General features: G+C 67.6%; 212 protein-coding genes, 1 tRNA gene, 1 other RNA gene, 5 pseudogenes and 1 riboswitch (2 of these 220 only partly in view). Of the genes and pseudogenes, 74 read left to right on the forward strand and 145 right to left on the reverse strand.

Annotated elements, in window-relative coordinates; genetic code table 11:
• Both ACQCSX_RS07820 and ACQCSX_RS07825 read left to right on the forward strand, forming a co-directional pair.
• Positions 1–1289, forward strand: the 3' portion of a protein-coding gene (locus ACQCSX_RS07820) for a gluconate:H+ symporter (protein ID WP_427018442.1). It extends 118 nt beyond the left edge of the window; only the last 1289 of its 1407 coding nucleotides appear in the window; its start codon lies beyond the left edge, outside the window; it ends in the stop codon at positions 1287–1289.
• Positions 1290–1298: 9 nt separating this feature from the next.
• Positions 1299–1877 carry a gluconokinase gene (locus ACQCSX_RS07825; protein WP_427018443.1) on the forward strand — a complete coding sequence of 193 codons (579 nt, stop codon included), beginning with the start codon at positions 1299–1301 and terminating at the stop codon, positions 1875–1877.
• Between the two features lie 115 nt (positions 1878–1992).
• On the opposite strand, the gene hpaB is transcribed toward ACQCSX_RS07825, so the two are convergent.
• Positions 1993–3447 carry a 4-hydroxyphenylacetate 3-monooxygenase, oxygenase component gene (gene hpaB / locus ACQCSX_RS07830; RefSeq protein WP_427018444.1) on the reverse strand — a complete coding sequence of 485 codons (1455 nt, stop codon included), beginning with the start codon at positions 3445–3447 and terminating at the stop codon, positions 1993–1995.
• Positions 3448–3496: 49 nt separating this feature from the next.
• The gene (locus ACQCSX_RS07835) at positions 3497–4027 is read right to left on the reverse strand and encodes a flavin reductase family protein (RefSeq protein ID WP_427018445.1); all 531 of its coding nucleotides are present in this window, start codon (positions 4025–4027) and stop codon (positions 3497–3499) included.
• A 132-nt stretch (positions 4028–4159) separates the two neighbouring features.
• Between ACQCSX_RS07835 and ACQCSX_RS07840 the strand changes: the two genes are divergently transcribed.
• On the forward strand, positions 4160–4909 hold the full coding sequence (locus tag ACQCSX_RS07840; protein ID WP_427018446.1) for an IclR family transcriptional regulator: 750 nt from the start codon (positions 4160–4162) through the stop codon (positions 4907–4909).
• Positions 4910–5063: 154 nt separating this feature from the next.
• Here the strand turns inward: ACQCSX_RS07840 and ACQCSX_RS07845 are convergent, their stop codons facing one another.
• On the reverse strand, positions 5064–7412 hold the full coding sequence (locus ACQCSX_RS07845; protein WP_427018447.1) for a zinc-dependent metalloprotease family protein: 2349 nt from the start codon (positions 7410–7412) through the stop codon (positions 5064–5066).
• Between the two features lie 229 nt (positions 7413–7641).
• Between ACQCSX_RS07845 and ACQCSX_RS07850 the strand changes: the two genes are divergently transcribed.
• Positions 7642–8100 (forward strand): GNAT family N-acetyltransferase, encoded by a 459-nt coding sequence (locus ACQCSX_RS07850; RefSeq protein ID WP_427018448.1) that lies wholly within the window; start codon positions 7642–7644, stop codon positions 8098–8100.
• Here the strand turns inward: ACQCSX_RS07850 and ACQCSX_RS07855 are convergent.
• Positions 8097–8940 (reverse strand): IS5 family transposase gene (locus ACQCSX_RS07855; protein ID WP_427018933.1). Its coding sequence is split into 2 segments (ribosomal slippage): positions 8097–8633 and positions 8635–8940, totalling 843 coding nucleotides; the frame shifts between segments, so codons are not numbered across the junction. The two genes, ACQCSX_RS07850 and ACQCSX_RS07855, sit on opposite strands and share 4 nt — an antisense overlap.
• A 183-nt stretch (positions 8941–9123) precedes the next feature.
• Between ACQCSX_RS07855 and ACQCSX_RS07860 the strand changes: the two genes are divergently transcribed.
• Positions 9124–9285, forward strand: coding sequence for a hypothetical protein (locus ACQCSX_RS07860; protein WP_427018449.1), 162 nt, complete (start codon positions 9124–9126; stop codon positions 9283–9285).
• Positions 9286–9297: 12 nt separating this feature from the next.
• Here ACQCSX_RS07860 and ACQCSX_RS07865 read toward each other — a convergent pair whose 3' ends face one another.
• The 6 genes from ACQCSX_RS07865 to ACQCSX_RS07890 all read right to left on the reverse strand — a co-directional run bounded on the left by ACQCSX_RS07865 (position 9298) and on the right by ACQCSX_RS07890 (position 16900).
• The gene (locus ACQCSX_RS07865) at positions 9298–10572 is read right to left on the reverse strand and encodes an MFS transporter (protein WP_427018450.1); all 1275 of its coding nucleotides are present in this window, start codon (positions 10570–10572) and stop codon (positions 9298–9300) included.
• Between the two features lie 69 nt (positions 10573–10641).
• A complete protein-coding gene (locus tag ACQCSX_RS07870; protein WP_427018451.1) occupies positions 10642–13776 on the reverse strand; it encodes an AAA family ATPase in 3135 nt (1044 codons plus the stop codon).
• Positions 13773–14927, reverse strand: coding sequence for an exonuclease SbcCD subunit D (locus tag ACQCSX_RS07875; protein WP_427018452.1), 1155 nt, complete (start codon positions 14925–14927; stop codon positions 13773–13775). Before ACQCSX_RS07875 ends, ACQCSX_RS07870 begins: the two co-directional genes overlap by 4 nt.
• A 75-nt stretch (positions 14928–15002) precedes the next feature.
• A complete protein-coding gene (locus ACQCSX_RS07880; protein ID WP_427018453.1) occupies positions 15003–15953 on the reverse strand; it encodes an aquaporin in 951 nt (316 codons plus the stop codon).
• A 192-nt stretch (positions 15954–16145) separates the two neighbouring features.
• Complete coding sequence (locus ACQCSX_RS07885; protein WP_427018454.1) at positions 16146–16547, reverse strand: DUF202 domain-containing protein; 402 nt, start codon at positions 16545–16547, stop codon at positions 16146–16148.
• Positions 16544–16900, reverse strand: coding sequence for a YidH family protein (locus ACQCSX_RS07890; RefSeq protein WP_427018455.1), 357 nt, complete (start codon positions 16898–16900; stop codon positions 16544–16546). Before ACQCSX_RS07890 ends, ACQCSX_RS07885 begins: the two co-directional genes overlap by 4 nt.
• 63 nt (positions 16901–16963) lie before the next feature.
• Between ACQCSX_RS07890 and ACQCSX_RS07895 the strand changes: the two genes are divergently transcribed.
• On the forward strand, positions 16964–18052 hold the full coding sequence (locus ACQCSX_RS07895) for an ADP-ribosylglycohydrolase family protein (protein WP_427018456.1): 1089 nt from the start codon (positions 16964–16966) through the stop codon (positions 18050–18052).
• Here the strand turns inward: ACQCSX_RS07895 and ACQCSX_RS07900 are convergent.
• From ACQCSX_RS07900 to ACQCSX_RS07920, 5 genes and pseudogenes are all read right to left on the reverse strand, one after another.
• Positions 18033–18578, reverse strand: coding sequence for a DUF4395 domain-containing protein (locus tag ACQCSX_RS07900; RefSeq protein WP_427018457.1), 546 nt, complete (start codon positions 18576–18578; stop codon positions 18033–18035). The genes ACQCSX_RS07895 and ACQCSX_RS07900 overlap by 20 nt on opposite strands.
• Before the next feature lie 39 nt (positions 18579–18617).
• Complete coding sequence (locus ACQCSX_RS07905) at positions 18618–19052, reverse strand: MmcQ/YjbR family DNA-binding protein (RefSeq protein WP_427018458.1); 435 nt, start codon at positions 19050–19052, stop codon at positions 18618–18620.
• Between the two features lie 9 nt (positions 19053–19061).
• Complete coding sequence (locus ACQCSX_RS07910) at positions 19062–20042, reverse strand: exonuclease domain-containing protein (RefSeq protein ID WP_427018459.1); 981 nt, start codon at positions 20040–20042, stop codon at positions 19062–19064.
• 9 nt (positions 20043–20051) lie between these two features.
• Positions 20052–20492, reverse strand: a complete 441-nt coding sequence (locus ACQCSX_RS07915) for a helix-turn-helix transcriptional regulator (protein ID WP_427018460.1) — start codon at positions 20490–20492, stop codon at positions 20052–20054.
• A gap of 419 nt (positions 20493–20911) precedes the next feature.
• Positions 20912–21073, reverse strand: a pseudogene (locus ACQCSX_RS07920) (helix-turn-helix transcriptional regulator); the annotation flags it as partial.
• A 93-nt stretch (positions 21074–21166) separates the two neighbouring features.
• Between ACQCSX_RS07920 and ACQCSX_RS07925 the strand changes: the two are divergent.
• Positions 21167–21535, forward strand: a complete 369-nt coding sequence (locus tag ACQCSX_RS07925) for a VOC family protein (protein WP_427018461.1) — start codon at positions 21167–21169, stop codon at positions 21533–21535.
• A gap of 120 nt (positions 21536–21655) precedes the next feature.
• Positions 21656–22342, forward strand: a complete 687-nt coding sequence (locus ACQCSX_RS07930; protein WP_427019003.1) for a VTT domain-containing protein — start codon at positions 21656–21658, stop codon at positions 22340–22342.
• 84 nt (positions 22343–22426) lie between these two features.
• Here ACQCSX_RS07930 and rdgB read toward each other — a convergent pair whose 3' ends face one another.
• The 6 genes from rdgB to clpS form a co-directional block, all read right to left on the reverse strand.
• On the reverse strand, positions 22427–23050 hold the full coding sequence (rdgB, locus tag ACQCSX_RS07935; protein ID WP_427018462.1) for an RdgB/HAM1 family non-canonical purine NTP pyrophosphatase: 624 nt from the start codon (positions 23048–23050) through the stop codon (positions 22427–22429).
• 2 nt (positions 23051–23052) lie between these two features.
• Positions 23053–23799 (reverse strand): ribonuclease PH, encoded by a 747-nt coding sequence (rph, locus tag ACQCSX_RS07940; RefSeq protein ID WP_427018463.1) that lies wholly within the window; start codon positions 23797–23799, stop codon positions 23053–23055.
• A gap of 297 nt (positions 23800–24096) precedes the next feature.
• Positions 24097–24894: an MBL fold metallo-hydrolase gene (locus ACQCSX_RS07945; protein ID WP_427018464.1), complete on the reverse strand. Its 798-nt coding sequence runs from the start codon at positions 24892–24894 to the stop codon at positions 24097–24099.
• On the reverse strand, positions 24891–25817 hold the full coding sequence (gene murI / locus ACQCSX_RS07950; RefSeq protein WP_427019004.1) for a glutamate racemase: 927 nt from the start codon (positions 25815–25817) through the stop codon (positions 24891–24893). The genes ACQCSX_RS07945 and murI overlap by 4 nt, the downstream gene beginning before the upstream one ends.
• Positions 25818–25990: 173 nt before the next feature.
• Positions 25991–26554, reverse strand: a complete 564-nt coding sequence (locus ACQCSX_RS07955) for a DUF2017 domain-containing protein (RefSeq protein WP_427018465.1) — start codon at positions 26552–26554, stop codon at positions 25991–25993.
• On the reverse strand, positions 26547–26852 hold the full coding sequence (gene clpS, locus ACQCSX_RS07960) for an ATP-dependent Clp protease adapter ClpS (RefSeq protein ID WP_427018466.1): 306 nt from the start codon (positions 26850–26852) through the stop codon (positions 26547–26549). Before clpS ends, ACQCSX_RS07955 begins: the two co-directional genes overlap by 8 nt.
• Positions 26853–26890: 38 nt before the next feature.
• Here clpS and ACQCSX_RS07965 point away from each other — a divergent pair, with 38 nt between their 5' ends.
• Together ACQCSX_RS07965 and ACQCSX_RS07970 are read left to right on the forward strand one after the other, a co-directional pair.
• The gene (locus tag ACQCSX_RS07965) at positions 26891–28231 is read left to right on the forward strand and encodes a nicotinate phosphoribosyltransferase (RefSeq protein ID WP_427018467.1); all 1341 of its coding nucleotides are present in this window, start codon (positions 26891–26893) and stop codon (positions 28229–28231) included.
• A 27-nt stretch (positions 28232–28258) separates the two neighbouring features.
• Positions 28259–28879, forward strand: coding sequence for an isochorismatase family protein (locus tag ACQCSX_RS07970; protein ID WP_427018468.1), 621 nt, complete (start codon positions 28259–28261; stop codon positions 28877–28879).
• 13 nt (positions 28880–28892) lie between these two features.
• Here the strand turns inward: ACQCSX_RS07970 and ACQCSX_RS07975 are convergent, their stop codons facing one another.
• From ACQCSX_RS07975 to ACQCSX_RS08015, 9 genes are all read right to left on the reverse strand, one after another.
• Positions 28893–30674 (reverse strand): DEAD/DEAH box helicase, encoded by a 1782-nt coding sequence (locus ACQCSX_RS07975; RefSeq protein ID WP_427018469.1) that lies wholly within the window; start codon positions 30672–30674, stop codon positions 28893–28895.
• Positions 30675–30986: a DUF3039 domain-containing protein gene (locus tag ACQCSX_RS07980; protein ID WP_427018470.1), complete on the reverse strand. Its 312-nt coding sequence runs from the start codon at positions 30984–30986 to the stop codon at positions 30675–30677.
• A 130-nt stretch (positions 30987–31116) separates the two neighbouring features.
• A complete protein-coding gene (gene nagB, locus ACQCSX_RS07985; RefSeq protein ID WP_427018471.1) occupies positions 31117–31899 on the reverse strand; it encodes a glucosamine-6-phosphate deaminase in 783 nt (260 codons plus the stop codon).
• Positions 31900–32079: 180 nt separating this feature from the next.
• Positions 32080–33603: a transporter gene (locus ACQCSX_RS07990; protein ID WP_427018472.1), complete on the reverse strand. Its 1524-nt coding sequence runs from the start codon at positions 33601–33603 to the stop codon at positions 32080–32082.
• Positions 33585–34370: an ABC transporter ATP-binding protein gene (locus ACQCSX_RS07995; RefSeq protein ID WP_427018473.1), complete on the reverse strand. Its 786-nt coding sequence runs from the start codon at positions 34368–34370 to the stop codon at positions 33585–33587. Before ACQCSX_RS07995 ends, ACQCSX_RS07990 begins: the two co-directional genes overlap by 19 nt.
• A 64-nt stretch (positions 34371–34434) precedes the next feature.
• Complete coding sequence (locus tag ACQCSX_RS08000; protein WP_427018474.1) at positions 34435–35280, reverse strand: putative protein N(5)-glutamine methyltransferase; 846 nt, start codon at positions 35278–35280, stop codon at positions 34435–34437.
• Positions 35281–35316: 36 nt separating this feature from the next.
• Positions 35317–36414: an NADH:flavin oxidoreductase/NADH oxidase gene (locus tag ACQCSX_RS08005; RefSeq protein ID WP_427018475.1), complete on the reverse strand. Its 1098-nt coding sequence runs from the start codon at positions 36412–36414 to the stop codon at positions 35317–35319.
• A gap of 40 nt (positions 36415–36454) precedes the next feature.
• The gene (locus ACQCSX_RS08010) at positions 36455–37417 is read right to left on the reverse strand and encodes a tetratricopeptide repeat protein (protein ID WP_427018476.1); all 963 of its coding nucleotides are present in this window, start codon (positions 37415–37417) and stop codon (positions 36455–36457) included.
• Between the two features lie 68 nt (positions 37418–37485).
• Positions 37486–39567, reverse strand: a complete 2082-nt coding sequence (locus tag ACQCSX_RS08015; protein WP_427018477.1) for a hypothetical protein — start codon at positions 39565–39567, stop codon at positions 37486–37488.
• A 343-nt stretch (positions 39568–39910) separates the two neighbouring features.
• Between ACQCSX_RS08015 and ACQCSX_RS08020 the strand changes: the two genes are divergently transcribed.
• A complete protein-coding gene (locus ACQCSX_RS08020) occupies positions 39911–41179 on the forward strand; it encodes an AI-2E family transporter (protein ID WP_427018478.1) in 1269 nt (422 codons plus the stop codon).
• Positions 41180–41234: 55 nt separating this feature from the next.
• On the opposite strand, the gene ACQCSX_RS08025 is transcribed toward ACQCSX_RS08020, so the two are convergent.
• Positions 41235–42029: an alpha/beta hydrolase gene (locus ACQCSX_RS08025; protein ID WP_427018479.1), complete on the reverse strand. Its 795-nt coding sequence runs from the start codon at positions 42027–42029 to the stop codon at positions 41235–41237.
• 26 nt (positions 42030–42055) lie between these two features.
• Positions 42056–42379, reverse strand: coding sequence for an ATP/GTP-binding protein (locus tag ACQCSX_RS08030; RefSeq protein ID WP_427018480.1), 324 nt, complete (start codon positions 42377–42379; stop codon positions 42056–42058).
• A gap of 68 nt (positions 42380–42447) precedes the next feature.
• Here ACQCSX_RS08030 and nucS point away from each other — a divergent pair, with 68 nt between their 5' ends.
• The 3 genes from nucS (at position 42448) to ACQCSX_RS08045 (ending at position 44934) form a co-directional block, all read left to right on the forward strand.
• Positions 42448–43143, forward strand: coding sequence for an endonuclease NucS (gene nucS, locus ACQCSX_RS08035; protein WP_427018481.1), 696 nt, complete (start codon positions 42448–42450; stop codon positions 43141–43143).
• A 34-nt stretch (positions 43144–43177) separates the two neighbouring features.
• The gene (locus ACQCSX_RS08040; RefSeq protein ID WP_427018482.1) at positions 43178–44443 is read left to right on the forward strand and encodes an N-acetylglucosamine-6-phosphate deacetylase; all 1266 of its coding nucleotides are present in this window, start codon (positions 43178–43180) and stop codon (positions 44441–44443) included.
• A gap of 287 nt (positions 44444–44730) precedes the next feature.
• Positions 44731–44934 (forward strand): cold-shock protein, encoded by a 204-nt coding sequence (locus ACQCSX_RS08045; protein ID WP_427018483.1) that lies wholly within the window; start codon positions 44731–44733, stop codon positions 44932–44934.
• Between the two features lie 68 nt (positions 44935–45002).
• Here the strand turns inward: ACQCSX_RS08045 and ACQCSX_RS08050 are convergent, their stop codons facing one another.
• The 13 genes from ACQCSX_RS08050 to ACQCSX_RS08110 form a co-directional block, all read right to left on the reverse strand.
• On the reverse strand, positions 45003–45434 hold the full coding sequence (locus tag ACQCSX_RS08050) for a DUF2550 domain-containing protein (protein ID WP_427018484.1): 432 nt from the start codon (positions 45432–45434) through the stop codon (positions 45003–45005).
• A gap of 10 nt (positions 45435–45444) precedes the next feature.
• Positions 45445–45729, reverse strand: coding sequence for a F0F1 ATP synthase subunit epsilon (locus ACQCSX_RS08055; RefSeq protein ID WP_427018485.1), 285 nt, complete (start codon positions 45727–45729; stop codon positions 45445–45447).
• Between the two features lies 1 nt (position 45730).
• Entirely contained in the window at positions 45731–47185 is a 1455-nt protein-coding gene (gene atpD, locus ACQCSX_RS08060) for a F0F1 ATP synthase subunit beta (protein ID WP_427018486.1), read from the reverse strand.
• Positions 47186–47266: 81 nt separating this feature from the next.
• Positions 47267–48160 (reverse strand): F0F1 ATP synthase subunit gamma, encoded by an 894-nt coding sequence (locus ACQCSX_RS08065; protein ID WP_427018487.1) that lies wholly within the window; start codon positions 48158–48160, stop codon positions 47267–47269.
• A 77-nt stretch (positions 48161–48237) separates the two neighbouring features.
• Entirely contained in the window at positions 48238–49875 is a 1638-nt protein-coding gene (atpA, locus tag ACQCSX_RS08070) for a F0F1 ATP synthase subunit alpha (protein ID WP_427018488.1), read from the reverse strand.
• A 125-nt stretch (positions 49876–50000) separates the two neighbouring features.
• Positions 50001–50843 (reverse strand): F0F1 ATP synthase subunit delta, encoded by an 843-nt coding sequence (locus tag ACQCSX_RS08075; RefSeq protein ID WP_427018489.1) that lies wholly within the window; start codon positions 50841–50843, stop codon positions 50001–50003.
• The gene (locus ACQCSX_RS08080; RefSeq protein WP_427018490.1) at positions 50843–51397 is read right to left on the reverse strand and encodes a F0F1 ATP synthase subunit B; all 555 of its coding nucleotides are present in this window, start codon (positions 51395–51397) and stop codon (positions 50843–50845) included. The genes ACQCSX_RS08075 and ACQCSX_RS08080 overlap by 1 nt, the downstream gene beginning before the upstream one ends.
• A gap of 45 nt (positions 51398–51442) precedes the next feature.
• Positions 51443–51661 carry an ATP synthase F0 subunit C gene (atpE, locus tag ACQCSX_RS08085; RefSeq protein ID WP_312181662.1) on the reverse strand — a complete coding sequence of 73 codons (219 nt, stop codon included), beginning with the start codon at positions 51659–51661 and terminating at the stop codon, positions 51443–51445.
• Between the two features lie 74 nt (positions 51662–51735).
• A complete protein-coding gene (gene atpB / locus ACQCSX_RS08090) occupies positions 51736–52530 on the reverse strand; it encodes a F0F1 ATP synthase subunit A (RefSeq protein WP_427018491.1) in 795 nt (264 codons plus the stop codon).
• 121 nt (positions 52531–52651) lie between these two features.
• Positions 52652–52915 (reverse strand): AtpZ/AtpI family protein, encoded by a 264-nt coding sequence (locus ACQCSX_RS08095; RefSeq protein ID WP_427019005.1) that lies wholly within the window; start codon positions 52913–52915, stop codon positions 52652–52654.
• 65 nt (positions 52916–52980) lie between these two features.
• Positions 52981–53457, reverse strand: a complete 477-nt coding sequence (locus ACQCSX_RS08100) for a hypothetical protein (RefSeq protein ID WP_427018492.1) — start codon at positions 53455–53457, stop codon at positions 52981–52983.
• Positions 53458–53592: 135 nt separating this feature from the next.
• A complete protein-coding gene (locus tag ACQCSX_RS08105; protein ID WP_427019006.1) occupies positions 53593–54612 on the reverse strand; it encodes a UDP-phosphate glycosyltransferase in 1020 nt (339 codons plus the stop codon).
• Entirely contained in the window at positions 54612–56471 is a 1860-nt protein-coding gene (locus ACQCSX_RS08110; protein ID WP_427018493.1) for a polysaccharide biosynthesis protein, read from the reverse strand. Before ACQCSX_RS08110 ends, ACQCSX_RS08105 begins: the two co-directional genes overlap by 1 nt.
• A gap of 189 nt (positions 56472–56660) precedes the next feature.
• Between ACQCSX_RS08110 and ACQCSX_RS08115 the strand changes: the two genes are divergently transcribed.
• From ACQCSX_RS08115 to ACQCSX_RS08125, 3 genes are read left to right on the forward strand one after another with little or no spacing between them, the layout of a single operon-like run.
• On the forward strand, positions 56661–57563 hold the full coding sequence (locus ACQCSX_RS08115) for a glycosyltransferase (RefSeq protein ID WP_427018494.1): 903 nt from the start codon (positions 56661–56663) through the stop codon (positions 57561–57563).
• Positions 57560–58537 carry a glycosyltransferase gene (locus ACQCSX_RS08120; protein WP_427018495.1) on the forward strand — a complete coding sequence of 326 codons (978 nt, stop codon included), beginning with the start codon at positions 57560–57562 and terminating at the stop codon, positions 58535–58537. The genes ACQCSX_RS08115 and ACQCSX_RS08120 overlap by 4 nt, the downstream gene beginning before the upstream one ends.
• A gap of 8 nt (positions 58538–58545) precedes the next feature.
• Entirely contained in the window at positions 58546–59508 is a 963-nt protein-coding gene (locus ACQCSX_RS08125) for an NAD-dependent epimerase/dehydratase family protein (protein ID WP_427018496.1), read from the forward strand.
• On the opposite strand, the gene ACQCSX_RS08130 is transcribed toward ACQCSX_RS08125, so the two are convergent.
• The 10 genes from ACQCSX_RS08130 to ACQCSX_RS08175 all read right to left on the reverse strand — a co-directional run bounded on the left by ACQCSX_RS08130 (position 59399) and on the right by ACQCSX_RS08175 (position 73178).
• A complete protein-coding gene (locus ACQCSX_RS08130; protein ID WP_427018497.1) occupies positions 59399–60316 on the reverse strand; it encodes an L-threonylcarbamoyladenylate synthase in 918 nt (305 codons plus the stop codon). The two genes, ACQCSX_RS08125 and ACQCSX_RS08130, sit on opposite strands and share 110 nt — an antisense overlap.
• On the reverse strand, positions 60313–61254 hold the full coding sequence (gene prmC, locus ACQCSX_RS08135; RefSeq protein ID WP_427018498.1) for a peptide chain release factor N(5)-glutamine methyltransferase: 942 nt from the start codon (positions 61252–61254) through the stop codon (positions 60313–60315). Before prmC ends, ACQCSX_RS08130 begins: the two co-directional genes overlap by 4 nt.
• Positions 61254–62327, reverse strand: coding sequence for a peptide chain release factor 1 (gene prfA, locus ACQCSX_RS08140; protein WP_427018499.1), 1074 nt, complete (start codon positions 62325–62327; stop codon positions 61254–61256). The genes prmC and prfA overlap by 1 nt, the downstream gene beginning before the upstream one ends.
• Before the next feature lie 370 nt (positions 62328–62697).
• The gene (rho, locus tag ACQCSX_RS08145) at positions 62698–64902 is read right to left on the reverse strand and encodes a transcription termination factor Rho (RefSeq protein WP_427018500.1); all 2205 of its coding nucleotides are present in this window, start codon (positions 64900–64902) and stop codon (positions 62698–62700) included.
• A 252-nt stretch (positions 64903–65154) separates the two neighbouring features.
• Complete coding sequence (thrB, locus tag ACQCSX_RS08150; RefSeq protein ID WP_427019007.1) at positions 65155–66168, reverse strand: homoserine kinase; 1014 nt, start codon at positions 66166–66168, stop codon at positions 65155–65157.
• A 16-nt stretch (positions 66169–66184) separates the two neighbouring features.
• The gene (thrC, locus tag ACQCSX_RS08155) at positions 66185–67288 is read right to left on the reverse strand and encodes a threonine synthase (protein ID WP_427018501.1); all 1104 of its coding nucleotides are present in this window, start codon (positions 67286–67288) and stop codon (positions 66185–66187) included.
• The gene (locus ACQCSX_RS08160) at positions 67288–68646 is read right to left on the reverse strand and encodes a homoserine dehydrogenase (RefSeq protein WP_427018502.1); all 1359 of its coding nucleotides are present in this window, start codon (positions 68644–68646) and stop codon (positions 67288–67290) included. Before ACQCSX_RS08160 ends, thrC begins: the two co-directional genes overlap by 1 nt.
• Positions 68647–68650: 4 nt before the next feature.
• Positions 68651–70204, reverse strand: coding sequence for a diaminopimelate decarboxylase family protein (locus ACQCSX_RS08165; RefSeq protein WP_427018503.1), 1554 nt, complete (start codon positions 70202–70204; stop codon positions 68651–68653).
• A gap of 5 nt (positions 70205–70209) precedes the next feature.
• Positions 70210–71862 carry an arginine--tRNA ligase gene (argS, locus tag ACQCSX_RS08170; RefSeq protein WP_427018504.1) on the reverse strand — a complete coding sequence of 551 codons (1653 nt, stop codon included), beginning with the start codon at positions 71860–71862 and terminating at the stop codon, positions 70210–70212.
• 44 nt (positions 71863–71906) lie between these two features.
• Entirely contained in the window at positions 71907–73178 is a 1272-nt protein-coding gene (locus ACQCSX_RS08175; protein WP_427018505.1) for an MFS transporter, read from the reverse strand.
• 177 nt (positions 73179–73355) lie between these two features.
• Here ACQCSX_RS08175 and ACQCSX_RS08180 point away from each other — a divergent pair.
• The 3 genes from ACQCSX_RS08180 (at position 73356) to hrpA (ending at position 78546) form a co-directional block, all read left to right on the forward strand.
• Positions 73356–73428: transfer RNA gene (locus tag ACQCSX_RS08180), tRNA-Arg, on the forward strand.
• 189 nt (positions 73429–73617) lie between these two features.
• Positions 73618–74559, forward strand: coding sequence for a helix-turn-helix transcriptional regulator (locus tag ACQCSX_RS08185; RefSeq protein ID WP_427018506.1), 942 nt, complete (start codon positions 73618–73620; stop codon positions 74557–74559).
• 39 nt (positions 74560–74598) lie between these two features.
• Positions 74599–78546, forward strand: a complete 3948-nt coding sequence (hrpA, locus tag ACQCSX_RS08190; protein ID WP_427018507.1) for an ATP-dependent RNA helicase HrpA — start codon at positions 74599–74601, stop codon at positions 78544–78546.
• Between the two features lie 45 nt (positions 78547–78591).
• Here the strand turns inward: hrpA and ACQCSX_RS08195 are convergent, their stop codons facing one another.
• Genes ACQCSX_RS08195 through ACQCSX_RS08205 form a run of 3 tightly spaced genes read right to left on the reverse strand, consistent with a single transcriptional unit; the run spans position 78592 to position 80957 of the window.
• Positions 78592–79020 carry an HIT family protein gene (locus ACQCSX_RS08195; RefSeq protein WP_427018508.1) on the reverse strand — a complete coding sequence of 143 codons (429 nt, stop codon included), beginning with the start codon at positions 79018–79020 and terminating at the stop codon, positions 78592–78594.
• A 15-nt stretch (positions 79021–79035) separates the two neighbouring features.
• Positions 79036–80085 carry an NAD(P)-dependent alcohol dehydrogenase gene (locus ACQCSX_RS08200; RefSeq protein WP_427018509.1) on the reverse strand — a complete coding sequence of 350 codons (1050 nt, stop codon included), beginning with the start codon at positions 80083–80085 and terminating at the stop codon, positions 79036–79038.
• Positions 80082–80957 carry a sulfurtransferase gene (locus ACQCSX_RS08205; protein WP_427018510.1) on the reverse strand — a complete coding sequence of 292 codons (876 nt, stop codon included), beginning with the start codon at positions 80955–80957 and terminating at the stop codon, positions 80082–80084. The genes ACQCSX_RS08200 and ACQCSX_RS08205 overlap by 4 nt, the downstream gene beginning before the upstream one ends.
• Positions 80958–81022: 65 nt before the next feature.
• Here ACQCSX_RS08205 and ACQCSX_RS08210 point away from each other — a divergent pair, with 65 nt between their 5' ends.
• Together ACQCSX_RS08210 and ACQCSX_RS08215 are read left to right on the forward strand one after the other, a co-directional pair.
• Positions 81023–82120, forward strand: coding sequence for a PLP-dependent cysteine synthase family protein (locus ACQCSX_RS08210; RefSeq protein WP_427019008.1), 1098 nt, complete (start codon positions 81023–81025; stop codon positions 82118–82120).
• A gap of 93 nt (positions 82121–82213) precedes the next feature.
• A complete protein-coding gene (locus ACQCSX_RS08215) occupies positions 82214–83788 on the forward strand; it encodes an IS1182 family transposase (RefSeq protein ID WP_427015623.1) in 1575 nt (524 codons plus the stop codon).
• 198 nt (positions 83789–83986) lie between these two features.
• Here the strand turns inward: ACQCSX_RS08215 and ACQCSX_RS08220 are convergent, their stop codons facing one another.
• Together ACQCSX_RS08220 and ACQCSX_RS08225 are read right to left on the reverse strand one after the other, a co-directional pair.
• Entirely contained in the window at positions 83987–85252 is a 1266-nt protein-coding gene (locus ACQCSX_RS08220) for a serpin family protein (RefSeq protein WP_427018511.1), read from the reverse strand.
• Between the two features lie 2 nt (positions 85253–85254).
• Positions 85255–85911, reverse strand: coding sequence for an MBL fold metallo-hydrolase (locus ACQCSX_RS08225; RefSeq protein WP_427018512.1), 657 nt, complete (start codon positions 85909–85911; stop codon positions 85255–85257).
• Positions 85912–86048: 137 nt separating this feature from the next.
• On the opposite strand from ACQCSX_RS08225, the gene ACQCSX_RS08230 reads away from it, so the two are divergent.
• Positions 86049–86471, forward strand: a complete 423-nt coding sequence (locus ACQCSX_RS08230; protein ID WP_427018513.1) for a Fur family transcriptional regulator — start codon at positions 86049–86051, stop codon at positions 86469–86471.
• Here ACQCSX_RS08230 and ACQCSX_RS08235 read toward each other — a convergent pair.
• Positions 86468–87610 carry a hypothetical protein gene (locus ACQCSX_RS08235; RefSeq protein WP_427018514.1) on the reverse strand — a complete coding sequence of 381 codons (1143 nt, stop codon included), beginning with the start codon at positions 87608–87610 and terminating at the stop codon, positions 86468–86470. The genes ACQCSX_RS08230 and ACQCSX_RS08235 overlap by 4 nt on opposite strands.
• Before the next feature lie 77 nt (positions 87611–87687).
• Here ACQCSX_RS08235 and ACQCSX_RS08240 point away from each other — a divergent pair, with 77 nt between their 5' ends.
• Complete coding sequence (locus tag ACQCSX_RS08240) at positions 87688–88164, forward strand: MarR family winged helix-turn-helix transcriptional regulator (protein WP_427018515.1); 477 nt, start codon at positions 87688–87690, stop codon at positions 88162–88164.
• Positions 88165–88173: 9 nt separating this feature from the next.
• A complete protein-coding gene (locus ACQCSX_RS08245) occupies positions 88174–88503 on the forward strand; it encodes a putative quinol monooxygenase (protein WP_427018516.1) in 330 nt (109 codons plus the stop codon).
• A gap of 20 nt (positions 88504–88523) precedes the next feature.
• Here ACQCSX_RS08245 and ACQCSX_RS08250 read toward each other — a convergent pair whose 3' ends face one another.
• From ACQCSX_RS08250 to ACQCSX_RS08355, 22 genes and pseudogenes are all read right to left on the reverse strand, one after another.
• The gene (locus ACQCSX_RS08250) at positions 88524–89951 is read right to left on the reverse strand and encodes a lipase maturation factor family protein (RefSeq protein ID WP_427019009.1); all 1428 of its coding nucleotides are present in this window, start codon (positions 89949–89951) and stop codon (positions 88524–88526) included.
• A 127-nt stretch (positions 89952–90078) separates the two neighbouring features.
• Positions 90079–90945 (reverse strand): metal ABC transporter permease, encoded by an 867-nt coding sequence (locus ACQCSX_RS08255; protein WP_427018517.1) that lies wholly within the window; start codon positions 90943–90945, stop codon positions 90079–90081.
• Complete coding sequence (locus ACQCSX_RS08260) at positions 90945–91781, reverse strand: metal ABC transporter ATP-binding protein (RefSeq protein ID WP_427018518.1); 837 nt, start codon at positions 91779–91781, stop codon at positions 90945–90947. Before ACQCSX_RS08260 ends, ACQCSX_RS08255 begins: the two co-directional genes overlap by 1 nt.
• A 69-nt stretch (positions 91782–91850) precedes the next feature.
• Positions 91851–92774 carry a metal ABC transporter solute-binding protein, Zn/Mn family gene (locus ACQCSX_RS08265; RefSeq protein ID WP_427018519.1) on the reverse strand — a complete coding sequence of 308 codons (924 nt, stop codon included), beginning with the start codon at positions 92772–92774 and terminating at the stop codon, positions 91851–91853.
• 97 nt (positions 92775–92871) lie between these two features.
• Entirely contained in the window at positions 92872–93942 is a 1071-nt protein-coding gene (locus ACQCSX_RS08270) for a hemolysin family protein (protein WP_427018520.1), read from the reverse strand.
• Positions 93939–95285 carry a hemolysin family protein gene (locus ACQCSX_RS08275; protein ID WP_427018521.1) on the reverse strand — a complete coding sequence of 449 codons (1347 nt, stop codon included), beginning with the start codon at positions 95283–95285 and terminating at the stop codon, positions 93939–93941. Before ACQCSX_RS08275 ends, ACQCSX_RS08270 begins: the two co-directional genes overlap by 4 nt.
• Before the next feature lie 262 nt (positions 95286–95547).
• The gene (locus ACQCSX_RS08280; protein ID WP_427018522.1) at positions 95548–96078 is read right to left on the reverse strand and encodes a flavin reductase family protein; all 531 of its coding nucleotides are present in this window, start codon (positions 96076–96078) and stop codon (positions 95548–95550) included.
• Between the two features lie 79 nt (positions 96079–96157).
• A complete protein-coding gene (gene soxR / locus ACQCSX_RS08285) occupies positions 96158–96652 on the reverse strand; it encodes a redox-sensitive transcriptional activator SoxR (protein WP_427018523.1) in 495 nt (164 codons plus the stop codon).
• Positions 96653–96756: 104 nt separating this feature from the next.
• Positions 96757–99015 (reverse strand): gluconokinase, GntK/IdnK-type, encoded by a 2259-nt coding sequence (locus ACQCSX_RS08290; RefSeq protein WP_427019010.1) that lies wholly within the window; start codon positions 99013–99015, stop codon positions 96757–96759.
• A 35-nt stretch (positions 99016–99050) separates the two neighbouring features.
• Positions 99051–100280 carry a D-mannonate dehydratase ManD gene (gene manD, locus ACQCSX_RS08295; RefSeq protein WP_427018524.1) on the reverse strand — a complete coding sequence of 410 codons (1230 nt, stop codon included), beginning with the start codon at positions 100278–100280 and terminating at the stop codon, positions 99051–99053.
• Positions 100281–100318: 38 nt separating this feature from the next.
• Positions 100319–101815, reverse strand: coding sequence for a glucuronide transporter (gene uidB, locus ACQCSX_RS08300; RefSeq protein WP_427018525.1), 1497 nt, complete (start codon positions 101813–101815; stop codon positions 100319–100321).
• A gap of 91 nt (positions 101816–101906) precedes the next feature.
• A complete protein-coding gene (gene uidA / locus ACQCSX_RS08305; protein WP_427018526.1) occupies positions 101907–103694 on the reverse strand; it encodes a beta-glucuronidase in 1788 nt (595 codons plus the stop codon).
• Positions 103695–103930: 236 nt separating this feature from the next.
• Positions 103931–105352 carry a mannitol dehydrogenase family protein gene (locus ACQCSX_RS08310; RefSeq protein WP_427018527.1) on the reverse strand — a complete coding sequence of 474 codons (1422 nt, stop codon included), beginning with the start codon at positions 105350–105352 and terminating at the stop codon, positions 103931–103933.
• Positions 105349–106785 carry a glucuronate isomerase gene (gene uxaC / locus ACQCSX_RS08315; protein WP_427018528.1) on the reverse strand — a complete coding sequence of 479 codons (1437 nt, stop codon included), beginning with the start codon at positions 106783–106785 and terminating at the stop codon, positions 105349–105351. Before uxaC ends, ACQCSX_RS08310 begins: the two co-directional genes overlap by 4 nt.
• A 65-nt stretch (positions 106786–106850) precedes the next feature.
• Entirely contained in the window at positions 106851–107912 is a 1062-nt protein-coding gene (locus ACQCSX_RS08320) for a LacI family DNA-binding transcriptional regulator (RefSeq protein ID WP_427018529.1), read from the reverse strand.
• Between the two features lie 51 nt (positions 107913–107963).
• Positions 107964–109250, reverse strand: a pseudogene (locus tag ACQCSX_RS08325) (Gfo/Idh/MocA family protein).
• Positions 109187–110053 (reverse strand): sugar phosphate isomerase/epimerase family protein, encoded by an 867-nt coding sequence (locus ACQCSX_RS08330; protein WP_427018530.1) that lies wholly within the window; start codon positions 110051–110053, stop codon positions 109187–109189. Before ACQCSX_RS08330 ends, ACQCSX_RS08325 begins: the two are co-directional and overlap by 64 nt.
• A 44-nt stretch (positions 110054–110097) precedes the next feature.
• A complete protein-coding gene (locus ACQCSX_RS08335; protein WP_427018531.1) occupies positions 110098–111000 on the reverse strand; it encodes an ATP-binding cassette domain-containing protein in 903 nt (300 codons plus the stop codon).
• Positions 110997–112841, reverse strand: coding sequence for a dipeptide/oligopeptide/nickel ABC transporter permease/ATP-binding protein (locus ACQCSX_RS08340; protein ID WP_427018532.1), 1845 nt, complete (start codon positions 112839–112841; stop codon positions 110997–110999). The genes ACQCSX_RS08335 and ACQCSX_RS08340 overlap by 4 nt, the downstream gene beginning before the upstream one ends.
• Positions 112838–113779, reverse strand: a complete 942-nt coding sequence (locus ACQCSX_RS08345; protein ID WP_427018533.1) for an ABC transporter permease — start codon at positions 113777–113779, stop codon at positions 112838–112840. The genes ACQCSX_RS08340 and ACQCSX_RS08345 overlap by 4 nt, the downstream gene beginning before the upstream one ends.
• Positions 113780–113857: 78 nt before the next feature.
• A complete protein-coding gene (locus ACQCSX_RS08350) occupies positions 113858–114889 on the reverse strand; it encodes an ABC transporter substrate-binding protein (protein WP_427019011.1) in 1032 nt (343 codons plus the stop codon).
• A complete protein-coding gene (locus tag ACQCSX_RS08355; RefSeq protein WP_427019012.1) occupies positions 114886–115746 on the reverse strand; it encodes an ABC transporter substrate-binding protein in 861 nt (286 codons plus the stop codon). The genes ACQCSX_RS08350 and ACQCSX_RS08355 overlap by 4 nt, the downstream gene beginning before the upstream one ends.
• A 269-nt stretch (positions 115747–116015) precedes the next feature.
• Between ACQCSX_RS08355 and ACQCSX_RS08360 the strand changes: the two genes are divergently transcribed.
• On the forward strand, positions 116016–117590 hold the full coding sequence (locus ACQCSX_RS08360) for an IS1182 family transposase (RefSeq protein WP_427018534.1): 1575 nt from the start codon (positions 116016–116018) through the stop codon (positions 117588–117590).
• 198 nt (positions 117591–117788) lie between these two features.
• Here ACQCSX_RS08360 and ACQCSX_RS08365 read toward each other — a convergent pair whose 3' ends face one another.
• Both ACQCSX_RS08365 and ACQCSX_RS08370 read right to left on the reverse strand, forming a co-directional pair.
• Positions 117789–118796: a Gfo/Idh/MocA family protein gene (locus tag ACQCSX_RS08365; protein ID WP_427018535.1), complete on the reverse strand. Its 1008-nt coding sequence runs from the start codon at positions 118794–118796 to the stop codon at positions 117789–117791.
• A 75-nt stretch (positions 118797–118871) separates the two neighbouring features.
• Positions 118872–119720 carry a sugar phosphate isomerase/epimerase family protein gene (locus ACQCSX_RS08370; RefSeq protein WP_427018536.1) on the reverse strand — a complete coding sequence of 283 codons (849 nt, stop codon included), beginning with the start codon at positions 119718–119720 and terminating at the stop codon, positions 118872–118874.
• Positions 119721–119978: 258 nt separating this feature from the next.
• Between ACQCSX_RS08370 and ACQCSX_RS08375 the strand changes: the two genes are divergently transcribed.
• Positions 119979–121004 carry a LacI family DNA-binding transcriptional regulator gene (locus ACQCSX_RS08375; RefSeq protein ID WP_427018537.1) on the forward strand — a complete coding sequence of 342 codons (1026 nt, stop codon included), beginning with the start codon at positions 119979–119981 and terminating at the stop codon, positions 121002–121004.
• Between the two features lie 48 nt (positions 121005–121052).
• On the opposite strand, the gene ACQCSX_RS08380 is transcribed toward ACQCSX_RS08375, so the two are convergent.
• Positions 121053–122555 carry a GuaB1 family IMP dehydrogenase-related protein gene (locus ACQCSX_RS08380; protein ID WP_427018538.1) on the reverse strand — a complete coding sequence of 501 codons (1503 nt, stop codon included), beginning with the start codon at positions 122553–122555 and terminating at the stop codon, positions 121053–121055.
• A 297-nt stretch (positions 122556–122852) separates the two neighbouring features.
• Here ACQCSX_RS08380 and ACQCSX_RS08385 point away from each other — a divergent pair, with 297 nt between their 5' ends.
• Positions 122853–126689, forward strand: a complete 3837-nt coding sequence (locus ACQCSX_RS08385; RefSeq protein WP_427018539.1) for a multifunctional oxoglutarate decarboxylase/oxoglutarate dehydrogenase thiamine pyrophosphate-binding subunit/dihydrolipoyllysine-residue succinyltransferase subunit — start codon at positions 122853–122855, stop codon at positions 126687–126689.
• A gap of 133 nt (positions 126690–126822) precedes the next feature.
• Positions 126823–127422, forward strand: coding sequence for a GDSL-type esterase/lipase family protein (locus ACQCSX_RS08390; RefSeq protein WP_427019013.1), 600 nt, complete (start codon positions 126823–126825; stop codon positions 127420–127422).
• A 79-nt stretch (positions 127423–127501) separates the two neighbouring features.
• Here the strand turns inward: ACQCSX_RS08390 and ACQCSX_RS08395 are convergent, their stop codons facing one another.
• The gene (locus ACQCSX_RS08395) at positions 127502–128449 is read right to left on the reverse strand and encodes a hypothetical protein (RefSeq protein ID WP_427018540.1); all 948 of its coding nucleotides are present in this window, start codon (positions 128447–128449) and stop codon (positions 127502–127504) included.
• Between the two features lie 184 nt (positions 128450–128633).
• Between ACQCSX_RS08395 and ACQCSX_RS08400 the strand changes: the two genes are divergently transcribed.
• Both ACQCSX_RS08400 and ACQCSX_RS08405 read left to right on the forward strand, forming a co-directional pair.
• A complete protein-coding gene (locus tag ACQCSX_RS08400; RefSeq protein ID WP_427018541.1) occupies positions 128634–129344 on the forward strand; it encodes a hypothetical protein in 711 nt (236 codons plus the stop codon).
• Positions 129344–129947, forward strand: a pseudogene (locus ACQCSX_RS08405) (PadR family transcriptional regulator). The gene ACQCSX_RS08400 and the pseudogene ACQCSX_RS08405 overlap by 1 nt, the downstream one beginning before the upstream one ends.
• A gap of 3 nt (positions 129948–129950) precedes the next feature.
• Here ACQCSX_RS08405 and ACQCSX_RS08410 read toward each other — a convergent pair.
• Positions 129951–130916: a zinc-binding dehydrogenase gene (locus tag ACQCSX_RS08410; RefSeq protein WP_427018542.1), complete on the reverse strand. Its 966-nt coding sequence runs from the start codon at positions 130914–130916 to the stop codon at positions 129951–129953.
• 143 nt (positions 130917–131059) lie between these two features.
• On the opposite strand from ACQCSX_RS08410, the gene ACQCSX_RS08415 reads away from it, so the two are divergent.
• The 4 genes from ACQCSX_RS08415 to ACQCSX_RS08430 all read left to right on the forward strand — a co-directional run bounded on the left by ACQCSX_RS08415 (position 131060) and on the right by ACQCSX_RS08430 (position 132579).
• Positions 131060–131134: a 50S ribosomal protein bL37 gene (locus ACQCSX_RS08415; RefSeq protein ID WP_104061284.1), complete on the forward strand. Its 75-nt coding sequence runs from the start codon at positions 131060–131062 to the stop codon at positions 131132–131134.
• Positions 131135–131254: 120 nt separating this feature from the next.
• On the forward strand, positions 131255–131971 hold the full coding sequence (locus ACQCSX_RS08420) for a helix-turn-helix transcriptional regulator (protein ID WP_427018543.1): 717 nt from the start codon (positions 131255–131257) through the stop codon (positions 131969–131971).
• Between the two features lie 24 nt (positions 131972–131995).
• A complete protein-coding gene (locus tag ACQCSX_RS08425; protein WP_427018544.1) occupies positions 131996–132148 on the forward strand; it encodes a hypothetical protein in 153 nt (50 codons plus the stop codon).
• Positions 132145–132579: a group III truncated hemoglobin gene (locus ACQCSX_RS08430; RefSeq protein ID WP_427018545.1), complete on the forward strand. Its 435-nt coding sequence runs from the start codon at positions 132145–132147 to the stop codon at positions 132577–132579. Before ACQCSX_RS08425 ends, ACQCSX_RS08430 begins: the two co-directional genes overlap by 4 nt.
• On the opposite strand, the gene rsrA is transcribed toward ACQCSX_RS08430, so the two are convergent.
• Complete coding sequence (rsrA, locus tag ACQCSX_RS08435; protein WP_427018546.1) at positions 132576–132836, reverse strand: mycothiol system anti-sigma-R factor; 261 nt, start codon at positions 132834–132836, stop codon at positions 132576–132578. The two genes, ACQCSX_RS08430 and rsrA, sit on opposite strands and share 4 nt — an antisense overlap.
• Positions 132833–133507, reverse strand: coding sequence for a sigma-70 family RNA polymerase sigma factor (locus ACQCSX_RS08440; RefSeq protein WP_427018547.1), 675 nt, complete (start codon positions 133505–133507; stop codon positions 132833–132835). The genes rsrA and ACQCSX_RS08440 overlap by 4 nt, the downstream gene beginning before the upstream one ends.
• A 226-nt stretch (positions 133508–133733) precedes the next feature.
• Here ACQCSX_RS08440 and ACQCSX_RS08445 point away from each other — a divergent pair, with 226 nt between their 5' ends.
• The 8 genes from ACQCSX_RS08445 (at position 133734) to ACQCSX_RS08480 (ending at position 142200) form a co-directional block, all read left to right on the forward strand.
• Complete coding sequence (locus ACQCSX_RS08445; RefSeq protein ID WP_427018548.1) at positions 133734–134249, forward strand: DoxX family protein; 516 nt, start codon at positions 133734–133736, stop codon at positions 134247–134249.
• A gap of 6 nt (positions 134250–134255) precedes the next feature.
• Positions 134256–135599, forward strand: a complete 1344-nt coding sequence (aroA, locus tag ACQCSX_RS08450) for a 3-phosphoshikimate 1-carboxyvinyltransferase (protein ID WP_427018549.1) — start codon at positions 134256–134258, stop codon at positions 135597–135599.
• A complete protein-coding gene (rsgA, locus tag ACQCSX_RS08455) occupies positions 135600–136718 on the forward strand; it encodes a ribosome small subunit-dependent GTPase A (protein WP_427018550.1) in 1119 nt (372 codons plus the stop codon). It begins immediately after the preceding gene.
• A 69-nt stretch (positions 136719–136787) separates the two neighbouring features.
• On the forward strand, positions 136788–137600 hold the full coding sequence (hisN, locus tag ACQCSX_RS08460) for a histidinol-phosphatase (RefSeq protein WP_427018551.1): 813 nt from the start codon (positions 136788–136790) through the stop codon (positions 137598–137600).
• A gap of 73 nt (positions 137601–137673) precedes the next feature.
• Positions 137674–137787: riboswitch (SAM riboswitch) on the forward strand.
• Between the two features lie 37 nt (positions 137788–137824).
• Positions 137825–139255, forward strand: a complete 1431-nt coding sequence (locus ACQCSX_RS08465) for an aminotransferase class V-fold PLP-dependent enzyme (protein WP_427018552.1) — start codon at positions 137825–137827, stop codon at positions 139253–139255.
• A 49-nt stretch (positions 139256–139304) separates the two neighbouring features.
• Positions 139305–140090, forward strand: coding sequence for a class I SAM-dependent methyltransferase (locus ACQCSX_RS08470; protein ID WP_427018553.1), 786 nt, complete (start codon positions 139305–139307; stop codon positions 140088–140090).
• 95 nt (positions 140091–140185) lie between these two features.
• Positions 140186–141469 carry an Nramp family divalent metal transporter gene (locus ACQCSX_RS08475; protein WP_427018554.1) on the forward strand — a complete coding sequence of 428 codons (1284 nt, stop codon included), beginning with the start codon at positions 140186–140188 and terminating at the stop codon, positions 141467–141469.
• Between the two features lie 32 nt (positions 141470–141501).
• The gene (locus ACQCSX_RS08480; RefSeq protein WP_427018555.1) at positions 141502–142200 is read left to right on the forward strand and encodes a metal-dependent transcriptional regulator; all 699 of its coding nucleotides are present in this window, start codon (positions 141502–141504) and stop codon (positions 142198–142200) included.
• Here ACQCSX_RS08480 and ACQCSX_RS08485 read toward each other — a convergent pair whose 3' ends face one another.
• From ACQCSX_RS08485 to ACQCSX_RS08495, 3 genes are all read right to left on the reverse strand, one after another.
• The gene (locus ACQCSX_RS08485; protein ID WP_427018556.1) at positions 142201–142533 is read right to left on the reverse strand and encodes a YrdB family protein; all 333 of its coding nucleotides are present in this window, start codon (positions 142531–142533) and stop codon (positions 142201–142203) included.
• 56 nt (positions 142534–142589) lie between these two features.
• Entirely contained in the window at positions 142590–144275 is a 1686-nt protein-coding gene (locus ACQCSX_RS08490) for an AMP-binding protein (RefSeq protein ID WP_427018557.1), read from the reverse strand.
• Positions 144276–144380: 105 nt separating this feature from the next.
• The gene (locus ACQCSX_RS08495; RefSeq protein ID WP_026555463.1) at positions 144381–144680 is read right to left on the reverse strand and encodes a DUF4193 domain-containing protein; all 300 of its coding nucleotides are present in this window, start codon (positions 144678–144680) and stop codon (positions 144381–144383) included.
• 385 nt (positions 144681–145065) lie between these two features.
• Between ACQCSX_RS08495 and ACQCSX_RS08500 the strand changes: the two genes are divergently transcribed.
• A complete protein-coding gene (locus ACQCSX_RS08500) occupies positions 145066–145200 on the forward strand; it encodes a hypothetical protein (RefSeq protein ID WP_427018558.1) in 135 nt (44 codons plus the stop codon).
• Between the two features lie 95 nt (positions 145201–145295).
• On the opposite strand, the gene ACQCSX_RS08505 is transcribed toward ACQCSX_RS08500, so the two are convergent.
• Positions 145296–146063, reverse strand: coding sequence for an HNH endonuclease (locus ACQCSX_RS08505; protein WP_427018559.1), 768 nt, complete (start codon positions 146061–146063; stop codon positions 145296–145298).
• 323 nt (positions 146064–146386) lie between these two features.
• Here ACQCSX_RS08505 and istA point away from each other — a divergent pair, with 323 nt between their 5' ends.
• Together istA and istB are read left to right on the forward strand one after the other, a co-directional pair.
• Positions 146387–147853: an IS21 family transposase gene (istA, locus tag ACQCSX_RS08510; RefSeq protein ID WP_427016398.1), complete on the forward strand. Its 1467-nt coding sequence runs from the start codon at positions 146387–146389 to the stop codon at positions 147851–147853.
• Positions 147850–148581: an IS21-like element helper ATPase IstB gene (gene istB, locus ACQCSX_RS08515; RefSeq protein WP_427015968.1), complete on the forward strand. Its 732-nt coding sequence runs from the start codon at positions 147850–147852 to the stop codon at positions 148579–148581. The genes istA and istB overlap by 4 nt, the downstream gene beginning before the upstream one ends.
• 45 nt (positions 148582–148626) lie before the next feature.
• On the opposite strand, the gene ACQCSX_RS08520 is transcribed toward istB, so the two are convergent.
• On the reverse strand, positions 148627–148977 hold the full coding sequence (locus ACQCSX_RS08520; RefSeq protein WP_427018560.1) for a hypothetical protein: 351 nt from the start codon (positions 148975–148977) through the stop codon (positions 148627–148629).
• Positions 148950–149954: a hypothetical protein gene (locus tag ACQCSX_RS08525; RefSeq protein WP_427018561.1), complete on the reverse strand. Its 1005-nt coding sequence runs from the start codon at positions 149952–149954 to the stop codon at positions 148950–148952. Before ACQCSX_RS08525 ends, ACQCSX_RS08520 begins: the two co-directional genes overlap by 28 nt.
• A 425-nt stretch (positions 149955–150379) precedes the next feature.
• Between ACQCSX_RS08525 and ACQCSX_RS08530 the strand changes: the two genes are divergently transcribed.
• Both ACQCSX_RS08530 and ACQCSX_RS08535 read left to right on the forward strand, forming a co-directional pair.
• Entirely contained in the window at positions 150380–150514 is a 135-nt protein-coding gene (locus ACQCSX_RS08530; protein ID WP_427018562.1) for a hypothetical protein, read from the forward strand.
• Positions 150515–150554: 40 nt separating this feature from the next.
• Positions 150555–150920 (forward strand): hypothetical protein, encoded by a 366-nt coding sequence (locus tag ACQCSX_RS08535; RefSeq protein ID WP_427018563.1) that lies wholly within the window; start codon positions 150555–150557, stop codon positions 150918–150920.
• On the opposite strand, the gene ACQCSX_RS08540 is transcribed toward ACQCSX_RS08535, so the two are convergent.
• Entirely contained in the window at positions 150917–151297 is a 381-nt protein-coding gene (locus ACQCSX_RS08540; RefSeq protein WP_427018564.1) for a MarR family winged helix-turn-helix transcriptional regulator, read from the reverse strand. The two genes, ACQCSX_RS08535 and ACQCSX_RS08540, sit on opposite strands and share 4 nt — an antisense overlap.
• Before the next feature lie 85 nt (positions 151298–151382).
• Between ACQCSX_RS08540 and ACQCSX_RS08545 the strand changes: the two genes are divergently transcribed.
• The 3 genes from ACQCSX_RS08545 to ACQCSX_RS08555 all read left to right on the forward strand — a co-directional run bounded on the left by ACQCSX_RS08545 (position 151383) and on the right by ACQCSX_RS08555 (position 154328).
• On the forward strand, positions 151383–152831 hold the full coding sequence (locus tag ACQCSX_RS08545; RefSeq protein WP_427018565.1) for an MFS transporter: 1449 nt from the start codon (positions 151383–151385) through the stop codon (positions 152829–152831).
• A gap of 70 nt (positions 152832–152901) precedes the next feature.
• A complete protein-coding gene (locus tag ACQCSX_RS08550; protein ID WP_427018566.1) occupies positions 152902–153636 on the forward strand; it encodes a hypothetical protein in 735 nt (244 codons plus the stop codon).
• Positions 153633–154328, forward strand: coding sequence for a hypothetical protein (locus ACQCSX_RS08555; protein ID WP_427018567.1), 696 nt, complete (start codon positions 153633–153635; stop codon positions 154326–154328). Before ACQCSX_RS08550 ends, ACQCSX_RS08555 begins: the two co-directional genes overlap by 4 nt.
• Positions 154329–154504: 176 nt before the next feature.
• Here ACQCSX_RS08555 and ACQCSX_RS08560 read toward each other — a convergent pair whose 3' ends face one another.
• The 5 genes from ACQCSX_RS08560 to ACQCSX_RS08580 form a co-directional block, all read right to left on the reverse strand.
• Positions 154505–155221 (reverse strand): SRPBCC family protein, encoded by a 717-nt coding sequence (locus ACQCSX_RS08560; protein WP_427018568.1) that lies wholly within the window; start codon positions 155219–155221, stop codon positions 154505–154507.
• The gene (locus ACQCSX_RS08565) at positions 155205–155861 is read right to left on the reverse strand and encodes a winged helix-turn-helix domain-containing protein (protein ID WP_427018569.1); all 657 of its coding nucleotides are present in this window, start codon (positions 155859–155861) and stop codon (positions 155205–155207) included. The genes ACQCSX_RS08560 and ACQCSX_RS08565 overlap by 17 nt, the downstream gene beginning before the upstream one ends.
• Positions 155862–155923: 62 nt before the next feature.
• Positions 155924–156979: a zinc-dependent alcohol dehydrogenase family protein gene (locus ACQCSX_RS08570; protein WP_427018570.1), complete on the reverse strand. Its 1056-nt coding sequence runs from the start codon at positions 156977–156979 to the stop codon at positions 155924–155926.
• Positions 156980–157190: 211 nt separating this feature from the next.
• Positions 157191–158390, reverse strand: coding sequence for an IS4 family transposase (locus ACQCSX_RS08575; RefSeq protein ID WP_427018571.1), 1200 nt, complete (start codon positions 158388–158390; stop codon positions 157191–157193).
• A 43-nt stretch (positions 158391–158433) separates the two neighbouring features.
• A complete protein-coding gene (locus ACQCSX_RS08580) occupies positions 158434–159483 on the reverse strand; it encodes a hypothetical protein (protein WP_427018572.1) in 1050 nt (349 codons plus the stop codon).
• 313 nt (positions 159484–159796) lie between these two features.
• Here ACQCSX_RS08580 and ACQCSX_RS08585 point away from each other — a divergent pair, with 313 nt between their 5' ends.
• Positions 159797–161911: a hypothetical protein gene (locus ACQCSX_RS08585; protein ID WP_427018573.1), complete on the forward strand. Its 2115-nt coding sequence runs from the start codon at positions 159797–159799 to the stop codon at positions 161909–161911.
• Positions 161912–162116: 205 nt separating this feature from the next.
• Positions 162117–162483: a transfer-messenger RNA gene (gene ssrA / locus ACQCSX_RS08590) on the forward strand.
• Positions 162484–162543: 60 nt separating this feature from the next.
• On the opposite strand, the gene ACQCSX_RS08595 is transcribed toward ssrA, so the two are convergent.
• Complete coding sequence (locus ACQCSX_RS08595; RefSeq protein WP_427018574.1) at positions 162544–163101, reverse strand: DUF5134 domain-containing protein; 558 nt, start codon at positions 163099–163101, stop codon at positions 162544–162546.
• Between the two features lie 273 nt (positions 163102–163374).
• Between ACQCSX_RS08595 and ACQCSX_RS08600 the strand changes: the two genes are divergently transcribed.
• Genes ACQCSX_RS08600 through ACQCSX_RS08610 form a run of 3 tightly spaced genes read left to right on the forward strand, consistent with a single transcriptional unit; the run spans position 163375 to position 167588 of the window.
• Positions 163375–165033 carry an FAD-dependent oxidoreductase gene (locus tag ACQCSX_RS08600; protein ID WP_427018575.1) on the forward strand — a complete coding sequence of 553 codons (1659 nt, stop codon included), beginning with the start codon at positions 163375–163377 and terminating at the stop codon, positions 165031–165033.
• The gene (locus tag ACQCSX_RS08605; protein WP_427018576.1) at positions 165030–166346 is read left to right on the forward strand and encodes a cytochrome P450; all 1317 of its coding nucleotides are present in this window, start codon (positions 165030–165032) and stop codon (positions 166344–166346) included. The genes ACQCSX_RS08600 and ACQCSX_RS08605 overlap by 4 nt, the downstream gene beginning before the upstream one ends.
• 12 nt (positions 166347–166358) lie before the next feature.
• Positions 166359–167588 (forward strand): macrolide family glycosyltransferase, encoded by a 1230-nt coding sequence (locus ACQCSX_RS08610; protein ID WP_427018577.1) that lies wholly within the window; start codon positions 166359–166361, stop codon positions 167586–167588.
• 43 nt (positions 167589–167631) lie between these two features.
• Here the strand turns inward: ACQCSX_RS08610 and ACQCSX_RS08615 are convergent, their stop codons facing one another.
• The 11 genes from ACQCSX_RS08615 to ACQCSX_RS08665 form a co-directional block, all read right to left on the reverse strand.
• A complete protein-coding gene (locus ACQCSX_RS08615; protein WP_427018578.1) occupies positions 167632–168909 on the reverse strand; it encodes a glycoside hydrolase family 3 N-terminal domain-containing protein in 1278 nt (425 codons plus the stop codon).
• Between the two features lie 13 nt (positions 168910–168922).
• Positions 168923–169804, reverse strand: coding sequence for a cytochrome c oxidase assembly protein (locus tag ACQCSX_RS08620; RefSeq protein ID WP_427018579.1), 882 nt, complete (start codon positions 169802–169804; stop codon positions 168923–168925).
• Positions 169804–170274 carry an SsrA-binding protein SmpB gene (gene smpB / locus ACQCSX_RS08625; protein WP_427018580.1) on the reverse strand — a complete coding sequence of 157 codons (471 nt, stop codon included), beginning with the start codon at positions 170272–170274 and terminating at the stop codon, positions 169804–169806. The genes ACQCSX_RS08620 and smpB overlap by 1 nt, the downstream gene beginning before the upstream one ends.
• A 55-nt stretch (positions 170275–170329) precedes the next feature.
• Positions 170330–171724: a M23 family metallopeptidase gene (locus ACQCSX_RS08630; protein WP_427018581.1), complete on the reverse strand. Its 1395-nt coding sequence runs from the start codon at positions 171722–171724 to the stop codon at positions 170330–170332.
• Positions 171725–171757: 33 nt separating this feature from the next.
• Entirely contained in the window at positions 171758–172672 is a 915-nt protein-coding gene (gene ftsX / locus ACQCSX_RS08635) for a permease-like cell division protein FtsX (protein WP_427018582.1), read from the reverse strand.
• Positions 172669–173430, reverse strand: coding sequence for a cell division ATP-binding protein FtsE (gene ftsE / locus ACQCSX_RS08640; protein WP_427018583.1), 762 nt, complete (start codon positions 173428–173430; stop codon positions 172669–172671). Before ftsE ends, ftsX begins: the two co-directional genes overlap by 4 nt.
• A 153-nt stretch (positions 173431–173583) precedes the next feature.
• Positions 173584–174702 (reverse strand): peptide chain release factor 2, encoded by a 1119-nt coding sequence (prfB, locus tag ACQCSX_RS08645; protein ID WP_427018584.1) that lies wholly within the window; start codon positions 174700–174702, stop codon positions 173584–173586.
• 33 nt (positions 174703–174735) lie between these two features.
• Positions 174736–175200, reverse strand: coding sequence for a pilus assembly protein TadG-related protein (locus ACQCSX_RS08650; RefSeq protein ID WP_427018585.1), 465 nt, complete (start codon positions 175198–175200; stop codon positions 174736–174738).
• Positions 175200–175658, reverse strand: coding sequence for a hypothetical protein (locus tag ACQCSX_RS08655; RefSeq protein ID WP_427018586.1), 459 nt, complete (start codon positions 175656–175658; stop codon positions 175200–175202). Before ACQCSX_RS08655 ends, ACQCSX_RS08650 begins: the two co-directional genes overlap by 1 nt.
• Entirely contained in the window at positions 175639–175983 is a 345-nt protein-coding gene (locus ACQCSX_RS08660; RefSeq protein ID WP_427018587.1) for a TadE/TadG family type IV pilus assembly protein, read from the reverse strand. Before ACQCSX_RS08660 ends, ACQCSX_RS08655 begins: the two co-directional genes overlap by 20 nt.
• A gap of 32 nt (positions 175984–176015) precedes the next feature.
• Positions 176016–176213 carry a hypothetical protein gene (locus ACQCSX_RS08665; RefSeq protein WP_427019014.1) on the reverse strand — a complete coding sequence of 66 codons (198 nt, stop codon included), beginning with the start codon at positions 176211–176213 and terminating at the stop codon, positions 176016–176018.
• Between the two features lie 303 nt (positions 176214–176516).
• Here ACQCSX_RS08665 and ACQCSX_RS08670 point away from each other — a divergent pair, with 303 nt between their 5' ends.
• Positions 176517–176936, forward strand: a complete 420-nt coding sequence (locus ACQCSX_RS08670; RefSeq protein WP_427018588.1) for a helix-turn-helix domain-containing protein — start codon at positions 176517–176519, stop codon at positions 176934–176936.
• 266 nt (positions 176937–177202) lie between these two features.
• A complete protein-coding gene (locus ACQCSX_RS08675) occupies positions 177203–178645 on the forward strand; it encodes an IS1380 family transposase (protein ID WP_427015697.1) in 1443 nt (480 codons plus the stop codon).
• Positions 178646–179555: 910 nt separating this feature from the next.
• On the opposite strand, the gene ACQCSX_RS08680 is transcribed toward ACQCSX_RS08675, so the two are convergent.
• The 12 genes and pseudogenes from ACQCSX_RS08680 to ACQCSX_RS08735 form a co-directional block, all read right to left on the reverse strand.
• Positions 179556–180737 carry a phage major capsid protein gene (locus ACQCSX_RS08680; RefSeq protein ID WP_427018589.1) on the reverse strand — a complete coding sequence of 394 codons (1182 nt, stop codon included), beginning with the start codon at positions 180735–180737 and terminating at the stop codon, positions 179556–179558.
• Positions 180738–181538: 801 nt separating this feature from the next.
• Complete coding sequence (locus ACQCSX_RS08685; RefSeq protein WP_427018590.1) at positions 181539–181757, reverse strand: hypothetical protein; 219 nt, start codon at positions 181755–181757, stop codon at positions 181539–181541.
• A gap of 307 nt (positions 181758–182064) precedes the next feature.
• Entirely contained in the window at positions 182065–182721 is a 657-nt protein-coding gene (locus tag ACQCSX_RS08690; RefSeq protein ID WP_427018591.1) for a hypothetical protein, read from the reverse strand.
• 10 nt (positions 182722–182731) lie between these two features.
• Positions 182732–184168, reverse strand: a complete 1437-nt coding sequence (locus tag ACQCSX_RS08695) for a DUF3631 domain-containing protein (RefSeq protein ID WP_427018592.1) — start codon at positions 184166–184168, stop codon at positions 182732–182734.
• Positions 184161–184433 carry a hypothetical protein gene (locus ACQCSX_RS08700; RefSeq protein WP_427018593.1) on the reverse strand — a complete coding sequence of 91 codons (273 nt, stop codon included), beginning with the start codon at positions 184431–184433 and terminating at the stop codon, positions 184161–184163. Before ACQCSX_RS08700 ends, ACQCSX_RS08695 begins: the two co-directional genes overlap by 8 nt.
• A complete protein-coding gene (locus tag ACQCSX_RS08705) occupies positions 184430–184594 on the reverse strand; it encodes a hypothetical protein (RefSeq protein ID WP_427018594.1) in 165 nt (54 codons plus the stop codon). The genes ACQCSX_RS08700 and ACQCSX_RS08705 overlap by 4 nt, the downstream gene beginning before the upstream one ends.
• A 125-nt stretch (positions 184595–184719) precedes the next feature.
• The gene (locus ACQCSX_RS08710) at positions 184720–184941 is read right to left on the reverse strand and encodes a hypothetical protein (protein ID WP_427018595.1); all 222 of its coding nucleotides are present in this window, start codon (positions 184939–184941) and stop codon (positions 184720–184722) included.
• Between the two features lie 100 nt (positions 184942–185041).
• Positions 185042–185401, reverse strand: coding sequence for a hypothetical protein (locus ACQCSX_RS08715; protein ID WP_427018596.1), 360 nt, complete (start codon positions 185399–185401; stop codon positions 185042–185044).
• Entirely contained in the window at positions 185398–186795 is a 1398-nt protein-coding gene (locus tag ACQCSX_RS08720; protein WP_427018597.1) for a recombinase family protein, read from the reverse strand. Before ACQCSX_RS08720 ends, ACQCSX_RS08715 begins: the two co-directional genes overlap by 4 nt.
• Positions 186796–186804: 9 nt before the next feature.
• Positions 186805–187683 (reverse strand): type II secretion system F family protein, encoded by an 879-nt coding sequence (locus ACQCSX_RS08725; RefSeq protein ID WP_427018598.1) that lies wholly within the window; start codon positions 187681–187683, stop codon positions 186805–186807.
• Entirely contained in the window at positions 187680–188534 is an 855-nt protein-coding gene (locus ACQCSX_RS08730) for a type II secretion system F family protein (protein ID WP_427018599.1), read from the reverse strand. Before ACQCSX_RS08730 ends, ACQCSX_RS08725 begins: the two co-directional genes overlap by 4 nt.
• A pseudogene (locus ACQCSX_RS08735) lies at positions 188534–188788 on the reverse strand (CpaF family protein); the annotation flags it as partial. The pseudogene ACQCSX_RS08735 and the gene ACQCSX_RS08730, both read right to left, overlap by 1 nt.
• A gap of 85 nt (positions 188789–188873) precedes the next feature.
• Between ACQCSX_RS08735 and ACQCSX_RS08740 the strand changes: the two are divergent.
• Positions 188874–188999 carry a hypothetical protein gene (locus tag ACQCSX_RS08740; protein ID WP_427018600.1) on the forward strand — a complete coding sequence of 42 codons (126 nt, stop codon included), beginning with the start codon at positions 188874–188876 and terminating at the stop codon, positions 188997–188999.
• Positions 189000–189307: 308 nt separating this feature from the next.
• Here the strand turns inward: ACQCSX_RS08740 and ACQCSX_RS08745 are convergent, their stop codons facing one another.
• Positions 189308–190750 carry an IS1380 family transposase gene (locus tag ACQCSX_RS08745; protein ID WP_427015697.1) on the reverse strand — a complete coding sequence of 481 codons (1443 nt, stop codon included), beginning with the start codon at positions 190748–190750 and terminating at the stop codon, positions 189308–189310.
• A gap of 597 nt (positions 190751–191347) precedes the next feature.
• On the opposite strand from ACQCSX_RS08745, the gene ACQCSX_RS08750 reads away from it, so the two are divergent.
• On the forward strand, positions 191348–191725 hold the full coding sequence (locus ACQCSX_RS08750; protein WP_427018601.1) for a hypothetical protein: 378 nt from the start codon (positions 191348–191350) through the stop codon (positions 191723–191725).
• A gap of 429 nt (positions 191726–192154) precedes the next feature.
• Positions 192155–193192 carry a PASTA domain-containing protein gene (locus ACQCSX_RS08755; RefSeq protein WP_427018602.1) on the forward strand — a complete coding sequence of 346 codons (1038 nt, stop codon included), beginning with the start codon at positions 192155–192157 and terminating at the stop codon, positions 193190–193192.
• Between the two features lie 466 nt (positions 193193–193658).
• On the opposite strand, the gene ACQCSX_RS08760 is transcribed toward ACQCSX_RS08755, so the two are convergent.
• The 13 genes and pseudogenes from ACQCSX_RS08760 to ACQCSX_RS08820 form a co-directional block, all read right to left on the reverse strand.
• Entirely contained in the window at positions 193659–193925 is a 267-nt protein-coding gene (locus tag ACQCSX_RS08760; RefSeq protein ID WP_427018603.1) for a hypothetical protein, read from the reverse strand.
• 378 nt (positions 193926–194303) lie between these two features.
• Positions 194304–195107 (reverse strand): hypothetical protein, encoded by an 804-nt coding sequence (locus ACQCSX_RS08765; RefSeq protein WP_427018604.1) that lies wholly within the window; start codon positions 195105–195107, stop codon positions 194304–194306.
• Between the two features lie 5 nt (positions 195108–195112).
• Positions 195113–195361, reverse strand: a complete 249-nt coding sequence (locus tag ACQCSX_RS08770; RefSeq protein ID WP_427018605.1) for a hypothetical protein — start codon at positions 195359–195361, stop codon at positions 195113–195115.
• 38 nt (positions 195362–195399) lie between these two features.
• A complete protein-coding gene (locus ACQCSX_RS08775) occupies positions 195400–195612 on the reverse strand; it encodes a hypothetical protein (RefSeq protein WP_427018606.1) in 213 nt (70 codons plus the stop codon).
• A gap of 172 nt (positions 195613–195784) precedes the next feature.
• Positions 195785–196405, reverse strand: coding sequence for a hypothetical protein (locus ACQCSX_RS08780; protein WP_427018607.1), 621 nt, complete (start codon positions 196403–196405; stop codon positions 195785–195787).
• A 73-nt stretch (positions 196406–196478) separates the two neighbouring features.
• The gene (locus ACQCSX_RS08785) at positions 196479–196808 is read right to left on the reverse strand and encodes a hypothetical protein (protein WP_427018608.1); all 330 of its coding nucleotides are present in this window, start codon (positions 196806–196808) and stop codon (positions 196479–196481) included.
• A gap of 135 nt (positions 196809–196943) precedes the next feature.
• Complete coding sequence (locus ACQCSX_RS08790) at positions 196944–198350, reverse strand: DNA primase family protein (protein WP_427018609.1); 1407 nt, start codon at positions 198348–198350, stop codon at positions 196944–196946.
• On the reverse strand, positions 198347–198601 hold the full coding sequence (locus ACQCSX_RS08795; RefSeq protein WP_427018610.1) for a hypothetical protein: 255 nt from the start codon (positions 198599–198601) through the stop codon (positions 198347–198349). The genes ACQCSX_RS08790 and ACQCSX_RS08795 overlap by 4 nt, the downstream gene beginning before the upstream one ends.
• A complete protein-coding gene (locus tag ACQCSX_RS08800) occupies positions 198598–198765 on the reverse strand; it encodes a hypothetical protein (protein ID WP_427018611.1) in 168 nt (55 codons plus the stop codon). Before ACQCSX_RS08800 ends, ACQCSX_RS08795 begins: the two co-directional genes overlap by 4 nt.
• Before the next feature lie 427 nt (positions 198766–199192).
• Positions 199193–199693, reverse strand: coding sequence for a hypothetical protein (locus tag ACQCSX_RS08805; protein ID WP_427018612.1), 501 nt, complete (start codon positions 199691–199693; stop codon positions 199193–199195).
• Complete coding sequence (locus ACQCSX_RS08810; RefSeq protein WP_427018613.1) at positions 199690–201096, reverse strand: recombinase family protein; 1407 nt, start codon at positions 201094–201096, stop codon at positions 199690–199692. The genes ACQCSX_RS08805 and ACQCSX_RS08810 overlap by 4 nt, the downstream gene beginning before the upstream one ends.
• A gap of 41 nt (positions 201097–201137) precedes the next feature.
• Positions 201138–202112: pseudogene (locus tag ACQCSX_RS08815) on the reverse strand (CpaF family protein); the annotation flags it as partial.
• 110 nt (positions 202113–202222) lie between these two features.
• Complete coding sequence (locus ACQCSX_RS08820) at positions 202223–203068, reverse strand: CHAD domain-containing protein (protein ID WP_427018614.1); 846 nt, start codon at positions 203066–203068, stop codon at positions 202223–202225.
• 188 nt (positions 203069–203256) lie between these two features.
• Here ACQCSX_RS08820 and ACQCSX_RS08825 point away from each other — a divergent pair, with 188 nt between their 5' ends.
• The 5 genes from ACQCSX_RS08825 to ACQCSX_RS08845 all read left to right on the forward strand — a co-directional run bounded on the left by ACQCSX_RS08825 (position 203257) and on the right by ACQCSX_RS08845 (position 209205).
• Positions 203257–203379, forward strand: a complete 123-nt coding sequence (locus ACQCSX_RS08825) for a hypothetical protein (protein WP_427018615.1) — start codon at positions 203257–203259, stop codon at positions 203377–203379.
• Positions 203380–203412: 33 nt separating this feature from the next.
• The gene (locus ACQCSX_RS08830; protein WP_427018616.1) at positions 203413–204096 is read left to right on the forward strand and encodes a CAP domain-containing protein; all 684 of its coding nucleotides are present in this window, start codon (positions 203413–203415) and stop codon (positions 204094–204096) included.
• Entirely contained in the window at positions 204093–204584 is a 492-nt protein-coding gene (locus ACQCSX_RS08835; protein WP_427018617.1) for an LGFP repeat-containing protein, read from the forward strand. The genes ACQCSX_RS08830 and ACQCSX_RS08835 overlap by 4 nt, the downstream gene beginning before the upstream one ends.
• 288 nt (positions 204585–204872) lie before the next feature.
• Positions 204873–207026 (forward strand): polysaccharide deacetylase family protein, encoded by a 2154-nt coding sequence (locus ACQCSX_RS08840; protein ID WP_427018618.1) that lies wholly within the window; start codon positions 204873–204875, stop codon positions 207024–207026.
• A gap of 268 nt (positions 207027–207294) precedes the next feature.
• Entirely contained in the window at positions 207295–209205 is a 1911-nt protein-coding gene (locus ACQCSX_RS08845; protein ID WP_427018619.1) for a GH25 family lysozyme, read from the forward strand.
• 97 nt (positions 209206–209302) lie between these two features.
• Here ACQCSX_RS08845 and ACQCSX_RS08850 read toward each other — a convergent pair whose 3' ends face one another.
• The gene (locus ACQCSX_RS08850; protein ID WP_427018620.1) at positions 209303–210718 is read right to left on the reverse strand and encodes a sugar nucleotide-binding protein; all 1416 of its coding nucleotides are present in this window, start codon (positions 210716–210718) and stop codon (positions 209303–209305) included.
• Between the two features lie 2 nt (positions 210719–210720).
• A complete protein-coding gene (gene rfbB / locus ACQCSX_RS08855) occupies positions 210721–211719 on the reverse strand; it encodes a dTDP-glucose 4,6-dehydratase (RefSeq protein ID WP_427018621.1) in 999 nt (332 codons plus the stop codon).
• Positions 211720–211803: 84 nt separating this feature from the next.
• On the opposite strand from rfbB, the gene ACQCSX_RS08860 reads away from it, so the two are divergent.
• From ACQCSX_RS08860 to ACQCSX_RS08890, 7 genes are all read left to right on the forward strand, one after another.
• Complete coding sequence (locus ACQCSX_RS08860; protein WP_427018622.1) at positions 211804–212292, forward strand: hypothetical protein; 489 nt, start codon at positions 211804–211806, stop codon at positions 212290–212292.
• Positions 212292–213569 carry a hypothetical protein gene (locus tag ACQCSX_RS08865; RefSeq protein ID WP_427018623.1) on the forward strand — a complete coding sequence of 426 codons (1278 nt, stop codon included), beginning with the start codon at positions 212292–212294 and terminating at the stop codon, positions 213567–213569. The genes ACQCSX_RS08860 and ACQCSX_RS08865 overlap by 1 nt, the downstream gene beginning before the upstream one ends.
• Positions 213566–214561, forward strand: a complete 996-nt coding sequence (locus ACQCSX_RS08870; protein ID WP_427018624.1) for a glycosyltransferase family 2 protein — start codon at positions 213566–213568, stop codon at positions 214559–214561. The genes ACQCSX_RS08865 and ACQCSX_RS08870 overlap by 4 nt, the downstream gene beginning before the upstream one ends.
• A gap of 74 nt (positions 214562–214635) precedes the next feature.
• The gene (locus ACQCSX_RS08875) at positions 214636–215379 is read left to right on the forward strand and encodes a glycosyltransferase family 2 protein (RefSeq protein WP_427018625.1); all 744 of its coding nucleotides are present in this window, start codon (positions 214636–214638) and stop codon (positions 215377–215379) included.
• 8 nt (positions 215380–215387) lie between these two features.
• Positions 215388–215792: a DUF2304 domain-containing protein gene (locus ACQCSX_RS08880; protein ID WP_427018626.1), complete on the forward strand. Its 405-nt coding sequence runs from the start codon at positions 215388–215390 to the stop codon at positions 215790–215792.
• Positions 215793–215839: 47 nt separating this feature from the next.
• Complete coding sequence (locus ACQCSX_RS08885; protein WP_427018627.1) at positions 215840–216727, forward strand: glycosyltransferase; 888 nt, start codon at positions 215840–215842, stop codon at positions 216725–216727.
• 46 nt (positions 216728–216773) lie between these two features.
• On the forward strand, positions 216774–217862 hold the full coding sequence (locus ACQCSX_RS08890; protein WP_427018628.1) for an NAD-dependent epimerase/dehydratase family protein: 1089 nt from the start codon (positions 216774–216776) through the stop codon (positions 217860–217862).
• 77 nt (positions 217863–217939) lie between these two features.
• On the opposite strand, the gene ACQCSX_RS08895 is transcribed toward ACQCSX_RS08890, so the two are convergent.
• Both ACQCSX_RS08895 and ACQCSX_RS08900 read right to left on the reverse strand, forming a co-directional pair.
• Positions 217940–219847: a hypothetical protein gene (locus ACQCSX_RS08895; protein WP_427018629.1), complete on the reverse strand. Its 1908-nt coding sequence runs from the start codon at positions 219845–219847 to the stop codon at positions 217940–217942.
• An 83-nt stretch (positions 219848–219930) separates the two neighbouring features.
• Entirely contained in the window at positions 219931–221121 is a 1191-nt protein-coding gene (locus ACQCSX_RS08900) for an acyltransferase family protein (RefSeq protein ID WP_427018630.1), read from the reverse strand.
• Between the two features lie 203 nt (positions 221122–221324).
• Between ACQCSX_RS08900 and rfbA the strand changes: the two genes are divergently transcribed.
• Positions 221325–222188, forward strand: a complete 864-nt coding sequence (rfbA, locus tag ACQCSX_RS08905; RefSeq protein ID WP_427019015.1) for a glucose-1-phosphate thymidylyltransferase RfbA — start codon at positions 221325–221327, stop codon at positions 222186–222188.
• Positions 222189–222282: 94 nt separating this feature from the next.
• Here the strand turns inward: rfbA and ACQCSX_RS08910 are convergent, their stop codons facing one another.
• Positions 222283–224062 carry the 3' portion of a DUF6541 family protein gene (locus ACQCSX_RS08910; RefSeq protein ID WP_427018631.1) on the reverse strand. It continues 173 nt past the right edge of the window, so only the last 1780 of its 1953 coding nucleotides appear in the window; its start codon lies beyond the right edge, outside the window; the stop codon is at positions 222283–222285.

The following is a 224062-nucleotide window of genomic DNA, read 5'->3' on the forward strand; positions in this document are numbered from 1 at the left end:
AGCTGCACCCCTTCCTGTCCCTCGTTCTGGGGTCCGCCTTTGTCGGCATTGCCTCGGGTGTGGAACTGGGCAAAGTCATCACCAACTTCGAGGCCGGCGTCGGCGGGACGCTGCAGGAAGTTGGCCTGCTCATTGCCTTGGGCGCCATGCTCGGCAAGCTGCTGGCCGATTCCGGCGGCGCCAACCGCGTGGTGGACACCCTGCTTTCCAAGGTCTCCGGCGCTGCCGTTCCCTGGGCCATGGCCCTGGTGGCCGTGATCATCGGACTGCCGATGTTCTTCGAAATCGGCCTGGTGCTGCTGCTGCCGGTGATTGTTCTGGTGACGCAGCGCTCCAACTCCAAGCTGATGCGCATCGCCATTCCGGCCCTGGCCGGACTCTCCGTGCTGCACGGGCTGGTGCCCCCGCACCCCGGACCCTTGATTGCCATCTCGGCCGTCAATGCCCAGCTCGGCACCACGCTGGCCCTGGGCCTGCTGATCGCCCTGCCCACCGTCATCATCTGTGGCCCGCTGTTCTCGATCCTGGCCGCCAAGTGGGTTCCCGTGGGAGCCCCCAAGCGCGCCGGGGGCGTCGACACCTCGCACACGGGCGCCGATCCTGACGTCAAGCGCCAGCCGACGTTCCTGGTCACGGTGCTGACCATTGTCTTCCCCGTGGTGCTCATGCTCTCCAAGGCATTGGTGGACATCATCAACCCGGATGCCAAGAACCCCACCACCGTGCGCGTCTTCTTCGACTTCATCGGCCAACCGCTGGTCGCCATGACCCTTGCGGTCCTGCTGGCACTTGTCACGTTCGGCTACGCCGTCGGACTGAAGGGGGCCAAGCTCAGCCACAAGATTGGCGCCAGCGTGGGCCCGATTGCCGCCGTGATCCTCATCGTGGGCGCCGGCGGCGGTTTCAAGCAGACGCTGATCGGTGCCGGTGTTGGCGATGCCGTGGCCAAATGGGCCACCGGCGCCAACCTCTCCGTGCTGCTGCTGGGCTACCTGATTGCCGTCGCACTGCGGCTGGCCACGGGATCGGCAACGGTGGCCACCATCACCGCCGCGGGCATTGTCGCCCCGCTGGCCGGATCGCTCTCGCCCACCCACACGGCCCTGCTAGCCCTCGCCGTGGGCGCCGGCTCGCTGTTCCTCTCGCACGTCAACGACGCCGGTTTCTGGCTCGTCAAGGAACTCTTCGGACTGACCATCGGGCAGACCTTCAAGACCTGGTCCGTGATGGAAACGGCCATCTCGGTGGTTGGGTTCGGCTTTGTCATGATTCTTTCGGTGTTGATCTAGGTGGGAAATATGGATAACTCGGGACAGCAGCCCGTCCTCGTCATCATGGGAGTCTCCGGCTCCGGCAAGTCAACCGTGGCGGGAATCCTCGCCGGCCAGCTCGGCTGGGACCTGGAGGAGGGCGACGACCTCCACCCCACGGAAAACGTTGAAAAGATGGCCGCCGGCCACCCGCTCACGGACGAGGACAGGTGGCCGTGGCTGGACACCATCTCCTCCTGGATCATTGAGCACACCATGGCCGGCATCCCCGGCGTCATCACCTGTTCGGCCCTGAAGAAGATCTACCGGGACCGGCTGCGGGAGAAGAACGTGGTGTTCGTGCTCTTGTCCGGTTCCAAGGAACAGATCGGCCGCCGGCTCACCGCCCGGATGGACCACTTCATGCCGCCGACGCTCCTGGATTCCCAGATCTCCACGCTGGAGCCCCCGGGACCGGAGGAAAACAGCATCGCCATCGACGTCGGACGCACCCCGGCCGAGGAAGCCGCCGAGGTGGTCCGGAAGCTGGGCCTGACCCCGGTGACCGGCTCCACCACGCTGGGCCACCCGCGGCCCGGCACGTCCTCGGCGCCGCCGCACGTCTGACCCGCGCCTGGCCACAGGCACGGAACGGCCCCCGCACGGCATCGCCATGCGGGGGCCGTTCCGTGTCCGGAATCGTTATGGCCCGACAGGGCCGGCCCGCCCAGTCCTCCTGGACTCAGTCTTCCTGGGCCAGGAACTCCCGGATCCGCGCGCGCACCGGCTCGCGGTCGTAGGCGTTCACCATCGCCCCGGCCATCCGCACCGGGTCGCCGAAGAAGAAGTACTCGTACAGCGACTGCCGGCCGGAGAAGCCGGAGATGGAGGCGTCGAAGGCCAGCTTGAACAGGCGCACGCGTTCGGGCCCGGTCAACGTCTTGCCCTGCAGATAGAGCTCGATGTCCTCCCGCGCGCCGGAGTTCACATCAGCCTCGCCCGGCAGCGCCATCAGGCCGGAAGCGCAGAATTTGCGGATGATCTGCGGGAAGCGCTGGGCCACTTTGGGGTACCAGTTGCGGGCCGCGTTCAGCGTGCTCCACTTGGGCAGCATCACCCCGGCCTCGTTCAGGCTGGCGTCGGCCTCGGAGGCGCGGATCAGCGCCTTGCCGACCTCGACGTCGACGATCAGTTCCGCCAGATCCTCCTGGATGTGCGGAAAGCCGTCGATGCCGATGGAGGCGGCCAGCTCGGAGGCCAGGCCCAGGAAGAACTCGCTCTTGGCGATGGTGCGGGTGACCACCTGGTGCGTCATCAGGGCGCCGGCGCCGGTCTCGGCGTAGAAGCCGTTGCACAGCTCCGGGTGGCCCAACATGAAGATCCGCTCGTTGGGCACGAACACATGGTCAAAGACGGCGACGGCGTCCATCTCCTCGTAGCGGCTGGCCAGCGGCTCGTCGTGCGTGCTGCCGCCGTTGTAGAGCGAGGTGCGGCACAGGTAGCGCAGTCCCGGGGCGTCGTTGGGGATGGCGAACGCGTAGGAGTAGGGCGCGTCCTCCGGCGTGCCGCGCAGCACGGTGGAGGGGAACACCAGCAGCTCATCGGCAATGGGTGCAATGGTGGCGAGCATGCGCGCACCGTGGATCACGATGCCGTCCTCGCGCTCCTCGATGATGCGCGCGGAGAGCTGCCCCCCGAGCTGCTCGGAGCCGGAGACGGAGCGGTTGACCTGCGGCGGGATCAGCGTGTGCGTGGCCAGGACGTCGTTCTCGCGGGCCCACTCGTAGTACTTGCGGATGTTTTCGCCGTATTTGGGATCGGCCTGGGCGAACCACTTCTCCGCCGTGCTCAGCGCGGTGAGCGAGGAGTTCATATAGTCCCCTGTCCGGCCCAGGAAGCCATGGGTGGATTCGGCCCAGGTGGAGATCGCGGCGCGCCGGCGCACCAGGTCTTCCTGCGTCCGCGGCACCAGGAAGGAGGCATTGACCAGATCCCCGGTGGTGGGCGAGGTGTAGGTCAGCGCCGCCTGGTGCTCGGGGTCGTGCTGCATGTCGAAAAGCTTGGCGTAGGAGCGCGCCACATTGCGGAAGGCCGGGTGCTCGGCGATCTTTTCGCTCACCACCTCCCCATCGATGACCACGTGCGGGTGCATGGCGTTGAGCTTGCCAAGGTACTGCGCTCCGGTACGGATGCCCATGGTGCGTGTCGCTTTCTCTTCAATTTCCCGTCAGGAAGGGGTCGGACGGTCAGAGCAGGTCTTCGACGCCGAGCTGGCTCTCGGGGATGGTGGTGAAGTCGGAGTTGGCGAACGCCAGGGCGTCGCCGGTGCGGTAGTTGAAATCGGCCACCTCGCCCAGGTAGAGGGTGTGGTCGCCGCCGTCGTACGCGGCCCACGGCCGGCATTCGAACCAGGCCAGCACATTGGCCAGCCGGGGGGCCACCGGCCCCTCCACCCAGACCGGCTCCTGGCCGGGGCTGCCGGCAAAATGCAGTGCCAGCTTCTGCTGCTCGGCGCCGAGGATGTTTACGGTGAAGGGCCGGTCGGCGAGCTCGTCGTGGGCCTTGGCGCTGCGGGCGATGCTGACCAGCACCAGCGGCGGCTCCATCGAGACCGAGGTGAAGGAGTTCACGGTGATCCCGTGGCGCTTGCTGGCCCCGTCGAAGGTCACAATGGCCACACCCGTGGCGAAGCGTCCCAGGCTGCCGCGGAAATGGTGGGCACGGGGGCGCAGTGCGGTGGTGGGCCGCTGCGGCTGCACTGCCGAGGGTGCGTTCATGGTGGTCCCCTGGTCACATCATGGCGGAAGTTCTTTATCCGAACTTCTAGTCCCAATAAAGAACGCTAGACCCAAGTGATGCCTATCACAAGCATTTTAGCGGCAAATCCTCCGCGCGATTAGGATGGGCACATGACCGTGCAGCGCGCTTCCACCCCCGAGCCCCCAGAAGAGGCCGAAAAACCGGCTGCCCCGGCCCACTCGCAGACGCTCTCGCGCGGTCTGCGGGCACTGGAAATCCTGGCCGAGGCGGACCGGCCCCTGACCATTGCGGAGCTCTCCGGGACCCTGGGCGTGCACCGCTCCATCGCCTACCGGATCCTGCGCACGCTGGAGGACCACTCGCTGGTGGTGCGCGACGACGCCGGCCGGCTGCTGCCCGGACCCGGGCTGGCCGTGCTGGCACGCGGCGTCTCGCGGAATCTGCAAAGCGCCGCCCTGCCGGAGCTGACCCGCTTGAGCGAGGAACTGGCCATGACGGCTTTCGTCACCGTCTGGGACCAGCTGGACTGCGTGACGCTGGTGACGGTGGAGCCGCGGCACTCCGGTGCAACGCTCGCCCAACACCCGGGCACCCGGCACCCGGTGGGTGTGGGCGCCCCCGGCATTGCCATCCAATCAACCATGGGCATTCAGGAGTGGCAGCGCCAGGTGCCCTCCCAGCCCTACCGCGCCGAGGCCATCGAGGCCCGCAGCCTCGGCTACGCCGCGAGCCACGACGAGGTCATCGCCGGATTGTCCTCCATCGCCGCCCCGGTGCTGGTCCCCGGGCAGCGCCCGGCCGCCATCGCCGTCGTCTACATCCGGGCCAACCAGGAACCGGCGGCCATTGGCGCCGCGCTGGCCGCCGCCGCCCGCCGCATCGAGGCGGAACTGCTCTAGCCGCCAACGTCCATCATTGGCACCGCACCGTCCGCCGCGCTGGCCGCCGCCGCCCGCCGCATCGAGGCGGAACTGCCCTGGCCGCCAACGTGGACGGGCCCGTCGGCCGCAGGAATTCCTGCGGCCGACGGGCCCGTGGACGGTACAACCGTGGCTACCTGGCGAACTGGATCTCTATGCCCACGCCCGGGGTCCAGATGATGCGCCCGCCCTGGTAGTCCTGTCCCACGACACCGCCGGAAAGGGGGTACTCGTTGGTGGTCGGGTAGCCGAGCCGGCCGTCCTGGTAGCCCTGGGTGCCCCAGGCCGCGCGGATCCCGCCCTGGGAGATGTGCGAGCCGGTGGCCGGTGTCCAGTAGATGGCCCCGCCCTGGAAGGACTGGACGTAGCCGCCGCGGACGAGGCCGGCGGCCTCATCGGATGTCGGATAGCGCAGCTGCCCGTTCTGGCTGCCCTGCACCTTCCAGGTCGCACCGATGCCACCCGTGACGGCGTGCGAGCCGCTGGCCGGGGACCAGTAGATGGCCCCGCCCTGGTAGAGCTGGTAGACGCCACCGTTGGCCAGGCCGGCGATTTCATCGGTGGTCGGATAGCCCAGCTGCCCATTTTCGAAACCGAAGCGCCCCCAGGTCTGCCGGTTGGCACCCGTGGAGATGTGCGGCCCGGTGGCCGGGGTCCAGATGATGGCACCGCCCTCGAACATTTGGTAGACACCGCCGCTGCGCAGGCCGCCGACTTCATCGGTGGTGGGGTAGCCGAAGCGTCCGCCTTCGGAACCGTAGGCTCGCCAGGTCTGGCGGATGCTGTTCGTGACGGTGTGCGCGCCGGTGGCATAGGACCAGAGAATGGCCCCTCGTTGGAAGGTCTGGTAGCAGCCGCCCTTGGCCAAGCCACAGACGACGCCGCTGGTGGCCGAACCCAGGGCGGACGTGGCCGTCGCCTTCTCCGCGATGGACTTGGCGCCCGAACTCGCCGTGACGGTGATGGACGCGTCAGTGTTGCTGATGTTGTTGATCTGCACGGTCATGCCGGTGTGCGAGACGAAGGTCTGCCCGGCCTGCCACGCTTGGTTCGGGTTGTAATACCCGGAAAACGGCAATGTGGAGGGGGCCAGGCGCAGCGAAAAGAGCGCCCAGGGCTTCGCCAGATCCGCCTTGACGATTTTGACACCGCGGTTGCCGTCGACGGCGATGGACTTGTCATAGCCCACGGGCACGCGGAGCTCGAAATAGTACGTTTCGCCGCTGCCTGCGTCGGTGATCTTGACCGCGCGGTTTGCAGCGGTGCCGCCCCAGGCGCGCAGCGTGAAGGTTTGCCCGCTCTTGGCCGTGCCCGCGTCAAAAACTTCATCCCCGCGGCCAAAGTTTCCCATGTCCCAGAAATAGGAGTTGATCACCGGCAGGTTGTATTGGGCAAACCCCATGAGGTCGGTGGTATCGCCGTATTCCCGGGAGCTGCAGGCAGAGGTCGACCAGTTCCCCGCGGAGTTGATGCCAACATCCGCCCGGCCGTCGGTGCACTCCAGGGCGTCGGCATGCAACAGCCCCAGGACGTGGCCAAACTCGTGGGTGGTGACGTTGTTGGTGAGTGTGGACGGCGCCGGCATCAGCATCAGGCCGTCGCCTGTCCCGTTGCTCCAGGTGGCGCCCAGGATTCCCCCGGAGCCACCCCAGTAGAGGTCGCTGTTGGCAACGACAACCATCAGCACGGTGCCCGGCTTCTGGACCCAGCCATATTCGGTGGCGACCTTGTTCATGATGTCGTTGTAGTTTTGGTACGTCGTTGCCGCCGATTTGAAGCCCGTCACCGTTTTGGCCACAGTCATGGAAATGCGGTTGTTGGACATCGACTTCCAGTAGGTGCTGGCCGTATCCACGCCGGTTTTGACGGCGGCCAGGGAAATCCCCGCAGTGTCCGCCGGGGAATTGTCCGCCAGCTGGACGGTGACCACCGTGACGGCAATGGCGCGGACGGCTCCGGTGGCGGCAGCATACGGGGCTGCGGCATTCGGGGCCAGCCGTGCGAACGTGGGCGCGCGCGGAGCCGTGGGCGCGGCTTCCGGAACCTGACCCAGCGGCTGGAGCGATCCGTCAGGCGCCATCGTCAACGGCGTGTTCGGGCCGGGAATCGGATGCCCCGGGCCGAGGGTCCCCACCGTCAAGTCTGCCGGGAGGGAGAGCGGCGGTGCACTGTCCGCCGGATTCGACGGGTCCGTGGCGGGCGCCGGGGCGGCCACTTCCACCGTCGACGGCGGCGGCGCGGTTGCCGGGGCGGCCGTGGCCGGCACCGTCGCAGCCGGCATTTTTGCCGGGGCGGGTGCCGACGGCGATGCTGTTGCCGACGGCGATGCGCTGGCAGGGGGCGCCGTTGAAGCCGGCGACCCAGTGGTGCCGGCGAACGCCGGGGCAGCCATTGGTGCCACGCCGAGCAGAACGGCCGCCGCGAGGGCGGCGAGGAGGTGTCTGCCCCGCTGGGCAATGGTTGGCAGTGTGCGCTGGCGCATCAAAAATCCCTATCTGCCGCGTTGCGCAGCAAGCTGTGCGCGGACCAACCGCATTCTGGAAAAACCAGTGGCTCTACCGCCCACACTGGTGGCCGCCGGCCTGTCGTTGGGACAGCGCCAAGCCCAAAAACCATAACATTTCTTTGATGCCAAAGTGGCTAGCGTGGCTCACGGTGGGACTGTGTCTCGTGTTGCGTATGCCGCTCCGGACACCGGTAGGTTGGTGGCCATGATTGACATTGAGCGCGACGACCCGGCACGGGAGGACGTCCGGCAATTGCTGAACGAGCATCTGGCAGACCTGTTTGCCACCTCGCCCGCCGACAGTGTGCACGCGCTGGACCATTCGGCCCTGTCCGGGCCGGACATCACGTTGTGGACGGCACGCGAGGCCGGCGGACTGCTGGGCTGCGGGGCGTTGAAGCAGCTGGCGGCCCAACAGGGCGAAATCAAGTCCATGCGCACCACCCCCGCCGCGCTCCTGCTCACCCGGATCGTGGACGAAGCCCGGCGGCGCCACTACGAGCACCTCTACCTCGAGACCGGAAGCGAGGAGTTCTTTGCCCCGGCGCGGCGGCTCTACCACCGGCACGGGTTCACCCACTGCCTACCCTTCGCCGGCTACACCCTTGATCCGCACAGCGTCTTCATGCACCTCCCCCTCGCCGGCGGCACGCCCGCACCCTAGGGCGTGTCTCCCAATGCGGCGCTCCAGATGACGACGGCGTGCAGGACGGCCGCTGAGCGGTAGGTGAGGGCCAGTTTGTCGTAGCGGGTGGCCAGGGACCGCCATTGCTTGAGGGTGTTGAAGCTGCGCTCGACCACATTGCGCCGTTTGTAGGCGTCCCTGTCGTATCTGACGGGGCGTCCCCCGGCGGAGCCCTTGCGTTTCCGGTTGGCCTTCTGGTCGTCCTTTTCCGGGATAACGCACTCGATGCCCCGCCCGCGCAGGTACGCCCGGATTGCTTTGGAGGAATAGGCCTTGTCGGCCATGGCCCGGTCCGGGCGGGTGCGGGCCCGGCCGGGACCGGGCCTTTCTACCTTCAGGGCCTCCATGAGGTTCTCAAACATCGGCGAGTCCCCGCCCTGGCCCGGCCCCAGCAGCAGGACCAGGGGACGCATGTTGCCATCCACCAGGGCGTGGATCTTGGTGGTCAGCCCGCCGCGGGACCGGCCGATGGCATGGTCCTCAGGCTCGTCGAGCAGATTCCTGTAATTCGACAGGTCCCCCTGTGTGGCGGGGCAGGTTCGTGCCGTGCTGGTGGGCACGGTTGACCGTGGAGTCGATCGAGACCTCCCAGTTGATCAGCCCGGCCGTGTCCGCGCGGGTCAGCAACGCCGCCAGGACCTTGTCCCAGGTCCCGTTGGCGGCGTTGCGGCGGTGGTGCTTCCACACGGTCTTCCACGACCCGAAATAGGCAGGGAGATCACGCCATGGGATCCCTGCCCGGTAGCGGTAGATGATGCCCTCGGTCATCAGCCGGTGGTCGTTGAAGGGTCGGCCCGGTTTCCCCGACGAATCGGGCATCAACGGGGCAATGGACTCCCACTGGGCATCGGACAACACGGAATAGCGAGAAGGCACCCATCAATCATGCCAAACCGCAAAACCACTGATTAGGAGACACACCCTAGCGGCGTGGGCCGTGGGTAGCAGGGGATTCACCGCCGCCTGCCCACCAGGAGCGGGCGGACAACAATTGGGGGTGCCGTGTTTGGAGTTCTTGGCAGTCTGTTTGGCGTTCTCTACTTCGCCGTGGTTGCCGTGGTGGCCGTCCTCGCCATCTGGGTCCCGATCCTGGTGATCACATTCCTCCGGCTGCGGATTGCGCGGCTGCGGGCCACCGAGGGCACCGGAAACACGGAGCGCTGACGGGCTGGACCGTCAGCGCTTGCGCAGCACCAGCGCCGTCACGGAGCCCAGCACGAACAGCAGGCCGGCGGCCACCACGGGCACCAGCAGGGCGTCGTGGTACCCGGAGGTCTGGGCCACGGAGCCGGCAATCGCCGAGCCAATGGCCGTGCCGGCGACAATGCCGCTGGCCAGCGCCGTCATCACGGTGCCCATCCAGCGTGCCGGGGCAACGATGCCGCCAATACTGAAGATGGTGACCATGGTGGGGCCCACCGGGAGGCCCAGCAGGAGCAGCATTCCCACCATCATCGGCACGGAGCCGGCCAGCAGCAGCCCGGCAGTACCCAAAACCATCAGCGCAGACATGGCCACCCAGCGCACCGGGTGGCTGATGGAGCTTGGCCAATAGGCCACGGACAACGCGGTGAAGGCGGAGCTGAAGCCCATGACCGCGTAGATCAGGCCCGTCTGGTCGACGGAAGCGAACACGCCCATGAAGGCACTGATGGCCGTCTGCGAGGCGCCGAAGAACATGCCCATGCACAGCATGGCCGCCACCGGAATGCTGACGCGGAGCCAGCTGATGGTCTCACTCGGTGCCGGCGTATCGCCATTAACCGATCCGGGCGCGCGGTGCGCGAGGACGGCCTTCTCCGTGGGGTGGACCGCGAAGAGGGACACGAGGACCACCGTCATCACGGCGGCCAGTGCCAATGGCAGCCAGGGCGCGACAAGCGAGGCAAGGACACCCACCAGCGCCGGGCCCAGCACAAAGGTGATCTCATCCGCCGTCCCTTCGAGGGAGAGGGCGGTGTCCACCAGCGGCGCGCGTTCCGCGGCCGGCAGCCGCTTGCTCAGGGCCATCCAGCGGACGCGGGACATGGGTCCCACCTGTGGCGAGGTGGCGCCGGCCAGCAGGGCGGAGGCCAGGACCACGATGGTGTGGCCGGTATCAAAGGTCCCGGCCAGGTAGGTCAGGAGCACGACGGCGGCGACGGCCAGGGCGTTGAGCACGGCCGAAGCCAGCAACACCCGGCGCTGGCCCAGCTTGTCCGCCAAGAAGCCCAGCGTGGGAGCTCCGATGGCCGAGCCGACGCCCACGGCGCCGGCGGCAAACCCGCCGATGGCATAGGAGCTGCTGACGGCAGTGACGAGAGTCAGGGTGCCGACGATCATCATGGCCAGCGGAAGGCGAGCGAAAAGGCCCAAGGGAATGTAGCTGCGGCCGGCCAGCTGCGGGAGCTTGGCATAGCGCCCCGTGGACTTGGCCGGCGCGTGGATGGGCGTGGAAATTGGAGAGGTCATGGGTTTTCCGGATCGCTGACTGGCGCACCGTCCCCCCACCCGATGCGCACAACCCGTATACAGCTTGGATTATACCGCCACGCCCACAGCGGCGGCCACCGATTCCCCCAGTGACAGGGTGGACCCCGCGCGTCCCTTGTGGACATGGAGCTGGGCGGGGATCCGCTGCTTCATGTCCGCGACGTGGCTGACCAGCCCCACCACGCGCCCGCTGTCGCGCAATCCCTCCAGGGCGTCCATGACCTGTTCCAGCGATGCCTCGTCCAGGCTGCCAAAGCCCTCGTCGACAAAGAGCGTTTCGATGTCCAGTCCCCCGGCCTCCTGTTGGACCACGTCCGCCAGCCCCAGGGCCAGGGCCAGCGAGGCCATGAACGATTCGCCGCCGGACAGCGTGGCGGTGTCCCGGCGGATTCCCGTCCACTCGTCCACCACGGCCAGGCCCAGCCCCGACTTGGCCCCACGGCCGGCCAGGGCATCGGAGTGGCTGAGGGTGTAGCGGCCATCGCTCATGGTGGCCAGCCGCTCCGAGGCCGCCACGGCAACCTGCTCCAGCCGGGCCGCCAGAACATAGCTGGCCAGCGTCATCTTGTACGAGTTCTCGCCGTTGCCCCGCAGGGTCTCCGCGAGGTCGTGCAGCAGCCTGGCCTTCTCCCGCTGCGGTGCCGCGCCGTCTTCCAGCTCCGCATGCCGGGCCGTAGTGGTGGCCAGTGCCGTGGCGGCATTGGCCACCAGGCCGGCGCGGAGGGCGGCGTCCTTGGCCGCCTGCTGCGCCGATTGGTGTGCCCCGCGCAGGGCGTCGAGCGACGCGTCGTCCACTTCCCCGGCCTCCTCCGCCAGCGCCCCGCGGACATCCTCGGAGGCCAGCACCGCCTCGTTGCGGATGCGGTCCGCCTCAAAGCCGGCCAGCCTCTCCGCCAACCCGCGGGCCTCGGTGGCGCCCAACAGCGCCGCCGTGACGGCGGCAGCGTCCCCAAAGGGCGAGGGCTCCAGCGCGGTGGCCAGGGTGTTGACGGCCGCCGCGCGTGCCGTAGCGGCGGCGTCGCGGGCGCGCAGGGATCCCAGCAGCGCCGCCAGCAGATCCCGGGCGGCGGCCAGCTGGGCCAGCCGCCCGGCCAGGGAATCGAACCCCGCCCGGGCCTGGGCCAGCGCGGATTCGGCCGCGGCAATGGAGTCCTGCTGCGCTGCCGCCGTGGCACCGTGTGCCGCGGCCTGGGTGCGCGCCGCGGCGGCCAGGGCGGCCTCGGATTCCAAGGTGGCGTCCAGTGCGTCGAGGGTGGCGCGCAGGGTTGCGAGTTCGACGACGGCGGCTGCTGCGGCCGAGGCATCGGCAGCGGCGGCATCAGCCGCCTCCCGGACAGCCTTGGCGTCCGCGGCGCCGCCGCGCCCTGCCAGCACGGCCAGCTCCTGGCGTGCAGTGGCAAGCGCCGCCGACGAGCGCACCGCTGCGGCATCGGCGGCATCGGCCAACTCCTTGGCGGCGGCCTCCTCGCCGGCCGCCTGGGCCCCGGTGGCTGCCAGCGGTGAAGGCCGGGGGTGCTCCTTGCTGCCGCATACCTGGCAGGGTTCACCGTTCACCAGTTTGGCGGCAAGCTCACCCGCAGCCAGTGACAGGCGCAGGTCCACGGCGGCCAGCCATGCCGTCTTGGCCGCCACGGCGTCCTCGCGCAGCGACAGGTCGCTCTGGGCCAGCTTGTCAACGCGTTTCTGCTGCGCCGCATGGGCCGCAACCGTTGTCACCTGCGCGGACGCCTCCCCGGCGGCCTTCTCCCGCGCGGGTGCCAGACCAGCCAGTTCAACGAGCCCGGACAGTGAGGCCGAAGCCTCTGCGTGGGCAGCCTCGGCCGTCTGGGCGGCGGCGCCGTTGAGCTCTGCGGCGGCCAGGGCGGCCGCCAGCGACTGCGACGTGGCCTCGGACTGGGTCCGCAGCCGGTGCAGCTGCTCCTCCTGGGGCAGCGCGGCTTCCACAACGGCCATCGTGCCGGTCAGCCGGCTGTGCAGGCCCGCCAAGTGCTCCGCGTCCAGAGATTCGGACTCCACCATTCCCCCGGCGTCGGACTCCAGCAGGGCGCGCACATCCTCCGGGGCTCCGGCGGCCGCAGCCACGGCGGCATCGAGGCGGGCAAGCGCCTTTGCCTGGTCCGCTTCGGCGGCCTGGACCGTGGCAAGATGCGGGGCCAGCAGTGACGCCGCCCCATGGTGTTCCAGCGCCGCTTTCCATGTGGCGGTGGCCGGTTCAAGTCCGGCCAGCCTCTCCCGTTCGACGTTGGCCGCGGCGAGCTTGGCCTGCCGCCCGCGCCGGGCCTGGGCCAGTTCCAGCGCAGCGGCCGCCTCCCCGGCGGCCGCTGACTGTGCTTCGGCTCCATCCCGGGCAAGGGCAAGCTCCGCATCGACGGCGGCCGCCAGGGCCTCGAAGAGCACCGCACCCCGCAGCTGCTCCAAATCCGGAGCCGCAGCGGCATCCACGCCGTCGTCGGATCCGGTTGCAGCGAACGCACCAGCCGCACCACGGGAACCGCCCGGCGCAGTGGCCAGCACACCCGAAATCTGGCTGCGCGCCAGCCGCTCGGCGCCCAGGACGGCGTCTTCGCTGCCCTTCAGCTCCTCCGCCGCGGTCCTGGCCTCGTCCAGGACCTGCTGCTGGACGGTTTCGTAGATGTCGGTGCCGAACAGTTTCTGCAGCAGCTCCTGCCGGTCCTTCGCGGAGGCACGCAGGAACGCGGCGAAATCCCCCTGGGCGAGCAGGACCACCTTGGTGAACTGCTCCATGGACATGCCCAGCAGTTCCGTGACCTCTGCCCCAGCCTCGTCGTTCCGCCCGGTTTTGGCCTCCCAGCCCGCAGCGGTCTTTTCCCGCAGGTGGGTCAGTGCCTTCTGCTCGGTGGTGCCGCTGCCCCGTTTGGTGGGCCGCATCCAGGCCGGGCTGCGGGTGACCTCCAGGTGCCGGCCGCGCGCGCTGAATTCGCACACCACCTGCGGTTCCAGACCCTCCGGGGCGTGGTCGCTGCGCAGCCGTTTCCCGCCCTCACGGGCACCGGGCACCGAACCATAGAGGGCGTAGCAGATGGCGTCCAGCACGCTGGTCTTGCCGGCGCCGGTGGCACCGTTCAGCAGGAAGAGGCCCTGGGCCCCGAGCTGGTCGAAGTCCACCACCTGGCGCTGGGCAAAGGGGCCAAAGGCCTGGATTTCCAAACGGTGGATCCTCACAGGGCAGCCTCCAGTGCTCGTGCGGCCTCAATGGCCCGGGCCAGGGCGGCCTCTTCCGCTTCCGACGCGCCGCGGGAGCGGACGTGCTCCAGGAATCCGCAGCACAGCTCGACCTCGTCGGCGGCGCCTGCCACGCGCTGGCTGTAGTTCTGCTGCGCCTTGTCCTTGGCGTTCTCCGGTTCAAAGCCCAGCACCAGGGTGTCCGGGAACCGCCCGCGCAGCCGCTCCATGGCCTGGGCCGGACGCTCGTCGTCGGTCAGCGTGATCTGGCAATACGCCGCTTCGGCCCACGCATGCTCTTCGGCGGAGAGAAGATCCTCCAGCCGTCCGCGCAGCACGGCCAGCGGGCGCCCGGCCGGCCAGTCCACGGCCGCCACGGACCTTAGCCCGCCGCCGTCGAGCTCCACCAGCCAGGCGCCCTTGGCGTGGTGGGCCTCGGAGAATGAATAGGGCAGCGGGGAGCCGCTGTAGCGCACGCGCTCCGCCAGCGTCTGCCGCCCGTGCAGATGGCCCAGGGCGGTGTAGGTGAAGCCGTCGAAGAGGTCCAGCGGCACAGCACCGACCCCGCCGATGCTCAGTTCCCGCTCGCTGGCGCTGGAGATGCCGCCGCTGGCAAAGGTGTGGGCCAGCACCACTGACTGCGTCCCGGCGGGGCGCGTGGCAAGGTCCGCCCGGACCCGGGCCAGGGCGGCCTCCGTGACGGAAAAATGGGAGGGCTCGGCCACGTCCAGGGCCTCGGCCACCAGCCGGGGTTCCAGGTACGGCAGCCCGTAGATGGCCAGCTGGGCGCCGTCGAGGTCCAGCACGACGGGTGCGTCAAGATCGGCAATGCGGGTGCGCAGGTGGATGCCGGCGGCCTCCATGACCCGCCCGGCAAAGCCCAGCCGCGTGGCGGAATCGTGGTTGCCGCTGGTCAGCACCACCGCCACACCCCGGGTCGAAAGCGCCGCCAACACCTCGTCCAGCAACGCCACCACGTCCACCCCAGGCAGGGCACGGTCGTAGACGTCCCCGGCCAGCAGCACGACGTCCACCTCCTCGCGCTCCACGGTGTCCAGAAGCTGTGCGGCAAAGCGCCGTTGGGCGGCCAACATGCCCACGCCGTGGAAGGACCGGCCCAAATGCCAATCGGAGGTGTGAAGTAAACGCATGTACCAACGCTAACGGCTCCCCCCGACAGGAAATGCCGGAAGGAGCCGCGGTGCACAAGAGTGTTCGGAAAAGGGCTAGCCGCGCCCGGTCTCCGGCTTGTCGAAGAAGTCCTGCGCATCGTTCGCGGCCGGGACCGGCTGCGGCAGGGCGGCAGCGGGCGCCACGGCGGCAACTACCGCCACCTCGTCGTCGTCCTCGTCCTCATCCTCGTCGTCAACACCGGCGTCGGGCACCACGGCGGCAACCGGCGCGGCAGGGGTGAAGACACGGAAGGTCACTGCCGCGATGGCGGCACCCACCAGCGGGGCAACCCAGAACAGCCACAGCTGCTCAGTGGCCCAGCCGTCGGCGAAGAAGACGACAGCGGTGGAGCGGGCCGGGTTCAGCGAACCGTTGGTCAGCGGCAGCGCCACGGTGAGCAGCACAGCGAAGGCCAGGCCGATGCCCACCGGGGCCAGGACGTTGTTGACCCGCGGGGAGGTGGCAGCCAGGAACACGGCCACGAAGACGGCCGTGACAACGGCCTCGATCAGGAAGGCGCCGGCCAGCACGACGCCGTTGGGCGAGTGCGTGTCGTAGCCGTTGGCCAGGGAGTTGAAGAGCGTTGCGGTGGTCAGCTGGCCGTTGCCGGCGGTGATGGCCGGGAGGACCTTCAGCACGCTGAACAGCACCACGGACGCCAGCGCCGCGGACACCACCTGGGTGATGGCGTACCAGAGGGCATCGATCCATTTGATGCGGCCCACAATCGCCGCACCCAGCGTCACGGCCGGGTTGAAGTGTCCGCCGGACATGTGGCCAAAGGCAATGATGCCGGCCACCAGGGCCAGACCGAAGCCGATGCCCACCGGGAAATTGCTCGATGCCCCGTTGAACAGCGCGATGCCAAGACCGGCAAGGACCAGCAGGAAGGTACCCAGGCCCTCGGCAGCGAGCCGGCCGGCCAGCGAATAGCCCCCGGCCGTGGCCGTGGCGGTCGTTGCCGGCTTGGCGCCCTGGTCCGCAACTGAACTGGGTGTAGTCATGGTGAAAGAATCCTTCTCGGTGGTGGTCGGCGCCGGCGGCGGTGGCCGCGGCGCATTGTCGGTCGTGAGCAGTGCGGTACAAAAGATACTGCACCAATGTGTGCGTAAGCTGTGTCGGTCCCGCTGGGTGGCCACCCGGGGTCACAAACGCCCGTCACAAAGCCCGTCACAAACGCCCGACACAAAGGCCGGTTACAGCCCCGTGGGCAGGCCCAGCACTATGGCGGCCATCGCCGTCGCCGTCAGGGCGACGACGGAGGCCGCGCACAGTCCCGGCAGCCAGGCCGGCGGGGCCAGATCGTTGGGGTCCATGGCGTGGCCGCGGTGCAACAGCCGGATCCGCAGGACCGCGCAGGCCACCAGCACCAGGCTCACGGCGCAGGCCAGGGCGGCGCAGACGCCCAGGCCAATGCTGTGGGCGGAGACATCGAGCTCCACCAACCCGGTGGAGGCGGCCCGGTCCCGGCCCAGCGAGGTCAGCCATCCGCGCCAGATGAGCAGGTCGGCGACGGCGGCGGCCAGCAGCGTCCGTCGCCAGGCCAGCGCCGTGCGCTCGGGCTGCAGGCCCGGGTCGCGGTTGAGTGCTTCGCTCACCGGTGCAGCAGGATGAGGATGGCGACCACCAGCGCGGCGGCGGAGACCACCACGCTCATGCCCAGCAGCATCCATGAGTGCGGCAGCTCCCGGTTATGGCGCATGGCCTGCTCCTGGGCGCTCCAGCGCCGGTAGCTGACGATGGCCAGCACGGCGCCGATGCCCGCGAGCGCCAGGCACAGCAGCACGCGCAGCACGCCGGGGGCGAATTGCGGGGCCAGCTGGTCCAGGGCGACGGCGCCGGCCAGCAGGGCCAGCGCCGTGCGGATCCAGGCCAGGAAGGTGCGCTCGTTGGCGAGCGAAAAGCGGTAGTCCGGAGTGTTTCCGGTGCGGCGCCAAGCGGGCTCGCGCATGGGTCTCCTTGGGAGGTGGGGGTGGGCACTCCCCCGAGTCTACTGTGCCGGTAGATTGGTTCCATGGACTCCACCGCCGCCACTGCGCACCCGTACCCCGCCACCTTTGCCTCCCGTGTCCAGGGATCCCTGATGGGCGGCGCCCTGGGCGATTCACTGGGCTATCTGGTTGAGTTTGATTCACTGGCGGCCATCCGCGCCCGCTACGGCATGGCCGGTCTGCTGGACCTCTCCCAGGCCGAGGGCCCGGTGCACTTTTCCGACGACACCCAGATGACCCTCTACACCGTGGACGGGATGGTGGAGGCACTGGAGTGGGCCAACGAGGGGGTGGGCGCCGATGCCAACGCCTGCCTGTGGCTGGCCTACCTGCGCTGGCTGGCCACCCAGCGCGAACCTGCCCCGGCCCATGCCCCGGTGCCGTTGCCGCGCTGGATTGATGCGCAGCAGACGCTGCACCACCGCCGCCACCCCGGCAAGGCCTGCCTGTCCGGGCTGGCCAGCGGGGAGATGGGCACCCAGGCCCGCCCGGTCAATCCGGATTCCAAGGGCTGCGGCACGGTCATGCGCTCGGCCCCCTTCGGGCTGGTGCCGCACATCCCGGCCGAGGCCGCCTACAAGCTCAGCTCCGATGCCGCCTCGCTCACGCACGGCCACCCGTCCGCACGGCAGAGCTCCGGCGCCTTCAGCCTGCTGATCCATGCCATTGCGGTGCAGGGGCTGGATCTGCGAGCCGCAGCCGCAGCCGCCCGCGAACGGGCCGCCGCCGAGCGCAAGGCCGATCCCGATCTGCTGCGCCGGCTGGATGCGGCCCTGCAGCTCTCGGTCTCCCCGCTCCTGGCGCCGGAGGCGATGACGGCAGCCCTGGGCGAGGGCTGGGTGGCCGAGGAGGCACTGGCCATCGGCCTGTATGCGGTGCTGGCAACCGCCGCGGCGGCCACCTCGCCCGTGGAGCATTTCCTCTCCGCCGTGCGCGTGGCCGTCAACCACGACGGCGACAGCGATTCCACCGGCTCGATCGCCGGCAACATTCTGGGTGCCTACTACGGCGAGGATGCGCTTCCGCAGGCCTGGCTGGCGCTCTCCGAGGCACCGGCCCTGGTCCGTGCGATGGGTGCGGAGTTGCTGCGGGTCACCGGCTCCGAAGGCTGACGTCGACGCAAGCCTCGCACACGCTGGCGGGGACCAGTCCCCCGCGCACCAGCGCACCGAAGATGGCGCAGCCCAGGCAGTACCCGGCGAAGGCCTCCAGCGATGCCGCAACCACCAGCAGGCCCACCAGGACCCAGGCGCCCAGCGGCGCCCCGGCAAAGAACAGCACCGCGGCGGCGATCGACATTGCCGCACCGATGCCCTGGGCAAAGCGCTTGGGCGGTCCGGGCACCAGCCTGGGCGCGCCGAAACGCGGGGCCAAGACCTTCACGGAGAGCAGCGCCGCCGGTGAGATGCGGGGGCCAAAGGCCACCCGGAGCACAAAGCCGGCGGCGATGGCCACCAGCAGCCAGCCGGCTCCGGTCAGCAAAGCCGCCAGCGACAGCACCACCACGATCGCTGCCGTGCAGCGGGCCGCGTACTCGTTCACCGGGTTGGGGAAGGCAAAGAACCGCCTGAGCCTCGAGGGTGCAGGCGGTGCAATGAAGCCTGTGGCGGCGGGGACCTGCTCGAAGATCGGGGACATAGCCCAAGGGTAGGAGCCGCCAGGCGCAGGCAGGTAGCTTTATTGCTCCGGGTGACGTTCCGGAGGATCCATGGACCGGTCCGCCGGCGAGCCCCGCTCCGCCAACACGGCCAGCAGCCGGGCCGGGGCGATGCGCCGGTAGGAGGAATCCACCAGCTCGGCGATCTCCTGCCAGTCGGGATCGGCCACGCTCAGATCCAGCCCCAGCCAGCCGTACGGACCGATGTAGGACGGGATGTAGCAGCGCGGGTCCGCCAGCAGGGCGGGCCGTTCCGCCTCGTCGGGCAGGATCTGGATGGACGCGGGCCGCGGATGGCCCGTCTGGCCCTGGCCGTAGTAGGCGAAGATCCTTCCGGCCCGGAAGGTGGGCCGGCCGAAGGCCATCTTCTCCACGGCCTCCGGAAACGCCAGGGCTATGGCGCGCAGCCGCGCCAGGGCCGGATCGGCGTCGTCGTACATCTGAGGGTGGGCCATGAGGCCAGGCTAGGCAATCATCTGCATGAATTCGCCCTCGGAAAGGACTTCAATGCCTTGGCCGCGCTGCTGGAGGTCCAGCACCCGGCGCGCCTTGGACGTCACGCGGCCCGAGCGCAGGTCCGCGGCCGCAAAGCCGCCGCCCACCACCAGCACGGTGGTCTTGCGCGTGACGTTGCTGGCGGGCTGGGCGCCGAGCTCGGCGGCGCGGGCCTTGGCGGTGCCGCGCGGCAGGCCAAGGTTGCCGGTGAAGACCACCGTCTGCCCGAAGAGCGGGTGCGCGGGGTCGGCGGACAGGTTGGCCTCCGGGTTCGCGCCCTCATCCGGCCAGCCGGAAAACGCCGGCGGTGCAGCCTCCGGATTCTGGGCCCGCAGCAGCGCGGCGCGGGTGGGCTTGGAGAGCTCGTCGACGGCGGGATCGTAGCCGTGCTGGCGCGGCACGGCCAGGCCCAGGGCGCCAAAGACGCCTGCCACGGACCCGGCGCCGTGCCGGCGGGCGATGTCCACCATGATCCCGGCGCACGCCCGGGCGTCCTCGACGGCGTCGTGGTGGTTGACCAGCGCAACACCGGCGGCCTCGGCCACGAACGGCAGCGAATAGGACGGCAGCGAGTAGCTCCTGCGCGAGAGCACCACGGTGCAGGCGTAGTCGAAGGCGGGGCCCGGCAGTCCGGAGACCTCCAGCGCGGAGCGGATCACCCCGACGTCGAACGCGGCGTTGTGGGCAACCACCGTGTCGGTGCCGATGAAGTCCTCAAGCTGCGGGTAGATGCCGGCAAAGCGCGGGGCCGCCGCCACGTCGGCGGAGGTGATCCCGTGGATCTGCATATTGCGCGGATCAAAGTGGTCGTGGCCGGCCGGCGGGCGCATCAGCCAATAGGCCTCGTCCACCACCAGGCCGTCGCGGACCTTGACCAATCCGACGGAGCAGGGCGAGCCACGGAATCCGTTGGCGGTTTCGAAGTCTATTGCAGTGAAGTCCAGGGGCACCCATCAAGGCTACCCGCTGATCCCAGAGGGTGCCTCCGGTGTGCCCTCGGCGTCCGACTGGGCCAGCCAGGCCCGCCGGGCCCAGTCCCGCAGCTCGGCCACGGCCTCGGGCGGCCCGGTGATGCGGACATGGGGGCCGAATTGCAGGAGCTGGTGCACCGCCCGGACCTCGGGGTAGGCCAGTTCCACCACCGGCCAGCCACCTTCCGCCGGCTCCGCCACCGACACCAAAAAGCCGGCGGTGATGCGGGAAAACATGTCGAGGGTGTCCCGGTGCACCAGGGCCGCGACCCGCAGGGCGCCCGCGCGGCCCTCGACGTCGGACTTCAGCTCCGCCCAGACCTCCTTGAGCGTGCGGTTCCCGGGAAGCCGGACCGGCTCCTCCAGCACGGTGCAGGATTGGATCCGCTCCGCCCGGAAAAGCCGTGGCGTCCCGCCGCATTCGGCCACGAGGTACCGACGCCGCCCTTGGCCACCAGCCCGTAGGGATCAAGGGTGTAGCGCCGCACCGTTGCCGCGCCACTGTGCCGGTACCCGATCCGCAGCCGCTGCTGGGCAAAGACGGCATCCTTGAGCCGTTCCACCTCGACACCGGGCCCGTGCCGCGCGGGCCCGTGCCGCGCGGGCCCGGGCCGCATCCAGCCGGACGGTTCGATCAGCAGGTGCCGCATCATGGCCTCGGCACCGGACCGGCGGGCCGCCGGCAGCGCCGCCAGCAGCTTTTGCACGGCGGTGGCCTGGGCCGGGCCCAGCCCCAGCGACTCGTGGGCCGCAGCGGTGGACATCAGGAACAGGGCGGCGGCCTCGGGATCCGTCAGCCCCGCCACATCCATGCGGTAGCCGGGCAGCAGCGCGACGCCGCCGTGGCGCCCGCGCTCGGTGTAGACGGGAACCCCGGCCGCGGACAGCGCCTCCACATCGCGCAAAATGGTCCGCGTCGAGACCTCCAGCAGGGTGGAGAGCTCGACGGCGGAGACGGTGCCGCGGGTTTGCAGCGCCAGCAGGATGGAGAGCAGACGTGAGGCCTTCATCACCGAAGAATGCCAAAGAAACCTGACAAAGGATGTCAGGTATTGCTTCTAGCGTGGAACCAGCCACCGAGAAACCGTCCGAAGGAGACCGCCATGCCCACGCCCAATCTGTTCCTGCTCTACGTCAAGGACCCACAGGCCAGCGCCACGTTCTACACCGACCTGCTCGGCCAGGAACCGGTGGCCAGCTTCCCCGGCTACGTGGCCTTCGACATCGGCCACGGCATGCTGCTCAGCCTGTGGGCGCACCACCGGATCGGCGCGCCGTTTGCCGAGACCGGGTTCCGCAGCGAGATCGCCTTTCTGGTCTCCGGCGACGGCGCCGTGGATGCCATGCACCGGGACTGGACCGGCCGGGGCATCCCCATCGAGCAGGATCCGCACGACGACGTCTTTGGCCGCACCTTCGTGGCCCTGGATCCGGATGGCCACCGCATCAGGGTGTGTCCGCGGGACGCCTAGTACGGGGCGCGGGCCCGTCCCGTGGCGATCTCCACCCACGGGTGGAGCCGGGGCCGCGGGCCCGTCCCGTACCCTTGAAGGGTGATACTTTCTGCCCTCAGTGACTTTGCCGCGCCCACCATGTTGGGGCACGGCCCCGCCCCGATGGGCTTCCTGCCGCCGTGGCTGGACCCGCAGGTCATCCTGAGCAACTCCGCTCTGGGCCCGTGGGTTGTCTTGGTCGCCTGTGCCATCATCTTTGCCGAGACCGGCCTGCTGGTGGGGTTCTTCCTGCCCGGCGATTCCCTGTTGTTCACCGCCGGCCTGCTGGTGGCAACGGGAACCATCCAGTTCAACATCGTGTTCATGATGGTCTTGCTGGTCATCTGCGCGTTTGTCGGAAACCAGGTGGGCTACATGATCGGCGCCAAAGCCGGTCCCTCGATCTTCAACAAACCGGATTCGAGGCTGTTCAAGCAGGAGCATGTGGCCCACGCCCACGCCTTCTTTGAAAAGCACGGCGGCAAGGCGTTGATTCTGGCCCGTTTTGTGCCGATCGTGCGCACCTTCGTGCCGGTGATCGTCGGTGTGGCCGGGATGGAGCGCAGGCACTTCGCCCTGTTCAACGCCATCGGCGCGGTGCTTTGGGCCGGCGGCGTGACGCTGCTGGGCTTCATCCTGGGCGACAAGGTTCCCTTTGTCCAGAAGAACCTGGACATCATCTTTATCCTGATCGTTCTGGTCTCCGTGCTGCCGATCCTCATCGAGCTGGCAAAGGCCTACTTCGCCAAGCGCAAGGCGGCTGGCAAGAGCACCGCCGGGAACTAAGGGTTCCGCACACAAAGAGGGGCACCCGCCGGGTGCCCCTCTTTTTGCTTGGCTTATCGCCCCCGGGAGAGGCCGGCGCGAGGCCTAGGCCAGTGCGGAAATGATATGCGGCAGCAGCGCCCGGAAGGCCTGGCCGCGGTGGCTGATGGCGTTCTTCTCCGCCGGGGCCAGCTCGGCGCAGCTGCGGTCCATGCCCACCGGCTGCAGGATCGGGTCGTAGCCGAAGCCGCCCGCGCCGCGGGGTGCCGTGAGCAGGGTGCCGCGCAGCTCGCCGCGCTCCACCACCTCCACCGATCCGTCCGGGCTGGCCAGGGCCGCGGCGCAGACAAAGCCCGCTCCGCGGTGGGCGGCGTCGATGTCGGCCAGCTGGGCCAGCAGCAGCGCCAGGTTGTCGCCGTCGTTCCCGTGCGCACCGGCCCAGCGCGCCGAGAAGATCCCCGGCGCCCCGCCCAGCACGTCAACGGCCAGGCCGGAATCGTCGGCGATGGCCAGCAGGCCCGTGTGGCGGGCGACGGCGAGGGCCTTCAGCAGCGAGTTCTCGGCAAAGGTGGTGCCGGTTTCCTTGACGTCGGGCGCACCCACGGCACCGGCGTCGACCACTTGCGTGTCCACGTCCAGGCCGGGGACCTGGCCGCGCAGGAGCTCGCGGAGCTCGCGCAGCTTGCCCTGGTTGTGGGTGGCCAGCACCAGGCGCGGCGTTGCTGCCACGGCTACAGGCCCAGGGTGTCGCGCTGGATCTGGGACAGCTGGGCGGTGCCCAGCAGGGCCAGGTCCAGCAGGTTGTTCAGCTCGTCGCGGTCGAAGGGTGCGCCCTCGGCGGTGCCCTGGACCTCAACAAACTTCCCGGATCCGGTGACGACGACGTTCATGTCGGTCTCGGCACGGACGTCCTCAACGTAGGGCAGGTCCAGCATGGGCACGCCGTCGATGATGCCCACCGAGACGGCCGCCACGGTGTCGATCAGCGGCTGGGCGTTCTTGGCGATCAGCTTGTTCTCGCGGGCGTAGTGGATGGCGTCGGCCAGGGCCACATAGGCGCCGGTGATGGCGGCGGTGCGGGTGCCGCCGTCGGCCTGCAGGACATCGCAGTCCAGCACGATGGTGTTCTCGCCCAGGGCCTTGGTGTCGATGATGGAGCGCAGCGAGCGGCCGATCAGGCGGGAAATCTCGTGGGTGCGGCCACCGATCTTGCCCTTGACGGACTCGCGGTCCGAACGGGTGTTGGTGGCGCGCGGGAGCATGGCGTACTCGGCCGTGACCCAGCCGCGGCCCTCACCCTTGAGCCAGCGCGGCACGCCGGCGGTCAGCGAGGCGGTGCAGAGCACGCGGGTGTTGCCGAACTCGATCAGCGCGGAGCCTTCGGCCTGCTTGGACCAGCCTCGGGTGATGCTGATGTCGCGGAGCTGGTCGGGGGTGCGGCCGTCGGCGCGCAGGACTGTGGTTTCAGGCGAAGTCATGACCCAAGCCTACCGAACCCGGCCCCCGCTGGTTGAGCGGAGCGAACGGGAACCGAAACCCGGCCAGGCCACCGTCCACGGCCGCGACCGACATCGAATCCCGTTCAGGACGCAGTAGTGGTCGTGTCATGAACGGGAAGCGGCGTCATGGATGCAGTTGTGCGTCCTGGACGGCCGCCGCCGCGGGGCGCGGCGGGCCACTCGGGTCTCCACGCGCTCGTTCCTCGCTTGGTCGACCACCGAAAACCACGGTGATCGACCAAGGCCGCTTGCGGCCGCGTGGAGATCCGGGGCGGCTCAGATCGTGTAGTGCACGCCCGCGACGGCGACGGCCACGTCGCCAGCGAACTCGGCGCGGGCCTCGGCCACCACCGTGCCGGCATCGGTCCAGACCGGCAGGTGGGTCAGCAGCAGGCGGCGGGCGTTGGCCCGGGTGGCGGCCTGGGCGGCACGCTTGCCGGTCAGGTGGACATCCTTGATGCCGTCGTCGCGGCCCTCCTGGAAGGCCGCCTCGCAGAGGAAGAAGTGCGCGTCCTTGGCCGCATCCTCCAGCCCCTGGCAGGAATCGGTGTCGCCGGAGTAGGCCAGCGTGACGGAACGGTCGACGCCTGTTCCGTCGTATTCGGTGACGTCCACGCGCAGCGCGTACGACTCCTCGATGGGGTGGTTGACGGCATAGGGGGTGATGGTGAACGGGCCCATCTTCACCGGCTCGCGCTCGCTCCAGAGCCGGAAGTCGAATTCCTCGCGCATGCCCGGGTCCAGCGGCAGGCCGTAGGCGGTGGCCAGCCGGTCCGCCGTCGCCGCCGGCCCCCAGACGGGGATGCGGCCGGCATTCCAGCCCTCGGGGTTCCAGCGCACGGCCACGTGCAGCCCGCACAGGTCCATGCAGTGGTCCGGGTGCAGGTGGGTCAGGAAGATGCCGTCGATGTCCTCCAGGTCCATGTACTTCTGCACCGCGCCCAGGGCGCCGCTGCCCAAATCCAGCAGGATGCGCCAAGGCCGCTCGCCGTCGTGCGCCGTAAGCAGGTAGCACGATGCCGGCGACTGGGGCCCGGGAAAGGAGCCGCTGCAGCCCACAATGGTCAGTTTCATCCGTGCTCCCCGGGCTCGTTCAAGACAAAATTGGAGATCCGCGGCCGTTCCAGCTTGGCCGCCGCGATCATTTCCGGGGTGATCCGCGCCATCGATCCGGTGGGATAGTGCGCAGAGACATGCGTCACCTGCTCCACGCTGAGCACCTCGGGGCCCAGGAACCGGCGGGCCAGCACGCCAAAGCTGCCGGCGTCGCCCGTGGAGAGGAAGTTGTGCCGCGGGGCCAGCCCGGAGACGCGTTCCAGGTCGTGGCTGACCAGGGCCTTGTAGACGTCCTTGGCGGTTTCCTCGGCGCTGGAGACCAGTGTGACCGAGTCCCCCATGACGTAGGAGATGACACCCGTCAGCAGCGGGTAGTGCGTGCAACCGAGCACCAGTGTGTCCACGCCGGCGTCCCGGAGCGGGGCCAGGTACCGCTCGGCGGTGGAGAGCAACTCGGGGCCGGCGGTGATGCCCGACTCCACGAAGCGGACAAAGTCGGGGCAGGCGGCCGAGGTGATGTGCAGGTCCGGCGCCGCGGCAAAGGTGTCATCATAGGCGCGCGAGCCCACCGTGGCGGAGGTGCCAATGACGCCCACCCGGCCCGAGCGGGTGGCGGCCACGGCGCGGCGGACGGCCGGCTGGATGACCTCGATGACGGGGATGCCGTAGCGGGCGGTGTAGCGTTCGCGGGCATCGCGCAGCACGGCGGCGGAGGCGGAATTGCAGGCGATGACTAGCAGCTTCACTCCGGAATCCACCAGCTCGTCCATCACGCCCAAGGCGTTGGCGCGGACCTCGGCAATGGGCAGCGGGCCGTACGGGCCGTTGGCCGTGTCCCCCACGTACAAGATGGATTCGTTGGGCAGCTGGTCGATGACGGCGCGCGCCACGGTCAGCCCGCCCACCCCGGAATCGAAGATTCCGATGGGCCGCTCGGCCATCTCCTGGCGCTGCGGCACGGTGCCGGCGCGGCCGTCCTGGGGTCCCCTCGATGCATGGCTCATGATCGTCCTAGAATAGGTCCTCCGCCGGGCACGGAAGAACTTTTGCGTTGGTCTTGTTGATCACAAGGGCCGGTTCGCCACAGCGGCTTGTTTGCCGAAGGGGCGTGCCGCTACTTTCCGCGGACCTCTGCCAGCATGGCCTGGACCAGGCCCTCCTGCAGCCAGGAGGCAAAGTTGTAGACCAGGGCCAGATAGGAATCCACGTCCTCGGCCTCGGCGGCGTCGTGGATCTCGGTGATCCGGTCCGCATCGGCCTCGTCGCGGATCTCCAGCCGCTCGGCCAGCACCAGGCGGACATCGTTGAGCGCCATCGCGAACAGCCGGGCGGCGTCGGCGTCCAGCACCAGCTTCTCGGACTCCAGTGCGAGCGAGGCAGCGCGCAGGGCGCCGATCTTCGTCTCCCGCAGCGAGCGCTCGGTGAGCTGGCGGAACTCCAGCGCGGCGGCGTCGTCGTCGCGCACCACATCCGGCAGCAGCCGGCGCATGGCCGGATCCCGCGGCGCCTGCACATCCATGTCCAGCCCGATCAGCGCGGCCAGCGGGTCAGTGTGGGCCGGGGTCTCGGGTTCGAGCATGGTGATGATGTCGGCGAAGAGGTTGCGCAACAGGTCCCGCTCCGCGGCCTCCAGATGCCCGGTGATGCCCTTGCGGCCGTTGCTGAAGGCCCTAGCCACGCTGGCCGTCCTTTTGGACGGTGGCCCAGAGTCCGTAGCCGTGCATGGCCACCGCATGCGCTTCCATCTTCTCCTTGGAGCCGTGGGCGACGGCGGACTTGCCCTCCGTGTGGACCTGCATCATCAGCGTTGCCGCCTTTTCCGGCGAGTAGCCAAAGTAGCTTTCAAAGACGTAGCTGACGTAGCTCATCAGGTTGACGGGATCGTTCCAGACGATCAGCATCCACGGGATGTCCGGAGCACTCAGCTCAAAGATTTCGGTGTCCCGGGATGTCTCCGGGGCTGTGCTGACGCTCATGTGTCCATTCTAGTGCGGGGCGCACTAGAGTAATTTTCGTGACTACCGCACCTGGTTGGGGCCAGCCCCGCACCTCCCTCTTCACCGACCATTACGAGCTCACCATGCTCCAGGCCGCCCTGCATTCGGGCGCCGCGCACCGGCGCAGCGTCTTCGAGGCGTTTGCCCGCCGGCTGCCCGATGGCCGGCGCTACGGCGTGGTGGCCGGCACCGGGCGCCTGTTGGAGGGGCTGGCACAGTTCCGCTTCGGCCCCACCGAGCTGGCGTACCTGGCCGAGCACAAGGTGGTCAACGACGAGACCCTGGCCTGGCTGGCCGATTTCAAGTTCTCCGGCACCGTCACCGGCTACGCGGAGGGGGAAATCTACTTCCCCAACTCCCCCATCCTGACCATCGAGTCCACCTTTGCCGAGGCCTGCATCCTGGAGACCTACGTCCTCTCGGTGCTCAACCACGATTCCGCCATCGCCTCCGCCGCCTCGCGGATGGTCGGTGCCGCCGGCGGGCGCCCCTGCATCGAGATGGGCTCCCGGCGCACGCACGAGGAATCCGCCGTCGCCGCCTCCCGCGCCGCTGTCATTGCCGGCTTCATGAGCACCTCCAACCTGGAGGCCGGGTTGCGCTATGGCATCCGCACCCTGGGCACCGCCGCGCATTCCTTCACGCTGCTGCACGACACCGAGCGCGAGGCCTTCGCCGCGCAGCTGGCCTCCCTCGGCCAGGACACCACGCTGCTGGTGGACACGTACGACGTCGAGGCCGCCGTCCGCACCGCCGTCGAGCTGGCCGGCCCCGCCCTGGGCGGCGTCCGGCTGGACTCCGGGGACCTGCTGGCCCAGGCCCGCGAGGTGCGCACCCTGCTCGATGCCCTCGGCAACACCCACACCCGGATCACCGTGACCTCGGACCTGGACGAGTTCGCCATCGCGGCCCTGGCCTCGGCCCCGGTGGATTCCTACGGCGTGGGGACCTCGCTGGTCACCGGCTCCGGCGCCCCGACCGCCTCCATGGTCTACAAGCTGGTCAGCCGCACGGGCGACGGCGGCGAGTTCGTCTCCGTGGCCAAGGCCGCCAAGAACAAGGCCTCGCTGGGCGGCCACAAATACGCCATGCGCCGCATCGATGCCCGTGGCAAGGCCACTGCGGAGATCGTGGGCGTGGGCGCCCGGCCGTCCGACGACGGCAACGACCGCGCCCTGGTGGAGACCTTCATGGTGGACGGCGTGCTGGCCCCGGGCTGGACCGGCGCCGAGGGCGTGCGGCGGGCCGCCGAGCGGCACAGCGCCTCCATGGCGGAGCTCCCCGGCGCGGCCAAACGGCTCCAGCGCGGTGAGCCCGTCATCCCCACCGAGTACGAATACACCTCCACCGCAGGTTAAGACACAGCAGAAGGAATAGGGATCATCATGGCCAAGGCACTGATCATTGTGGACATGCAGAACGATTTCTGCGAGGGCGGCACGCTCGCCATAGCCGGCGGCGCCGCACTGGCCGGGGAGATCAGCGAGCTGCTGGATTCCGGCGCGGACTTCGACTTCGTGGTCGCCACGCAGGACTGGCACGAGGATCCGGGGACGCACTTCTCCGAAACGCCCAACTTCACCACCAGCTGGCCCGTGCACTGCAAGGCCGGGTCCAAGGGCGCGGCCCTGCACCGGGACCTGGACCAGGACAACATCGACGCCTACTTCCGCAAGGGCATGTTCGACGCGGGCTACTCCGGCTTTGATGCCCTGCTGGCCCCCGAGGACGAGGTCCGCGTGGGCGAGCGCGAGGCCGGCGAGGACGACGACACCGAGGCGGACACCGAAATTGTGTCGCTGGATGACTGGCTGCGCGGGAACGACGTCGACGAGGTCACCATCGTGGGCCTCGCCACCGACCACTGCGTGAAGGCCACAGCCCTTGACGCCGTGCAGGCCGGCTACGCCACCACCGTGCTCAAGGACTACGTGCTGGGCGTGGACGAGGACGCCAGCGAGGCGGCCCTTCAGGAGATGGCCGACGCCGGCGTCGAACTCGGTTAAACCACGTTGAGCGCTACTTCTTCCCGAGGAACCAGTCCTGGAGCTTCTTGAGGCGCTGCTGGAGCTGTGCCTCGTTGGCCTGGGCCACCGCCGGGCCGCCGGACATCCGGCGCAGCTCGCTGTGCACCATGCCATGGGGCATGCCGCTGCGGGCGCTCCAGGCGGAGACGTTCTTGGCCAGCTCGTTGCGCAGATCGGTCAGCATGCGGTGGTCCGTCACGGACGGCACCACGGGCTCCGGCTCGGCGACGCCGCGGCGCTTGCGCCGCGACGCCTGGTCCGCCTGGCGCTGGCGCAGCAGCACGCCCACCTGGTCCGCATCGAGCAGGCCCGGAATGCCCAGGAAGTCCAGCTCGTCCTCGCTGCCCACCTCGCCGCCGGTGCCGAACTCGCCGCCGTCGAAGAGCACGCGGTCAAAGGACGCCTGGGATTCCAGCGCCTCGAACTTGAACTTCTCCAGCGTGTCGGAGGCCTTTTCCTCCCGGTTCGCCTCGAGCATCTCGGCGTCCTCGGTGGCGAAGCCGTCCTCGTCGTGCTTGGGCCGGTCCAGGGCGTGGTCGCGTTCCAGTTCAAGCTGGTTGGCCAGCCCCATCAGGTTCGGCACCGAGGGCAGGAACACCGACGCCGTCTCGCCGCGTTTCCGGGCGCGCACAAAGCGGCCCACGGCCTGGGCGAAGAACAGCGGCGTAGCGGTGGAGGTCGCATAGACGCCCACCGCCAGGCGTGGCACGTCCACGCCCTCGGACACCATGCGCACCGCCACCATCCAGCGCTTGTGGCTGGCGGAGAATTCCTCGATCTTGTTGGAGGCACCGGCGTCGTCGGAGAGGATCACCGTGGGCGACTCCCCCGTGATCTTCTTCAGCTGGCCGGCGTAGGCGCGGGCATCCTCGTGGTCGGTGGCAATCACCAGCCCACCGGCGTCGGGCACGGCCCGGCGGACCTCGGTGAGGCGCTTGTCGGCGGCGGCCAGCACGGAGGGGATCCACTCGCCGGCCGGATTAAGCGCGGTGCGCCAGGCCTGCGAGGTGATGTCCTTGGTCACGGGCGCGCCCAGCGTGGCGGCCATTTCCTCGCCGGCGCTGGTGCGCCAGCGCATCTGGCCGGAATAGGCCATGAACATCACCGGGCGCACCACGTGGTCCCTGAGGGCCTCGCCGTAGCCGTAGGTGTAGTCGGCCTTGGAGCGGCGGATGCCCTCGTGGTCTTCCACATAGTCCACAAACGGAATGGCAGCGGTGTCGGAGCGGAACGGCGTACCAGTCAGCGCCAGCCGGCGCGAGGCCGGGTCGAAGGCCTCGCGGATGCCGTCGCCCCAGGACAGGGCGTCGCCGCCATGGTGGATCTCATCCATGATCACCAGCGTGCGCTCGGCCTCGGTCTTGGCCCGGTGCAGCATCGGCTTGCTGGCCACCTGGGCGTACGTAACGGCAACGCCCCGGAAGCCGCGGCCGTGCTTGCCGTCGGCGTTCTTGAAATTGGGGTCGATCGCAATGCCCACGCGCGCCGCGGCGTCGGCCCACTGGCGCTTGAGGTGGTCCGTGGGCGTGACGATGGTGATGCGGCTGACCTGGCCGCGCTCAATGAGCTCGGTGGCGATCCGCAGCGCAAAGGTGGTCTTACCGGCACCGGGCGTTGCCACGGCCAGGAAATCCCGCGGGTTTCGATCGAAGTACTTCTCCATGGCCGCGGCCTGCCAGGCACGGAGTTTGGGGGCTGTTCCCCACGCCGCCCGCTCCGGATAGGCAGGGGGCAGCGACGGGGAACCGAACAGTGAATCGGTTTGAAGGCTCACTTATTTCTTGGAACCCGGGTCATCGCCGCCGGGACGAAGCCCGTCATAGATGGCCTTGCAGTCCGGGCAGACGGGGAATTTCTGCGGGTCGCGGCCGGGCGTCCACACCTTGCCGCACAGGGCAATGACGGGATCGCCGGTGAGGGCCGATTCCATGATCTTTTCCTTGCGCACGTAGTGCGAAAAGCGCTCACGGTCGCCGGGCTCGACCTCTTGGGCCAGCTCCTCGCGCTCAATGGTGGCGGTGGAGCCGCCGGGGCCGCCAGGGGCCCGCATCGGATCATTGTCGAATGGGTCTGGTGGCATGCTCATGGTGTCCATTCTATGCCACGGGGGCCGCGGGGAATTAAGCGCACAACGACGACGGCGGCTCCCGCCTTGGTCTCCCAAGGCCAGAACCGCCGTCGTTGTGGCGTGTCGCCCGCCGGTAAAAAACCAGCCGCTAGATACCCTGCCATGCGGGCTTGTTCGTGTACGTGTGGCGGTAGTAGTCGGCCAGCTTCAGCTCGCTCGCGGCGGCCTCGTCCACCAAGATGGTGGCGTGCGGGTGCAGCTGCAGCACGGAGGCGGCGCAGATCGCTGCCACCGGGCCCTCGACGAAGTCGCGGACGGCTGCGGCCTTGCCCACGCCGGTGGCCACCAGGACCACGTGCTTGGCGTCCATGATGGTGCCCAGGCCCTGGGTCACCACGTGGTGCGGAACATCATTGATGCTGGAGAAGAAGCGTGCGTTGTCCTGGCGCGTCTGCTCGAGCAGCGTCTTGATCCGGGTGCGCGAGGCCAGCGAGGAGCCGGGCTCGTTGAAGCCGATGTGGCCGTCGGTGCCGACGCCCAGGATCTGCAGGTCCACGCCGCCGGCGGCCTTGATGGCTGCCTCGTAGGCCGCGCAGGCGCCCAGGATGTCCCCGGCGGTGCCATCCGGGCCGTGCACGTTCTCCGGCTTGATGTCCACCCGGTTGGTGAACTCGCGGCGGATCACCTCGCGGTAGGACTCGTAGTGGCCCAGCGGCAGGCCGACGTACTCGTCCAGGGCAAAGCCGTGGGCCTCGGCAAAGCTCAGGCCGTCCTCGTCGTGGCGGCGGGCCAGTTCATCGTAGATGGGCAGCGGGGACGACCCCGTGGCCAGACCGAGGACGGCGTTGGGCTTGCGCCGCACCAGTGCCTCGATGGCGTCAGCGGCGAGGGCGCCGATTTCTTTGCTGCTGGGGAGGATGACAACCTCCATGGACCACTACCTTTCAAAAGCAGAACAGGTGTATTCGCCCGGCACGGTCCGAAGGATGGTCCGCACTGGCTATGCCTGGGCACAGCGGGCATGCTCTATCCGAAGATATCCCATGTCCTATGACTTATCTAGCCTCAGACATCGTTGGACGCAGCCAGCAGGAGTTCCGGGGCTCGCTTGTCATAGATGGCTGCGCCCCACCGGATGCCAAGCACCAGGAAGACGGTTCCAAGCACCAGTGCTACGGCCAGCGCAATCCAGCCCAAATAGGCCTGCTGCGCCACAACCCCCACGATACTCAATACCGCCACCGGGAGCACCATGACGGCCACTCCTGTGACGCCGGCAATCTGGACCAGGACATTGGAGAAGCTGTTGCCCGGCTTGGACTTCAGCGGGCTCTCCCCCGGCGCCGCCACCTTGTAGGTGAAGCGGGCGGAAAACACGCTGGCCAGGCCAAGGGACGCCGCGATGACGGCAAATGACAGGCCGAGGGTGCCGGGCAGGTGCGCCCAGCCGTTGTTGACGGCCGCCCCCGCCACGGAGTAGAGCACGCCCAACGGGACGGCCAGCACGGCGCAGGCCAGCGCCCGGCCGGAACGGTCCGCGCCCGGCGATGCCCGTGGCGATGTGCAGGGCGAAGGCGGTGTTGTCATAGGCAACGTCGGTGGAGATGAACCAGCACAGCAGGTAGGTGGCCATCGCGCCGGCAAAGAGCAGGATCCCGAGGGTGCCGTTCTGGTAGCCGAGGAAGGCAAACAGCAGCGGCAGCAGCGGGCTGATCACCAGGCCCGCGGAGTAGCGCGGGTCGCGGAACCAGTACGTCAGCGAGCGCGCGGCCACGGCACCGGTCGGTGTGGCGGGGAACCGGGCGAAGAAGCCGAGGTTGCCCGCGGCCCTGCGGGTGCCGCCCGCATGGGCCGGCGTCACCAGGGCGCGGGCCAGCAGGAGCTTCCACAACCAGGCCAGTGCGGCGAGCGTACCCACGGCGATCAGGAATTTCAGTCCGGCCGCGCCGTAGTTGCCTCCGGCCAGTTCCGCCGGGACCGCCCAGGCCGCACCCAGCGGCGTCCAGGACAGCGTGCGGGCCAGTGCCGGGAGCACCGAGGCGAAGTTGCTGACGGCGTCGCCCACGCCCGCGACGATGGGCCCCATGAGCATCAGCGGAACCAGCAGCACCAGGGCGCTGGCATCCTTGAAACGGCGCGAGGCGGCCAGGCTGGTGCTGGCCGCCGCCATGGCACGCGAGGCCACAATGCAGGTGAGCACGGCCAGCAGGGCACAGACGACGGCGGCCACGGCGGCCAGCGGATGCCGCCACCAGGTGCCCACCGTGCCCAGGGCCGCCAGCAAGGTGATGGCCCCGGGGATGCCGACCACTCCGGAGAGAGCCAGCCCGGCCAGCAGCGTCCGCATCGGGATGGCGAAGGTGCACAAGCGCTGCGGGTCCAGGGTCATGTCGATGCCGGCCGCCACCACTGGCACCACCAGCCAGCCCAGCAACAGGGCCGAGCCGGCCAGGATGATGACGGTGGAGGCCACCTCCAGCCCGGCCGAGCCCAGCAGCACGAGCCCCACCAGCACCAGGACCAGCAGGCCCAGTCCGTAGAGGCCGCCGACCACCAGGCCCACCACGGCCATGGTGGAGCGTTTGAGCGAGTTGCGCAGGAGCGTGAGCTTGAGCCTTAGGAGGTGCGCAACCATGACAGCCCCGCACTCGTGTTCCGGCCGCCCACCAGCTGGACAAACCGCTCCTCCAGGGACTCGCCGCCGCGGACCTCGTCCACTGTGCCGGCGGCCAGCACGTTGCCGCCGGCGATGACGGCCACGTGGTCGCACATGCGCTGCACCAGGTCCATGACATGGCTGGACACGATCACCGTGCCACCGGAGCCGACATAGTCCGCGAGGATGTCGCGGATGTTGGCCGCCGACACCGGATCAACGGATTCGAAGGGCTCATCGAGCACCAGCACCTTCGGGGCATGGATCAGCGCCGAGGCCAGGGCAATCTTCTTGGTCATGCCCGCGGAATAGTCCACCACCAGGGTCCCGGCGTCCTTGGACAGGTCCAGGGCGGCCAGCAGGTCCCCGGTCCGCTCGGCCACCGTGTCCCGGTCCATCCCGCGCAGCAGCCCGGCATAGGTCACCAGCTGCTCGCCGGAGAGCCGGTCGAAGAGGCGGACGCCGTCGGGCAGGATGCCCATCAGCTTCTTGGCCTCCAGCGGCCGCTCCCACACACTGACCCCATGCACCCATGCCCCGCCGGCGTCGGGGCGCAGGAGTCCGGTGGCCATGGACAACGACGTCGTTTTGCCGGCCCCGTTGGGCCCCACCAATCCGTAGAAGGATCCGGCCGGGACGTCCAGGTCAATGGCGTTGACGGCCGTCTTGTCCCCGAAGCGCTTGACCAGGCCGCGGAGGGCCAGCGCCGGGATGGGCGGTGTGTGCTGTGGTGCGGGTTGGCTCATGGGGACACGCTAACAGCCGGCATTGGGCACCCGGCCCATTCCAAAGGATGATCTCTGCCGTTCATTAATGGACGGAGCCGGCCGCCGTTCCGGCCTCGGCGGCGCCCACCAGGCGTCCCACCACAACTGTGGCGTCCAGCTCGCCGCAGGAGGCCACCCGGGCCCGCAGTCCGTTGGCCGCCAGGATGGCCGCCAACGCCGGGGCCTGGCGTTCGCTGGTCTCCACCAGCAAGTGGCCGCCCGGCGCCAGCCACCGGCCGGCCGCCGCGGCCACCCGGCGCTGGATGTCCAGGCCGTCCGGGCCGCCGTCGAGGGTCACCGCCGGCTCGTGCAGCCGGGCCTCCGGCGGCATCAGGCGGATCTCGCCGGTGGGGACGTAGGGGGCATTGACCAGCAGCAGCGTGACCCGGCCGCGCAGGGACTTCGGCAGCGGGGCAAACAGATCCCCCTCGAACACCGCTGCGCCCAGTGCCGCCAGGTTGCGCCGGGCGCAGGCCACCGCGGCGGGATGGATGTCGGCGGCATAGAGCGTGGTGCCGCCCCGTTCCCCGGCGAGGGCCGTGGCCAGGGCCGCACCCACCGCGCCGGAACCGCAGCACAGGTCCAGCAGCACTGGCACGTCGGGGCTTTTCCTGGCCAGGTCCAGTGCCTGGGCCACCAGGAATTCGGTGCGCCGGCGCGGGACAAAGACATCCGGGTCGACGCCGATGCGCAGGCCGGCGAATTCCGCCCAGCCCAGGATGGGTTCCAGCGGCAGGCCCGACACGCGCCGGGCCACCATGCCGGCCAGGTCTTCGGGGGTCAGGGCGGCCTCGATCAGCAGGGCTGCCTCGTCTTCGGCATAGACGCAGCCTGCGGCGCGCAGCTCCGCGGCGATGCCGCTGGCGGAGAGGTCAAGGGAAACGTTCATAGGGGGTGCCTTTCGGGAGGACCTATGGGTGCCAACCTATCCCGGCCGGGGTGCGGCCCGTTCGTATTGCGGCGCCCACGGCGCCGGCGCGCCCAGGGCGTGCGCGGCCTCCAGCCACCAGTGCGGGTTGCGCAGCACGGCCCGGGCCATGAGCACGGCATCCGCCTGGCCGCTGGCCAGCACGTGTTCGGCCTGCTCGGGCGAGGTAATGAGTCCGATGGCGGCCGTGGGCACACCGGCCAGCCGGCGGATCTGCTCGGCAAAGGTGCTCTGGTAGCCCGGCCCGACCGGAATCGTCAGATGCGGCACGGCGCCGCCCGAGGACACATCGATCATGTCCACCCCGTGGGCCGCCGCGGCCCGGGCCAGCCGCACCGAGCTGTCGGCGTCCAGTCCGCCGTCGGCCCAGTCGGTGGCCGAAATCCGCAGCAGCACCGGCATCTCCGCGGGCACATTGGCGCGCACGGCATCCAGCACGGCCAGCAGCAGCGCACGGCGCCGCTCCTCGGTGCCGCCCCACTCGTCCGTGCGCGTGTTCACCAGCGGCGAGAGGAATTGGTGCAGCAGATAGCCGTGGGCAGCGTGGATCTCGAGAACGTCGAACCCCGCCCGCACGGCGCGGGCCGCGGCCGCGCCGAAATCCGCGATGACAGCGGCAATGTCGGATGCGTCCATGGCGCGCGGGGCCGCAAAGCCGTCAAAGGCCTCGGCCGTGGGCCCCACGGTCCCCCAGCCGTGCTCCGCGGCGGGGACGCTGCCCGTGCGCCCGGAGAAGGGCCAATAGGTGGAGGCCTTGCGCCCGGCGTGGGCCAGTTGGATGCCCACCTTGGCCCCGATGGGTGAATGCTCGTGGATGAAGGCCGTGATGCGCTGCCACGCAGCCTCCTGGGCAGCGTTGTACAGGCCTGTGTCGCGGGGGCTGATGCGCCCGGCGGCATTGACGGCGGTGGCCTCGGTGAAGACCAGCGCCGCTCCCCCGGCGGCGAATTGGCCCAGATGCACCAAATGCCAGTCCCTGGGCACACCCGGCTCGGCGGGGTCGCAGGAGTACTGGCACATGGGAGACACCCAGCCGCGGTGCGGCAGCTCCAGGCCGCGCAGCCGCAGCGGGGTGAAAAGCAGGGGTGTGCCCATCAGCCCACCAACTCCGCCGCGGTCCGGACCATGGGTCGGCCTAGAACAGCGCCCGGGCGAGGGCCTGGCGTGCCGCGGCCACCCGCGGATCGGCCACGCCGACGACAGCGAACAGTTCCAGCAGGCGCACCCGGGCCGTTTCGCGCTCGGGGCCGAAGTGGCCCTTGATGAAGCCGACGATGCGGGCAAAGGCATCCTCGATGTGGCCACCCGTCACGTCCAGGTCCGCCACGCCCAACTGGGCATCCAGTGCATCGGGATCATCGGCGGCCCGACGGCGCAACACATCGGCGTCCTCGGTGCTCAGCGCGGCGGTGCGGCGCATCAGCTGCACCTGGGCCAGGCCGATCTTGGCATCGCCGTCGGCGGGCATCTCGGCCAGGGCCTTGGTGTAGGCGGCCTCGGCAGCGGCCAGGTCGCCGGATTCGATGGCGTCAAAGGCGGCCTGGTGCAGCGGGGGCAGCGGCTTGGCCTCGGGCTCGGCCTCGGCGTTGCCGCCGAGAGCACCATCCACGCCGTTGGCCGCGGCCACCTTGAGCAGCTCGGCCAGAAAACGCTCCACCTGCTCCTGCGGGAGATCGCCCTCAAAGAGCGGCACAGGCTGGCCCTTGACCAAGGCCACCACGGTAGGCACCGCCGTCGCGCCGAAGGCCTGGGCGATGGTCGGGCTGGTTTCCGCATCGACGCGGCCCAGCAGGACCCGGCCGGCGTAGGCGGCCACCAGGGCCTCCAGCACCTGGTTGACGTGCGCGGACTGGGCGGACCAGCCGGCGCCGAGTGAGACCACCACGGGCACCTGCCCGGAAATCTGCACCAGGTCCTGGAAGTTGGCCTCGGTCACATCCACGGCAAACGTCTGCTCCGGCGTCCCGGCGCCGCCGTCGGGCGAGGCGGCCGGAGCGGGGACGGGGGCGGGGCGGGCATTCTTCAGCACGGACAGGTCCACCGCACCACGGAGGTTGATGCTGGCAGCGACGGCGGGATTCACGGGAGGCTGGGTCATGGTTTCACTCTATCTGTGCCGCGCCCGGCCGGAACATTCTCCGGCCGGGCGCACCTGGTGGGGCGTGTCTACTTGAAGGTTGCGCCCACAAGCTCACGGGTGGCCGAGAGCAGCGTCAGCTTGCCCTCGCCGCCCGCCGGGGGGATGTAGAGCACCACCGGCTCGCCGAAGCTCAGCGAGTAGCCCGTGGTGGTTTCCTTCCCACCGGCAAACACCGCGGCTTCATCGGCGATGGTCAGCTTGGCCTCGGCGTTGGCGGTGGCGTCCACCTGGAACTTGAAGTTGGCCATCACCATGGCACCGCCGTCGGCGGTGCGCAGCACGCGGGTGGAGTCGGCCGCCAGGGTGTGGGCGAACACGTAGCTGGCGTCCTTGGCCTTTTCCTGGAACTGGGCCTGGTAGGTCTCCGTGTCGGTGATGTAGACGCTGTCCTTGAACCTATCCTTCCACCCGCTATCGCTCCTGGTCAGCCGGTCGCTGAGCCCCGCCAGCGCCTCGTTGGGGCTGTACGCGAGGGAATCCTTGCTGTCCGCGGCAAGCTGCTCGCTGCCCGCCTTCTCCGCCTTGGGGAACGTCTCACCGGGCAGCAGCGGAGTGGACTCGGTGAGCTTGTAGTTCTCCCGCGGATTCTCCTGGACCAGCGTCAGCACCTGCGGCACCTCATTGCCCGCACCCTGCGTCACGGCCATGACGGTGCGGGGCCAGGCGGCGCTGGTGGTGACCACCTTGGTGAGGAGCTTGCTGCTGGCCACCGGCAAGACGGCGGCATAGCTGGAGACCTGCGAGCGGATCTTGTAGTTGGCGGCGCGGATTTCCAGGGCCGAACCGGCGACCCGGGGCTCCAGTTCCTTGGCGTCCTTGGCGTTGTCGCCGGTACCCACCACGTTGGCCACATCGGTGAGGATGCGGTTGAACTGGTTCTCCAGCAGGACGGGGAGTCCGGGTGCCGGCGCCGAAGCACTGGGCGTGGCCGTGGATGTCCCGGTGGGCGTGCCGGAGGGCGTAGGCGTTGCCGTGTCCGCATGGGCCGGGGCCAGGGATCCGGCCACCAGGACGGCGGCGACGGCGGCACCCCAGCGTGCGCGCAGCGAGGCGGCCGCCATCCGGGGGTTCCTGCCCTTGCCCTGGTCCTTGGACTCCGGGGCCGTGGGCTTGCCGGCAGCGGAGGCAGGCCCCGCGGCCGTGGCACCCTTGGCCGAAGCCGCATCCTTGGCGGCGCCGGGCTTGGCGGACGGGCCGGCGCCGGGGGCGTCGTCGTCGTCCTTGCCGTCTTCCTTGCCGTCGTCCTTGGCAGAGCCCTTGGACGCATCCTTGGGCAGGTCAATGGCCTCCGTCTTCGGGCTGCCTGCGATCTGCGCCTTCGGGCCGGCTGCCGCATCGGTTGCTGCACTGCCGGTGGCAGGCGTGGCCGGCAGCGGAATGCTCGTGGCGGCGTCAACCGGCCAGGCTGTGCTGGGGTCGGACGGGCGCACCGGCGCGGCGTCGGTCGGGGCGTTCTTGCCCGCTGCCGCGGCGGGGGCCGGGGATCCGTTGGTGGTCCTGATCGTGGCCCCACCGGTGGCCGCCGTGCGCCGCGGGCCGGCAGAGCGCCGGCGCTTCTTCGGCTTGACCAGGAAGGCCAGCGCGGCCAGGGCCAGGGCGATGGCACCGATGACCATCAGCGGCACAGCCCAGGGCGTGCTGTTGTCATTGGGGACCGTCACGGAAATGTCCGTCGGGGCCGCGGCCGTGCCACCGGAGGACAGCAGAATGGACCAATCGCCGTCGGCCGGCGGCGTCCAGTCAAGGTCCATGGTTCCCGTTGCGCTGCGCTCGCTCACCCACAGGTCCGAGCCGGCAGGGTTGGGCACGGTGGCATCGCCGTCGGCATGCGTGGTGGTCAATTCGGTGAAGCCGGCGTTGGCACCAGTCACCGTCAGGTGCGCGGCGGTGCCCACCCAGCCGTTCACATCGTCGGGACGTCCAATGGCAAAACCAATGGGACCGGCACCCTTGATGGTCAGGTGCACCTGCCCGTGGTGGGAGGCCAGCAATGCCGGTTCAAGCACTGTCAATGGCGAGCTCTGCGGCGATCCTGCCACGGACGCCGTCACCGTTGCCGGCGGCAGCCAGACGGTTCGCTGGCCAATTCCGGCAGCAAGCAGCAGCAAGCCCAGAATTGCCAGTCCGATCGCTATTTTTGAACGCACAGAATCATACCTATCTTCGGCGGAAAAATACCTTGAAGCTGCCTTAATCCTAACCGGCCCTGAATTTGCAGCGCCGTTTTCGGCCCAATTTGCACCCATCGGGGGCGCTGGCGGCCCGGGATCGGGAATCGCCGCCAACCCACGGCCGGCCCCGCCACCGCGCGGATGCGAGCCGGTCGGGGCACTAACGGACTCGGGGCCAAATGAGGCCTTGCTCACTCCCGTCCGCTGATATTGTGGCTGTGACTTATTGCCGTGCCCGGCCACGGCACCATGAATAGTGATGTGAAAGCAACGGCCCTACGTGACGCAGAGCAACGAATCCGACAGCCTTGACCAGCCGGCGGCACCGGCCGAAGAGTCCCCCGAGCCCGTTTCCCACCATCACGGACTCATGCACAAATTGATCGCCGGTGTCCGGCGGCCCATTCCGGGCGCCCAACCCCGCATCCGCTTCTCCTTTCCGCCCGAAGCCGAGGCGGACTTCGCCGACGAGGCAGCCAGCGTTGCGGCGGTGCCGGCACGCTATGCCATGTCGCCGATCCAAAACCCGATTTACCTCGGTTTCATGGGGACGGTGGGTGTTGGTCTGGCCCTGTTCCTGTTTGCCATGATCACCAATACGCAGCAGCTTCTGTTGTGGATTGTCGCAGCCCTGTTCATTGCCCTCGGACTTGACCCCGTGGTCCGCGGGCTGGAGCGGCGCAAGGTCCCCCGGCCGGCCGGCATCCTGCTGGTGCTGCTGGTGCTGGTGAGCATGCTTGCGGCGTTCTTCGCCACGCTCATCCCCACGCTGGTGCAGCAGACGTCCCAGCTGGTGGAAAAGGCCCCGGTGTGGATCAGCGACTTCCTGAACTCCGACTTCTTCAAGAACCTTGACAGCCAGTACCACGTCATTGACCGCATCAATGAGGAAGTGGCCAAGTTCTTCGCCAATTCCCAGGCCGTGGGCGGCATCTTCGGCGGCGTCATCGGGATCAGCAGCACCATCGCCAACGGCCTCTTTGGCACCCTGATCGTGCTCGTCCTGAGCCTCTACTTCCTGGCCTCCCTGCCGGCCATCAAGAACTGGAGCTACCGGCTGGCCCCGCGGTCCCGCCGCGCCCGGGTGGAAAGCCTCAGCGAGGAAATCACCCAGTCCGTCGGCAACTACGTCATCGGCCAGGTCTGCGTGGCCGTTTTGAACGCAACCTTTGCCTTCATCGTCATGAGCATTCTGCACATTCCGTTCAGCGTCCTGCTGGCCTTCGTCGTCGCCCTGCTCGCCTTCATCCCGCTGGTGGGCGGCATGATCGCGGCCATTCTGGTCATCGCGGTGAGTTTCACGGCAGGCTGGCAGACGGCCGTTGCCTACGCGATCCTCTACTTCGCCTATCTGCAGTTCGAGGCCTACTTCGTCTCGCCACGCATCATGCAGAAGGCTGTGGCGGTCCCGGGGGCCATGGCCGTCATCTCGGTCATTGCCGGTGGCAGCCTGCTGGGCGTGCTCGGCGCACTGATTGCCATTCCGACGGCGGCCGCCGTCATGCTGCTGATCAAAGAGGTCTTCATCACCCGGCAGGACAAGCACTAGGCCGGTCCTCCCCCACCAACTGGGGAGCAGTTGCTGCTCCCCAGTTGGTGGGGGTCTACTGTGCTGCGATGGCGACAGGTCCAGCCCACTCGGCGGGCAGCGGCTCGACGGCCGTGTCCAGCACCCGGGCGGTGATCTCGGCCAACACGCGGGTGGCATACTTCTCCCCCACCCAGAGGTGCTTGGCGCCGTCGACGCCCACCACCGCGGCCTGCGGCACCAGGGCAAAGCGGGCCGCGGCTTCAACGGGCTGGAGGTAGTCGTCGAATTCGGGCACCAGCACCGTCATCGGCTTGCCGGAGGCGCCCCAGCGGGCCAGATCTTCATCCGTGACCCGGTGCAGCGGCGGGCTGAGCAGGATGGCACCCTCGACGGCGTCGGCCACGGGCGGCAGCGCACCGTACTTCAGGGCCAGCTCGGTGCCGAAGGACCAGCCCACCAGCCAGCGGTTGGGCAGTGAGCGGGCGACGGCGAACTCCACTGCAGCGACGACGTCGGCCCGCTCGCCAATCCCCTCGGCGAACGCACCGGAGCTGGTGCCGCGCGGCGACGAGGTGCCGCGGGTGTTGAAGCGCAGCACGGCAATGCCGGCCAGGGCGGGAAGCCGGTAGGAGGCTTTGCGGAAGACGTGGGAATCCATGAAGCCGCCATGGGTGGGCAGCGGGTGCAAGGTGATGAGCGTGGCACGGACGGGACCGGAGGCCGGCAGTGCCAGCTCCCCCACCAGGGTCAGTCCATCGGAGGTGGTCAGCTCGATGTTTTCCCGGATGGCGGGCAGCACCGTGGCGGCGCGGATGGCCTCGGGCATCTCGGAGGTGCTGAACACATACTCTGCGGGGTCAAAAGACATGCCCTTAAGCCTAGCGGCATCCGGGCCTAGCGGTAGCGGAAGCTGCGCGTCCGCCAGCAGTTGGTGTGCCAGTGGCGGCGTTCGCGCAGCCCCGCGTCGGCGCCAAAGATGTTGTCCTCCGACCAGACCACTAGATGGGCCACGCCGGGCAGCACCTGTCGGTGGCAGCCGGGGCAGGTGTAGGTTTTGGCCGCGTTGGAGGCCGTGATGGTCCGCACGGCCCATTCGCCGTCGGGCGCTGACTCGCGCTCCGGGATGCCAAACCGTGCACGCTCCAGGTCCATGGCCGGCCGCTCCGCGTACTTCCCGGCGGCAGCGGCTGGACGGCGGGGACGGTTGGAGCGGGGCATACCTCCCATTTTGCCATCCCCGTCCGCCCGTCAGGTTCCGCCTCGCCCGACACGGTAAAGTTCACTGGGTGCGTTTAGTGATTGCCAAATGTTCGGTTGACTACGTCGGCCGGCTCAAAGCCCATCTACCCCTGGCCGTGCGCCTCCTGCTGGTCAAGGCCGACGGATCGGTGCTGGTCCATTCCGACGGCGGCTCCTACAAGCCGCTGAATTGGATGAGCCCGCCGGCCACCTTCCGCACCACCTCCCCCGCCGAGACGGAGCTGGAGGAGGGCGTCAGCGAGCAGTGGATCGTGCAGTCCACCAAGACCGACGACCGCCTGATCGTGAACATCTATGAGCAGATCCACGAGAGCAGCCATGACCTGGGCGTGGACCCCGGCCTGATCAAGGACGGCGTGGAGGCCGATCTGCAGCGCCTGCTGGCGGAGCAGATCCACACCCTCGGCGAGGGCTTCTCGCTGATCCGCCGCGAGTACTTCACGGCCATCGGTCCGGTGGACATTCTGGCGCGCGACGCCGAGGGCGCCACGGTGGCCGTCGAGCTCAAGCGCCGGGGCGACATCGACGGCGTCGAACAGCTCACCCGCTACCTGGAACTGCTCAACCGGGACCCCCGGCTGGCCCCCGTGCGCGGCGTCTTTGCGGCCCAGCAAATCAAGCCGCAGGCGCGCGTGCTCGCCACCGACCGCGGCATCGAATGCCTCACCCTTGATTACGACGCCATGCGCGGCGTCGATGACAGTTCCACCCGGCTCTTCTAACTGGAAGAACGGCGCGATTGGCTAGACTTGGCGCATGACGTCGACTCTCCCCAGCACCCCAGCGCCCGCCCAGTCCTCCACCAAGCTGCTGAGGGGCCCGCTGGTCAGCGACGGCGAAACGATCGACGACGGCGTGCTCGTCACCGAAGGTGACAGGATCCTCTACGCGGGCGACGCCGCTGGATTGGCGGCGGCCGGCCTCGACGCCGCGGCCATCGCCGGTGCCCAGGTGCTGGAACTGCCCGAGGGGCACGCGATCCTGCCCGGACTGGTGGACCTCCACAACCACGGCGGCGCCGGCGGCGATTTCCCCGGCGGCAACGAAGCATCGGCCCGCACGGCCATCAACTTCCTGCACCGCAGCGGCACCACCACGCTGCTGGCCAGCATGGTCACCGCCTCCCCGGAGGACCTCATCAAGGGTGTCGAGCTCTACGCCGACCTCACGGACGAGGGCCTGCTGGCCGGCATCCACCTGGAGGGCCCGTTCCTCTCGCACGACCGCTGCGGCGCCCAGAACCCGGCCTTCCTGCTTGAGCCGGACCTGGAGCTGGCCGGCCGGCTGATCGAGGCCGGCCGCGGCCGGATCACCACCATGACCTACGCCCCGGAGCTGCCCGGCGCCGCCGCCCTGGTGGACCTGCTCACCGAGCACGGCGTCACGCCCTCGCTGGGCCACACGGACGCCGACACCGCCACCGCTGCCGCCTCGCTCTCCCAGGCGCGCGAGGGCCTGGGCTCCGCCGGCTTTGACGGCACCAGCGGCCGGCCCACGATCACGCACCTGTTCAACGGCATGCCGCCGATGCACCACCGCGCCCCGGGCCCCGTCGCTGCCTGTCTGCGCGCCGCCAAGGCCGGCCATGCCGCCGTCGAGCTCGTGGCGGACAACACCCATCTTGACCCGCAGACCGTCCAGACGGTGTTTGCCCTGGTGGGCGCCGCCAACATCCTGCTCGTCACCGACTCGATGGCCGCCGCCGGGCTGCGGGACGGCCAGTACATGCTTGGCCCCTCACCGGTGACGGTGGCCAACGGCGTCGCCACGCTGGACGCCACCGGCTCCATCGCCGGCGGCACGGCCACACTGCTGGACGTTATCCGCCACACCGTCGCCGCCGGCATCACCGTGGCCGACGCCGTGGTCTCGGCCACCGCCGTTCCGGCCGCGGTGCTGGGCCTCTCCGACGAGATCGGCAGCCTGCGCCGCGGGCTGCGCGCCGACGCCGTGGTGGTCGACGGCGATCTGGTGGCCACGCATGTCATGCGTGCCGGCAGCTGGCTGGAGCCCTGGGCCTAAACCGCATTAGTTCCCTGTCCCGGCGCTTTTCCACGTCCGGGGACAAACAATGGCCGAATTGGTTAACATTTGTGCGCGTCGCCGGCCCATTCGTTGATCTCCCATTTGTCCCATGCAATGCTTGTCCCAGTCTTTGTGTACGTGGTTTTCATGCTCGCAAGACATGGTGCGAGCGTGAGGCGCCCGGGGGAAATGCTTTATGCCTGGCCCCCGGTTTCTTCCGCGGAGTTGCCAAGGATCCGCATAAGGTGTGCGGATCCGAGAAGTTCCATTATGAGGAGAAACAAATGGCACAGGGAACCGTAAAGTGGTTTAACGCTGAAAAGGGCTTCGGCTTTATCACCCCGGATGACGCCGACGGCGACGTCTTCGTCCACTATTCCGAGATCCAGAGCGGCGGTTTCAAGACCCTGGATGAGAACCAGCGCGTCCAGTTCGAAATCGGCCAGGGTTCCAAGGGCCCGCAGGCCACCGGCGTGACGGTTGTCTAGTTTGTAGCTGCACAAAAAGGTGTGGCCTGCGGACATCTGTCCGCAGGCCACACCTTTTTGTTTTTGGTTTAGCGCCAGGTGCCGATGCCCACGACGGGTCCGGCCTCCAACCAGGAGGACAGGCCAGCATAGGCATCAAACTTCATGGCCATTTTCAATTCCTGCCCTTCGTGGCGCAGGGAGACAATGACGACGTCGGGTGCCACCTTCGGGATTTCCCCCGGAGTTGGCTTGCGGCGCCCCAGCAATTCAATGGAACTGCGGCGGAAGCGGTATCTGGGCCGTGGGGCCAGCGAAATCATGGAAAACCATTCCAGCTCCGTGGCCTGGTAACGGCAAACCCCCAGCCGCCACCGGTTTCCCGATGTGCAGATGGAGGCGTCCACCGTGCCAAGGGTGCGCCGCAATTGAAAGCGGCGCACCCCAAAAAGGCACAGCGTCAAAACTACCAGCAGGAATGCCCCTGCCAGGACGATGAACGCAATACCAGGATCGTTCATCAATGGTTGGTTATCGGTTCCCCGCAGCGGCGCCGTCGAGCAGCTGTGCGTTGTCGGCAACAATCACAACACGATCGCTGTCCACGGAGAAGAAACCACCATCAACGGTGACCGCGATGCGGGCGCCGTCCACGGGCTCGATGGCCAGTTCGCCTTCGGCCAGGATGGCCAGCAGCGGCGCGTGTCCGGGAAGGATTCCGATCTCGCCGTCGCTGGTGCGCGCCTTGACCATCTTCGCCGCGCCGGACCACACTGCGTGGTCCGCTGCAACGATTTCTACCTCAAGGTTCGCCATCTTACTTGGTCGATTCCTGGATCTTGGCCCACTGGCGCTCTACGTCGTCCATGCCACCGACGTTGAAGAACGCCTGCTCGGCAATGTGGTCGACGTCGCCGTCGCAGATGGCCGTGAAGCCCTCTACGGTGTCCTTGATGGACACGGTGGAGCCCTCAACGCCGGTGAACTGCTTGGCGGTGTAGGTGTTCTGCGAGAGGAACTGCTGGATGCGGCGCGCACGGCTAACCACGATCTTGTCCTCTTCGGAGAGCTCATCGACACCCAGGATGGCGATGATGTCCTGGAGTTCCTTGTTCTTCTGCAGGATCTGCTTCACGCGCACAGCGGTGTTGTAGTGGTCCTTGCCGATGTACTGCGGGTCCAGGATGCGCGACGTGGAGGTCAGCGGATCAACGGCCGGGTACAGACCGCGCGAAGCGATTTCACGGGAGAGCTCGGTGGTGGCGTCCAAGTGGGCGAACGTCGTGGCCGGGGCCGGGTCCGTGTAGTCATCGGCGGGCACGTAGATGGCCTGCATCGAGGTGATGGAGTGGCCCTTGGTGGAGGTGATGCGCTCCTGGAGCAGACCCATCTCGTCGGCCAGGTTCGGCTGGTAACCCACGGCGGAGGGCATGCGGCCCAGCAGCGTGGAGACCTCGGAACCGGCCTGCGTGAAGCGGAAGATGTTGTCGATGAAGAGCAGCACGTCCTGGTTCTGCACATCGCGGAAGTACTCCGCCATGGTCAGTGCGGACAGGGCCACGCGCAGACGCGTTCCCGGCGGCTCATCCATCTGGCCGAACACAAGGGCGGTGTCCTTCAGGACGCCGGCCTCCTCCATTTCAACCCAGAGGTCGTTGCCCTCACGGGTACGCTCGCCGACACCGGCAAACACGGAGGTACCACCGAAGTTGCGGGCAACACGGGTGATCATTTCCTGGATCAGCACGGTCTTGCCGACACCGGCACCACCGAACAGACCAATCTTTCCACCCTTGATGTAGGGGGTAAGAAGGTCGATGACCTTGATGCCGGTCTCCAGCATCTCGGTGGAGCCCTCCAGCGTCGCGAAGGCCGGAGCCTTGCGGTGGATCGGCCAGCGCTCGGTGGTGGTGAGCTCGGACTCTGCAATGTCCAGGGGCTGGCCCAGGACGTTGAAGATGTGGCCCTTGACGCCGTCGCCAACGGGAACGGAGATCGGAGCGCCGGAGTCCACCACAGTGGTGCCGCGGACCAGACCGTCGGTGGCCTGCAAGGAGATGGCGCGGATGAGGTTGTCACCCAGGTGCAGGGCGACCTCAAAGGTGATGGTGCGGGTTACACCGGCGAGGGTTACCTCGGTGGTGAGTGCGTTGTAAATTCCGGGAATGGCGTCCGCCGGGAACTCAACGTCAACAACGGGGCCGATTACCCGGGCGATGCGCCCGGTGGCACCGGCTTTGGCGGCTACCTGCTCTGTAGTGGTGGCAGTCATCTCTCTCACTTCAATCAGTAGATGGCGTGGGGTTAAGTCTAGCTGGTTAGATACCTGGGACTTTGTCCGCAGTGGTGGGGCCTAGGACGCGTTGAGCGCGTCGGCACCTGCCACAATCTCGGACAGTTCCTGGGTAATTTCGGCCTGGCGGGCCGTGTTGCGCAGTCGCGTGTACTTCTTGATCAGCTCAGTGGCGTTGTCGCCGGCAGACTTCATGGCACGCTGGCGGGCAGCGAGCTCGCTGGCAGCGGCCTGAAGCAGAGCCGCAAAGATGCGCGATTCGATGTAGCGCGGGAGCAGTGCATCAAGCACCTGCTCGGTTTCCGGCTCGAATTCGTACAGCGGCAGAAGGTCGGCTTCGCTGGTGGCTTGTTCTTCAACAACCTCCAGGGGAAGCAGACGCACGACCTGCGGAACCTGCACAACCATCGACTGGAAGCGGGTGGACACGATGTGGATCTCGTCCACGCCGCCCTTTTCAAAGTCAGTGCCGAAAGCTTCGAGTACGACGGCGCCAATTTCCTGGGCCGTGGAGAACTCGGGTGCATCAGTGCCACCGGTCCATACGCGCTCGTAGCTCCGGTTGCGGAACTCGAAGTACGCCTGTGCCTTGCGGCCGACGAGGAAGTACTTGACTTCCTTGCCTTCCTCAGCCAACAGCTCGGAGAGCTGCTCGGACTGCTTGAGGACACTGGCGGAATAGGAACCCGCGAGACCTCGGTCCGAGGCCACAATGACGACGGCGGCCCGGCGGATCTGCTCCGGCTCGGTGGTCAGCGGGTGGTCGATTTCACTCTGCGATGCCACAGCAGAAACGGCACGGGTAATGGCGTTCGCGTACGGCAGTGAGGCTGCCACGCGCGCACGGGCCTTGCCAATGCGCGAGGTAGCGATCAGTTCCATCGCCTTGAAGATCTTGCGCATCGACGTCGTCGACGAGATCTTCTGACGGTAGACCCGGATCTGGGCTCCCATACTTTTCCTTTCCTATGATCCCGGTGGTTGAGCTTGCCGGAGCCCTGGACGGGCTCCGGCAAGCTCAACCATCGAAACTAGCGCTTCTGCTTGACGATCTTCTCTTGGTCAACGTCGGCACCGGCCAGAGCGTCGTGCTCCTCGTGTCCGGCACCAACCAGGCGGTTGTCACCTTCACCGAAGAAGCCGGCCTTGAAGTCCACGATGGCGGTCTTCAGGGCTTCGACGGTGTCATCGCCGAGCACGTTGGTCTGGGCCAGCGTGGTCAGCACGGAGGAGCCGTGGCGCAGGTGCTCCAGGAACTCGCTCTCGAACCGTCCGATGTCCTCAACGGGGACGTCATCCAGGTAGCCGTTGGTGCCGGCCCAGATGGAGACAACCTGCTCCTCAATCGGGAACGGCGCGTACTGGCCCTGCTTGAGCAGTTCCATCAGGCGCGCACCACGGGTGAGCTGCTGGCGTGATGCGGCATCCAGGTCCGAGGCAAACATGGCAAACGCCTGCATGTCGCGGTACTGGGCCAGGTCCAGCTTCAACGTACCGGAGACCTTCTTCATGGACTTCACCTGTGCGGCGCCACCCACGCGGGAGACGGACACACCGACGTCCACGGCGGGGCGCTGGTTGGCGTTGAAGAGGTCCGACTGCAGGAAGATCTGGCCATCGGTGATGGAGATCACGTTGGTCGGGATGTACGCGGAAACGTCGTTTGCCTTGGTTTCGATGATCGGCAGACCGGTCATCGAGCCGGCACCGAGGGCATCGGAGAGCTTGGCACAACGCTCCAGCAGGCGGGAGTGCAAGTAGAACACGTCGCCGGGGTATGCCTCGCGGCCCGGCGGGCGGCGCAGCAGCAGCGATACGGCACGGTAGGCCTCGGCCTGCTTGGACAGATCATCGAAGACGATCAGAACGTGCTTGCCACCGTACATCCAGTGCTGGCCAATGGCCGAGCCGGCGTAGGGTGCCAGGTACTTGAAGCCGGCGGGGTCGGATGCCGGGGAGGCCACAATGGTGGTGTACTCCAGGGCGCCGTTGTCCTCCAGGGTCTGGCGGACGGCAGCAATCGTGGACGCCTTCTGGCCGATGGCCACGTACACGCAGCGAACCTGCTTGGTGACATCGCCCGAAGCCCAGTTGGCCTTCTGGTTGATGATGGTGTCCACCGCGAGGGCCGTCTTACCGGTCTGGCGGTCACCAATGATCAGCTGGCGCTGGCCGCGGCCGATCGGGATCATTGCGTCAATGGCCTTCAGGCCCGTCTGCATCGGCTCGTGAACGCTCTTGCGCTCGGTCACACCGGGAGCCTGGAGCTCCAGTGCGCGGGTGGTCTCGGCCACGATCTCGCCCAGGTCGTCGATCGGCGCACCCAGAGGGTCAACCACACGGCCCAGGAATGCATCGCCGACGGGTACGGACAGGATGTCACCGGTGCGGTGGACCTCCTGGCCCTCTTCGATGCCGGTGAAGTCGCCCAGGACGATCACACCGATCTCGCGGACGTCAAGGTTCTGGGCCAGGCCCAGGGTGCCGTCTTCGAAACGAAGCAGCTCGTTGGCCATGACAGAGGGAAGACCCTCCACACGGGCAATGCCGTCACCTGCGGAAGTTACGCGGCCAACTTCAACGCGCTCGGCGTTGCCCGGCTCGTAGGACGCCGCGAACTCGTTCAACGCATTACGGACGTCGTCGGCGTTGATGGTCAATTCGGCCATCTGCAGTCCCTGCTCTCCTAATTCGTGATCATCGCATGTGCACGATGACCTAGCTTTTTGACCAGTGCGGCAAGGTATTGCCGCCGGTCAGAAATGTCTGTGTTGCTTCCGGTGCCAGCGAGTGGCTAGCCGGCCAGCTGACGGCGCAGTTCGCCGAGCCGGGAAATGACCGAAGCATCCACTACTTCGTCCCCGACCCGCACGCGGACCCCGCCGATCAATGTCGGGTCAACAATGGTGTTGACCTTCAGTTCGCGCCCGTACAGGTTGTTCAGGCCACGCGCCAGGCGCTCGGCCTGTGCGGGAGCCAGTTCACGGCTGACGCTTACTTGGGCAATCCAGCGCTGCTGGCGTGCCGCGGCAAGCGTGGCGAACTTCTCCACCAGATTGGTGAGCTTGAGCCCACGCGGGTGGGAAACGGCCTGGCCGATCAAAGCCTTGGCTTCCTCGCATGCGGAGGGAACCATCTTCAGCGCCAGAGCCGTCTTTGCCGCCTCGGTGGCCTGCGGTGCCGTGAGGGCACGCTGGACATCGTGGTTGGCCGAAACGGTCCGGTTGAAGGCAAAGAGATCGTTCTCCAAGTGCTCCAGAGAGGTGATCCCGGAAGCAGCGGTGCGTGAATCAAGAGATCCAGTGCGGTTCTCTGCAACGGCAATGACCACAGTTGCGGCCAAGGTCTCGAGCGCATCGCCGAGGTCACGTGCATCTGCCCAACGCGAGGCAGCCAGCTTGCCAACGATGGTGCCCGCAGCTGCGGACACCTTGCCGTTGACCAGCGAACCAACCAGCGCCGACTTCTCCGCGGCGGTGCGCGAGGGGTCAGTCAGGGCGCGGCGCAGGCCGGCCGAACTGTCCACCAGCGTCAGTACGCCGAAAAGTTCCTGAGCCAACGACAGCGATGCGAACGGAAGCTGTGCCTCCAGATCGGACAGTGCTGCGGTCAGCGATTCGCTCGATACACCTGCCATTACTTAGCTGCACCTTCGCTTTGCGCATCCAGTTCGGCAAGGAACCGGTCAACAACGCGGGCGGAGCGCGCGTCGTCGTTCAGGGACTCGCCTACGATGCGCCCTGCCAGCGTGGTGGCCAGCGTGCCGACCTCTGCACGCAGAGAGACGACGGCGGCCTGGCGCTCGGCTGCGATGGCAACCTGGGCCTGCTCGGTGATCCGGGCAGACTCGGTTGCGGCCTTTGCCTTCAGGTCGGCCAGGATCTGGGCGCCTTCGTTGCGGGCCTCTTCGCGGATGCGGTTGGCTTCGGTGCGGGCGTCAACCAGCTGCTGCTTGTACTCTTCGAGTGCAGCGCTGGCCTCGGCCTGGGCCTTCTCAGCCTTGGCAATGCCGCCTTCAATGGCTTCAGTGCGCTCAGCGAAGGTCTTCTCGAACATCGGGACAACAAACTTGACCACGATGACCATCAGGACAGCAAAGCCAACACCGACAACCAGCAACTCCCACCAATTAGGTGCAAGCGGGTTGACTGGGGCATCCCCTGCGGAGGCTAAAATCATGAGGTTCTTCATATTTCACCCTTCCTATCTACTCGTGTTTGAAAGGTTCGCGTCTCTTTACTTGAGAACGAAGGCAAACACGAGGCCCAGGATGGCGAGGGCTTCGGTCAGGGCCAGACCCAGGAACGCGATGGGCTGCAGGACACGCTGGGCCTCCGGCTGGCGAGCCACACCGTTGATGTATGCCGCGAATACGAGACCCACACCAATTGCACCACCGATTGCGGACAGACCGTAACCGATAAGGTTCAGTGAGCCGTTGATTTCACCCGTCATTGTAAATTCCTTTCAAGATGCCCATTAGTGGGCAGGTTGTTTGGTTTATCCCCCGGGGGGGGAATGCTTGGTTATTAGTGGCTGTCCGCGTGGACAGCACCCTCAATGTAGATCGCGGTCAGCAGCACGAAGACGTACGCCTGCAGAACCATGATCAAAGCTTCGAGCATGTACATGGCCACGGAACCGGCCAGCACCAGCACCGATGCACCCTTCATCAGGACGCTTTCCTGGGTGATCAGGAATTCGATGCCGGATCCGGCAATCTGCACAATCAGGTGTCCGGCCAGCATGGTGGCGAACAGACGCAGAGAGTGGGTCATGGGGCGGACCACAAAGTTGGAGATGATCTCGATCGGGACCACCAGGGGCAGGATGTACCACGGCACGCCGGAGGGCACCACTGCCAGCTTGAAGTAGCGCAGGCCGTTGCGCTTGATGCCAACACCGATCCAGGTCACGTAGACCAGGCCGGCCAGCAGGTAGGCGCCGCCCACGTGCGAGAAGCTCGGCAACTGGAGGAACGGGATGGCCCCGTAGATGTTGTTGACCAGGATGAAGAAGAACAGGGCGAACAGCAGCGGGACGAACTTGATGAAGTCCTTGCCGCCGATGACATCCTTGGCCACCGAGTTGCGGACGAAGCTGTAGCCCATCTCGCCGGCGAATTGGAGCTTGCCGGGGACCAGCTTGCCCTTGCGGGCGGCTGCCACGAAGAACCAGCTAATGAGAACCACGGAAAGCAGCACCAGCAGCATCTGCTTGGTGAACTCGAAGCTTCCGATGGTGAAAAGTGCCGGCAAGTGGCTTTCTACGCCAGGCGGGTTGAACGTTCCACCATCTTGGGCGGGGAGCGTAAGCGCGATCAACGCGTTTCCTCTCTGCAGGGTCCGTAATTGGGCATGGCATGGGGAACTGGGCAGCTTACTGCACCGTTGCCCCCAACGATATTGAAAAGTCTTGGCGCCACGGCATAGCCGTCACGATGGTTCACGAGTGCGCATCCGTCGGCCGGGCATCATCATTGGTGCTTTTTCGGTGGAGGCGTCGGGCGAAGGAGAGGTAGAAACCGCCGGCCAGGCCAACGAAGGCACCGGCCAGAACACACCACCGCGTTCCCAGCAAAATATCCAGTCCCCACCCTATCAAACTCCAGACCAGGATGCCGCCAATGACATAGCTGAAGATGGCCATCCCGGCGTTGTATCCACCGGTGCTTTCGGGGTTGGTGGTGCCCGAGGACGCCACCGAAATGCGCTCGGTTTCGGGCGTGGGTTCGGCGGAGTTTTCGCCGGCGCTGCCGGGGGTGTTTTCGGAGCTCACTTGCCCTCCTCCGCATCCGGGGTGGGGTCCGCGTAGATCTGGTGGCGCTGGCGGGAGAAGGTGAAGACCTCGGTGGCCTGCCAGAGCAGGACGGCGACGACGGCGGCGGCAAAGAACCACGTGCCGTCCAGCCAGTCCGGGGCGCCGATGGCGAAGAGCAGGGCCGCGAAGCCCACCACCTTCACCAGGTAGGTGACCAGGAAGACGCCGACGGCGCCGGAGGGGTTCCTGCGGCCGTAATAGTGGCCCACGAGCAGGCTCAGGGCGAAGAAGGCCATCACCACCGCGGCGCCGAAGAGGGCGCTCAGAGCGGCGGGCACGGAGGTGACGATGGCGGCAGCGGCGGCCATCAGGAGCACCGCGGCACCGCTGACGATGGCGCTGTTGCGCAGGATGTCCAGCCAAGGGGACGCGGTTGGACCGGCGGCAGCGAACTGCTCCGGGCCCGCACCTGCGGCGCTCGAGTCCTTCATGGATACCCCATCGTGAGAAGGCTTGTTACCGTCAAGCCAGCGAAACGTAGCGGCGGTTACCCGTCGCGCGGAATACTACGTCCTCAATTCTACACGAGATAGAACTGTGATGTTGACCGAGGTAGGACCTCCCCGTCACACGGCCCGGCGGCGGATCATCCGCTGGAAAATCGTGGGTGTGCGCAGGTACAGCAGGACCACCAGTGCGCAGAGCACGCCGGCGAGGATGTCCATCCCCTCCCCCGCCCGGGTGGACACAATCCCCAGCAGGCCGGTGGCCACCGTGGCCGCGCTGACCACGGCAGTGGCCTGCAGGTGGCTCAGCCCCACGATCGTCAGGCGCTGGTAGGCGTGCTGGCGGTGTGCGGCGTACCAGCGCTGGCCCGAGGCGATGCGCCGGATCAGCGTGATGAAGGTGTCCGCCAGGTAGATCAGCACCGGGGAGAAGATGTATTCCACCGGCACCTTGGCCAGGAACGCCGCCACGGCCGTGACGGCGATCGAGGCGCCCAGCAGGTAGCTGCCCACGTCGCCGAGGAACACATTGCCCCGGCTGAGGTTCCACGGCAGGAAGCCGGCAAACGCCGCGGCAATGCCCGCACCGGCCAGGACCAGCCAGAGGTGCCCGGTGAGCAGCCCCGCCGCGGCGTAGAACAGCCCGACCAGCAGCCCGTGCATGCCCGAGATGCCGTTGATGCCGTCCATGAAGTTGGCCACGTTGATGTAGGCGGCCACGGCAACGGCGCCCGCGGGAACCCACCACACATTCTGTCCCGGCAGCGCGGCCGCCAGTGCCAGGGAACCGGCCAGCCCGATCCCCAGCTGCAGGACGGCGCGGAACTTGATGGCAATCCCGCGGAAATCCTCGATCCAGCCGATCACGGCGGCCGCGGCCATGACCAGCGCCGACACCAGCACGACGGCGGGCCCGGCGGCCTCCTCCTGCGGCCCCAGCAGCAGGGCCAGCCAGGCCACCGCCATGGACAGCAGCAGCGCTGCCGCCACGGTGATGCCCATGCCACGGATGGTGGGCTCGGTGTGCGAGGACCGGGCCGTGGGCACATCCAGCACCCCGCGGCGCACCAGCCAGGGCTTGACCGCAAACGGCAGGAAGAGGCTCGCCAGCAACGCGGTGGCGGCAACCAGGGCCGCCATCACGCGCCCGCCGCGAGTTCGTCGTCGTCGTCCTCGTCAACGAGCTCCGCGATGTCCTGGCCGGACTCGTCGCGGCAGTGCTGCAGCCAGGCCTCCAGGTCCAGCTGGTCCGGGGCAAGCGGCCAGGACGTGGTGTGCGAGATCTTCGGGTGCAGCGCCTTGGCGTCGGCCTCCTCCACGCCCACCAGCAGTTCGTGCAGCTTTTCGCTGGGGCGCAGGCCGGTGAAGACAATCTGGATGTCCTTGCCGGACATCGCGATCATCCGTTCGGCCACGTCCAGGATCTTGACGGGATCACCCATGTCCAGGATCAGCACCTCGCCGCCGCTGCCAATGGAGCCGGCCTGGATGACCAACTGGCAGGCCTCCGGGATGGTCATGAAGAAGCGGGTGATGTCCGGATGGGTGACTGTGACAGGGCCACCCTTGTTGATCTGCTCGGAGAACAGCGGCAGCATGGAGCCGCGGCTGCCGATCACATTGCCAAAGCGCACCGAAACATAGCGTCTGCCGGTCTGCCGCGCCATCCAGGCGGTGAGCTTTTCCGCGGAGTGCTTGGAATGGCCCAGGGCGGTGGTGGGGCTGGCGGCCTTGTCCGTTGAGACATTGACGAACGTCTCCACGCCCACCGACTGCGCCGCGCGGAGCACGTTCAGCGTGCCTAGGACGTTGGTCTTCCAGGCCTCCCGGGGATACTGCTGCAGCAGCGGGGCATGCTTGAGTGCGGCGGCGTGGAAGACCACCTCGGGGCGGCGGTCGGCAAAGATCGCGTTCAGCGACTCGGCGTCGCGGATGTCCGCCAGCACCGTGTCCTTGCCGTTGAGCAGCCCACGGCCGGTGATGGAAATCTGGGTGTGCTGCAGGCCGGACTCGTCCCGGTCCAGCATGATGAGCTCTTCGGGGGCGAACCCATGCAGCTGGCGGCACAGTTCGGAGCCGATGGAACCGCCGGCACCGGTGACCAGCACCCGCTTGCCGGTGATGTAGCCGGCGATGCGCTCCACCTCAATGTTCACCGGGCGCCGCCCGATCAGGTCTTCGACGTTGATGTCGCGGAAATCGGAGAAGCCGGACTCCTCGCCGGTGAGCATGTCCTTCAGCGGCGGCAGCACCAGCACGCGCACATGCAGGCCCGCCACGGCGTCGGAAATCTCCCGGACCTTGGCGGCTTCGACGTGCGGGAAGGCAATCACCAGCACTGTGGCCTTGCTCCGGCGCACCACCTCCGGCAGGTCATCGCCGCGGCCCAGCACGGCGACGGAACTCAGGCGGAGGTGCTTCTTGGCGGGGTCGTCGTCGATCAGGCCGACGGGGAAATACGGTGCCTCGGGGTCCTGCAGCATGCGGTTGACCAGTGAGTTGCCCAGGAAACCGGCACCGTACACCAGAGTCTTCTGGGCGCCCTCGCCCATGCGCGGCTTGCCCTCGACATAGAGCCGCTTGACGTAGCGGATGGCAGCCATGAACAGCGCCGCGAACGGGAACGCGATGGCGCTGACGCTGCGGGCGATGTGGAGCTCGTTGACCAACAGGTACAGGAAGACAAAGGTCACGGCCGCGACGATCAGCGTCACCACCACCAGCACCCGGGCCTCGTGGAAGCTGCCAAAGGTGTAGCGCCCGCGGTACAGGGCCAGGCTCCATCCCGCCACCAGCTGGGTGATGACGGCTATCGCCACCACCAGGGCCAGGCCCCAGAAGTTGATCAGGTGGACGTCAAGTTCATAGCGCAGGAGCACGGCCAGCGAGAACGCCACCGCCCAGGCCAGGGAGTCCAGCACGGCCTGGGACCACAGCCAGAGCTGCGGTTTGGCGTCGCTGGCGCCCGTGGCGGCCGATGGTTCTGTGGTGTTTTTCAACGTTGCTCGAATTCCGTTTTCCGCCCCGGCCCCGCACCGGCGGCCCGCACCGGGCGGGGCTGTCGATGCCCGGCTTAAACAGGCTGTACTAAAGTGGAAGCTACTAAAGATACTAATCGCTTTCGATTGAACCCTTAATTAGCCGTGCCGCGCGCCTGTGCGCATGCTCCCGGCCCGAGAGGACCTCCTGTGCAGGACACCGTGGCCGTGGCGGCTGTGACTTTTGACCGTCCGGATGACGTGCAAACCCTTCTGGCTGCGCTGGCGGAGCAGAGCCATGCTCCGCATGCCATCGCCCTCGTTGACTCCGGAACCACGCCCGTGGGCGGGATCGCCGCGGCGGCCCCCGCGCCGGTGACCTACATCCGCTCCGAGGCCAACCTGGGCGGTGCCGGCGGTTTTTCGCTGGCCATCCTCAGCGCCATTGCCTCCGGCGCACAGTGGGTGTGGATCATGGACGACGACGCCCATCCGGAGGACCCCGAATGCCTGGCGACGCTGCTGGCCGCCGCCCACGAGCGCAAGCTGGACGTGGTGCTGCCGCTGGTCGTGGCTCCCGGGCAGCCGCAAAAACTCTCCTTCCCGTTCCGCATCGACGGCCATCTGACCCATGAGCGCGCCGTGGTGGAGCCGCTGGGCTTTATCCCCAATGTCGGCCAGTTCTTCAATGGTGCGCTGATCCGCGCTGACGTCTTCTTCAAGGTGGGGCTGCCGGATCTGCGCCTGTTCATCCGCGGCGACGAAACGGACTTCATGCTGCGCCTGCGCCAGGCGGGAATCGCCTTCGGCACCGTCACCTCCGTGGCCCTCAGCCACCCCGCGGGATGGGGCGAGGTCAAGGAGGTGCTCGGCGACCGGCTGCACGTGCTGGTGCCAGAGACGCCGTTCAAGCGCTTCTACTACTACCGCAACCGCGGTTTCCTCACGCGCAAGCACCGCCGGCTGCGCTCCCTGGTGGCTGACGCCGTCGGCTATCCGCTCTACTTCCTCAAGGCCCGCGACCCCAAGGGTCTGGCCAGCTGGGCCAGCACCTACGCCGCCGGCGTGCGGGGGGCCAAATTCGGCCCGCCCAAGGACCAGGTCTTCAAGTGAGCGGCGGTTCCCCCGGCGCCCGGAATCCCCGGCTGGCGGACTTCCACATCGTCATCACCACCTACAACCGGGCCGGGTACCTGGCCCGGCTGCTGGAGACGGTGGCGGCGCTGTCCCCGGCCCCGGACGCCGTCGTGCTGGTGGACAACGCCAGCACGGACAGCACCGCCGAGGTCATTGCCGCCGCGGCCGCACACTCCCCCGTGCCGCTGATCCACCACCGGCTCGAATCGAACCTGGGCGGTTCCGGCGGCTTTTCCGCCGGAGTGGGGCGGGCACTGGCCGAGGGCGCGCAGTGGATGTGGCTGATGGACGACGACGTCGAGGCCCTGCCGGATGCCATCGGCGCCTTCCACCCGTGGATGGTCCGGTATGACGCCCTGGTGGGCCGCCGCTACGACAGCGCCGGGGAGCCCTTCTTCTGGCAGAACGATTTCAACTCCTTTCTGGGCGTCCCGCTGCCGGTGCCCGGCAACGTGTTCGCGCGCAGCAACGAGTTCCCCACCAATGTGGGCTGTTTCGAGGGCATGCTGGTCCACGCCGATGCCGTGCGCAGCGTGGGCCTGCCGGACCCCCGGTTCTTCCTCAACTGGGACGACACCATGTACGGCTGGCAGATCTCGCGCCAGCGGCCGGTGGTCTATGTGAACGAATTTGTCCTCCGCAAGGCCCGCGAGCAGCGCCAGATCGATCTGGGGATCCGGCATCTGAACGATTCCTCGGACCTGTCCCGCTTCTACTCCATGCGCAACCGCGGCCTGGTGGCGCAGTACTTGCGCGCCCACGGCGTCTACAACCCGGTGGGCTTTGCCCTTGGCACGGCACTGACGACCGCCAAGGAGGCCCTGCGCCTGCTGGCCGTGGAGCGCACCGTCCGCGGCGCCGGGACGCTGTGGCGCGGCTGGCGCGCCTCGCGCCAGATCATGGCCGACACACATTGGGAGCCCATGCCGGCTCCGTTGCCGAAGGAATAGGACGCTTCATGGAATGGATTGTGCTGGGGGCCAGCGGTTTTGTCGGCTCGGCCGTGGTGGCGGAGCTGCGGAGCCGGGGCATCGCCGTCCGGGAGGTTGCCGCGCCGCGGTTCCACTCCGACGCGTCCAGCCCCGAGCAGGTGCTCGCGGAGGCCTCGCTGTCCGATGGCGCGGCCGCGGCACGGAAGCTGATGGCCCGCGCCTTTGCCGGTGCCCAGGTGGTGGTCAATGCCGCGGGGCTGGCGACCCCCGGCGATGCCGGCTCCCCCGCCCTCACCGGGGCGAACGCCCTGCTGCCCGTGGTGGCGGCGATGGCGGCCGCCGACGCCGGCGTGCCCCGCATGGTGCATCTAAGCAGCGCCGCCGTCCAGGGGCACCGCGCCGAACTGGATGAAAGTGCCGACCGCACGCCATTTTCCGGCTACTCTCGGTCCAAGGCGCTGGGCGAAGAATCCCTGGCACTGCTGGCGGCCTCAACGGAGGGCGTTGCCCCAACGGAGACGGTGGTGCTGCGCGCCACCTCCGTGCAGGGCCCGCAGCGGCCGACGACGGCGGCCCTGGCCAGGCTGGCGGCCTCACCGCTGGCATCGGTGGCCGCTCCCGGAACCGCTGCCACGCCCGTGAGCTCGATCAACGCGCTGGCGTGGTTTACCGCGGAAACCGGCCTGTTTGCCGGAGCTGTGCCCGGCATTGTGCTCCAGCCGTGGGAGGGCATGACGGTGTCGGCAGTGCTTGAGGCCGCCGGCGGCAAGCGTCCGCTGGTTCTGCCGCGATGGCTCACCCGCGCCACTGTCTCGGCGGGCTATGCGCTCTCCACCGTCGCCGGAGGACGCCTGCACGGCGCCGTCCGGCGGGTGGAACTTATGTGGTTTGGCCAGTCCCAGCGCCCGGGCTGGGCTGAACTGGCGGGGCTTCGTCCGCAGCCGTCGGTGCAGCAGGTTCTTCAGCAGGCCCGGCAGGCGCGCGCCTAGACCCCTCCCCGCCCTCGGCGGCGGCATAGGCCGCAAAGGCTGCTTCGGCGGCGGCCTCGGCTGCTTCGGCGGCGGCGGGCGTTTCGGCTGCGGCTTCGCCCTCGGCTGCTTCCGGCTCGGACGCGGGGCTCCACATGGCGACCTCTTCGCCCAAGCCCAGCACGCTCGGCACCACCGAGCGCAGCTGCTCCAGCGTGATGGCACCCTCGCGGACCACCTTCAGGCGGTCGCCGGTGGCATCGACGATGGTGGACGGCACATTGCCGGCGCCTTCAGCCGGGCGGAAGCCGGCCTCCAGATAGACCTCCACGGACTCCGCCAGCTGGGCGCGGGCCTCGGAGGCCGTCTGCGCGGCGGGCTGGCCGGTGCGGTTGGCCGAGGAGACGGCCAGCGGGCCGGTGATGGTCAGCAGGTCCAGGGCGAGCTCGTCGTCGGGGACGCGCAGAGCCACTGTCCCCAAGGTGTCGCCCAGATCCCAGGTGAGGGACGGCTGGGCGTGCATGATCAACGTCAGTCCGCCGGGCCAGAACTTCTCGGCCAGTGCGCGGGCATCAGCGCTGACATCGGCGGCCAGGCCGTCCATCGTATGCAGCCGCGGGATGAGCACCGGCGGCGGCATGGTGCGGCTGCGGCCCTTGGCCGCCAGCAGCGTGGCCACGGCCTGCGGGGAAAAGGCGTCGGCGGCAATGCCGTACACGGTGTCCGTTGGCATAACGATGACCTGTTTGGCCGCGATGGCCTTCTGCGCGTGGGCCAGGCCCTCGGAGCGCTGGTCGGGCGCGGTGCAATTGTACGAAGTGGTGCTCACGGAACCATTCTTTCATCTGTTGATGCAACATTTTGCCCTGGGAAAGCCCCTGCCACTGTGCCGGTCCCCGCGCGCACGGCGCTGGTGGCCCGGTCGCGGCCGGTCAGGTCACGGTGCGAGGACACCTGGGCCCAGTGGCCGGTGCCGCGCAGCAATGCCGCCATCTGCTCCGCCTGGACCTCGGCATGCTCCATGACAAAGTAGCCGCCGGCCTTGAGCAGCCGGGCCGCCGTGGCCTCGGCCGCCCGGGGCGTCTCCATGCCGTCCGCTCCCCCGCCGTAGAGCGCCATGTGGGGGTCGAACCTGGCCACCTCGGGATCGCGCGGAATGGCTTCGGCCGGGATGTAGGGCGGGTTGGAGACCACCAGGTCAACCGTGCCGTCGAGTTCGCCAAACGCCGTGCGCATGTCGCCCAGCACCAGCTCGACGCCGGTGCCGGCCAGGTTCCGTGCGGCCCAGGCGTGCGCCTCGGGGCTGAGCTCCACGGCGTGCACCCGGGCGGCGGGGACCTCGTGCGCCACGGAACCGGCGATGGCGCCCGAGCCGGTGCCCAGATCAACCACCACCGGCGCGGACGCTGCGCCGCCGCGCTGCTGCGCGGCGAGCCAGTCCAGGCCCAGCTGCACCACGGACTCCGTCTCCGGCCGCGGCACAAAGACCCCCGGCCCGACGGCAAGTTCCAGATACCGGAAGTACGCCGTCCCGGTGATGTGCTGCAATGGCTCGCGCAGCGCCCGGCGGGCCACCAGTGCAGCGTACCCCTCGGGTTCCACGCTGCTGCCCAGCGCCAAGGCGCGGAGCTCGCCGAGACCGACGCCGAGCAAATGCGCGGCCAACAGCTGCGCATCCACCAGCGGCGAGGGGACGCCGGCATCCGCCAACACGGCGGCAGCCTCGGACAGCGCCGCAGCCAGCGGACGCGCGGTGGAATCAGCCACTACTCGCCGATCGCGTCCAGGCGTGCCTGCTCGTCCATCTCAATGGCCGACTGCACCACGGGTTCCAGATCGCCGTTCATGACGGCATCCAGGTTGTAGGCCTTGTACCCGGTGCGGTGGTCCGCAATGCGGTTTTCCGGGTAGTTGTAGGTGCGGATGCGCTCGGAGCGGTCCATCGTGCGGATCTGCGACTTGCGCACCGCCGAGTTCTCGGCGTCGATGATGGCCTGCTGGTGCGCCAGGATGCGGGCACGGAGCACGCGCATGCCGGCCTCGCGGTTCTGCAGCTGCGACTTCTCGTTCTGCATGGCCACCACGATGCCCGTGGGCAGGTGGGTGATGCGCACGGCGGAGTCGGTGGTGTTCACGGACTGGCCGCCGGGGCCCGAGGAACGGTAGACATCGATCTTCAGATCGTTCTGGTTGATGTCCACCTCTTCGGGCTCGTCCACCTCGGGCAGCACCAGCACTCCTGCAGCGGAGGTGTGGATGCGTCCCTGGGATTCCGTCGCCGGCACGCGCTGCACGCGGTGCACGCCACCCTCGAACTTCAGCCGGGCAAAGACGCCCTCGGCCGGATCGTTGGAGCGGCCCTTGACGGCGATGGAAATGTCCTTGTAGCCGCCCAGGTCCGATTCGGTGGCGGAAATGATTTCCGTCTTCCAGCCACGGGTCTCCGCATAGCGGGTGTACATGCGCACCAGGTCGGCGGCGAACAGCGCGGCCTCGTCGCCGCCCTCGCCGGCCTTGACCTCCAGGATCACGTCGCGGGCGTCGTCGGGGTCGCGCGGGATCAGCAGTCGCCGCAGCTTCTCCTGCGCCGCCGACAGCGACGCGGCCAGCACGGGCACCTCGGCCGCGAACTCCGGATCCTCGGAGGCCATTTCCTTGGCCGCCGCGAGATCGTCCGTCAGCACCTGCACCTGGTGGTGCCCCTCGACAATGCCGCCCAGCTCCGCATAGCGGCGACCCAGCTTGCGCGCCAACGGCTGGTCCGCGTGCACGGCGGGATCGCTGAGGCGCATCTGCAGCTCAGCATGCTCATCCAAAAGCCCCTGGATGGATTCAAACATTTCAAACCTCTTTCGACTTACTCAAGTCTAGTGTTCCCGTCCGCACGCGGTGTCGGGGAGTGCCTGCAGCGGCGGTTTGCCGGCGCTTGAACACGGTCCGGGAGCGTCGCTCGCTCGCTGCGCGAGCTTTGCGCCACGCCCGGCCGCGATGCGCGCCTACGCAAACCGCCACTTCCGGCACTTGAGTCGCCAGCCAGCTGCGCATTTTGTGCCGGCCAGGGAGTGGCATCGGGCCTGTCTGAGCGTTGTGGCTAACGCACGCAGTGCGTTAGCCACAACGCGAAGGGGCGGGGCCGGCACAAAATGCGCAGCCCCGCCACAAACGGCGAACGACGACGGTGGCGGACCATCGTCGTCGTTCGCTAACTAGCTATTTGTCGTTCTCGCCCTTGACGCCGAGCGTCGTCTTCTGGACCTGCATGAGGAACTCGACGTTGGACTGCGTGTCGCGGATCTTGGAGGTCAGCAGTTCAAGGGACTGCTGCATTTCCAGGCCGGAGAGGACGCGGCGCAGGCGCCACATGATCTTGACCTCGTCGGGCGAAAGCAGGTTCTCCTCGCGTCGGGTACCCGAGGCGTTGACGTCCACGGCCGGGAAGATGCGCTTGTCCGCCAGCTGGCGGGACAGGCGGAGCTCCATGTTGCCCGTGCCCTTGAACTCCTCGAAGATGACCTCGTCGGCCTTGGACCCGGTTTCCACCAGGGCCGTGGCCAGGATGGTCAGCGAGCCACCGTTTTCGATGTTGCGGGCAGCACCGAAGAAGCGCTTCGGCGGGTACAGCGCCGCGGAGTCCACACCACCGGAGAGGATGCGGCCCGAGGACGGTGCCGAGTTGTTGTAGGCACGGCCCAGGCGGGTCATGGAGTCCAGCAGGACCACCACGTCCATGCCCATCTCCACCAGGCGCTTGGCGCGCTCGATGGAGAGCTCGGCAACCTGGGTGTGGTCATCGGCGGGGCGGTCGAAGGTGGAGGCAATGACCTCACCCTTGACGGTGCGCTGCATGTCCGTGACTTCTTCGGGGCGTTCGTCAACCAGCACCATCATGAGGTGGACCTCAGGGTTGTTGGTGGTGATCGCGTTGGCGATGGCCTGCAGGATGAGCGTCTTTCCGGCCTTCGGCGGGGAGACGATCAGGCCGCGCTGGCCCTTGCCGATCGGGGCCACGAGGTCGATGACACGCGGGCCGATCTTCTTCGGGTCCGTCTCCAGGCGCAGGCGCTCGGAGGGGTACAGCGGAACGAGCTTGTTGAACTCGACGCGGTCCTTGAGCTCGTCCGGGTTCTTGCCGTTGACGCTGGTGACGCGGACCAGGGCGTTGAACTTGGCACGCGTGGTCTGGGCCTGGCTGCGGTCCTCGCCCTCGCGGGGTGCACGGATGGCGCCGACGACGGCGTCGCCCTTGCGCAGGTTGTACTTCTTGACCTGGGCCAGGGAGACGTACACATCCGAGGAGCCGGGCAGGTAGCCGGAGGTGCGGACAAACGCGTAGTTGTCCAGCACGTCCAGGATGCCGGCGACGGGCAGCAGCACGTCGTCCTCGGTGACCTCGACATCGTCAAAGTCGGGAGCCTGGTTGCGTCCGCGGCGGCGCTGCTCGTTGCGGTCGCGGAAGCGATCGTTGCGGTCGTTGCGCGTGTTCAGCTCGGGGCCGTTGCCGCGCTCGCGGCGGTTGCGGCGGTTGCGGCTGTTGCGCGAACCGTCCTCATCGTCGCGGGTGTCCTGCTGGACCTGGCCGCGGGTCTCCTGCTGGGCCGGCGCACGGTTCTCCTGGCGCTGGGTGTCCTGGCCGCGGGTGCGGTCGGTGCCACGCTCGGTGCGGTCGGTGCCACGCTCGGTGCGCTCGGCGCGGTCGTTTCCACGCTGGGTGCGGTCGGCGCCGCGCTGGAAGCGGTCGTTTCCACGCTGGAAGCGGTCGCCACCCTCGGCGGACTCGCCGGCCGGAGCCTCGGTGGACTCGGCTGCCTCGGGAGCGGAAACCGCGCCCTCGGTGCGTGCCTCGGTGCTGCGGCGGTTGCGGGTGCGCGGCTGGCGGCGGTTGCCACCCTCGCCCTGCTCCGCACCGGACTCGGCGCCCTGGACCTCGGCTGCGGGAGCGGCCTCGGCGGCCGGAGCAGCGGTCTCTGCGGGGGCGGCGGCAATGACGCCGTCGCTCACGGCGCGGCGGCTGCGGCCACGGCCACGGGCCGGGCGCTCGTCGGCGGCCTCTGCGGCGGCGGGGGCCACTGCAGCGTCAGCGGCGGGAGCCTCGGAGCCATTGGACTCCGCGGCGCGGGCATTGCGTCCGCCACGGGTGCCGCGCTTGGCCGGTTCGGCCTGCTCTGCGGCGGGCTCGGCCTTGGGTGCCTCGGCCTTTGCGGGGCGGTCGGCCACGGAGGAACCGCGCTGGTGGTCCGAAATTGCTGCGACAAGATCGCCCTTGCGCATCCGGGAGCCGCCGGTGATGCCCAGCTGTCCGGCCAAAGCCTGCAGCTGTGCAAGCTTCAACCCGGCCAGTCCGCTGCTTTTGGCAGGTGCGGCAGTGGTGTTGGCGGTCTCGTTCAAATCTGCAGTCAGATTTGCTGTGTCAGTCACGAAGGATCCTTCCCCCTCGAGGGCAATCTGTTCTCAGATTGCGGTGATTGGTTCCTGACCATGGTCCACGCCGCCGTTGCCGGCGCGGGGCAAAATGGTCTTAGGGCCCGTACTGCGCCGCAAGATATGGCGGTGCAGGCGGGAAGTGGAACACCTTCGGGCCATTCGACGGCTGACCGTGATCGATGGCTGCTCAGTGAAGGTGGCACTGGGACGGTGTGCAGTGCACACGTTGCAAAACAATTGCAGCTATTACCGCCGGTGCACTTCCACCTTAGCACCATCGGCGTCCATGGACAGCGCAAGAACACGCCAAAACGCGCCATCGGTGCCGTGGTCCGGCCCATCCGGGGTCTGCGTTGCCTCGGCAATCGCGCCAACCACCAACTCGGCCTCGGCCGGGCTTTGCGCCAGCGTCATGACCGTCGGCCCGGCGCCGGAGATGAAGGCGGCAAATCCGCGCCGGCGCAGCTCGGCCACCAGGGCCGCACTCTCCGGCATGGCCTCGGCCCGGTAGTCCTGGTGCAGATAGTCCTTGGTGCCCGCCAGCAGCAGCGACGGATCGGTGCCGAGCGCGTGGACCAGCAGGGCCGTGCGGCCCGCGTTGGCGGCGGCGTCGGCGTGCGGAACGGTGGCGGGCAGCATGCCGCGCGCCATTTCCGTCTTCAGTTCGACGGCGGGGATCGCCACCACCGGGGTGACGGCTCCCGCCGGAGCGACGCGCACGGAACGGAAGTCGTTGCCGTCCTGCCAGGAAATGGCCACAGCACCATAGATGGCCGGGGCCACGTTGTCCGGGTGGCCCTCCATCTCGGACGCCAGCTGCAGCACCCAGGCGCGGTCCTGCGCATCGGCGGGCGCCACCAGCGCGTTCGCGGCGGTGATGGCGGCGACGATCACCGAGGCCGAGGAGCCAAGCCCGCGGCCGTGCGGGAGCACATTGTCGGCGCTGATCCGCAGTCCGCCGCGGCGGTAGCCGAGCCGGGCGAAGGCGAGGTCCAGGGCCTTGACGGCCAGGTGGCTGGCGTCGCGCGGCACCTCGTGGGCACCCTCGCCACGCAGGTCGAATTCAAGGCGGGGATCGGCATCCTCGGTGCCGCCGCCGTCGAGCGTCTCGACCACGAGGGTGTCATAGAGGGCGACGGCCAGGCCCAGGCTGTCAAAGCCGGGGCCGAGGTTGGCGCTGGTGGCGGGCACCCGGACGGTGGCGACGAGCCCGGTGGCGGGCACCTTTGCGGTGCCCGCCACCTGCTGCGGTTCTGTCATGAGCACGAGGCCGTCTCTAGGCTTCCAGGCCCAGGGCGGCGGCGACGGTGACGACGTCGTAGGCCACGGACTGGGGCTTCACGGCGCTGCCGTCCACGTTCTTCAGGGCCCAGTCCGGGTCCTTCAGGCCATGGCCGGTGACGGTGATGACGATGGTCTTTCCCGTGGGCACCTCGCCGGCGGCGTGCTTCTTCAGCAGGCCTGCCACGCCGGCGGCGGAGGCGGGCTCCACGAACACGCCTTCCTTGGCGGAGAGCCAGCGGTGCGCGGCGAGGATTTCCTCATCCGTCACGGCCTCGATCAGCCCGCCGGACTCGTCGCGGGCGGCCACGGCCAGATCCCACGAGGCCGGGTTGCCGATGCGGATGGCTGTGGCGATCGTGTCGGGCTCGGAGATCGGGTGGCCGGCCACGAACGGTGCGGCGCCCGCTGCCTGGAAGCCCCACATGATGGGCGTCTTGGTGGAGACAGCGGCCAGCGTGCCCGCGGTGGCGGACTCGTAGGGGGCCGCGTACTCCTTGTAGCCCTTCCAGTAGGCGCTGATGTTGCCGGCGTTGCCAACGGGAAGCAGGTGGTAGTCCGGGGCGTCGCCCAGGGCGTCCACCACTTCGAAGGCACCGGTCTTCTGGCCCTCGATGCGGGCCGGGTTGACCGAGTTCACCAGGAACACCGGGTAGGAGTCGGCCAGCTTGCGGGCCACATCCAGGCAGTTGTCGAAGTTGCCGTCAACCTGCAGCAGGGTGGCACCGTGGGCCACGGCCTGGCTGAGCTTGCCCATGGAGATCTTGCCCTCGGGAACCAGCACGGCGCAGGTCAGCCCGGCGGCGGTGGCGTAGGCAGCCGCGGAGGCGGAGGTGTTGCCGGTGGAGGCGCACACCACGGCCTTGGCCCCGGCGGCGACGGCGGCCGTCATGGCCATCGTCATGCCGCGGTCCTTGAAGCTGCCGGTGGGGTTCATGCCCTCCACCTTCAGGTACACGGTGGAGCCGGTCAGCGCGGAGAGCTTGAGCGCGGGCACCAGCGGAGTGCCACCCTCGCCCAGGGTGATGACCTTGGTCTCGGCGGTGACGGGCAAACGATCGGCGTACTCGCGGACAACGCCGCGCCACTGGTGAGCCACTAGATTCCCTCTACTCTCAGAACACTTGTTACGGAATTGATCACGTCAAGGCCCTTGATGGCCTCGACGGTGGCGGCCAGTGCGGCCTCCGATGCCTCATGCGTGACAAAACGCAGCTCGGCAGAGCTTTCGCCGCCGTTGTGGTGCACGGTCTGGCGCATGGTCTCGATCGAGACGCCGTGCTCGGTGAAGACGGCGGCGATCTTGGACAGCACGCCCGGCTGGTCGGCCGCGTCCACGCCGATGTAGTAGCGGGTGCTGACCGCATCGATGCCCAGCGCCGGCACGAACCTGGTGGTGGTTTCGGTGCGCCCCGGTCCGCCCAGGACCATGCGGCGGGCGGCGGAGACGACGTCGCCCAGCACGGCGGAGGCGGTGGGGGTGCCACCGGCGCCGCGGCCGTAGAACATCAGCTCGCCGGCGGACTGGGCCTCAATGAACACGGCGTTGAACGCGCCGTGCACGGCGGCCAGCGGGTGCTCGCGCGGCAGCAGGGTGGGGTGCACGCGCACGCTCACGCCTTCGCCCACGGTGCCGTCCGCTGCGCTGGTCTCCAGTATTTCGGCGATGGCCAGCAGCTTGATGACATAGCCGGCGTCCTTGGCCGCGGCGATGTCGGCAGCTGTGACCGAGCTGATGCCCTGGCAGTGCACGTTTTCCAGCGCAAAGCGGGTGTGGAAGGACAGCGAGGCCAGGATGGCCGCCTTGGCCGCGGCGTCGTGGCCCTCGACGTCGGCCGTCGGGTCCGCTTCGGCGTAGCCCAGGCGCTGGGCCTCGGCCAGGGCGTCGCCAAACTGGGCGCCCGTGGTGTCCATCTGGTCAAGGATGTAGTTGGTGGTGCCGTTGACGATGCCCAGCACGCGGGTGATCTTGTCCCCGGCCAGCGAGTCGCGGATCAGGCGCAGGATCGGGATCGCACCGGCCACGGCTGCCTCGTAGGAGAGCTGGACGCCGGCGGCGTCGGCCTTCGCGTACAGCGTGGGGCCGTCGGCGGCCAGCAGGGCCTTGTTGCCGCTGACCACCGTGGCGCCGTGTTCGATGGCGTCCAGGATCAGCGTGCGCGCCGGCTCAATGCCACCCATCAGCTCAATGACGATGTCGGCGCTGCGCACCAGGGCGGTGGCATCGGTGGTGAAGAGCTCGCGCGGGAGGTCGACGTCGCGCGGGGCGTCAACATCGCGCACGGCAATGCCGGCCAGCTCGAGGCGGGCACCGGTGCGGGCTTCAAGGGCGTCGGCATCCGCCAGGAGAATGCGGGCCACCTGCGCTCCCACGTTGCCGGCGCCCAGCAGGGCCACTTTGAGTGTTTTGGGTGAGTTGGGAGCCGTGGAATCCACGGCGGTGGTGCGCTCGGTCAAGGTGTTAAGCCCCTAAATCGCGTGCTAGCAAGTCGTCTTCGGTTTCGCCCCGGACAATCAGGCGGGCTGCCCCGTTCCGGACGGCGACCACAGGCGGTCTGGGCACATAGTTGTAGTTGCTGGCCAAGGCCCAGCAGTACGCCCCCGTGCCCGGGACTGCAAGCAGGTCACCGGCCGCTACATCGTTGGGCAGATATACATCTCTAACAACAATGTCGCCGCTCTCGCAATGTTTGCCCACCACTCGGGACAGCGCGGGCGCCGCGGCGGACGTGCGGCTGGCCAAAACGGCCGAATAATCCGCGTCATAGAGCACCGGACGGGCGTTGTCGCTCATTCCACCGTCCACCGACACATAAAGACGCGGAGCCGTAACCACGTCCTGGCCGGCGGCCGCGGAATCGACCTCGACGTTGACGGTTTTCAGCGTGCCGGTCTCGTACAGGGTGAACGTGGTGCTGCCCACGATGGCCCGTCCGGGCTCAATGGAGATCCGCGGCGCGGGAATGCCCAGCGTGGCGCAGGTGGAGCGCACGACGGCGGCCATGGCCGCCGCGATCTCGGCGGCCGGGCGCGGAGTGTCCACGGCCGTGTAGGCGATGCCGTAGCCGCCGCCCAGGTCCAGCTCGGGCAGCGTAATGGAGTGCGTCTGCTGCATCCGGGCCAGAAACGTCAGCAGGCGCTCCGCGGCCAGGGCAAAGCCCTCCGGCTCGAAGATCTGCGAGCCGATGTGGCAGTGCAGTCCCAGCAGGTTGATGCCCTCCGCGGCCGTGGCGGCCGCGACGGCCGCCTCCGCCGGGCTCACGCTGGCGCCGTCTGGGCCCACGGCCCCCGGGGTCCCCGGGCGAGCCTGCGAGTCCGGGGCGGGGTCGGGGTCGGGGTCGGGGAGCATCGAGAGGCCAAACTTCTGGTCCTCGTGGGCGGTGGCAATGAACTCGTGAGTGTGCGCGTGCACACCCGGGGTGAGCCGGAGCATCACGTTGGCCCGCTCGCCGCGGGCGGCGGCGATGGCGGCCACCCGCTCCAGCTCGGCCAGGCTGTCCACCACAATGCGGCCCAGCTTCATGTCCAGGGCGCGGTTGATCTCCGCGGTGGACTTGTTGTTCCCGTGCAGGCCCAAGTTCTCCCCCGCCAGCCCGGCGCGGGCGGCCACGGCCAGCTCGCCGCCGGAGCAGGTGTCCAGGCGCAGGCCCTCGCTGTCCACCCAGCGCGCCACCTCGGTGCAGAGGAAGGACTTGCCGGCGTAGTAGACGTCCACGCCGCCGCAGATGTCCGCAAAGGCGCCATCGAAGGCGTCCTTGAAGGCGCGGGCGCGGGCGCGGAAGTCCGCCTCGGACATGACGAACAGCGGCGTGCCGAACTCTTCCTTCAGCGCGGCGGCGCTGACGCCGTCGACGCTTAGGACGCCGTCAGCGTTGCGGGCCACGTCCTGGGCCCACATCCGCGGCGTGAGCTCGTTCAGGTCCCCGGCGGCGGGCAGCCAGTCCGGGGCCAGCGCGGCGCCGGCAGCGGTGTTGGTGGTGGTTTGCGCTGAGTTTTTCGCTGTATCTTGCGCCATGGCGCCTACATCCTCTCCGGGGCGGAGACACCCAGCAGGCCCAGGCCGTTGGCCAGCACCTGGCGGGTGGCGTCGTTGAGCCACAGGCGGGTCCGGTTGGTGTCGGTGATTTCCTCGTCGCCCATCGGGGTGACGCGGCAGGCGTCGTACCAGCGGTGGTAGGCACCGGCAATGACCTCCAGGTGGCGGGCCACCCGGTGCGGCTCGCGGAAGGCGGCGGCCTGGGCGACGACGCCCGGGAACTGGCCCAGCACGGCGAGCAGCTCGGATTCGGTGGCGTGGCCCAGCGCGGCGGCGTCGAACGCGCTGCGGTCCACCCCGGCGGCCTCGGCATTGCGGCCCACGGCGGCGGTGCGGGCGTGGGCGTACTGGACGTAGAACACCGGGTTCTCGTTGGAGCGCTTGGTCAGCACGTCCAGGTCGATGTCGATGTTGGAATCCGAGGAGAAGCGCGCCAGCGAGTAGCGGGCGGCGTCGGTGCCCACCACCTCCACGAGGTCCTCCATCGTGACGACGGTGCCGGCGCGCTTGGACATGCGCACGGGGGTGCCGTCCTTGACCAGGTTCACCATCTGGCCGATCAGCACCTCCACGCGGTCGGCGTCGTCGCCCATGGCAGCGGCAGCGGCCTTCAGGCGGGCAACATAGCCGTGGTGGTCGGCGCCGAGCATGTAGATGCACAGGTCGAAGCCGCGGTCGCGCTTGTTCTTGAAGTAGGCGATGTCACCGGCGATGTAGGCGGCGTTGCCATCGCTCTTGATGACCACGCGGTCCTTGTCGTCGCCAAAGTCGGTGGAGTTCAGCCACCACGCGCCGTCCTTGAGGTACATGTGGCCGGAACCCTTGAGCTGCTCCAGCAGCTTCTCCACGGCGCCGTCCTCGAAGAGCGAGTTCTCGTGGAAGTAGACGTCAAAGTCCACGCCGAACTCGTGCAGGGACTCGCGGATGGCGGCGAACATGAGCTCCACACCGTGGGCGCGGAACTCCTCCTGCGGGTCCTCGGCGTCGAGGATGTCCGGGTGGGCGTCCTTGACGGCCGCGGCGATGTCCACGATGTACTCGCCGCCGTAGCCGTCCTCCGGAGCGGGCTCGCCCTTGGCGCTGGCCAGCAGCGAGCGGGCAAACTTGTCGATCTGGTTGCCGTGGTCGTTGAAATAGTACTCACGGGTGACGTCCGCGCCCTGGGCCAGGAAGATGCGCGCCAGGGAATCGCCGACGGCGGCCCAGCGGGTGCCGCCGAGGTGGATCGGGCCGGTGGGGTTGGCGGAGACGAACTCGAGGTTGATCTTGGTGCCGGCCATGGCCGTGTTGGTGCCGAAGGCCGCGCCGGCCTCGACGATGGACTTGGCCAGCCCGCCGGCGGCAGCGGCATCCAGGACGATGTTCAGGAAGCCGGGGCCGGCAATCTCCACCTTGGCCACGCCGTCGATCTGCTCCAGGCGGGTGCTGAGCAGCTGCGCAATGGTGCGCGGCGGCACGCCGGCCGGCTTGGCCAGCTGCAGGGCGATGCTGGTGGCCCAGTCTCCGTGCTCGCGGCTCTTCGGGCGCTCCACGCGCACCTCCTTGGGCAGCGCCTCGGCGGGAACGTTCAGTTCACCGGCGGCGGCGGCATCGTGGAGGCAGGTGGTAATGGCGGCAGAAAGTTCTTCAGGAGTCACCGTCCCAGTGTACGTTTGCCGCCCTGCGCTCCCCCAATCGGCGATTAACGGGCCGCCGGGGCGAAATCGTCCTCAAGCATGCGCGGACGGCAAATGACGAACGCACCGGCGCACAGCAGCGCCAGCGTGCCAAAGAGGAACAGGAACGGCACACCCCAGGACCCCGAGGCCTGGTGCAGCAGGCCGAACAGCAGCGGACCGGCGCAGGCGAGCGCATAGCCCATGCCTTGGCTGAAGCCCGACAGCGCGCCGGCCCCCGTGTGGGTGCGGGTGCGGTGGTTGATCATCAGCAGCGACAGCGGGAACGTGCCCGGGCCAAGGCCGGTCAGCACCACCCACAGCCAGGTCGCCGTCGCGGGAGCGAACAGCAGGCCCAGGTACCCGGCCACGAAGCAGCCCAGCATCACCAGCACCATGGGGAACGGATTGGCCATCCGGGCCGCCAACAGCGGAACGAGCAGGCTCATCGGCAGGCCCAGCGCGGCAAAAAGCGCCAGCATGCTGCCGGCGCTGGCGCGGTCCAGCCCGGCCTCCGTCAGGATGGTGGGCAGCCAGGCGAACATCGCATAGGTGTTCAGCGAGGTGCAGCCGAACATGAACGTCAGGCCCCATGCCACCGGCGAGCGCCAGAGGTTCATCTTTCCCGGCGCCGCCGGGGTGGTCCTGGCGCCATGGACGACGACGGCGAGCGCCTGTTCGGCGGGCGTCTGCGCGGCCGTGGGGGCCGTGGGGGCCGGTCCTCCGGCCGGCGCCGAACTCCCGCGGCCGGTGGCGAGCACGCCCAGCCACGGCACCATCGCGACGACGGTGACCCCGGCCCAGGCGGCGAGCGAGACCTGCCAGCCGGCGGCGTCGGCCACCGGCACGGCCAGCTGGGCCGGCAGCGCCGTACCCACGCTCAGCGACGTGACATAGATGGCCGTCATCAGGCCCACCTTGGTGGGGAAGTATTTCTTGACCAGCGGCGGCAGCAGCACATTGCCCGCACCCAGGCCGGCCAACGCCAGCACGGACAGCAGCAGGAACAGACCGGTGCTGGGCACCATCACGCGAAGCAGTTGCCCCACGGTCGCCAGCACCATGGCCACCACGGCCAGCCATTCCAGCGAGGCCCAGCGGATCACATAGGGGGTCAGGAAGCCGAACACGGCGAAGGCGGCCGTGGGCAGCATGCCCAGCAGGCCAATGGTGGCTGCATCCATGGGCAGCTGTGCATCCATGGTGGAGACCAGCGGCGGGACCACCGTCACGGCCGAGCGCAGCGTCAGTGCCACCAGAATGATTCCTGCCGCCACCAACCAGGCGGGTTTGCGCATTGTTGCCATCATTTCTGCAACGTTACCGGCGGACGCGGGCGGTGTGGGGGCGCTGCGGCAATGATGTTCACCACCCGGGGAAGCGGCTGGATCGGCCGTGCGGTGGGCCGATTTCACATTGGGCGCCACCTACCTGATAAGCTCTTTCACGTTCCCTTCGGTGACCACGGTTACCGCGCCCTCGTAGCTCAGGGGATAGAGCGGTTGCCTCCGGAGCAACAGGCCGTAGGTTCGAATCCTATCGAGGGCACAGGAACGAAAGACCCCGCCAGTCCATTGGATTGGCGGGGTTTTTGCATGCCCGCGCCGTCCGCCCCTGCCGCCTCGTTCTGCGGCTGCCTGTCCCGGTCCGGGTAGTAGCTGGTGATGTATCGCATGCCTTCAGCGTAGGAACAATTGCGGACAGCTTTTGTCCTCAATGGCGCGTAGATTGGCGTCCATGTTGGAAACATCCGCCCGGCTGCTGCGGCTGCTCTCCCTGCTGCAGGTCCGCCGGGAGTGGACGGGGGCGGATCTGGCGGAGCCGATGGACGTCACCGAGCGCACTGTGCGCCGGGACATCGGCAAGCTGCGCACCCTGGGCTACCCCATCAATGCCTCCCCCGGCGGCTACCCGCTGGGTGCCGGCGCGGCCCTGCCCCCACTGCTGCTTGACGACAACGAGGCGATCGCCGTCGCCTTAGGCCTGGCCACCGTGGCGGCCGGGCCGGTGGCGGGCATCGGCGAGGCGTCGGTGCGGGCGCTGGCCAAGCTGGAGCAGGTGCTGCCGGCCAGGCTGCGGCCCAAGTTTGCCGCCCTGAAGGCCTCCGTCGCCACCATCGCCTCCCAGGCCTCGCCGGTGGACCCCTCGGTGCTGACAGCCATTTCCGCCGCCGTCGCCGCCCGTCGCGTGCTCAGCTTCGACTACCGGGCCATGGATGCGGCCACCACGCGGCGCAGCGTGGAGCCCTACCGGCTGGTGGATTCGGGGCCCCGCTGGTACCTGGTGGCCTGGGACCTCGACCGGGCGGACTGGCGGACGTTCCGGGTGGACCGGCTGCTGGCGGCCCCGCAGCAGCGCCAGCGCTTCACACCGCGCCCGTTGCCCGACGCTGACCTGGCCGCCTATGTGCACCGGGCGATCACGCGCTCCCCGTACCGCTACGACCTCCACGTGCGCATCCACGCACCCGTAAAGGACGTGGCCGAGCGGATCGGCACCACCATGGCGCAACTGGACGACGACGGCGGCGCCACCTCGGTGCGGATGGGCTGGGACTCGCTCGATGATCCGCTGGCCGAGCTGCCGGCCTACGGCTGGGACTTTGAGATCCTCGCCCCGGCCCAGCTGCGCGACGCCGCGCGCGCCATGGCCGACGGGCTGCGCAACGCCGCGCGGTGACGGGTGCAGCTTGTGGCGGGCGCATAAACTGGGGGCACAATGACTTTGACAATTAGCTACCCCGCTGCCCTGCCGGTCTCCGAGCGCCGCGAGGACCTGATGGCCGCCATTGCCGCCAACCAGGTCACCATCATTGCCGGCGAAACCGGATCCGGAAAGACCACGCAAATCCCCAAGATGTGCCTGGAACTGGGGTTGGCGGAAAAGGGCCTGATCGGCCACACACAGCCGCGCCGGCTGGCCGCGCGCACCGTGGCCGAGCGCATTGCCAGCGAGCTCGACGTCGAAATCGGCCAGGAGGTGGGCTTCCAGGTCCGCTTCACCGGACACGTGGGCCCGGCGACCAAGATCAAGCTCATGACCGACGGCATCCTGCTGGCGGAGATCCAGCGCGACAGGCTGCTGCGCAAATACTCCACGCTGATCATCGATGAGGCGCACGAGCGCAGCCTGAACATCGACTTCATCCTCGGCTACCTGCGCCAGATCCTGCCCAAGCGCCCGGACCTGAAGATCATCATCACCTCCGCCACCATCGATCCGGAGCGCTTCGCGGAGCATTTCGCCTCCCCCGAGGGCCCGGCGCCCATCATCGAGGTCTCCGGGCGCACCTTCCCGGTGGAGATCCGCTACCGCCCGCTCAGCGGCCCGGCCGGCGGCGAGGACGACGACGCGGGTACCGCCGCCACGGACCGCAGGCTCGACGGCGGCAACGCCGAGGAGGACCGCGACCCCGTGGACGCGGTGTGCGACGCGGTCGAGGAGCTTTCCAAGGAGGCGCCGGGCGACGTGCTCATCTTCTTCTCCGGCGAGCGCGAGATCCGCGACGCCACCGAGGCCCTGCGCGGGCGCTTCAAGAACCACCCGCGGCTGCGCGAGGCGGAGATCCTGCCGCTCTTTGCCCGGTTGTCGCTGGCGGAGCAGCATGCCGTCTTCACGCCGGGAAGGCGCAAGCGCATCGTGCTGGCCACCAACGTGGCCGAGACGTCCCTGACGGTGCCCGGCATCAAGTACGTCATCGACACCGGCACGGCGCGCATCTCCCGCTACTCGCACCGCACCAAGGTCCAGCGGCTGCCCATCGAGCGGATCTCCCAGGCCAGCGCCAACCAGCGCTCGGGCCGCTGCGGGCGTGTCAGCGACGGCATCGCCATCCGGCTCTACTCCGAGGAGGATTTCGAGGCCCGCCGCGAGTTCACCGACCCGGAGATCCTGCGCACCAACCTCGCCGCCGTCATCTTGCAGATGTCGGCCATGGGCGTGGCCAACGGCCCCAAGGATGTGGAGGACTTCCCGTTTGTGGAGTCCCCGGACTCCCGGGCGATCACCGACGGCGTCACGCTGCTGCGCGAGCTGGGCGCCGTCACGGCGGCCGGCGCCATCACCGCCGTCGGACGCCAGCTGGCCCAACTCCCGGTGGACCCGCGGCTGGGCCGGATGATCATCGAGGCCGGCAAGCGCGGCTGTGCCAAGGAGGTCATGATCCTCGCCGCGGCGCTGACCATCCAGGATCCGCGCGAGCGCCCCACGGACAAGCAGCAGCTGGCGGCGGAGAAGCACAAGCGCTTTGCCGACGAGAACTCGGACTTCACCGGCTTCTTGAACATGTGGCGCTACATCCAGGAGAAGCAGTCCGAGCTGGGCTCCTCAGCCTTCCGCCGGCTGTGCAAGGCCGAGTTCCTGAACTTCCTGCGCATCCGCGAATGGCAGGACCTGTTCTCCCAGCTCAAGCAGCTGGCCAAGACGCTGGGCATCACCCTCTCCGCCGGCGATGTCGATCCGGTGGGCTCGCACCAGGCGGTCCACATGAGCCTGCTCTCGGGCCTGCTCAGCCACATCGGCCTCTACGACCAGCGCAAGCGCGAATACTCCGGAGCGCGCGGCACCCGCTTTGCCGTGTTCCCCGGCTCGGCGCTGTTCAAGAAGTCCCCGGACTGGGTGATGGCCGCCGAGCTGGTGGAGACCTCCCGGCTCTGGGCCCGGGTGGCCGCCAAGTTCGATCCGCTCTGGGCCGAGGAGGTGGCCCCGGACCTGGTCAAGCGCAGCTACAGCGAGCCGCACTGGTCCAAGAAGATGGGCTCGGTCATGGCCCACGAGAAGGTCACCCTGTACGGGGTGCCGATCGTGCCGGACCGCCGCATCAACTACGGCCGTGTCGACCCCGAGCTCAGCCGTGAGCTGTTCATCCGGCATGCCCTGGTGGAGGGCGATTGGCGCACCCACCACAAGTTCTTCCACCGCAACCAGGCCCTGCTGGCCGAGGTGGAGGAGCTGGAAACCCGCATGCGCCGCCGCGACCTGCGCGTGGACGACGAGGCGCTCTTTGAGTTCTACGACGCGCGGGTGGGTGCCGAGGTGGTCTCGGAACGCCACTTCGACAAGTGGTGGAAGGACGCGCGCCAGGCCAGCCCCACGCTGCTGGACTTCGACCCCGAGCAGATCATGGCCGAGGACGCGTCACAGCTGGACGAGGCGGCCTTCCCCAAGCTGTGGCACCAGGGCGGCTTCGAGCTGCCGCTCTCCTACGAGTTCCACCCCACCGCGCCGGGCGCCGTGCCCAACCCCTCCGACGGCGTGACGGTGCAGGTGCCGCTGCTGTTCCTGAACCAGCTGCACGAGGCACCCTTCCGCTGGCAGATCCCCGGGCTGCGCGCCGAGCTGGTCACGGCACTGATCAAGTCGCTGCCCAAGGCCGTCCGGAAGAACTTCATCCCCGCCCCGGACGTGGCGCGCTCGGCGACGGCGGCGCTCGCGGCCGACTTCGATCCCTCCGTGGACGCGCTGGAACCGTCCCTGGAACTGGCACTGCGCCGGCTCAAGGGCCACGTCATCCCGCCCGGCTCGTGGAACTGGGACGCCGTGCCGGCGCACCTGCGGATGACCTTCCAGGTGGTGGACCGGGCGGGCCGGACCCTCGACGAGGGCCAGGACCTGGCGAAACTGCAGGAGCAGCTGGCCGGCGCCACCCGCCGGGCCATTGCCGAATCCCTCGGGGCGACGCCGAAGACCACGCAGCCGCGGGGTCTCGCTCCCCAGCCGCTCCCCCCGCTCGCAAGCTCGCAGCAGGACCCTCGCGGCCGTGGCCCCAAGCTCGACCAGCCGGAATCGGCAGGCATCCGGGAGCAGTCGGGCCTGGCCGAGTGGACCATTGGCACGCTTCCCCGCGAGGTCAAGCGCCTGGTGGCCGGGCACACCGTCACCGGCTACCCGGCCCTGGTGGACGAGGGGTCCACCTCCGGCGTGCGGGTCTTCCAGACCGAGGCCGCGGCGCTGGCCGCCATGCGCGGCGGCGTCATCCGGCTGCTGGCCCTGCGCGTGCCGTCCCCGGACCGCTATGTGCTGGAGCATCTGAACAACAACGAGAAGCTCACGTTCAGCCAGAACCCGCACGGCAGCGTCACCTCGCTGATCGCGGACTGTGCCCTCGCCGCCATCGACAAGCTGGTTCCGGCGGAACTGCCGTGGACACGGGCGGACTTCGACGCGCTGTACGAGAAGGTCCGCGCGGAGCTGATCGACACCGTCTTTGCCGTCACCGCCGTCGTCGAGCGCATCCTCTCCAGCTCCCGGCGCATCCAGAAGGAGCTCAAGGCGGCCACCAGCCTGTCGCTGATCTCCGCCCTGAACGACATCAAGGGCCAGCTGGAGCTGCTGGTGTACCCGGGGTTTGTCGCCAAGACAGGGTTCGCCCAGCTCAGCCAGCTGCCGCGCTACCTCACCGCCATCGAGCGCCGGCTGGACAAGCTGCCCACCAACGTGGCCCGGGACGGGGCGAGCATGGCCATCGTGCAGCGGCTGGAGGACGACTACGACGACGCCGTGGCCGCCCTGGCGCCGGGCAACACGCACACGGGCGCACTCGAGCCGGTGCGCTGGATGCTCGAGGAGCTGCGCGTGAGCCTCTTCGCCGTCGAGCTCGGAACCGCCTACTCGGTGTCCGAGAAGCGGATCAAGACCGCGCTGAACCAGGCCCTCGCGCCGAAGTAGGCGGGACCCGGGTCTCGACCAAGCGAGGAACGAGCACGTGGAGACCTACGCCTCGGGGACGTGTTCTCCCTGGCCGGCGGCGCGCAGGGCAACCCGGATCTTCTCCGCGTTGGCGTCCAGCACGGCCGGGTCCGGGTGGTGGTCCACTGTGCCGAAGTCGAAATCGGCCATGGAATTGGCCGGCCAGACGTGCACGTGCAGGTGCTCCACCTCGAAGCCCACCACTGACAGCCCCGCCCGGGCCGAGCCAAACGCCTCAACCTGGGCCGCGCCGATGGTCTGCGCCACCAGCATCAGCTTCGTCAGCAGGGCAGGCTCGACGTCGGTCCAGCGGTCCACCTCCTGTCGCGGCACCACCAGCGTGTGGCCGTCCGCCAGCGGGCCGATGGTCAAAAACGCCACCACCTCCGGGTCCTTCCAGACGAAGCGGCCGGGGATGTCGCCGTTGATGATCTTGGTGAAAAGCGTGCTCATGCTGATCCGGTTCCTTTAGAGGGTGGAGGTGTCAAGGACAAAACGGTACTTCACGTCGCCGGCCACCATGCGGTCGTAGGCGTCGTTGAGGCCGGTGGCGGCGACCATCTCGATGTCTGCGGCCACGCCGTGTTCGGCGCAGAAATCCAGCATGTCCTGGGTTTCGGCGATGCCGCCGGTCTGCGAGCCGCCGTAGGCCAGCCGCTTGCTGATCAGCGTGCCGGGATTGATCGCGGGCATGGGCTCCCCGGGCAGGCCCAGCTGGATCAGTGCGCCGTCCCGGGCCAGCGTGCGCAGGTACGGGTTGAGGTCGTGTGCGGCGGCCACGGTGTCGATGATGGCGTTCAGCGAGTCCTTCGCCGCGGCCATGGCGGCCGGATCGGAGGAGAGCACGACGGCGTCAGCACCCAGGTCTGTGGCGGCCCCGGTCTTGCCCGGGGACGTGGTGAAGACGGTGACGGTGGCGCCGAGGGCCTTGGCAATCTTCACGGCCAGGTGGCCCAGCCCGCCGAGCCCGATGACGCCCACGGCGTCGCCCGCCTGGACGTCCAGATAGCGCAGCGGCGAGTAGGTGGTGATGCCGGCGCACAGCAGCGGTGCGGCCGAGGCATGGTCCATGCCCTCCGGGATCCTCAGCACATAGTTCTCATCCACCACGATGGAGCTGGCGTAGCCGCCCTGCGTCACGGCGCCGCCGTTGCGGGCGTCGATCGCCCCGTAGGTGTCGGTGTTGGAGTTGGAGCAGTACTGCTCCTCGCCCTCCAGGCAGGAATCGCACTCGCGGCAGGAATCCACCATGGGGCCCACGCCCACGGTGTCGCCGACGGCGAAGAGGCCCACCGCGGAACCGGTGCGGGTGACCTGGCCGAGAATTTCGTGGCCCGGCACCAGCGGGAAGGTGATGCTGCCCCATTCCTGCCGGATGGTGTGCACGTCGGAGTGGCAGAGGCCGCAGAACTCGATGGCGATCTCGACGTCGTGCGGGCCGGGCTCCCGGCGCTCGATGCTGACGGCTTCCAGACCGGACCCCGGGGACGTGGCGGCGTAGGCCTTGGTGACCGTCATGCGTCCACCCTATCGCCGCCCTCGGGGCGCCCTCCCGCCGCATGCTCCCCCACCGCCACGGGCCGGCCGGGCGTGTTGGACCAGGCGGACCAGGATCCGGGGAACAGTGCGGCCCTGACGCCGGCAATCTCCAGCGCCGCGATCTGGTGGGCGGCTGTCACACCGGAGCCGCAGTACACCGCGACGTCGGTGCCCCCGGTGATGCCCAGGGCGGCAAAACGTTCGCGCAGCTTGGCGGCCGGGAGGAAGCGCTGGTCCGGGGCCAGGTTGGCCATCGTCGGGGCACTGAGAGCGCCGGGGATGTGCCCGGCCTCAGGGTCCATGGGTTCCACCTCGCCGCGGTACCGCTCCCCCGCCCGGGCATCGAGCAGCACGCCGTGGGACGGCCAGCCGGCCGTCCCGTCGATGTCCGCCGTTTCCCGGTGGCCAAAGTGTGGCCCGGCCGTGCCAGGAATAGGGAGCACCTCGCCGGATTCCAGCGCGTGCCCGGCCGCGCGCCAGGCGCGCAGGCCGCCGTCGAGCAGCCGCACGTCCGCCCAGCCGGCGTGGCCCAGCAGCCACCAGAGCCTGGCCGCGGCGGCGTTGCCGGCGTCGTCGTAGGCCACCACCGTGTCCCCGGGGTCCAGGCCCCAGCGGCGCATGGCGGCGGCAAAGTCCGCCTCGGCGGGCAGCGGGTGCCGGCCCTCGGACGGTTCCCCGTGGCCGGCCAGCTCGGTGTCCAAGGAAACAAAGACGGCACCGGGCAGGTGGCCGTCGAGGTAGTGCTGGTGGCCATGCGGATCCCCCAGCGCCCAGCGCACATCCAGCAGCACCGTCCGTTCCCCCGCGTCCAGCCGTCCGGCCAGGGTCTCGACGTCGATCAAAATGCCCACAAAGTCCTCCTCGTTGCCGTCTCCCACCACTGTAGGGGCTGGGAGTGTCCACTACGCTGGAACGCATGGATACGCCGTCGAACTCCCCCGCGAATTCTCCCTCCAGGGAATGGACGCACAAGGCCCTGCGCACCATCGAGGCCGAGAACAACAGGAGCGCTGACACGCACCTGTATTCCATCCCATTGCCGGAGCAGTGGGGGGTCCAGCTGTACCTCAAGGACGAGTCCTGCCACCGCACCGGGAGCCTGAAGCACCGGCTGGCCCGGTCTCTGTTCCTCTTTGGCCTGGTCAATGGCTGGATCGCCGAGGGCACCACCATTGTGGAGGCCAGCTCCGGCAGCACCGCCGTGTCCGAGGCCTACTTCGCCCAGCTGCTTGGACTGCCGTTCGTGGCCGTCATGACGCGCAGCACCAGCGCCGAGAAGGTGACACTGATCGAGCAGTATGGCGGGCGCTGCCACTTTGTGGACCGCGCCGAGGAGGTCTACCAGGCCGCAGCGGACATCGCCCGGAGCACCGGCGGGCACTACATGGACCAGTTCAGCTATGCGGAGCGGGCCACCGACTGGCGCGGCAACAACAACATTGCCGAATCCATCTTCGACCAGCTGGCCCTGGAGGAGCATCCGGTGCCGCGCTGGATCGTGGTGGGCGCCGGCACCGGCGGCACCAGCGCCACCATCGGCCGGTACCTGCGCTACCATCGCCACGCCACCGAGCTGGCCGTGGTCGATCCGGAGAACTCCGCCTTCTACGGCGCCTGGCACAACCGGGACGCCGGCCACACCACTGGCATGTCCTCGCGGATCGAGGGCATTGGCCGCCCGCGGATGGAGCCCAGCTTTGTGCCGGCCGTCATCGACACCATGATCCAGGTGCCCGACGCCGCCTCCGTGGCCGCCATGGAACATCTGCACGCACTCACCGGCCTGTCCGCGGGCCCCTCTACCGGCACCAACCTTTGGGGCGTGTGGCAGCTGGTGGCGGGCATGGTGGCCCGGGGCGAACGCGGCAGCGTGGTGACGCTGATGTGCGACGGCGGCGAGCGCTATGCGGGCAGCTACGGCAACCCGGCATGGCTGGCCGAGAAGGGGCTGGAACCCGGCGCCCATGCCCAGACGCTGGAGTCCTTCTTCGCCACCGGCCGGTGGGAGGGCTAGCGCTTTCGGGCCGCCCTAGGACTGTGCTGAACAATTTGGGTGGTTTAAGGCGCGCCTGCTGGACTTCGGGTCCTGGTCCTTAAGACTGGATGCATGCAAGGAATTGAAGAGGCCCAGCGCGGGTATTTGGATGTGGAGGCGCTGGCCGGGGAGCTGTTGGCCCCGGGGAGTGCCTACGCGTTTCTGGCCGGGCACCGCTCGGAGCTTTTCCCGGACTCGATGATGGAGGACCTGTTTCCCTCCACCCGGGGCAGGCCCTCGATCCCGGCCGCGGTCATCGGCACCGTCCTGGTCCTGCAGGCCCTGGAGGGTCTCTCGGACCGGGCCGCCGCCGAAGCCTTGACCTTTGACCTGCGGTGGAAGGCCGCCTGCGGGTACGGGCTGACCGAGACCGCGTTCCATCCCACGGCGCTGGTGCATTGGCGCAACCGCCTGCGCGGCAGCAGCAACCCGCACCGCATCACCGAAGCCGTCGCCCAGGTCATCACCGCGACCGGTGTCCTCACCGGCCGGCACCGCCGGGCGGTGGATTCGACCGTGTTCGCCGATGCGGTGGCCCGGCAGGACACCATCACCCAGCTGATTGCCGTGATCCGCCGTTTCGGCAGGGCCATGGAGCACGGGGCCACGCTCATGGCGGTCCATGCCACCTCCTACGATTACTCGCACGTGGGCAAGCCGGACATCGCCTGGGACGACAAGGAAGCGAAGGACGCCCTGGTCTCGGGGCTGGTCACCGACGCCCTGGCCCTGCTTGGCGCGGTGGATCCCGACACCCTGGAAGAAGACTCGCCGCAGGCGCAGGCCTACGTGCTGCTGGCGTTGGTTTCGGGCCAGGACGTGGAGCCGGCCGAGGGTTCCGACGGCACCGACGGGCGGTGGCGGATCGCCCGGAAGGTCGCCCGGGACCGGATGGTCTCCATCGTGGATCCCGAGGCCAGGCACGCGCACAAGTCCCGCTCGGTGATGATGGACGGGTTCAAGGGACACATCATTGCCGAACCGGAAACCGGGCTCTACACCAGCGCCGTGATGACCCGGGCCGCCGGCCCCGGTTCCAGCGACGCGGAGGCCGGAATCGGGCTGGCCGCCGCCGATCCGACCATGAAGGATACGGAGGTTGACTACCAAATGCTTGGCGATTCGGCCTACGGCTCCGGGCCCATGCTCGAACACCTCGACGGGGCCGGGCACCAGGGGCTGGTCAAGCCCAGGCCGCTGCGCCCGGCAGTGCCCGGCGGCTACGACCTGGACGACTTCACCCACGACGAAGCAAAGAACACGCTCACCTGCCCCAAAGGTGAGGTGCGCACCATCAGCGCCAGAGGCAACGTGAACTTCGGCACCGCCTGCAAGGCCTGCCCGCTGCGGGAGAAATGCACCACGGCCAAGGGCGGGCGCAAGGTCGTCATCACCGTCCACCACGCCCGCCAGCGCGCCCACCGGGCCGCCGCCCTCGAGCCCGGGTTCCGGCACGACTACCGGGCCCACCGGCCCCTGGTGGAACGGTCCATCGGCTGGCTGGTCGCCGGAGGCAACCGGGCCCTGAGATACCGGGGAGTTGAAAAGAACAACGCCTGGCTGCAGGTCCGCACCGCCGCGCTGAACCTCCGGCGACTCCTGAAACTGGGCCTCACCCGCCACAACGGGGCCTGGGCCCTGGGATAAGACCCGGAAAGGGCCCCCACCCCGGTCCTGGGCCAAATCCCAGCCGCGGGGAGCCACGAACGGAGGTACAAGGCCCGCAAAAATCACGAACCAGATCTCCGGCGATCAGAAAGGAGACCCCCAGCGGGCCGCCAAAGGCCCCGGAAAGGTGCGACAGCCAAACCCGCGGCCCCGAATTGCCCCTTGTTCAGCGCCCTCCTAGCGCGGATCGGCCACCTGCCCCATGAACAGCGGCAGGCCCGTCTCGGTGTCCACGATCTGGTAGCTGAAGGATCGGTCGACGGCCAGCCTGAGAGCAGGCACAGGAATCTGGCCGGAGACGGCCATGCCGTTGATCTGGGTGACGGCCGCGGCCACCGTCCCCTTTTCCGCCACCGTGATGGTGGCGGCCTGCGCCGCAGCCGTGACCACCAGCCCCGGCTGGATGGCGTTGAAATCAGCCTCCGGTCCCAGCGCCAGGACCAGGCCCATCGCTTTGAGCATGGGCTCCAGGTCCATCGTGGTCGCGTGGTCCCATGTGGGCAGGGAAAGGTCGACGGCGGTGGACCCGGCTTCGGACAGGGCGGCGGCAACCTCCCGGGCGCGCTCCGGGGACAGCGACGGCGGTGATACGACGGCGGGCAGGACCACGCGCAGGGCGAATCTTTCCCCATAGGGGATGTCGATGGCCTGCCAGCCGGGCCCCTCGGCGAACGGCACGGTGAGGAGTCCGTTCATCGTGGGCACCATGGCCTTGCCGCCACCGGCGGTGGTGAATTCTGCATCGTGCGTGGCGTTGGCGCTGAACGGGGTCTGCCAGGCGGCCGCAAAGAAGGTCGAGTTCAGCAGGCTGAGGGTGTCCTCCGGGCGGTACTCCGCCGGTGCTTCCTTGATCCGGCCGCCGGTGTTCTTGCTGGCCCAGGCATCGATCTGGCCCTTGGTGGCCGCGGCGTCGGCGAAATCCACCGGAAAGACGCCGGCCCCGTATTGGGCGGCCAGGGTGTGCAGATAGCCTTCGCCGGTTGGCTGGCTCTTGTCCACGAACAGCCCGTCGGCCAAGTGCAGCAGGGGCGTGGCTGGGGGTTCCTTGTCGTCCACCGAGCCGGGATCGCCGTCGTTCGTGGCCAGGGCCGAGAGCAGGGCGTTCATGGCTTCGTCCCGGCCCTGGGCCGGAAGGCCCAGCACGGAATCCAGCTCGTCCGCAGTCGCCCCTGACGCCCCCGTCCGGAGCATGGCCAGCGCCACGAGCAGGCTGGCCGGCGAGCCCACCACGTTGCCGTCGCCACCGGCGTCGACCAGCCGGGTGCCCAGGACGAGCGCGGCATCGGACAACTGCCGGATCTGGCCCGTGTAGTCCGCGCCGCCGGCGTGGATGCGCTCGACGCCAGCAGCCCGCAGCTCGGCCGGCGGCTGCGCGCCGCAGCCGGACAGGGACAGGGCCGCTGCGAGGAGCAGCGCCCCGGGTGCCGCAGTCCGATTCTTCATGGCTACACCTCCACGGACTCCCTGGCGGCCAGGTGGCGGAATTCGGTGCCGTATTGTGCACCGATCCGCTTCACATGCGCCTCGGTGAAGGCCAGCCCGTTCTCGTTAAGCAGTGCATCGTGGATCTGGAACGCCCGGGGCGCCCGCACCGAGGCGACGAAGTCGACCACCTCGCCCACCTTGGACCAGGGTGCATGGATGGGGACCAGCAGCGTCTGCACTCCGATGCCGGGCGGCACGATGAGCGAGTCCCCGGGGTGGTAGACGTTCCCGTCCACCAGGTACCCCACGTTCGCCACCACCGGAATGGAGGGGTGGATCAGCGCGTGCTGGCCGCCAAAGGTCTGGATGGCAAACCCGGCCACCTCGAAGGATGCCCCCGGGACGGCGTCGTGGATCCGCTCCGCCGCGGCCGGGGCCGCCGCACGCAGGGCCGTGGCCACGCCGGCCGGCGCATGGACCACCAAGGCGGGGGCCGCCGCCAGGGCTGCCACCACGGCGTCGGTGTTGAGGTGGTCGCCGTGTTCATGGGTGACCAGGACGGCGTCGGCTCCATCCAGCGCGGGGCCGGTTTCGGAGAAGCCACCCGGGTCCAGGGTGAGGACGCGGCCGTCCTGTTCGAGGCGGACACAGGCATGGGTGAATTTGGTCAGCTTCATGGAGCCCAGCCTAGTGCTTGAGGGGCATCAATCGGGCGCAGCCAGCGGCCAATCCATGGACCCGCTCCGCGGCGGACTGACCCCGTGGGTTAAGCTGGGTGTGGGGAAAATCCCCGCACAGGAAGGCAGCACCCACCATGTCCCAGGCACCAGCGGCCCAGCGCGTCACGAAGCAGCGCGTGGCCGTCAGCGCTGCCCTGGACACGCTTGACGACTTTGTCAGCACCCAGGAGCTCTACCGCCTGCTGCACCAGAACGGCGTGAGCGTCTCGCTGGCCACCACCTACCGGATCCTGGCCTCCATGGCCGAGGAGGGCCTGGTGGACACCCTGCGCAACGGCGAGGGCGAGGCCGTCTACCGCCGCTGCTCCGTCACCGCCCACCACCACCACCTGCTCTGCCGCCAGTGCGGCAAGGCCGTGGAGATCGAGGCCCCGGCGGTGGAGAGCTGGGCGGCGCGGATCGCCAAGGAACACGGGTTCACCGCCGTGCAGCACACCGTGGAAATCTTCGGCCTCTGCCCGGAGTGCTCCGCCGCGCAGGCGTCCGCGGCCCTCTAGGAGGGCGCCACCACCTCTTCCACCTCCAGCAGGGCCGCGTTCTCGTCCGCGAGGCGGGTCCGGCGGACGCTCCACAGATGGGTGAGCAGCATCAGCACCGTGCCCGGCACCAGCCACAGGGCCAGCTTGAGCGCATCGAAGCCAAAGTTCTGCCCGGGGAAGTACACCAGCGTCTGGACAGCATGCAGCCAGGCCGCGCCGTTCCAGAAGGCATTGAGCCCGGCGAACAGTCCGGGTTGCAGCTCCGGGGCGAAGATTCCACCCGAACTGGTGAAGTTCAGCGCCACGAAACACAGCGTCAGCACCGGCGTGGTCCACTGCCGCAGCAACGGATGCAGCCCCAGGCCCACCAGGACAATGGCCGCCACATAGAGCCAGGAGAACAGCCAGACCGCCCACTGGCCGGTGTCGATGACATGGTAGACGGGTCCGGCCACGACGACGCCGATCGCCGCCACCACCGCCGAGGCCGCGGCGGCCAGGCCAAAGCGCCAGGCCATCGGGAACCGGCCCATGGCGCCGGCAATCGGGATGGCGCTGGCGTAGCCGCCGATGCTCAGGGCCACCAGCAGGAAGAACTGCCCCTGCCCCGTGGTGTCGTGGGCGCCGGCCGGCACCACGTCCACCACCTCCAACGGCAGGTGCTGTTGGTAGGCAATGGGCCCGAACACCTTTTGCGCCACGCTGGCGCTGGTCTCCGAGGCGGCACTGGAGACGAACAGCGTGGCCCCGCCCTCGCCGGGCGCATAGGCGGCCACAATCTCGCGGCTGGCGACCAGGGCGCGGGCGGCATCGGCGTCGGCCACTGTGCGCACATCCAGCTCCTGGTACGCGGAGTCGTTGAGCGTCTGCGCAAACACCGCCGCGGCCGGTGTGCCGCCAACGACGGCGACGGGCAGGTTGTGCGGCTCGGGCTGGTGGAAGGCGCCCAGATAGGCCAGGCCCATCACCGCGGAGAGGACAAACGGAATGAGCATGGTCAGCCCCAGGCCCTTCCAGACCCGGGCCGGCGGCAGGGGCTGGCTGCGCGCGAGGCGGCCCCGGCCGGGCATCCGGTGCGGAGCCGCCAGCCGGTGCGGGACCGGTCCGGCCGGAGGAATGGGATCAATGGTCGCTAGATGGGTGCTGTGTGTAGTCATCGTCCCTCCAGCCTACGCTCAATGTTGCATTGTGCAACATTGAGAGTTGTCCGATGCAACACAGCTAGACTCGGGGCATGGGTACGCATCCGCGCGACGATGATCTGCAGGCCGTCTACGAGCACCTCCTCACCGTCACCCGCCGGGGGTCGGCACGGTCCCGGCGGCTCAGTGAGCCGCTGAGTTTTGTGGAGCATTCGCTGGTGCGCTTTGTTGCCTCGCGGCCGGGGGTCCGGGCCACGGACATCGCCGCCGCCTTCGCGCTCAACCGCTCAACCGTCTCGCGCCAGGTCAATACGCTCATCGAGCTGGGCCTGGTGGCCTATGCCACGTCGGGGGCCGAGGAGCCGGGCCGCGGACGTGTCCTTGGCCTCACCGAGCACGGCCGCGCGCAGCTCGCCAACTCCGCCGCGGCCCAGCGGGCCGTGCTGACCGAGCGCCTCAATGGCTGGTCCGACGCGGATGTTGCAGCCTTTGCGGCCATGCTGGCACGCTTCAACGAGGGAGCGGACGAGCCTACGCACGGCCAAGGAGGCTTCCAAGCCTCCGGCTAGGCTTGAAGCATGTACTTCATCGTTGTGAAATTCCCGGTCAAGCCCGAGCACGCCGAGTCCTTTATGGAGCTGGTGGGCCCCTTCACCTCCGCCACCCGCGCCGAACCCGGCAATCTCTGGTTCGACTGGTCGCGCAGCGTGGAGGACCCCAACGAGTTCATCCTCATCGAGGCGTTCGCCGACGACGACGCAGCGGTCGCCCACGTCAACAGCGACCACTTCAAGGCCGGGCTTGACTCCATGCGCCCCGCCCTGGCTGCCACCCCGAAGATCGTCTCCCGCAAGGTGGACGGGGCGGACTGGGATGCCATGGGCGAGCTGGCGATCGACGCCGGCTAAGGCTGCCGTAGGGCTCGCGGCTAGGGCTCGCGGCGCAGCGGCGGCACGAACAGGCCCAGCGGCTCGCGCACCCACCACGCCCCCGAACTGCGCCATTCGCGCCACGTGGTGTACCTGTAGCGGTACACCCGGGCCCGGATCCAGCGCGGCCCCCGGCCGGCGAAGGGATCGTGCCGGAGCAGCTTCAGGGTGGCGGCGTCGCCGGCCAAGAGCTTGTTCAGCAGCGGCACAAACCAGTTCAGCCCCGGCGAGCCCAGGGCCAGGAACCACATCAGCCAGTCCAGCCGCAGGTGGTAGGGCGCGCATTGGCGCGGCAACCGGCCCGGCTCCCCCGGCTTGCCGTGGAACCCGTACTCCAGCCACTGCGCATGGTCCGGATCGGCGTCGTCGGTGCCCTCGACCGCCACCTCGTAGCGGTTCCGGGTGATGGAGCCGAACGCGCCATAGGCGTTGCCCAGCCGCCAACGGTTGAAGCTGGCATTCATCAGCTGGTAGTGCGAGAACAGGTTGCGCAGCGGCAGCCAGGACAGCGCCACCAGCAACAGCGCCGCAGCCAAGGCAACGACGGCGAACCAGAGCGGGGTGCCCTCCCGCGCCGGAGCCCCGGGGGCAATCCCCGGCAGCACCGATGCCACCGGCCCGTCCGCCAGCGCCGAGGCGGCCAGCACGATGGTCAGTGCGTTCAACCAGGCAAAATTCCCCGAGAGCACCAGCCAGAACTGGGTGGCAATGATGATGGTGGCGGCCACGCTGGCCACCGGCTGCGGGGCGAAGAGGAAGAAGGGCACCACCAGCTGGGCGAAGTGGTTGCCCAGCACCTCCACCCGGTGCAGCGGCTTGGGCAGGTGGTGGAACCACCAGCTGAGCGGATTGGGCATGGGCTGGGTCTCGTGGTGGTAGTAGAGCGCGGTGAGGTCGCGCCAGCAGGAATCGCCGCGGATCTTGATCATCCCGGCGCCGAACTCCAGCCGGAACACCAGCCAGCGGATCAGCCAGAGGATGGCCACCGGTGCCGGCACCGCATTGGAGCCCAGGAATGCCGCCATGAAACCGGCTTCCAGGAGCAGAATCTCCCAGCCGAAGCCGTAGAACACCTGGCCCACGTTGACGATCGACATGTACAACAGCCAGACGGCAATGAAGGCGGCGAACGGCAGCCACGGCGGGCCCAGCTGCGGCAGGCCCAGCACCAGGGTGAGGGCGACGGCGGCGCCGGCGGCACAGACCGCCCGCAGCAGGGGATCCGAATAGCGCCAGCTGAACAATGTGGGTCCGGGCGTGCGGACGGTCCGCGCCAGATAGCGCGGCACCGGCAGCAGCCCGTGCTCGCCCAGCAGGGCGGGGAACTGGGCGGCGCTGGAAATGAACGCGATGAGGTAGATCCCGGCAACGCCGCGCTGCAGGATCAGCCGCGCCAGCTCGTATCCGCTGGAATCAAGGAGATCCAGCACACTTCAACGCTAGGACGCCGGCGCGGTCCCGGCAAGCAGGGCGGTGCTCCAAGGCCTCGGTGATCGACCAAGGTATGGTGGTCGACCAAGGCCGCTTGCGGCCGCGCGGAGACCCGGCCGCGGGCTACGCGGGGCGGACCGTCCAGCCGTGCCGGCGGCGCCAGGCCCCGATGGCCCGGCAGAGCACGTAGATCAGGAAGGACAGCGTGGTGACGTAGGGGCTGATCGGGATGCTGCCGCCCAGGGCCAGCGTGATGCCGCCCACCGTGGACACCATCGCGAAGGACACGCTGAGCAGTACCACGGCCTTGGGCGCGGCCGTCACCTGCAGGGCCGCGGCCGCGGGGGTGATCAGCAGCGCCAGCACCAGCAGGGCACCCACCACCTGGATGGAGAGGGCGACGGCGATCCCCAGCAGGAACATGAACACCAGGGACAGCCCGCGCACCGGCACGCCGCGCGCCACGGCGATCTCCGGGTCGGCACTGGCAAAGGTCAACGGGCGCCAGATGGCCACCAGCGCTGCCACCACCAGCAGCGCCGTGGCGGCCAGCACGGAGAGCTGGGCCGAGTCCACGGCCACGATCTGGCCGGTCAGCAGGCCAAACTTGTTGGCCGCCCTCCCCTGGTAGAGCGAGAGGAACAGGATGCCCAGGCCCAGGCCGAAGGGCATGATCACCCCGATCACCGAGTTCCTGTCGCGCGCCCGGACCCCCATGACGCCCAGCAGCAGCGCCGCCAGCACGGAGCCTGCCAGCGAGCCGAAGATGACGTCGGCACCGATCAGCAGGGCAAACGCGGCCCCGGCAAAGGAGAGCTCGGCAATGCCGTGCACCGCAAAGGCCAGGTCCCGCATCATGACGAAGGTGCCCACCAGCCCGCCGAGCAGGCCCAGGATGGCCCCGGCCAGCAGGGAATCGCGGAACAGCGGCAGGAGCTCGCCGTAGTTGGAAAAGTTGAAGACGGCGTCCAGAAATGAATTCCAGTCCATCAGTGCTCCTCCCCGAAGACGTCGCCGCCGTGGCTGCCGGTCCCATCGGGCCCGTGCCCGTGGGTGGTCGCGTCAGGCAGTCCCACCACCACGATCCGGCCGTTGGTGTGCAACACCTCGACATGGGTGTTGTAGAGCTCGGAGAGGACCTCCGTGGTCATCACCTCCGCAGGGGTTCCCACCCGGAACCGGCCGCCGGCCAGGTAGAGCACCCGGTCCACGTGGTCCAGGATGGGGTTGATCTCGTGCGTGACAAAGACGACGGCGGTGGAGTGCGCCGTGGCCTGCTCCCCCACCAGGGCGCTGACGGCCTTCTGGTGGGCCAGGTCCAGGGAGAGCAGGGGCTCGTCGCACAGCAGGACCTCGGGCGAGGTGGCCAGCGCCTGGGCCACGCGCAGGCGCTGCTGCTCGCCGCCGGAAAGCATGCCCACCGGCACATTGGCGTAGCTGGCCGCGCCGACCTGCTCCAGCAGGGCATCGACGCGCTCGCGGTGTGCCCGCCCGCCCAGCCGGATGCCCCAGCGGTGGCCGTCCAGCCCCATGCCCACCAGGTCCCTGGCCCGCAGCGGGGTGTCGGGGGCGAAGCCCTTTTGCTGCGGGACGTAGCCGATGTGGTTGCTGCCGCGCCGGGCCGGCTCGCCGCCGATGTGCACCGTGCCACCGCTGAGCGGGACCAGTCCCAGCAGGACCTTCAGGAAGCTGGTCTTGCCGCTGCCGTTGGGGCCCAGGACGGCGAAGAATTCGCCGGCCTGGATGTCCAGGTCCAGCCCGTCCCAGAGTGTGCGGTCGCCGTAGCTAAGCCGTGCATCGCGCAGGCTAACAACAGGTGCGGGCATTGGATTCCTTGGATCGTGGGGCGGCGGGGCCGCTGACGCACCGCGGCACCCCTACAGCTTATGGGTCGGCTAACGGCGCAGGGCGGATTCAATGTCGGCGACGTTCGTGCCCATCCAGCCGGCGTAGTCCGTGCCCGCGGGCAGCGTCTCGCTGAAGTCGACCACCGGCACATGGGCGGCCTCGGCGGCCTTCTTCACCAGCTCGGTGGCCGGCCCCTCGGTCTGGGTGTTGTAGGCCAGGAACTTCACCGTTCCGGAGCCCATCAGGTCAGTGGCCTCCTTCAGCACCGTGGCCGGCACATCCGTGCCCTCCTCGATCGCCTGGCTGAAGCCGGCGGGGGTCTTGTTCGCCAGACCCGCGGCCTCAAGCAGGTACAGCGGCACCGGCTCGGTCACGGCCACCGGCGCTCCGCCGTCGGCCGCCTTCAGCGCCGCCAGCCGGGTCTCCAAGCCGCCCAGGGTGGCCTTGAAGGCTGTGGCGTTGGCCGTGAAGGTGGCCGCATGGGCCGAGTCCAGGGCACCGAACCGCGCGGCGAGCGTGTCGGCCAGCGTCCCCATCGTGGACAGGTTGTACCAGAGGTGCTCGTTGAACCCGTCTCCGGTCGTCAGGCCGGAGAGCTGGACCACGTTGAGCAGCTTGGCCGCGTCCAGCTGGCCGCCGGCCAACTTGTCGAAGAAGTCGTCGTAGCCGCCGCCGTTTTCGATGCCCAGCGCGGCCTTGGAGACGGCCAGCTTGTCCTGCGCCGTGGCCTCGTAGGAATGGGGATCTTGGCCGGGCTTGGCAATGATCGAATGCACGCTGACCCGCTCGCCACCGATGGCCTCGGCAATGCTGCCGTAGACGTTGGTCGAGGCGACGACGGCGATGGTCCCGCCGGCCGCGCTGGGCTCCGCGGCCGGCCCGGCGCCGCCGCAGGCCGCGAGGCTTCCGGTCAGCGCCAGGGCCAATGCGGCCAGGACTGTGGCACGGGTTCGGGGCAGGCGGTGCAGCATGGGACCTCGGTTCAATCTAAATGAGAACGTTTACCAATAAGGATGGATTCAGCATAACCCAAATGGGAATCATTCGCATAAAGCCCCGAGGTCCCGGCTAGCCGCGCTCCGATCCGTTGGTGCGCCGCCAGACCTCGGCCTGGGTGGCATCGTCGATCTCGCCCACCAGCTGCTCGATGACGTCCTCGAGGAACAGCACTCCGGTGGTGGTGCCGACGTCGGACACCACGCGCGCCAGATGCGAGCCGGTGCGCTGCATGGTGGCCAGGGCATCCTCGATCTCCGTCGTTTCGCCCACCGTCACGAGTTTGCGGATCCGGCCGCGGGAAATCGGCCGGTTGTAGCCCTCGGGGCTGATGGTCAGGACGTCCTTCAGGTGCATGTAGCCGGCCAGGAAGGCCTCGCCATCGGCCACGACGAAGCGTGAGAACCCTGTCCGCCGGACCAGGTTTTCCATGTCCGCCGGCGTGGCGCCGTCGTCCAGGTAGACCAGGTCCGCCAGCGGCACCATCACGGAGCCGGCGGTCAGCGAGGAGAACTCCAGCGCACCGGTAATGAGGCCCGTCTGGTCCACCACCAACCCACGCCGGGTGGACTCCTGGACGATGCTCTGCACCTCTTCCAGCGTGAAGCTGGAGGAGACCTCGTCCTTTGGCTCGATCCCGAACAGCCGCACAATGTGGTTGGCGGACCAGTTCAGCGCCGTGATGACCGGTTTGACGCCCTTGCCGATGAAGACCAGCGGCGGGGCCAGCAGCAGCGCCGCCTTGTCCGCCGCGGAGACGGAGATGTTCTTCGGCACCATCTCGCCAAAGGTCACGTGCAGGAACGTGACGATCAGCAGGGCGATGACAAAGGCCACCGGCCCCACCACGTCGTCGGAGAGGCCCAGCGCGTGCAGTGGATCGGCCAGCAGGTGGTGGATGGCGGGCTCGGCCACGTTGAGGATCAGCAGCGAACACACGGTGATGCCCAGCTGCGAGCAGGCCAACATCAGCGAGACGTTTTCCATCGCCGCCAGCGTGGTCTTGGCCCGGGCGGACCCGGCCTCGGCCAGCGGTTCGATCTGGCTGCGCCGGGCGGACATGATGGCAAACTCTGCCGCCACAAAGAAGGCGTTGCCCAGCAGCAGGACCACCAGCCAGAGAATTCCTGCCCAGCCGCTCATGCCGCACCTCCGTTGCCCGGGCGGGTGCCGCCGTCGCCGTCGGTACAAACCGGCGCCGGCACAAACCGGATCCGGTCGATGCGGCGCTGTTCCAGCCGCTCCACCTCAAGCGCTCCACCGTCCACCGGGACGCTGTCGCCCAGGACGGGGATGCGGCCGAGCGCGGCCATCATGAAGCCGCCCACCGTCTCGTAGCTGGACTCGTCCGGGACGCTCAGGCCCGGGATCTGCTCCGAGGCCTCGTCCGGCCGGAGCATGCCGGGGAAATGCCAGCAGCCGTCCTCGGAGCGCTTGACCCCGGGCCGGGACCTGTCGTGCTCATCGGAGACCTCGCCGACGATTTCCTCCACCAGGTCCTCCAAGGTGGTGATGCCGGCGGTGCCGCCGTATTCGTCCACCACCACGGCCAGCTGCAGGTTGCCCCCGCGCAGCTGGAGCAGCAGGGCGTCCAGGTGGATGGTCTCGGGCACGCGCATGACGTCCGTCATGATGGCGCCGGCCTGGACCTCGCCGCGCTTGTGCGCGGGGATGGCCACGGCCTTCTTCACGTGTGCCACGCCCTTGATGTCATCACTGGATTCGCCCACCACCGGGAAGCGCGAGTATCCCGTGCGCCGGGCGGCGTCGATGATCTCCTGGACGGGACTGTCGGCGTCGATGGTTTCCACCCGCATGCGCGGGGTCATGACGTCCGCCGCGGTGCGGTCGGAGAAGCTCAGGGTCCGCGCCACAAAGCGTGCCGTACCCGGATCCAGGGTGCCCATGGCGGCCGAGCGGCGCACCAGGGAGGCCAGTTCCGCGGGCGTGCGGGCGCCGGAGATCTCTTCCTTGGCCTCCAGCCCGAACAGGTTCAGCACCTTGTTGGAGAAGCCGTTGAGCACCACGATGGCGGGCTTGAAGAGGGCCGTGAACACCAGCTGCGGGCGGGCCACGGCCTTGCCGATCTCAAAGGAGCGCGAGATGGCCATGTTCTTGGGCACCAGCTCGCCGATCAGCATGGAGAGCAGCGTGGCCACCACCATGGCCGTAGTGAGGGCCACCGGTGCCACGCTGGCCGGCGGAAGCCCGACGGCGGTGAGCGGGCCGCGCAGCAGTCCGCCCAGGGCGGGCTCCATGACGAAGCCCGTCATCAGCGTCGTCAAGGTGATGCCGAGCTGGCAGCTGGAGAGCTGGGTGGAGAGGGATTTGAGGCAATGCAGCAGCGGAGCGGCGGCATGGTCGCCGTTGTCGACGGCGCGCTGGACGCTGGACTGGTCCAGGGCGACAAGGGAGAACTCAACGGCCACAAAGAAGCCGGTGCCCAGGATCAGCAGCAGTCCGCCCAGCAGGAGGAGCCATTCCATTACGGCGCCACCCCTTGGACGGTGCAGCCGGGCGCAGGGCCTCGGGCAGGCGGAGGGTGGTCGGCGCCGGGGCCGGCCGGGGAAAGCGTGGAGGTACGGTGGGCGCGGGTGCGGGGTCTGCCGGCATGGGCGGGGTTCGCTTCGGTGCTGTGTGCACCGTGCGAGGACCCCGGGCGCCGGCCCCTAGAGTTGCTGTCCATAGGATTTTCAGTCTACATGAGCGGGTTTTATCCCCACGCGCGTGCGCCGGTCCGCAACCGGCTCAGGCCAGGGCGCTGCCGGGCCCCAGCGTGTGGAAGCCGCGGCGGTGGTAGACCAGTGGTCCGGCGTCCCCTGCCGCCGGGTCCGGTGCGGGCAGGATCTCCAGCACCGTGGCGGCGATCAGCACCGAGCCCCCGGCCGGCGTCCGGCTGAGGGTGGCGCAGCGCAGCGTCCGACCGCCGTGGGCCAGGATCGGCTCGCCGGTGGGCAGCGTGGTCCAGTCCATCGCCGCGGTGAACCGCTCCGCGCCAGGGCTGGCGAAGATCCGGGCGAGGTCGACGTCGCCGCTGCCGAGCAGGTGGACCACAAACGTCCCCGCGGCGGCGATGGCGGCGGCGGAGCCCGCACGGGAGGCGAGCGAGAACGCCAGGATGGCGGGTTCGGCGGAGACCGAGGCCACCGAGGAGGCGGTCAGCCCCACGGGCCCGGTGCCGGTGTTGGCGGTGATGATGGCCACCCCGGCCGGGTGGTTGCCGAAGGCGTCCTTGAAACTGTCCGCCACGCTGGGTGCCGCCTGCGGCTGCGCCGTCATGTATCCGTCCTGCCTGTCCGCGCCGGCGGCGGACTGCCACCGGCCTGGCTCGACTCTAGGACCTCAACTTTGGTTGAGGTCAAATCGCGTCAAAGGCGCGCGCGCCGGGTCCGGCCTCGCCCTGGCTGTCGTTCGGGTTGACGAAGCGGCAATCGGCCAGCGACAGGCAGCCGCAGCCAATGCACCCGCCCAGATCCCCGCGCAGCTTCTCCAATGCCTCGATCCGGGCATCCAGCTCCCGGCGCCAATGCGCGGAGAGCCGCTGCCAGTCCTCCTTTTCCGGCACCCCGTCAGCCGGCAGCTCGGCGAAGGCCTCCGCCACCTGGGCCAGCGAAACCCCGGCGCGCTGGGCGGCCCGGATGACTGCCACGCGGCGCAGCACGGAGCGGTCGTAGCGGCGCTGGTTGCCCGCCGTCCGGCGGCTCTCGATCAGCCCCTGGCGCTCGTAGAAGTGCAGTGCGGACACGGAAACGCCGCTGCGGGAGGCCAATTGGCCCACCGTCAGCTCCGGCGCCGGGTCGGCACCGGCGGAAACGGCACCGGAGGTGGCGGGTTCGCCGGGCGTGGGTTCCATACCTCTGGTATATCAAAGACGGAGGCCGCTCCCCCAAGGAAACGGCCTCCGCGATTGTTGGCAGTGCCGGCGCCTATCGGCGCCGGCGGCTACAGTGCTGGTGCCTAAAGGCGGGTGTCGAAGGAATCGCAGAAGACGTTCTCGTTGAACGTGCCCTGGAACTCCGACTTGCCCTGGATCTTCTCGATGGTGGCCCGGATGGCCTCCACCGTGCCGGCATGGGCGTGGATCGCCGTCTTGACCATGGGCACGTCGATCAGGTGGTTGGGCTGGTTGAGCGAGACAAACACCGTGGGCACCTCGGTGGCGTACCAGGGGATCTCCGCGCCCATCGGCGTGGACCACTTGATCCGGATGGCCGCCTCCTGGGCAAAGCCCTTGACGTTGGCAAAGACGAACGCGGCATCGTACTTGTCCGCGTAGTCGCCGGTGGCTTCCTCGGAGATGACCGACATGAAGTTCACGCCCTCCTCCCCCGCGGCTGTGCGCTGGGCCGCCGTCTTGAAGGTGTGGACCTCAAATCCGGCCCGTACCAGCTCCGCTGCCACCACATCCAGGTATCCCAAGGGATCGGCCATGGTGAAGTCCGAGCCGCCCGAAATGCCGTACAGCCGGATCCGTTTGTGGGTCGCGGGAGTGATCGGCAGGTTCGACGCCGTGTCCTTGACCAACGTGACGGTCTTGTCCGCAATCTCCGCGGCAATGGCGCGGTGCGCGTCGCTGCCGATGGCCGCCAGGGCCTCGGGGCCGGGCACCAGTGCATTCCGGTCCTGGCGGTGCAGGCCCAGGGAGGCCTTCAGCGCCAGGATCCGGCGCAGCGCATCCTGCAGACGGGCCTCGGTGATGACGCCGGACTTGTAGCCCTCGAGCATGTACCCGAAGTCCTCCTCCGGGTTGCGGAAGAAGAGGAACATGTCGCAGCCCGCGGCAATGGTGGCCGGGACCTGGTCCTTGCGCTTCATGGCCTGGGTCAGTCCCACCATCTGCGAGGCATCGGTCAGCACAAGGCCGTTGAAGCCCAACTCGCCGCGGAGCAGGTCCTGGAGCAGCTCCGGGGCCAGCGTGGCGGGCAGGATGTCCTTGTCCGCCAGGCCCGGGCGGAAGTGCCGGGAGACCTCCGGTGCGCCGATGTGGCCGATCATGATGGACTGCACGCCATGGCCGATCATCTCCCGGTACACGTGCCCGTACGTCCGGTTCCACTCCTCGTAGCCGAGGGTGTTGTAGGACGTGACCACGTGCTGGTCGCGCTCATCCATGCCGTCGCCCGGGAAGTGCTTCATGGCACAGACGGTGGGTGACTCGCTGATGCCGTCGAAGTACTCCTTGGCGCGTTCCACCACAACCTGGGGCGTGTTGCCGAAGGCGCGGGTGGAGATGACGGTGTTGCGCCAGTTGTAGTGGATGTCCACGATCGGCGCGAAGGCCCAGTTGCAGCCCAGCGCCGCTGTCTCAACGCCGGCAACCTGCCCCATCTTCCGGGCAATCGACTTGTCCGGATGGGATCCGGCCTGCAGGTGCGTGGAGACGTACGTGCCGTCGTCGCAGCTTCCGGCGCCGCCCATTTCCGGGTTCGAGGCCACGAGCAGCGGAACCTTGGTCTTGGACTGGGCGTGGCGGATGTGCTCCTGCACGGCAGAGGAAGGCCCCGGGCGGTAGCGCATGCCGCCGACATGGAAGTTCTCCAGCACCCCGTCAAGGTACTCCGGGGCATAGGAGTTGTTGTGGTTGATGAACAGCTGGCCGATCTTCTCTTCCAGCGTCATCGAGGCAATGGTCGACTCCACCCAGGCGATGTCGCCGTCGGAGAGGTTGAACGGCGCCGCCGCCATGTCCACCAGGAAGGGACCCTCGGCCGTGGCGGAGGTGGACGGCCCGGCAACGCCGGCCAGTCCGGCCAACGCCGCCGCAACCACCTCGTCCACCGGCAGGGCGATGTCGACGGCGGTGCCGGCCTCATCGGAGCCCAGCGGTTCCAGCGCCGCCAGCTGGGAATCCAGCAAGGTGGCGGGCATGAAGTGGCCGCTGCGGCCCTCCAGCCGTGCGCCGAGGACCTCGCGGCTGCCGTCCAGGTGCACGAATACCGTCTCCGGCACCTGGGCGCGGATCGCGTCGCGGTAGCTGCGCTTGAGCGCCGAGCAGGCCAACACCAGACCAGCGCCGCCGGGGCCCTCGGCGTCGGCCAGTGCAGCGCCCACAATGGCCAGCCAGGGCCAGCGGTCCGCGTCGTCCAGCGGGGTGCCGGCGGCCATCTTGGCCACGTTTTCCACCGGGTGCAGGGAATCGGCGTCGGTGAACGCGAGCCCCAGCTCGTGGGCAATCAGGGCCCCGATCGTCGTCTTGCCGCAGCCGGAGACGCCCATGACGACGATCCGGGCCGGGGAAGTGGTTACGGTGCTCACCAGTCGTGCACCGTGCCGTCAACGAGGCGGTTGTAGGGCAGGTAGGCCTGCTGGTACGGGAACGCCAGGGCGGCCTCCACGTTGAACTCGACGCCGATGCCGGGCTTCTCGCCCGGGTGCAGGTAGCCGTCCTTGAACGTCATGGACTGCTCGAACACCTCGTTCGTCTTGTCCGAGTGCTGCATGTATTCCTGGATGCCGTAGTTGTGGATGGCCAGGCCCACGTGCAGCTGGGCGGCAAAGCCGACCGGGGAAATGTCGGTGGGGCCGTGGAAGCCGGACTTGATCTGGTACTGGGCGGCGAAGTCCATGACCTTCTTCAGCGGGGAGATGCCGCCGAAGTGGGTCGAGGCCGCACGGACGTAGTCGATCAGCTGTTCCTTGATGATGGTCTGGAAGTCGTAGACGGTGTTGAAGATTTCACCGATGGCCAGCGGGGTGGTGGTGTGGTGGCGGACCCAGCGCAGGGCCTCCTGGTTTTCAGCCGGGGTGCAGTCCTCCAGCCAGAACAGATCGTACGGTTCCAGAGACTTGCCCAGCTTGGCGGCCTGGATGGGCGTCATGCGGTGGTGGCCGTCGTGCAGCAGCGGGATCTCCGGGCCGAACTCGTTGCGCACGGCCTCGAAGACGGTGGGCAGGTGGCGCAGGTAGGCGCGGGTGTCCCAGTCCTCTTCCTGCGGGAACGCGCCGCGGCCGGCGGGCTCGTAGTCGTAGCGCTCGCCCGAGGCCTGGGCCTGGGCGGCGACGCCGTAGACGGCCTTGATGCCGGGGATGGCTGTCTGGATGCGGATGGACTTGTAGCCCAGCTCCAGGTGCTCGCGGACGGAGTCGAAGAGCGCCGGGATGTCGGCACCGGAGGCGTGGCCGTAGGCGCGCAGTCCGTTGCGGGAGGCACCACCGAGGAGCTGGTAGACCGGCAGGCCGGCGATCTTGCCCTTGATGTCCCACAGGGCCATGTCGACGGCGGCGATGGCGGCCATCGTGACCGGGCCGCGGCGCCAGTACGAGCTGCGGTACAGGAACTGCCAGGTGTCCTCGATGCGGTGCGGATCCTTGCCGATCAGCAGCTGGGCGATGTGCTCCTTGAGGTACGCGGCAACGGCGAGCTCGCGCCCGTTCAGGGTCGCATCGCCGATGCCGACGACGCCCTCGTCGGTGGTGACCCGCAGGGTCACAAAGTTGCGGCTGGGACTGGTGACGAAGACTTCGGCGGCAATGATTTTCACGGCGGTGGTCCTTCCGGGATGTGGGTGGGTGCTAGGTGCTAGTTGGACGGGTGTTCGGGCTGCGCCGGCGTGGCGTCGGGGCCCTGGGCTGCCCTCTGGCCGGCGGCCTCGGCTTCCTCGCGGCGGGAAGCCTCGAGCCGGTCGGCACGGCGGGCGGTGATGTCGGCCACGATTTCCTTGTGCTTGGCATCGGTCAGCGGGTAGGCGAGCATGACCACCAGGGCCAGCACCGCGAAGACCAGCGGCAGCAATCCGGCGCCGGCGCGGATGCCCAGCAGGGCGTGCTCGGTCTGGGCTCCGCCGCCGGCCGTGTAGCCGCCCCAGGCCAGCGCGTAGGCAGCGAGCGCGCCGCCCACGGCCTGTCCGGTCTTGCGGGTGAAGGAGAACAGGGCGTAGGTGATGCCCTCGGTGCGGATGCCTGTCCGCCATTCGCCGAATTCAACGGTGTCGGCTTCCAGTGCCCAGACGAGCATGTTGACCAGCGTGATGCCCAGCTGGCAGATCATGACGCCGGTGAAGGCCAGCCACACCATGTTCGCCGGTGCGAAGAAGACCACCACGCCACCCAGAGCCATCAGCAGGCTGGCGGCCAGGTAGATGCGCTTCTTTCCGAAGGCGCCCACCAGCTTCGGCAAGATGGCGGCCAGGCCGAAGGTCAGGAAGATGTTGATGATGGACATCACGGCGTACAGCGGCAGGGAGTGCAGGACGTCGCGGAAGTAGTAGATCTGGACCGATCCCACGGCCAGCTGGCCGGTCAGGAACAGGAAGGAGCTGATGCACAGCAGCAGCAGCGGCTTGTTGCCCTTGAGCGTGGCCAGGCTCTGCTTGAGGCTCGCCTTGGCGACCTCGCGCACCACCCGCTCCCGGGTGGTGAAGACGGTGAACAGGTACAGTCCGGTGCCGACGACGGCGAACACAATGGTCAGCGTGGTGAACAGCGGCTGCAGGTTGGCGCCGCCCTTCATCAGCGGGGCGATGAAAATGCCCAGGAACGAGCCCACTGCCACGGCACCGATGGTGCGGGCGCTGGCGAGCTTGGCACGTTCGCCGGCCACCTGGGTCATGGCCCCGGCCAGCGAACCATAGGGGATGTTCACAAAGCTGTAGGCCAGGCCGAGAAGGGCGTAGCTGACGTAGGCCCAGAGCAGCATGCCGCTTTGGCCGATCTGCGGGATCGAGAACGCGGCCACGCTGAGCAGCAGCAGGGGGACGGAGCCGAACATGATGAACGGGCGGAATTTCCCGAGCTTCTTGTGGTAGGTCCGGTCCACCACCCGGCCGGCCAGCACGTCGGCGAACGCATCAAAGATGCGCACCACCAGCAGCAGCGTTCCCGCCGCGGCCGCGCTGATGCCTGCGACATCCGTGTAGTACAGCAGCAGGAACATGGTGGCGGTGGTGAAGGCCAGGTTGTTGGCCGCATCGCCGGCGCCGTAGCCGAGAATGCTCATTTTGGGCAGCTTGGCCGGTGCCGCAGGGCCGCCTGCCGTGTGCCCCGCCGTGGCCGTGGTCTTGTGTTTTGTCATGGTCATCGTGGGCTCCTTTACCCGGCGCTTCCCCAAGTGCAAGGTGTTGCTCATGTTGCTTGATTGATGCGTGCCGTGCGCCTGTGGCGCGGGACGGCTAGTTGTTCAGGGCCGTCCAGCGTGCGCGCAGCTCGTGGGCCGCGGCCTTGGGGCGGCGGTCCCGGGTGAAGACACCCTTCTTGTTGCCGTCCACGCGCATGATGCCGTTGGACGTGGCAAAGTCGGCAAAGTTCCACACATGTTCGCCCACCAGGGCCTCGACCCGGTCGAAGACCCGGTGGTACATGGCCAGGAACTTGCTCTGGTACTCCTCGCTCCACGGCTGGTCGTAGAGGGAGTGGAATCCGGGCAGTGTGTCAGCGCCGTATTCGGCCATGATCATGGGTTTGCCCAGTTTGGCTTCCCAGCCCAGCAGCTCGCGCTCCAGCACGGCCTCGGCGCTGGCCAGGTCACCGTTTTGCAGGTACCAGCCGTAGTAGCGGTTGAGCATGATCACGTCGAAAAGGTCGGTGATGGTGTCCTTTTCGAAATCGTCGAACATGACGTTGACGTAGCCCACGGGCCGGGTCGGGTCCAGGTCCCGGGCCAGCTGGGCCAGCGGGGCGAAGTAGTCCCGGGCGCCCGCCTCGGAGGAATTGGGCTCGTTGGCGATGCTCCAGATGACCACGCTGGGGTGGTTCTTGTCGCGGGCAATCAGCTCGGTGATGGCCGCCCGGTGGCTGGCGGCGGTGTCGCCATTGACGAAATGCTCGCCGTAGGTGGACACCGGGGCGCCGCCGAAGACGCCGGCGAAGGATCCGTTGAGCCCGACGGCGGGGGTCTCGTCGATGACGACGATGCCGTGCCGGTCCGCGAACTCCATGACCTCTTCCGCGTAGGGGTAGTGCGAGGTCCGGAAGGAGTTGGCGCCGATCCATTCCAGCAGCGAGAAGTCGTTGACCATCTGCGCGTTGCTGTGGGCCTTGCCCACCGTCACGTGGTCCTCGTGCATGCCGAAGCCGGTGAAGTAGAAGGGCTCGCCGTTGATCAGGAACTGCTTCCCGCTCACCTCTATGGTGCGGACACCGAATGGCAACCGGTATTCATCCACCAGCGCCCCGCCGTCGTGGACCTGGACGGCGAGGGTGTACAGGTAGCCGGCGCCCGGCTGCCAGAGCACGACGTCGTTGATCGCCACGGCGCCCTCGGCGCCGTCGCCCGTGGCGACCAGCGCGCCGGCGGCGTCCAAGACCTGGACCGAGACGGCGGCCGTGGCGGAGAGGTTGGCGACGGCGGCGGTGTAGTCCACGCGGCCGGTGCCGCCCTCGAACCCGGTGACGACGGTGATGTCCTCGACCCGGGTGGCCGGGGCGCTGTAGAGCCAGACGGAGCGGTGCAGGCCCGCGTAGTTGTAGAAATCGTGCATGTACTTCTGCTGGCGGCGGCCATCGGAGGTGGCCTCGATGCTGCCCGGCGGGATGGTGGCCTGGGTCAGCTCGTTGTTGACGGCGATGGTGAGGCGGAAGGTCTTCCCCGCGGCGACGTGCCCGGCGATCTCGGCTTCGAAGGGGGTGTAGCCGCCCTGGTGGCTGGCGACGAGCGCCTCGTTGACGTAGACGTCGCCGTAGTGCGTGGCCGAATCCAAACGAATGAAGATGCGTTCCCCGGCCCAGCCGCGCGGCACACGGACCTCGCGCTGGTACCAGAGGTAGCCCACGTGGTCGCGGATGCCCTGGTCGGCGAAGAGGTCGTTGAAGCTGGACGGGACGCCGATTTCCAGGGCGGTGTCCAGCTCCGCGGCAAACCAGCGCTCCTGCGCTCCGGTGCGGTCGTAGTCCACCTTGAAGGCAAAGAGCCCGTCAACATTGACGAGTTCGCGGGTGGGGCTGTTTTGGGGCTTCAGCATGGCTGCCTTTCAGTGCGCTTCTTTGCGCTCGCGTCCTCCCTCCAAGGAGGTGCCGAGCGTGTGAGCTGCGTTACCAAAAGTAAACCACTTTCGGCAACGGTTGGCAACCGATTGCCAGAAATTTCTTTTTCGTTCACATCTTTTGTCTTTTCGCCGCGAATCGCCCCGGACATGCCGAAGGCACCCTGCCGTCCTCCGCGGTGCGGGCGGCAGGGTGCCTTCGGGTACTCGCAGGGTTAGGCGCCCTCCAGCGCCGCCGTTGCGGTGAGGGTCTCGATGCGTGCCTTGAGCTGGTCCACGACCACGGGATCGGAAGCCCACGCGGGATCCAGCACCGCCAGCAGTGCGCGCAGGCCCTCGTCGGGGCCCAGCTCGAGGGCGGCACCCAGTTGGCCGGCGGCGGCGTCCTTGATCTCGACGCCCCCGCTGTTGGCACTGCGCAGGAAGGCAACCCAGGCGGCCACCATCGTTGCCGCGGCGTCCCCGCTGCGGCCCTGGGCACGCTCGGCGTTGAACACCGGCACGGCGCGCATGCGCAACTTGGAGGATCCGTCGATGGCAATCTGTGCCAGGTGGTGGGCAATGCGGGTGTTGGCAAAGCGCCCGAGCAGGGCTACCCGGTAGGCCGGAATGCCCAGCCCCTCGGCCGGGAGGTTGGCCTCGGCCTCGTTCCAGAAGTCCTCCACCCACTGCGCGCACACGGGGTCCGCCAGCGCCTGGGCCACCGTGGCATGCCCGCGCTGCGAGCCGGCATAGGCCAGCAGCGAGTGGGCACCGTTGAGCAGCCAGAGCTTTCGGTTTTCGAAGGGCTCGATGTCCTCGACGAACACCGCACCGGCGTCTTCCCAAGCTGGCCGGCCCGCGGGGAAGGATCCGCTCAGGACCCAGTCGCGGAACGGCTCGGTGACCACGGGCGAGGAATCGGTGAACCCGGTGGCGGTTGCCACCAGTTCCACCTCGGCGTCGGTGGTGCGCGGGGTGATCCGGTCGATGGAGCTGGAGACAAAGCTGACGTTGGCGCCAATCCACTCCGCCAGGCCGCCGTCGACCGCAACGGCCAGGCCGCCGATGGCAGCCTTGGCCGCTTCCCCGTTGCTGGAGAGGTTGTCGCAGGAGACGACGGCGAACGCACCGGCGCCGGAGCGACGCCGCGCGTCGAGGGCCTGGACCAGGCGCCCGGTGGGCGTTGCCGCCCAGCTGGCGCTATCCGCGCCGGCCACGACGCCGCGGAGCAGCGCGATGTCCGCGGCAATGTCCGGGTGCGTGGCGTCGAGGGTCCCGTCGGCGCCCAGCCGGTACGCGGCCTCGGTGATGGTCAGCGTGGCAATGGCCGTCGCAGGATCGGCCACCAGCTCGCACAGCCGGGCGACGTCGGCGCCGTCGTTCGCTTCAACGATGCTGGAGATGACCTCGAACGAATCGCCGTCGCCGGAGCGCTCGATCAGCGTGTACAGCCCGTCCTGGGCGGCCAGCGCGAGGGCCGCGTCGGGGCGGCGGCCGGTGAAGGACGCAATGCCCCACTCCCGGGCCGGATCCGCCTGCTGGGTGTACCACGCCTGGTGCGCGCGATGGAAGGCCCCGAGGCCCAAGTGGACGATGCGCACCGGAGCCGGCGGACCGGCGGCAAAGGTGGTGCGGTTCAACGGCTGCGTGCTCATAGCTTGAAGGCCCTTCGGGGTGCGGCGTCGACGATGTCAACGATGATGGAACGGGCGCGTTCCTCCGAGACCCGGTGCTCGGCCACCAGGCGGGCCAGGAAGCTGGCCTCCACACGGCGAGAGGTGTTGTGCCGGGCCGGAATGGAGCAGAACGCCCGGGTGTCGTCGATGAATCCAGAGGACCGGGAGAAACCGGCGGTTTCCGTCACGGCACCCCGGAAACGCATCATGGCGTCGGGGGCGTCCAGGAACCACCACGGCGCGCCGATGAACACGGCCGGGTAGAAACCGGCGAGAGGCGCGATCTCGCGGGAGAACACGGTTTCATCGATGGTGAACGGGATGAAGTGGAAGCCAGGTTCCGTGCCGAAGTCCGCCAGCAGCGGGCGCAGGGCCTCGGTGTAGGTCACGGCAAAGGGGATGTCGTGGCCGGTGTCGGCACCGAAGCGGTTGAACGTGGCCTGGTGGTGGTTGCGGAAAACGCCCGGGTGCAGCGTCATGACCAGGCCGTCGGCCACGGACATCCGCGCCATCTCGTACATCATGTGCGCCTCGAAGACGTCGGCGTCGGCCGCCGTGGCCTCCCCGCGCAGCGCCTTCTCGAACAGCGCCTCGGCGGTGGAGGCATCGATCTTCAGCGTCATCGCGGTGCGCGAGCCGTGGTCCGCGGACACCGCCCCGTGCTCCACGAAGTACTGCCGGCGGTTCTCCAGCGCGCGGATGTAGCCGGCGTAGCCGCCCCCGCCCTCGCCGGCCTCGGCAATCAGCCGCTGGACCTTCTCGGCCCAGCCGGCGCCGTGGAACTTGATGTAGGCATCGGGGCGGAACGTCGGCAGCACCCGGCCGCCAAAGGTGGGATCCGCGGCCAGTGCGGCATGGGCGCCGAGGTCATCCAGGGGATCGTCCGTGGTGGCCATGACCTCCAGGTTGAAGTCCTTGAACAGCTGCCGCGGCCGGAAGCCGGGCTCCTGCAACCGGGCCTGGAGCTGGTCGTAGAGGGCATCGGCGGTCGCGTCGCTCTGGTCGCGGTCCAGCGCGCCGAGGTCCAGCTTGAAGACGTTGGCAAACTCGTCGCGGATCCAGTAGCCGGACGCCGTGCCGTCAAACAACGGCCAGGCCTTGGCGAATTCGCGCCAGGATTCACGGGGCTCGACGGCGGTGGTGCCGCCCATCCGCAGCCGCTCCAGCGGTGTGCCGTTGGCGTGGATGAGGCGGGTGACGTAGTGGTCGGGGCTGACGAGCAGCGTGGCCGGGTCGCTGAACGGGGTGTCGTTGAGGATCATCGCCGCCTCCACATGCCCGTGCGGGGAAATGATGGGCAGGTCCTCGACCAGGCTCAGGAGTTCGCGGGCAATGCTGCGCGTTCCGGGATCGGCGGGCAAAAGCCGGTTGGGGTCAGCTGCCATCGGCGCTGATGAAGGTGACTGTGACATAGATCAATCGTCGGCCCACGGCCGTCGTTTGTCAACCGGTTGCCAAAAAGTTGCCAGGGTATTTTTCAGGGCTGTGCGGGGGCTCGTCCGGTGGATCCGCGCAGCACCAGTTCGGTGCTGAGCAGTTCGGCCTCGGGCGCCTCGGCACGGTTGTCCAGATCGGCCAGGATCCGCAGCAGTGCCGCCTCGCCGGAGGCGCGCAGCGGGGATTTGATGGTGGACAGCGGCGGCGTGGTGAAATCGGAACCGAAGATGTTGTCGAAGCCCAGGATGCTCACGTCGTCGGGAACCAGCAGACCGGCCTGCTGGAGCTCCTGCATCAGGCCGATGGCCATGAGGTCGTTGTAGCAGAACACCGCCGTCGCCCCGCTGGCCCGCACCGCTGCCGCGGCCCGGCGGCCGCCGTCGACAGTGGGCACGCCCGAGGCAACCATGGAGACGCCGAGGGAGGACCATTCGCAGCGGGCCCGGATGCTCTCCCAGCGGCGGGCCGACATCCAGGACCGCTCGGGGCCGGCAACGTAGGCCAGTCGGGTGTGGCCCATGGCCACCAGATGCCGCACGGCGGCGGTGACCCCGGGCTCCGTGTCGGCCACCACCGAGTGGACGCCGTCGACAAACCGGTTGATGACGCTGGTGGGCTTTTGCGTGGCCAGTTCCCGGATGTCCTCATCGGAGAGTCGCGGGCTGGCCAGGATGATGCCGTCCACGTTGGCCATCATCCGCTGGGCGGTGGTCAGCTCCATCTCGGCGGACTCGGCGGACTCGGCCAGCACCAGGGTGTAGTTGTGCTCGGCGGCGGCGGATTCGGCACCGCGGATGACGTCGAAGAACGCCGGGTTGGTGATGTCGGAGACGATCAGGCCAACGGTGTGGGTGCGGCCGGTGGGCAGTGCACGGGCAAAGACGTTGACCCGGTAGTTCAGCGCCGCGGCGGCATCTTCGATCAGTTTCTGGGTCTTGGCGCTCACCCGGCCCGGTTTGCTCAGCGCCCGCGACACGGTGGAGGGGTTCACACCGGCCATTTCGGCAATGTCGTAGATGGTGGGCGCAGCCTTGGGCGTGCGCGGCACGGCCCCGCGGGGAGGGGGAACGTCCTGGCCTGGGTTCTGAGCGGCATTGGTCACAGCTGCCATCGTACCCGCGAAGGCACGATGGCAGCTGATTTCTGGCAACCGCTAGCCGCGTGTGGGGAACTTGCCCTCTTCGCCGATGCGCTTGTTCAACAGGTCCAGGAACTCGTCCTCGTCGAAGTCCAGGCCCACTTCCTCGCCCTTCCAGCTGGAAAGGTGGATGGCGTTGGCCAGCCGGACACCGTTGATGCCGTCCGAGCCCGGAGCCAGCAGCGGCGTCCCGTCCAGGACATTGGCGGCGAAGTTCTCCAGCACGCCGGCATGCTGGGCACCCCAGGCGGACTCGAACTCGATGACCTCGGTGGTCCGGTAGTCGTCCATATCCAGCTGGCCGGTGAACAGTTTCATGACATCGCCCATGTCCATGGAGTTGCTGATCTCGCGCTCGGTCTTCTTCAGCCGGGTCACGGTGGCCGTCTTGGAGCCCTCGACCACAATCTTGCCGGCGTCGCCGAGGATCTCGAACCGGTCCGTGCCCACCATGTCGTGCGTGGCGGTGACGAATGTTCCGGTCGCGCCGTTGCCGTAGTCGACGACGGCGGTGACCTCGTCTTCGACGGCGATGTCGCGGCGGAAGCCGTAGGAGACCTTGGCGAAGACGGATTTCGGCACGCCGCAGATTCACTGCCACAGGTCCAGCTGGTGCGGTGCCTGGTTGACCAGGACGCCGCCGCCCTCTCCGCCCCAGGTGGCGCGCCAGGCGCTGGAGTCGTAGTAGCCCTGCGGACGCCACCAGGTGGTGATGATCCAGTTGGTGCGCAGGATGTTGCCGATCTCGCCGTTGTCGACAATCTCCTTCAGGCGCTTGTACAGCGGGTTGTTGCGCTGGTTGAACATGATCCCAAAGGAGAGCTCAGGCTTGCTGGCGGCAAACTCGTTGAGCTCCTTGACCTGCTTGGTGTAGACGCCGGCCGGCTTCTCCACCAGGGCGTGGATGTTGCGCTGCAGGGCGGCAATGCCCATTTCCGGGTGCAGGAAGTGCGGGACACAGGTGACGATGGCATCGACATCCCCGCTTTCCAGCAGCGCCACATAGTCCTCATAGACCGGGACGCCGGGATAGGTCGCGGCGGCCACTTCCCGCTTCGCCGGGTCGGTGTCGGCGATGGCGCCGATGACCATGTTGGGCACCTGCCCGTCGGTGATGAACTTGGCGTACATGCCGCCCTGCTGGCCCAGGCCGATGATGCCGAGGCGTACCTTGTTGCTCATGGGTGTTGCTCCGTTTCGTTGCAGAAATTCAGTATTCGGTGAGGGGTCTCGACAGGTTAGAACAGGTCCTTGAACCCCAGGCCGATCAGGTTGTCGTAGGAGGTCTGCAGCGCATCCCATACGGTCCGCCCATACAGCTCGTCCTGCTCCACCAGCATGTACTGCGCCCCGGCCGCCTGCGCGGCGGGGACGATGGAGGCGAAGTCAAGGTTGCCCTCGCCCACCTCGGCAAACTGCACCACGTCCTTGAACTCCGCCATGAAGCCGGCAATGTCTCCGGTTTCCAGCTTGCCGAAGGCCTCCGGAGCGAGCGCGCCGATCCGGTAATCCTTCAGGTGGACCATGGCCGTGCGGCCGGCATACTTTTCGATGGTGCGCACCGGGTCCAGGCCGCCGCGCTGGACCCAGTGGACGTCCAGTTCCATGCCCATGGCCGCGGAGTTGTCCGCAATGATGTCCAGCATGTACTTGCCGCCGAATTTCGCGAACTCAATGTGGTGGTTGTGGTAGTACAGGCCGATGCCGTGCTCCGCGAGCTGCTCGGCGTAGCCGTTCGCCTCCTTGGCGAAGTCAATGACGGCCTCGATGGAGGACATGGCGGAAAAGGGAAGCATGCCGATGCGCAGCAGTTTGCTGTCCAGGCGCTTGGCGTCGTCGACAATCTTCGCGAAATCGTCCCGCAGCGACTCCCCCGGCCGGCCCACCGGCTTCTCCACCGCTACCGACAGGGCCGCAATGTCGATGCCAAGCTCCGTGCGCGATTTCTCCAACTCGGAGACGTTGGCCTCGTTCATCTCGATCTGTGAAATCTCGACGGCGTTGTAGCCGATCGCATTGACCTTGCGCAGCGTCTCGAAGGCGCCCGCCTCCGCGAAGCTCTCGCGCAGCATCATTGCCTGTACACCGATTTTTGCCATGCTCATTTCCTCCTGTTGGTGGTTCCGGTTGTTGCGTGCGGTCCCGTCGATCAGACGGCCACGCCCGCCTGCTCAGTGGTTTGGCGCTGCAGTTCCAGCAGCCGGTGCCTGTCGGCGCGGCGCTGTTCCTGCCGGTCCGGGTCCGGCACCGGCGAGGCAAGCAGCAGCCGCTGGGTGTAGGGGTGTTCCGGGTCCCGGGTCACGACGGCGGCCGGGCCCTGCTCCACGATTCCACCGTGGTACATGACGGCAACGCGATGGCTGATGTGCCGCACCACGTCCAGGTCGTGGGAGACAAAAAGGTAGGAGACGCCTGTGTCGCGCTGGATCTGCAGGAACAAATCCAGCACCACGGCCTGGGTGGAGAGGTCAAGGGCACTCACCGGCTCGTCGCAGACAATCAGCTTCGGGGACAGCGCCAGGGCCCGGGCAATCGCCACGCGCTGGCGCTGGCCGCCGCTGAACTCGCGGGGCAGCCGGTTGATGGCGTCGGAAGGCAGCCCCACCTGGTCCAGCAGTTCCCTGACCCGGGCCCTGGCCTGTGCCGGGGACTGGCCCTGGACTCCCAGCGGCTCTGCCAGGATGTCGCCGATCTCCAGCGATGGGTTCAGCGAGGTGTACGGGTCCTGGAACACCACCTGCAGGTCTCGGCTGAGGGCCCGGCGCTCCTTTCGGGTGGCATGGCTGATGTCCTTGCCGTCAAAGGTGATGGTGCCCTGTGTGACGGGCGCCAGCCCCAGCACGGCTCGGCCGAGCGTGGTCTTGCCCGAGCCGGACTCCCCCACCAGGCCCAGGGTTTCCCCCGGTTTGATGGAGATGTTGATGTCCGTCAGGGCCCGGAACGGCCTGGCCCGGAAGTGCTTGGTGGGGTAGTCCACCACCAGCGAATCCACGGTCAGCAGGTTGCCGGCCTTCTCCTGTGCCGCGCTCTGGCGGTTCTGGGCTGTGCTCACAGTGCTGCCTCCGTGCCCGATGTGACGAGCATTGTCATGGGCTCCTTGCCCTCCAGCATGGACCCCAGGAGTTTCTGGGTGTAGGGGTCGGCCGGGTTGCGCAGGATCTCGCGCACCGGCCCCTCCTCGACCAGCCGGCCGTTCTGCATGACGACCACGCGGTCGCAAAGGTCGGACACGACGCCGAAGTTGTGCGTGACCAAGATGACGCCCACGTTGAGCCGGCGCTGCAGGTCGCGGATCAGGTCCAGGACATCGGCCTGAACCGTGACGTCAAGGGCGGTGGTGGGCTCGTCCGCGATGATCAGGTCGGGCTCGCAGCTGATGGCGCCGGCGATGAGGACACGCTGGGCCATGCCGCCGGAGACCTCGTGCGGGTACGCCTTGAACGTGCGGTCTGGGTAGAGGATGCCGACGTCGGCGAGCAGTTTCAGCGCCCGCTTGGTGGCCTCCTGCTTGGAGATCCCCAGCACCCGCATCATCGGGGTCACCAGCTGGTAGCCGATGGTGAACGCCGGGTCCAGGTTGGACATGGGCTCCTGGGGGATGTAGGAGATCCGCTTGCCGCGCAGCGGCGAAAGCCGGCCCTGGTTCACCCTGTCGTCCCCCGGGGCGACGGTGTAGTTGCCGTCGAACTGGATGCTGCCGGCGACGATCCGTGCATTGTCCGGGAGCAGCCCGAGGATGGAGAACGCGGTCTGCGACTTGCCGGAGCCGGATTCGCCCACGATGCCCAGCACCTCGCCGCGGTCAACGTGGAAGGAGACGTCATCGACCACCTTTTTGATGGAACCGTCGGCCTGCGGGTAGCCCACGCCCAGGTGTGAGACCTTCACCAGATGGTGTTCGGTGCCCGATTCTACGGCTGCAACAGACTTGCGGCTGGCCCGGGTGCTGGGCTCCGCCGCCGTGCCGGCCGGCGCTGTTCCAACGGGCTCCGGCAGCTTCTTGGGGGCCTTGACCTTGGCGGCATCTTCCAGTGCGTCCCGGATGGCATTGCCCAGCAGCACCAGCGCACCAATGGTCAGGCCGATGGCCAGCGCGGGCCAGAGCAGCAGCGTGGGACTGAGGTAGACGTTCTTGAAGCCCTCGTTGAGCATCACACCCCATGTGGCCACCGAGGAATCACCCAGGCCCAGGAATTCCAGACCCGACTGAATCGCAATGGCAACACCGCACACCATGGAGGTCTGGATGATGATCGGTGCCCGGACCACCGAGAAGATGTGGCGCGAAATGATGGCGGCGTCGCTGAGGCCTGCCACCCGGGCGGCGTCGACGTAGAGCTCGTTGCGCACGGCCTGGACGGAGGTCCGGGTCAGGCGGAAGAAGCCGGGGCTGATCAGGATGCCGAAGGCAACCATGGAGATCCAGACCGAGGGACCCAGCGCCGCGCGGACGGTCAGCAGCACGATGATGCCCGGAAGGCTCATCAGGATGTTGACCACCCAGTTTGCCACGGAGTCGAACTTGCCGCCGTAGTAGCCGGCGATCAGGCCGGTGGGCAGCCCGATGACCACAGCGACGGCGGCACACAGCAGGGCGGACAGCAGCGTGGTTCGCGCACCGAAGACGAGCCGGCTCCAGACGTCGCGCCCCACGCTGTCCGTGCCCAAGAGGTTCACGGCGTCGGGCTGAGCCAGGGTCTTGCCGATGTTGGCAAAATTCGGCTCGAAGGGGGCCAGCACATTGGCCAGCACCCCCAGCACGATCATGACAGCCAAGATGGCAATGGCCACGATGCCCAGTGGGTTCTTGAGCACCCGCTTGATGGGGTGGGAGCGGACCACCGTGCCGCTCTGCCCGGTCAGGGCCGGGGTGAGTTGGATTGGCTCGCTCATGAGACACGCACCTTGGGATTGAGCCAACCGTTGATGAGATCCACCAGCAGGTTGACGATGATGACGATGATGACGATGTACAGCACCACGCCCATGACCAGGGGGATGTCCCCCATGGTGGTGGACTGGACGGCCAGGGCGCCCATGCCGGGCAGCGCAAAGATCTGCTCGATGATGACCACACCGCCGAGCATGCCGATGAACTGCAGGCTCAACACGGTCAGGCCGGCGGGGGCGGCGCTGCGCAGCACGTGCTTGAAGAGGATCTCCCGTTCGCTGATGCCGCGGCTGCGCAACGTGCGCACGTAATCCTTTTCCAGCTGCTTGATCACCGCGCTGCGGATCTGCTGGGCGCCTCCCGTCACGCCGTTGATCAGCAGGGCGATCACCGGCAGGGTCAGGGAGGCAACCCAGGCCGGCGCCCCGGAATCAGGGGCAATGGAGCTGGTGGCCGGGAAGAATTGAAGCTGGATGGCAAAGAGGGTGACCAGGATGATGGCCAGCACAAAGCCGGGGATGGCATCGCCCACGATGGCGGCCGTCTGGACCACGCGGTCGATCCAGCCGCGCTTGACGGCTGCGGCCATGCCCAGGATGGTGGCGCAGATGGCGATCAGGATGATGGCCACCACCACCAGGGTCAGGGTGATGGGCAGCCGGCTCATGAGTGCCTGCCCCACACCCTCGGAGGTGAACCATGACGTGCCGAGGTCGCCGGTGATGGCATGAGAGGCCCAGCCGAAGAACCGTGCCAGGAGCGGCTGGTCGAGGCCGAGCTCTATCTCTTTGGCCTGCACCTGCTCCTGGCTGGCGAACTCGCCCAAAATGTTGCGCGCAATGTTCGCGGACGAAAAGTAGAGCAGGAAATATGTGAGGAAGGATATGGCGGCCAGCACAACAATGCCTGCGGCTATTTTTCGAAGAATGAACGTAACCATTACTCGCTCCAGTGGGAGTATGTCAGATAAGTGGGACAGCCCGGGAGCGGGAGGCCCGCTCCCCGGCGGATCGCGTGGCTACTTCGCCGGTGCGTAGTTGTAGATGGACGGAACTGCCTGCTGCAGCTGCGGCGTCACGGTGATCTTCTTGTTGGAGTAGTACATCTGGTTCAGGCGGTACATCGGGACAAACCAGGCATTCTCGGTGATGTACTGGTTGACCTTCTTGGCCAGCTCCGAGCTGTTGCCGCCACCGTTCTGAACGGCGCCGATCAGGGTCTTCAGCTCATCGGTGCTGTTCTTGAACGGGTTGTACAGCGCGGTGGTGGAGACCATCTGGTTGATGGCCACCCAGGGCTCGCCCTGGTAGAGCTGGAAGGTGCCTGCGGAGTACTTGCCGGCGGCCATGTCGGCAACGAGGTTGGCGGGCGGAATCGTTTCAGGCACCAGGGTGATGCCGACATCGGCCAGCTGCTGCTTGAACACGGCGTTGATCGGGTCAAAGGCCGCAACCGTGGGAATCTTCAGGGTAAAGCCGTTCGGGTAGCCGGCCTCGGCCAGCAGCGACTTGGCCTTGGCCGGGTCGTAGGGGTACATGGTGTCCAGGGCCGGCACATAGGCGCCGCTCTCCGGGCCGAAGACCTGGTTGGTCACGGTGCCCTGGCCCAGGAACTGCTGGTCCAGGATGGTCTTGCGGTCAAAGGCGTAGTTGATGGCCTGGCGGACCTTGACGTTGGCCAGTTCCGGGGTGATCTTCCCGTCCCGGTCGTAAAGCAGGATGCCCTGCCAGTCGACCTGGCTCTTGTTCAGCACCATGCCGGAGCCCTCGGCCTGCTTGCCCGTCTTGGGGTCCAGCAGGGCCGCATCGATCTGGCCCGAGACCAGGGCGTTGGTGCGTGCCGTCAGGTCCACGAGGTACTTGATGGTGATCTTGTCGAACTTCTGCAGGTCCTTGTTCCAGTAGCCGTCGCGCTTGGTGAAGACGTACTGCGAGCCCTTGACGGTGTTCTTCGTGTCCAGCACATACGGGCCGGACCCGTCGGGGGCGGTCTTGATGCCGTCCGTGCCGATCGCCTTCGGGCTGGCGACCAGGCCGGCGGCCTGGGTCAGGTAGTAGGCGAAGGCCGGGGGGGGGGGGGGGGGGGGGGGGGGGGGGGGGGGGGGGGGGGGGGGGGGGGGGGGGGGGGGGGGGGGGGGGGGGGGGGGGGGGGGGGGGGGGGGGGGGGGGGGGGGGGGGGGGGGGGGGGGGGGGGGGGGGGGGGGGGGGGGGGGGGGGGGGGGGGGGGGGGGGGGGGGGGGGGGGGGGGGGGGGGGGGGGGGGGGGGGGGGGGGGGGGGGGGGGGGGGGGGGGGGGGGGGGGGGGGGGGGGGGGGGGGGGGGGGGGGGGGGGGGGGGGGGGGGGGGGGGGGGGGGGGGTCGGGGGCGTTGAGGGTGATGGCAATGGTGGCCGGGTCCACGACGGCGACGCTCTTCAGCGAGGCAACCTGGTACGCGTCGGTGCCCTTGGCTTCCTTGAAGTGGTCCAGATTGGCTTTGGCAGCCGCGGCGTCGAACTTGGTGCCATCGCTGAAGGTGACGTCCGTGCGCAGGCTCAGCGTCAGCACAGTGTTGTCCGCATTGTATTCCCACTTGGTGGCCAGCATCGGAGTGAGCTTGCCGTCCGGTGCGCGGAGGATGAGTGTGTCGTAGGCGGACTGGAAGAAGGGCATAAAGTGCCCGATGTGGGCATCAATGGGATCGAACGACTTAATATCGTTGACGCTGCCCAGGGTCAGCGACGTTGCTGCCGCCGGTGCGGTGCCGCCGGCGCCGCCGCTGGTGCCGCCGCCGCAGGCTGCAAGGGCAAGCGTGGTTGCCGCAATAGCCGCGACTACCGCGGCCTTTGGACCAAACTTCATTGTTGGCTCCTTGTTGGGGAACGTCCTTGGAACCAAGGACGGGAAGAACGGGATCCGCAGATGGTCCATGTGGCGCGGGCCACATTTAGCTGCGTCTGCTCTAGGTTACTGACGATGGCATCTGTTGGCAACCGATTGTCAAAACTATTTTCACAATTGGTCTTTTTCGTTGTCACCCACGCGACAAATTGCCGCAACAATCGGTTGGATGCCACGCTCGTGTGCCGCACAACCGGTTGTTGCGGTGTTGCAGACTGGCCCTAGGACACTGCTGAACAATTTGGATGGTTTAAGGCGCGCCTGCTGGACTTCGGGTCCTGGTCCTTAAGACTGGATGCATGCAAGGAATTGAAGAGGCCCAGCGCGGGTATTTGGATGTGGAGGCGCTGGCCGGGGAGCTGTTGGCCCCGGGGAGTGCCTACGCGTTTCTGGCCGGGCACCGCTCGGAGCTTTTCCCGGACTCGATGATGGAGGACCTGTTTCCCTCCAAGCGGGGCAGGCCCTCGATCCCGGCCGGCGTCATCGGCACCGTCCTGGTCCTGCAGGCCCTGGAGGGTTTGTCGGACCGGGCCACGGCCGAAGCCTTGACCTTTGACCTGCGGTGGAAGGCCGCCTGCGGGTACGGGCTGACCGAGACCGCGTTCCATCCCACGGCGCTGGTGCATTGGCGCAACCGCCTGCGCGGCAGCAGCAACCCGCACCGCATCACCGAAGCCGTCGCCCAGGTCATCACCGCGACCGGGGTCCTCACCGGCCGGCACCGCCGGGCGGTGGATTCGACCGTGTTCGCCGATGCGGTGGCCCGGCAGGACACCATCACCCAGCTGATTGCCGTGATCCGCCGTTTCGGCAGGGCCATGGAGCACGGGGCCACGCTCATGGCGGTCCACGCGACCTCCTACGATTACTCGCATGTGGGCAAGCCGGACATCGCCTGGGACGACAAGGAAGCGAAGGACGCCCTGCTCTCGGGGCTGGTCACCGACGCCCTGGCCCTGCTTGGCGCGGTGGATCCCGTCACCCTGGAAGAAGACTCGCCGCAGGCGCAAACCTACATGCTGCTGGCGTTGGTTTCGGGCCAGGACGTGGAGCCGGCCGAGGGTTCCGACGGCACCGACGGGCGGTGGCGGATCGCCCGGAAGGTCGCCCGGGACCGGATGGTCTCCATCGTGGATCCCGAGGCCAGGCACGCGCACAAGTCCCGCTCGGTGATGATGGACGGGTTCAAGGGACACATCATTGCCGAACCGGAAACCGGGCTCTACACCAGCGCCGTGATGACCCGGGCCGCCGGCCCCGGTTCCAGCGACGCGGAAGCCGGGATCGAGCTGCTGGGCAGCGACCCGAGCATGAAGGACGATGGCACGGATTACCAGGTGCTTGGGGACTCGGCCTACGGCTCCGGGGCCATGCTCGAACACCTCGACGGGGCCGGGCACCAGGGGCTGGTCAAGCCCAGGCCGCTGCGCCCGGCAGTGCCCGGCGGCTACGACCTGGACGACTTCACCCACGACGAAGACAAGAACACGCTCACCTGCCCCAAAGGTGAGGTGCGAACCATCAGCGCCAGAGGCAACGTGAACTTCGGCACCGCCTGCAAGGCCTGCCCGCTGCGTGAGCAATGCACCACGGCCAAGGGCGGGCGCAAGGTCGTCATCACCGTCCACCACGCACGGCAGCGCGCCCACCGGGCCGCCGCCCTCGAGCCCGGGTTCCGGCACGACTACCGGGCCTACCGGCCCCTGGTGGAACGGTCCATCGGCTGGCTGGTCGCCGGAGGCAACCGGGCCCTGAGATACCGGGGCGTGGAAAAGAACAACGCCTGGCTGCAGGTCCGCACCGCCGCGCTGAACCTCCGGCGACTCCTGAACATGGGCCTCACCCGCGAAACCGGGGCCTGGGCCCTGGGATAAGACCCGGAAAGGGACCCAGCCACCGTCCCCGCCCAAATCCAAGCCGCGGCGAGCCCCGGATGGACGTACAAGCCCCGCGAAATCCAAGCACCAGATTTCCGGCGCCCAGAAAGGAGACCCCGAGCGGGCCGCTAAAGGCTCCGGAAAGGATGCGAAAGCGAAACCCGCGGCCCGAATTGCCCCTTGTTCAGCGCACTCCTAGGAGACGGTGCCAACCGCTGCCGGATAGCTCTGCCGGTAGAGGACCTTGATGATGCGTAGCGACTTTGCCGCCTCCGCCGGATCGATCCAGAAGGGGCCCTCCTGGCCCAGCTGGGCGTAGAAGTCCCCGATCAGCAGGGCATGCGAGACGCCCCAATAGCCTCGGCCGCCCGAGACGGCGGCCCGCTCGGGCGTGACCTCCACCCGGCCGTCGTCGTAAGTGACAGTCAGATCATCGCGCAGGCTCAAGCGGGCCTTCTCGGTGCTGATGTCCAGGGTCACCGGCGCATTGACCGCATTGGAGAGGGTCGCGTAGAACACGCTCCGCGCGCCATTCGTGTGGGTGAGCGCCAGGTCCGCTGTGTCTTCAACCTCGATCGCATCCCCCAGCGTGCGGGTGCAGGCCCCGCCGGACACGGAATCCACCTCCCCCACCAGCCACTGGAGCAGGTCCAGGGTGTGGATGGCCTGGTTCATCATCAGACCACCGCCGCCGCCCGCCCAGGTCCCCCGCCAGGGCCGGTCAAGGTAGTACTCGGCGGTCCGGCTCCACATCACCGTCGCGGACGCGCCGAGCACCCGCCCCAGGGATCCGGTGGCCAGTAGCCGCTGCATTTCCTGCACGGGGGCGTTGTACCTGTTCTGGAAGCAGATCCCGATCCGGGCGGTGCTGGCCTGCGCCGCCTCCACCAACCGCTCCCCCGCCGCCAGAGTGTGGGCCAACGGCTTCTCCAGGATCACGTTCACGCCCGCTGCCAGCGCATCGACGGCCAGGTCGACGTGCGTGTTGTGCGGGGTGCAGATGTGGACCACCTCCGGCCGGACCTCGGCCAGCAACGCCCGGTGGTCCACATACCCGGGGACACCGTAGGCGGCCACGGCTTTGGCCAGCCGTTCCTGATCCGGATCGCATACGGCCACCAGTTCTGCCTCGGGATGGTCCCCGATGGCATCAAAGTGCACGCTCGAGACATCTCCACAACCAATTACTGCCACCTTTGGCATAACTGCTCCTTTTGGCTACACACTGCAAACGGGACGATCAAACCTGGCGGCCCCTGGGTACGGGCCGTTGCTGCGTTAGCGCAGGCAGACACCGATGGCGTCGGTTGCGGAGCGGAACGCCCGTGCTGCCGCGCCGAATGCCTCCGGGCCGGAGAAGCCGCCCAACTCATGCTGGGCTGCCAGGTGCGGCTCCAGGGAGGCAAAGCCCGAGTAGCCATCCTGGCTGAGGGCAGTCAGCGTCTCCACCAGCTGGCCGTCGCCCTTTCCGGTGGGCACCACTTCGCCGCTGCCGGCCACGGCGTCCTTGACCTGCAGGTATTCCAGATACGGGCGCAGCATCGCGTAGGCCTCGGTGAACGGCTTGACACCGACCTGGACAAAGTTGGCGTTGTCCCAGGCAGCGCGCAGCGCCGGGGATGCGACGGTTTCCATCAGGTCCAGCACCCGCTCGGGGGTGTCGCCGTAGATGTCCTTCTCGTTTTCGTGCAGCAGCACCACACCGGCCCGCTCCGCCTCGGCGGCGAGCAGTGTCATGCGCTCCATCACGGCATCGCGGATCCCTTCGGGGGTCTGCTCCGCGGAACGGAAGAAGGAGAAGATGCGGATGTACTTGGTGTCCAGCGCCTTGGCGACGGCGATGATCCGGCGGAGCCGGGCCAGCTCGTCCGCCGCCGGCAGGGAAATGTCCACCTTGCCGATGGGGCTGGCCACGGCCGAGACCTTCAGGCCCGCGCCGTCGAGGATTTCCTTGAGCTTGGCGGTCTGGACGTCGTCGAGGTCCACCACATTGGTGCCCCAGGCGCTGCGGACCTCGATGTGGCTGGCCCCCAGGGCCAGCAGCACGGCCGCCTGGACAGCGGGATCGGGGTCGATCTCGTCACCAAAGCCGGACAATGTCCACGTGGCGGTTGCGGTCTGCGTCATGGGGGTCCTCCAGGGATCGGGCCTGCAGATCCGACGCCGCCGGGGCCAGGGGCCGGGGCTTGCGTCGCTGCAGCCAGTGTTTTCAACCGTGATTGGCTTCACAATTGCATTGCCTTGAGCTTAGCCATCCAACAACTCTTTGACAACCGATTGCCAAATCATGGCAAACGGCTCTATGGTTGCCTTCTGCACAACGTGTCCCCGCTCACATCCCGCGGCCGGGGCCCCTCTCATCCAGCGAAGAATGAGGCACGAGCCATGAGCGTTCCCCTCGGCGCCCCAACGGACCGCCCGGCCACCATCCATGATGTGGCCACCCTGAGCGGCGTCGCCGCCTCCACCGTTTCCCGCGCCCTCTCCACCCCGGACCGCGTCAACATCCGCACCCGCGTGCGGATCGAGGCCGCTGCGGCACAGCTGCACTACATCCCCAACGCCCAGGCCAAGGCGCTCAGCTCCGGCCGCACCGGGGCGGTCGCAGTGCTGGTGGCCGACATCACCAACCCGTTCTATTTCGACATCATCCGCGGCACCCAGCTCCAGCTCAAGGCCGCCGGCTACACCCAGCTGCTGGTCGACACCGAAGAGTCCGAGGACGTCGAGGCCAACACCCTGGAGCAACTGCGCAAGAGCGCCGACGGCGTCATTGTCACGGCCTCGCGGCTGCCCGACGAGGCGCTCGCCGCAGCTGCAGCCAAGCTGCCGATGGTCACCATCAACCGCGACGTCCCGGGCGTGCCCTCGGTGCTGCTGGATACGCCCACGGCCACCAATCAGGCGCTGGACCATTTGATCTCGCTGGGCCACAGCCGGATCGCCTTCATCGCCGGCCCCGCGTCCTCCCGCTCCAGCCACCGGCGCTGGGAAAGCCTGGAGGCCGCTGCCCAGGAGCATGGCGTGGAATTGGTGCGGTTGGGGCCGTTTGCCCCGCACACCCATTCGGGGGCGGCGGCCGCAGATGCCGCGGTGCACAGTGGAGTCAGCGCAACCATTGTCTTCAACGACCTCATCGCCATCGGCATGCTGGCCAGGCTCCGCGAGCGCGGTGTGCATGTGCCCGCGGACATGAGCATTGTGGGCTGTGACGACATTTTCGGCGCTGACTTCTGCAGCCCGCCGCTGACCACCGTGACGGCCCCGGTGGAGCAGGCCGGCCGGACGGCCGTGACGCTGCTGCTCAGCCAGATCTCGCCAAACCATGGTGCCGCGCCCCGGCGCCAGGCCGTGCTGCCGACGCATTTGACCATCCGGGCCTCCACCGGCCCGGCACCGGTCCGCCGCTGAACGGATCCGGCTTGCGTGCCGCCTGGCGTCCCCGCCCGGTTCCGGCGGCTACCAGCTTTGCGGCACCGGCCGGCCCTCCTCGTAGCCGGCGGCGGACTGCACCCCCACCACCGCCCGCTCGCGGAATTCCGCCAGCGTGGACGCGCCGGCGTAGGCCATGGAGCTGCGCAGCCCGGCGGTGATCATGTCCAGCAGGTCCTCCACGCCCGGGCGGGCCGGGTCCAGGTACATGACCGAGGAGGAGATCCCCTCCTCGAACAGGCCCTTGCGTTCCCGGTCAAAGGCGTCCTCGCCGCGGGTGCGGTTCTGCACCGCGCGGGCAGAGGCCATGCCGTAGCTCTCCTTGTAGCGCCGGCCGGCCGAATCCACCAGCAGGTCCCCCGGGCTCTCGTAGGTGCCGGCAAACCAGGAGCCGATCATCACAGACCGGGCCCCTGCGGCGAGTGCGAGCGCCACATCCCGCGGATACCTGACCCCGCCGTCGGCCCAGACCGAGGCGCCCAGCTCATCCGCGGCGGCAGCGCATTCCAGCACGGCGGAGAACTGCGGCCGGCCCACGGCCGTCATCATCCGGGTGGTGCACATGGCCCCGGGCCCGACGCCGACCTTGACGATGTCGGCGCCGGCAGCCACCAGGTCCCGCACGCCGTCGGCGCTGACCACATTGCCGGCCACCACCGGCACCCCCGGGGCCAGGGCGCGCACCGCCCGCAGCGCGGCGAGCATGGAATCCTGGTGGCCGTGGGCGGTGTCCACCACCAGGGCGTCGGCCCCGGCGTCCAGCAGCGCGGCGGCCTTGGCCCCGACGTCGCCGTTGATCCCCACGGCGGCGGCAATGCGCAGCCGCCCGCCGGCGTCGGCGGCCGGGGCGTACATGGTGGAGCGCAGCAGCCCCCGCCGGGTGAGCACGCCGGCCACCGCACCGCCGCGCAGCACGGGCAGCAGGTCGGTGCCGGCCGCCTCCAGCGTGGCAAAGGCGGCGCGCAGCGCCCCGTCCAGGGTCTCCTTGGCCTCCCTGGGCGTGCTGGTGCCGGCGTCGGCGTCGGCCCGGATGGCGTCAAAGGGTGCCGCATCCAGGGTCGGGACAGTGGCGTGCAGCACCGAGGCCAGCGAGGCAAAACGGTCCACGCCCTCGCAGTCACTGGCGCGCACCAGGCCCAGGAAAGTGCCGTCGGCGCCGGCCACCAGCACGGCGCCGTGGGCGCGCTTGGGCATCAGGTGGATGGCATGGACCACGGTATCGGTGGGGCTGAGCACCACGGGCGTTTCAAAGACCAGGTCACGCGCCTTGACCCAGGCCATGGCGTCGCGGACCACCGGCAGCGGAATGTCCTGGGGCAGCACCGCCAGGCCGCCGCGGCGGGCCACGGTTTCGGCCATCCGTTTGCCCGAGACGGCGGTCATGTTCGCCACCACGACCGGAATGGTGGTGCCCGTGCCGTCCCCGCCAGCCAGGTCCACGTCCATCCGGGACCGGATCGCCGAGGCGGCCGGCAGCAGGAAAACGTCGGAATAGGTCAGGTCCGTGGTCGGTGTGCTGATCAAACGCATGGGGACTCCCTCCAGGGCACGGCACAATCCGGGGCGGCGGCCAAAGGAGGCACCGCAGGCACCGCTGCTGCGAGTCTAGCCATTGGCGTTCACCGATTGGTGTGACATCGGGCTCAGATTGGCTACGAGCTTCAAATGGTAACTAGACTGGCAAGAGGTATGGGTCTACGGACCCGAACCAGAATCAGCTGAAACCGAAGGGCCCTTGCCTGAAGAATTTCCACCAGTGGAACTTCTTTGCGTCCTTCGGCGGCTAGCAAGCGGGCAACTAGAACTCACGGAAGAGGCGTATTTCACGTGCCAGAGCAATCCATCCACCGTCTACCCGAGGAATTTGGCGGAAACGAATGGCTCGTCGACGAGCTGTACGAGCGGTACCAGGCGGACAAGAATTCTGTGGACACGAAGTGGTGGCCGCTGTTTGAGTCGTTCGACGCCGATGGCAGCGCTGCCAACGGCCGTCACGCCGCCCCCGATGCCGCTCCCGCCACACGCCTGATCCCCACCATTCCGGCCACGGCGCCGGCGGCACCTGCCGTTGCAGCACCTGCTGCACCGGTTGCGGCCGCCCCTGCCGCTGCTGCCCCGGCCGCTGCCGCACCTGCTGCGGCCCCTGCCGCCGCACCGGCTGCGGCCCCTGCCGCCGCACCGGCACCCGTGCGCCCGCCGGCTCCGGCCAAGGACGCTGCCCGCACCGGCACCACACCCATTCCGGCCCAGCTGCCCAAATCCGCCAAGGACACCTCCCAGCCCGAGGCCGACGTCAAGACCGTGCTGCGCGGACCGGCCAAGGCCATCGCCACCAACATGGTCGCCAGCCTCGAGGTCCCCACGGCCACGAGTGTGCGCGCCGTCCCGGCCAAGCTGCTCATCGACAACCGTCTGGTCATCAACTCCAACCTGGCCCGTGCACGCGGCGGCAAGGTCTCCTTCACGCACCTGATCGGCTACGCCGTCATCAAGGCGCTGGGCCAGTTCCCCTCGATGAACGTCTACTACGACGAGATCGAAGGCAAGCCCGTTGCCGTCCAGCCGGCCCACGTCAACTTCGGCATCGCCATTGACATGCCCAAGCCGGACGGCTCGCGCCTGCTGGTGGTGCCGAACATCAAGAAGGCCGAGACGCTGAACTTCTCGGAGTTCTGGCACACCTACGAGGACCTGATCAAGCGTGCCCGCGCCGGCAAGCTGACCGCCGACGACCACTCCGGCACCACCGTTTCGCTGACCAACCCCGGCGGCATCGGCACCGTCCACTCGGTGCCCCGCCTGTCCAAGGGCCAGGCCGCCATCATCGGCGTCGGCGCGCTGGACTACCCGGCCGAGTTCCAGGGCGCCAGCGAGAAGATCATTGCGCAGAACGCCATCTCCAAGATCCTCACGCTGACCTCCACCTACGACCACCGCGTCATCCAGGGTGCCGGTTCCGGCGAGTTCCTCAAGATCGTCCACCAGCTGCTGCTGGGCGCCCAGGGCTTCTACGACGAGATCTTCGAATCCCTGCGCATCCCCTACGAGCCCGTGCGCTGGAGCCTGGACCGCCAGGTGGACCCGGCGGATGAGATCAACAAGGTTGCCCGCATCCAGCAGCTGATCCACTCCTACCGCGTCCGCGGCCACCTGATGGCCGACACGGATCCGCTGGAGTACGTCCAGCGCAAGCACCCCGACCTGGACGTGCTCACCTACGGCCTGACCCTGTGGGACCTGGACCGCGAGTGGCCCACGGGTGGCTTCGGCGGCAAGCCCAAGCTGCCGCTGCGCGACATCCTGGGCGTGCTGCGCGATGCCTACTGCCGTACCACCGGCATCGAGTACATGCACATCCAGGAGCCGGAGCAGCGCCAGTGGTTCCAGGATGAGCTGGAGCACCCGTACTCCAAGCCCAGCCGCGAGGAGCAGCTGCGCGTGGTCTCCAAGCTCAACTCCGCCGAGGCCTTCGAGACGTTCCTGCAGACCAAGTTTGTCGGCCAGAAGCGCTTCTCCCTGGAGGGTGGCGAGTCCCTGATTCCGATGCTTGACGCCATCATCTCCGACGCCGCCGACGACGGCTTGGACGAGGTTGCGATCGGCATGGCCCACCGCGGCCGCCTGAACGTGCTCACCAACATCGCCGGCAAGACCTACGCACAGGTCTTCCGCGAATTTGAGGGCACCCAGGACCCGCGCAGCGTCCAAGGCTCCGGGGACGTCAAGTACCACCTGGGCACCGAGGGCACGTTCACCTCGGACAACGGCAACGAGACCAAGGTCTACCTTGCCGCCAACCCGTCCCACCTGGAGGCCGTCGACGCCGTGCTGGAGGGCATCGTCCGCGCCAAGCAGGACCGGTTGAACCAGGGCGAGAAGTTCCCCGTGCTGCCCATCATGGTCCACGGCGACGCGGCGTTTGCCGGCCAGGGTGTGGTGGCGGAAACGCTCAACCTCTCCCAGCTGCGCGGCTACCGCACCGGTGGAACCATCCACATCGTGGTCAACAACCAGGTGGGCTTCACCACCGCGCCGTCGTCCTCGCGCTCCTCCGTGTACTCCACGGACGTCGCCAAGATGATCCAGGCACCGGTGTTCCACGTGAACGGCGACGACCCCGAGGCAGTGGTCCGGGTGTCCCAGCTGGCCTACCAGTTCCAGCAGCGCTTCCGCAAGGACGTTGTCATCGACATGGTCTGCTACCGCCGCCGCGGCCACAACGAGGGCGACGACCCCTCGATGACTCAGCCGCTGATGTACAACCTGATCGAGGCCAAGCGCTCCGTGCGCCGCCTGTACACCGAGGCCCTGATCGGCCGCGGCGACATCACCGAGGACGAGGCCACACAGCTGCTGCGCGACTACCAGGAGCGCCTGGAGCGCGTCTTCGCCGAGACGCACGCGGCCCAGACCTCCCCGATCCCGATCATCACCTCCGATGCCCAGGCCGTGGCCGACCTGGAGCGCCCGATGGCGCAGCAGGCCGACTCCGGCACCAACACGCCCAAGACCACCGCGATCACCGCCGCCAACCTGGCGAAGATCGGTGCGGCGCACACGAACATTCCAGAGGGCTTCACCGTCCACCAGAAGCTCAAGCCGCTGCTGGAAAAGCGCGAGGCCATGTCCCGAGAGGGCGGCATCGACTGGGGCTTCGGCGAGATCGCGGCCTTTGGCTCGCTGCTCATGGAAGGTGTGCCCGTGCGTTTGGTCGGACAGGACTCCCGCCGCGGAACCTTCGTCCAGCGCCACGCCACGTTCCACGACCGCGTCAACGGCAGCGAGTGGACCCCGCTGACCAAGCTCAGCGAGGACCAGGCCAAGCTGTGGATCTACGATTCCCTGCTGAGCGAATACGCTGCCATGGGCTTCGAGTACGGCTACTCCGTGGAGCGCCCGGATGCCCTGGTGCTCTGGGAGGCCCAGTTCGGCGACTTCGCCAACGGCGCCCAGACGGTCATGGACGAGTTCATCTCCTCGGCCGAGCAGAAGTGGGGCCAGCGTTCCTCGCTGGTGCTGATGCTCCCGCACGGCTACGAGGGCCAGGGCCCGGACCACTCCTCCGCCCGCATCGAGCGCTACCTGCAGATGTGTGCCGAGGAGAACATGGTGGTGGCCAACCCGACCACGCCGGCGTCGCACTTCCACCTGCTGCGCCGCCAGGCCTACTCCAAGCCGCGCAAGCCGCTGATCATCTTCACGCCCAAGCAGCTGCTGCGCCTCAAGGCCGCCGCTTCCGAGGTTGCCGACTTCACCACCGGCGGCTTCCGCACGGTCATCGGTGAGCACGCAACGGTGGATGCGAACGCCGTCGACCGCGTGGTGCTGGTCTCCGGCCGGTTGTACTACGACCTCCTGGCCGCCCGCGACAAGGCCGGCGACACCAAGAGCGTCATCATCCGCGTCGAGCAGCTCTACCCGCTGCCGCTTCAGGAGATCAAGGCCGAACTGGCCAAGTACCCGAACGCGGATGTGGTCTGGGCCCAGGACGAGCCCGCCAACCAGGGTCCGTGGCCGTTCATGGGCCTGAACCTGGCTCCGGAGCTGGACCGCAAGCTGATGCGGGTCTCCCGCCCGGCGTCGGCGTCCACGGCCACCGGGTCGGCCAAGCGCCACGCTGTGGAGCAAACGCTCCTGCTCAAGCAGGCGTTCGAGCGCAACTAGCACCGCCTTCAAGGATGCCCAGTCTGGAAACAGGCTGGGCATCCTTGTCTTAGGGTGCCGTTTGCAGCGCTGCGCCCCGCCGCTGTGAAAGACTCAGGGGACATAACTTGGCTACGACGTTGAAAGGGTGATTGTGGAGCAGCGCAAAGTCCGCATTGCTGCGGTGGGGGACGAGCTGGTGGCCGGCGTGGGGGATCCCCGCGCACTAGGCTGGCTGGGGCGCACCCTGGCCCGGACCCCACAGGAGAACATCTCCGTGGAGGCGTACACACTGGCCAACCCGCAGGAAGGCACCGAGGCGCTGGCCGGCCGTTGGCTGCAGGAGGCCGGGCGCCGCTTTGACGATTTCCACGAAAACCGCCTGGTCATTGGGCTCTCCGGCAGGGACATCGCCTTCGGGCTCTCGACCGCGCGCAGCCGGCTGAACCTGGCGAACATCCTTGACGGTGCCACCCAGCTGAACATTCCGGTGTTCGTGGTGGGCCCGCCGCCCAGCCTCGACCCGGCCCTAAACCGCAAGCTGGCCGAGCTCAACACGGCCTTTGCCGACGTCACCACCCGCCGCAAGCACCACTATGTGGACACGTTCTCCCCGCTGCAGAACCATGAGCAGTGGCGTACGGACCTGGCCTCCAACTCCGGCACGCCGGGGCAGGCCGGCTATGGCCTGATGGCCTGGCTGGTGCTGCACCGCGGCTGGTACCAGTGGCTCAACATCCCCGACGCCGGCTGACCCACCTCCCCTCCGCCGAACCGTCATTTGTGGGCAGTGTTGCACCAAAACACTGCCCACAAATGACGGTTCGCGGTGGTTAAGGGGACCAGCCACGGCTGCGCAGTGCGTCGCGGACCTTGCGGACGACGGCGGGGCGCCCGCCCTGGATGTCCTCCCACCCGATCCTGACCTCCAGCCAACCGGCAAGCCGGGTGTTCTCGGCCCGGCGGAGGTCCTGCCGGTACTGGTCGTCGCCGCCGTGGTGGCCGCCGTCGTATTGCAGGCTGATGCGCCACCGCCGGTAGGCCGCGTCCGGCCACACCCATGGCTTCCCCGCCGGCGAGCGGAGCACACAGTTCAACTCCGGTTCCGGCAGGCCGGCACGGACCAACGCCAGCCGCACAAACGTCTCCGGAGCGGAATCCGCGCCCACCCTGACCAGCTCCACGGCCTCCCGTGCCGCTCGGACGCCGCGCATTCCCGCATGCGCGTGGACCATCCGCCGCAGGTCATCGATTCCACACAGGGGATCGCAGGGCTTCGGGAAGTCCGGCCCATGGGCACACACCAGCCGGTCACCGGCCGCCACCAGCCCGGCAACATGCTCGACCGTAGCCAGCCTCGCCATTCTGGCCAGGTCCAGCCAGGTCCGGGCAGGGGACGTCACCCGGACGCCGTCGAACTCCACCATCTCCCCCGGCAGCAGCGTCAGCTCATGCCCCACTACGTTGGCCCGCCGCGGCCTCGCCAATCCGCGGGGCCGTGCCACATGGACCCGCCAGTCTCCGGCCTGGGCCGCCGGGAGCGGCAGGCCCCACACGTGGGCCGCGGCAACGTGGGTCAGTACGCTCCACTGGTCCAGTTCCGTGTAGGCCCGCAGAGCCGCCGCCCCGCAGACATCCGCGTCGCGGGGAATCCGGATCCCGCGCGAGACGGCGATCAGATCATTGGCCCGTGTCCTGTTCCGTGCAACACCTGCGGCATCGGCGGATCTGGTGGTAAAGGACCGGCCGGCCAATTCGGCGGGCAATTCGCTGCGTCGCATAGTCGATTTTCACGCCGCTGCGGCCCCCTCCGGAGGTTATCCACAGCACCGTCTTCCCTGCAATCCCGCGAACCGTCACTTGTGGGCAGTGTTGGGCCGAAACACTGCCCACAAGTGACGGTTCGCGGGGGTATTGCCATTGGGGAGGACGCGATATATCGCAACCTTGAGAGGAATCCTGGCCATGGATAACTGGTCCACCACCGAACCACAGACATTGGACATCGACGGCGTCACCGAGCTGAAGGCCGTCCTGGTGCGCGGCCGGGTGGATGTGATCACGCATGACGGCCCTGCCACCACGGTTGAGGTCAGCGAGGTCTCCGGGGTGCCACTGGCCATCAGCATGGCCGGCGGCACGCTGAAGATCGAGCATCTGGATTCCGGGAACTGGCTGAAGAAAATCGTCAACATCAACTCCAGCGCCCGGGCCGTCATCAGCATCGCCGTCCCCGCCGGCACGCCCGTGACGGCAGCCACCGTCAGCGGCGAGATCATCGCCCGCGACCACACCGGTGCCCTGGTGGCCAAAAGCGTCTCGGGCAAGGTGACGGCGTCCGGGCATTTGAGCAACATCCGGGCCAATACCGTCTCGGGCAACCTGAGCTCTGACGTGCTGGGCACCCCGGTGGACCTCTCGTCCAAGTCCATCTCGGGCGACGTCACCATCCGGCTGCCCGACGGCGTCGGGGTGGACCTGGCGGCGAAGGCCACCTCGGGCTCGGTGCTGCTGGACGAGACGCGTTTCACCGGCGTGGGCCAGAACGTGCACACGAGCACCGGCCCGGCCGCCCCGCGCATCACGGTGCGCACCAGCTCCATCTCCGGGAATCTGGCCATTGTCCACCGCGGACCCGGCGCCGATCCGCTCTCCTGGGACGAGGACGGCCACTGATGCCTCCGGTCTTTGCCCACGGGGCGCTGCGCCTGTACCTGCTGGCACTGCTGGAAGAGGGGCCCAAACACGGCTACGAGATCATCAAGGCACTCTCGGAGCCCTTTGGCGGCACCTACTCCCCCCCCCCCCGCCGGCACGGTCTACCCGCGGCTGGCCAAGCTGGAGGGGGAGGGGCTGGTGGCCACCGCGCTGGCGGGCCGGCGGACCGTCTACAGCCTCACGGCCACCGGACTGGCGGAGATCGGTGCGCGCCGCGATGAGCTGGCCGCGGTGGAGGCGGAAATCTCGGCCTCCGTGCGCCGGCTGGCCGATGAGCTGCGCACCGATCTGCGCGAGAGCATGCGCGGCCTCCGCGCGGACCTGGCCGCCAGCGCCGAAGCGGCCAGAAGCGGTGCCAGGCGGGTGTCCCCGGAACAGAGTGCCAGCGCCAGCCACCGGCTGCTGACGGAGACGGAAATGATGCTGCAGTCCTTCCGCGACGACATGCGCGTGGAACTGCGCCGCCACGCCGGAACCGGGACGGTCAACGAGGTCACGCTGGCGACAGTGCGCACCGTGCTCGACCAGGCCGCCATCGCCATCAGGAACACGCTCAAATAGCGCCTAATGCGTGAAGACGATCTTGCCGCTGACGTCGCCGGCCAGGAGCATGGCGAATCCCTCGCGGGCGCGCTCCAGCGGCAGGACGGTGTCGATCTGCGGGCGCAGGCCCGTGGTGGCAAGGAACTGCACCAGCGCCGCCAGCTCGGTACGGTTGCCCATGGTGGAGCCCAACACCTGCAGCTGGGTGAAGAACACCCGGTTCAGTTCGGCGGGCGGGTTGAAGCCGCTGGTGGCACCGCAGGTGACAATGGCCCCGCCCGGCTTGAGGCTCCTGAGCGAATGGGCCCAGGTTGCCTCGCCCACGGAATCGAAGACGACATCCACCCGGCCGGGCAGCCGTGCACCCGGCTCGAAGACGGCGTCGGCGCCCAGCGCCAGGGCCCCGTCGCGCTTGGCCTGGCTGCGGCCCGTCACCCAGACTCTGAAGCCGGCGCGGGCACCCATGGCCACCAGCGCCGTCGAGACCCCGCCACCTGCTCCCTGCACCAAAATGGTGGAGCCCGGTCCCGCCGGGGAGACGGTGAAGAGCATCTTGAAGGCCGTCAGCCAGGCGGTGGGCAGGCAGGCCGCCTCCTCCCAGCCGAGCGCGGCGGGCTTGGGCACGGTGTTGCCTGCGGGCACCCAGACGGAGTCGGCCATGGTGCCGGGGTGGATTTCCGAGAGCAGGCTGCGGTGCGGATCCAGTGTCTCGTCGCCGCGCCAGCCCGGGCTGGCGACGACGGCGTGGACGATCACCTCGTTGCCGTCCCCGTCCACGCCGGCGCCGTCGCAGCCGAGCACCATCGGCAGCCGGCCGGCCGGCAGGCCCACGCCCTGCAGCGAAAAGAGGTCGTGGTGGTTCAGGGCCGAGGCGCGCAGCGTAACCTTCACCCAGCCGTCCGGGCCGGGGGCGCCGTCGAGCTCCCCCACCGCCAGGGCGGAGAGCGGATCGGTGGCGGAACTGGACTGGGCAAAGACGGCTCGCACGGAAGTTACCTCATCTTCTTGGATCACGCCGGTGTGGTTGCTTTGATCCTAGCGAGGCACGACGCCGGTTAGGCGAGCCGGTGGGGCGTGTGGGAGACTAGAGGGCGGATCTTTTCAGATCGATCTAATGATTGGAGGCAGCTATGTCCAAGCGAGCACGCAAGCGTCGTGACCGGAAGCGTGGCGGCGCTAACCACGGTAAGCGCCCCAACGCTTAAGTCTTGAACTTAAAGCCAAAGAAACCCCCTGCACCTTCCTGGTGCAGGGGGTTTCTTGTCGCTGCCATCCCCAACCCTGTATTAAAACAAATAAACCTGTTTTAACGCTAGGCTGGGGACGTGACCACTTCACCGCACGCCGCACTGGCCTCGCCACAGCGGCAGCGGCTGCTCTGGGCCATCCGCAGCTCCGCCGCAACGACGGCGGCCATGCTGGCAACAGGCGCCGGCCTGCCGCTGAGCACGGTCCGCTTCCATCTGGGCGAACTGCTGGCCGCCGGCCTCATAGACGCCGTCCCCGCCCCCACCACCGGGCGGGGACGGCCCGTACTTCGGTACAGTGCCCGCACCCCGGAGGTGGCCGACGCCGGGTACCCCATGCTCGCGGGGATCCTGGCCGACGCGTTGGCCGATCCCTCGCCCGCGCCCGTGGCGGCGAAAGCGGCGGACGCGGGCCGGCGCTGGGCACACCGCAGCCTGCCTGCCACACCGTCGGCGTTGTCCGGCGAGCAGATTACCGCCTCGGTGGCAGGGTTCTTCACCGAGCTCGGCTTTGAACCGGAACCCGGGCCAGGCCAGGCCGGGCCAGACCAGGCCGGCTCAGGTAAGGATCCGGCCCGGCGGGCCGCCACATCACTGAGGTTGCATGCCTGCCCCTTTGCCGGCCTCGCCCGCCGGGACCCGGGGGCCGTCTGTTCGGCCCATCTGGGCATCCTGCGCGGCTATCTGGACCAGCTGGGTGCCGCCGGCGCCGAAGCCACCCTGGTGCCCTGGGACACCCCCACCACCTGCCTTGCCGGCATTGCGCTGGCACCGGCCGCCGTTGCGGCGCACTGACACTTTCGACGAGAGAACCCGCCCATGCTCCCCTTGGTCCTGCTCACCGCACCGCCATTGATCTGGTTTGGCATGGTTGCGGCCATTTCCTTCCTTGAAACACCGCTGAAATTCCGGGTGCCGGGCCGGGTCCCCGCGGTGGCCGGCACCGCCGTCGTCCTGGCCGTGGCCGCATGAGCGCGGCAGTGGACGGCCGGGTGGACATTGCCGGCCGGGACGATGTGCTGCTGCTGGTGCAGACGTTCTATGGGAAGGCGTTCAACGATCCCCTGCTGGGGCATGTTTTCACCGAGGTGGCGCACCTGGATCTGGCCCGGCACCTGCCCATCATGGCCGATTTCTGGCAGACGGTGCTCTTCCGGGCCGGGCTCTACAAGCGCAACGCCTTGGAGGTCCATTTCGCCCTCAACGCCACCGAACCCCTGACGCTGGAGCATTTCAACCGCTGGCTCGCCCTGTGGAACGGCACCGTCGATGAGCTGTTTGCCGGTGAGAAGGCCGAGCTGGCGAAGGTGCAGGCCCACCGCATCGCCGGATCCATGCACCGGCGGGTCAGCGGCCGTTCGGCCAGCAGCTTCGACACCATCACCAGGGGCCGGGCGTCCTAGACGTCCGCGGTGCGCCCGTTGTGCAGGCGGTCCAGGATGGCCGCCTTCAGGTTCGCCGGTGCGGCCTCGACGCAGGAGCGCTTGACCACGGAGCGGATCACGCATTCCAGATCGTATTCGGTGCTGCAGTCGGTGCAGGTGTCCAGGTGGCCCTTGATCTCGGCCAGGTCCTCGCGGGACAGTGCCCCGTCAAGGTATTCATAGATGCGGGTGACCCGCGCGTCGTCGCAATCTCCCAAACTTTGGCAGTCGCTCATGGTGCTTTCTCCGTTTCGGTGCTTCCCTCGGGGGCCGGCTTGAGGATGCCGCGTTCAATGGCATAGTCCGCCAGCATGTCGCGCAGCATCTTGCGCCCGCGGTGCAGGCGCGACATCACTGTGCCGATGGGGGTGTTCATAATGTCTGATATTTCCTTGTACGCAAAGCCCTCAACGTCGGCAAAGTAGACCGCCAGGCGGAACTCCTCCGGAATGGCCTGCAGCGCACTCTTCACATCGGAGTCCGGCAGGTGGTCCAGCGCCTCGGCCTCCGCCGAGCGCAGCCCGCTGGAGGTGTGGGACTCGGCCCGGGCCAGCTGCCAGTCCTCCACCTGGTCCGAGTTGGACTGCTGGGGCTCGCGCTGGCGCTTGCGGTACAGGTTGATGTACGTGTTGGTCAGGATCCGGTACAGCCATGCCTTGAGGTTGGTCCCGGGCTTGTACTGGTGGAAGGCGGAAAAAGCCTTGGTGTAGGCCTCCTGCACCAGGTCCTCGGCATCGCTGGGATTGCGTGCCATCCGCATGGCCGCCGAATACAGCTGGTCCACGTACACCATGGCATCGCGTTCGAAGCGGGCACGGCGTTCCTCCACCGATTCCGTGGCAAGATCCACCCCGGCATCGGCCTGCGGTGCGGGCTCTGGGGTCTGAGCATTCTCACTGGTGTTCATTAGCGCCCAGTCTACTGTCACCCCTGCGCGCAGCCCGGGTCGCGTGGCTACCAACGTCGCCATGGCTTCCTTTCGCCGTCGTTGTCTGCTTTTCACAACGGCACCCCCACCCGGGATATTCCGCAAAGCGCCGGGCAAAGTGCGAGACTAGAAGGACAATGGGACCGCCGCGGCAACGCGGTGCCGGTCCCGCCGCATTCACAGTGCGCAAAACAAGGAGGCCCTGTTGTCCATAGTCCGTGTGCTGGCCCGCCCCATGCTTGCCTCAACATTCATCATTTCCGGTTTGGACCGCATGCGCCACGCGGACGCGACGGCGGCCGAGTTGGCCCCGCTGCTCGGCAAGGCCGCCGCGGCGCTCCCGGTCCAGCTGGACGAAAAGACCCTGGCGCGCGCCCTCGGTGGCATCCAGGTGGGCGCCGGCGTGCTGCTGGCCACGGGCAAGGTTTCCCGGCTGGCCGGCACCGTGCTGGCCCTGACCTCCGCACTGAATGCCCTCGTGGAGTACCGCACGTCCGACGGCAGCACCAAGGAGGGCAAGGCGCACCGCCGCGGATCCCTGCTGAAGAACATCTCCCTCACCGGCGGCGCCCTGCTGGCCGCCGTGGACACCGCCGGACGTCCGGGCCTGGCCTGGCGCGCCAACCAGCTGGCCACGGCCGGCAAGAAGGCCGGCACCGCGCAGCTCAAGCACACCGACGCCGCCGTCCGCCGGCTGGCCCACAACGTGGCGGGTGCATAGCCCGCGATGAGCACGCTCTCTCCCGCCACCACGCCCTGGCCCGCTCCGCTGGCCACCGCACCCCTGGACGCCACCCTCACGGTCCCCGCGTCCAAGTCCCTCACCAACCGCTACCTGGTCCTGGCCGCGCTGGCCGACGGCCCCTCCCGGTTGCGCGCCCCGTTGCATTCGCGTGATTCGGCGCTGATGGTTGCCGCCCTGCGCGCCCTGGGCGCCGGAGTGGAGGAGGTCGACGGCGACGGCGGCTTTGGCCCGGACCTGCTGGTCACCCCGCTCCCGGCCGGTGCGCACCTGCCCGCCGGCACCGCCGTCGACTGCGGCCTGGCCGGCACGGTGATGCGCTTTGTGCCGCCGCTGGCCGCCCTGGCCACCGGCGCCGTGTCGTTCGACGGCGATCCGCACGCCCGCAAGCGGCCGATGGGCCCGGTCATCGAGGCCCTGGCCGGCCTGGGCGTGCAGGTGGACGACGGCGGTGCCCGCGCCCTGCCGTTCCTGATGCACGCCACCGGCAAGGTCCGCGGCGGCCACCTGGTGATCGACGCCAGCGGCTCCTCCCAGTTTGTCTCGGCCCTGCTGCTGGCCGGCGCGCGCTTCACCGAGGGACTGCACCTGGAGCACGTGGGCGACCCCGTGCCGAGCCTGGACCACATTGCCATGACCGTGCAGATCCTGCGCAGCCTGGGCGTGGTGGTCGACGATTCCATCCCCAACCATTGGATCGTCTCCCCCGGACCGATCGCCGCCTTTGACGTCGTCATCGAGCAGGACCTCTCCAACGCCGGCCCGTTCCTGGCCGCCGCCCTGGCCGCCCGCGGCACCGTGCGGATCCCGCACTGGCCGGCCGGCACCACCCAAGTGGGCGACAAGTGGCGCGAGATCCTGCCGCTGTTCGGCGCCACCGTCACGCTTCAGGACGGGGTCCTGGCCGTCACCGGCGGCGAGTCCATCAACGGCATCGACATCGCCGACACCAGCGAGCTCGCGCCGTCCGTAGCGGCCCTGTGCGCCCTGGCCACCGGCCCCTCCCGGCTGAGCGGCATTGCGCATCTGCGCGGGCACGAGACCGACCGGCTGGCCGCCCTGGTGGCGGAGATCAACAGGCTTGGCGGCAATGCCGAGGAAACCGCCGACGGGCTCACCATCACCCCGGCACCGATGCACGGCGGCCTCTTCCACAGCTACGAGGACCACCGGATGGCCACCGCCGGGGCCATCATCGGCCTGGCCGTGGCCGGCGTCGAGGTGGAGGACATCTCCACCACGGCCAAGACCATGCCCGAATTCCCGCAGCTCTGGTCCCGCATGCTGGCGGGCCCCGGGCCCGCGTCCACCCCGGGCGGGGCCAACTAGGTGGCACGCGATTTCAGCAACTGGGACGAGTCCGACGTCCGCGTCCGCGCCAACAAAAAGGGCAGCCGGCCGCGCACCAAGGACCGCCCCGCCCACGATGACGCCATCATCGGCCGGATCATCACCGTGGACCGCGGCCGCTACACGGCAGTCGTGGACGAGGACACCCCCGAGGAGCGCATCCTCATCGCCGCCCGCGCCCGCGAGTTGCGCCGCAACCCCGTGGTGGCCGGGGACTTCGTGGCCCTGGTCGGCGACGTCTCCGGCGCGCCCGACACGCTGGCCCGGCTGGTCCGGGTGGAGACGCGGCGCACGCTGCTGCGCCGCAGCGCCGACGACACCGACCCGGTGGAGCGCGTCGTGGTGGCCAACGCCGACCAGTTGGTGATCGTCGTGGCCGCGGCCAACCCCGAGCCCCGGACCGGCTTCATCGACCGCGCGCTGGTGGCCGCCTACGATTCGGGCATCGCCCCGCTGCTGCTCATCACCAAGGCCGATGTGAAGGATCCCGCCGAGCTGCTGGCCAACTACGAGCACCTGGACATGACGGTGGTGGTCAGCCGCACGGCCTCGGACACCGCCTCGGGCATTGATGCCCGCAGCGACGACGGCGAATCCGCCCTGCTGGCCGGCGGCGCCGTCGACGCCCTCAAGGACCATCTGGACGGCAAGGTCTCCGTCATGGTGGGCCACTCCGGCGTCGGCAAGTCCACCATGGTCAACGCCCTCACCGGCTCCCAGCGCGCCACCGGCGGCGTCAACGCCGTCACCGGCCGCGGCCGGCACACCTCCTCCTCGGCGCTGGCCCTGCGGCTGCGCGACGCCCAGCCGGGCAGCTGGATCATCGACACCCCAGGCATCCGCTCCTTTGGGCTGGCCCACGTGGATCCGGACCGCATTCTGCACGCCTTCCCCGACCTGGAGCCCGGCACCGATGCCTGCGAGCGTGGCTGCAAGCACAACAGCGCCGCCGTCAACTGCGGCCTGGACCCGTGGGTGGCCGACGGCAGCGCCGGCGAGGCCGGCCCGGCCCGGCTGGCCTCGCTGCGCCGGCTGCTGGGCAGCTCGGACCGCACCGAGGGCCGCGCCGAAGCCAAGGAACTCGGCACCATCCTCTAATCCGGCGGAACCCGGCCGCGGGTCCCCCTGCCTCCCCGCCCCTGCCACAACCAGCGATAGTGTGATGCCATGAACCATGAACCGCAAGGCTACAACGACGATCTCCGCCTGGCCCACGTATTGGCGGACGCCGTTGATTCTTTGACGATGTCTCGTTTCAAGGCGCTCGATTTGGCTGTGGAAACCAAGCCGGACCTGACGCCCGTCACGGACGCCGACAAGGCCGCCGAGGAGTCCATCCGCAGCCAGCTCGCCCGGGCCCGCCCCCGCGATGCCGTGCTCGGCGAGGAATTCGGCAGCAGCGGGCACGGCTCGCGCCGCTGGATCATCGACCCCATCGATGGCACCAAGAACTTTGTCCGCGGCGTCCCGGTCTGGGCCACCCTCATCGCCTTGGTGGACGAGGGCCAGCCGGTGGTCGGCGTCGTCAGCGCCCCCGCCCTGGGCAAGCGCTGGTGGGCCGCCAAGGGCACGGGGGCCTTCACGGGCAAGTCGCTGGCCGCCGCCACCCGGCTGCGCGTCTCCAACGTCGCCAACCTGGCGGACGCCTCGATGTCCTATTCCTCGCTCTCCGGCTGGAAGGAACGCGGCAACCGCGACGAGTTCATCGCCCTGACCGACGATGTCTGGCGCACCCGCGCCTACGGCGATTTCTGGTCCTACTGCCTGGTGGCCGAGGGTGCCGTCGACATTGCCTGCGAGCCGGAACTGAACCTGTACGACATGGCGGCCCTGGTGCCGATCGTCGTCGAGGCGGGCGGGCGCTTCACCTCCCTCGATGGCGAGGAGGGCCCCTTCGGCGGCAACGCCCTGGCCACCAACTCCATCCTGCATTCGGAGGTCCTGAACCGGCTCAACCCGGGGCTCGACGACCTCCTGTAGCACGACGCAGTGTGACGCAAAGGGATGTAACAAATGCGCCCGGCACCCCACCGGGGTTAGCATTTTGGGCATAGGTCACGAGTGCCAGTGCTAAACCCCGGTTTGCTGGCCGGCAACCCTCCTTTCGCGGCGGGGTGCCCCGGGTGACGACCTGGCCAGGCCGGAGCGGTCTTGGCAAGCGCGGATCACGGCACTGTCCGGGATCCTTCCCGTGAGGTCCTTTCATGAGCTCTGCAACCCTTGAAAAAAATTCCATCTCCACCGCGGCTGCCGCCGCCGTCGAACCCCTGTTGGCCGTCACCGGCGCCGACCTGTCCGCCCCGCTGATCACCGGCGGGAGCGTCCGCTACGCCAACCTGGACTACGCCGCCTCGGCCCCGGCCGTCCAGGCCGTGGCCGACCACCTGGCCCAGGTGCTGCCGTACTACGCCAGCGTGCACCGCGGGGCCGGGTTTGCCTCCCAGGTCAGCACGTCCGTCTATGAAAACGCCCGCGACACCATCCGGGACTTTGTGGGCGGCCGGGCCGATGATGCCGTCATCTTCACCCGCAACACCACCGATTCCCTGAACCTGCTGGCCGGTTGCGTCGAAACGCTGCTGGCCACCGAGGACGGCTCCCGCCCCACCGGCGAGGTGCTCTACCTGGACATCGAACACCACGCCAACCTGCTGCCCTGGCAGCGCCTGCCGCACCGCAGCGTGGTGGCCGCCGGTTCCATCGCGGCCACGCTCTCGCGGATCGAAACGCAGCTGCGCGCCGGCTCCGTGGTGCTGCTGGCCGTCACCGGCGCCTCCAATGTCACCGGCGAGATCCTGCCCGTGGCCGAGCTCGCGGAACTGGCCCACCGGTATGGTGCCCGCATCGTGGTCGACGCCGCTCAGCTGGCCCCGCACCGCCGCCTCAACCTCGCCGACGACGGCATCGACTACGTGGTCTTCTCCGGCCACAAGCTCTACGCCCCCTTCGGCTCCGGCGTCATCGTTGGCCGCCCGGACTGGCTGGACGCGGGCACCCCGCACCTGGCCGGTGGCGGCGCGGTCAAGGAAGCCCGGCTGGACACCGTGACCTGGGCCACCGGGCCGGCCCGGCACGAGGGCGGCTCCCCCAATGTGCTCGGCGCCGCCACGCTGGCAAAGGCCGCGGAGATCCTCTCCGCCCTGGACGAGTCCGCCTGGCACAGCCACGAGGAGGGCCTGCGCGACCACGTGGTGGCGGGCCTGTCGAAGATCCCCTCCGTCACCGTCCACCGGCTCTTCAGCGATTCCGGCGACTACCCGGGCAGCGGCAGCATCGGCGTCGTCAACTTCTCCGTCGAGGGCTACGACGCCGGGCTGGTGGCGGCCTACCTCTCCGCCGAGCACGGCGTGGGCGTGCGCGACGGCAAGTTCTGCGCCCACCCGCTGCTGCGCCGCCTGGGCCTGCCCTCCGGATCGCTGCGCGCCAGCTTTGGCGTGGGCTCCCGGCTGGCGGACGCCCAGCGCCTCGTCGACGGCGTGGCCGCGCTGGTGGAGTCAGGGCTGGGCTGGGACTACGTGGTGGATTCGGGCCGCTGGGTTCCGGCCAACGATGCCCGCAGGTACCCGGACTGGGCACCGAACACCCCCGGCACGGCAGGCGCCGCCCCCTGCACCATCGACCCCGAGGACGACTAGCACGCGGTAGAGTTGACGGGCTTGTTTCCGTCAACGTTCAGGAGCGCATATGGCAGCCATCGGCGGGCCCACCTTTGAAGCCGGCCGGCGCCAGGAGATGGCCACGGCCTTCCAGGACGGTGGCGAACACTACGATCGGGTGCGCCCGGGGTACCCGGCGGAGTCCGTCGAATGGCTGTTCGACGGCACCGCCGCCGGGTCCCGGGCGGGGGTGGCCGACGTCGTCGATCTGGGCGCCGGGACGGGCAAGTTCACCGGACTGCTCCTGGGGCCGGGCCGCAACGTCACGGCCCTGGACCCCTCGGCGGACATGCTGGCCCAGCTGGAGCGCCGCTTCCCCACCGTCCACACCATCATTGGCGTGGCCGAGGACACCGGGCTGCCGGACCGGAGCCAGGACGCCGCCACAGTGGCCCAGGCTTGGCACTGGTGCGACCCGGTGGCCGCAAGCACGGAGATCGCACGGATCCTGCGCCCGGGCGGGATCCTGGGGCTCGTGTGGAACCAGCTCGACGTCAGCGTGCCCTGGGTGCACCGGCTCAGCCGCATCATGCACGCCGGCGATGTCCACAAGCCCGGCTTCCGGCCCGCCGTCGGCCCGGAGTTCACAGCGCTGGAGTCCCACGTGAGCGCCTGGGCCCAACCACTGACCGGCGAGGACATCAAGGAACTGGTCAAGTCCCGCAGCTACTGGCTCCGGGCCAACGAGGCCACCCGGGCCAAGGTCACGGCCAACCTCGACTGGTACCTGTACGAGCATCTGGGGCACACCCCCGGTGAAGTCCTCCAGCTCCCCTACCTGACGCACACCTGGCGCGCCGTCAAGGCCCCCTGACCCGGCCCGCCGCCCGTCACACACCGGCTCCACTCGACAGGAATCCGTCGCGCCGTCTATGATTTCGGTATGCCTAAATATTAGTCTTAGGCGGAATGAATCATGCTGAGCAAAGGAGCCTGGCCGTGCTGGACGCCAAGATGACTGCCACCACCCGGAAGCGGCCGAAGGTCCCCTCGGCCATTTTCATGCTGGGCCCGGCCTTTGTGGCAGCCATCGCCTACGTCGATCCCGGCAATGTGGCGGCCAACCTGACCTCCGGCGCCAAATACGGCTACCTGCTGGTGTGGGTGCTGGTGGCGGCCAACATCATGGCCATGCTGATCCAGTACCAGTCCGCCAAGCTGGGCGTGGTGACGGGCAAATCGCTCCCCGAACTGCTGGGCGAACGCTTCGGCACGGCCGGCCGCCGGGCCTACTGGCTGCAGGCCGAACTGGTGGCCATGGCCACCGACCTCGCCGAGGTGGTGGGCGGTGCCATTGCGCTGAACCTGCTCTTCCACGTGCCGCTGCCGGTGGCCGGGCTGATCGTGGGCCTGGTGTCCATGGCCATGCTGATGGTCCAGAACCGCCGCGGCCAGCGCACCTTCGAATCCCTCATCATCTTCCTGCTGGCCATCATCACCATCGGCTTCCTGGCCGGACTGGTGCTCAGCCCGCCCGATCCCGCCGGCGTGGCGGGCGGCCTGCTGCCCCGCTTTGACGGCAGCGACAGCGTGCTGCTGGCCGCAAGCATGCTCGGCGCGACGGTCATGCCGCACGCCATCTACCTGCACTCGGCCCTGGCCCGGGACCGGCACACCACCGCACGCGACACCCCCGAGCTGCTCCATGCCACCGTCAAGGCCACCCGCTGGGATGTGGTGGCGGCACTCCTGCTGGCCGGCGCGGTCAACATCGGCATGCTGCTGCTGGCCGCCTCCACGCTGGGCGGCGTTGAAGGCACCGACAGCATCGAGGGCGCCCACGCGGCCATCGTGGCCACCCTGGGCCCGGTCATTGGTGTGGTGTTCGCCGTCGGACTGCTGGCCTCGGGCCTGGCCTCGACGTCGGTGGGCTGCTACGCCGGCGCCACCATCATGGGCGGGCTGCTGAAGATCAAGCTCCCGCTGCTGACCCGCCGGGTGGTCAGCCTGATCCCGGCCCTGGCCCTGCTGACCTTCGGCGTGGACGCCACGTGGGCGCTGGTCATCAGCCAGGTGGTCCTGAGCTTTGGCATCCCGTTCGCCCTGATTCCGCTGCTCCGCCTGACCTCCAACAAGGCTCTGATGGGCATCCACCGCGACGGAGTGCCGCTGCGGATTGCCGCACTGGTCAGCGTTGCCCTGGTGGTGGCCCTGAATGCCGTGCTGCTCTACCTCACACTCACCGGATCCTAGCTCCGCGGGGGCCGGAGGGTAGGCTGGAGGGTGTGAAGCAAACCCCCACCTCATCCAGCGTTGAGGACTATGTGAAGGTCATCTATTCCTTCACCGAATGGCAGGACAAGCCCATTTCCTCCACCCAATTGGCCACCCGCCTCGGGGTGGCCAATTCCTCCGTCTCGGAGATGGTGCGCAAGCTCAAGGACCAGGGGTTGGTCAACCACAAGCCGTACAGCGCCATCCGGCTCACCGAGCCGGGGCTGGCGCTGGCCCTGTCCATGGTCCGCCGGCACCGGTTGCTGGAGACGTATCTGGTGCAGGAACTGGGCTACAGCTGGGACGAGGTCCACGACGAGGCCGAGCTGCTCGAACATGCCGTCTCGGACACCTTCATCGAACGGATGAGCGCCAAGCTGGGCCATCCCACCCGCGATCCGCACGGCGATCCCATCCCCGACGCCGACGGGCACGTGGACATGCCCGATGCCTTCCGGATGGGCGAGCTCGACGCCGGCCACCGGGGCAGGATCATCCGGATCAGCGACCACGACCCCGAGCTGCTGCGGTATCTGGATGAGCAGCACATTGCCCTGGACGCCGCGGTGCACATCATCGGGCGCAAGCCCTTTGGCGGCGCGCTCATCGTGGAATTCGGCCCCCAAACGCTGGACCTCAGCGACGAGGTGGCCGACGCCCTCTGGGTCGCCACCACCAGCCCGCACGCCGGCTGCACCATCCCGGGCTAGCTAGACGCGTGCCCCGCTGCGGCGCAGGTAGAGGCAGGACGCGGTGTAGGCCAGCGAAATACCGGCCAGCAGCGCGCCCAGCGGCGCCAGGTGCGCGGCAACCAGCACACCGGCAGCGAGCAGGAAGGCCAGCAGGGACACGGCGGGCAGTGCCGGCCAGGGCAGCCTGCGCTGGGCCTTCGGTGCCATGAAGTAACCCCAGAGGATGATCACGACGGCGGGCAGCCCCACACCCAGCACATAGTTCCACGGGGCGTCCTGGCGGAATCCCCAGGCACATATCGCCGCGAGCATGGCCACCTCAAGGGCAAACCCCACTGCCATCGTTGCCATGCCCAGCACAGCCGGTCCTGACACTGCCACTGCGGGGACATCCGCACGCCGTCGACTCACTGGCCCGCTTTCTGGTTGTTCACGTTGTTCTCGTTCTCTCGCTCGGCCTGCGCCAGCAGGGCGCGTTCGCGGCGCAGCACATAGCGCTGGACCTTGCCGCTTGGCGTCTTGGGCAACTTGTCCACAAAATGGATGCGCCGCGGGAAGGCATGCGCGGCGAACTTGTCCTTGACCAGCCTCTGCAGTTCCGCGGCCAGCCCATCCGTGGGCTCGACGCCGTCGCGCAGCACCACATAGGCCTCCAGCACCTCGCCACGGATCTCGTCCGGCGTGCCGATCGCGGCGGATTCCACCACGTCGGGATGGGCCGCCAGCACGCTTTCCACATCAAAGGGGCCGATCCGGTAGCCGGCCATGATGATCACGTCGTCGTCACGGGAGGAAAAGTAGATAAAGCCATCCGCATCCCGCCGCCCGGCGTCGCCGGTCAGATACCAACGGCCGCCGGGGGTGTAGCGCTGTGCCGTCTTCTCCGGCGCATCGACATAGCCGGCGAACCACAGGAACGGGCTGGCGGCGACATCGATGGCCACGCGGCCCTGTTCCCCGTCCGCGGCCACGACGTCGTCGAGGGTGCCGAGCACGTCCACCCGCCAGCCCGGCAGGCTGGTGCCCATGGAGCCATCCCGCACCGGGGCGCGCAGACCATCGGCCCAGGCGTTGCCGGCCACCATGCCGTGTTCGGTCTGGCCGTAGTGGTCGCGCACATCGACCCCCAGAGCCGTCCTGCTCCAGCCGATGACGTCCGGGGTGAGTGGTTCACCCGCCGAAGAGGCCCGGCGCAGCACGTGGTGGGCCTGGGTTTCGGAGCCGGCCCGGAGGGCTCGGTAAACGGTGGGTGCTGCGGCAAAGTTGGTGACCTGGAACTTCTCCAGCACGGCCCAGGTCAGCTCCGGGGAGAAACCCGCATGGAGCAGGATGCTGCGCGTTCCGGTGGCCAGCGGAGCCAACAGGGCAAAGTACAGCCCGTAGGCCCAGCCGGGGTCTGCCGCGTTCCAGAAGACATCGTCCGGACGGACATCAAGTCCGAATTCCTGGTAGCCGGCAAAGGACGCCACGGCTCGCAGCGGAATCGGCACGCCCTTGGGCTCGCCAGTGGTGCCGGAGGTGAACAGCTGCGCCAGCAGCCCATCCCCGCCGACGGCGACGGCACCGCCGTCGTCTCCGTCGTCACCATCAGCCCCGGCCAGCAGCTCGCCAAAGGAGAGGTCGTAGCCAAAGGCCTCGCCTTGGGCCACGACCACCAGCGGGGAGGCATCCATCGGAACGTCCCCGGGCGGCACCAGCTTTCTGCGCTGGTCCGCGTCACAGACCACCAGCTTGCAGCGGCTTGAGGACATGCGGAAGGAGATGGCGTCGGCGGCAAAGGCCGTGAACAAGGGAACGTCCACGGCGCCGCGGCGCCAGATGCCCAGCAGTGCCACCACCAGGTCCGCGGACTTGGCCATCAGGGTTGCCACATGGTCGCCCGGGCCAATGCCCAGGCGCGCCAATGCAACGGCGAACCGCGCAGATTTCTCACGCAGTTCGCCGTAGGTAATGTCTTTGTGGCTCAGATCGGGCTGAACCACGGTAAATGCAATCGACTGCTCCGGGTGCCGGTCGCAGAGGAGGAAGGCGGCAGAAGCGTTTGGCGCACCAAAAGCGTCCAGCAGTCCCCGGACGCGTGCTTCTCCTGCCATTGCCTTCGCTCCCTCGCGCTGCGTACCTGAGACAAATTGTGCTCCAAGGATTGCATATCCCCGGGGCAGAACCCAGCTAGCGCAGCACTAGTCCGATGCGTGGAATCAGCCTTCGCAGTCCTTGCAGAACAGCATGCCGTCCTTCTCGCGTGCGACCTGGCTGCGGTGGCGTACCAGGAAGCAGGAGGAACAGGTAAATTCGTCATCCTGTGCGGGAATGACCTGGACGATCAGCTCTTCTCCGGAGAGGTCGGCGCCGGGAAGGTCAATGCCTTCAGCGGTGTCGGAATCCTCAACGTCGATGTGCGCCGTCTGGGCACCGCCGCGCTGCACCTGCAGAGCCTGCAGCGACTCTGTTCCGTGGTCTTCGTCCTTGTTGCGGGGTGCGTCGTAATCCGTTGCCATGCGGTTTCTCAAACTCCTGAGCTTCTGGTGGTTTCGGCAGGGTATTTCAGCGCCCCATCCTAGCCCCTCAACGTGGGAAATACTCCTCGAAAATCCAGATGTTTTCCACTGGCGTATTCTAGGCCCTCGGGCGCTGTGCCGGATACACCTGAAAACCGCAGAATTCCAACGAATATTCCCGCCGCGTGACGTGAATCCTGTGCTGCTTATCACCCCAGCCTGCCGCCGGACCCGCGTCATTCACTGTGACATGACGCACCTGCAGCAACCAGGGGCAAGGGAAAGGCCCCTGCTGCATTTCCACCCGACAGGGCTGGTTACAAGGGCGGCAAACCGGCGTACCGTACAAGAAGGGACACCGTGCCCTGAAAGGTAGGAAAACGCCATGCCTGACAAATCGCCGCATCGGCACCTGACTAAGAAGCCGATCAAGACCATCAAGGAAAAGCGAGCCGATAAGCGCAGCAAGGGTGCCATGATTGCAGACGCTGACCCCGTTGCACACATCAAGAAGCACTAGCCACATCCGCTGCACTCCTCCCCAAGGCGCCGCCAGCGCGGCCCGGAACCATTCCGAGTGATTCCGGACCGCGCTCCCGGCGCCTTTCGCATGCCCTATGGGCTGGCCGTCGAGCCTGCCGACTCCCGGGCCCGGGCCCGGCGGCGGTTCCGCCCCGCCGATGTTCCGCGCCCCGCGTTCAGCGGCTGCACAGACCTCCAGCCGCTGCCGTCTCGCATTGGCCGCAGGACCATCCAGTCCCAGTCCTCGGACCCGGCCAGCAGGGCCGCGTCGTCCTCGAGCGAGGCCCCGTCGGGCCGGCCGGCGTCCCAGCCGGCACCAGGGTCCAGGTAGTCCAGGAAGCCCGGGTCCAGGAAATCACGGGGCGGCTCGGGGAATTCCTCCGATGCCGGGAGCCCTGGCGGGTCCACGAAACCGGACCCCTGCGCCTCTTGCAGGCCTTCCGGTACGTCCTGCCCGGCCGGAAACCACGACGGCGTCCCGGGCGGGGGCGTGCCCGGCAGCGGCGGCGCGGTGCTCGTGTAGGAGTGCCCGGTCGGGGTGGTCGTCACCACCGTGTGCCGGGGACCGGCGATGACTGCCGCGGCCCAGCCCTGAAGTTCCTTGGTCTGGTTGCACCGTTCGCACAACCCCTGGCCGTTGGCCAGGGACGTGGGCCCTCCGCCGGCCCACGCTGTGACGTGGTCCGCATGCCGGATCGGCGCCCCGCACCACGGGGTCCTACAGACCTGGTCCCGGGCCCTAATGAAGCGCTGCAGCGAGGCCGGGAACCGGCGCGCCCTCGAATCCATGCCGACCAGCTCCCCGGTGCCCGGGGCGGTGAACAGCCGCCGGATCCGCACCCGGTCCGACGCCCCCAACACCGCCCCGGGAACCGCAGGACCACCGGCGGCGGGGCCCGCGGCAGTGGCCGTGTGTGTGATCGACTATCTGTAGGCCGTTTCAGCCGAGAATATGGGCCACGTTGGTGGCTCGTTTCAGGCCAAAAGAGCGGTAAGAATCAGGCCAGTCATTTCATCCCGGAATCAGGTTTCGGGGGCTGGTTTGGAGATAGAGATCACCCGGTGGTTCGGGCCCCGCCTTGAGTGTCAGGGACATGGGCCCGCCACCCCCAGATAGGTTCCTTACGGCGCTGCCATTGCGAAGCGTATGCGCCGGAAGGGCTGGAAAGCAGATGACGGTACCCATGTCCGTACAAGAAAATATCAGACGACTCGACTCCCAGGGAGTCCCCGTGCGGGAGATCGCCCGCAGGCTGGGAGTCAGCCGGACCTCGGCGGCCAAGTACGCCGAGCAGCAGGACTTCTCCCCGGCGCCGCCGGCACCGCTGGCCAGGCCGGGTGCCTCGGTCCTGGCCGGGTTCGAGCACATCATTGAGCGGTGGCTCATCGAGGATGCGCGCCGGAACCGCAAGCAGCGGCACACGGTCAAGCGGATCTTTGACAGGCTCGTGGAAGAGCATGGGTTCACCGGCACCTATTCACCGGTCCAGCGGCACGTGAAGAAATGGTTGGCCGCCAACCGGCAGCCCGGCGAGGGGTTCACCGAACTGGTCTGGCCTGCCGGCACCGTGCAGGTCGACTTCGGTCAGGCCGAGGCCATCATTGCCGGGATCCGGCAGGTCCTGCACATCCTCGTGGTGACCTTCCCGTTCTCGAACATGCGCTTCGTCCAGGCATACCGCGGCGAGACCGCTGAATGCGTTGCCCACGGGCTGCGGACCGTGTTCGAGCACATTCGGGCTGCGCCGCGGCACATGGTCTTTGACAACGCGACGGGCATCGGAAACCGGGTGGGAACCAGGGTGACCGAGACGAAGCTGTTTGGCGCCTTCAAACTCCATTACCGGTCCCAGTCCCGCTATTGCAATCCATACTCGGGCCACGAGAAGGGCAACGTGGAGAACGCGGTGGGGTTCCTGCGCCGGAACTTCATGGTCCCCGAGCCGGAGGCCGCCACCTTGGAGGGGCTCAACAAGGTCCTCATGGCGCGCTGCGATGCGTTGGCCACCACAGTGCACTACCGCAAGGGCCTGCCCCTGGGTGAGCTGTTCGCCCAGGACGTGGCCGCCTCCATGGAACTGCCGGGGATCGGTTTCGATGCCGTGCGCTACGAATCGCGCAAGGCCGACAAGACCGGGAACCTGCTCATTGACGGGAACACGTACGCCGCCGGGCCCGTCTTCCACGGGCGGATGCTCACGGTGGGGTTGGGACACGACGTGGTGCAGATCCTTGACGAGCATTCCGAACCCGTCCGCACGTTCCCACGCGTCTTCGGGAAGCAGGCCGAGACGGTCTTCGACCCGGCTTCCCTGGTGCCGCTGCTCGTGACGAAGCCCGGGGCGTGGTCCCATTCCCCGCTGCGGGCCCTGGTCACCGACCCCGTGCGTGACTGGCTGGACAAAGCCACCGCCACCGGGCGGCGCCGCCTGTTCAACGCCGTGGACGCCGCCTCGTCGGCGGCGGGATTCGATGCCGCGGTGGCCGCTGCCGACACCCTGATCCAGCGCGGGGATGCACCGGACATGGCCATGCTGGGCATGCTGGCCCGCCGTCTGGCTGACGGCACCGAACCGCCGGCAGCCAACGTGGATCTGAGTGTCTATGACACCTTCACCACCCTGAACACCACCACCGGAGAAGTCGCATGAACCCGATCACCGTCCAAGACATCCTCGAAGCGGGCAAGCATGCCTCGCTGACCGGCAGCGTGTTGACCGAATGGGCCGAGAAGGGCACCCCGAAACAACGCGAATACCTCCACGAGGTCCTGCTGGCCGAGCACGAATCCCGGCAGGAGTCACGCCGCCAACGATTGCTGAAGGCAGCGAGGCTGCCGGCCATGAAAACACTCACCGGGTTCGACTACGGCAGTGTCCGGTTCCCGGAGGACTACGGCCGCGAACCCCTCGAATCCCTGGATTTCATCAACCGGGCCCAGGACCTGGTCCTCTACGGGGACGTCGGCACGGGCAAGACCCACATGGCCACCGCCCTGGTGGCCGCAGCCTGCCGGCAGGGCATCCAGGCCAGGTTCTTCACGACCTCCGCCCTGGTCATGATGCTGCGCCGCGCCAAGGACGAAGACCGCCTCGACAAGGAACTGGCCGCCCTGGCCAAGAACCAGCTCCTGGCGATTGACGAACTGGGCTACCTGCCGATCGATACCGAAGGGGCCAGGCTTCTCTTCCAGGTGATCGCTGACGGGTATGAAAAACGCAGCCTGATCATCACCACAAATTTGGAGTTTTCCCGCTGGGGAACAGTGTTCGGGGACGACAACATGGCCGCCGCCGTCATCGACCGGCTGGTCCACCACGGACGGCTTCTGCAATTCCGCGGCGAGTCCTACCGGGTCAAAAATGCCCTCATGAAATAGCCAACCGCTGAAATGGACCAGAAACGGGCCGAGGTGGCCTAATTCTTAGCGCTGAAACGGCCTACTTAGACTTGACGAAACACAGGCCGCACCGGCGCTGCCCTTGGCGCTGCCGGCGGAGGGGGCTGCAGAGGGGGCTGCGGCTGCGCCGCCCCCGGCTCCGTCCGCGCCTCCACCTGTCGCGGAGCCGGCAGTTGGACCGTTGCTGCCGCTGTCGGCGGCGGGGGTGGCGAGGCGGCGCGCGTCCGCGGCCGGGATTACCCCGTACCCGGGCAGGTAGGCCGGGTCGTCCCCGTTGGCGAACAGCGCCCGGTCCGTGACCACCAGCTGGACCTCGACCACCGTGTTGGCCGCCTCAGCGGCACCGGTCAGCCGTTCCACGAGCGTGTCGGCCATGACCTGGCCGCGGCTGCGCGGATCCCCGGTGTTCCGCAGCCAGGACGCCTCCCGGTCCAGGACGGCCAGGGCACTGACCCCGGCCTTGAGCGGCAGCAGGGCCGAAAGGAACACCATTCCCCCGGCGCCGGCCGGCACGACACGGTCCGCTCCCCCACCGCCTGCTCCCGCGCGGCCACGAACCCGGCCGCGTCCGCCCGGTACGCCAACGCCCGCACCCGCCCCACCAGGGCCGGTCGTTCGTTCAAGGATTCCAACGCGTCCAGGTCCCCGGCCACCGCCTCGTCCACGCCCATCCGGTCCGGCACCGACAGGCACGCGGTCTCGCGCACCAGCAAAGTGGCCCGCCACTCCGTGATCCGCCCCAGCGACAGGGCGTGCAGGGTGTGCGGCATCTCCCGCACCAACACCCTCGCCAGGCCCAGATGCCGGGCACCCCGGGCCGGCGGGTCCCGCCGCGCCAGCGCCAACTGCTCCGCCACGCCCTTCCCGAGCCGTGTGGCGGGCACGCCCAAGGCCTCCTGCCCCGCCCGCTGCAGCCCGTCGAACACGGTCGCCAGGACCGCCTGCCGGGCCGCGGCGGCGCCCTTGAGCTCCTCCAACGCCCGGATCTGGTCAATCAGGCCCGCACCGGCGGACACCGCGGACACGGCCGGGCCGGGGGCAGCGGCGCCGGGGGCGGTTGGGCCGGAACGGGAGGACCCGGGAGCGGCCGTCCCCAGAGTGGACACGGCGGGCGGGGCGGAGGTGCCGGCGCCGATGGGTCCCGACAGGGCCTCGATCCAGCCGGCAATGCCGGCCGCGGTCAGGGAGTTCGTGCGGGAAGCGGCAAAGGCGCCAGGGCCGCCGGCACCGGCCCGCCCGGAGGCCGGACCGTCACCCAGTATTGGTGCTGCCGTGCGGTCCGCCATGGTTCCCCCATCGCCGTTGAGGCGGGGCCCCGATGCCCCTTGCGGCTCCGTCCGGGCTGCCGCCATGCCCCAATTTTACGCCAGCATAGACGACAGCACCAGATGATAATCGAATATATTTTCTAAAATAATTCCATGACTACAAGTGTTTTCAGTAAACTAACCAACTGGCACTTCCTCCACAGGCGACACTATTAGAACACTTGTCCACAGCACCGACCTTGCACCCGGATTCCCCGATGCGGGCCACCCAGCGGCACACAGGGCTGAACTGCAAGGCATGGCCCTGTACCCCCGAGGGAAAGGAGTACGGCCACCCACGCCGTCGTCGACCCGGCCGTCAAGGACGGCCTGCACGTGCACCCCGGGTGGACGGTCCAGCCACAAGACCAAATGTGGAGCAGCCGCCCCAATGCGGACCAGCCCCCAGGCCGCGACCAAGGGGCTATTGCGGCCCCACGGGCCACTGCGGGCCGCGGGCCACGGACCGCGTGGACGCAACGGTGCACCGCTCCGGCCCGCTGCGCCAGCCCACCGGACGGGACCGCAAAATGCGCGACGACACCGCAGACGAACGCCCCGAGCGCCCGGCCGGCACTGGCAATGGCGTGACCCCAGCCACCTAATGGCGCCGGCCGGGACCGTGGAACCTATGCTTGAAGGACTATGGTTACCAGACGAGAAGCCGCGCAGATCCTTGACATCCCCCTGGAGATGGCCCACCGCCACGGTCTTCCGTCACGCCTGAGCAGCGCCGAATTGGCCGAAATCCAGGCGAACCCGCCGGCCTGGTTGGTCCAGTCGCGCGCCAACCGCACGGGCAAGCGCCCGATCTGGGCCGAGTTGCGCTGCTACATCTGCGATTTCCACGAAACCGCGCGCCCCAAGAAATGGTGGCCCGAGTTCACCTTCGTGATCTGTGACTTCCATGAGACCGATGAGCTGCCCCGCCCCGCGGCCGGAATGCACCGCGCCGAATGGGAGGGCGTGGGCAGCCGCTTCCGCGGCATCGTGGACGCGCCCCGGGTCTAGTCCGGAAGGTTTTCGCGCAACACGCCACGGTGCACGACGGCGGCCTCCCGGTGGAGCGCCCGCCCCTGCTCCGTGAGCTCCACGAAGATGGCCCGGCGGTCGTCACTGCAGGCGCTGCGCGTGATGAGACCTGCCTTTTCCAGCCGGTCGACAATGCGCGAGAGTGCACTCTGCGTCAGCGGGGTGTGGTCCGCGAGCTTCTTCATGCGGCATTCATCCAGGCCGGTTTCCGAGACCAGGTCAAGTACCTCGAACTCGTTGAACCCAATGTCGAAGCGGGACTCCAGTTCCCTGTCGATTGCATTCGAGGTGCGCATATAGGCATCCTGCACGCGGCGCCATTGCTCCACGAGTGCGCCTTCTTCCAACCCATCCATACCTGCCAGTCTACTGTTGCGAAGAATTAAGTTCCACATCATTATTTACCTTGTCATTAGATGACACGTCATCTACATTCAGGACATGTCAACTCCCCAACTTGCGTCCCTACCAGCACTGCGGCCGCCCACCCCACTCCTCGAGGGCGCCAGGGCTCCGTGGACGAAGGCCCAGTGGACCCTGCTGCTGGTCCTCTGCACGGTCCTGGCCCTGGACGGACTGGACGTGTCGATGGTCGGCGTCGCTCTTCCCTCCATTGGCCACGAACTCAACCTGGATACCGGCGCACTCCAGTGGATCGTCTCCGGCTATGTCCTGGGCTACGGCTCGCTGCTACTGCTGGGCGGGCGGATGGCCGACCTGCTGGGCCGCCGCCGGGTCTTTCTGATCGCGCTGAGCGTTTTCGCCGTCGCCTCCCTGGCGGGTGGATTGGCCAGTGATCCCACGCTGCTGATAACCACGCGCTTCGTCAAGGGCCTGGCCGCGGCCTTCACCGCGCCCACCGGCTTTTCCATCATCACGACCAACTTCCCCGAGGGCCCCCAACGCAACAGGGCCATCTCCATCTACTCGACCTTTGGCGCCAGCGGATTCTCCCTAGGCTTGGTGGTGGGCGGGCTCATGACATCGTTGAGCTGGCGCTGGACCTTCCTCGTGTCGGTGCCGTTCGCCGTCGCCGCCATCATCGTTGGACTCCGGGCCATCCCCCGCGACCGTCTCGACGCCGCCGACGGTGGCCATGACGTATGGGGCGGCGCTACACTGGCCACCGGTATGCTGGCACTTGTCTACACCCTCGTCTCGGCCCCCGGCGCAGGCTGGGGCTCCGCCAGGACCATTATTGGCTTCGTTGCCGCCGCGCTGGTCCTTGCGGCGTTCGGCGTCATCGAGACGCGCGCCAAGCATCCCCTGGTCCGTTTCAGCATCCTGCGGCAGGGCTGGGTGGCCCGTGCCAATCTCAGCGCCGTTGGCCTCTTTGGCTCCTATCTGAGCTTCCAATTCATTGTGACCATGTACCTGCAATCGGTGCTCGGCTGGTCACCGCTGAGCATGGCCCTGGCCCTGCTGCCGGCCGGGCTGATTGTCATGGCCGCCTCGCCCTTCGCGGAGAAACTGATTGAGCGTTTCAGCGCACCTCGGCTGATTGTGGCAGGACTGGTGGCCCTCTCCGCCGGCTACATCCTGTTCCTGCGCATCGGCACCACTCCCGTCTACGCCACGGACATCCTCCCCTCGATGGTCCTGCTGGGCATCGGTTTCGCTCTGGGGTTCCCGGCCACCAACGTCCTGGCCACCGAGGGCATCGGCGACGCCGAACAGGGGCTGGCGGCCGGGCTGATCCAGACCAGCATGCAGGTTGGCGCGGCGCTGGTCCTGGCCGTCACGACGGCGTTGGTTGCCGGAGCACACAGCTCCGGTTCCGGAGCGGGCGCCATGCTGGATTCCTTCCGGCCAGGCCTGGTCCTCAGCGCCGTTGTCGCCGTCGCGGCTTTGCTGGTGGTGCTGGTGCCGCAGCGGCGCACCCGGCGGTAGCGGGCCGGAAGGCCGGCCACAAGACGCTAGGATCTATGGAAGCCACCCCTACCCACCAGGAAGACCTTCCATGTCCGTGTCCGCCAAAGCCTTCGCGCAATGGCTCCACAGCACCGCCCCCGGACTGACCAATGCCGAGGTCTGCCGGCTGGCCGGCATCAAACGCTCCACGCTGGCCCAGCAGCTGGTGCGCGGCAAGGTGGCCATGAGCACCGTGGTCGCCGTCGCCCGGGCCCTGGGCCAGGACGTGGTGGGGGCGTTGTCGGGCTTTGAGAAGTTTGCCGACCTGGCCACCGGCGCCGCGGCGCCCACGGCGGACGAGCTCATCAGCCAGGTATCGGACATGGACCTCCTGCGCGAAATCCTGGACCGGCAGGCCAGGGCCGATGCGGCCCCCGCCCCGCCGGCATGGGAGCTGTCCACGGTGCCGCACCGGACCTCGGTGCGCTGTTGGATCGACGCCGTGGGGCCCGGCGACCTGCGCCAGCAGATAGCCAAGAACACCGCCGTCGCACCGCAAAACCTCTCCGCGCAGATCACGGCAAATCGGCTGGCACCGGACATCGCCATCGCCGCGGCGCGGATTGCCGGCGTTGGCTTGACCAATGGTCTGGTGGTGGCGAGCCTCATCACTCCCGCCGAAGCCGGCTGGGCCGAGGGCGCGCGGGCCGAGGCACTGGCCGCCCTGCCGTCGTCGGCGCTGGTCACGCTGGCCGCGGTCCGGCTGGAGAATTTGGGGCGGACGCTGCGCCGCCTCGATAACGACAACGAACAATCAACTGCACTGTGGGAGAACTTGGGATGAGCACCGTCATGCAATGGATCGCACTGGGCGCCTGCCTGGCCTGTACCGGCTGGCGGTTGCCCGCCGCGCTGAAGCGGCGCAATGCATCGCTGTTTTGGATGTTCGCCCTGCTCTCCGTGGCCGTGGGCCTGGGTATCGATGCCATCTACCTGCCCGTAGACGCCCTGCTGGGTAGAGTGAACGTCGCGAACCTGATCATCAGGCTGGCCCTCTACGCCGTCTTTTTCATTCTTGCCACCAGAGTGGCCGCTGCCTACCGCGCCCGCCGCAGCGAATGGCTCATCCGGGGCCCGGTGGGGCTGACGGTGCTGGCGGGGATTGCCGCGGCCACGGTTGCCCTGTTCCTGCTCAGCGACATGCCCACCTCCAGCACGGGGCTGCGGGCGTTCGCCGGGCAGCCCACAGTCCAGGCGTATGTCTATGCGGGCCGGCTGTACCCGGCGTATGCAGCCGCCGTGCTGATCCAGCCGACGGCGGCCGCGGGCCGGACGGCGGCACGGGCCATCAACCGGATGTCCGCCTGGCTGATCTGTGCGGCATTCGCCATGGTGGTGCTCCTGACCCTGATCCAGGTGGCAGGCCTGCCGTTTCTTCTCCTGGTTGATTTCCTCTCCTATGCGGCCATCCTGTGCATGGCGGCGGGCATGGCGCTGGTCTGGATCTCCTTCCGCAAGCGGAGCACTCGGACGTAAGATCCTTTCCAACAGCACCACGTGTTCACACTTTCATTAGAATCTGCCATACTAATGAATGTGTGAACGAGTACCGGAGGGGATTCGGGTGCTTCATACGCTTTGGGGGGTGAGTGGTGGGCCACATTAGTGGCCCACCACTCAGCTTTTAACGCCATCGAATGGCGAATGCTCAATCAGGCCGCGTACACGCCGTCCAGCCACGTTTGCCACGCCGCTCCCTCGGCGGCAGCGTCCGCGCCGTCGTCGAACAGGTGGACAGTCATGCCGACCACGGAGCCAAAGGCGTTCCGGCCAAAGAAGCGGTACATGGCAGTGGACGTCCGCAGCCCAATGAAGTTCTCGTTGGTGTAGTCAAGCACGGCGTCGAGGGGGTCCACGCCGGGGACCACCGCCTGGACGGATACCCCCTGCCCAGCACCCGCCACACCCAGCGCCGACCGAAGCAGTTCGAAGGCCTCCGCCGTCCCCGACGCCGCCGGACCCTGGATGTCCGCAAATGCCGCCTGCCGGCCGGCAAAATGCTTTACGTACTCCCCCAGCGTGTGCTGGTAGAAGGCGGTGTGCTTCAGCGCACCGTCGTACTGGTTGTCCCAATCATCGAAGAAGATCCCCGAATGCACATAGCGCAGCCAGGTCTTGCCTTCCGGCCGTTCCTCGATCAGGTAGTCCAAATGGTTGAAGAAGCCGCCCTCGCCCTCCATGTGGTTGGCGAAGTGGTGCGGCGGCTCCCAGACCGTGACCACGCTGCCGAACGGTCCGGTGCCGCCGAGCCGCGGCTCCACCTCCATCGGCCATAGCCAGCCGGAGTTGCCCAGCGTGGCGGCGTCGAAGACCTGCTGCGGCGTTCCCTCGATCACCGTTTCCGAAACGATCTCAAATTCCTTGCCCATGGTCCTTCTCCTTGTTCGGGCCGGCCACGCCGGTGCTCTCAATGGACACTGCAGCAACCGGGTCAACAACGCTGGGGTGGAGGGCGACGACGATCCTGTGCCTGCGCCCGCCAGCGGCGCCGGCGCTGTGATACTTGGCCGCCAGCGCGCCCACGGTGTCCCCCAGCTCCTGCACAAAGGCCGCCCGGTCCCCGGCTGAGGCGAAGGTAATCTCGCCGTCGAGGGCAAAGGTGGCTAACGGCTTCCGGGCCGCGGCCGAGCGCACCACCAGGGTGCCGACGTCGCGCACCAGCTTGGCGGCCACCGCCAGCATCCAATGCGCCGAAAGCCTGTCCCGGGACAGCTCCGGATCCGGGGCTACCCCTGCCAAGGCGGCCGGGGAGATCACGAAGGACTCCGCCACAGCCGCCATGACGCGCTCGGTGGCATTGCCCTTGCGCCGCTCCTCCACCAGTTCCACCAACCCGTGGCGTTCGAGGGCCTTGAGATGGTAGTTGACCTTCTGCCGCGGCAGCCCCACCCGCACCGCCAGCGCGGCCGCGGAGGCCGGCCTCCGCAATTCGGCCAGCAGGGCGGCACGGATCGGGTCAAGCGACGCCTCGGCCGCCTGCGGATCCTCGATCACTGCTATGTCCAACATGGCTCAAGCATCTCACCGAACAATTAATTTGTCTAGAACTTTTTAATTGTCGGAAAGATGCATCAGGGTCGCAGCAAAACCTTGATCGCGCGGCGCTCATCCATGGCCCGGTAGGCCTCCGGGGCCTGCTCCAGCGGCATTTCGACGTCGAAGACCCGGCCCGGGTTGATGGCGCCGGCCAGCACATCCGCCAGCAGCTCGGGGATGTACGTGCGGGCCGAGGCCATGCCGCCGGCCACGCTGATGTTGGTGTCGAAGAGGTAGCGCAGCGGAATCTCCGAGCCACCCGTGGGCACGCCGACAAAGCCGAGCGCACCGCCGGGCCGGGTGCTGTGCAGGGCCTGTTCCATGGATTCCTTGGTGCCCACGCATTCCAGCACGGAGTCGGCCAGCACGCCGCCCAACAGCTCCCGCACGCGGGCCACACCCTCCTCGCCGCGTTCGGCCACCACATCGGTGGCACCAAATTCGCGGGCCAGTGCGGCCCGGTCCTCGTGCCGGGACATGGCGATGATCCGGGTGGCGCCCAGCCGCTTGGCGGCCAGCACACCGCACAGCCCCACCGCGCCATCGCCCACCACGACAACACTGTGGCCCGGACCCACATGGGCCGACACGGCGGCGTGGTGGCCGGTGGCCATGACGTCGGAGAGCGAGAGCAGGCTGGCCGTCAGCGCAGCATCCGGTGCACCGTCAACGGGCACCGCAACCAGCGTGGCGGAGGCGTTGGGCACGCGCACGGCCTCGCCCTGGCCACCGTCCAGCCGGAAGCCGTGTTCGTCCTTGCCGCCCCAGCCGGCCAGATGGTCGCAGGCCACCGTGACGCCGTTGAGGCACTGTGGGCACTCGCCGCAGCTGTCCACGAACGGGGCGATGACAAAGTCCCCCACGGCCAGATCCGTTACGGCCTCGCCCAGGCTCTCCACCACGCCCACAAACTCGTGGCCAATGGCGGAGGGTTTGCGGGTGGGCTTCACCCCTCGGTAGGGCCACAGGTCCGATCCGCACACGCAGGCCGCCGTGACCTTGACGATGGCGTCGCCGGGCAGCTGCAGGACCGGGTAGTCGCGCTCCTCGACGCGGATGTCGCCGGGACCGTGGATGATGGTGGCACGCATGGGCACTCCTGGAATATCGGGACAGTGGTATCCACCGAGTCTAATGACCGGACTGTGCGGGCCTAGGCGCAATGCCGTTTACTTAGGATTCTTTGGTATTCGCTTGAGCGGCCGGTTCGACATCGTCCGTTTGACCACGCGCGGGCTGGTGCGGTGCCGGCGCAGGGGCAGGAGTTCGTGCAGGATTTCCCGGCAGAAGACGGCGAAGGCCTCAGCCAGGCGTTGAGGGGGAAAAAGCCGGGCGCCCGGCAAGGGAACGCTTGGCTGCCCGGAGGGTCCGTGTGAAGGAGAACCGCAGCGGGTCCTCCTCGAAGTGCCGGGCGACGCTCCCGATGAGGGAACGGATGGCGTAGTGCACGCACAGGTGGCCGTAGATTTCCTGCAGGACCCCGCCGGGGGTTTTGGACCCCAGCACCATCCCCGGCCCGCGCTGGCGGGTCTTGAGTTCGTCGAAGCTGGACTCAATTTCCCACCGTCTGGCATACGCCCCGGCGAGGTCTTGTGCCGGTGCCGCCTCCGGGTCCAGGAGGGTGGTGATGAGGCGGAAGCCGCTGACCTCCTCCCCGGTGGTGACCGTGTATTCGATGACCCGCACCCGGACCGGGTCCGTGTCCTTCCTCCTGTCCTTGGGGCTGGCATAAAGGTCCGAGAGGTAGGACCCGTCGGCCAGCTCCTCAACGACGGGCAGCAGGTTGGAGGCCTTGACCCGCCACAGCAGCGCCGCCCCGGTTCCGGCACTGTCCGTCCAGGCGGTGTAGGAGAAGAATCCCCGGTCGGCCATCAGCAGCATCGAGGCATCCAGGTCCGCCTGCAGGGCCGGATACAGGTCGTGCTCGGAGGTGGAAAGCCCGGCGACCACGGCCGAGAGGACCGCGTGCGTGCCACATTCGACCAGGCCGAGCACCCGCGCCTGCGGGTAGGCGCTCTTGAAGTCCGTCGTCGTGCCCGGACGCCCGTAGGCGCGTTCGTTGGCCGGCGTGTCCGCCAGGTCCAGGGTGGTCCCGTCCACGGCCACCAGCCGCCACTTTTTGTAGAACCCGGGCCCGTCCGGTGCCGCGAACGGCGTCGCCACCTCGGCGAACAGCTCCGCCATCACCGTGGAGCCCAGCCGGGTGCGGGCCTTGAAGATCGCGGCCTTCGTCGGCATCTGCCATTCCCCGAACCGGCCCGTGAGCCACTCCATCCCGGCCAGCAGCGACCGCATCACCTCCTCGTACGACCCGGCCGAAAACAGCGCCAGGGACATCACGTAGTAGACCATCAGCCGGGAGGGCAACAGCCGGGTGCGCTGCTCGGCGGCCCCGGTCCGCTCAATCACCGCATCCACCACATCCGGCGGAAACACACCGATCGAGACGTGGTCGCTCAACCGCTCGGGACCCTCGCGTGTCACCCCGCCACTGCGCGCCATGCCGAAAGATTAACACAAAGGACGTAAGTAAACGGCATTGGGCCTAGGCGTAGTCTCCGCTAAAGGCCTCGGCCAGTGCGCGCACGGCAAACGGCTCCATGACTACGTGGCCGTCCATCCTCAGCAGGCCCAGAGTCTGCAGGGACTCCAGGGTCTGCTGGACAAAGCCGGCGACGTCGGCGTCCTCCGCCTCGCTGTCTGCGCGGTCCAAGACCTGCTCGACGGCGAGCGGTTCCGCCGAGGTGGCCAGCGACAGGACGCCCACGGTGATGGACTCGGCGACCTCGCGGTTCTCCAGCTCCGAGGGGCTTTCCTCCACCAGCTCGACCATGGCCAGGGAGGCCAGTCCGCGCACCTCCACCAGCCGGTCTTCCGTGCCGCCGGACAGGAAGGTCTGTGCAGCAGGGGCGGGGGCCGCGGTGTCCGCGTCCACGGCCACGAGTTCAAGTTCCAGCAGGGCGTTCCAAATGGCCTCGGCATGCCCGGAGCCGGCGGCCTGGACCATGCCGCCGTGGTCCACGGGCAGCGGACGCTCGCCCGGCCCGATGGGTGTGCCCGTGCCCAGCCAGGCGAGGATGGCCTCGGCGCTGCGGACCAGCTCAGTGCCGGCCAGGCCGGCCAGTTCGGCCTCCTCGGACAGCTCGGGAAGGTCGAAGGTGAACCCACCCATGCGGTCCTGAGCGCCCATGAACAGCATCGCCTGCACGTCACCGAGCGCCTCGTCGCTGCCCGCCCAGCGGCCGGTCTCCTCGAGGAACTCGATGTAGATCCGCAGCGCCGTCAGCGTGAAGCTGGCCTGCTCGTCGTCGGGCTCCTCGGCCATGACGGCGTCGGCCGCGTCCAACAGCGGGTCGGCCTCGAAAGCCAGCGCCGTCGTTTCGTAGCCCGCATCCACCAGCACCCCGGCCACGGTGGCCACCTCGCCGAGCACGGCCAGGGCCGCCGCCGTGTCGTCACCGTCCTGGTTGAACCAAGCCACAAAGTCCGGGGTGAGGGCCTCAACGCTGCGCCGAATGGCGAGCGCACGCACGGAAATACCCGACGAGGGAGTGGAGGAGGGCTTCTTCTGCGCGGTCTTCTTTGCTGCGGCCATGATTAAGGCCCTTTCCTGCGGTTGCCTATGGGTCCATCGTCGACGCTACCGCCCCACGGAGCAGGCGGGCAATTCTTCGGATCCGACAGCCAGAACCTGGGCCGGCTGCCGGTCCAGGCGCCACTGTTTCCGGGTTTGGGCAACAGAGGACCTCCGTCTCTAAGGTTGGACCATACTGCCTATAGAATCCAGTGCAAGGTCCACTGCGCTCCGTCCGGCGCGGACCACAGCCATACCTTGAGGGGGGAGCCTGGAGGAACAGCCGGACCAGCAGCGGGTCGCCGCGGTGCTGGGCACGCCCCAGATTTCGGCTTTGGCCCTGCTGCGTCCCCGCGTGCTGGCGGCTTTGGACGCCGCCGCAACGGCCCCCATCACCATCGTCCGGGCCCCCGCAGGCGCCGGCAAGATGGTGGCGCTGGTCCACTGGGTCCGGGCACGGCACACGGCCCATTGCATCTGGGTGTCCGTGGGGGCACACAATGCCGGCCCGGCGGCCTTCTGGCGGGCCGTGTCCGGCGCCCTGGGCAGCTGGGGCAGCCCGCGCCGGCACAACGGGCCGGCGCCGGACTGCCCCCGGTCCCTGGCCGAGGCGCTGTCCGGCCAGGAGCCCCACGTTGTCGTGGTGGACGGGTTTGAGGAAATCACCGATTCAGAGGTGGCCGAGGGGCTGCTGCATCTGGTGCGCATGGCGCCCAACGTCTCGATGGTCATCGGCACCCGCAGCGAGATGGCCCTGGAACAGCAGCGCGCCATCATCGACATTGATGTGGCGGTGGTCCCGCACCAGGTGCGGCATTTCACCCGGGCCGACACCGTGCAGCTCTTCAGCGGCTCCGCCCTGGCCGGCGCCGAGGAAATGTTTTGCGCCGGGCTGGGCGGATCCCCGCAGCTGCTGCGTGCGGCACTGCTGCGCGTCCCCGCCGCCAGCGACCGGACCGCGTTCCTGCACGAAACCGTGTTGGCCACCGTCACCACCTCCATCAAGGCCCATCTGCGCAGCCTCTCCCTGGATGCGGCGATGCTTGGCTTCATGGAGGCCACCTCCGTCCCGGAACGTTTCACCGCTGATTTGGGCAATGCGCTGGCCGGCACCAACCAGGCCAAGGAGTTCATCTCCCGGGTGGAGACGCTCGGTCTGGGCCAGTGGATCCAGGCCCGGGGCGCCGCGGAATTCCACTATGTGCCCGCCGTCCGCACGGCACTGCTGGACCTGTACAGCCGCCGCCCGGATGCCGACAGCCAGGCCCTGACGCGGACCGTCATTGATCATGAACTGGCACGCGGAAACCCCGAACAGGCCCTTGCCTGCGCGGTCGACATTGCGGATTTTGGCCTCTGCAGCCAGATTCTGCTGGACTACTCCTATCTGTGCGCTCCCGGTGCCGGCCGCCGTGTCAAGGCCGATCTGGAACGGCTCTCCGGCACCGTATTGGTCCAGCACCCAGTGCTTGCCTTGGTCCTCGCCCTGCATTGCTCGGCTCACCCCACCACCCAGGCGGCCGCGTCGAAATACCTGGACCAGGCGCTGGAAGGCGTCAGGGTCCAGGAGCCGCACGCCGGCGGGGTCCAGCGGCTGGCACTTCTGGCAGTGGCGGCGACGGCGCTGCGGATGGCCGGCCGGACCGGCGAGGGGGTGGGCGCTGCCCAGCAGGGTCTGGCACTGCTGCAGCAACTGCCGCTGCCGGAGCGAGAGGCCATGCCGGCGTTTGAGGCTGCCGCCATGGTGCAGTTCGGTCTGTGCATGCTGGCCGCCGGGCAGCTTGAGCGGGCCGCGGAGGCATTCGAATTGGCAGCCGTCGCGGGCGGACACTGCACCCTCCCCGGCTACAGGTTCCATGCCCTCAGCCTGCAGGCCTTGGTCACCGTGGCCACCGGGTCCGCCAATGCGGCCCGGCACATTCTGCACCAGGCCAGGGGTCAGGCGGGAGACGTCTCCCTCATGGCCTCCCACGCACAAATACCCTTCCTCCTGGCCAGCCTGCTGGCGGCAGTGGAGGATCTTGATGTGGAGTCGGCAGCCCAGTTCGAGGAGCCGCTGCGCGCCGAACTGTCAAAAAGTGAGCATTGGGCGCTAAACTGCTGCACGCCCGGCTGGCCCTGGCGCAGCGGCGGCCGGAGAAGGTTCTGCAGCTTCTCGAGGCCGCCCCCACCAATGGCCGGGCCGGTGGAGATCCTTGCCTCGCTGGCATCCATGCTTTCCGAGACGGGATTCAAATCAGCCCTGGCATGGCTGCCAGCGGGCGACAGATCCGCCGTCGCCGGCGCCGCCGTCCGCCACGGCATTGAGCTCTCCGCCGCCCTGGCCCAGAAACCGGCCATGGCCCTCACCGACCGGGAGTCAGCAGTCCTGGCCACACTGGCGGACACCGGTGACCGGGCCGAGATTGCCCTGCGCCACTTTGTTTCGGTCAACACCGTCAAGACCTAGCTGGGCAGCATCTACCGCAAGCTCAAAGTGACCAACCTGGACGATGCGCTGGCGGTGGCGGACAGCCTGGGACTGCTCCAACCAAGGCGCCCCTGACCATTGGCTCCGCCGTCGGGAACAAAACGGGCGCCGAGTGCGCTACAGTAAATAGTCCACACGCCGTCCATCCCACGGATGGCTGCGGGTGGGTTTGATAACACCATATGGGGATGATCGGTTTCGACGATGTTAGTCGCGGCAGGTGAAGCGGGCCGAGGATACAGGGTTATCTCGTAAACGCTCTCTGTAAAACAATAAGTGCCGATTCAAAGCGCACTGACTTCGCTCTCGCTGCCTAAGCAGTAAGACAGTCCGTCAGCCCGGGTATGCCTTCGGCCCGGTTCCTGGCGTCATTTAGAGGGCCACTGCTCTTAACCCTCGTTGCAGGGGTTGAGGGGACTCTTATGTAACTGAGCCTGGCAACTACTCGTTTGCAAGATAGTTGGGGCTGAGAAAAACCGCCGCAAACTGCGCCCGGAGAAGCCCTGGCAATACAACATCGGACGGGGGTTCAATTCCCCCCATCTCCACATAACGAAAGGCCCCCTCATCCGTGAGGGGGCCTTTGGTGTATCCGGGCCCCCAAGCGGCGCTCAGACCAGCGCGAACAAGGACAGTGCCAGCCCAACCGCCATCAATGCCTCATGCACTCCCCTGCTCCGGGGAACACCTGCCGCATTCGCATCGCCCCGGGACGCCGAGAATGCGGCCAGCAACCACCCCACGCCGGCAAAGGCCAGCACGATGGAACCGGCGAGATGGGTCAAGATGGCGCCCAGTTCATGCACCGAGCCACCGCTGGCCCCGCCCGGAGCGGCGGCCAAAATCCACACGGTGGCGGCCATCATGGCCGCACGGTAGACGCCGCCGGCCACACCAAGCCCGGTTCCGGCCAGCCATGGCTGGCGGTGGAGCATTGCCTGGAGCACAAACCACAGGGCGGCCGCGGTGAACACCCCCAGGGGCAGCAGACCCGGGCCCAGGGTCCAACCAAGGGGCAGGCCCGCCAGGACAACGCCCATGAGGGCTGCCAGCAGGTGGTTGGTCCTGGCCACCCACGGACCCTGGGCCAACGCCCTGCCCAAGGACCAGGCGGCGGCCACCAACAAGGTGGCGGCGAGGGCGGCAGCAAGGGGCGTGGCGGTCGTCATGCGGCAAATGGTCCTTGTGGTTCGTGTGCGCGTCCCGGGCCGGGGCACACCAGGAGCGGATGGTTCTCTGGTACCGGTCTACCAGCCGCTGCTGGGTAGACCCTGAGGGCGATCGACCCGGTGCGGCCGGCTTCCTGCCCGCCCCGAAACCCCCGGCGCGGGCCCCTTCCGCCACCCCGCCGCCGGGCCTAGACTCAAGGCACCGCCCACAGGATCGACGCTTTGGAGGTGTGGGGTGGACAGACACGCGGGCACAGGGCGGAGAGGCCCGGCATGAGACTCGTCGTCGACCTCACCAAATGCCAGGGCTACGCGCAGTGCGCCTTCCTCGCGCCTGACGTGTTCACCATCCAGGGCGACGAGGCGCTGGCGTACGACCCCAATCCGGACGATTCCCAGCGCCGGCGGATCCTGCGTGCTGCCGCGGCCTGCCCGGTCCAGGCCATCCGGATCGAGCAACCCTTCCCGCCCGGCAACCCAGCACCGCCCGGCGGGCCGGCGACGTCGGCCGCATCCGAACCTCCGACGTCCCGCGGGAGCATGGAGGCGTTCAAGCGGACCGGCCGGATCGTCGTCGTGGGCGCGTCGCTGGCCGGTCTGCGGGCCGCGGAACGGCTGCGGGTGGAAGGATTTTCCGGGTCACTGACCCTGGTCGGCGACGAGGTGCACGCACCCTACGACCGGCCGCCGCTGTCCAAACAGGTCCCCGCCGGGTGGGTGCATCCGGGCGGCACGGCGCTCCCCCGGCGCCACGGGCTCGACGCCGACTGGCGGCTGGGGGTGGCGGCCACCGGACTTGACCTGGCCGGCAAGGAGGTCCGGCTCGCCGACGGAACGCGGATCGGGTTCGACAAGCTGTTGATCGCCACAGGCGTGCGGGCCTGTCCCTGGCCCAATCCCGCCGAGGCCGCCCTGGCCGGCGTGGTGACGCTGCGCACCCGGGAGGATTCCGCTTCCCTGGAGCGGATGTTCGCGGCGCAGCCCCGCCGCGTGCTGGTCATCGGTGCCGGATTCATTGGCTCAGAGATCGCCTCCGTGTGCCGGGAACGCGGCCTGCCGGTGACGGTGGCGGAGGCCGGGCCGGTCCCCCTCGGGGCGGCACTCGGTGCCGAGATCGGGGCGATAGCGGGCGAGCTCCAGCGGGCGAACGGCGTCGACCTGCGCTGCGGGGTCAGGGTCACAGCGCTGGAGGGCGATGCCGGCGGGCAGGTGCGCCGCGCCCGGCTCTCCGACGGCAGCACCCTGGAGGTGGACGTGGTGGTCGCGGCACTGGGCCGGATCCGCAACGTTGAATGGCTGGCCGGTTCGGGGCTGGCCTGCGGCGTGTGGGGCGTTGCCTGCGACGCCGGCTGCCGCGCCTTCGATGCGAACGGCCTGGTCACCGACGACATCTTCGCCGCCGGCGACGTCGCGCGCACACCGCAGCCCATGTTCGGCTACCAGTTCCTGGCGCTTGAGCACTGGGACAACGCCGTCGCCCAGGCCGACGTGGCGGCACACAACATGGTGAGCACCCAGGCCGAGCGCTGGCCGCACCTGGCCGTGCCGAAATTCTGGTCCGTGCAGTTCGGCACCGAGATCAAGAGCGTGGGCGTGCCCTCGGTGGCCGACGAGGTTGTCATCACGCAGGGATCGGTGGCCCAGCGCAGGTTTATGGCGGTCTACGGCTACAAGGGCCGCATCGTGGCCGCTGTGGCCTTCAACCAAAACAAGTGGGTGGACTTCTACGAACCGCTGATCGAACAGGCGGCACCCTTCCCGCCCACCTTCCGCCAGGTCGACGAGCCGGTGCAGCGCCGGCCGGTCCCCGCCGGCTTCCATGCCATGGCCAGCCCCACCCACGACGCGACGGTCGTCGTGACCGGCCACGACCCCAGCGAGCGCCGCGCCACGCTGACCTCGTTTCCCCTTTCCAAGGAGCCATTGCCATGACCCAGCCCAGTGTCTGGGAGCAGATCCTCGACTACTCCCACCGGCCCAACCCCTACCAGCTCTACGCCGAGCTCCGCAAAACCCCCGTAACAGTGGCGGAGGACGGATCGTACCTGGTGAGCACCTATGCGGAGATCGTCTCGCTGCTGCACGACCCCCGGGTCAGTTCCGATGTCGGCCGCAACCCGCAGGCGGCTGCGGCTGCCGCGGCCGGGGCCAGAACCACCGGGACCGAAACCGCCGGAACCGGGACCGCCGGAACCGGGGAGGAGGCCGAAGAGGGTGCCGGGGAAGCGCGGGGGCTGGGGCCCAGCTTCCTGCTGATGGATCCGCCGGACCACGACAGATTGCGGCGGCTGGCCATGCGGCACTTCGGCCCGCCGAACACCCCGGGGCGGGTCGCGGGTCTGGAGCCCAGGATGGTGGAGATCGTGACGGGGCTGATCGACGATCTGGCCGGACGGACGCGTGTGGACCTCGTTGACGATTTTGCCTATCCGTTTCCGGTGGCGGTGATCTGCGAGCTGCTGGGGGTCCCCGTCGGGGACGAACGGCGCTTCCGGGTCTGGGTGGACATGGCCTTGGAGTCCACCGACCCCGGTGTCGACGCCGAAACGCAGCAGCAAAAGCGGACCGAGGCGGGCAAGTGGCTGCTGGACTACATGACCGACTTGGTGGCGGCCCACCGGCAGGCACCCGGCACGGACCTGCTCTCCGCCATGGCCGACGACGACGGTCCCGAGGGGCGGATGACCAACGAGGAGCTGGTGAGCCTGGGCCTGCTGCTGTTGGTGGCCGGCCACGAGACCACCGTCAACCTCATCTCCAACGGCATTCTGACCCTGCTGCACCATCCGGACATGCTCGCGCGGCTGCGGGACGATCCAGATCTGGCCATCCCCATGGTCGAAGAGCTGCTCCGGTTCGAGCCGCCCGTGCATTTCCTGCCCTTCCGCACGGCCCTTGACGACATCGAGATCGCCGGCACCACCATTCCCGCGGGCGCCTCGATCACACCGGTGCTGGCCGCGGGCAACCGGGACCCGCTCCACACCAGAGACCCCGACAGCTTTCTCCCTGACCGCGAAAACAACGACCACCTCGGCTTTGGCAGCGGCATCCACCTGTGCTTCGGGGCCCCGCTGGCCCGGCTGGAGGCCCAGATCGCGCTCGCCGAATTCGCCGGACGGCTGGACAACCCCCGGTTGGCCGAGGACCCGCCCCTGTACCGGCCCAGTCCCATTCTGCGCGGCCCCCGGCACCTGGCCGTCGACATCGACGGCGTCCGCGCTGCCGTGCCGGGCACAGAGTAGCCCGGTGCCGCCATGCATATCGCCGTCGTCTGCCTTCCCGCCACCGGACACGTCAACCCCACCCTGCCGGTGGTTGCCGAGCTGGTCCGCCGCGGCCACCGGGTCACCTATGCCACCTCGGAAAAATATGCCGATGCCGTCCGGGCCACGGGGGCTGCATTCTTTGCCAGCGGCACCGATTTCACGGCCCAGCTGCCGCGGCACAGCCTCCAGCCGCCCGCCGGGGGCAGTCCGGGCGCGATGATGAACCCCCTGATGTCGGGGCTGATGCAGCGTCTGCTGCTGGGAGCGCGGGAGGAGTTTCCGGTGTTGCTGGCCCGGCTGGCGGCAGATCCGCCCGATGCGCTCTGCTACGACGCCATGACCCTGGCCGGCAAGATGGCCGCGGCAAAACTCAACGTGCCGGACATTGCGCTGCTGCCCACCTATGCCAGCAACGAGCACTTTTCGATGCGCGAGCTGATGCCCGAACGGCTGCCTGCCGCGGCGCTGCGGGCCTGGAAGGAGGCCAGGGAGCAGGTCAGTGGCTTCGCGGCGGAGCAGGGGCTGGAGAACATCGGCTTTATGGACGGCGTCCCCGCCTCGCTGAACATCTCCTTCATCCCGCGCGCGTTCCAGCCGGCCGGGGACACCTTTGACGGGCGGTTCCACTTTGTCGGCCCCTGCCTGGGCAAGAGGGTGTCCACAGGCAGCTGGCAGGCGCCGGCGGCGGGGCCGCTGCTGTTCATTTCCCTGGGCACGACGCCACTGAACGACCGGCCGGATTTCTTCCGGATGTGCCTTCAGGCGTTCGGCAATAGCCGCTGGCAGGTGGCGATAGCGACCGGCGAGCAGATCCAGGCAGCAGAGCTCGGCGCGATTCCCGCCAATGTGGACGTCCGCCCGTTCTTCCCGCAACTGGAGGTCCTGCGGCACGCCAGCGTCTTCCTCTCGCACACGGGGATGAACTCGACCATGGAATCGCTGTACTTCGGCGTGCCGCTGGTGGCAGTGCCGCAGCAGCCCGAGCAGGCTGCCAATGCCCGCCGGGTGGAGGAGCTGGGGCTCGGCCGCCGGCTGGACCCGGCCACCCTCTCTGCCGCACTCCTGCGCAGCACCGTAGAAGAGGTGGACGCCGACCAGCGGATCCGTGGCAATGTGCACGCGATGTCGGCAAGCGTCCGCGCCGCCGGCGGACCGGAGGCCGCGGCCGATGCCATTGAAGGCTTCCTGCGGGCCCAAGGGCCGCCGCCCGGGGCGTGAGGCTCCCGTGGATTCAGGCGACCGCCGGCTAGGGGGCCGCCGGCTACGGGACCAACAGGCCCCGATCGTCCTTTTCCTGGAGCACCTGGAACGCCGCGGCGTCCACCTGGGCGGCAAACACGGGATCGGCCCCCGCCCGCGCCAGCACGCCCTGGTACAGGGTCCCGGCCATGGATTGGTTGGTGCACAGGGCCATGGTTCCTCCGGCGGCAATGAACTGCACCGCCCGCTCCGCCAGTGGCACCGTGGACACCTGGACGGCGTCGCAGATGTCGTCGGTGACGACGATCCCCGTGAAGCCAAGGTCGCTGCGGACCATGCCGGTGAGGATGGTGGCCGAAAACGGTGCCATGGCCGAGGCATCGATGGCCGGGTAGCTGGCGTTGGAGACCATCAGCCAACGGACCCCGGCCCGGACGGCGTCGGCGAACGGGGCCACGAAGGGATCATGGCGCGTGGTGGTGGCATCGCTGACACCGCTGGCCACATCGGTGTTGGCGGTGACCCGGCCCAGCCCCGGGAAGTGCTTCACCGTGGCCTGGACCCCGGCCGCGGCCATGCCCTGGGCAAACGCCAATCCATGCGCCGACACCGATTCCGGGGTGTAGCCGTATTCGCGGCCGAAGAACCCGATGGGGGCGTTGCTGGGCGCAAAGGCCGCACTCGGGACGGTGTCCAGCACCGGTGCCAGGTTGACGTTGATGCCGGCTCCGGCGAGCTCGCTGCCCCACTGTTGGGCATCGGTGCGCAGCTGCGCCGGGTCCAGGCTCCCCTGCTCCAACGCCGCAGGGATCACGGAAAAGCCCGGACCGTTCATGATCTGCACGAGTCCGCCCTCCTGGTCGGTGGCGACAAACGGCGCAACCCCGGGAACCGACGCCTCGACCTGGCTGCGGAGGCCTGCCACGACGGAGGCAATGGCGCCCGCACCGGCATAGCTGCGGCCCTTCAGGAAGACATTGCCCACACCCAGCTCCCCCAGCGCGGCGGAGGTGTTGGCATCGGGGCCGGCGACGGGCGAGCTCACCATGAGCACCTGCCCCACCTTCTGCCGCAGGGTCAGCCGCCGCAGGGCCGCCAGTGCGGCCGACGGCGGCGCTGTGGCCGGTGGCGCGCTGGTGGCCGGCGCTGTAGCCGGTGGCGCGGTGGCGGTGGGGACCGCCGCGGGCGTGGTTGTGCTGGGCGGGGCCGCCGTCGTGCCGCCGGGGCCCGGGGAGGCCGTGGAGTGGCCGGTGGGCGAGGAAGCGTTGAGGCCGAACACCACGGCCAGTCCGACGGCAACCGCCGCCATGGCCGCGGTCCACCACTGGTGCTTCGCCATGTGCAGTCCTCCGCTATCCCCTGCTGCGCAGATGGATGGCGTTGAGTGCATCCATCTCGTCATCGCTCATGGCGTCCAGCACTTTGCGCTCGCCCTTGTCGGTGCGCGCGAACTGGATGAACAGCAAGATCATGATGGGCAGGTCAGCGGCCTCGCAGATGAACCACAGCCAGTCCCCGGCCAGCTGCTGGTCGCGCAGCGGATTGGGGAACCAGCCCGGCAGCAGGGACGTTGGCGCGGCCGCGTGGTCAAGAATGGAGGTGTTCAGCCGGAGCGCAACGCCGGGGACGGCATCGGCCAGCAGCTCGATGAAGGCAAAGACAAACTGCAGCATCAACAACGACGTGGTGGTACGGGTGCCGGCCTCCGTGATGGGGAGCACCAGCAGCAGTCCCAGCAGCGGCACGGCCACGCCCAGCAGGGCCTCCACCACCGGGTCCAGCCGGGCAAAACCCGCCAGCGGGGTCAGGAGCATGGAGAAGACCAGCAGGCCCACCACGGGGGCCACGGCGCTGTTGCCAAAAAACTTCAGCGGCCACCGCGACAGGCCGGACAGCCTGGCGCGTACGCCCGGGTTGCGCAGGGCGGCCCGGGCCACGCCCAGCGGGAGCCCCAGTGCCAGTAGCATGGGCACCACGAAGAGCAGCAACGCCAGCCGGACCGAGAAGGCCCAGCGCAGCTCGGCGGCATAGCTGCCCAGGAAGCCGAAGCTGACCCAGGCATAGCTGCCCAGGCCCAGCAGGTAGAAGGCCAGCACCCGCCAGAGCGGGAAGGCGGTGCCCGCCCTGGCCGATTTGGCCAGCCCCACCCCGTACAGCGTTCCGGCGGCAAGCAACAGGGCCAGGGCCCAGGGGTCCAGGCTCCAGGTGGAAAGGAACGCGTTCAGCGGTGGCATCAGCCGCGGTTCTTCTCCCGCATGTCGCGCAGGGCCTCTCGGTTGTCCTGCTTTTCGCGCAGCGTCTGGCGCTTGTCGTAGTCCTTCTTGCCCTTGGCGATGGCGATTTCCACCTTGGCCCGGCCGTTGAGGAAATACAGCTGCAGCGGCACGATGGTGAAGCCGGACTCGCGCGTCTTGTGCGCAATCTTTTCCAGTTCCTCACGGTGCAGCAGCAGCTTGCGCCGGCGCCGCGCCGTGTGGTTGGTCCAGCTGCCGTTGAGGTACTCCGGGATGTAGGCCGCTTCCAGGTAGAGCTCGTCGTTGTAGAACGTGGCGAAGCCGTCCACCAGGGAGGCGCGCCCCTCGCGCAGCGATTTCACCTCGGTGCCCATCAGGACCAGTCCGGCCTCATAGGTGTCGTAGATGTGGTAGTCATGCCGGGCCTTCCGATTGGTGGCCACTACCTTCAGGCCACTTTCCTTAGGCACGGTGGAACTCCTTTACGCAGATGGGTGCAAGGGACAGTGTAGCAAGCGCCGCTTGCTACCCGCCCAGCACGGTCATGGGGTCAACGGGGCTGCCGTTGAGCCAGGTTTCAAAGTGGGCGTGGCAGCCGGTGGAATTTCCGGTGTTGCCGGAGTAGGCAACCAGCTGGCCGCGCTGCACCCGCTGGCCGGCCGAGACCAGCACGGAGCTGTTGTGGTAGTAGACGGTCATCAGGGCATTGCCCTGCACCACGCCGTGGCTGATCCACAGCACGTTGCCACCGCCGATGACCACATTGGTCTGGCCGGCCAGCTTCACGGTGCCGTCCGCGGGGGCGTAGATGGGCGTGCCGCACGGGGCGCCGAAGTCGATGCCGCTGTGCAGGTAGGAGCCGGTGCCGTTGAAGTCCATGGTGCCGGCCGGCACCTGGCGCCAGCCAAAGCCGGAGGTGATGGGGATGCCCGCGGCAAAGGGGTGCTGCAGGCCAAAGGCCGACGGATTGCCGGGGGGCGGGGGCACATAGTTGTTGCTGTTGCCGGACGCTGCCGCGTCCCGTTCGGCCTGGGCACGGGCCTCGGCCTCGGCGGCCTCGCGCTCCTTGCGCTGCTGCTCGGCGATCTGGGCGGCCACATTGTCCTGCTCGGCCTTGACCGCGGCCAGCTTGGCCTGGATCTCCGGCTTGCGCGCATTCAGCTGGGCGGAGAGTGTCGAGGTGTCGGCGATGAGCTTGTCCACCGCGGCCTTCTTGGCCTCCGCCTCGTCCCGGGCGGCCTTTTCCGCAGCCAACGCGGCATCGGCCTTGGCCTTGAGGTCCTTGATTTCCGCTTCGACGGCGGACAGGCGCGCCTGCGAGTTCACATTGGTGGCGTTTTGCTGGTTCAGCTTGTCCAGCATGGCATTCTGGCTGCGCATGGCCTGGCCGGCCATGTCCATGGTATTGGCCAGGTCTCCGCTGGAATTGGCACCAAGCATCAGGGACAGGTTGGTGGGCACACCGCCGGATTTGTAAGACTGCGCGGCAATCTGGCCGATCACCTTCTTGGCGTCGTTGGCCTTCCGCTTGTCGACATCGATCTGCGCGGCGATCTTGTCCATGTTCTGCTGGGCCAGATCCACCCGTGCCGCGAGCGACTCGGCCTCGGCGGCGGCGGCGCTGACCCGGCCCTGAGCCTCGGCCAGTGCCTGCTGCGCGCCCGGCAGCTGGCCCTGGAACAGGGTCAGGTCCGAGGCGGCCTTGGCGAGGGAGGAGTCGACAAATTCCAGCGACGACGCCACCTCGTTGGCCTGGTCCTGCAGCGCCGCGGCCTTGTCCGAGAGGTCATCGGCATGGGCCGGCGCAAAGGTCAGCAGCGACGCTGCCAGCAAGGTTGCGGCCACGACGGCGCCCGTGCTGGCAGCCCTGCGGCGCACCGCTGCCAGGGGGTTCCTCGTCCGCGCCGGAACTCCTGCCACCACTGTCTCCTCTTTGCCGTGTGCCACAGTCCCTCAGACCTTTAGATATTTCCGGAGCGTCAGTGCCGAGGAGATGCCGGCCAGCACAATGGCCAGCAGCACCAGCCCGGGTGCGAGCACCAGCACCTGGCTGGCCGAAATGAAGGCCGTGTCCTTGTAGGTGTCGGCCAGGTAGCCCTGGACCAGGAACCGCGCCACGGCCCACACCGCCACGGAGGCCAACACCGCGCCGACCACCGCGGCGATCACCCCCTCCAGCACAAAGGGCAGCTGGATGACCGTCTTGGAGGCTCCCACCAGCCGCATGATGCCGGTTTCCCGCCTCCGGCTGAAGGCGGAGAGCCGAATGGTGTTCGCGATGAGCAAGATGGCGCACAGGATCATCAATCCGGCAATGGCGACGGCCACCACCGAGGCACCGTTCATCACGGAGAACAGTTGCTCCAGCAGCTGGCGCTGGTCAATGACCGTCTCCACGCCGGGGGTGGCGGAGAACGATTCGTTGATGATCTGGTACTTCTCCGGGTTGACCAGGCTTACCCGGAAGGAGGACGGCAGCTGGTCGGCCGTCACCGAATCCACGATCGGGGAATTCTTGAACTGCTCGCGGAAGTGCTTGAGCGCGTCGTCCTGGGACTCGTACTGGTACGCGTTGATGTAGGGCTTGATGGCCGGGGATTCCAGCATCGTGGTGATCGTGGCCTTCTGCTCCGCCGTGGCCGGGCCGGAGGCACAGGTCGCGGCGGTGGAGGTGTCCACGCAGAGGAAGACTGCCACCTGGACCTTGTCGTACCAGTAGCCCTTCATCTGGCCGATCTGCATCTGCAGCATGCCGGCAAAGCCAACGAAGGTCAGCGACACGAAGGTCACCAGGACCACGGAGATGACCATGGAGAGGTTGCGGCGCAGGCCGGAGCCGATTTCGCCGAGGATAAACGCCAATCTCACGCTTCGGCCTCCTTGGCCAAGGCATCCGCACGCTCGCCCGGGCCGGTGCGCGGCGCCGCGGAGACCACGGGGATCATCGAGGTGTAGAGTGCCTTCGCCTCATCGCGCACGATCTCGCCGTTGCGGAGCTCGACGACGCGCTTGCGCATCTCGTTCACGATGTCGTCGTCGTGCGTGGCCATGACCACAGTGGTGCCGTTCTGGTTGATCTTGTCCAGAACCTTCATGATGCCCAACGAGGTGGTTGGGTCAAGGTTTCCGGTTGGCTCGTCGGCCAGCAGGATGCCGGGGTTGTTGACGACGGCGCGGGCGATGGCCACGCGCTGCTGCTCGCCGCCGGAGAGTTCATGCGGCAGGCGGTTTTCCTTGCCCTCCAGGCCCACGGTCTTGAGCACCTCGGGCACGCGGTCGTTGATGATGCCGCGGCTCCGCCCGATCACCTGCATGGCAAAGGCCACGTTACCGAACACCGTCTTGTTGGGGAGCAGGCGGAAGTCCTGGAACACGACGCCAATGCCGCGGCGCAGTTTGGGCACGCGCCAGCTGGAGATGTTGGCGACGTTTTGGCCAGCCACGTACACGGCGCCGCGGGTGGCCAGCTCCTCCTTGAGCACGAGGCGGAGGAAGGTGGATTTGCCGGACCCGGAGGATCCGACCAGGAAGGTGAATTCACCGCGGTCGATTTCCAGTGACACGGAATCCAGCGCGGGGCGGGTCTTCCTGTCATAAACCTTGGTGACATTATCGAAACGAATCATGACTCTTCTGACGCCCTTCCAGCGAACGGTGCTGGCACGCCGGTGCACGGGCACTGGTGTGGGGGGAAGAAACCACCGGCTTATCGACTATAGACATCCGGTGCAGCCAATCCGGGACACCCGGCAGGCGTGTCCCGAAGAAACGTTGGATGCCTACTGGGCGGCGGCGTTGCGGTTGTCGGCCCGCCAGCGGATGCCGGCGTCGATGAAATCGTCGATCTCGCCGTCGAGCACGGCGGAGGTGTTGCCCACCTCGTGCTCGGTGCGCAGGTCCTTGACCATCTGGTACGGGTTGAGCACATAGGAGCGCATCTGGTCGCCCCAGGAGGCCTTGACGTCCCCGGCCAGCGCCTTCTTTTCCGCGTTCTCCTCCGCCTGCTTGAGCAGCAGCAGGCGGGACTGCAGCACGCGCATGGCCGCGGCGCGGTTCTGCAGCTGGGACTTCTCGTTCTGCATCGACACCACCGTGCCGGTGGGGATGTGCGTGAGCCGGACGGCGGAGTCGGTGGTGTTCACCGACTGGCCGCCGGGGCCGGAGGAGCGGAACACATCCACGCGGATCTCGTTGTCCGGGATCTCGATGCTGTCTGTGGATTCGATCAGCGGAATGACCTCCACGGCGGCAAAGGAGGTCTGGCGGCGGCCCTGGTTGTCGAAGGGGCTGATGCGCACCAGGCGGTGCGTGCCAGCCTCCACGCTCAGCGTGCCAAAGGCGTAGGGGGCCTTGACCTCAAAGGTGGCGGACTTCAGGCCGGCCTCTTCGGCGTAGGAGGTGTCAAGCACCGCCGTCGGGTAGCCGTGGCGTTCGGCCCAGCGCAGGTACATGCGCAGCAGCATCTCGGCAAAGTCCGCGGCATCCACGCCGCCGGCGCCGGAACGGATGGTCACCACTGCCTCGCGCTCGTCATACTCCCCCGCCAGCAGCGTGGTGATCTCCAGGTCCTGCAGGGATTTCTGCAGCACCGGGAGGTCCTTGGCCGCCTCGGCCAGGGAATCGGCGTCGCCCTCCTCCTGGGCCAGCTCCACCAGCACCTCAAGATCGTCGATCCGGGATTCAAGGCTTTCCAGCTTTTCCAGCTTGGACTGGGCGTGGCTCAGCCGGCTGGTCACCTTCTGCGCCGCGGCGGGATCGTCCCAGAGGTTCGGGGCGCCGGCCTGGTCGGAGAGGTCCTCGATGTCCTCCTTGAGCTTGTCCACCTCGGACACGCGCTCGATGGAGACGTAGGTGGCGCGCAGCGCCTTGATTTCTGCGGAAAAATCGATCTCAGCCATGATGTTCAAGCCTACGTCATTGACACGCGCCCGTTACCGTGCCAGCTGCGAGCGCGCCGTCCCGGTGGCGGTGATGGCGATGCCGTCCGGGACCAGGAAGTTGATGAATACCGGATGCACGACGGCGGTCAGGACCACCTCGGCCGTGTGGCCGTCCGGCGTGCCCGTGCCCGGCCCCACTGCCAGCGCGGCGAACCGCTCGTAGCTTCCGTTGAGCTGGAGATAGGTGGCCACGGCCCCTTGGATCCGCGCTGGCGAGAGCAGCGCCGCCGGAGCGCCATTCCCCTCCACCACCGCGCCGAGGGTGAAACTGTCCGCGGCCGCCACGGCAGCCCCGTCAGCGGCGGAGAGCAGCTTCTTGTGTTCGATGTAGACGCTGGAGACGGCGGAGACCACCGTGGCCAGCAGCAGCGCCAGCACGACATATCCGAGAAGGAGCACCATGAGCTGGCCGGACTCGCGCCCGCCCGATGGCCCCTCCCCCGCAGGACGCGCCATCAGCGGAACCGCCCCACTACTTGGCTGGCCGTGGCATCGACGGTGCCCGCGTGCAGCGCAATCCCGGGCAGTGAGGCCACCACGGGCAGCGGAATGCGCAGCGTCACTGTCGCGGTGACGGTGGACCCCGGGCTCAGGCAGCCGCCGGTGCCGCAGCCGATCTCCAGTGTTGCGTCCCCGGCCGAAAATCCCTGGTCCGCCACCGCCAGCAGCACCGCCTGTTCCGCGGCGGCCCGGGCCGTTCCCGGGTCCCGCTGTGCGGCAAAGACCTTGGCGGCCTGGTCCGCGGCACCGACGGCGGCATAGGCCCCGCCCTGCAGTGCCCCCAACGTCAGGACAAAGTACACCAGCGGGACCATCAGCAGCACGGACAGGAAGACGAATTCCAGCACCGCACTGCCCTCCTCGCCGCCGGCTGGCGCCCGGCCACCGCCCGGATCAGGGTGCCAGCGCGGCATGGCCGCTCACCTCCAGCGAGCGGCTGGGACCCAGCAGCCCGATGACCGGCAGCGGTGCCCGCACGGTGACGGTCAGCACCGCCACGCCGTCGATGCTCTGCACGGCGGTGCTCACCTGCTGGGCGTATCCCGGTCCGAGGGCCGTGGCGATCAGAGAAGCCGTCCGCCCGCGGGCGTCGTCGGCAGTGCGGTCCGCCAGCGTGCCGTACCTGGCGCCGGAGGAGGCGGCATCGGCGACGGTGTTGCGCACATGCAGCACCAGGGCCAGTTGGACCACGGCCAGGAAAAGGAGTGTCAGCAGGGCCGAGACCAGCACGAAGTCCACTACGGCCGAACCCCGTTCGGCGGGCCGGGGCGCTAGGGGCCGGTGCTGACCTGGCCGATCGCCTGGTTGAACAGGCCCTCGAGGGCGGGCCCGGCGACAGCCAGCAGCCCTGCCACCAGGACGGCCGACATGAGCGTGATCATCACCCAGCCGGGCACGTCCCCGCGGTCCGGTGCGTCCGCCGCCGTGCCGGTTGCCCGGTCCCACAACGTTCGTCCCCGGCGGGCCATCGCCGTCGTGCCCAGCAGTATGGTGCCCAGCAGGACTGCCGGCGCCCGGTTTGGTGCTCGCATGGTGTCTCCCTTTGGTTGGTTGGTGCGGGATGGGTGTCACAGCTGGGTGCGGGGCCATCTCAGAACCCCAATTGCAGGACGGCGAGGCCCGGGAACACGGCGAACAGCACGGTGAGCGGCAGGATGCCGAACACCAGCGGCACCACGATAAGGAATAGTCCCTATTACTGAAAATCAGTAAAAGCCCCGGCAGGCTTGCAGGCCTCCGGGGTATGGCATCCAGCGAATAGGACCGGACACATGCACAAAGCTACCACCACCACTTCCCCGCAGGTAGGGCAGCGCGTGAAGCACCGCGCAACCGGCGAGATGGGCACCGTAACCGGCGTGGAGACGATCCCCCGCGGCACCTACGTCCACGTCACATGGGACGATCCTGAGGCGCTGGAAATGCCCTCGTCCCTGCGCGTCGAGTTCGTAATCCTGATGGATGAGCTCCTGAACACGGCGGGCCCCTACAGCTATTACGATGCGACGCTTGCCAAGATCCGGGCCGTCATCGCCGGGTCTCCGCTGACGTACAAGGCCGTTGCGGCCGGTGTCGGCATGTCCGATTCCACGCTTCGGCGCCGGCTCTCCGGTGAGGGCACGCTGATGGTGTCCGATATTGCCGCCCTGGCGGAAGTCCTGGGGTGCCGCATGTCGGCCCTCGTCGCCTAGCCTCCCCCGCCCTGCCAGCTCGCATTTCAAATGCGGAAGGGTGTGCACAGTCTGCACACCCTTGGCAGCGGCCGGGATGCGAGTGGGTCGGCAAAACCTACCCACTCGTTTCCAGGTTTCTGCCTGCGTCGTTCCTGCCCACCTAGCCCGGGGTTTTCATCAGGGTTGGGCTGAGGGGTGTGTTTAAGACACGAAAAGGTGCTCTGACAAGGGAAAATAGGGGTGTCTACGCCGTTATTTCCGTGTCTTGAAGGAGCACCTTTTCGATGCATCAGCCTACCAAGGTCTTCCCGTCCCTCCCGGTCACTTTCACCGGCCAGTCGCTGGTCTCCCATGCCGGGGGACGGATCCTGACCTCATTCATCGACGCCCTCGGGTTCCGGGACCTGTGCGAGGACCGGCTCGGGCAGTTCGTCCCCGCGATGGCCTCACACCGGCCCGGGAGGCTGCTCGGGTCGCTGGCGGTGATGCTCGCCGCCGGCGGCGAGCACGCCTCGGACCTGGACATCCTGCGCGCCCAGCCCGGCGTGTTCGGCAACGTGCCCTCGAACGCAACAGTCTCCCGGTTCTTCGAACGCACCGTGAAGAACCCGGACGTCTTCGATTACGGCTTTTCGACCCTGGCCAAGGAACTGCGGACCCGGGCATGGGAAGCCGCAGGAGACCGCAGCCCGGCGGTGAAGGCGACGGCCGCGGACCCGCTGCTCATCGACCTCGACGCCACCTTGGTGACCTCGCACTCGGACAAGGAACAGGCCACCGGAAACTACAAGGGCGGGTTCGGATTCGCCCCGTTCACCGCCAGCCTCGATTACGGTGCCGGCAGCGGCACCGGGGAGGAACTCGCGGTACTGTTGCGTCACGGCGGGGCCACGGCGAACAACGCCGAGGACCACATCCGCATCTTCGAGGCCGCCATCGCCGTCCTGCCCGACTCCCTCTACGGTGGGACCGGGGAACTGGACGGGGAGAAGATCCTGGTCCGCACCGACAGCGCCGGCGCGTCCCGGAAGTTCCTCTGGTACCTGCATTCGCGGGGCGTGCAGTTCTCCGCCTCGTACCCGGTGCCGGTCGGCAAGGCCCACATGATCGACTGGATCAACGACAAGAAATACTGGCAACCGGCCCTGGACCAGGACGGGGTCGAACGCGATGACGCCTGGGTCATCAACGCCACGCAGGTGATCCCGCTCGATGACTACCCGCCGGGGACGAAGATCTTCCTGCGCGCCGAACCGCTGCACCCCGGCGCGACACCGACCCTGCTCGACATCGACGGTCACCGTGTGACAGCGTTTCTGACGAACTCCCCGCGCTGGCACGGACCTTTTCTGGATGCCCGGCACCGGGCCCGCGGCCGGGCCGAGAACCGCATCAAAACCCTAAAGAACACCGGGCTCGGAAAGCTCCCCTTCTTCGATTTCGCTGCCAACCAGGCCTGGGCCAACCTCGCGGTCCTGGCCGCGAACCTGGTCTCCTGGCTCCAGCTCACCGCCCTGCCCGACGGCCACAAAGCACGGGGCTGGGACATCAAACGCTGGCGCTACCGGCTCTTCGCCACCGCCGGGAAAATCATCACCCGCGCCCGCCGGAACCACCTGCTGCTGCCCGCCGCCGCGCCGGAGCAACCCCTGATCAGCGCCCTGCTCGAAGCCATTGAACGGATCGCCGCAGCCGCGAACCGCCCCGCGGTCCTCCTGCGGGCCTGACACCGCAACCCCCCGTCAACCAACGAGCAGGAAAGAAGAACACCAACGGGAACAGTGGAAGCCCGCGCACAGCCCGGCGCCCCCGGGTCCATCAGCCACACCCGAAATCCGATTCAGCCCGCCGGGACGGCAAAACCCGCACCCAACGCCCCGACCGCCGTCCGATGAAAAATCCGGGCTAGACGCTAACCAGTGTGGGCGCGGTGTCTATACCCCTCTTCAAGCCCGAACCGCCGGGCTGCCGTCCACAATGCGCAAGTGGCCGGATGACGCCAGCCTGCCCCGGTTCACTGGGCGGGCTACAGGCGTTGGAATATCGCAGACAAGGGGCGGGGGCTTTGGGATGCTGCGGCGGTAGGGGACTCTCCGGGAGATCTCCCCGTAGGGGTCCTTATGGGGATCCTTGAACCTGACCCTCGAGCCTGACTGATCCCGTCCATGGATTCGACGGTTCGGGGTAAGTCGTCTGAGTAATTTTGCTCAGACAGGTCATTGGCTACCGTCTTTTGGCTGGCCCCAACAATCGGCGCGATGGCCCTTGTGCTCATGCCCTCGGTACTACCGACCCCATGACATCGCCGTGGTCCTTTTCAGGGTTGACCCTGAAAAGGCGAATGCCCCGCACTGCCTGGGCGGGCTGTACGGGGCATTCATTGTTGCGCAGGGCGGCGGCTCCGTCATCTAATCGGAACCCGTGCCGGCCTTCATTCCATTTGCGACAAGGACTAACCGCATCCGGTGATGTTGACGCCGATTTGTCAGCTCTTCGAGGTGACGGGCTTTACCCATCCGAACGACTGCCAATGTTCGGCAATCGAGACGGGAACCTCTGCCACGTCTCCGGGGCCGTAGGGGGTGCTGTCGTGAACGACACGGAACGGGGTCAGGACTTCAACGGTGGCCGTCATGCTCAGGCCAGCGCCGTAAGGATGTTCACGGCGGACGGGCGCTGAACACCAAGGGTCAGGCGCTCGGTCGCCCGGACCTTGACCTTGCCGCTTTCGAAGTCCGTCCCGCCCGAGTTCGTCATCTCCAAGGTGACGCCCTGGCGGATGAACGCGGTGGCCGCAATGTGGAGGTTGGCGAGCACGGCAGTTCCGGCGGCAATCTGCGTCGTCTGGACCACCGGGATGCCCCACACGTCATTGACGGTGCTCTGTCCCGGATCTCCCAGAATGTAGTTGCCCTGGGTGTTCTTGGCGCGCCGAATTATGGACCACGTTTGAGGCGATACGATCAGCGCGTCGGGCTCACAGAAGCTGGAGCCGGTGCGAAGATCCATGATGCCCTGCTCGATGACATCCAGGTTACTGTCCGTGCCCTTGGCGCGGGTCAGGACGCCGGAGGTGTTGAGCAGGCCGCGGATCTGCGGCGACGTGCCGGAACCGTTCAACAGGGCCGCGTTTTCGGCATCCACGATCTGGCGCTGAAGCTCAACGGACACGTAATCCCGGAAGGTGCTGTAATCGGCAATGAGCTCATCCGTCAGCGTGGTGTAGATGCCGATCTTCTCAAGCTTCAGGATTGCTTGCGTGGTGGTCAGCGAGGATTCCGGCATTGCCGCGCCGGCTGCAACCGCGGCCGCGTTCGCCGAGTTGGCGGAGTGGATCAGAAATTCCACACTGGGCGCGGACGTCGAAGTGGTCAGAAGGTGGTCCAGGATCCGGGAGGGCTCAAAGCGCTTGTCCACAAGTCCGATGAGCTGCGGCGGCAACTGGCCGGCGGTGGCCGTGGAAGATGCGGCGTCCTTCATGCCCAGTTCGGCGCGGAAGTTCCCGCCGCCCTTGATGGACAGAAACGCCTCGTTCAGGTGTTCGTCCGGGATGCTCAGGCTCGGGACGGCGGCACCCTTTGCGGCGATGCCGTACGCGGCGGAAACGGACGATCCGCTGTTCAGGGACTCCCCGCCCACCATGAGGCGCAGGGACTTCTGGTAGGCCTCCACGACTTGGCGGTGACCGTCCATCTCCGACTGCATGCCCTTGAGCACGGTCATTTTCTCAGTGTTGCTCAGGGTGGAGTCGTTGGCGACTTCCTGGGCCTTGGTGCCGATCCGGGAAAGTTCGCGGGTCGAGTAGAGAGCTGCAGACATTTTGAATCCTTAAGTCAGTGGCGCCGGAATGCGGCGCGGGATGTGTTGGGTTGCCCTGGCGGGCGTCAGGCTTGCTGGTCTTGGTAGATGGAAGGAACGGACGGGGGTCAAACAGCGGCGGCGTGAGCTCCGGCGGCGGCGGACCGTCTCTGAAGCATCTTTTCTTACCTTTGTCCATTCTATCCGAATATGTTTACTAATGAAAGCTTTTAGGTTAGAATGCCTCTTCGAAAAATGGAGCCGGGGCCGCCGCCCGGAATCAAAGGGGGGTCACAGAGTTGAACGTATACGCGAAGGGGTTACCAAACGGGCGTTCGGCCAATCGCGGCAGAGATGGAAGCCCCCCACCGGGGTATCCACTCGGCGGTTACCCATGGGCGGTGGCGAATTGTGCCGTTTGCCCGCCCATGGGTGCCCTGCCTACTGCCAGTCCTTGTCCTGCTTGCTCGCTGCCCTGTGGCCGAATCCGCCGTCATCGCGTACCGTTTTTCGGCTATGGCATGAGTGACAAAGCGCGCTCAGATTTGTTTCGTCGTAGGCGCGTAGTCCGGTGCGCCCGGTGCCGTCCCGATGGTCCACGTCTGTGGCGGCCATGCCGCACACGATGCACCACGGATGCCTGGTCAGGTAGTCGCGGCTGAACTCTGCCCACTGCTTTGTCCATCCGCGCCGGTAGCCGTTCGGGCGGCGCTTGTCTGACTCCCTGCTGGACTCGGTGCGGTGCCTGGCACATTTACCGCCCGGCACCAGCTCGGGGCAGGGCTGGGCAGTGCATAGGCTCATGGGTGAGATGGGCATCTGTCAGAACTCCACGTAGTCCGGGCATCCGGGCTGGTGCGTGATGCCCACAGCGCGGAGCATGCCGCCGTCATGGCCGATGGCTTCGACCTTGGGGACGCAGTGCCGGCAGGTGGTTTCCGCCAGCGCGGCGGCTGCCTCGATGCGCCGGAGCTCGTGTAGCGGATCCCGGACGGGCAGCGGCGGGAGCTTGTAGTTCGGGTCGAACGGGTTTTCGGTCATGGTCGGTTGTCCTTTGGGTCGGGTTGGTAGCTGCTTGGGTGGCGGGAATGTCGGGGTGCCGTGGTTGCGGCCGCGGGTGGTCTTGGTCTTGGTGAGCTGGGCCTGTAGGCGGATCCCGGCGTGATAACTTCCGCTGCTCACGGCGTGGTAACCGTCATGTCGGGGGTGATCGGTTCACCCCACGGGATCCCGCGTGGAATTGGGTTGGGAGCGCCGGGGGCCGCTGGTGGCGGCGCTTGGAACGTCAGCGGGCCCGGTGTCGTCGTGGGCGCGGGTTCAGGGGTGGGAGTGGTCATTTGCTGGCTCCTTAGCGCAGGTAGATCGCGGTGGCGTAGATGTTGGCCTGGTTGGCTGTGGACGCTGCCCAAGTGGTGGTTCCGGCGCGGGTGGCAACCCCTACGGTGATGGTTTGCCCGCCGGTCAGCCCGGTAAGCGTGGTGTGGAACGGAGCACCGAGACCAACACCCAAACCGGCCGGGGCCGCCGTGTAAAGTTCGCCGCCGTTGACGGCCTGGACCACCGCTTGCACGTAGAGGTAATCGCTGCTGGCGGTGCTGTTTTGGCCCATGGCCGTTGGGTTGGCAATCACGATTGCTTGAGTGAATCCCGCGGGGACGGTCAAGGCAACCGAAGCCCTAACCGTGCTGGTGGTGGTGATTGCGTAGTTGTTGATGCCGTTTGATGCCGTGCCGATTTGAACGGGGGTGGCCAGCGCAGCGTTATTGATGATGCCGGGGGGAAGGGAGAGTGTGCCGGTGATCGTGGCGGGCCCGTTGATGTTCACGTACCCGTCAAGGTTGACCCCGCCATCCCTTGGCTTGATGCCGGCGAAGTCGAGCGGGGTCAGTGTAGACCGCTCCAGAATGTCGAGCCGGCTACTCAGCGCTTTGAACTTGTTCAAGAACTGGACCATGGGGTCCGTCTCGACGGTGTACCGGGGAATGCCGGTGAGGTCTTGTGCCATGTCGTTTCTCCTAACAGGTGGGGTGGATGCCGGCGTGGGCAAGGGCGGGATGGAGCGGCAGGCGGCAGGCCCGGCAGGTGGCCGGGTTACCGTGGTTACCGGAGTTACCGACTTGGGGGGAATGAAGCGGGGAACCGATTTCAACCCCTCTATTCTCATTAGTAGGTGTGTTATTGAGAATGACTTGACCAACCCCCATGGGGATTTCGTCGGATCGGTAACCTTGGCCCAATTCCGCCCCCGCCTTGTCGTCAAAGTCGGTAACCTCGGTAACCTCGGTAACCGTCGGCAGGTAGCGGGACCACGCATCGGCAAAGTGACTGCGCAAATACCCTTTGGCGGACCGCCCGTCGATCTTCACCGTGTTGTTGGTGCTGATCTCGTACTTGTTGAGCATCTTTGCCAGGAACCGTGAGTCGATGGGCTCGCCCTTGATGTTGGACCACGGCGCGGTTTCTATCTCGTGCAAGGCGTCCAGCAGGTCATTTGTCGATACCCGATCCGCTCCGGCCATGGCGGCCCTAATGTCGTCGAGCAACCGGATTCCCAGCGTGGCCGGCTTCTCCTTGGCCCGTGCCACCATGACCACGGCGGCAGCCCGCGAGGTGTCCGGCCAGTGCCCGCCGGCCGCGTCGGCAATGGCGAGGATCGGTTCCCAGATATCGGCGTCCCGGTCTTCGATGCCCTCCGGCAGCTCGGGCCATGCCTCCGATACGTCGGCGCTCACACTGTCGGCAAACCATGCCAGCCGTTCGGCCAGTGCGGCGGCCTCCGGGGCGTTGACGCGGCGCCTGTACGATTCGACCTTTTGCCCGTGCGGGCGTCGTTTCATGTTGATGACGATGGAGCGCGTCATTAGGGTGTCGGGAAGCTGGTTCAAACCTGCCAGGGCCACGGCGCAGAATGACGGCCATTCCTCCGTGACAATCTCCTTCCCGCGGATCGCGGCCCGGCCTGCCGTTGCACCCTTCCGGTAACCGGAGTTCAGCAGTCCTCTAAGATCCTCGTTGCCCTCGGCCTTCCCGTTGCTGAACACGGCGTCGATCTCATCCAGCAGCAGCGTGGGGAGCCCTGCCTCGTCGCTGATCTTGCGGAAGATGTAGGCCACCGACGCGTTGACCGACAGGACGGGGCGCGGAACCAGTGCTTCTGTCAGTTCCATGCACCGGCTTTTGCCGCTGCCCGGCTCCGGTGAGAGAAACGCGAGCCGGGGCGTGTTCTCAAATGCGCCGACCAGGTGGGCGTGGGCGATCCACAGCGCGTGGGCGGTGGCCGATTCCGGGGAAGGGTAGGCGATGAACCGTTCCAGGTAGTGCTGTACCTCGTCCAGCAGCTCCGAGAACGTGGCCCGCTCCTTTTCCTGAAAGTCGGTAACCTCGGTAACCTCGGTAACCGGCCAGGGTGCGGACGGGAATTCTTCTTCGGTCAATGGTGAGAGATCAAGCATTCGCGGCCACCGTCCTATCGGATCGGCGGCGGGCTGCCAACACGTCCACAAACTCGATGGTGGATTTCATCTGGCGCCGGATCTCGATGTCGAGTGCATCCAGCGCCAGGAACCGGCGGGCGGCGAGTTCGGCGGCCGCCTCGTTGTTCAGGGTCATGAAGGCTTGGCCGTCCAAGTGCCCACGTAGGTATCCCATCTGGTAAATGGCGTGGGCGTCGGAGTCGCGGCATACAAGCTCGGCCAGCTGTTCATCGGTGCGGCTCACTTGTCACCACCGGCAGGAACCAGCTGGCACAGCACCATGGATGCATCCATGCCGGCCATGGTGGCCCGGTCGATTGCCCGCTGCGCGCTGGGAAGGTTCCAGTACACGCGGCGCCGGTATCGCGGCGCGTGGTCGGCGCTGTGGATCTGAACCACGGCCACGTAGCAACCAGCGATTAGGCCCGCGTGATTTGGGAGAATGTCGGCGTTACTTGGTACGCTTGTGCTAGCAAGATTTACAGCCGCCTTGGATTCGCTGCCTGGGCGGCTTTCTTGTGCCTGGGACACTATGCACCCCCGCCGGCGGGGCGCAGCAGCACGGCGATGCGGGCGAGCTGCTCGGGGGTCAGGGCAGGCGCGGCGGCGACTACGCGGGAGACGTAGGCTTCCAGCTTCTCAGCGGCTAAATCACGCTGAAGCTCTTTGATCTGTGGGGACTTCTTGCCCCAGCGGGTAGCGGCCGCAATGCGGGCGGCTTGTGAGCGTTTTTCGGGATCTTTTGATGGCAAGACAACAACACCTGACTTCTGGTGATGTCATCCTTGCCCAAGGTGATAACGAATCTTTCGCATGCATTCTGCGAGGCTTGAATGCGACATTACCGCATGATTAGGCCAATAGCAACTTAGCAGCTGACGTTTCAGACGCAGTTAGCGGCCGCAAAATTTCCGGCTTGCCTGATTTCAGCGCATTGGCAACCAGGAGGCGCAATGAGGGAACGAAATACTCTGATCCGCACGCCTCGCAATAGAGCGGGAGGCCCGCGTCAATATCAGGCGAATCCAGCGGAACCGTCGCCCAATGCTGCCCGATATCAAATTGCCCGCGGCTCTTGTTTTTGCGGACACTAAGCCCCCCTACGGCCTCCGCACATCTAACTCCAGGCTTACCGTCGACGGCTACCAATTCGACGAGCTTGTGGGCGCCTTTACGGCGGTGACAATAGGCGATGACCTTGTTGCTACTCATGCTGTCTTCCATTCGATTTGTACTTGCTCGGGTGTGAATCTGACGCCCTTACCGGCGGGGAGAATTGTCACGTCTACGAGTGAACGAACGATTTTCCGCTGGTCTGAAACGGGCGTCTGTCCCCACCGTTCGGCAATGTCGCCGGCCTCGATAAGATCCCGCAATGGTCCACTGTTTCCGGCCTGGGAGATTCGCCCCTCGACTTCGAGCAGTTGGGTGCTCAATTTGCCGGACTGTTCACGCACTGCCTTTGCGGACATGAGCCCATCGGCCAGCAGCGCAGCCAGGGTGTCGCGGCGCTCACGTAGGTCTATCGCCTGTTTCCGCAGAGGCTCCAAGTCATCGCGGGGTATAAGGGCGGCGGTGGCGTCAGGCAAGGCGAGGCGGGCCAGAATGACGCCCTGCACTACTTCATCCACTCGGTGCATGTGGCGGGCCATGCAGTAACCCCCGTAGCACCTGTAGACCATCCATTCGATGCCCTTGGCGCGCATGGGCGATGCGAACATGGGCTTTCCGCACTTGCCACACTTCAGCATCCCAGAAAGTAGGTATTTCGCGTTGAGATCATCGGGAGCAGTGCGGCGGCGGGGGTCGGTAAGGAACTGTTCCAGCCGGTCGAGCTTTTCCGGGCTGACGATGGCGGGCCACTGCCCTTCTCCGAGGTCGTCGCCGTTGTAGATCAGCCGGCCAGAATTGCGGGGGTTCAGCAGGACGCGGCGAACCTGCGTAACCCCCCACTTGCCAGCTTCGCCAGTCGCTTTGCTCACTGCGCTGGTGCGCAGCCCGGCGTCATTCCAGGACTTCGCCACGGCCGTTAGTGTGTCTCCGGCTAGAACGCGGTCGGCACCGTCGCGGATTGCTTCGGCTTCTGCCTCCACCACAAAGACGCCGTTGTCATCGCGGTCATATCCGAATGGCCGACGACTCCAAAATGCAATACCCTTTTCGGCGCGCTGCCTATTGGCTGCCTTCTGTCGCGTACCCTTGTGCTGCACTTCCATAGCTGCAATGGCCGTTAGAATCGTCGCCACGGCAACACCCGTAGGATCTCCAAGATCAAGGGATACACCATGCACACAAGCAATGTTCACGCGGTGTTTCTTGCCGGCTTCAATGATCCGGGTAAGGTCGCGGATTGTGCGTGTCAGGCGGTCTAGGTGGAACACGACTACGGCCGTAATCGTTCCGGCTTCAATGGCGGACACGAGGCGCTCAAATTCCGGCCGGGCCTTGCCGTTGCTCGCGCTCTTGTCGTTGTCTGAGAATAGCGTCACGGGCCCCAGGTCCTTGGCGTCTACCAGCTTGCGACAGGCTTCCTCCTGGCGGTCCACGCCGGCGGCGTCGCCGTCCTTGTCTTGGGACTGCCTCGTATATATCGCCGTCTTCGTCATGTAGCAATCTTACCAGTTGACAAGCGGCACCATCATGCCGATTTCCTTCTTGCCGGCCGATTCCAGCAGGTCCCGCTTGGCCATGTCCCGCACATCCTGGGCCTGGGCGCGCAGCACATCGGCCAACGGGGTCCCCCGCTGGACGGCGACGCTGATCCCGTCGACGAAGCGGATCAGCACCGGCACCCGATTCCGGTGCGAGAACTGTGCCAGGGCCTCCACCAGCGGGGCGCCAGAGCGCATCTGGGCCAGCACCCGGCCAAACTCGGCGGACAGGTCCCCGTGCGAGGACCGGCACACCCGTTCCAATGCCCCGGTGGTGCTCTCGCCGGCACTGACCGCGAGCGCCATGAGCTCGGCCAGCGAGGGGAACTCGGCCAGCATCCGTGCGTGCCGGCGGGCAATGCCGGCGGAGAGCAGATAGTCCTTGAACATGAACGCGCCCACGGATGCGCCAAGCACCGAGGCCACGGCCAACGGCACGTTCAGCCGTCCGGCCGCCGCCGCCAACAGCGCTCCAGCGGTGGCGAGCACAAAGCCGCCGGCCGCCCAGAGGAGCTGCGCGGCCCTGAACTCCAGCGCCGTCTGGTTCCGGCCGGCCTGCTGCAGGCGCAGTGTGAGGGCGCTCGTGCCGATGTTGAAACGGCCCAGCGTGGCGGCGGCGTCGGTGAGCACGGCGCGCAGGATGCGTTCCAGCGGGCCAAACATGCTCGCTGGCGCCTCCGGTTCGGCCAGCAGACGCGACTGCGGCGCCACGGAGCGCAGCTGCGGCTCGATGCGCTCGGCAAAGCTGGGGCGCCGCATGAACGGCAGCCGGGCCAGCACCAGCCAGAGGCCGGCACCCAGCAGCAGGCCGGCGCCGATGGACAGAACCAGGGTGCCGTTCACCGCAGCACCCGCTCGTCCGCTGGCAGCGCGCCGATCCGCAGCATCACCCGGTAGCAGATGGCGGAGACCAGCAGGCCGCCCACCAGCACCGCCCAGCCCGCCGCGGAGTTGTAGGCACCGATGGCCTCCGGCCGGGTGGCCAGCAGCATCAGGACCAGCCAGGGCGAGGCGATGGCCAGCTTGGCCGCATTCACCGTCCATGATTGCCGCGCCTCCAGCTCGCTGCGGGTGCGGGCGTTGTCGCGCAGGAAATCGCCCAGCGTGCCCAGCAGCCGACCCAGGTCCGATCCGCCCACCTCGCGGGTCAGCCGCAGCGCCTCCACGATCCTGTCCGCCACGGGATCCGCCAGCCGGTCCTTAAGCCGCTGCAGCGAGGCATCGAATTGGCCGCTGGAGCGGTAGTCCGCGCCAAAGTCGGCAAAGACGCCGCGCAGTTCCGGCGGCCCCTTCTCGCCCAGCTGGACCAGACCCTCGGGCAGCGACAACCCTGCGCGGATGGCAGACCTGAGATGGTCGACGACGTCCGGCCACAGCTCGCGCAGCAGCGCCGTCCGCCGCCGCGCCCGCCAGCGGACCGCGGCCAGCGGGACATAGCCGCTGAACAACCCAAAACAGAGGCCTATCGGCAGCGACCCGGTGAGGGCGAAGAAGACCACCAAGGCCAACGCCCCCACGCACAGGCAGCTGGCCATCAGGCCGGCGGAGCTGACCCGTTCCACCCCGGCGCGCAGCAGCAGCTCCTGGATCCGATCCACCCGGGGGCGCGGGCGCGGAACCTCGGAACGGGGCCAGCACGACCACCAGATGAGGAACAGGCCGATGCCGCCCAGCAGGCCAAGGAACGCCGCCATCAGGCGGCACCGAGGAGGGCGGCGACGTCGTAGCCGGCGGCGGCGAATTTTTCCGGCGAGGGCATGGTCGAGGCCGAGGCCACCAGCAGCCCGTCCACCAGCGAGAAGACCATGCTGGACTCGATCACGCCGTTTTCCACCCGCCGCCCGAGCGAGAGGATTTCCGCCACCTGCCGCTGCCCGCTGGTGTGCCGGGTGCAATGCACCACCAGGTCGATGCAGGAGGCCACCGTGGGGACCACAAAATGGGACGCCGATACTGTCAGTTCACAGCATAAAGAAACCCCGGCAGGCTGGCAGGCCTCCGGGGTATGGCATCCAGTGAATAGGACCGGACACATGAGCAACCATACAGCCCGCGCCATGCAAGGCGCAGTGCAATTCATTTTCTACACGTGCATCGTGTTGGCATTCTTCTTCACCCCCTCCACCCTGGTGGCTCTAACCCTCGGTGGCGTGGCGTGAAGGGCCACAAGGCCGTAGCCTTCGAGCGCGGCACCTACGGTCATGACGGCATCCAGAAGGGCTACGCGGCCCGCTGTGAGACGTGCGGGGCTGTAACTTTCGGCGGGTTCCGCACTAAAACCGACGCTAGCCCGGATTTTTCATCGGACGGCGGTCGGGGCGTTGGGTGCGGGTTTTGCCGTCCCGGCGGGCTGAATCGGATTTCGGGTGTGGCTGATGGACCCGGGGGCGCCGGGCTGTGCGCGGGCTTCCACTGTTCCCGTTGGTGTTCTTCTTTCCTGCTCGTTGGTTGACGGGGGGTTGCGGTGTCAGGCCCGCAGGAGGACCGCGGGGCGGTTCGCGGCTGCGGCGATCCGTTCAATGGCTTCGAGCAGGGCGCTGATCAGGGGTTGCTCCGGCGCGGCGGCGGGCAGCAGCAGGTGGTTCCGGCGGGCGCGGGTGATGATTTTCCCGGCGGTGGCGAAGAGCCGGTAGCGCCAGCGTTTGATGTCCCAGCCCCGTGCTTTGTGGCCGTCGGGCAGGGCGGTGAGCTGGAGCCAGGAGACCAGGTTCGCGGCCAGGACCGCGAGGTTGGCCCAGGCCTGGTTGGCAGCGAAATCGAAGAAGGGGAGCTTTCCGAGCCCGGTGTTCTTTAGGGTTTTGATGCGGTTCTCGGCCCGGCCGCGGGCCCGGTGCCGGGCATCCAGAAAAGGTCCGTGCCAGCGCGGGGAGTTCGTCAGAAACGCTGTCACACGGTGACCGTCGATGTCGAGCAGGGTCGGTGTCGCGCCGGGGTGCAGCGGTTCGGCGCGCAGGAAGATCTTCGTCCCCGGCGGGTAGTCATCGAGCGGGATCACCTGCGTGGCGTTGATGACCCAGGCGTCATCGCGTTCGACCCCGTCCTGGTCCAGGGCCGGTTGCCAGTATTTCTTGTCGTTGATCCAGTCGATCATGTGGGCCTTGCCGACCGGCACCGGGTACGAGGCGGAGAACTGCACGCCCCGCGAATGCAGGTACCAGAGGAACTTCCGGGACGCGCCGGCGCTGTCGGTGCGGACCAGGATCTTCTCCCCGTCCAGTTCCCCGGTCCCACCGTAGAGGGAGTCGGGCAGGACGGCGATGGCGGCCTCGAAGATGCGGATGTGGTCCTCGGCGTTGTTCGCCGTGGCCCCGCCGTGACGCAACAGTACCGCGAGTTCCTCCCCGGTGCCGCTGCCGGCACCGTAATCGAGGCTGGCGGTGAACGGGGCGAATCCGAACCCGCCCTTGTAGTTTCCGGTGGCCTGTTCCTTGTCCGAGTGCGAGGTCACCAAGGTGGCGTCGAGGTCGATGAGCAGCGGGTCCGCGGCCGTCGCCTTCACCGCCGGGCTGCGGTCTCCTGCGGCTTCCCATGCCCGGGTCCGCAGTTCCTTGGCCAGGGTCGAAAAGCCGTAATCGAAGACGTCCGGGTTCTTCACGGTGCGTTCGAAGAACCGGGAGACTGTTGCGTTCGAGGGCACGTTGCCGAACACGCCGGGCTGGGCGCGCAGGATGTCCAGGTCCGAGGCGTGCTCGCCGCCGGCGGCGAGCATCACCGCCAGCGACCCGAGCAGCCTCCCGGGCCGGTGTGAGGCCATCGCGGGGACGAACTGCCCGAGCCGGTCCTCGCACAGGTCCCGGAACCCGAGGGCGTCGATGAATGAGGTCAGGATCCGTCCCCCGGCATGGGAGACCAGCGACTGGCCGGTGAAAGTGACCGGGAGGGACGGGAAGACCTTGGTAGGCTGATGCATCGAAAAGGTGCTCCTTCAAGACACGGAAATAACGGCGTAGACACCCCTATTTTCCCTTGTCAGAGCACCTTTTCGTGTCTTAAACACACCCCTCAGCCCAACCCTGATGAAAACCCCGGGCTAAAGCTGCGCTGGAGCATGCAACGCCCGCGGCGCTAGAGACAACCGCCTAACCTCCCGCCCTGCCTGCCCGCATTGAAATGCGGGCAGGGTCGGATTTGAAATCCGACCCTTGGCAGCGGCCGGGATGCGATGACCTCAGTAGAACTTAGGTCATCGTTTCCAGGTTTCTGCCTGCGTGTTCCTGCCTCCCTCACGTACTCAGTGGAGGCGCGGTGTCTATACCCCTCTTCAAGCCCGAACCGCCGGGCTGCCGTCCACAATGCGCAAGTGGCCGGATGACGCCAGCCTGCCCCGGTCCACTGGGCGGGCTACGGGCGTTGGAATATCGCAGACAAGGGGCGGGGGCGGTGGGAAGCTGCGGCGGTAGGGGACTCTCCGGGAGATCTCCCCGCAGGGGTCCTTATGGGGATCCTTGAATGTCCCACCCTCCCGCTATGGTCACCACAAAGCACCGTCAACCCAAAGGAAAAAACCATGACTTCAAAATTCAAGATGCCGGCCACCGTTCGCGAACTGGGCGACATGGCAGATGCGCACGGCATGAACGCCTGCGAACTTCTAGCCCATATAGATGGGTCGTTGGATACGCCGGCCGGATACAGGCCACTCAAGGGCGTTGAGGACGTGTATGTGGGTAAAAGGGTCCAGGCAGAGGGCCGCTGGAGCATCGAAGCGCAATACGTCCCCCACCTGGATGCCTTCACCCTCTGGACTGAAACGCACGATGCCGATGCGCTGACCGCCAATGAAGCTATCCATTTTGCTGATGCACTGCGCAGCATGGCGGAGCACATCGAGTTCATGCGGGATCTAATGCACGCGAGCAAAACGCAAGACCTGGTGTCCGCCTGACGTACGGCGGGTATGAGCCAAGCTCACGATAGCCCCGGTACCGTATGCAGCAGATGCGGCGCCGGGGCTTTCCCATGCCCTCCATTCGGCGGAGGGACTCAGGCTAATAACGGTCGCATTTGAAATGCGCTTGCCCTGATTTCAAATCCGAGCTGGTGAGTGGGTCAGTTCACTAGTCTCGTTGATGGGCCCACCGAACGGACCCTTTCTTACGGGACCCCGTAAAAAGGCCATGCGAGATCCGCACACCTTTTCAAGACCAAACCCGAAAAGGGTCGGATTTGGAATCCAACCCTTCCGCACCTGAAATGCGTGAAGTGTTGCGGCACGGTGGTTGCGTATGACTTGGCCGCCGGGAGCCATGACGGTGGATGCACATAGGATCAAGCGAGCGGCCCGTAGACAGTGGGCCATATGCATGGGGGGACCATGAAGAAACTACTCGCACCACTCGCCATCGCTGCGCTGTTACTCACCGCCTGTGGGGGCGGAGTAGCCACCGCCCCTTCAAGCGGGACGCCAACTGACGCTTCTTCCCAGACAGCCACGCAAAAGCCAGATCCCCAGATGCCAGATGTGGTCGGAATGAATTCCGGCAAGGCCGTCAACCTTCTGAGCACAATCGGCATCAACACGGAGTTCAAGGGCCCTGACGGGAAAGCGTTCTCTACGCCGAGCGCTGCCAACACAACCGTTAAGGATGCGAGCGTTTCGGCCGGAACAACGGTCAAGCGCGGCCAGCGGGTAACCATCACCCTGAACGCATCCGAAGCAGAGTTGGCGGCTCAAGCTGCGGCAACGGCCTTGGCCTCTCAGATGGCAACGAGGTACCAGTTCACCTGCACCAAAACCAATTCCATCTACTCGGACAAGTCAGCATTCAAAACAACCGACTACCGCGCAATCTGGGCCAGTCCTGACTTCGCCGCTTTCACACAATGCAATGTAACCCTGGGCGGAAAATCCAGCTCTGACAGACCCGCACTCATAGGCGACGAGCAAATAATAGTTGACAAGGTTGCCTCGAATGGCGGAGACGTCAGCATCCCAAGCGGCGCCCTCATTGACGTACTCAAGGCATGTGCTCTACCTCCGGACATCGGATACGACACCAGTAAGGGGCCTGGCAATAATCGTGTCGAAGCCCTCACTATCTCAGCCTTGGACAAATGCGGAGATGCTCCATTCGCAGCCGAGCTTAGCCGCATCGCTTCCGGCCAGCCGCCGGCACGAATGAAAGATGGAACCTACGTAGTGGGGACAGCAATCCAAGCGGGAACCTATCAGGTGCAAGTCCCCGCCGGCGCCAATGGTGTGCACGATTGCTACTGGGAGCGCACAACCACGCAAGGCGGAACCATCGCCAATGACTTCATCTCGTTTGCCCCGCAAGGGCCAGTCGTCACGATATTCGAGGGCGAGGGGTTTGTGTCTACGCGGTGTGGAACGTGGAGCCGGATCGGGTAACCCGAAGGCTCATCGTTTGGTGAGGCTCCGACATGGCAAAGCCGGGGTACGTCGTGAAACACGAAAAGGCCGGTCCCGAACCTGTGAAGATCCGGGACCGGCCCCACCATCTTAAAAGTCTGGGCGGTCAAGAGCCTGATCGAATCCTGACGCGCCCCTGTTACCGGGGTATCTGGCTCTCGTGCGGGCGCCCCCTGCCGCCGGAATCCCCAACTCCCCCAGCTGGTTCCAAAGCACACCGCCGAACTTCTGGTGAACATACCCGGCCCGCTTTGCCCACAGTGCCACGCCCTCGTCCCGCAGCGCTCGGGGAGAATTAGCGTAGGCCTTCGGTGGATCGGGGAGCCCATAAACGTCGAACCATGCCGCTGTCAGCTGGGGATCTGTCCACACCGGGGAATCCATCCCCTTGGCCGTCAGCTCCGGCGGAATGCCAGACGACGGCGCAACTGTGGCACGCCGCCGCCTAGCCAACTCCGCCCCCAACGCTAGAAGCCCGATGCTTAGACCAACGGGCATCCGCTGCCTTCTTCGCCTTCAGGTGCGTCAATGTCGCTGGCTTCAGCTCCTCTGCATCTGACATGGGCAGGGCAACCTCATCCTCAAGATGCAACTCATTCCACTGGGAAGACTGCGGACGATGCCACAAGCGATCCCACCAAAACAACTCACGAGATGAAGCGTCATCAAGCGGGAAGTCCGGAACATCCCCAGAAGCTTCATCCAGCACCAAGAACCCATCAGAGCCACCACGTTTCGAGGCCGCCAATGAGTTCGGATCGAGCGGCCGCCCTGCATTGCCACGATGCCCTCCGGACGCCACATAGACCACCGCCAATCACGCTCTGAAAAGGGTTTGAAAAAGGGTTTGATTATGGAAAACTTCGGAGACACCTTCCCGGCGGCCCAGCGTGGCGAGAGGCCTAGGGGCGGTGGCCACCCCCTAGGCGCTCGCCAGCTCTCGTTGGGCTGCGAGTAGGTGCGAGGCTTGCAGCAGCCGCTGTGACTGCCCTGTGGGCTCTGTGACGGCCTCGCGTGGTTGGTGGGCGGTTGGTGATGGTCTGTGTGCTGCGCGGGCGCTCACGGTGTGGTGAGCGCCCGCGCAGTTGGTCTAGGCCTTGGCCTTGTTCAGGCGGTTGTATTCGTCGTCTTCTGGGTCGTGTTGGAACTGCACGATGCCTTGGCCGTTGTGCTTCTGCTTGATCTCCATGGGTGCGGGTTCACGGTAGGGCTTGATGCTGTCGAGTGCTGGTGCGTGGATGGTTGCACCGAGCTTGGTCATGGCTCCCCAACGTTCTGTTCGTCCTTCTGTGGTTTCCCATGCTTCCCATACTCGGCGGCGGTGGAGTGTTCCGGGGTTGGTGGTGAGGCTGAGGTGGTCGGCGTTCGTGGTGACTCGTGCGCCCGCCAGTCGTGCTGCTGCTGCCAGCGCCGGGATCATACGGTTGAGCTGCTGGGCGGTCACTGCGATGTTTACCCAGGCGGTGCGGGTCTTGTCGTCGGTGCTAATGAGTGACTCGGCGCTTGCTTCGGGGTTGACCGTGGCAGCTGCTGCTTTGAACTTGGCAGCGGTGGCGTTGAAGGTGTTGCGAATCGTTTCGTAGTTGGCGGCGGCCGTCTTGGCGTACTCGTTGCGAAGGACAGGGAACATTGCGATTTCAGCGGTGTTGATGACCGTTGCCTGTGTTACTGGGGTTCGGAGTGCTTCGGAGAGCGCGAGTGCGTGGAGTTCAGCGATGCGTTCTGGTGTCTCGCTGCCGAGAATGGCATCAACCAGAAGTGACCGAGCATCAGTTTCCAGGGTGAGGTAGTCGTTCCATCGTTGGCTGATGCGCTCGTATTCGCTGGTGGTGGATCCGCCTGCGGCTAGTACTGCGCTGATGTCGTTCTGCATGTTGATGAATTGCTGTGTCATTGTGGCTACTTTCCTTCGCTGTTGAGTCCGTGGCTGAGGGATTCAGCCAGTGATTTATTGCTGCCTAGGCCGCGAAGTGCGTGGCGGGTCAGGGCGTCGGAGTTCAGCGCCAAGGGTTCCGGCCCTGCTGGTCGTGTATCTGGTTCCGACGCTGGTTCTATCTGGGGTGCTGCCCACTCTTCATGCGTCTGCTGCTGTCGCTGGCAGTCGATGTGCGGTTTGCCTTGGATCTCGTGCTCGATGAGTTCTTTCACCCCGCATGTGCAGGTTGGTGCTGGCATGGGTCTGGCTCCTATTTCTTGGTTGATTCGATGGTGTCGAGGATGTTTGACGCGAGCTGCACGGCGTTCGCTTCGGTGAGAACGAACCAGTGCCCCTGTTGTTCTACGTGGACGCCTGGGACTGGTTCACCACTGGCGGTGGTGATGACTGCCGGTTTGGTTCTTGCGGGCCTGCTGTTTTCGTGCCAGTGGGCTGCGCCGGTTGTGAATGGTTTGTAGCTCATGGTGTCCTTTCTGTTTGGTCTGCCAGGTCGTGGAGTTTGTCGGCCATTCGGCGGGCTTCCTCGGGTGTCATGTGGGCTATGAGTGATTGCCCACGGAAGATCGCGACGCCGGGTGTCTTGGTGCCGCCCTCCATCCAGTCCCACCGGCGGATCCGGGCATGGGGACCGCGGGTCATGCAATGCTCCGGAAGACATGGCCGGTACCGTCCACGTAGAGGTTTGCCGGCTGGGTAGTAGTGGGCAGGCTGGATAGCTTCACGACGGTTCCCGCGATTTCCACGGTGTTGTGATTGATGAGCATTCCCAGAGCGGAGCTGGCGGTGATGGATCCGCCGGGAAAGTTCACCTGACCACCGGACGCGCCCGTGTTCTGCAGCGTCAGACCGCCCAGCGTGATCTTCTTCCCGGAGGCCACTGTCAGATCGCTGTTCAGTGTCGTAGCGCCGTTGATGTCGAGTGTTCCGTCCACGTCCAGGTCCCCGGTAATGGTGGTGTCCCCGCCTACCGTGGTGGTGCCGTTCAACGCGGTGTCTCCGGTAACCGTAAGGGGCCCGGTAATGCCAACGACGCCGGTGAGGTTGACCGTCCCATCAGCGTTCAGCGTGCCGGCGATCGTCGCCGTTCCGGTAACTTCAAGGCCCTCGTTCTCCACCAGAAGCTTCCCGGTCCCGTAGAACCTCATGCCCCCGGAGCCGATCGAGGACCCGTTCAGCGGGGTCGCATACTCAAGGGCCCGGGCCCGGCGGAGCAGCTGGTCAAAGTCGCCCCGATTGAGGTCGTCAATCTTTCCCATTATTTGCTGTCCTTTTCGTTGGTGTGGTCGAGGGCGTCGTTTACGCCGGTGGGGTTGGTGTCGTTGCCGCGTTTCAGCACGGGGGCTCCTGGTGGTGTTCCATGTCGGCAAATTCGGCCATCTTGGCCCGCGGTTTGGTTCCGGTCGCGGCTTCCATCACGTCGAACGCCCCGGCGAGGATGTCGTTTGTCATGTGTTTGATTGCGGCTATGAGTACGTATCCGATGCCCGAGGTGCCGTGTTGGGCGACTGCCTGGGCGAGGATTTCCCCGGTCTTGTCCTCGTCGCCACTGTGGGCAGCGAGGCGAAACGCGAGGTTCAGGCCGTCGTCTTGGATCTTGTCCACGTCCACCGCTGCCGTGGGCATACCGGTGGCGTCGGTGATGATGAAATTCGTGGTCATGGTCGGGCTCCTTGGTCTGTTGAAAATCCGCGTGTTTCCGGGGTTTTTGGGGCCGGGGTGTAGGGTGGTGTACCCATTCCGGGAACTTTCCTATAACTCTTCTCGTGAGGAAGTTTGCAAATTGGGTACACCTGACTACACCCACCCATTGTTTTCGGTGTCGTCAGCGCGCAATCCGAGGCCCTGGCGGACCATGCCGGCCTTCGTTCGGCGGGCCTCATAGCCGAGGCGGTCCAGCTCCTTGGCAAACGCACGTTCGCTGAGTGCATCGGCCCCTTCCGCCGTCGCCCAAGTGGTCCATGCCCCGTAGAGTTCACGGGATGGAACGTGGGCATAAGGGCCCGTTACGCATTCGGACTGAATGAACCGCTTCACGGCGTCAGATTCGGTCTGGTATTGATCCGTTGCCCGGCGCACGCTGTCGGGCTCGTTCATGCCGCCGTTGTCCTCATAGTCGAACCATCCTTCGATGGCCCATGTCAGGATGGCGTCTGCGGACAGTTCGAGGCGCTCGGGCAATGTCTGGTCCCGCTTGTCTTCGGCCACCACAACATCGAACGGAACAACGCGGATACGGCGCCACACTGCCGGATCGTTGCCCTTTACCTTCGGCAGGTGGTTGGTGACGTAGATCAGCTGGTGGGTGGGGATCCACTTCACGGGCTCCTGATACAGCCGCCGGGCGGTAAGCTCGTCGCCGCCGGTCAGCCGTTTCATGGTGGCCGCGTCCAGCTGGCGGCCCTCGTCGGTCTCCGAACCAACAACGAGTCGGGCGCCCAACAAGGTCATCATTTCCGGGCCGCCGCCGCCGCGTTCCGATGCCATGAGTAGATCGGGGTTGATGATGGTTGCATAGTCCCCCATGGCGTTCGTAATGGCCCCGTAGGCGGTCCCTTTGCCGTTTGAGCCGCTGCCGGTCAGGACCGGGAAAAGGTGCTCCCTGACGCGGCCATAGGCGCTCTGCCCGATGACGCGCTGCAGGTATCCCCGTTCGTCGGCGTCGGGTAGGGAAGATTCGAGGAATCCATCCCATGTGGTCCGGTCGGCGTGGGGGTCATAGGCGCCGCGTGACACTCTGGTGATTCGGTCGGCCGGGTCGTGATCCCGCAGCTGCCGGGTGCGAAGGTCGAAGGTGCCATTGGCGCAGTTGAGCAGGTGCGGGTCTGCGTCGAGGTCCACAATGGCGGCCCGCAGCGCCGGGAGTGCTGAGGCGAGATCCAGCACGCCGGCCACGCCTGCCGATGACTCGCACTTGCGTACGTCGGCCCGCAGTTCCTTATCGTCCAGGGATTCGGCCAGGGCCCGGCGCAGGGTGTCCAAGACGGCAATCTTGGCGCCGTCCTTTTCGTCCTCGGCCCACCGCTGCCCGTCCCAAACGTGCCACCCAATACCGCGGACGTACATGAGTTGCGAACCGTAGGCGGCGGCGAGGCGATAGGCCATGCGCGCCTGCCCGCGGTGCTGCTCACCATCGGCCACAAGGGTCAGATTTGAAATCTGATCCTCGAACGCGTCGGCGCGGAAGTAGTCGGGAATCGTCATCGGGCATCACGTTCCCGTGCGGCCTTCACGTCGACAAATTCGATGGTCGTTTTCATCTGGCGCCGGATCTCAATATCGAGTGCGTCCAAGGCCAGGAAACGGCGGGCGGCGAGATCGGCGGCGGCTTCGTTGGTCAGGGTCATAAAGGCTTGCCCGTCCAGGTGCCCGCGTAGGTATCCCATCTGGTAGATGCGGCTCGCGGTGTCATCCCGGCACACAAGCTCGGCCAGCTGTTCATCGGTGCGCCTCATTGGGCACCGCCGCCGGCGGGAACCAGCTGGCAAAGGATGATCGAGGCGTCCATGCCAGCCATGGCGGCCCGGTCAACTGCCCGCTGCGCGCCGGGAAGATTCCAGTACACGCGGCGGCGGTACCGGGGCGCGGCGTCGGCGCTGTGGATCTGGACCACGGCCACGTAGCAGCCTGCCACAAGTCCCGCGTGAGCGGGTAGGATTGGGGTATCAAGATTTACAGCCGCCTTGGATTCGCTGCCTGGGCGGCTTTCTTGCGCCTGAGACACTACACACCACCGCCGGCAGGGCGCAGCAGTACGGCGATTCGATCGAGCTGGTCAGGGGTGAGGGGCGGCGCTTCGGCAACCACTCGGGCAACGTAGGCTTCAAGCCGGTTGGCTTTGAGTGATTGGCGTGCATGAACTAGATCGGTATCACCGGCGGGCCGGCTGCGGGATAGTGCCGCAACTCTGGCGCGGTCTTGGGTCCAAGACAAGAAAAGCCTCCGAGCATGGGAAAATTCCCTCTGCTTGGAGGCTTACTGTTGCGACGGCTTCAATAAACACCGGTCCAACTTCTTGAAACTGTAGCACCTTTACAGTGAAGCTGCTATTTGGAAGTACGTTTCACCATCGATTCGAGCCCGGCAAGCGAGATTTCTTTTATGCCAGCCCGCAGTAGCGAGGCTACGGCCTCTTGGAATGACTCTGTTTTGTAGTTGTTCCGGCGTCCGCAGGTCTGGCACTCAAACGTCCATCGTCCACGCCCTTCCGTGCGGGCTCGGCCTTCGGTTTTCGGGATGCCTCGGCTATCGACCGGCACGGGCTTATCGTCAACTAGCAGCTGTTGCCTTACCGCTGCGAGCGAAATTAGCGCACTGGTGCCCGTTGGGTACATGTCCGAAACGGTCCATTGCAGGTCTCCGGTTGCTTCTAGCAGTCCATAGTTGGGCATGAATGAACAAATGAACCATGGCGCGCCCGCGTGTGACGCCTCTTCGCAGTACAGCCCTAGGCGCAGTTGGTCATCGTCGGGCCCGTGGTTGATGGTGCCATGGATGCGCTCGGGGGTGTCTAGCTCGGTGGCAAGTTTGTAAGGCCAGTTGCTCATGCTTGCTTCCATTCGATTCTGATTCTGTCGGGGTCAAATGTCCGGGGCGCACTCTTACGGATTGGGTCAACATACACAGTCATTAGCGTGTCAATAATGGCCCTCTGGCGCTCTATCCCGGCCGCTGCCCACCATTCCCTGATGTTGGCTACGTCGGGGCCGGGCAGCGGGCTGCCGTGGCCTAGCTGGGCCATGCTGGCGTTGGCCTCGTCCAGCTGGGAGCGGACGCGGGCGGTAATTGCTTCGAGCTGCTGCGCTGTAATGGCGCCGTCGGCGTAGCTGTTCGCTGATTCTTCCAGCCGGCCCCGTAGTGTCAACGCGTGATCCTGTAGGCTTGCCAGCTTCTCAGTGTCTCCAGGCATGGGCATTTTGCCGCTGACGTGCTGCGATTCCAGCATGGCCACGGTTACGGCGGAAATAAGCTCCTCCACCGGCTGCGCGGTCTGGAAGCTGTGACCGTCGCCAGCCGTCGTGCACTTGTAATAGAACCTCGTGGCATCTGTGCCGCCAGCCCGTGAGGATGTTTGCATGGCCTCACCGCATTTACCGCAGCGCAGCATTCCCGCGAGTAGGTGTTTCACCTTGGAATCAAACGCTGATCGCCGGGAAGGGTCTTTCACAATGGCCGTGGCCGTTCGCCACTGGTCCACGGACACGATCGGCGGAAATACTGATTTCCCCATGATCTCGCCACGGTAAACCGCTTGGCCCGCGTTGGTCGGCCGCATGACCAGATTACGCACGGCGGTGGAGGTCCATTTCATGTTCCGGCGGGTGAGGATGCCGCGGTCGTTGAGATCCCGCACGATGGAACCGATGCTGGCGCCGGCAATGATGGAATTGACGGCCTTCCTGATTTCCGCGGCGTCGGCCTCCACTATGACGGGCAGCTTGTCCACCATTTCCCAGCCGAACGGGACCGGGCCGCCGGTGAACTTCCCGGCCTGGGCAAGTTGCAGTTGCTTACGCTTCCCTCGGTCGGATTTATGCTCTGATTCGTACCGGGCCCATGCTCCCAAGGTGCGGGCGACGGCGCGGCCGGACGGTGTGCTGAGGTCAATTTCCCCAGCCTTCACAGTGTGCGTGGTGACGCTTTGCTGTTCAGATATGTCTATGTACTCTTCGAGCTCACGCGGGGAGCGGTGGAGTCGGTCAGTGTGCCACGCGATGACGCCACGGACGCGGCCGGATTGCATGGCGTCGAGCATTTCCCGGTAGGCCGGGCGGCGCTTGCCCGAGTAGGCGCTGATGTCGTTGTCAGTGTAAACGCGGGTGACTTGCCAGCCGAGTGAAGCGGCGAGCTCCCGGCAATCCTGTTCCTGGCGCTGTACTCCAAGGCCGGCGCCTTCACGGTCTGAGGATATGCGGCAGTAGATCGCGGCCGGGAACTGTTTGTCTTGCATAGTTCCATTCTACCAGCTTGCTGTGAATTGACATTGCGCAGAGAGCTGATGTTCGCCCCGGCCAGCAGGGGCAGTGTGCAGATCTTCACGACGGCGTCGTGGGCCGAGTTGGCATGAAGGCTGCACATTCCGGGAAGCCCACTATTTAGAGCGATGAGCAGGTCAAGGCTTTCCGCCTCCCGCACCTCGCCCACAATCAAGCGGTCCGGGCGCATGCGCAGGGCCTCCTTGACAAGCCGGCGCAGCGGGATTTCGCCCTCACCCTCGAGGTTGGGCTGGCGGCATTGCAGGCCCACCACGTCGCGCAGCGGCAGCTGGAGTTCGAAGACCTCCTCCACCGTCACCACGCGTTCGCGCGAGCCGATGCCGGCGGCCAGGCAATTGAGCAGTGTCGTCTTGCCGGCCTGGGTGGCGCCGGAGACCAGGATGTTCAGGCCGCTGCTGACCGCGGCGCCCAGGAACCGTGCCGCGGGGGCACTGAGCGAGCCTAGCTCCACCAGGTGGTCCAGACGACTGGCCTTGAGCGTGAACTTGCGGATGTTGACGGCCCAGTGGGTGCGGGTGACGTCCGGGATGACCACGTGGAGCCTGGATCCGTCCGGAAGCGTGGCATCGACGAACGGGCTGCTCAGGTCCAGCCGGCGGCCGGAGCTCTTAAGCATCCGTTCGACCAGGTCCCTGACCTGTTGGTCCGTGAACACCAGCGAGGTCAGCTCCGACTCCCCGCCCCGGGCGGCATAGACCTCCGCGGGCGAGTTGATCCAGATCTCCTCGACGGCCGGATCATCGAGCAACGGCTGCAGGGCACCAAAGCCGGCGACGGCGTCGAAAACTCTCCGGCGGGCGGTCTCGGGGTGGCCCAGCGGCGGCACGGCACCCAGCATGGCCCGCTCGCCGTAGTCGGTGACGGCGGCCTCCACCAGGCGCTTGACCTCCACCCCCTGGCGCAACGGATCCAGGCCACGGCGGCGGATGAGTTCACGGACTTCGTCCTCAACCAGGCTCAGTGCATCCATGTCTCCCCCGTCGTCTGCCCGCTGGATGCAGGACCCGTGGCGGTGCTTTGGGAGTGAGCCTAAGCGAGAGTGGAGAGGGGCAAAAGGGTGCGCCGCAAAATTGTGGACAACTACTTCCGCTTCGGCGGCTGGATCTTCTCCCACAGGAGGGCGAAGCGTTCCTCCGCCTCCCGCCGTCGTTCCTCCTCCACGGCACACAGCCTGGCCACCGTCTCCTCATCCGCCAGGGTGCCGGCCAACCCCCTGGCAAAGCGGACGGCCTGCACCGCGTCCTGGTGCACACCAAGCACCTCCTGGACCTCCTTGGCCTGCGTGCCCCGGCGCACCCACCGCTCCCCCGCCACGGAGGCACCGGCCTCGGCGGCGTACCGGATGAGCCTGGCCTGCTTGCGCACGGCATGGAGCGCTGTCTCCACGCCCTCGCCCGGATGGCCGGCCATGCCCACCAGCCTGGCCAATTTGGCCCATTGTCTTTTCAGGTGCCGCCGCACCGCCTTGCGGCCCAGCCGGGGCAGCCGGGCAACCAATGACTCGATGTCCGCCGCAAGGGCCGTGCACCGGCCGTCCCGCACGGACTCCCGGACCAGGGCAACGGCCAGGGCCTCCTCGCGGGCCAAGGCGGCCTCCACCCGGTCAAGACCCTCCAGCCTGCCGGCCAGGGCGCTGATGCGGCTGTGCAGCACCTGCGCCTCGCGGGCCTCGGCGAGCAGCCGGGTCAGCCGTTGCAGCGCGGCCACGGTCTGCCGGCCGGCGTCGTTCCCGCCGGTACGGCGCACGGCACCAAAGGCCGCCAGCGCCGACCGGAGCCGGCGCACCGTGGAACGCATGCTGTGCACCGCATCCGGGGCACCGTTGTCGATCGAGGCCGCATCGGCCCGCAGCGCGGCGGCCTGCACTAAAAGGTAGCGTCCGACGGCGTCCAGCGGGGCCCGGGTGCGTGGCGGTCTGTGCTTCATGGCTCATTATCCGTCCGAAGAACCCCTCCGGGCGGTGGCGGCACACCGGCGGTGGCACGCGGCGACCGGGGCGGCCCGGCGCCGTCGCGTAGGATGCGAGGGACAATCCAGCCTGCCACGCATCCCGCTGGCCACCCGGCGGGATGCGGGCGACGCTGAACCGCGTCCACGCAAGGATCTGCACCAAGGTGAAGCTGGAAACTGTTCGCGCCACGGCTCGGCGAAGGGCCGCAGCTGTGCTGCTGGGCACCCTGGCGGCCGCCGCGGTCCTGGGCCTGGCCGGCGCATCCGCGGCCGCAGCGGCCGCCTGAACTCCCCCGAGCGCCCCTGTCCCGGCAGCGGTCATGGCGCCCCAGCCGTTGGCCGTGACCGCGGACCCGGCCAACGATTCCTACGCCCGCCAGGTCTTAGACCTGCTGAACGACCGCCGCCGCGCGGCCGGCATTCCCGACCTGGCGTGGAACCAGACGATTTCCGATGTTTCCCAGGACTGGGCCGACAAACTCGCCACCGCCACGGCGGATCCGGCGTGGGAATTCGCCGATGTCCACCGTCCCGATGCCGGTGGCAGCATGATTCCGAAGGGTTTTGACTGGTACAGCGAGATCATCGGCTTCAACTCCACCCCGGCGGACATCGTCCAATGGTGGATGGATTCATCCGTCCACGAAACCAGCATCCTCAATCCGCTCGCCAGCGACATCGGCATCGGCGTTGCCGTGCCCACCAGCGGCCCCTACGCGGGATGGCATCTGGTGGTGGCCAATCTGGCCGGCTATCCCGCCACCCGGCCTCCGCTCCCCGGGGTCGGCGCGGCTGCGATCGCGGCAAAGTACGCCCAGGTGCCCTCGATGGGCCCGGCGTATGGCGAGGTGGTCTGCGGGATGCCCGCCTACGGCTGCTACCGGATGCACGGCGCCGGTGCCATTGTCGGGACACCAGCCCTGGGAGCCCACACCTCGGTGGGCGGCATCCGCCAGGTCTGGGGCGCGCATGGTTTCGAGGCCGGCCGGTTGGGGTACCTGTGACGGACGAAGTTGGCGGGCTGGTCAGGGGCGGCTTTTACCAAATGTTCCAAGCCGGGGCCATCGTGTGGTCGCCGCCCACGGGCGCGCATATTTCCACCGGCGGCATCCGGGTCGTGTGGGGTGCCGGAGGCTATGAAACGGGCCAGCTCGGCTACCCCACGACGGACGAAATCGGGCCGCTGGCCAACGGCGGAGTCCACCAGCTGTTTGAGAACGGCGAGATCATCTGGTCGCCCACCTATGGCGCCTACAGCTGCACCGGCGGCATTGGCCGCACTTGGGCGGCGCTGGGCTATGAGGCGGGCCCGTTGGGCTACCCCGTGGGCAATGAGCATGCAGTGGCCGGCGGCGCGATCGTCCAGGACTTCCAGGGCGGATTACCTGGCCTCCGGCAGCCGGGGCCTTGGCCACGCTTCACTAGCCGGCCCGCCGCGGGCATTGGACCGGACGGCAACTTTCTGTTGACACCCTCGTTGGGCGGACCGTAGCATCACGAAGATCAGCACCGCACCGGGGGCGGGAAGCGAAAGACGCACCGCCGACTGTCCGCCTCCGACGCTTTGTTGGTGGCCGACAAATGAATGCCGACGATGCGAACTGGTAACTCCGAACTGTACGGTCGGGAACGTACAGGCAGCGGTGCCGAAGAGCCCACCAGTCAGGTTGCAGGCGCGACGAATGGACTTGTGATGCGAAATAGTTGGACCGTGGCCTCACGCCTTGGGCGGGGCCAACCCTTTCACCATCGACGGAATCCGCTGACGGCAGCTGCGGCCATGGGTGCGGCTGCCCTTCTTTTAGCCACACTTTTCAACACGGCCGTGCTGGCCCCGCCCGCCCGCGCAGCCGGCCCCGCCACTGTCACATTGACGTTTGACGACGGCAACGCGGACCAGGTGGCGGCGGCACAATACATGAATTCGAAGGGACTGAAGGGAACGTTCTTCACCCCCTCGGGCTACCTCAACGCGCCCCAATACATGACGACCGCCCAGGCTCTTGCCCTACAAACGGCCGGCAACGAGATCGCCGGGCACACCGTCACGCACCCCGACCTGGCCCAGATGGGTGCGGATGAGATCAAGCGCCAAATCTGCAACGACCGTGTCAATCTGGCCAACATGGGCTTCCGGGTCACCAACTTTGCCTACCCCTTTGCCTCCTCCACTGCGGCGGTCCAGCAGACGGTCGCGGCCTGCGGCTACAACAGTGCGCGCGGCCTCGGGGATCTGAAGAGCAAAGCCGCTCCGACGTTGACCGATCTTGCCGAACCGTTGCCCGTTCCGGCCGCGGACCTCATGTTCACCAAGGCTCCTGACGAGGTGGACAACACGTGGTCTCTGGCCGATATGCAGGCTGTGGTGACGCAGGCCGAACCCGCGGGCGGCTGGGTCCAGTTGACGTTCCACCACTTCGACTCCACCACCGATCCGTTGACCGTGACGACGGCAAACTTCAGGGCCTATGTCGACTGGCTGGTGGCCGAACAGACCGCGGGGCGGGTGATCGTGAAGACCGTTCGGCAGGTCATGGCGGCCCAGTTCCCGGATCCGGCCAATGCAGCCCTGGACGTGAACAAGCCACTGGTCAATGGACCGGCCGCACCGGCACCGATCACCACGGGCAACCTGATCAAGAACCCGGGCCTTGAGACAGCGGGCCCCGTCGCCACCGGGCTGCCGCAGTGCTTCGCCATTGGATCCTTTGGCAGCAACACCCATGCATTCTCCACCGTGACACCCGGCCACACGGGAGCAGCCGCCGAGCAAATGGTCATGTCCGTCTACAAGGACGGCGATGCCAAGCTGTTGCCGACGCTGGACTTGGGCGAATGCGCCCCCAGTGCCATCCCGGGCCACACCTACACCATGATGGCCTGGTACAAGACGACTGCCATCACCCAATTCGAGCTTTACTATCGGACAGGGCTTGGGACCTGGACGTACTGGACCGCCGGTCCCCAGTATGTCCCGGCAACCGCGTGGACCCAGGCCACGTGGACGTCGCCGCCGGTGCCGGCCGGTGCCAGTGCCATCAGCATCGGAATGAACCTCGTCAGCACGGGGACGTTGACGACCGACGACTACGAGCTCTACGACACCGTGTCCCTGCCCTCCGCGACAGTCACCGCTGCCATCACCGCCAAGGCGGCCGCGACGCCGTCGCTGGGCGCCTCGACCGGCTCCGTGATCTACCCGCTGGCCAATGGCGGCGGATCGCAGACCTTCCAAAATGGCGCCGTCTACTGGTCCCCGGCCACGGGCGCGCACACCATCACTGGCGGCATCCGCCAGACTTGGGGCGTCTACCAGTCCGAGGCCGGCCGCATGGGTTACCCGGCTACCGATGAGGTCGGCGGCCTGCGCAGCGGCGGCGTCTACCAAATGTTCCAGGGCGGGGCCATCATCTGGTCCCCCGCCACCGGATCGCACATCTCCGTGGGCGCCAACCGGCAGACCTGGTCACGGTTCGGTTTCGAAAACGGGCAGCTCGGCTACCCGACCACCGATGAAATCGCCGGCACGGCCGGCGGCGTCTACCAGCTCTACCAGGGCGGGACGATCACCTGGTCCCCCGCCTCCGGCTCGCACGCCGTGATGGGCGGCATCGGCGCGACTTGGAGGGTGCAGGGCAGCCAGAATGGACAGCTGCGCTACCCGACGTCGGATGAGGCCGCCGGCCTCGTCCGCGGCGGCTACGTCCAGTACTTCCAGGGCGGCGCCATCTACTGGACCCCGGCCACGGGATCGCACATCTCCCAGGGCGCGATCCGCTTCGCCTGGGCCGGCACGGGCTACGAGAACGGGCGCCTGGGCTACCCGACCACCAACGAGTACCCCCTCGCCGGCGGTGCCGTGGGACAGGACTACCAGGGCGGCCGCATCATCTGGACGCCCGGCACGGGCACCACCATCCAATACGCCAGGTAGCCACCGGCCTTTGGACGGGCCCGCCCGCTGCAGGACATTCCTGCAGCGGGCGGGCCCGCCCGTTGTCCGGGACCCATTTTCCGCCGGACAGTGGACCATTTTCACTTGTTTCACTTTGGCCTCTCCAGAAACACAAGTGGTACTCTGTGGCTGCAGCACAGTTGTCATTTTTTGCAGCCTCGATCGTGTTCAGGCGCGCTGGCCGAGTCCATTCCGGCCGCTGGTGCGTCGCGCTGTCGGGTCGCGCCACAGGAGAAAAGGGACCCCCATGCCCCAACCATCGCCGCAGGTGGCGCCCAGACGGACCCGGACAGCGGTGTGGACGGCCCTCACCGCAGCTCTCCTGGCCGTCGCCCTGGCCCCGTCGATGGCCTCTGCCGCACCTGTTGCGCCCTCGCCGTCCCCCACGGCACCCGCCACGACGCAGGCACCCGCCACGACGCAGGCACCCGCACCCACCAAGGCGGCAACCACAACGCCACCCAAGGCACCGGTCGGCGGATCAACGCCGTCGCCCTCGGCAGTGCCGGCACCGTCCGACCTGCCGGCGCCCGCCCAGGCCACCAAGCCTGCCGGCGGCGGCGCCGTCATGGGGGCGGCCGGGAAATCGGCGCCCAGCAGCCCGCAGGGTCTCTCGCTGGGGGCCGCAGCCCGGCCCGCGGAGGCCCAGGTGCAGCCGCGCGCCGCGGGAACACCGGAGGGAACGGAATGGATGCCTGCCGGCCTGGATGTGAGCGGCTGGCAGAAGGAGGTTGACTGGCAGGGTGTCTGGAACGCCGGCGCCCGCTTTGCCTACATCAAGGCCTCCGAGGGGCCGTGGACCCTCAACGACTACTTTGCCCAGCAGTACGACGGATCCGCCAGTGTGGGCATGGTGCGCGGCGCCTACCACTTTGCCCGCCCCAACCTCTCCAGCGGAGCCAGCCAGGCCGGCGTTTTCGTCAACAGCGGCGGCGGCTGGAGCTCGGACGGCAAGACACTGCCCGGCGTCCTCGACCTTGAATCGAACCTCAGCGACAGCTCGGGTGCCTGCTTTGGCATGACCCCGGCGGCGCTGGTGTCCTGGACCCGCTCGTTCAACAGCACCTACAAGTCCCTGACGGGCCGCGATGCCGTCATCTACACCAGCTACTACTTCTGGCAGTCGTGCCTGGGGGCGGCCAGCGACTTCAGCACCGCCAATCCGCTGTGGATCGCCGCCTATGGCGCCCCCGCCAACGATGTCTGGATGCCGGGCGGCTGGCCGCAGTTCACCTTCTGGCAGTACATCAGCGAGGGCGGCCCCTTCCCGGGCGATTCGAACGTCTTCAACGGCAGCTACGCGGACCTGATGAGGTTTGCCGCCGCCGCCCCGCTGTCGGCCGCGACGCAGATCCAGGTGGCGGCGCAAGCGAACCCGTCCCTAGGGGCACCCGCGTCCGCCGTGACGTGCACGCTGGTCCGCGGCGGATGCTTCAGGGCCTTTGCCCAGGGGGCCATCGTGTGGAACCCGTCGACGGGCGCCCAGACCAGTGCCTATGGGCCCATCCGCACACAGTGGGGCGCCTCGGGATTCGAGTCGGGGCCGCTGGGCTATCCGACGTCGGGGAAGATCTGCGGCCTGCGCGACGGCGGCTGCTACCAAATGTACGAGGGCGGCGCGATCCTGTGGTCCCCGGCCAGCGGTGCCAAGACCAGCGCCTACAACGCGATCCGGGGCACCTATGGGTCGCTGGGCTTTGAAAACGGCAGGTTTGGCTATCCGATCTCCGATGAGGCCTGCGGCTTGAAGAACGGCGGTTGCTATCAGATGTTCCAGGGCGGTGCCATCCTGTGGTCGCCCAGCACCGGCGCGCAGCCAAGCTATTTCGGGGCCATCCGCAACGCCTACGTTTCCTTCGGACTGGAAAACGGCCGGCTGGGCTACCCGACATCGGGGGAAAACTGTGCACTGCGCGACGGCGGCTGCTACCAGATGTACCAAACGGGTGCGTTGATGTGGGCGCCGGGCATCGGGGCGACCTTCAGCCCCTTCGGTGCGATCCGCGGCGTGTGGGGCTCTCTGGGCTTTGAAAACGGCTGGCTTGGCTACGCGCTGAACAGTGAATACTGCACCAGCGCGACGGTGTGCCGGCAGGACTTCGAAGGCGGCTCGCTGAGCTGGACCGCCGCCCGGGGAGTCGTCGCCAGCCGGCGCTGACCGGCCACGCCGAGCGTCCCCCAACAACAAGGGGGCGGCCCGATCCGTGGATCGGGCCGCCCCCTTGTTGTTGCCGGATTGTCCCCGGCGGAGCCGGTCAGTCCCGCTGGGCCAGGTAGCCGGCGAGCCGGGCGGAGCCCGCGGCCGGAGCAAAGCCCGTGGCCTTGATCTTCGCCAGGTCAAGGACACTGTTCAGCGGCCGCGGTGCCGCGCTCTTCCCGGCAAAGTACTCCGCGGTGCTGACGCCGCTCACCGCGGACCGGTCGGCGCCGGAGAGCTCGTAGACGTCGGCGGCAATGTCCGCCCACGACTGCGGATCGCCGTCGTTGCTAAGGTTGTAGACGCCGTACTCCGCACCGGATTCGAGCAAATGCTTGATCCCGGCGGCAATGTCCTCGGTGAACGACAGCCGGCCGATCTGGTCGTTGACCACGGCCGGTGCGATCCCGCGCCCGGCCAGCGACGCCATGGTGCGGACAAAGTTGCTGCCCTCCCCGATGACCCAGCTGGTGCGCACGATGTAGTGCCGCGGCACCACTGAGACGACGGCGTCGCCGGCGGCCTTGGCCTGGCCGTAGACGCCCAGCGGGGCCGGCGCCTCGTCCTCGCCGTGCACCGGGGCGGTGCCGTCGAAGACGTAGTCGCTGGAGACATGCACCAGGGTAATGCCGTGGGCCGCGGCCACCTGCGCCAACCGGGCCACGGCCGTGACGTTGATGGCCCAGGCGGCGCGGCGGCCCTCGTCCGTCTCGGCGGTGTCCACCGCGGTGTAGGCTGCGGCGTTGATGATGGTCGAGTAGTTCTTCCAGTTCCGCCCGGCGTAGGAGTCCTCGGCCGTGAGGTCGAACTCGGCGCGGGAGGCGAACTCGACGCCGGCATCGCCGTCGTACGCGGCCCGCAGGGCCTTGCCCAACTGGCCGTCGGCGCCCAGGACCAGGGTCTTCTTGCCCGGCATCGGGGCCACGTCCGCCAACCGCGGGTGGGCCCTGTCCTTGTCGGAGAGCTCCGCCGCCGCCAGCGGGATCGGCCACGCGATGGCGGCCGTCTCGTCCGCCAGGTTCAGGAACGTGTACCGGCCCTGCGCATCGGCGGACCAGTGGTCGTTGACCAGGTACGTGTAGGCGGTGTTGTCCTCCAGCGTCTGAAAGGCGTTGCCCACCCCGCGCGGAATGAAGATGGCCTGGGAGGGGTCCAGCTCGGCGGTGAAGACGGCACCGAAGGACTCGCCCTCGCGCAGGTCCACCCAGGCACCGAAGATCTTGCCGGTGGCCACGGAAATGAACTTGTCCCACGGCTCGGCATGGATGCCGCGGGTGGTGCCGGCCAACTCGTTGAAGGAGATGTTGTTCTGGACCGGGGCGAAATCGGGCAGCCCCAGGGCCACCATCTTCTCGCGCTGCCAGTTTTCCTTGAACCAGCCCCGGTTGTCGCCGTGGACGGGAAGGTCGTAGAGCACGACGCCGGGAATCGGCGTCGGCGTGGCCGTGAGCGCCTTGGAGAACTCGATGGTCATCGCTACTGCCCCTGTTCGGTGTATTTGGCCTCGGTGGCCGCCTTCTGCGGGCGCCACCAGGACTCGTTGTCGGTGTACCACTTGATGGTGTCTTCCAGGCCGGCCCCGAAATCGGCGAAGGCCGGCCTCCAGCCCAGTTCGGTGCGCAGCTTGCCCGAATCGATGGCGTAGCGCATGTCGTGCCCCGGGCGGTCCACGACGTGGTCGTAGGCGTCCCCCGGCTGGCCCATGTGCGTGAGGATCAGCTCCACCACGTCCTTGTTGTTCTTCTCGCCGTCGGCGCCGATGAGGTACGTCTGCCCGATCTCGCCCTTTTCCAGGATGGCCAGCACGGCCGAGGAATGGTCGTTGGCGTGGATCCAGTCGCGCACGTTCTCCCCCGCACCGTAGAGCTTGGGGCGGATGCCGTCGATCACGTTGGTGATCTGGCGCGGAATGAACTTTTCCACATGCTGGTACGGGCCGTAGTTGTTGGAGCAGTTGCTGATGGTCGCCGCCAATCCAAACGAGCGCACCCAGGCGCGCACCAACAGGTCCGAGCCGGCCTTCGTGGAGGAGTACGGGCTGGAGGGGGCGTACGGGGTGGATTCGGTGAAGCGGGCGGGATCGTCCAGTTCAAGGTCGCCGTAGACCTCGTCGGTGGAGATGTGGTGGAAACGCTTGTGGTGCTTCCGGGCCGCCTCGATCAGCGTGTACGTGCCGATGATGTTGGTGTCCAGGAACGGGCGCGGGTCGTGCAGCGAGTTGTCGTTGTGCGACTCGGCGGCATAGTGGACCACGGCGTCCGTGGCGGCCACCAGCGTGTCCACCAGCTCGGCGTCGGTGATGTCGCCCCGGACGAAGGCGAAGCGGTCCGCCGGCAGGCCCGCGAGGGAAGCCAGGTTTCCCGCGTAGGTGAGCTTGTCCAGCACCGTCACATTCAACTCGGTGTTCGCCATGACATAGTGGACAAAATTGGAACCGATGAAGCCGGCACCACCGGTAACCAGGAGATTCTGCATGGTTTCCAGCCTACATGTTGGGCCCGGCCGAACCGTGGGCCGATCGCTAGGGTAGTCTGGTCACGCAACATATGGAGGATCATCTTGAAGAAACTTTGGGCCAGTAGCGTCCTTGTCGTGGCCGCAGCAACCCTGGTTTCCGGATGCACCATCGTGGACAAGAGCACCCCTACGTCGACCGAAGCGGCCACCTCGGCCAGCACGCCGGCGCTTGACGCCTATCCTTCGGCCATCTCCGCCATCGACACCTCGTTGACTGTCACGCGGCTCACCGGCAACTCGATGGAGGTGGGCACGCGGCATCTGTTCTGCGCCGGTTCCACAGCGGTTGCCGGCACTGATTTCCCCGGCGCGAATGCGGCCTGCGCCGTCGTGCAGGCGTCCGGGAAGCTGCTGGACTCCGAGCCGGTGCCCAACGACGACGACAAGTGCACCGGGACGGGCAACCAAAACATTGCCGATGTCTTTGGCGAATCGCACGGCAAGCACATCCGGGTCTCCTTCATGCGCAACAACCTGTGCAATGTCCAGACCTGGGACAAGCTCACGCCGCTCATTGGACTCGGCGCGTAGTGCCATCCACCACACGGAGCAGGCGTGGCGGGATTTCCTACGTTGGCCTGTCCTCGATTGCCGCGGCGGCCAGCGGATACCTTGTGCTCATCGTGGCCGCACACAGCCTGGCTCCGGCTGAGAACGCCAATTTCCTGGCCTTCTGGGGCGTCCTGCTGGGCCTGTTCGGTGTCCTGACCGGGCTGATGACCGAGGCCACCCGGGCGGTGAAATCGCGCTCCATGAACCCCGCACTGCACCATGGCACCGGGGCACCGGTGCTGCTGCTCTCCGTGCTGATCGGCGCCGCGGCCGCCATCCTGGTTGCCGCCACCAGCCCCTGGTGGATGCCCGTGCTGGTCCCCAATGCCAGCCCGCTGCTGTGGCTGGGCATCGCGCTGGCCGTCCTGCTGTACGCGGGCCATGTCGGGCTGGCCGGGGCAACCTCGGGGCTGGAGCGCTGGGGCACCTATTCGGCCCTGTCCGCCACGGAGGCCCTTCTCCGTTTGGCCGCGATCGCCGGCGCGGCACTGTTGGCCGGAGGCCTGGCCGGCCTTGAGTTTGGCGCCCTGGCCGGAACGGTGGTGTGGCTGTTCTTTGCCGCGTTCTCCACGGGCGGGCGTGCCGGCCTGCGGGCCCGTGCCGACGTCGGCACCCGGGCCTACCTCGTGCGGTGCACCTTTGCCATTGCCACCGCAGCGGCCTCCGCCGTGCTCATCACCGGTTTCCCGGCCGTGATCAAGATCGCCGCGGATCCGGCCGACTTCGCCAAGGCCGCCCCGCTCCTGCTTGCCGTCTCCCTCACCCGGGCGCCCATCATGATCCCGCTCCAGGCCTTCCAGGGCGTGGCCATGACGGCGCTCATCCATTCCTCCCGGCCGGCCCACCGCGTGCTGGCCAAGCCCTTCCTGGCCATTGCCGGCCTGGGCATCGTCGGCGGCGTCCTGGCCGCCGTCGTCGGGCCCTACATCATGCTCATCTTCGGCCCCGGGTACAAACTGGACGGGTGGCTGCTGGGCGCGCTGACGGTGGATGCGGCGTTCCTGGCCATGTTGACGCTGACCGGAACGGCGGCCATGGCCCTGGGCCGGCACGGACTGTACCTCTCCGGCTGGCTGGTGGCCACAGTGGCCTCGACGCTGGCACTGCTGCTGCCCCTGCCGTTGGCCCAGACCGTGGTGGTCAGCCTCTCCGCAGGACCGATCTTGGGCGCCCTGGTCCACGCCTCGGGTGTGCTGGCCATCGGCACAAAAACCACTTCCATCCCCTCAATTGACGAAGGCAGCCGACGCCGGTGAAAAGCACCCCCCGAGTTTCCATCATCATGCCCTCCTACAACGTCGCCGAGACGGTGGAGCGGGCCATCCACAGCGTGCTCGCCCAATCCGTCGGCGATTTCGAACTGCTGGTGGTCAATGACGCGTCCACCGACAACACGCTGGCGCTGGTCACGGCCCTGGCCGAGGCCACCGGCGATCCACGGATCCGGATCATCGACCTGCCGGCGAACATCGGCCTCTCCGGGGTGCGCAACGCGGGCCTGGACGCGGCCACCGGCACCTTTGTCACGTTCCTGGACGCCGACGACGAATACCTCCCCCCGTTCCTGGCGACCCATCTGGCGGCGCTGGAGGGCGACACCGACATCTCCATCGTCGGCCACATCGTGGTCCGCCCCGATGGCAGCGAGGCGCCCCGGCACAGCCCCTTTCTTGGCGAACTGGCCGGCGTCCAAGCCATGCAGGCTGCCATGGCGGACCAGATCCTGCCCTTCACCTGGGACAAGGTCTACCGCCGCTCCCTCTTTGAGGGTGTCAGGTACCCGGTGGGGTCCACCCGGTTCGAGGACATGACTGTCAACATCATCCTGTACCCCCGGGCACGGAAGGTGCGCAGCGTGGCAACACCGCTGCAGCGCTACTACATCTCCTCCGGATCGCTGACCTGGGGCCGGATTCCGACCGAGAACGACACCGAGCTGGCGCTGGCGGACCTGCACGAACTGCTGCCCGCACAGTACCGGGCGGGGAAGTACTCGCGCTTCTACGCCGCGATGCGCGTGCTGATCACCATGATCGTGGCCCAGAGCGCCATCATGAAGGTCAGGAACCAGCCGGCGGCCCAGTCGACAATCGACGATTGCCGGCGCAGCCTGACGGTGAAGCGCATTGTCGGCGCCGCCCTCGTGCGCCCCAAGATCGCCGCCGGTGCCCTGCTGCTCAAGGTGGCACCGCGCACCTTTGCGAAGACCTATCTTCGCTATTCCGCGGGCAGCTACGGCCTTCAGTGAACGTGGGCACACCGCTGCCCGTGCCAGGCGTATGTGAAAATTCCCCAGAACCCGATTGGTATAGATTAGTGACCATGACCCAACCACCCCCCGCGCGCGTCCTTGTCATCATGCCCGCTTGGAACGAGGGTCTGGCTGTGGGCAACACCGTCCGCGAGGTGCTGGCTCGTCCCGAGGGGTACGACATCCTCGTGGTCAACGACGGTTCCACGGACAACACCGCCGCCGAAGCCGTCAGGGCCGGCGCCTCCGTCCTCGATCTGCCCTTCAACCTGGGTGTGGGCGGCGCGATGCGGGCAGGGTTCAAATACGCCAGCCGGAACGGCTACGACGCCGTCATCCAGGTCGATGCCGACGGCCAGCACAACCCCAAGGACATCGCCGTCGTCCTGTCCGGCCTGGGCACGGCCGACATCTCCATCGGTGCCCGGTTTGCCGACAAGGGCAACTACGAGGTCAGCGGGCCACGCAAATGGGCCATGGTGTTCCTGGCCAAGACCATTTCCGGACTGGCCGGGACCCGGCTGACCGATGTCACCTCCGGCTTCCGGGCCGCCAACACCCGGGGCATCGCCCAGTACCTTGACCACTACCCCGCCGAATACCTGGGCGACACCATCGACTCGCTCGTGGTGGCCATCCGGTCCGGCTGCAAGGTCACCCAGGTTCCCGTGGAAATGCGTCCCCGCCAGGCTGGCACGCCGAGCCACAATCCGTTCAAAGCGGCCATCTACCTGGGCAGGAGCGTTTTTGCCCTGCTGTTTGCCCTGACGCGGAAGCCCTCCTCGATTGTCGACATCAAAGCTGAAATAGGGTGAATCTGGCTATGCCGGCTATTGCTGCGTTCGTTCTTGCGTTGGTCATTGTCCTCATTGTTTTCGAAATGCTGCGCCGCAAGAAGTTGCGGGAGAAGTATGCAGCGCTCTGGCTCGTGGTCGGCCTTGCCACCCTTGTCCTGGCGGCCTTTCCGCGCCTGTTGGAGATAGTGGCGCGGCTGCTCAACATCGCCGTCCCGTCAAACCTGCTCTTTGCCCTGAGCATCGTCCTGGCGCTGGGGGTGTGCCTGCACCTGTCGTGGGAGATCTCCATCGTCGAGGACGAAACCCGGACCCTGGCCGAGGAGGCCGCCATCCTGCGCTCCCACCTTGACCGGCTCGAGTCACGGCTCGATGCGCTCACCAATGGTTCGGAACCGTCCCCCACGGATGGTCCACCGCGCGACGGCGCCTAAACCAGCCCAGCTGCATCCCCGGTTGGGGAGAAAGAGATGTACCCACCATGCCCTTGGATATCTTCATTCCGTACTGGGGAGACCCCGGTTACATGAAGGACGCGGTCGACAGCGTGCTGGCCCAGACAAGTGGCGACTGGCTGCTGACCGTCGTCGACGATGCCTACCCCAGCCTGGAGATCCAGGAGTTCGTCACCGCCCTGGCCGACGAGCGCATCAAGTACGTCCGCAAGCCCGAGAACGAGGGCATCACCGAGAACTACCGCACCTGCGTGGCGATGGCCACCCAGGACGTGATGGTCATCCTCGGCTGCGACGACATTTTGCTGCCCAACTATGTTGAGGTCATCTCGGCGGCCCACCGGCGGTTCCCGAACGCCGCCATCATCCAGCCCGGCGTGCAGGTCATCGACGAGCACGGCACCGTCGTGACGACCCTTGTCGATATGGTCAAGCAAAAGGTGGTGCGCCCGCGCGGCCACGGCCCGCAGTTGGTGTCCGGGGAATCCATTGCGGCCAACCTCATGCACGGTGACTGGCTGTACTGGCCCTCGCTCGCGTTCCGCACCGAGCGGATCCGGGCAGTCGAGTTCCGCGACGGCTTCCCGATCATCCAGGACCTCGCCCTGATCATGGACATGATCTACGCCGGCGACCAGCTGCTGATCGAGCCGACCCTGTGCTTCTCCTACCGCCGCCATTCCCACAGCGCGTCGTCCTCGAAGCTGATCGACGGCTCACGGTTCATCGGGGAGCGCGACTACTTTGCCGTTTCCGCCGGCCAGGCCAGGGAACTGGGCTGGAGGAAGGCCGAGCGGTCCGCAAAGCTGCGGATCACCTCGCGGGCGCATGCCATGTCGCTGATCCCCAAGGCGCTGCTTGCCCGTGATGCGAAGGCGGCCAAAACGCTCTCCCGCCACGCCTTTGGCGCCTAAACCAGCTTCCCCGCCCACACCAGCAACCCAAGAGAGAAACCCCACCATGCCGAACACCCCCGCACAGCCGCTGGGCACCGTCCTTGTCACAGGCGGTGCCGGATTCATTGGATGCGCCATCTCCCCAGCCCTGCTGGAGGCCTTTGACCGGGTCGTGGTGGTGGACAATCTGCACCCGCAGATCCATGCAACAGGCGAACGCCCCGCCACGCTGGCCGACGGCGTCGAGCTGGTTGTCGCCGACATCACCGAGGCCGCCACCTGGGACCGGGTGCTTCCCGAGGTCAAGCCCGACGTCGTCATCCACCTGGCCGCCGAAACGGGCACCGGCCAGTCCCTGGAGGAGTCCACCCGGCACGCCCACGTCAACGTCGTGGGCACCTCGCAGCTGCTGGACGGGCTGAACCGCAACAAGGCCCTCCCGCGCCGCATCGTGCTGACATCCAGCCGGGCCGTCTACGGCGAGGGCGCCTGGCGCCGCGCCGACGGATCGCTCTTCTACCCAGGGCAGCGGACCAGTGAAACCCTGGACAAGTCCGAGTGGGACTTCGCCGGCGCCGAGCCCACGGCGATGAACGCCGCCGAGACGTTCCCCGCCCCCGTCAGTGTGTACGGCGCCACCAAGCTGGCCCAGGAGAACATGCTGGCGGCCTGGGCCAAGTCCTACGGCGTCGAGACGGCCATCCTGCGCCTGCAGAACGTCTACGGCCCCGGCCAGTCCCTGATCAACCCCTACACCGGCATCATGAGCCTGTTCTGCCGCATGGCAATGGGCGGACGCTCCATTCCGTTGTACGAAGACGGTGCCGTCCGCCGCGACTTCATCCTGATCGACGACATCGCCTCGGCAGTGGTTGCCGGTGCCACGTCCGAACGGACGCACCCGTCACCGCTGGACATCGGCTCCGGCGAGTTCCAGACCATCGGAACCGCCGCCGAGACCATTGCCGCACGCTACGACGCGCCGGCACCGCACGTCACGGGGCAGTACCGCCAGGGCGACGTGCGCCACGCGTGGGCGGACATCACCGCGGCCAAGAGCGTTCTGGGCTGGGAGCCGCGCTACAACCTCGCGCAGGGCATCGAACGGCTCGCCGACTGGATCGACACCCAGCCCGACGTCAAGCCCGCCTAACGGGGATCCGCAATGCAGAAAGGGCCGGTACCCAAGGTGCCGGCCCTTTCGCATCGGGCCCTTTCGCAGTACGCGGCTCAGGGCAGCGCCGCCAGAATCCGGTCCAGGACCGCCTGGTTTTCCGGGTCCACCACGATGTGCACCGTTGGATCCTGGGCCTTGAGGTCCGCGACAACCTTGGGCAGGTTTTCCGGTCCGCCACTGAGCGGGACCATGGCCAGCGACAATGTCCAGCTGTGCTCGGAATAGTCGGCCCGGAGTCCGTTGAACCACTGCTGCGCCAAAATCGGGTCCACGTCGGCGGGGTGGGTGGTGAGGTACAGTGCGGGTCCGTGCAGCCCCGCACTGGCCCGGACAGCCGCCAGGAGCCGCTCCCCTGCCGCGGAGCCGGCGTCGATGGCCTCAAGCTGCCTGGCGGCCTCCACCGCCGAGGCGGACGTTGGCGGCAGCCCCATGGACTTGAGCGGGAAAATGAAGCCAAACGCCTGGCTGAGGGCCAGGGACACCGCAACGCTGGCGGCGGCAACCCGGGGCGAGCGGCCCGGCCCGGGTGCGGGGCCAAGTTCGGGCCGGCGTTCGAGCACACCGTTGGCTCCGATGCCGAGCCCCACCAGCGCCACAAGAACGAGGGCGATCGAGACCTTCTGCGTGTAGTAGCCCACCGCACCGGACGTGGCCAGTTGCACGGCGGCCATCGCGAGGGCAACGGCCAGGCCCGCGAACACAGCGCCCAGGCTCCACCGCGTGCGGACGGCGGATGGATGTCCGGTCCCGGTCCGCCCGCCCAACAGCACCGACACGGCAGTGAGCACCAGCAGCAGCGACAACAGGAGGCCAAAATCCGGCACCGGCACACCGCCGGTGGCGGACAACAGATCCTCGGCCGGCACCCCCGAGAGCTGGCCCAAGGCGCCCAGTCCGGCCGCGGCAACCACCGCAACCACCGCCACCGCGCAGGCCCGCTCCCCCCGGCTGGCCCGCCAGCGTCCCCTCGGCGTCGCCACCGCGACGGCGACGGCGCTCGGCACCAGGAAGACAATCAGCAGCACCCAGTTTTGGAGCACGCCCGCTACGCACGCACCCGCCGCCACCAGCGGCAGCGGATCAAAGGCCCGCTGCATCGAGTGGAACAGGAGCACAGCGGCCGCCACCAGCCCCGTGGTGAAAAAGAAGTTGGGGAATCCATGCATCGACGCCAGCGCACCCGGCCCACAGAGCCACCCGCTGGCCACCAGCACCGCGACCGGCGCTCCGATGGCCGGGTTCCGCCGCAGCGCGGGGAGCGTGCACACCGCGGCAACCACGAGGACGACGACGGCGATGTCCAGCTGCGCTGAAAAATTGACGTAGGCGACGGCGTCGGCCGCCCAGTCCGTGGGACTGGTCCTGGTGGCCAGCTCGGCCACCAGGACCAGGACGCTGTGGAACCCTTGCGGATAGTCGGCAAAGGCCCATCGGCTCCCGTCACCGGCCCGGCCGGCCAGCGGCAGAACGGTTCCGTGGATCCGTTGCATGTGGAAGATGTTGAAATGCGAGGCGTTGTCCCACGCCATCAGCATCAGGGACATGGCATCGTCCACGCGGCTGGCCGAAAGCTGGTGGAGATAGGCAAAGACGCCGCCCACCGCTGCCAGGGCCGGCATGGCATCCATGGCGCGCAGCTGCGGCCAAAGGCCCCGCCCCGTGCCGCGGGCCCCCGGACGCCAGACGGCGCAGAACGCCGGCACAGCGGCCGCGGCCGATAGCAACACGGTGGACCGGAGCGTGGGCGGCCACTCGACCGGGATCCACCACAGCAGGGGGAGAAGGCCGAACAGCACCGACAGGGTCCACGCAATCCGGCCCGAGAGGTGTCTGGAGACCGGACCCAGGGCCAGCAGCAGGACGAAGGCTCCGGGGACCCAGGGACCGTACAGCAAACCCGCCGTCCGGAGCCAAAACACCACGGCGAAGGCCGCGGCACCCAGGCCCAGGGCCCCGGCCAAACGTCTGGTGGCTGGATCCCTCTGCGATGGCCCGGTGCGGCCGGCTTCCGTGCCGGCTTCCGCGGGCCTAGCGGGTCCGGGCGTCACTCATCAGGTGCGCTGGCGCCGACGAGGACCGGCTCGGCTGCGGCGGCCGGTCCGGCACCGGCTGCCTGAGATGCTGCGGCCGGCACGGCGGGCTTGGCGTGGCCGCTCTTCCGCCCCCGGACCCGGCGCATGACGGGACGTTCAACCAGTAGCCAGCTCGCCGCCGCCAGCGGAATGGTGATGGCCGTTGCCGCCAGGCTGAACCACCACAGGCCCCACACCTGGGCGCCAAAGACCGCCAGCAGCTGCTGGACCGCAAAGGCGTAGATGTAGACACCGTAGGAGATGTCGTTCTTGGCGACCACCTTCGGCTGGGCGATCACCGTTGAAAGCCAGATGACTCCGTAGGCAACGAAAACGCCCGAGGCCTGGCCGCCCCAAAGCGGGACCGTGGACGAGAGCACGAAGGCCGCCAGCAGGGAGGCCACACCGGGGATCCAGTGGAGGCCGATTTTGTCCTTCCAGATGAAGACGGTGGCGCCACCGAGGAAGAACGGCAGCAGCCGCATCAACAGGACCACGTCAAAGTTCGCGTTGGTCAGGGCGTTGATGGTTTCGATGTTGGCCTGGGCCACCACCGAGAGGACGAAAGCCACAGTGAGAGGCCAGGGGGATTTGCGGACAAAGGCCAGGGTGCCCAAGGCCGCCACGATCAGGTAGCAGAGGAACTCGTAGTACAGGCTCCACAGCGAGCCGTTCCAGGCGCCCAGATAGGGAACGTTGGCGGGGGTTGCGGCAATGTCGTAGAAGTTCATCTTCAGCCCGGCATTGGAGATGAGGAAGTCCAGCGGCGAGTGCTCGGCGCCCAGGTACCCCTGCAGGCTCCCGTGGGCCACCATGTAGCCAATGGGGGCAAAGACCACGACCAGGGTGAGCAGGCAGACCAGGAAGGCCGGCATGATCCTGGCGACCCGGTGCACCAGATAGTCGCCGAGCCGATTGGACCATCGGCTGGAGGTGATCAGGTATCCGCTGATCCCAAAGAATCCGGCAACCGCCCAGCCGCCGAGGGTGTCCCCGGCAAACTTTGGCTCGTCCGGCACGCCGGCCAGCGGCCAGCTGTGGTGGACCAAAACCGCCAGCGCGAGGACCAGCCGGATCAGGTTGAGGCTGTTGTTCCGCGGATCAAGGACGACGCCAAACCATGGCCTCGCGCCCGTTCCGGAGATGGACCGCCTGCTGCTCAATGAGTACCTAACTTCCGTCGACACGCATCTTTCGACACGGGGGTTCAGCCCGGGTTCCGACACGGCGGTTCGACCGGCGGTCCAGCCCAGGGAGCGGGCGCCGCCGGGAATGCCATACCGACCCCCATCGATTTTACCCCATGGGCCCCGCCGGGCCCGCTGCGCGTTTGCGTTGGGGATGGGCTTGCGGCAATGATTGCATGATGCGCGGAATTATCCTTGCGGGCGGAACTGGCTCGAGACTGCATCCGATCACCCATGGAATCAGCAAGCAGCTGGTGCCGGTCTACGACAAACCGATGATCTACTACCCGCTCTCAACGCTGATCCTGGCTGGCATCCGGGATGTCTTGGTGGTTACGACTCCGCATGACGCCGAGCAGTTCAGGCGGCTGCTGGGCGACGGCTCGCAATTCGGCATCTCCATCACCTACGTCAAGCAGGAATCCCCCGACGGACTGGCCCAGGCGTTCATTCTGGGCGAGGACCACATCGGCAGTGACACGGTGGCGCTGGTGCTCGGCGACAACATCTTCTACGGGCCCGGGATGGGTTCGCAATTGCGCCGGCACGCCAACATCGACGGCGGCGCGGTCTTTGGCTACTGGGTCAAGGATCCGTCGTCCTATGGCGTCGTGGAGTTCGACGATGAGGGCCGGGCCGTGTCCCTGGAGGAAAAGCCCACCGCCCCCAAGAGCCACTACGCGGTTCCCGGACTGTATTTCTACGACAACGACGTCGTGGAAATCTCCAAGGGCCTCAAGCCCTCGCCCCGCGGCGAGCTGGAGATCACGGACGTCAACAGGCAGTACCTGGAAAACGGCAAGCTGGCGGTCGAGATCCTCCCCCGCGGCACAGCCTGGCTGGACACCGGGACCTTTGACGATCTGAACAATGCCTCCAACTTCATCCGCACCGTGGAAAGCCGGCAGGGATTGAAGATCGGCGCACCCGAAGAAATCGCCTGGCGCCAGGGGTTCCTGACCGACGACGAGCTCCGCCAACGGGCGGCGCCGCTGCTCAAGAGCGGCTACGGGGCCTACCTGCTGTCCCTGCTGGAGGCCTGAGCCGCCGGTTCCGCCGGCACAACGCCCGACCAAAAACACGAAGGAGCCCCCTGTCCGTTCTCCGGACAGGGGGCTCCTTCGTGTTGCGGTGCCGCTACCAGCAGGCGGTGACCTTGAAGAGTTTCGCATCCGGGCCCTGCTGGTCGAGAAGTTCCAGGGACGGCGAGTCCGCAAGATCCATGACGCCGCCATAACCGGGCATGGTTCCAGTGACGGTCCGGGTGCCAAAATCGAGCACGTACTTCACGTCCAGGGCACGGACGGCGTCGCACACCCACGGATACTGCGCGGCATCCTTCAACCCGGCATTGACGATGTCGACGTCGTCGCCATGGGTGGTGAGGATGTGCGGCTGGATGACTGTCCGGCCGGAAAACGCGTAGGCCAGGGCCGTGCCGCTGCTCGGCAGGCCGGCGATGGCTGCCCCGGGCTCGACGTGCGTGTCGAGCCGTTTGAGCAAGGCCGTCTCGTCGGGCGAGAGCAGCCCGGAGACGGCGCTGGCCTTGTAGGCCCAGTGCGTCCGGTCCACGGCCCAGGTCATGACACCAAACTGCGTCAGGAAGACCAGCAGCACGAGACCGCCGGCATAGAGCGCCGCGGTCCGCCCGGGCCGCCCGGCGGCCAGCACGGGGCGTCCGCCCGCGAAGTGGCTGCGCAGGGCTGCGATCCGCCGCGTGGACTCATCCCACAGGTAGGTTGCGCCCACGACGGCCGGGCCAATGATCGCCACGGGCAACAGCGCGGCCAGCCTGTAGCTGTCGTAGTACCACACGCCCGTCAGGAACCAACGCGGGCTGAAATCCAGGCCTGCGGCGTAGAAGAAGAGCACGGCCGCCACGACAAAGGTGCCGATCAGCCAGCGCCGGCTCCGCGTCACCCAGAGCCGGGCGATCCCGGCCAGCAGGCACAGCGCAATGACGACGGCGGCCGGCCGGCCCATGGCACCGCCGACGAGAAGCTCGCCCACGGCCTGCGACGGGCTCTCCACGGCCCCCCAGTTGGCGGACCCCACCGGCGGCCGGAACACGCGCCACACCACGGCCAGGACGACGACGGCGGCGGCGGCCATGAGCAGGATGGCCAGCACGCCGCGGCGGCGTTCGGGCGTATCCATGGGAAGCAGGCCCCGGACCTTGTGGTAGCCAATGGCCACCACGGCCGGAAGGAGAAAGACCACCAGCGCCATCAGTGTGCTCGGGTGCGCCACAGCCACGGCAGGGACCGACACCAGGAACAGCAGCCAGGCCACGGGGGTGCTCGGCCGGTAGTGGTGGCCCAGGCCCAGGGCATTGAAGCCCAGCCCCAGCGCCGCCGGCAGCAGGGCAATGGAGAGCAGATTCGGGTAGAGGACGCCCCAGTCGATCATCAGCATGGGGAACCCGGTGAACGCTGGCACAAAGACCATCGCCATGACGGTGGCCACGACGCGCTGGCCCACCAGCCCCTGGACGAGGTACAGGCAGCCAAGCGGCCAGACGATGGCACCGATGGCCACGTTGGTGACGTTGACAGCCACGGGGACACTCACGCCCGAGGCCATCGCCACGAGGCTGGTCATCGCGTGCCAGGCCGAAGGATAGGCACTGATTCCGGTGAAGGCACCCAGGCTCAGCGGGGAGGCAGCGCCGGACTCCATGGCCCAGCGCACGGCATTGAGGTGGAAGACGTTGTCATAGGTCTGCGAAATGTTCTCGGGCGCCTGGATGGCCGTCGCCATCTGGAGGGTAATGAGCACGGCGGCCCCCAGCAGGCCGGCCACCGAGGCAATCAGTACCGGGCGGCGCTGCGGCGGCTTGGCCGGTTCGGGCCATTTCCGGGACAGCAGCGCCTGGATGCCAAAGGCGACGGCGGAGATGGCCAGCGACCCCAGGGCG

Origin of the sequence: Pseudarthrobacter sp. P1 (assembly GCF_050156935.1) — a bacterium.
GTDB lineage: Bacteria > Actinomycetota > Actinomycetes > Actinomycetales > Micrococcaceae > Specibacter.

Excerpts from the sequence above, each read along its gene's own strand:
- ACQCSX_RS07825 (WP_427018443.1), top strand. The coding sequence starts at position 1,299 with ATGGATAACTCGGGACAGCAGCCCGTCCTCGTCATCATGGGAGTCTCC.
- hpaB (WP_427018444.1), bottom strand. The coding sequence starts at position 3,447 with ATGGGCATCCGTACCGGAGCGCAGTACCTTGGCAAGCTCAACGCCATG.
- ACQCSX_RS07835 (WP_427018445.1), bottom strand. The coding sequence starts at position 4,027 with ATGAACGCACCCTCGGCAGTGCAGCCGCAGCGGCCCACCACCGCACTG.
- ACQCSX_RS07840 (WP_427018446.1), top strand. The coding sequence starts at position 4,160 with ATGACCGTGCAGCGCGCTTCCACCCCCGAGCCCCCAGAAGAGGCCGAA.
- ACQCSX_RS07845 (WP_427018447.1), bottom strand. The coding sequence starts at position 7,412 with ATGCGCCAGCGCACACTGCCAACCATTGCCCAGCGGGGCAGACACCTC.
- ACQCSX_RS07850 (WP_427018448.1), top strand. The coding sequence starts at position 7,642 with ATGATTGACATTGAGCGCGACGACCCGGCACGGGAGGACGTCCGGCAA.
- ACQCSX_RS07865 (WP_427018450.1), bottom strand. The coding sequence starts at position 10,572 with ATGACCTCTCCAATTTCCACGCCCATCCACGCGCCGGCCAAGTCCACG.
- ACQCSX_RS07875 (WP_427018452.1), bottom strand. The coding sequence starts at position 14,927 with ATGCGTTTACTTCACACCTCCGATTGGCATTTGGGCCGGTCCTTCCAC.
- ACQCSX_RS07880 (WP_427018453.1), bottom strand. The coding sequence starts at position 15,953 with ATGACTACACCCAGTTCAGTTGCGGACCAGGGCGCCAAGCCGGCAACG.
- ACQCSX_RS07890 (WP_427018455.1), bottom strand. The coding sequence starts at position 16,900 with ATGCGCGAGCCCGCTTGGCGCCGCACCGGAAACACTCCGGACTACCGC.
- ACQCSX_RS07895 (WP_427018456.1), top strand. The coding sequence starts at position 16,964 with ATGGACTCCACCGCCGCCACTGCGCACCCGTACCCCGCCACCTTTGCC.
- ACQCSX_RS07900 (WP_427018457.1), bottom strand. The coding sequence starts at position 18,578 with ATGTCCCCGATCTTCGAGCAGGTCCCCGCCGCCACAGGCTTCATTGCA.
- ACQCSX_RS07905 (WP_427018458.1), bottom strand. The coding sequence starts at position 19,052 with ATGGCCCACCCTCAGATGTACGACGACGCCGATCCGGCCCTGGCGCGG.
- ACQCSX_RS07925 (WP_427018461.1), top strand. The coding sequence starts at position 21,167 with ATGCCCACGCCCAATCTGTTCCTGCTCTACGTCAAGGACCCACAGGCC.
- ACQCSX_RS07930 (WP_427019003.1), top strand. The coding sequence starts at position 21,656 with ATGTTGGGGCACGGCCCCGCCCCGATGGGCTTCCTGCCGCCGTGGCTG.
- rph (WP_427018463.1), bottom strand. The coding sequence starts at position 23,799 with ATGACTTCGCCTGAAACCACAGTCCTGCGCGCCGACGGCCGCACCCCC.
- ACQCSX_RS07945 (WP_427018464.1), bottom strand. The coding sequence starts at position 24,894 with ATGAAACTGACCATTGTGGGCTGCAGCGGCTCCTTTCCCGGGCCCCAG.
- murI (WP_427019004.1), bottom strand. The coding sequence starts at position 25,817 with ATGGCCGAGCGGCCCATCGGAATCTTCGATTCCGGGGTGGGCGGGCTG.
- clpS (WP_427018466.1), bottom strand. The coding sequence starts at position 26,852 with ATGAGCGTCAGCACAGCCCCGGAGACATCCCGGGACACCGAAATCTTT.
- ACQCSX_RS07970 (WP_427018468.1), top strand. The coding sequence starts at position 28,259 with ATGGCCAAGGCACTGATCATTGTGGACATGCAGAACGATTTCTGCGAG.
- ACQCSX_RS07980 (WP_427018470.1), bottom strand. The coding sequence starts at position 30,986 with ATGAGCATGCCACCAGACCCATTCGACAATGATCCGATGCGGGCCCCT.
- nagB (WP_427018471.1), bottom strand. The coding sequence starts at position 31,899 with ATGGAGGTTGTCATCCTCCCCAGCAGCAAAGAAATCGGCGCCCTCGCC.
- ACQCSX_RS07990 (WP_427018472.1), bottom strand. The coding sequence starts at position 33,603 with ATGGTTGCGCACCTCCTAAGGCTCAAGCTCACGCTCCTGCGCAACTCG.
- ACQCSX_RS07995 (WP_427018473.1), bottom strand. The coding sequence starts at position 34,370 with ATGAGCCAACCCGCACCACAGCACACACCGCCCATCCCGGCGCTGGCC.
- ACQCSX_RS08000 (WP_427018474.1), bottom strand. The coding sequence starts at position 35,280 with ATGAACGTTTCCCTTGACCTCTCCGCCAGCGGCATCGCCGCGGAGCTG.
- ACQCSX_RS08005 (WP_427018475.1), bottom strand. The coding sequence starts at position 36,414 with ATGGGCACACCCCTGCTTTTCACCCCGCTGCGGCTGCGCGGCCTGGAG.
- ACQCSX_RS08010 (WP_427018476.1), bottom strand. The coding sequence starts at position 37,417 with ATGACCCAGCCTCCCGTGAATCCCGCCGTCGCTGCCAGCATCAACCTC.
- ACQCSX_RS08025 (WP_427018479.1), bottom strand. The coding sequence starts at position 42,029 with ATGTCTTTTGACCCCGCAGAGTATGTGTTCAGCACCTCCGAGATGCCC.
- ACQCSX_RS08030 (WP_427018480.1), bottom strand. The coding sequence starts at position 42,379 with ATGCCCCGCTCCAACCGTCCCCGCCGTCCAGCCGCTGCCGCCGGGAAG.
- ACQCSX_RS08040 (WP_427018482.1), top strand. The coding sequence starts at position 43,178 with ATGACGTCGACTCTCCCCAGCACCCCAGCGCCCGCCCAGTCCTCCACC.
- ACQCSX_RS08045 (WP_427018483.1), top strand. The coding sequence starts at position 44,731 with ATGGCACAGGGAACCGTAAAGTGGTTTAACGCTGAAAAGGGCTTCGGC.
- ACQCSX_RS08050 (WP_427018484.1), bottom strand. The coding sequence starts at position 45,434 with ATGAACGATCCTGGTATTGCGTTCATCGTCCTGGCAGGGGCATTCCTG.
- ACQCSX_RS08055 (WP_427018485.1), bottom strand. The coding sequence starts at position 45,729 with ATGGCGAACCTTGAGGTAGAAATCGTTGCAGCGGACCACGCAGTGTGG.
- atpD (WP_427018486.1), bottom strand. The coding sequence starts at position 47,185 with ATGACTGCCACCACTACAGAGCAGGTAGCCGCCAAAGCCGGTGCCACC.
- ACQCSX_RS08065 (WP_427018487.1), bottom strand. The coding sequence starts at position 48,160 with ATGGGAGCCCAGATCCGGGTCTACCGTCAGAAGATCTCGTCGACGACG.
- atpA (WP_427018488.1), bottom strand. The coding sequence starts at position 49,875 with ATGGCCGAATTGACCATCAACGCCGACGACGTCCGTAATGCGTTGAAC.
- ACQCSX_RS08075 (WP_427018489.1), bottom strand. The coding sequence starts at position 50,843 with ATGGCAGGTGTATCGAGCGAATCGCTGACCGCAGCACTGTCCGATCTG.
- ACQCSX_RS08080 (WP_427018490.1), bottom strand. The coding sequence starts at position 51,397 with ATGAAGAACCTCATGATTTTAGCCTCCGCAGGGGATGCCCCAGTCAAC.
- atpE (WP_312181662.1), bottom strand. The coding sequence starts at position 51,661 with ATGACGGGTGAAATCAACGGCTCACTGAACCTTATCGGTTACGGTCTG.
- ACQCSX_RS08100 (WP_427018492.1), bottom strand. The coding sequence starts at position 53,457 with ATGAAGGACTCGAGCGCCGCAGGTGCGGGCCCGGAGCAGTTCGCTGCC.
- ACQCSX_RS08105 (WP_427019006.1), bottom strand. The coding sequence starts at position 54,612 with ATGGCGGCCCTGGTTGCCGCCACCGCGTTGCTGGCGAGCCTCTTCCTG.
- ACQCSX_RS08125 (WP_427018496.1), top strand. The coding sequence starts at position 58,546 with ATGGAATGGATTGTGCTGGGGGCCAGCGGTTTTGTCGGCTCGGCCGTG.
- prfA (WP_427018499.1), bottom strand. The coding sequence starts at position 62,327 with ATGTTTGAATCCATCCAGGGGCTTTTGGATGAGCATGCTGAGCTGCAG.
- thrB (WP_427019007.1), bottom strand. The coding sequence starts at position 66,168 with ATGACAGAACCGCAGCAGGTGGCGGGCACCGCAAAGGTGCCCGCCACC.
- ACQCSX_RS08165 (WP_427018503.1), bottom strand. The coding sequence starts at position 70,204 with ATGGCGCAAGATACAGCGAAAAACTCAGCGCAAACCACCACCAACACC.
- ACQCSX_RS08175 (WP_427018505.1), bottom strand. The coding sequence starts at position 73,178 with ATGCGCAAACCCGCCTGGTTGGTGGCGGCAGGAATCATTCTGGTGGCA.
- ACQCSX_RS08185 (WP_427018506.1), top strand. The coding sequence starts at position 73,618 with ATGTTGGAAACATCCGCCCGGCTGCTGCGGCTGCTCTCCCTGCTGCAG.
- hrpA (WP_427018507.1), top strand. The coding sequence starts at position 74,599 with ATGACTTTGACAATTAGCTACCCCGCTGCCCTGCCGGTCTCCGAGCGC.
- ACQCSX_RS08195 (WP_427018508.1), bottom strand. The coding sequence starts at position 79,020 with ATGAGCACGCTTTTCACCAAGATCATCAACGGCGACATCCCCGGCCGC.
- ACQCSX_RS08200 (WP_427018509.1), bottom strand. The coding sequence starts at position 80,085 with ATGACGGTCACCAAGGCCTACGCCGCCACGTCCCCGGGGTCCGGTCTG.
- ACQCSX_RS08210 (WP_427019008.1), top strand. The coding sequence starts at position 81,023 with ATGGATACGCCGTCGAACTCCCCCGCGAATTCTCCCTCCAGGGAATGG.
- ACQCSX_RS08215 (WP_427015623.1), top strand. The coding sequence starts at position 82,214 with ATGCAAGGAATTGAAGAGGCCCAGCGCGGGTATTTGGATGTGGAGGCG.
- ACQCSX_RS08220 (WP_427018511.1), bottom strand. The coding sequence starts at position 85,252 with ATGAAGAATCGGACTGCGGCACCCGGGGCGCTGCTCCTCGCAGCGGCC.
- ACQCSX_RS08225 (WP_427018512.1), bottom strand. The coding sequence starts at position 85,911 with ATGAAGCTGACCAAATTCACCCATGCCTGTGTCCGCCTCGAACAGGAC.
- ACQCSX_RS08230 (WP_427018513.1), top strand. The coding sequence starts at position 86,049 with ATGTCCCAGGCACCAGCGGCCCAGCGCGTCACGAAGCAGCGCGTGGCC.
- ACQCSX_RS08235 (WP_427018514.1), bottom strand. The coding sequence starts at position 87,610 with ATGACTACACACAGCACCCATCTAGCGACCATTGATCCCATTCCTCCG.
- ACQCSX_RS08240 (WP_427018515.1), top strand. The coding sequence starts at position 87,688 with ATGGGTACGCATCCGCGCGACGATGATCTGCAGGCCGTCTACGAGCAC.
- ACQCSX_RS08245 (WP_427018516.1), top strand. The coding sequence starts at position 88,174 with ATGTACTTCATCGTTGTGAAATTCCCGGTCAAGCCCGAGCACGCCGAG.
- ACQCSX_RS08255 (WP_427018517.1), bottom strand. The coding sequence starts at position 90,945 with ATGGACTGGAATTCATTTCTGGACGCCGTCTTCAACTTTTCCAACTAC.
- ACQCSX_RS08260 (WP_427018518.1), bottom strand. The coding sequence starts at position 91,781 with ATGCCCGCACCTGTTGTTAGCCTGCGCGATGCACGGCTTAGCTACGGC.
- ACQCSX_RS08265 (WP_427018519.1), bottom strand. The coding sequence starts at position 92,774 with ATGCTGCACCGCCTGCCCCGAACCCGTGCCACAGTCCTGGCCGCATTG.
- ACQCSX_RS08270 (WP_427018520.1), bottom strand. The coding sequence starts at position 93,942 with ATGAGCGGCTGGGCAGGAATTCTCTGGCTGGTGGTCCTGCTGCTGGGC.
- ACQCSX_RS08275 (WP_427018521.1), bottom strand. The coding sequence starts at position 95,285 with ATGGAATGGCTCCTCCTGCTGGGCGGACTGCTGCTGATCCTGGGCACC.
- ACQCSX_RS08280 (WP_427018522.1), bottom strand. The coding sequence starts at position 96,078 with ATGACGGCGCAGCCGCAGGCGGCACCCAGCGTGGCGGACAGTTTCAAG.
- soxR (WP_427018523.1), bottom strand. The coding sequence starts at position 96,652 with ATGGAACCCACGCCCGGCGAACCCGCCACCTCCGGTGCCGTTTCCGCC.
- ACQCSX_RS08290 (WP_427019010.1), bottom strand. The coding sequence starts at position 99,015 with ATGGGCGTCTCCGGCTGCGGCAAGACGACGATCGGGGCCCTGATTGCC.
- uidB (WP_427018525.1), bottom strand. The coding sequence starts at position 101,815 with ATGACCATGACAAAACACAAGACCACGGCCACGGCGGGGCACACGGCA.
- uidA (WP_427018526.1), bottom strand. The coding sequence starts at position 103,694 with ATGCTGAAGCCCCAAAACAGCCCCACCCGCGAACTCGTCAATGTTGAC.
- ACQCSX_RS08310 (WP_427018527.1), bottom strand. The coding sequence starts at position 105,352 with ATGAGCACGCAGCCGTTGAACCGCACCACCTTTGCCGCCGGTCCGCCG.
- uxaC (WP_427018528.1), bottom strand. The coding sequence starts at position 106,785 with ATGTCACAGTCACCTTCATCAGCGCCGATGGCAGCTGACCCCAACCGG.
- ACQCSX_RS08330 (WP_427018530.1), bottom strand. The coding sequence starts at position 110,053 with ATGAGCATGGCAAAAATCGGTGTACAGGCAATGATGCTGCGCGAGAGC.
- ACQCSX_RS08340 (WP_427018532.1), bottom strand. The coding sequence starts at position 112,841 with ATGAGCGAGCCAATCCAACTCACCCCGGCCCTGACCGGGCAGAGCGGC.
- ACQCSX_RS08345 (WP_427018533.1), bottom strand. The coding sequence starts at position 113,779 with ATGGTTACGTTCATTCTTCGAAAAATAGCCGCAGGCATTGTTGTGCTG.
- ACQCSX_RS08355 (WP_427019012.1), bottom strand. The coding sequence starts at position 115,746 with ATGGACCATCTGCGGATCCCGTTCTTCCCGTCCTTGGTTCCAAGGACG.
- ACQCSX_RS08360 (WP_427018534.1), top strand. The coding sequence starts at position 116,016 with ATGCAAGGAATTGAAGAGGCCCAGCGCGGGTATTTGGATGTGGAGGCG.
- ACQCSX_RS08365 (WP_427018535.1), bottom strand. The coding sequence starts at position 118,796 with ATGCCAAAGGTGGCAGTAATTGGTTGTGGAGATGTCTCGAGCGTGCAC.
- ACQCSX_RS08370 (WP_427018536.1), bottom strand. The coding sequence starts at position 119,720 with ATGACGCAGACCGCAACCGCCACGTGGACATTGTCCGGCTTTGGTGAC.
- ACQCSX_RS08375 (WP_427018537.1), top strand. The coding sequence starts at position 119,979 with ATGAGCGTTCCCCTCGGCGCCCCAACGGACCGCCCGGCCACCATCCAT.
- ACQCSX_RS08380 (WP_427018538.1), bottom strand. The coding sequence starts at position 122,555 with ATGCGTTTGATCAGCACACCGACCACGGACCTGACCTATTCCGACGTT.
- ACQCSX_RS08395 (WP_427018540.1), bottom strand. The coding sequence starts at position 128,449 with ATGCGACGCAGCGAATTGCCCGCCGAATTGGCCGGCCGGTCCTTTACC.
- ACQCSX_RS08400 (WP_427018541.1), top strand. The coding sequence starts at position 128,634 with ATGGATAACTGGTCCACCACCGAACCACAGACATTGGACATCGACGGC.
- ACQCSX_RS08425 (WP_427018544.1), top strand. The coding sequence starts at position 131,996 with ATGCTCCCCTTGGTCCTGCTCACCGCACCGCCATTGATCTGGTTTGGC.
- ACQCSX_RS08430 (WP_427018545.1), top strand. The coding sequence starts at position 132,145 with ATGAGCGCGGCAGTGGACGGCCGGGTGGACATTGCCGGCCGGGACGAT.
- rsrA (WP_427018546.1), bottom strand. The coding sequence starts at position 132,836 with ATGAGCGACTGCCAAAGTTTGGGAGATTGCGACGACGCGCGGGTCACC.
- ACQCSX_RS08440 (WP_427018547.1), bottom strand. The coding sequence starts at position 133,507 with ATGAACACCAGTGAGAATGCTCAGACCCCAGAGCCCGCACCGCAGGCC.
- aroA (WP_427018549.1), top strand. The coding sequence starts at position 134,256 with ATGAGCACGCTCTCTCCCGCCACCACGCCCTGGCCCGCTCCGCTGGCC.
- hisN (WP_427018551.1), top strand. The coding sequence starts at position 136,788 with ATGAACCATGAACCGCAAGGCTACAACGACGATCTCCGCCTGGCCCAC.
- ACQCSX_RS08465 (WP_427018552.1), top strand. The coding sequence starts at position 137,825 with ATGAGCTCTGCAACCCTTGAAAAAAATTCCATCTCCACCGCGGCTGCC.
- ACQCSX_RS08470 (WP_427018553.1), top strand. The coding sequence starts at position 139,305 with ATGGCAGCCATCGGCGGGCCCACCTTTGAAGCCGGCCGGCGCCAGGAG.
- ACQCSX_RS08475 (WP_427018554.1), top strand. The coding sequence starts at position 140,186 with ATGAATCATGCTGAGCAAAGGAGCCTGGCCGTGCTGGACGCCAAGATG.
- ACQCSX_RS08485 (WP_427018556.1), bottom strand. The coding sequence starts at position 142,533 with ATGGCAACGATGGCAGTGGGGTTTGCCCTTGAGGTGGCCATGCTCGCG.
- ACQCSX_RS08490 (WP_427018557.1), bottom strand. The coding sequence starts at position 144,275 with ATGGCAGGAGAAGCACGCGTCCGGGGACTGCTGGACGCTTTTGGTGCG.
- ACQCSX_RS08495 (WP_026555463.1), bottom strand. The coding sequence starts at position 144,680 with ATGGCAACGGATTACGACGCACCCCGCAACAAGGACGAAGACCACGGA.
- ACQCSX_RS08500 (WP_427018558.1), top strand. The coding sequence starts at position 145,066 with ATGCCTGACAAATCGCCGCATCGGCACCTGACTAAGAAGCCGATCAAG.
- istA (WP_427016398.1), top strand. The coding sequence starts at position 146,387 with ATGTCCGTACAAGAAAATATCAGACGACTCGACTCCCAGGGAGTCCCC.
- istB (WP_427015968.1), top strand. The coding sequence starts at position 147,850 with ATGAACCCGATCACCGTCCAAGACATCCTCGAAGCGGGCAAGCATGCC.
- ACQCSX_RS08520 (WP_427018560.1), bottom strand. The coding sequence starts at position 148,977 with ATGGCCGACACGCTCGTGGAACGGCTGACCGGTGCCGCTGAGGCGGCC.
- ACQCSX_RS08525 (WP_427018561.1), bottom strand. The coding sequence starts at position 149,954 with ATGGCGGCAGCCCGGACGGAGCCGCAAGGGGCATCGGGGCCCCGCCTC.
- ACQCSX_RS08535 (WP_427018563.1), top strand. The coding sequence starts at position 150,555 with ATGGTTACCAGACGAGAAGCCGCGCAGATCCTTGACATCCCCCTGGAG.
- ACQCSX_RS08540 (WP_427018564.1), bottom strand. The coding sequence starts at position 151,297 with ATGGATGGGTTGGAAGAAGGCGCACTCGTGGAGCAATGGCGCCGCGTG.
- ACQCSX_RS08545 (WP_427018565.1), top strand. The coding sequence starts at position 151,383 with ATGTCAACTCCCCAACTTGCGTCCCTACCAGCACTGCGGCCGCCCACC.
- ACQCSX_RS08550 (WP_427018566.1), top strand. The coding sequence starts at position 152,902 with ATGTCCGTGTCCGCCAAAGCCTTCGCGCAATGGCTCCACAGCACCGCC.
- ACQCSX_RS08555 (WP_427018567.1), top strand. The coding sequence starts at position 153,633 with ATGAGCACCGTCATGCAATGGATCGCACTGGGCGCCTGCCTGGCCTGT.
- ACQCSX_RS08560 (WP_427018568.1), bottom strand. The coding sequence starts at position 155,221 with ATGGGCAAGGAATTTGAGATCGTTTCGGAAACGGTGATCGAGGGAACG.
- ACQCSX_RS08565 (WP_427018569.1), bottom strand. The coding sequence starts at position 155,861 with ATGTTGGACATAGCAGTGATCGAGGATCCGCAGGCGGCCGAGGCGTCG.
- ACQCSX_RS08570 (WP_427018570.1), bottom strand. The coding sequence starts at position 156,979 with ATGCGTGCCACCATCATCCACGGTCCCGGCGACATCCGCGTCGAGGAG.
- ACQCSX_RS08575 (WP_427018571.1), bottom strand. The coding sequence starts at position 158,390 with ATGGCGCGCAGTGGCGGGGTGACACGCGAGGGTCCCGAGCGGTTGAGC.
- ACQCSX_RS08580 (WP_427018572.1), bottom strand. The coding sequence starts at position 159,483 with ATGGCCGCAGCAAAGAAGACCGCGCAGAAGAAGCCCTCCTCCACTCCC.
- ACQCSX_RS08595 (WP_427018574.1), bottom strand. The coding sequence starts at position 163,101 with ATGACGACCGCCACGCCCCTTGCTGCCGCCCTCGCCGCCACCTTGTTG.
- ACQCSX_RS08600 (WP_427018575.1), top strand. The coding sequence starts at position 163,375 with ATGAGACTCGTCGTCGACCTCACCAAATGCCAGGGCTACGCGCAGTGC.
- ACQCSX_RS08605 (WP_427018576.1), top strand. The coding sequence starts at position 165,030 with ATGACCCAGCCCAGTGTCTGGGAGCAGATCCTCGACTACTCCCACCGG.
- ACQCSX_RS08610 (WP_427018577.1), top strand. The coding sequence starts at position 166,359 with ATGCATATCGCCGTCGTCTGCCTTCCCGCCACCGGACACGTCAACCCC.
- ACQCSX_RS08615 (WP_427018578.1), bottom strand. The coding sequence starts at position 168,909 with ATGGCGAAGCACCAGTGGTGGACCGCGGCCATGGCGGCGGTTGCCGTC.
- ACQCSX_RS08620 (WP_427018579.1), bottom strand. The coding sequence starts at position 169,804 with ATGCCACCGCTGAACGCGTTCCTTTCCACCTGGAGCCTGGACCCCTGG.
- ftsE (WP_427018583.1), bottom strand. The coding sequence starts at position 173,430 with ATGATTCGTTTCGATAATGTCACCAAGGTTTATGACAGGAAGACCCGC.
- prfB (WP_427018584.1), bottom strand. The coding sequence starts at position 174,702 with ATGGCTGAGATCGATTTTTCCGCAGAAATCAAGGCGCTGCGCGCCACC.
- ACQCSX_RS08650 (WP_427018585.1), bottom strand. The coding sequence starts at position 175,200 with ATGGCGCGTCCTGCGGGGGAGGGGCCATCGGGCGGGCGCGAGTCCGGC.
- ACQCSX_RS08655 (WP_427018586.1), bottom strand. The coding sequence starts at position 175,658 with ATGCCGCGCTGGCACCCTGATCCGGGCGGTGGCCGGGCGCCAGCCGGC.
- ACQCSX_RS08665 (WP_427019014.1), bottom strand. The coding sequence starts at position 176,213 with ATGGCCCGCCGGGGACGAACGTTGTGGGACCGGGCAACCGGCACGGCG.
- ACQCSX_RS08670 (WP_427018588.1), top strand. The coding sequence starts at position 176,517 with ATGCACAAAGCTACCACCACCACTTCCCCGCAGGTAGGGCAGCGCGTG.
- ACQCSX_RS08675 (WP_427015697.1), top strand. The coding sequence starts at position 177,203 with ATGCATCAGCCTACCAAGGTCTTCCCGTCCCTCCCGGTCACTTTCACC.
- ACQCSX_RS08680 (WP_427018589.1), bottom strand. The coding sequence starts at position 180,737 with ATGTCTGCAGCTCTCTACTCGACCCGCGAACTTTCCCGGATCGGCACC.
- ACQCSX_RS08685 (WP_427018590.1), bottom strand. The coding sequence starts at position 181,757 with ATGACCGAAAACCCGTTCGACCCGAACTACAAGCTCCCGCCGCTGCCC.
- ACQCSX_RS08690 (WP_427018591.1), bottom strand. The coding sequence starts at position 182,721 with ATGGCACAAGACCTCACCGGCATTCCCCGGTACACCGTCGAGACGGAC.
- ACQCSX_RS08695 (WP_427018592.1), bottom strand. The coding sequence starts at position 184,168 with ATGCTTGATCTCTCACCATTGACCGAAGAAGAATTCCCGTCCGCACCC.
- ACQCSX_RS08715 (WP_427018596.1), bottom strand. The coding sequence starts at position 185,401 with ATGAGTAGCAACAAGGTCATCGCCTATTGTCACCGCCGTAAAGGCGCC.
- ACQCSX_RS08720 (WP_427018597.1), bottom strand. The coding sequence starts at position 186,795 with ATGACGAAGACGGCGATATATACGAGGCAGTCCCAAGACAAGGACGGC.
- ACQCSX_RS08730 (WP_427018599.1), bottom strand. The coding sequence starts at position 188,534 with ATGGCGGCGTTCCTTGGCCTGCTGGGCGGCATCGGCCTGTTCCTCATC.
- ACQCSX_RS08740 (WP_427018600.1), top strand. The coding sequence starts at position 188,874 with ATGAGCAACCATACAGCCCGCGCCATGCAAGGCGCAGTGCAATTCATT.
- ACQCSX_RS08745 (WP_427015697.1), bottom strand. The coding sequence starts at position 190,750 with ATGCATCAGCCTACCAAGGTCTTCCCGTCCCTCCCGGTCACTTTCACC.
- ACQCSX_RS08750 (WP_427018601.1), top strand. The coding sequence starts at position 191,348 with ATGACTTCAAAATTCAAGATGCCGGCCACCGTTCGCGAACTGGGCGAC.
- ACQCSX_RS08755 (WP_427018602.1), top strand. The coding sequence starts at position 192,155 with ATGAAGAAACTACTCGCACCACTCGCCATCGCTGCGCTGTTACTCACC.
- ACQCSX_RS08765 (WP_427018604.1), bottom strand. The coding sequence starts at position 195,107 with ATGACACAGCAATTCATCAACATGCAGAACGACATCAGCGCAGTACTA.
- ACQCSX_RS08775 (WP_427018606.1), bottom strand. The coding sequence starts at position 195,612 with ATGAGCTACAAACCATTCACAACCGGCGCAGCCCACTGGCACGAAAAC.
- ACQCSX_RS08780 (WP_427018607.1), bottom strand. The coding sequence starts at position 196,405 with ATGGGAAAGATTGACGACCTCAATCGGGGCGACTTTGACCAGCTGCTC.
- ACQCSX_RS08785 (WP_427018608.1), bottom strand. The coding sequence starts at position 196,808 with ATGACCACGAATTTCATCATCACCGACGCCACCGGTATGCCCACGGCA.
- ACQCSX_RS08790 (WP_427018609.1), bottom strand. The coding sequence starts at position 198,350 with ATGACGATTCCCGACTACTTCCGCGCCGACGCGTTCGAGGATCAGATT.
- ACQCSX_RS08795 (WP_427018610.1), bottom strand. The coding sequence starts at position 198,601 with ATGAGGCGCACCGATGAACAGCTGGCCGAGCTTGTGTGCCGGGATGAC.
- ACQCSX_RS08805 (WP_427018612.1), bottom strand. The coding sequence starts at position 199,693 with ATGAGCAACTGGCCTTACAAACTTGCCACCGAGCTAGACACCCCCGAG.
- ACQCSX_RS08810 (WP_427018613.1), bottom strand. The coding sequence starts at position 201,096 with ATGCAAGACAAACAGTTCCCGGCCGCGATCTACTGCCGCATATCCTCA.
- ACQCSX_RS08820 (WP_427018614.1), bottom strand. The coding sequence starts at position 203,068 with ATGAAGCACAGACCGCCACGCACCCGGGCCCCGCTGGACGCCGTCGGA.
- ACQCSX_RS08830 (WP_427018616.1), top strand. The coding sequence starts at position 203,413 with ATGGCGCCCCAGCCGTTGGCCGTGACCGCGGACCCGGCCAACGATTCC.
- ACQCSX_RS08840 (WP_427018618.1), top strand. The coding sequence starts at position 204,873 with ATGGGTGCGGCTGCCCTTCTTTTAGCCACACTTTTCAACACGGCCGTG.
- ACQCSX_RS08845 (WP_427018619.1), top strand. The coding sequence starts at position 207,295 with ATGCCCCAACCATCGCCGCAGGTGGCGCCCAGACGGACCCGGACAGCG.
- ACQCSX_RS08850 (WP_427018620.1), bottom strand. The coding sequence starts at position 210,718 with ATGACCATCGAGTTCTCCAAGGCGCTCACGGCCACGCCGACGCCGATT.
- rfbB (WP_427018621.1), bottom strand. The coding sequence starts at position 211,719 with ATGCAGAATCTCCTGGTTACCGGTGGTGCCGGCTTCATCGGTTCCAAT.
- ACQCSX_RS08875 (WP_427018625.1), top strand. The coding sequence starts at position 214,636 with ATGACCCAACCACCCCCCGCGCGCGTCCTTGTCATCATGCCCGCTTGG.
- ACQCSX_RS08880 (WP_427018626.1), top strand. The coding sequence starts at position 215,388 with ATGCCGGCTATTGCTGCGTTCGTTCTTGCGTTGGTCATTGTCCTCATT.
- ACQCSX_RS08885 (WP_427018627.1), top strand. The coding sequence starts at position 215,840 with ATGCCCTTGGATATCTTCATTCCGTACTGGGGAGACCCCGGTTACATG.
- ACQCSX_RS08890 (WP_427018628.1), top strand. The coding sequence starts at position 216,774 with ATGCCGAACACCCCCGCACAGCCGCTGGGCACCGTCCTTGTCACAGGC.
- rfbA (WP_427019015.1), top strand. The coding sequence starts at position 221,325 with ATGCGCGGAATTATCCTTGCGGGCGGAACTGGCTCGAGACTGCATCCG.